We start from the raw sequence: 227,977 nt of genomic DNA, 5'->3' as shown, positions 1-227,977 counted from the left end.
GGAATGGTCGCCACCGCCACCCCGAGCCGCTCGGCCTGGGCGTACACCCAGGCCAGCGCCACCTGGGCCGGGGTGGTACCCAGCCGGTCGGCCACCTCGCGCACGGTCTGCGCGATCTTCTCGTTGGCCTCGCCCGCCTCGCCGGCGAAGCGGGGGTTGGTGCGCCGGAAGTCCTTCTCGCCCAGTGTGGAGCGGTCCAGGGTGCCGGTCAGGAACCCTCGCCCCAGCGGCGAGTACGGGACCAGCCCGACCCCCAGCTCGGCCATCACCGGGGTGACCGCCTCAACGTCGCGGCTCCACAACGAGTACTCGCTCTGCACCGCGGTGATCGGGTGCACCGCGTGCGCCCGGCGCAGCAGCTCGCCATCGACCTCGGACAGACCCAGATGGCGGACCTTGCCCGCCTCGACCAGCTCGGCCATCGCCCCGACGGTCTCCTCGATCTCCACGTCCTGGGGCGGACGGTGGGCGTAGTACAGGTCGATCACCTCGACGCCCAGCCGCAGCAGCGAAGCGTCGCAGGAGCGCAGCACGTAGTCCCGGGCACCGCGGATGTGGCGTGCCCGGTCGCCGGCACTGCGGTCAATGCCGAACTTGGTGGCCAGCTGCACCTGGTCCCGGCGGCCGTGGATGGCCCGGCCCACCAGCACCTCGTTGTGCCCGGTGCCGTAGGAGTCGGAGGTGTCCAGGAACGTGATGCCCAGCTCCAGGGCCCGGTCGATGGTGGCCAGGCCGCCGTCCCAGTCGGCGGCGCCATAGCTCTCGCTCATCCCCATGCACCCCAGGCCCATCGCGCTGACGATGAGACCGGTCGAGCCGAGCGTGGTTCGGGTGATCATGCGCGGGACACTCCTCCTGCCCGGCGGACCGGGCGGTACCGTGAGTTGACGAACGCCTCAGAAACTAGGGCTTGGAGCGCACTCGAAGTCAAGTGGGAGGACCGGCCCCCGCCGGCGGGTCAGGCGCGGCGGGAGTGGGTGAGGGTGAAGCGGTCCACCGCAGTAGGTCGCCACAGGGCCCGGCCATCGCGTATCTCCCGGCCGTCTTCACCAGCGGGTGCAGCGGCCCAGCGGCCGGACCTTCGTGCGGGACATGGCGTCCTCTTCTTCTACCGGTCACGGGTATCTGCACGGGACCTCCGCTACGACAACGAACGGCCCGACAGGTCGGGTGCATCGCCCATCTCTCCCCGCCTTCGCCGTCCTCGACGGCGTCCGGGTCCCGCAGCGGGGGCAGCCCCTGGCCGGCGGCGCTGGCCTTGACGGTGAACAGGTAGCGGCCCAGGAAGTTGATGTGCCGGGCCCCGAGCTGCGAGAGGCGGGCAACGTCCCCGTCCTTGGTGTCGTGGCCCTCGGCACATGCTCGACACCAGCCCAGCCGGTCAACGTGGTGCTGGGCATACGCCCCGTGGGCGCAAGCGCTGAAGGCGCTAACCGTAATTACCGAGAGCAAGACCCACTCGGTATTTCGTCGCTGGGACAGGCCGTTCAGGGCTTGGGGCCAGCAGAGTTGCCGGGTCTGGCCTGCTGTAGAAGCTTGATGCCAAGTTCGTCGGTACGGTCGGCTCGTCGGGTGAGGCGATGAACCAGTACCCATCTGCCGTCCGGCACAGCGCCGGTGAAGACAGAAGCGTCACCGGTGGCGCCGTTGTGCCAGAGCACGCTACCGGCCTTCTGCCAGGACATAGCGGGCTCCCCCAGTTTCCGATCCACGAGGAGCGCGGCCACCAGGTCCGCAGCGGCACGCGGGGTGGCCCAGAGCCCGCCGGCGGGAAGGATCGGGCCGGACATGGTCCAGGGACGCCGTGCACGGCCGAACAGTCCGCGGCTGTGGAGTTGTCGATCTGCCGGCGGATTGCTCGTTACCTCGGTGATGTCCAGAGGGGCGAGGACGTAGTGATCCAAGAGGCCCTGGTAGGACATGCCTGAGGCGGCAGTCAGCGCGGCTCCAAGGACGGAGTATCCGAGGTTGGAGTACTCCACCGTGCGGCCCGGGGCAGCAGTGGCGAGGGTATCCAGTCTCCGGAGCACGCCGTGCAAGGCGTCATCGTCGAAGGCGGAGTACGGGTCACGCCGTCTCATGTGCGGGGGAATCCGGGGCAGTCCGGAAGTGTGCTGGGCGAGATGCTTCAAGGTGATACCGGTACCCGGCGGAACGGGCAAGAACTGCTCCAGCGGGGAGTCCGACTCCAGCACGCCCTTCGCTGCGAACTGGGCCAGAGCGGTTCCGGTAAGGATCTTGCTCAGTGAGCCAATCTGGACGTATGCGTCGACCGCATGTCCATGCAGGGCCTGCGGTGCTTCGCTGCTACTGAGGATGCAGGTGGGGACGGGACTCATGGCAGGCTTTCAGTGATAGGGACGAGGGACCGGGCAAGCTGCTTCCGGCGGGCATCCGGCGCCGGTTGACGGCCACCCTCCGGTAGACCTGGCGAGCAAGCAAGCTGATGGCGTTCATGGACCGTCTTCCACGGCCCGAACCGATCAGGCATCACGCCACTCCCCCCCAGTCCGTACCGGCGCAAGATCCCGTAGATCACCTGTCGGTGATCCCGCCATCTGTCCTCGACGGCGCCGATAGCCGGAGCGTCACGTCAGCGGAACTCGCAGTTCGTCGCGGAACAGCCGCACCACGTGCTCCCACGACGCGTCCGCCGCCGTCTTGTCGTACGTCTCGTACCCCGGGAAGAAGAAAGCGTGCTCGGCGTCAGGGTGGACGGTTACCTCGTGGCGTACGCCCGCTGCTGTGAGCGCGCGGCGGACCGCGTCGACTTGGGCCGCGTCGATGACGTGGTCACGTTCGGCGAAGAAGAGGGTGAGGCGGGTGCCGTGCGTCGCGATCGCGCCCGTTTCGTCGAGGAGCGGGGCCGGGCGGCTGAGTGCCGTGCCGGTCGTGGGAAGCCAGCCCGGGTAGTAGATCGCGGCCGCCGCGAGGGGCAGCCGGGTCGCCGCGAAGTAGGCGAAGTGGCCGCCGAGGCTGAAGCCCAGCATGCCGGTGCGGTCCGCGGCGCCCGCATAGGTGCGGGCGTGGGCGGCCGCCGCCCGCAGGTCTGCCTCGACCTCGTCACGGGTCATCCGGGCCACCAGCTCGAAGGCGTGGGTGCGGTTCGCGTCGGAGTGGGGAAAGCCCTCCGCCGAGTCCGGATCGGTGCGGTGGTAGAGGTTCGGGACAATCGCTACGAAACCGAGGGCAGCGACGCGGCGGGCCACGGCACGCGCGTCCTCGTTCACACCCCACAGTTCCGTGCCGACGAGGACGACCGGGTGATCGCCCGTGGTAGCGGGACGGGCCAGATAGGCGGACATGCGGGTGGGTGCGCCGGGCACCTCGATGACCGGCTGTTCGTCGACGACGTCGAACTCATCTTCGTAAGTCACGGCCGGACTGTGTCACGATCCGCGCCCGGATGCAGGGGTTTTGATCAGTTCACGCGCCGCCCGCGCCTTCATGCCCCGGGAGTGCGTGCGTGGCCATGCCTGCTGGCGGAGGGGGCAGATCACCCGGGTGCATCTGAGGGGAACGATGCCGCGGCGGCCGCCCGCGGCGGGGAGGATGCAGTAGTCAGTGAAGCCGCCCCCACAGGTGGGCAGTTGGGTGCTGTTCTTCCGCGCTCGATGAGGCACGACTTGTAGCGCCTCCCGTGGGACAGGCGCCGTGCGACCGGCCCACCCTGACCTCGCGTCACCGCCACATTGTGGCCAGTTACCTCAACGGTGGCGCACCGCTGGCGGCTCGGGTCGGTACGGCGGAAGCGGTGAGTGTAGAAAAGGTGAGGGCAGCGCAGGCCACGGGTGCAGCGGTGGCGGCCGCAGACCCGACTCCCACCGAGGCTCTAGCTGTATTCACCCGTGAGGTTGGGGACGCGGCTGGCGGGTGGTTGGCCCTTAAGCGCGGTGTGTCCGCGGTGGTGATTGTAGGAGTGCAGCCAGCGGGGGAATGCGTCACGTCGTTCCTGCTCTGAGCGGTAGGGCTTTGCGTAGGCCCACTCGTCGAGCAGGGTGCGGTTGAGTCGTTCGACCTTGCCGTTGGTCTGCGGTCGGTAGGGCCGGGTGCGCTTGTGGGTGATCCCGGCCTTTGCCAGGGTCTCGCGCCAGAGGTAGGACTTGTAGCACGCCCCGTTGTCGGTCAGGACCCGTTCGACGGTGATCCCGCAGTGGGTGAAGAAGGTCTGGGCCCGCTGCCAGAACGCGGTGGCGGTCTCTTTCTTCTCGTCCGTGTGGATCTCGCTGTAAGCCAGACGGGAGTGGTCGTCGACGGCGGTATGGATATAGCTGTAACCGGCCCCGGAGCGGGTCTTGCGGCCTGCCTGGCGGCCCAGGGCCTTGTGACCGCCCCCGTCGGGAATGTTGCCAAGCTTCTTGATGTCCACGTGCACGAGTTCGCCGGGCCGGTCGCGTTCGTAGCGGCGTATGACACGGCCGGTGACCCGATCGAGATGGCTGAGCCGGGCCAAGCCAAAGCGAACCAGCACCCGGTGCACGGTGGATGGCACCAGGCCCAGCAGGTGTGCGATGCGGGCCGGTCCCCACCGCCTCGCGAGGCGGACTTTGATGATCCGGCGTTCGGTCCGGGTCGGCGTGCGTCGAGGGCTGTGGTGGGGGCGGCTGGAACGGTCGCTCATCCCCGCTTCGCCGAGCCGGCGATAGCGCCCGGCCCACCGCTGGGCTGTGGTCGGTGATACCTGGAACCGCTCCGCTGCCCGGCGCAGAGGCCATCCGTCATCAACCACACAGCGGGCCAGCCGCAGGCGTCCGGTCTCGGTCAGAGGTGCATTACGGTGAGGCATGAGGGCCTTTCGGGCTGGTGTAGACGTCGCAATCCACACCGAACCCGGAAGGCCCTCACTCGTTCAAGATCCCCAGACGGTGATCACTGTCACCGCACCCAACCTCCGTGGACAGAACATCTAGCGCGGCTCCGCTGCGAGTCCCCGCTCGCCCTCGCTGCGATGGGCCGGACGATGACTTCGTGGCTGGTCAGCGGGCGGCCGCGCCAGTTTGCGTAAGAAGAGCCGGTGCTCGATCTTGTTCCACTTCGATGTACCCGGCGGCAGGTGGCAGACGGCGATCGTGAGTCCTGTTTCGGAAGCGAGCCGGGCGAGTCCAAGCTTCCAGGCCCGGGGTGCGGTAGCCGTTCGGGCCGCCCGCGTCGGCGGTCATGAGCCGTCGTGTCGCCTGCGGGTAGGCAGCTCGGCCCTGACCGGACCACCAGCGGCGGATCGATTCCACTGCGAACGCGGCGGTGTCGTGATCGGTGCCCACGTTGACCCAGATAGCGCCTGCGGCCTGGCCAACTTCGGCGCGGTGATCTCCCCAACACCCTCATCAACAGCCGCCCCGCCCTCCGCCAAGCCCTCAGCTGAAGGAGGCCAAAGCTCCCCTGTCTTCACGCTCTCGCCCCCCGCCTGGGCTTCCACTTGAAGCCCAGGATCAGGAACTGGCCTTCTACCGGCCCTCCGAGCAGAGCGAGTACGTGCACATCGACGCACTGATCGGCGACCGGGCAAGAACGTCATCGACTCCGACCGCAGTGAGCCCCAGTCCCGCCCTCACGCGCGTGGCCGTCTCCGTGCGCAAGGGCAGCGCCATCTCCACCTCCACGCTTCTCAAGCGTCTGCGCTCGGTGTCGAAGGAGAACGCCCCCTATGCCGCCTTCCGCGAGGTCGGCGCGCCGCGTGATCCGCACCATGCAGCTGTTGCGCCAGAGCCTGTTGCGAAAGTGGATCATCTGTCAGACCTGTCTGGGATTCTCCGAGCATGGAGATGACAGTGCAGCTGACGATCGACTGCTCCGATCCGCAGAGAATGGTGACTTTCTGGGCCGAGGCCCTGGGCTACGTACCTGAGCCTCCGCCGGGCGGGCACGCCACATGGCGTGCCTACTGGGCGGCGATGGGGGTGCCCGAGGCAGAGTTGCCGGCCGGAGCCGGAGATATTCCGGAGTCGATCATCGATCCCGCGGCACGTGGACCGAGGGTGTGGTTCCAGCAGGTTCCGGAGCCCAAGGTCACCAAGAACCGGTGGCACTTCGACCTGAAGGCCGGTGGGGGCCGTGACGTCCCACTGGACGTCCGCACACAGCGGGTCAAGGCTACGGTTGAACGGCTGGTCAAAGCTGGTGCCACCGTGTTGCGGATCAAGGATGAGCCGGACATGGGGCTCTACGCCGCCGCCATGCAGGACCCCGAGGGCAACGAATTCGACATCGTCTGAGGGCCGTTGCGCCGGCGCTGGTCACAGCCACTCGTTCACGGCTGCGACCAGCACAGTCGCCTCGTGGCGGACGGAGAGCTTGTCGTACCTCGCGGCCACTGCCCTGTGCCTTTTAAGTCGGTTGATCCCGCACTCGACCGCATGACGCTCGCGGTAATCCACCGCATCGAAATGCGGAGGCCGACCGCCACGGGAACCGAGCTTCTGGCGGTTGCGCGCCTGGTCGGCCTTGTCCGGGATGGTGCAGCGGAGCCCCGGCGGCGCAGGTATGTCCGGTTCTTCCGGGAGGCGTACGCCTTGTCAGCCCGCACGCGATCAGGGCGAACGCGTGGCCGTCCTGGCCCGCCCGTACTCGACAGGCACGTCCCGCCACGGAACACCGGTCCGGACCCGGAACCGTATGCCGTCGATCAGCTGCAGGCGGGGCCAGATGGGCGGCCGTCCCACCCTCACTCCCTTGGGCAACAACGGCTCCAACACCGCCCACTGTGCATCCGTGAGATCTCCCCGCGCCATGAACCACGATCATTCATCACTCAAGATCCACTTTCGATACACGCCCTGGCTCATGCACCGCTGCGCCGCCGGGTGACCCCGGCGGCCAACAAGGTCGAACCGTTCAACCGGTTCTCCCAGTGGTCGGCTCCGGCACGGCGGCCTGAGCGGAACACGGGGGCTCCGACCTCACGGCTGCGTCTACTTCGGCAAGGTGAGGATCTCGGCTCCGTCGTCGGTGATGGCGATCGTGTGCTCACTGTGTGCTGTCCGGCAGCCTGTCGCGCTTCGGAGCGTCCACCCGTCGGCATCAGTGACGAGTTCAGCGGTGTCCGCCATGACCCAGGGCTCCAGTGCCAGCAGCAGCCCAGGGCGCAGTTTGTATCCACGGCCAGGCCGTCCGGTGTTCGAAACGTGCGGGTCCTGGTGCATCGTTGATCCGATGCCATGGCCTCCGAACTCGGTGTTGATCGGGTACCCCGCTTCGCTGAGGACCGTGCCGATGGCATGGGAGATGTCTCCGATGCGAGCCCCGGGCCCGACAGCCGCGATCCCTGCGGCCAGCGCGCGCTCGGTTGCACTGATCATCGCGACGCTCTCTGAGGGTTTTGCGTCGCCCACGATGAAGCTGATGGCAGCGTCTGCAGCGATCCCGCGTTTGGAGACGGCGAGGTCGAGTGTCAGCAGATCTCCGTCGGCAAGCGTGTAGTCGTATGGCCGTCCGTGAAGCACGGCGTCATTGACGGCCGTGCAGATGTAGTGGCCGAACGGGCCGCGTCCGAACGATGGCGCGTAGTCGACGTAGCAGGACTTCGCTCCCGCCTTGACGATCATGGCCTCGGTCCACCGGTTGATGTCCAGAAGATTCGTGCCGATCGCGCTACGGCCCTTCAGTGTCTGCAGGATGTCAGCGACCAGGGCACCTGTGTCTTTCGCTCGGGCCAGCAGGGTGGGGTTCAGGATCTCGATCACGCGGCGTCCTTCTATGCAGCCAATAACTATACCGGTCAAACTATACCGGTACGAGAATCGGAGCCATGGTCAGGTTGCCGCTCACTCCTGCAGAGATCGAACGCGGACAGCGACTCGGCGCCCTCCCGCGTCGGGCCAGGGCAGAGCGCTCGATGGTTGAAGTCCCGCTCGCCGCCTGCGTCTCACCGGAGACCCTCCGGAAGATCGAGTCGGTTCGCGTGGCCACCCCGCCTTCTCGACCATCGCGGCGATCGCCGATGTCCTTGGCCCCTCCCTCAATGCGGTGTAGACCGAGGCCAGCCCGAACGTGGCGTTGGGCCGACCACCTCTATTCCCAACGCACCTGAGCAGATGTTCTCGTAAGAGGACTTCCCGAAACCGAGTGGAGCCGGAGGGCCCGAACGAGGCCCCGCTGCACGTCGCCTCACGTAGGTTCGAGCAGATCAGGGCTTCAGGATCATCCCGTTGCCCCAACCAGCGCCTATTGCATCTGATGCGAACTGGCTGCATCGTGCGGCGCGTTGCTCGGACGGCTCCCGGAAGCTACTGATCAGCCGGTAGACGCCGTGTCAGGGCCTGCTGGGACGTTACCTCGGCGACCGAGGAGGTCGGGCCCCTTCCGAAGCCGGTGCTCGGGTCGCCGGTCATCCGCAGGGTGTAGTTGTTGACGGTGCGTGAGCGCGGTGATGGTGTCTCTGTTGAGCAGCCCGAAGGATTCTGTTCGAGTACTGTGCGGATGAAGTGCGGGTGATTGCCGAGCGCGGCGGCAACGGCGTCCCAGGCATAGGCCACGCGCTCAGCTTCGGGGTCCGGCTCCACGATGGCGAGGGCCAGTTCGTAGCCGATGCCGTCGGCTCGCAGAACCAGACCCTCTCGTCGCCGGGCTCGACAGGGGAAACGAAGGCGATGTGCGAGCTGCCGCGCAGCACGTCGGGCGACGCGGACGGCGCCCCGGTCGGCGTCAGGCAGTTGGCTCTTGTCGCGGTCGATGGGCGGATGCGACTGATCCCAACGATGCTTGTCATCGGATTCGTCATTAAGGCCCCGTCGGGACGACCGCTTGCTGCCAAAGGAGCGCTCAACTTGGCGGCTCGGCACTTGGGCCGGCGAATTTGAGCGTCGTGGTTGGAGGGCGTAAGGGGACCCCGGTTCGTTGAGTCGCAGCGGGTGGCCTGACACCAGTGGCGTCTCCTCGGCCCCAGCCGGACCGTGTCCAGCGCCGCTGTCCACGACGGCGTGCCCGGCGACAGCACCGCGATGAAGGAGCGCGGCCAGCACGATCCGCTTCTCGGAGCCGGGTGGCGGCAGGCGTTTCAGCAGGTCACGAGGGCGACCCGCGTCGGAGCGAGCCTTCCCGGGTGGGTGCAGCGCACCCACGCCCCGGTGTCCGTCCCCGATTATCGTGCCGGGTATGGAAAGCGTGAATGAACTCGGTGACTACCTGCGCGCCCTCCGTGCGGCGGTCACGCCGGCGGACGTCGGCCTGCCCGACTACGGGGCAAGGCGGGTGCCGGGGCTGCGGCGCGATGAGGTGGCGCTGCTGGCCGGCGTGAGCACGGACTACTACATCCGGCTGGAGCAGGGCCGTGAGCGGCATCCGTCCGAGCAGGTGCTGCGGGCGATCGCCGGGGCGGTGAGGCTGGACGCCGCGGCGGCCGACCACCTCTTCCGGCTGGGCCTGTCCGTTTTCGGGACGGCGGCTGCGGTGAGGACCGTCGCTCCGGAGTTGCTGCGGCTGATGGACGGTATGCGCGAGGTGCCGGCCTTCGTGGTCGGGGCGGCGCAGGACGTGCTGGCGGCGAACGCGATGGCGCGGGAGCTGTACGGCGGTTTCGCCTGCTACGACAACCTGCTGCACATGATCTTCCTCGACCCCTATGCGCGGGAGTTCTACGCCGACTGGGACCACGCGGCGCGGATCGCGGTGGGTAACCTGCGGGCGGCCGCCTCGCAGTTCCCGCAGGATGAGCGGATCGAGCAGGCCGTTGGCGGGCTGAGCGTGCGCAGCCCCGCGTTCGCGGGCCTGTGGGCGCGCTACGAGGTGCGACCCCGTACGCACGAGGACAAGCACTTCCGGCACCCGCGTGTGGGGGAACTGCGTCTGCACTTCGAGGCGCTCGCCGTCACCAGCGCCCCCGGACAGCATCTGTCCGTCTACAGCGCGGATCCCGGCAGCGCCAGCGCCGACGCCTTGGTCCTGCTTGGCCGGCTGTCCGAGCAGGAAGCGGCCTTGGCGAACCAGGCCAATCCTGCAGAAAAAGGGAAATTCCGCTCATGATTGCGTCGCTGTCCGACATGGCCGGCACCTTCGAGATAGCGGGTAAAAAAGTCGCCCGTCTCGGTTTCGGCGCCATGCGCCTGACCGGACTCGGGGTGTGGGGTGAACCCGAGGACCGCCAGGAGTGCGTCCGTGTCGTGCGCCGTGCCGTCGAGCTCGGGGTGCAGCTGATCGACACCGCGGACTCCTACGGCCCGTCCGTGAGTGAGGAGATCATCCGGGAGGCGATCCACCCCTGCCCCGACGACGTGCTGATCGCGACCAAGGCCGGGCTGACCCGCAACGGCCCGACGTGCTCCGGACCAACGCGGGGCTGGTGCGCCTCGGCCCGGCGGCGTGGCCCCCGGTCGGACGCCCGGAGTACCTGCGTCAGCAGGCACTGATGAGCCTTCGCCGGCTCGGCGTGGACCACATCGACCTCTTCCAGTTGCACCGCGTCGATCCGAAGGTCCCGCTGGAGGACCAGGTCGGCGAGCTGAAGAGGCTCCAGGACGAGGGCAAGATCCTCGCGATCGGCCTGTCCCAGGTCACCGTCGACCAGGTCGAGCGTGCCCGCACGGTCGCCGCGATCGCCACCGTCCAGAACCGCTACAACCTCACCGACCGCCGCTCCGCCGACGTCCTGGAGTACTGCCACCGCCACGGCATCGGCTTCATTCCCTGGGCTCCGGTGGCCGCGGGTGAGTTGGCCCGCTCCGGGGGCCCGGTCGACCGGATCGCCGCCGCGCATGGCACCAGCCCGTCTCAGGTGGCGCCGGCCTGGCTGCTGGCCCGCTCCGAAGTCGTCCTGCCCATCCCCGGCACCTCCAAGGTCACGCACCTGGAAGACAACCTGAGCGCGGCCACGCTGGTGCTGAGCGACGCGGAGAGCGACGAGCTGACCGCCGCAGCGTGACATCCGCCCCAGGAAGACAGGTCTTCCGCTCCTCGGCACCACGAGCCCGGGCGGTCTTTCCCCTCCCCCTCCCCCTGTTCCCAGTGTTCCCACCGAAGAAAGATGCTTGCCATGCTGCTGCCCTTTGATGAGGCGGGCCGAGGCCGCCCCGTAGTCCTGCTTCACGCCCGCCCCACCGATCGCACCATGTGGGGCGCCCACCTCCCCCTGCTGGCCGATGCGGGCGTGCGGCCCATCGCCCTGGACCTGCCCGGCCACGGCGACGCGACCGTGCCCGAAGCCCGTGAAGTGGCCCCCTGGACGGATGTGCTCGACACGCTCGACCACCTCGGGGCCGACCGCTTCGTCCTGGCCGGGAACTCCCTCGGCGCCCTGGTAGCGCTCCAGGCCGCCGTCACGGCACCCGAGCGGGTCGAGGGCCTGGTGCTCGTCGGGTACCGGCCCCACGACCAGCCGGCCTCTCCACGTCTGCAAGTCGCCTGGGACGCCGAAAGGACTGCGCTCGCCGCCGGCGACCTGGACGCAGCAGTGACAGCCGGCGTCGAGGCATGGACCTCGGCCGACGCAAGCGACGATGTACGCGCTCACGCTGCCCGTATGCTCCGCGGCCGGCTTGCTGAGCAGCTCGCCCACGGCGAGCCGCCGCTGGCGGTGGACCCGCTCGGCGAAGGAACGGCAACGCTACGCACACTGACCGCTCCCGCCTTGGTCGGCGTCGGTGAACACGACATGCCCGACTTCTTCGAGGGTGGCGAGGGTCTGGCCCGCGCCCTCGACGCAGGCCCAGCCGTGGTCATCCCGGCCGCAGGGCACCTCGCACCGCTGGAACAGCCCTCGGTGTTCTGCACCCTGCTCCTGGACTTCATCCGCCGGCTCCCGGAGCAGTGACGCTGAACTCCGCACCCTATGAACCGAGTCCGGACTCCTCCGCTGGAGGAGCAGGCCGCCCGCCGGGACAGGATCCTCTCGGCCGTCCAGGCCAGCCGTTCCGCCGACATTTCAGGTGGTGTTTCGATCCGGCTCGGGCACGGCCGACCGGACTCGGTCCTGTCCAGTCCCCCTTTTATGGCTCGCACGTGGTTGGAGTCGACCACGGCCCGGGGCCAGTCGAGACGAGCTGCCGCGTTCGGCTCGGCGCCAGCAGCACCACGGGCAACTGCTCCCAGACGTCGGCCACGTTCCAGTCCCGCAACCGCCGCCGGCACGTCATGCCCGAACCGAAGCCCAACTCCTGCGGCAGGAACTCCCACTGGGCGCCCGTGTGCGGCACGAACAAGATGCCGCACAGCACCTTCCGGTCAGGCAGCGGGCTCCGCCCCGGGTGCCGGGAACTCCGCTCCCTGCACGGCAGAAGCGGCTCGATCCGCTCCCACAAGTCGTCCGAGACGGTCCACGGCGAAGCCCCCGTGCCCGGCCACCGCCGAACTCCTTACGCGGACACGGCCACCAAGGCCGAACACCCCTTGTGTTAGCCGTTGTGAGTCCCACCCGCATCGGACGACATCACCAAAGCGGCACTCACCCTCGTATGGGGATGAGTCGCTGAAAAAACGTCATTCAGCGTCTTCGCCGACGCTGTCCGCGTGCAGCAGTCAGTAGCAACCACTGCAGCCATTGTCGTCGCCGATTCAGCAGACACCACCTGGGCATGGCAACGTAGTCATCGAAGCCGACGTCCGACCACACTTGAGGAGGTGGTCGTCCCGGTCGGCGAACCAGCTGATCTCCGCGCCCTGCACAGGTCGGCATCCCCGATGCACCCCCAGCCGGCCTTCCTCGACCGAGTCCTGCGCCTGTCCGGTCTTTCACCCGTCCGAGTGGGACCGGCCCCGGTCAATTCTCCCGCCAGACGGTCCCACGTGCCTCGTACTCCAGCATGGTCTCCGCGCCCGTCGCCACATCCGGCCCGAGTTCGCGGTTGACCAGCCACAAGCCCAGGTCGAGACCCGAGGTAATACCCCCGGCCGTCACAAGATCCCCGTCGTCGACCACCCGGGCGTCTTTGACAAGACCGCCCTGTTCCCCCAGATAGTCTTTCGCACCGTGATGTGTGGTGCATGGGCGTCCCTTTGTCAGGCCGGCCGCAGACAGAATCACCGCTCCCGTACACAGCGAACTGATCGTCAGCCCTTCACGAGGAGCGGCGGCGAGGGCACGAGGGAGAGTGCCGCCGTCGATCTCGGCCCATACGCCCGCACCTTCACGGTGGGCGTAACCGCCGCCGGGCACGATGACCACGTCCGCCGCTTCCGGCGACCATCGATACTTCACCTCTATGCCCGTGCCGTATCCGCAACGGATCAGCCGAGGCCGCCCCGTCGTGACATATCGGACCTCGACACCGTTCGGGCTGTGCATGGCCGCTGCGGAGAAGACCTCGTACGGGCCGATGCAGTCCATCTCCTCAACACCGTCGAACATCACGATGTGGACACGCAGCGCACCTGTGCGCTGCGTCGAGGCCGCCGCTGAGCCAGCGCCCAGGGAGGTGGTGGCCAATGCCCCTGCCGACACGACGCCCGCGGCTGCTGACGTCTGACGGATAAACTCCCTACGGTGCATGGATGTGCCCTCCTGTGCCCGTGTGCCGGGCGTTGGTGTGACGGGCCCGGTTGGTGGGCCGACTCCTCTGTAGTGGTCGTTCCGGACGGTGGCGGAGTTCCCGTACGAGGGCGTGTTTCCGCAGAGTGACCGCACTTACAGGGGCTAACACAGTGGGGTGCTCGGTGCCTTGGTGGCCGAGTCCGCATCAGGAGTTCGGCAGCGGCTGGGCATGGGGACTTCTTCGCCGTGGATCGTCTCGGATGACCTTTTGGAGCGGATCGAGCCGCTTCTGCTGTGCAGGGGGCGTAGGTCCCGGCACCCGGGGGGCGCCCGAATCGTCCCACTTCGCTCGTTAATGCCCTCTGCTTATGGCCATCCGAACCTTCCGTGGTCAAACTCCTTTCCTTTCGGCACCAGTTGGGGTGACCTCTTGACCTCGTACTGCGTCCCGCCCGGCAATGCGTCCGAGCGGGGCTGGACCTTCTCGGTCCGGGCCGGGGCCGGAAGCAGTGGAGGGGTGAGCACCCACCCGTACATCCCGCGCAGCCCTCCCGCCTGCCGGCCCGCTGGCCCCGTTACGAGGCCGGGTGGTAGACGACGGTGGTGGAGGGACAGTCCTCAGCGGGTACGAGGAGGGCGTGTCGCCCGGCGGTGTCGGCGGCGAGGTCCCAACGCAGTGTCGTTTCGGCCCAGATCGCGGTGTAGGTGCAGCGGTAGGAGTGGGCGGTGGGCAGCCACTCGGCCAGATCTGTATCGCTCTTGCTCCGGGTGGAGACTGCGGAGGTATCACGCGCCTTCTGTACGGGTGGAGCAAGACATTCAGGTCCGGGTGACGCTGAGGTCCGTGCCGGCGGCGGCCTCGAAGCTGTCATCGATGGCGATGACCTTTCGTCCGGTCGCGTCCAGGAGGGAAGCGGCGATCGCCGCGCGCATCCCGCCGGCGCAGTGCACCCACACCGTGCCGTCCGGCACCTCGCCGGCCCGGCCGTGCAACTCGTGGAGCGGAATGTGCACGGAGCCCTCGATGAAGCCGTTCGCACGTTCGGAATCCCGGCGCACATCCAGTACCGCCACGTCCTCACCGCGCCCGCGTGCAGCGGCGAGGTCGGCGAAGCGGGCGCGGGGGAAGGAGGCGAGCTGTTCCCCCTCACGGACCCAGGTGATTGGATCTCCGGTGGCGGCGGCCGGGCGGTCGATGCCGACCCGGGTCAGCTCCCGCTGCGCGTCGGCGATCTGCGCTGGGGTGTCGCCGAGCAGGGTGACTGGTTTGCCCCACGGGATCAGCCAGGCCAGATAGGTGGCCAGCTTGCCGGTGCCCTCGAAGTTGAACGATCCGGCCACATGGCCGTCGGCGAAGGCGACCCGGCTCCGCAGGTCCACCACCCACTCACCCGCCGCCAAGCGCTCGGCGATCTGTGCGGCGTCGGCGGGCTCGGGCGGGGTCAGGTCGACGGGAGCGGGACCGGCGGCGTTGGCCGGACCCATGTGCGTGTAGTAGGCGGGCACGTCCTCCAGCCCGGCCAGGACCCGCTTCACGAAGTCGTCGACATCCAGGGTGAATGCGTCGTTGCCGGCGCGTTCCTGGCCGATCGTGCTCGCATCGCCCTCGGCCTGGGAGGAGGAGCAGAAGCTGCCGAAACCGTGCGTGGGGAGCACCGGCACCTCGTCGTCGAGTGTCGCCGCCAACCGGTGGACGGAAGCGTGCTGGGCACGGGCCAGTTGCTCGGTCAGCCGCGGGTCCACCAGGTCCGGACGGCCCACGGAGCCGATCAGCAGCGAGCCGCCGGTGAAGGCCGCCACCGCGCATCCCTCCTCCTCCAGTGCGTACGAGGTGTGGTGCGGGGTGTGGCCCGGGGTGGCTATCGCACGCAGCACCAGGTGTTCATCCACCTCGAACGTGCCGCCATCCGCGACGGGAGTGCGTGGGAAGGAGACGTTGGCGTCGGCCGGGACCAGGTAGCGGGCCCCGGTGAGGCGTGCCAGTTCCAGACCGCCGGTGACGTAGTCGTTGTGAACGTGCGTCTCCGCCACGTAGGCGATGCGCACCCCTCTCCGGGCGGCGGCGGCGATCACCTGGTCGACGTCCCGCGGCGGATCGACCACGACCGCAGCTCTCCGACCGCCGGCCAGGTAACTGCGGTTCCCCAGCCCCTCGAACTCCAGGGTGTCGATAAAAAACAACATGATTCCTTTCTTGGACGGCACACCCGGTCAATTCTCGTTACGGGAAATCGCCGCCATTTGGCACGGACGAGCTCCGCCTGAAATGGTGGTAGGGAATTCCTTGAGGGGTGCGAGGTGGATGGCGTGCCCGGTCGGCCTCATGCCGACGGACGCATGCGACGGTTATCCGCCGCTTCTGCTTTCGTCAGTCCTCACGTACCGCAGCTTTGGCACGGTCGCCGTTGTTCACCGAGTCCCCACGGCCGGGAAGGGAGACCGGAAGCCCTGCCGCTTCCCACGCCTCAAGGCCGCCTGTCACGCTGTAGACGAAGGACCGGCCCACGCGGATCGCCTGCGCGCCGCCCTGCATGCTGCGTTGGCCCGTGCGGCAAACGAAGGCCAGCGGGCCGTCAGGCACATCTGACAGCGAGGCCGGCAATGTGCTGAGCGCGGCATGGACGGCGCCCGCCGGGTGACCCGCTGCCCATTCATCGTCTTCGCGAACATCGACCAGCGTGAGCTCCCCGTCCACGACGCGGCGCCGCGCCTCGACCGGAGACAGGCCAGCGGGGGTGTGACCGTCGCCGCAGCCCGGGCTCTGCGCGGGCAGGACCGTCCGGATCGCCTCGTAGTTCGAGGCATGGGCGACGGCTATCTGCTGTCCCATCATCGGGCAGACGTTCATCGCCTCTTCCCAGTGAGCGGTGGACTCCCATTCCGCCACGTTGACGAGAGAAAATTTACTCCCCGGAACGATCGTGCGGAACATGTACGTCCGAATGAAACCGGGTTGAGCTGCCATCACGTCCGCAGCGTCCTGCCAGGCGTCGAGATAGGAGCTTTCCTTATCCTCATCGATCTCGATCGGAATGATCACAACATGGCGATTTTCCATCTGCAGCCTCTTCTATCCTGTAAGGAAATTACGATGTCTGACGTGCCGTTCGAGCCGGAGAGCTTCCCGACGAACGAGAGAACACGGCCGAGTCCGAGAGGCACCGGCTTGCCCTGTACGCCAGCGCTTTCTGGATGCAGTCTTCGCGCACTTGCCTGTGAGCGGCAAATGATATTGCTGAACGGGCAAGTCGATCGCTGCGGTTCGACACGCCGTCGGTGCATCGGGTGGCCACCACTGTCACAACCGAGGCTGGCACCTCCGCGGCGAACGCAGACGTGTCCGTGATCAACACTGGCGGACGTGGAACTGTTCGCCGCCGGCGGAGAACAGGGCCAGGACTTCGGCTGCCCCCTCGCCTCAGCAACACAAGCTGCCGGGGGACACGGGAATCCCCGGCAGTCAGCGGCTACATCGGGCTCGCGTCCAGGACCTCGCGCAGCGCTCGGCCACTCAGGATCCGGGCCGGGTTCTGACCAGGGGCGATCGGGAGCTGCTCGCCCAGGAGCCGTTGGAAGCGGGGGGAATGCACAAGCTCGAAGACGTACCTATCGTCAGCCGCGGGATCGGTCCAGCTCTTCTTGATCTCGTAGGCACCGACGCACCCGACTCCACCATCGCCGGCTTCCTGCACGACGTCTTCGAGCCGACCGCCCGCGCCATCGTCGGCCTGGAGAAGGCGCTGGAAGCCGTCGGCCTGCTGGAGGAAGCTGGCCAGGTTCCAACGAGCGTGTCTCGGCTCACCCGAGCCGTCGACACAGCATGCTCCACTCGCCAACTTCCGACCCCGCGGGCTGTGTTCGGGGCCGTTTCTACAGCTCGAACTCCAGGTCCAGCACGTCGTTGATCTGGACTTCATCCAGGGAGCCAGCGCGGCGGCCGCCGTCCTGGAAGTACACCTCCCGGAGCGCGTCGGCGGCGAGCTCGCGCAGCCGGTCATCACCTTCGCCCTGCTCCTGAGCCTCGAAGAGGCGGGCCGCGTGCTGCGGCGGGAGGGCCACGGTGAGGTGCCGGACGCGGTCCTCGTCCGAGGAATGCTCCGGCGCCCCGGCGTAGCCGAGGCGGGCATGGACTTCGATGACGATGCCCCCGGTCGTCGCCGCCTTCTCCCTCGCCTTGGCCCGGATCTGCGGCTGCCACCGCTGCTTGACCTCTTTCTCCAGCCGGGCGGCGAGGTCCGGGCGGGGTTTTTTGATCTGGTCCTTCACGTACCGCTCGACGGTGCGCTGGGAGATCCGCAGCATCTGTGCGACCGCCTTGGTGCCCTTGAGCTGCTTGACCAGGTACCGCATCTGCGCGCCGGCTGCCTTCGGTGCGGGGCGGGTGAACGCCTTCTGCACCGCTTGGTTGAGGCCGTCCCCGAACTCCTTGGCCATCGCCTACCTACTCCCCGTTGTCCTTGTCGGTGACGGTGCCGTCCTTGATGTAGCGGGCGAGGTTGAGTTCGGGAGCCGTGTACTGCTCCCGGACGCCCTCGCCCCACAGCGTGGTCTGCGTGCCCTCGTGCTTCACCAGGCCGGGATTCACTCCGAGCTTGAAGCCGCCCGGCAGGGGCTTGCCCTCCCGGTAGGGCAGGAAGTCCAGCGGGCTCTCGCCGTCGACCGCGTAGACGACACAGTCGGAGTTGACCGCGACGGGGTACTGACCGGTGAACGCCGCGTGCTTGACGATCTTGCGGTGCAGATTGACCCGCGTACGGGAGATGACCGCCGCCCGGATGTCCGGCCGCCACGTCGGACGGGACAGAGCCCGCCACCGCTCACCAGGCCGCCAGCCCTCGCCCCGGGGCCGCTCACGCAGCTTCCCCAGGCCGCCCTTCACCGTCGCCTTCACCGCGGACACCACGATCGCCAGCTCCGGGTCGCGGCCGCGGTAGCCGTCCATCGCCGCCAGGAACTCGGCCGGCGACAGGTCCGCGGTCACGCCAAGGTCGGCCATCGTAGCGAGGTAGGCGTCGCGCAGCCGCGTGTACCAGCCGTCCAGGTAGCGCCCGTTCTCGTACCGGACGTACGCCTCCACCGGGCGCACCTCGTAGCCCAGCTCCTGGGCGTACGCCACAGTCGGCGTCGCGTACCAGGCCGGCCCCTCGGGGCGCTCGCCCTTCGGCGTGAACGGGCTGGGCAGCAGACTGCCGTCCAGCTCCACCCACTCCTTGCCGAGCTTCACCCTCGACAGGTCGACGTGCGAGAGATCCACCAGCCACGCGCCGGGCAGCTTCGGGTCGAAGGCCGGTGCCTTGACGTGCGTTGGGGCTCCGAGGCCGACGATGAGCCCGTTGGCGCCGGCGGCGAAGGCCATGTTGACGTCGAGCCCGACGAGCTTGCGGTGCATGCATTCGGCGTCGGTGAGCGGGCGCGCCCAGTCGTACGCCTCCTCGAAGAGTTTCTCTGCCGGGCCGCGGACGTGGAAGCGCGGCAAATCAGCCAGGAGCGGGTGCCCGTCCGGGGCTTCGCACGGCGCGCAGTCCACCGGCTCCTTCCCCAGCGAGCCGGGATTGTGATCGGAGTGCCGCTTGCCGTCCACGTCCGGTTCGGAGGCGCGGGTCGGCGGGTGGAGGGCAGTCATCAGCTCCAGGCCGGTGACGGCAGTCGAGCCGCGCGGCGTCATCACCCTCGACGCGTACGTCCCCAGCAGCCGGGCGAGCTCCGCCGGCGGCAGCTGGCCGGCGGTGCCCCAGTGCCGGGTGTCCAGCGCGTTCCACGACGGGATACACAGCTGGACGCAGGCCCTCTCCGAGCCGGTAGCGGGGCGGTAGATCCGCGCCCATGGCCCGAACCCGCGCTTCGTCAGCTTCCACTCCGCGCGGGCCAGCTGCTTGATGACCTTGTGGCCCTCCGGAATCCGCCCGGCGATCCGCTCCTCCTCCGTGAGGGCGACGGGGAGGCCGTAGCGCTCCAGCGCAGCTTCGGTGAGCACCAGCAGCGGGTCGGCGTCCTTGCCCGGCCCGACCAGCTTCGGCGCGCCCAACTTCGCCTCGCGCAGGGTCCAGTCGACCAGGGCCGGCATGGACTTGGCGGGCACGTCCAGGACCAGGCCGCCGACGCAGTACGCCAGCACCTGCCCGTCAGCGTCGATGTCGACGACCGCGAGCGGCCCGTTTGCGAAACGCGGGTCGACACCGGCTGGGACGGCGGCGGGCTTGGCCGTGGCCTTCTTCGCAGCCGGACGCCGCGACGCCGACGGCCCCCTGGTGACGGCAGTCGTACGGGAGGCGGGAGCACGGACGGGACGCTGCTGGACGTCCGGCGCGTCGGCCAGAGCCGAAGTCTCCGGCACCGAACCCGACTCCGGGGACAGATCGGCGGACCCGGCTTCGCGAGGCGCGGGCGCGGAGGGGCCGGTGAACGTCTCGGGCACCACGGTGTCCTGTCCGGGTGCGGCGGTGGCCGCCGGCGCGGGGTAGAGCTCCGCGAGCTGCCTGAGCAGCCGCGCGTACGCCTCACGCTCCGGACCCCGCGGCTCCGTCTTGTTTTTGCTGGACTCCCAGACGCTGACGGTCGCGCGGCGCACCTTCAGAGCACCCGACACCTGCTCCAGCGTCAGACCGTGCGCCACACGCAACCGCTTGCGCTCCTCCGGCGGCGGGAGCGCAGACGCGGACGCGACCAACGCATCGACAGCATCGAACAACTCAGACATGGAACACCTCCTGAGCCTCAATCTACCCTACGAACCGCGCAACCACCGCACATTCTCCGCTCATTTCGCGTACATAGGCATCGGATAGAATCGAATCCATGTGCGATCTGTCGCCCGATCTTCTCCGTCCCCGCACACTGCGGACGTGGCACGCCATCTCTTGATCGTCGCGGGGAATCCCGGCCTTCTGGCCGGGCGGGAATGCGATCCCTGGACCGGGGGGCGGAGCACCGGAACTCGCTGCGCCCCCGCTCTGACGGTCAGGCAGGATGCTTCTGGTTCTCGATGTAGTCCTTGACGATGTTCAGCGGTGCGCCGCCGCAGGACCCGCGAAGTACGACGGGGACCAGAACACCGGCCCGGTGCCGATCCGGTTGGTCCGGCCGGTGCACTCCGCCCGCAGGTGGCGGGAACTGACGCCCTTCAAGCTGTTGACCAGCTTGGACAGGGCGACCTTCGGCGGGTAGTGCACGAGCAGATGCACGTGATCGCCTTCGCCGTTGAACCTGTGCAGTTCGGCTTCGAAGGACTCGCACACGTCCCGCATGACCGCCTCGCAACGCGTCAGAGCCCAGCGCCTCGGCGAGCGACCAGCAGAGTTACGCGAGTCCAGCTCCATCAGCATTGCCTCGGTCATCTCCCGCAGCAGGACCCGTTGTTCACGGCTCTCGGAACAGTCCGCGATGCTTCGCTCACCCCCCGAGTGCCGCCGTCCATGCCTGCTCGGCTATTGCGGCCTCAGCGGCCACCTGCTCTTGATAAGTCGTCACAAACGTTCATGATCACGGTAACCGCACTCATGCCCGCAGGCACCCCACCGTCCCGCTGACCAGCCACGACTCACAACGCAGCCACAGATCTACAGCTGCCGTGTCAGTGCGACCACGTCGGCGTCGGTGAACTCTTCCGCAGCCCCCACCAACCCGTACATGGCGTTGGAGACGACGACCTCGATGCGAGCCAGGTCGGTGAACGCTGCCGACACGATGTCGCGAAGCTGGCCGATGTCCTTTTGCGTGACGGCCCGGACCCACACCGCGCCGCCGTACTCGCGGTTCACGGCCGCCACGTCCCCGGATTGGTCGGTGATGGCCGCGACTCGGTCACCGCGAGCCAGTAGTTGCCTGATCAGGTCAGGCCCGAACGCCTGCGACGGGCCGGTGGGGAGCCAGGATGCCATGTCACCCTAGGATTCGTGGATCTCGTTGTTTTCCCGGCTCAGGCGAAGGCCGCGGCGTGCTCGGCGATGAAGGTGTGCAGGCTGCGCGGGGCGGTGCCGGTGAGGGTCGCCACGTCGCCGGTCAGCCAGGCTGCGTCACCGTCGGCGATCAGCCCGAACGCTTGAGCGTTGGAGATCGCGACGAGTTCTGGGACGCTCGCCTTGATCATCACCGCCCGGTGTTCGTCCGGACGGATCTGGCGGTACTCGATCTCGTGTCCCAGTGTCGCGGAGAGTTCTTTGGCGATGTCGATGTAGGTGATCAGAGCAGAGCCGGTGAGCCAGTAGGTGCGGCCCGCGTGCTCGCCCGGCGCGGTGGCGATGGCCGTCGCGGCGGCGGCGACGTCCCGGGCGTCGATCATCCCGACCTGTCCGTCGCCCGCCGACATCACAAAGCCCCGCGTCTGGCGGATCATCGGGGCCAGCGCGAGCAGATTCTGCAGGTACGCGTTCGAGCGCAGCAGCGTGTGCGCCACGCCGGTGGCCGCGAGGTGCGCCTCGATCCGCGCCTGTCCACGCCGCCGGTCGACCGGGGAATCGGCTGACGCCTTGCTGGTGATCTTGACAATGTGCGATACGCCCTGCCGGACCGCGCTGTCGATGACCGCGATCTCCTGAGCCGGCACGGCCGGGCTGACCAGCACGACGGTGTCGACGCCGTGCAGGGCCGCGTCCAGTGTGTCCGGGCGGTCGAAGTCGCCGGTGACGATCTCGATCTCGTCGGCGAGGTCGGTGCGGTTCGTCACACGGTCCGGGTCGCGGACCAATGCCCGGGCGGGCTGGTGCCTTGCGGACAGCAGCTGCACGGCTTCTGACCCGACCGTGCCGGTCGCGCCGGTAACCAGAATCATGTTGGCTCCCTCAAGTTTGGTCGATTGTGGAAGGACAGTGACGAACGGTCAGAGCGTGGCGACGCGGCCCGCGTCAACGGCGAGGACGGCTCCGGTGATCGGCCGGGCGTCCTCACCCGCGAGGTAGGCGATGACGCGGGCGACCTCGTCGGGTTCGTTCGCCCGGCCCAGCGGGCTGGCGGCCGCGAGGGTGTCGAGCAAGTCACCCATGCTCTGGGTGATCTCGGTCCGGCTGGGTCCGAGCGCGACGGCGTTGACGCGCACGCCGGCCGGGCCGAATTCGGCCGCCCAGGAGCGGGTCAACGCCTCCAGGGCCGCCTTGCTCGCCCCGTAGGCGGCCATACCCGCGGCCCCACGGGCGGCGACCATGGTGGAGACGTTCACAATCGCCCCGCGACCACGTGCGGCCATCGGCGGGGCCATTGCCGCGGTGAGGAAGAACGGGGCCCGGACGTTCACCGCGTTCATCGCGTCGAAGGCCGCGTCGGTGGTCTCGGCGGTCGGGCCCAACTCCCAGTAGCCGGCGTTGTTGACCAGCACGTCCACCTCGCCGGCCTCGGCAGCCAGGCGTCGCACTTCCTCGGGTGCGGCGAGATCGGCGCGAATGAAGCGCCCGCCGGTCTCGGCGGCGACCTCCTTGCCCCGGTCCTCATCGCGGCCGGTGATGATCACCGTGGCACCGCGCCGGCTGAACAGTTGCGCGGTCGCCCGGCCGATGCCCGAGGTTCCACCCGTGATCAGCACCGTTGTCAACTCAGTACTCACTCGCCACCCCTTAGATTGGATCGACCTATCCAATCTAAGGGGGGTAGGATTGGATAGGCAAGTCCAGTCTTGAGGGGGTTCAATGCCGACACGCGCAGCGCCGCAGGAGGAGCCCAGCACACGGAAAGGGCGTGCGACGCGCGAGCGGATCGTCGCGGCCGCGGCCGACCTCATGTACCGCCGCGGCGTGGCGGGCACCAGCACCCCCGCTGTCCGCGATGCCGCCGGCGTCAGCTCGTCGCAGATCTATCACTACTTCGCCGACAAGGACGACCTCACCCGCGCGGTCATCGCATTCCAGTCCGAGGCGATCCTGTCCCACCAAGCACCGCTGCTGGCCAGGCTCGACAGCATCGAGGCGCTGCAGTCATGGCGCGAGGTGGTGGTCGACGCCGCCCGCCGGCAGAACGGGGCCGGGGGCTGCCCGCTGGGCACCCTGTCCAGCGAGCTGTCCGACGACCATCCGTGGGCGCGCGACGCTCTGGCCGCCAGCTTCACCGTGTGGTCCGAAGCGATTCGCGCCGGCCTGGCCGCCATGGTCGACAACGGCTCCCTGCGGCCGGAGACCGACGCGACCACGCTGTCCCTCGCCTTGTTGGCGGCAGTGCAGGGCGGGCTTGTCCTCGCGCAAGCACAGCACACCACCGAGGCCCTCGAAGCGGCCCTGGACGCCGTGATCACCCACATTCACGACCACGCCATACCGCCGGCCTGAACGTGCAGTTCGGCTCTGCCCGATTCGCGCAGAAACGCCACCCTCCGCAGGCTGGGGCATGTCGGGTCCGGTCGCCGGTCGACGTGCTGTTGATCCGAAAGAGTGTGGGTTCTGGGTCCTTGGTGGTGTCTGCGCCACCTGGTGGGGCACGCGTGGCATCTGGCGCCTTCAGCGCGGGAGGCTCTGGTCATGCCGTCAGCCGGGCAAGACGGTCGGTGCACACCAGGTGCTCGTCGTGGAACCGCTCCGTCGCAGGGCACGGACGAAACGCGGACGAGCACCAGCTTCTCCCCGAACGCCCTCGGTGAGTCAGCGGCCAGGGCAGCACGATGAACCGGGATCGTGGAGTGGTCCTCCCGAAGCCTTGGGTAAGGACCACTCCGCGACCACCAAAATGAGGAACGGCTCTGAAGCGGCGCAAGCGTGGACGCGGCACCCCCTTCGGCGGAAGCGCCGCGGGGTGTCGGTCACCGCTCGACCGCTTGGTTACGACACGGACGCGGCGTGCTCCGGGCGGCGGCCGGCCACGAGTACCGGGCCGCCGGGCGCCGTGGGGATCTGGCGCAGGTCCTGGAACCCCAGGTCGCTCAGCGCCTGTTTCATCCGGTGTGAGGTCAGCGCGCTGCCGCCGTTGCGCGCCGCAGTCCAGTCGGCGACGGCTGCGAGCAGCGGCTCGGGCGGTGCCGGGTTGGTGCCGGCCACCAGCCATCCTCCGTCCGTGAGGGCAGCCGTCACGTGAGGGAGGCAGGCGTTCAGCGCGTCGTCGGACAGGAAAGGTGCGGGCAGCCAGATCAGGTCGTAGAGATCCCGTTCGCGCAGATCGACAGCGTCCTGATGCCGCACCTCGACTCGGTCGGCGGATTCGGGTCCAGCCTTGTCCAATTCCTGGCCGGCCAGCCGGATCGCTCGCTCCAGGCTGTCGATCCCGGTCACATGGACGTGGGGCAGGTCCTGGGCCAGCGCGAGGGCGAGCGCGCCGGTCCCGGTGCCGATGTCCAGAATGCGGCTGCCCGCGGTGGCGAGTCGGCCGGCGAGTCCCGGCAGGGAGGGCACGAGACGCGTGGCGAGCGCGTGCCCGGTGCCCGCGGAGGCGCGTCCCTGATCGAGCAGTACGTTGTCGCTCTGCCCGTCCCACCCCGTCACGGCCTCGCCGCCGGCGGCGGCGACCGCCTGCCGCATCGAACTGAGCCGGGCGGACGCCATGTTGGAGGAGGCGGGACCGAGCTGCAACACGGGGGCGGCTATCACCTTCTCCCCGTCCCGTCGCACGACGCCGGCCGCTTCCAGCACCGCGGTACGCGCCGGGTCCGCCGCCAGGGCCTCCTCCAGTGAGCTCGTCCCGGTCTCCCGCAAGGTCGCGACCACTGCGGCCAGCGCCCACACCTCACCTTCCAGTAGGGCCACCGGATCGCTCTGCTCGATGTTGTCGCTCATGCCTCACTCCTTGTTTGAAAGACCTCGTTGGCAGCCACGCGCCCTACCGTCAGAATAACTGACGAATAAGTCAAGCAAGCTGACTACATCACGGTGGAGTCGAAGCTTGTCGGCGCCCGCCGCCCCGGCGGCTCGGGGCGAACAGGGGGCCGGGGGCGGGACGGCTCGGCGTGGCCGGGTCTACCGCGCGTAGGGGTCGGTGATCTCGCGGAGTTGATCCAGGATCTGGTGCAGCAACGTGAAGTTGCGCGTGCCCAGGTAGGTCTTCCACTCCGAGAGGATCTCGTCGAGTGTCGCTGAGGCCACCTCGATCGCCCGCCGGCCGCGTTCCTCGATCACGATCAACCGGGCGCGGCCGTCCGTAGGGTCGGGGACCCGGCGGACATAGCCCAGGCGTTCCAGTTGATCGACCAGCACGCCGGCACTCTGCTTGCTCATTTGCGCCTGGTCAGCGAGGTCCGTGAGGCGCGAACCATCCGGGGCGACGCGTTGGAACACCCGGCACTGGGCGAGAGTCCAGTCGTCGAACCCGGCATCCTGCAGGGCCCGGAACATCCGGTCCTCGGTGTACCGGTACGGGATGAACAGCGCCACCCCTAGATCAACCCGCTGCTCGTCGTCCATACCGCTCTCGGCTCCGTCGCCCACCTGATCCCGCGAGGTTCACACCCTACGTCAATGCCGCCGGGCCGGATCGCCGTCGGCCCCGGCCGTGATGGCGCGCGTGCGGCTCCGATCGCGCCGGGTTCCGCACAGTGCCGTCCGTCCCTCGGCGACCTCATGCCGGCCGCTGTTGCCGTCGGCGCTGCCGTATGAGTACAGTAGTAAATGTTCCTGACTAGTTGAGTGACTGCTCGACGAAGGGACGGGCGGTGCGACCCAAGGACTGTGCACAACCGTCAGTTCACATCCGGAGAACCCGGAGAACACAGAGAGGGCGCAGGTAGCGCGATGACATCGACATCGAGCCTGGCAGGCAAGCGGGTCCTGGTCACCGGAGGCAGCAGCGGAATCGGCGCCGCGATCGTGCGGAAGCTCGCTGCCCAGGGGGCCACGGTCGCGGTCAACTACCGATCCGATCAGGAGGCGGCCGAGGCGCTCGTCGGCGAACTCCGCGACAGCGGGTGTGCCGCGTCGGCCTTCCCGGCCGATATCGGCGAGAGGACGCAGACCCACGAGCTCGTCGGCGCGGTGGTGTCCGAGTTCGGCGGCCTGGACCTGCTGGTCAGCAATGCCGGGATCGAGCACTTCGGAGCGCTGGAAACCATCACCCAGGCCGACTTCGACCGCCTCTTCCAGACCAATGTGGCCGGGCAGCTGTTCGTCACCCAGGCGGCAGTGGCCGCGATGACCGACGGCGGCCGGATCGTGCTCAGCTCCTCGGTCAGTGCGCGCCTGGCGGTCCGTCAGCACGCCCTGTACGCGGCAAGTAAGGCCGCCATTCCGGCCATGGTGCGCAATCTCGCTCCCGAGCTGGCCGAGCGGAACATCGCCATCAACGCGGTCGCCCCCGGCGCCACCGCCACTCGCATGGCCGGCTATGCCCCCCACTACGTCCATCCCGCACTCGCCGATGTGCCGTTTCCCGCGCTCATCCGCTCTATGAGCGCACTGGGCCGGTTGGCCCAGCCTGACGAAATCGCCGCCGTGGTCGCGTTTCTGCTCTCCCCGGACGCGTCCTTCATCACCGGCACCACCATCGAAGCCGACGGCGGCTGGAACTGACACACCGGCTCGTCGCACTCGGCCGTGACGCCAGGGTGATTCGCCCACGCCGTAATGCACTCACACCGAACACTTGTCGAAGGGAAAAACCATGTCCACTGTCATCACCGGAGCCTCAGGTCATCTCGGCCGGCTCATCGTTGATCAACTACTCGCCGCCGGAACGCCGCCGGAGCAGATCGTGGCCACAGGGCGGGACACCGGCAAGCTCGCCGACCTCGCACGGAACGGGGTCACCGTGCGGCGCGCGGACTTCGCCGACCCGGGCAGCCTCGACGACGCTTTCGCGGGTGCCGACACGATGCTGCTGGTTTCCACGACGACGGTGGGTGAGCGGTTCGACAACGCCCGCAACGCCATCGACGCGGCGCGCCGGGCGGGTGTCTCCCGCATCGTGTACACCAGCATCCTCAACGCCTCGACCGCGCAGATGATGCTCGCAGGCGCGCATCGCCGCACCGAGGAGTATCTGCGTGCGAGCGGGTCGCCGTTCGTCATCCTGCGTAACGGGTGGTACCTGGAGAACTACACCGACCAGCTCCCGATGATCAGCCAGTACCACGCACTGCTGGGCAGTGCTCACGACGGGCGTGTCAGTGCGGCCGGCCGACGTGACCTGGCGGCGGCCGCGGCCGCGGTGCTGACGCAGGACGGGCACCTCGGAGCGACCTATGAACTCGGCGGAGAGCCGTTCACGCTGGTCGAACTCGCCGCCACGTTCAGCGAGGTCCTGGGCACCCCCATCGACTACCGGGACATGCCGGTCGCCGACTACACCGCGACTTTGACGGGTGCCGGGCTGCCTCCGGAGATGGCCGCCGCGGTGGCTGATGCCGATGCCGGGCTGGCCCGCGGAGAGTTGTTCACCGACAGTGACGACCTGGTCAAGCTCATCGGCCGGCCGGCTATCACGGCGCGTGAGGCCGTCCGGAACGCCGCGGCCGCCGAGGAGTCACGGTGAGTGCTTCCGCCCCCGGCGTCGACACCCACGAGATGGTGCTGATCCATCGCGTCCTCCGGCGCGAGTTCGGGCAGCTTCCGCGGTTGTTTCGCGCCGCGGCCGGTGACCGTGCGCGGTCCAAGGTCATCGGTGCGCACGCCCGGGAGATGCTGACCTTCCTCCACACGCACCACACCGGCGAGGACGAGCTGCTCTTTCCGCTGCTGCGTGAGCGAGCCACCCTCGATCCGGAGCTGATGGACCGGATGGACGCCCAGCACGCGCAGGTCGACGACGCCGTCACGGCCATCGACGCGGAGTTGCCGGCGTGGACGGCGAGCGCGGACGCTGCCGTGGGCGAGCGGATGGCCGCTCGCATCGACGCCATGATGCCGACACTGATCGAGCACCTGGCCGAGGAGGAGCGGGAAATACTGCCGATCGTCGCCGTCACACTGACGCAGAGCGAATGGGACGCACTCGGCAAGCACGGCATGAGCGCGATCTCCCTCACGCGGCGGCTGGTCATCCTCGGCCACATCACCGAGGAAGCCGATGGCACGGAACGGCGAAGGTTCATGAAGGTCCTGCCGGCTCCGGCCCGTGTGGCCTACAAGCTGATCGGCCACCGCCAGTTCACCCGCGAGACCAGCAAGATCCGCGGCTGACCCGCCCCACCACCCGGCACCACACCACACCACCGAGCCCCCGCACTGACCGTGGTGCCGATCGCCCGCAACACCACCAGCGCACCAGCAAACCAACGCATCGACCCTACGGAACACCCTCAAGACCAAAACACAAACGCTCACCGGCCCACCCAACCCTCAACGGCATCTCAACAAGGAGAGGCAATGACAGAGCAGGACCTTGCGGGGCGCACGGCCCTCGTGACCGGTTCGACCAGCGGGATCGGCGAGGCCACGGCCAAGCAACTCGCCAAGCACGGGGCACACGTGATCGTGGTCGGCCGTCGCCAGGAACTCGGAGACGGCGTCGTCGCCGCGATCCGCGCGGCCGACGGCAAGGCCGATTACGTTCGCGCTGAAATCAGCGACGCGGCATCGGCCCGCGAGTTGGCCAAACGGGCACTGGAGACCTCCGGGGGCCAGATCGACATCCTGATCAATAACGCTGGGACGGCGGTGTTCGGCCCGACGGCGGAGACGCTGGAGGAGAACTGGGAGATGATGTTCAACACGAACCTCAAGGGACACTTCTTCCTCGTCGCAGAGCTCGCGCCGAAGATGGCCGCTCGCGGCAAGGGCGTGATCGTCAACACCTCGACGATGGTTGGCCAGTTCGCCGTTCCGGGCATGGCGGTCTACGGCGCGACCAAGGCCGCACTGAACCTGCTCACCAAGTCCTGGGCCGCGGAGTTCGGCCCGGCCGGTGTCCGTGTCAACGCGGTCAGCCCCGGAACCACCAGCACCCGGAAAGTCGTCGACGCCATGGGCGACGGCCTCGACGAGCTCGGAAAGCAGGCCCCGTTGGGCTACGTCGCCGACGCCAGCGAGATCGCCGACGCCATCGTGTACCTGACCACGGACAAGTCCAGCTACATCACCGGCACGATCCTCAACGTCGACGGCGGCCGCACCGCCATCTGACCACGGCACCTCCGCACAGCGGGCGCCGTCACGGGCCAGCCGGGTATCGCGAATCCCTCCCCCGCGTGCCCTGGACTGGTACACCCCCCCCCAGGGCCCCCGGGGGGGGATCCCGTCGCTCCTAGTTTGACCGGTTGATCACCGAAGCCCTGGCATGAGACGAGCACGGCTCTTGGGGATGATTGAGTTCTCTACGCTCCCAGATCAGCAAGGCTGCCGTGCTCGTCTCATGTCCGTATCCCTGGGCACGTCTCCCTGCTCGTCCACCGATGCGGTCCGGAAGGTGTCGGCGGACGGACTGCTCCTGGCGCTGGCCAAGGTGCCCGACCCGCGTGATCCGCGGGGCGTTCGATACCGGCTGGCCACGCTGCTTGCGATCGGGGTGTGCGCAATGACGGCGGCTGGGCACAACTCTCTGGGTGCGATCGCGGAATGGGCCCGTCGGTGTGATCAGGAGGCGCTGGCCCGTCTGGGCTGCCCCTTCGACCCGTTCGCCAGCCGGTACCGGGCTCCGGGCGAGTGGAGCTCGCGCGGGACGCCTTCGCCAAAGTGGATCCTGGCGCGCCGAGCGCCGCGGGTTTCGCCCGGCTCACCGCGCTGGCGTCGCCCGCCGCCGGACCGCTGAGCTGGTTCACCGCGGTTCATCGTCGTCGGGCGGCGAGACCGACGTCCACTGTGTGCTTTAGTGAGGAGGCGTCAATCTGGTTGATCTTGTTCTGTGCCCCAGCGAGACTGGCGCGGAGCCCCTCAAACTCGCCGAGCCATCCTTCACGTTCAGCTTCGGTGATCCGGACGATGAGGTTGTCGCGGATTTCCACCACGCGGTCTCGCTGTCCCGGGTCGGGACGGAGCAGGGAGCAGCGGACGCAGGCGTGTTCGTGAATACAGGCGGTGCCGTACGCCCGGGCGCAGGTGCCGACGGAGAGTTTGCGGCGTTCGAAGTGGCCCAGGAAGTCTTCCCATTCGGCGTCGGTGGGGGCGCGGTACTCCTCGGCCGGGCGCAGTGCTCGGCGGCGGAGATGAAGGCGCGGTGGGCCTCGATGGTCTCGTTGGGGTAGACGGCGTGGTAGCCCATGGTGATGTTGGCATGTCCGGCGATGGCCTGGGCGATGTGGGGTGGCAGGCCGGATCGGATGGCGTCGATGATGAACATCCTGCTTGCATCCGCAGAAGCCGTGTGCGGTGAAGTTCGTGTGACGATTGAGCTGGCCGTCTGCGGACGCGGCATTCGAGACGCCGGCCACCGGCTGTGTTGTATTGCACCGACATTACTGTGAGGCAGATCGCTCGCAGGGCGAGGTGGTCCCTCCCTGTCGGTGTACGAGCTGATGTACACAGTCAGGTACAAGCTGACGTGCAGAGGACATCGCTGCGATCACTAGTTCTGAAGTGGTGTCCCGTACGCGGCATCAAGCACCAGAGTGACCAGCCGGTCGGGCTGTTGCGCGTCGTGGCCACGAGCTGTGGACAGCGCAATCCCGACGACAAGTTGGACCAGGCCGTCGGCGGTCAGGTCGGCGCGCGCCGTTCCCCGCCGCTGGGCCTGGGCAAGAAGATCAGCCGCCGCGCCCAGGATCAGCCGATGACAGTCGAGCCCCAGCGCGACCGGTCGTCCTCGTCCAGCTCTGGCGCGTCCGGGTCGCGCAGCGGTCCCTAGGGAGCCCGCCACCCGGAGCATGTCGTCCCAGTGGGCAGTCGACCGTCGAGTACGAGACGGCCCCATAGCGGGCCGCCCCGAGCCACAACGACCTACTCGCATCGCTCCCTTCCCTGCGCACCGCGTACCACGCGCTCAACTCGTCGTCCAATGGCCCTGATACGGGCCAGCCCCCGCCCCCGCAGCGGCGGCTCATGCCCGGCGCGAGGCTGCTGAAGACAGCGCCTATCCCAGGATGGGGTCGCGGTTGAGAGTGATGGAGTTGACGGGTGTCAGGTCGTAGGTTTGCGCGTTCTGCGCCGGGAGTTGAGGGTGACATCCGACGCCGTTGTAGCCCGAGCACAGGCTGACGCTGGCGCCGTTGTACTGATTGTTGACGATGTAGTGGTGGCCGTACTTGCCGCTCAAGTTGTGGGCACCGTAGCTGTAATACACGTCCGTCGGGTGGGGGCTGCCCCATGGATTGACGTCCTGGCCATAGATGCACACAGCCCCGTACGGGCATCCCACCCAGGGACCGCCGGCGGGCGCGGCCGACGCTGTCCCGCTGCTTGCCAGTCCGATCCCAGCAAGCAACGCACCAGCAGCAAGTGCCGTCGTGATTCTGCGCAGCATGAAGAAGTCCCCGTTCGTTTGTGGCCCTTGTTCGGCGGGCCGGTCGACCTCAAGACTGGCCCGCACAGGCACCACACAGCAAGGCTGACACGGGCACATCCACATCTGGAACTACCCACTCCCACACGCCGAGTTCCCAGGGTCGGCGGGCCGGCCTCTGCTCCTATGTCTTCGGGCTGGCAGAAAGGTGGTTGACGGTGGCCCTGGACCCGCATCGCTGGCTGTTGGTGAGACGATTTCGCGGCCTTCGAATCAGGGCTCGGAATCTGGCGTCGCTCTGCCTGCTCAGGAGCGGTTCGGTCCCCGACTGATCTGACGTTCCTGGTGCCCAGTCACCGGGATGCAGGCGTCATCCGGCGCTTCCCGGGGATCGGTGTCCGAGCCGGTTCAGGTCGGCGGAGCGACTGCCCGCGGGTTGCAGGTCAGCCCACGCGTCGAGCTTGGCGCCGGCCGTTCCGTCGCTGAGTACCCGCGCAGCAGGCGGTCGATGTTCTCGCGGCTGCGCATGTCGGTGGGGGTCTGGACGACGAGGCGGACGCCGGGGTGGTCGGTCAGTTCCATGCCGGTGGCACGCAGGCTCACTTCGCCGATCCCCGTGACGTCATAGCGCTTGTCGCACAGGTGCGGTGGAGCGACGTCGTGCGTGGCCCAGAGCCGGGAGAACAGCGGGCTGGCGGTGCACAGACGGGTGACGAAGTCCTGCCATCGCGGGTCGCCCGCGTTCTGGCTGTAGCGATAGCGGAACCCTGCCACGGCCTCGGGCGCCTGCTCGTCGCGGTTGACGATGTGGTGCTGCCCCTCCGGTGCCGCGAAGAGGTGCCAGAGGGTGTTGCGCTTGCCGGGCGGAGCACTGACCAGAGCGGGGTGCAGGGCCGCGTATGCGCGGTTCCAGCGCAGCACGTCGGTGCGGGCGTCGACCAACATGGCGGGCAACGGGTCCAGGGCTCCCAGGACGGTGTCGAGGTGGCCGGGGAGCTCGGTCGGCGGATCGCTGATGACCGGGGGCTGGGGGACCTCGGCCAGACGGTAGAGGTGGTCACGCTCGGCGGCACCCAGAAACAGCGTGCGGGCCACCGCGTCGAGCACCTGGGAGCTGACGTTGATCGGCCGCCCCTGCTCCAGCCACGTGTACCAGGTGATGCCGACACCGGCCAGCTGGGCGACCTCCTCGCGGCGCAGTCCGGGGGTGCGCCGCCGGACTCCCGGGAGGATGCCGACATCCTCGGGTGAGACCCGCGCGCGTCGTGAGCGCAGGAACTCCCGCAGTTCGGTCCGGTTCGTGGTCGTCGGCACCTGTCCACTGTGCCAGAGCCGGGAGGCGTCGGCCTGGTGCTGCCAGTACCAGTATCAGCAGGCTTCTGGAACCAGTGTCCGCACAAGGCGCAGGCTCGAACCGCCTGTGTTCCTCAGGACGTTCCCGGGACGTCTTGCACGAGGTTCCCCAAGGACGGCTACCCAGATGAACGGACGACGAGTTCCATGAGCAACGCATTTCACAACAAGGTCGCGGTCGTGACGGGCGGGAGTGCCGGTATCGGCCACGTCACCGCGCGGAAGATCACCGAAGGGGGCGGCACCGTCTACATCACGGGACGGGACCAGGACGCCCTGACGGCGGCGGCCGCGGACATACCGGGTGATGTCATCGGGGTGCGGGCCGACTCGCGCTCGGCCGACGACCTCGACCGGCTCTTCGCGCAGGTGGAGCGGCGCAGCGGCCGGCTGGACGTACTGGTCGTCAACGCGGCGGCGATCGCGACCGCACCGCTGGGAACCATCACCTTGGACGTCATCAGGACGGTCTTCGACGTCAACATCACCGGCACGATCATGACCGTCCAGAAGGCGCTGCCGCTGCTGGCGGACGGCGGTGTCATCGTCCTCACCGGCTCGATGGCCGCGCACAAGGCGTCGCGCGGGCGGAGTCTCTACGCGGCCTCCAAGGCCGGGGTCCGCGCCCTCGCCCGTACCTGGGCCCTTGAGCTGACCCCACGCGGGATCCGGGTGAACGTGGTGAGCCCGGGCCCGACGGACACGCCCGGTATCGCACAACTGGCCGCCACCGCCGAGGAACGCGAGGCGCTCATCGCCACGATGGCCACCGGGACCCCGATGACCCGGGCCGGTACCGCGGAAGAGGTCGCCGCCGTCATCGCCTTCGTCGCCTCGGACGCGGCCTCCCACGTCAACGGCGCCGACTACCAGGTCGACGGCGGTTACGGCCAGGTCTGACACCCTCACGGGGCCGTCACGGACTACCTGGACACGGCCGGATGTCCTCGATCACGGCCTCGGGGAAATCGGTACAGAAGTTGGCGATGAGAACGATCACGCTCCGGGCGGTGTGAGTGTGCTGACACGGTTCTCGTACTCGCGGCGGGCCTTGCGCTGGGCCGGGATCGTCGGGACGCCCTGGGCGCCGTCGAGCGGCCGGCAGTGGTTGAGGATCTGGCGGTGGCTCGCCTGGGTGGTGCTGACGCGCAGGGTGTAACCCTGGCCCCGCCGTACGGTCATCCCCTGGTCAAGCGGGGCCCGCTTCGGAGTACGACGCGGTGTCGGTGATGGCGGTCTCCGGCTTCGGGCCGCCGTCGCGGGCGTGGATGGCGTCCAGGATGAACAGCGAGCCGCGCAGCGTGCCCGGCACGACCACCCCGCCCAGCCCCATCACTCGGTCGTTTACCACGTTCAGCCAGGTGGCGCCCTTGTGCCGCAGCCCGAAATACCGGGGGTTCGACCCCGCGTACAGGGTCTGCACGGGCACGGTGAAGCGGATCCCGTCGGCGGAGGCCGGGGAAAGTCGGCCTCAGGCGGACCAGCGTCGTGAGTGCGGTCGTGGACAGGCCGAAGAACCTATGAATGCGTGGGCCGTCTTCGGCGGGCCACGGCCTCTCCGGTCACGTGCCGCAGCTCCACGCGTCGACCGTCGCGGCGACCCAAGCCTTGACGCGTTGCGTGAACTCCGACGAGGGGAACGTCCCATCGACGGCGACGTCTTGGATCGTGACGGAGAAAGAGGATCGCGGCGCGTCCCGGTGCAGCAAGGCCGCGTCCCGGACCACTCGTGAAGGCTCGCCCTTCGCACGATGGGAGTTGCTACGACGAGCATGACCGACGAGCTGGTTCACTTCGTCGAGGCCGCCTTCGAGGTACGCACGCAGGAGCGCCCAAGCCATCGCGCCGTCGTCGGCAGGAAGCCGACTGGGATGTTGGAGCAGGAAGCAGGAGACTGAGACACCGTGCAGCGGCCCCCACGGTGCCTGACGTGAATGGTCCAGAGCGAGCAAGGCGTGGAACAGCTCGTCGCAGGATCGCGGAGCTATCGGTGCACCGCACTCCAGGCAAGGTTCCATGCCTTCTCCTCGATCCTCGAAGTACAGCGTAGCCAGTACTTCAGCCGAGTGGTGATCCTGCTGGAGGAACCCGGTAACCAGACATCTGGGGCCACCGGTGATCATCGTCAGGTGTGTGGACTGATGATGAAGCGATGGCCGCAGGTCACAGCGTAGTGCCTGCCCGATGGCAGGCGATGTTCCACGGCCCGCATCGGCCGGATCGCGGGCCGTTTCACCCGGCTGGAACCTCGCCTGCGTGTACGGCAGTTGGCGCTGGGACTGCTCGCGGACCTCCACAGCGGTGCACAGCCATCCACGAGAAGTGATCATGCGTCACAGATGGCGGTACTCCGCCCGCGCAACGGACATCGTCACCCGTACGACGGCGCGCCCAGAAGGCCGCTGGCTCAAGCCACCGTCGGATGGCGAGGAGCGGTCAGCACCGGTAACGGCGGCCCGGGCCGCACAGGTTCATCTTTTGCCCACTGGGCAGCGAGAGCAGCGGTCACGCTGCTCCCCCTCCCCGCAACCCTGTGTGCCGCGTCGCGAACCAGGTGGCCCGACTCGCCGGTGGCGGCCAGGGAAGACTGGCCGGCATCCAGGCCGGATCGACCGAACTGCCCACAGCTGTCCTTACGGTGTGCCCTCTCGCTCCGGCGATGCCAATCACTGGAGACCCCGTACGTTTGTGTGGATAATGTGAGCACAGCGCGACACAAACGTGAGGGAAGACATGGGGAAGGCAGAAGAGCGCAGCAACCTGTACCACCAGTTCCTCGGCCTGGCGGACCAGATCCATCGGCTTCTGAGTACGGGGCGAGCCCCGGAGCAGAGCGAGACCGCACACTGGGAGTACCTCAGCGAGCAGCCGGAGATGAGGACAGTCCTCCACCGACGCGACTACGTCCTTGTTCCCGGCGCAATCCCTTCCACGGACACTCTCCGCGAGTGGAACGCCCATGCCGCCGCCGTACTACGGGCTGCAGCCCCGATCGACCACTGAGATACGGCAGAGGCCTCCTCTCCAGTGCCCCGGAGCGTAGGCACGTCGGGTCCGAGGCCGCTCGGTGTCAGTGGCTGCTGCGATCCTGTCTGAATGCCCGGCGGCGCCCATCACCGAAGCCGATGCCGCCGCCGGGCAACTGCGGACGGGCGGGGAGCGGAGGCACACCTCTGTTGCCGCGTGCTCGCGTCGTACCTCTGTCGGCCCCGCCCGCCTCATACACCGTGGCGGTCGAGCGCCACCTCACCGGGGCTTGGGCAACGGGGCGCTGGATCAGGGTCAGGCCCTCATGGTCGGTCGGATGCCATGCGTGATCGTGCGTGCGGAAGGTGAAGCCCTGTTCATTGTTCGAGGTGTGGGCGAGCAGGGCGCGGCCTTGGCCGGCGTAATGGCGGACTTCGTGCCACAAGACGTCGCGGATGCGGGCTGAGGGGTTACCGATGAAGACACCCGCCGAGATTTCGAGCAGCCAGCGGGTGCGGAATCTCCGAAGCCCAGGTGGGCAGTTGGTGAGGACGGTGACGGTGACCAGATGGGCGTTTCTTCGGTTCCGTAGTTGACGCGAGCTGCCACCTGGTGGCCTTGGTCGCTCTGAAGCGGGACGCGGTCGAGCTCGTCTCCTGCGTTCGGTCTGTCGGGCAGCAGTAGCTGTTTGATTTCGGCTACATAGCGGTCCAGGAGTCCGGTCGCGTGAATGCGGTCGCGCAGTCCGCGGCGAGTGCGCGGGCCGACGTCCTGCTCGTCTTCGGCTGCGATGTCGAACGCGAGGGGGATACCGATCTCGGTCTTGTAGAGGTCGGCAATGAGGCGATGGGGCCGGAGGTCACAGCACTTTCGGTCGGGGACCGCGTCGTTCCCTTCAACGTCTCGTGCGGCACGTGCTGGATGTGCGGGCAAGGCCTGCACTCGCAGTGCGAGACCACACAGGTCAAGGGCCGGGAGCGGGGAGCAGCCGCCGATGCGGATGGCCTTTTCAACCCGAGCCAACCAGTCGGTAATCTCTCGAACTCCATCGGAATCCGCAAGAGAACATGTAGCGGGCCCGCGGCCCGGCGTACTGATAGCCGACGACGAACGGGCCGACGGCCACGCTGTAACCACCGCTTTCCGGGCTGCCCCAGGCGACCAGCCATCCACCAAACCGTTGACAGCTCATCGAACGCGTCCAGCCCCTTCTCGCGTTGTGGATGAGCTGAGGTCATCGGATGGCGGGTGGTCCCGCCTCCCCGAGGTGCTCGTGCGCCAGACGGACAGCCATGGCGCCCTCACCGACTGCGGAGGCCACCCGCTTGACCGAGCCGCTGCGGACGTCACCGACGGCGAAGACTCCCGGCAGACTGGCCTCCAACGCGAGCGGGGCTCGGGCTAGGGGCTTCCAGAGGTCCGCTGCTACCTGGGCCACGTCCTGCCCAGTCGGAATGAAGCCGCGCCGGTCCAGGGTGACGGCGTCTGCGAGCCAGGAGGTGGCGGGACGCGCGCCGATGAAGACGAACAGGGCGCGGGCTGCAACCACTTGCTGCTCGCGGGTGCGGTTGTTCTCGACCACGAGGGATTCGACCCGGTCCTCGCCGGTCACCTCCCGGACTTCGGTGTGCAGCCGGACATGGATCCGGGGGTGCCGCTCGATCCGGTCGATCAGATAGCGGGACATGCTGTGTTCCAGGTCTTCGCCACGGACCAGAAGATGGACGGCGGGCGACTCGCGCGCCAGGAACAGGGCTGCCTGGCCGGCGGAGTTGCCGCCGCCGACGATCGCCACCGTGTCAAGGCGGCAGGTCCGCGCCTCCCAGACGGTGGCGGCGTAGTGGACCCCGAGTCCTTCGAACCGTTCGACGCCGGGGGCGGTCAGCCGCCGGTAGCGGGCGCCGGTGGCCACCACGACGTTGGTGGCGGTGACCGTGGCGCCGTCGGCGAGCCGTACCACGCTGTTCCCGTCCCGCTGTTCAAGGCCGACGGCCTCGGCGGGGACGTCAATCCGGGCGCCGAACCGGTTGGCCTGTACGACGGCACGTTCAGCGAGCTCCATGCCGGAGATCCCGGCGGGGAAACCGAGGTAGTTCTCGATCCGGGAGGAGGTGCCGGCCTGGCCGCCGGTCGCCGCGGCGTCCAGCACGACGGTGGAGAGTCCCTCGGAGGCGCCGTACACCGCGGCGGCCAGGCCCCCGGGTCCCGCGCCGACCACCACCAGGTCACAGACGGCCTTCGCGGCGGTCTCGGTGCGCAGCCCGATGACCCGGGCGAGTTCGACGTTGGAGGGATTGCGCAGCACCCGGTAGTCGTTCCAGACAACGATCGGGGTCTCCTCCGGAGCGATCCCAAGACGCATCAGCAGCACCTCGGCCTCGGTGTCCTTCTCCAGATCGGCCCAGCGGTGCGGGAGGCGGTTGCGGGCAGCGAACTCCAGTAGCCGCCGGGTGTCCGGGGAAAAGGCGGAGCCGATGATGCGGAAGCCTGTGCCCGCGCCGGCCAGCATCGTACGGCGCAGCAGGTAGGCCCGCAGGATCATGTCGCCGAGTGCGGGTTCGCGGCTGAGCAGCTCGCGCAGAGCACCCGAACCCACCGCCAGCACCTCGCCTGGTGTTCTCACCACCGCGCTGAGGAATGCGGTCTGGCCCTCCAGTACGCCGAGTTCGCCGAGGAAGCTGTGCGGACCGTGCAACTGGACGACCTGCTCTTGGTCGCCGTGGCCTTCGACCACGGCTACGTTGCCGCTGAGGACGACGAAGAACTTCTCGCTGGGTTCGCCCGCCCGGAAGAGCTGCTCTCCCTCGCCGACCGGCTGTACCTGTCCGCAGGATCTCAGGATCGCGATCTGGTCGTCCGTCAGCGTCGGATAGGCGCCGTAGACGTCAGCTGTCGGCGCGCGCATCGGCACGATTCGCTCCCTTCGGGATCAGAGGTGGAAGCGGAAAGCAGGGGTGGCAAACAGCGTCGGTGACAGTTGCAGAAGCAACAGCGCTGGAAGGAGCGCCGGGCGAGTTCGCCGGGCTCAGACCATCGCTTCGTGCACGAAGCACCACCGCCAGTCCTCGCCGGGCTCGAACGAACGGACGATCGGGTGCCCGTCGGTCGCCGCGTGGGCGCGGGCGTGCCGCATCGGCGAGGAGTCGCAGCAGCCGACGTGGCCGCAGGTCAGACACAGGCGCAGATGCACCCATGGAGACCCCGTGCGCAGGCACTCCTCGCAACCCTGCGGCGTTCTGGGCTCAACGGGCCGGACCATGGACAGGTGCGGGTCGGGAAAGCTGGTCATCATGGCCTCCGGGAGGTGGGATCGGCTGGTTCGTGGGGCGCCGGCAGCGACTCGTCCACCCACTGGCGCAGCGCGTTCGCGGGCGCGGCGCCGGTCTGGCGGGCGACGGGCCTGCCGTGGTCGAGGATCAGCAGAGTCGGTATGGTTTGGACCTCGAACCGCCTTGCCAGGGCCGGCGAGTTGTCGATGTCGACCTTGACCAGTTTGATTCGCCCCGCCAGGTCCTTGGCGACCTGTTCGAGGGCTGGGCTCACCATGCGGCAGGGGCCGCACCAGGCGGCCCAGAGGTCGACCAGCACGGGCAGGCTCGCCTGCTCGGCGACCTCCCCGAAGTCGGCGTCGCCCGCTTCGGCGATCCACGGCAGCGGGGCCCGGCAGTTTCCGCAGCGCGGGCTGCCCTCCGCCGCGGCGGGTACGCGGTTGGTCCGGCCGCAGTTGGCGCAGGCGACCGTCCGCACCGAGGTCTCGGCGCCGTCGGTACGGCCATCACGGCCTTCTGGACAGGTATTCATCACGGCTCCTGCGGCTCGTCCTGGAGAGTGACGGCCAGTTCGCTGCCTACGACGTCGACGAGGACGGTCACGCCCTCGCGTGCCTCGCCGCTGAGCAACGCGCGGCCGATCCTGGTCTCGACCTCGTGCGAGATGAAGCGGCGCAGCGGCCTGGCTCCGTAGACCGGGTCGTAGCCCTCGGCGGCGATCAGGTGGCGGGCGGGCTCGGTGAGGACGAGCGTGATCCGTTGCTCGGCGAGGCGGTCGCGCAGCTCGTCGAGGAGCAGATCGACGATGCGCTCGATCTGCGCGATGCCGAGCGGGTGGAAGAGGACGATGTCGTCGACGCGGTTGAGGAACTCGGGGCGGAAATGGCCGTTGAGCTCGGACATCACCAGCGCCCGCGCCTCGGGCTTGATCTCGCCGGCCTGGGTGGCGTCCTGGAGCAGGTGCTGCGACCCGAGGTTGGAGGTCATGATGATCACGGTGTTGCGGAAGTCGACGGTACGTCCCTGCGCGTCGGTGATCCTGCCGTCGTCCAACACTTGGAGCAGCGTGTTGAAGACGTCGGCGTGCGCCTTCTCGATCTCGTCGAACAGGACGACGGAGTACGGCTTGCGGCGCACCGCCTCCGTGAGCTGGCCGCCCTCCTCGTAGCCGACGTACCCGGGGGGCGCGCCGACCAGGCGGCTGACGGTGTGGCGTTCCTGGTACTCGCTCATGTCAAGGCGGATGATGTTGCTCTCGCTGTCGAACAGCGCTGCGGCCAGCGTCTTGGCCAGCTCGGTCTTCCCGACGCCGGTCGGGCCGAGGAAGATGAACGAGCCGATCGGCCGGCGCGGGTCGCGTACCCCGGAGCGGGCCCGGATCACCGCGTCGGCGACGAGCTGGACGGCCTCGTCCTGCCCGACCACGCGCTCGCGCAGAATCTCGTCCAGCTTGAGCAGCTTCTGCCGCTCGCCCTCTTGGAGCCGGGTGACGGGGATGCCGGTCCACGCGGAGACGATCTCGGCGATCTCGTCGGCGGTGACCACCTCGCGCAGCAGCCGGCTCTCGCCCTGCTTGCTGGCGAGTTGCTCCTCCTCGGCGGCCAGGCGGCGCTCCAACTCGCTGACGGTTCCGTAGCGCAGCTGAGCGGCCCGGCTGAGGTCGTAGGCGCGTTCGGCCTGCTCGGCCTCCTGCCGGGCGCGTTCCAGCTCCTGGCGCAGTTCCTGAACCCTGCGGATGGCCTGGCGCTCAGCCTCCCACTGAGCATGCTTGGCATCCACCTCACCGCGCAGGTTGGCCAGTTCACGCCGCAGATCCTCCAGGCGGGCGCGGCTGGCCGGGTCGGTCTCCTGGTCCAGCGCGGCCTCCTCGATCTCCAGGCGGGTTGCCCGGCGGGTGAGTTGGTCGAGTTCGGCGGGCATGGAATCGATCTCGGTCCGCAGTCGCGCGCAGGCCTCGTCTACCAGGTCGATGGCCTTGTCCGGGAGGAAGCGGTCGCTGATGTAGCGGTGGCTGAGGGTGGCGGCGGCGACCAGGGCGTTGTCCTGGATCTTGACGCCGTGGAAGATCTCCAGCCGCTCACGGATGCCGCGCAGGATGGAAATGGCGTCCTCGACGGTCGGCTCGTCCACCTGGACAGTCTGGAAGCGGCGCTCCAGGGCGGCGTCGGACTCGATGTGCTTGCGGTACTCGTCCAGCGTGGTAGCGCCGATCATGTGCAGCTCGCCGCGGGCCAGCATCGGCTTGAGCATGTTGCCCGCGTCCATCGCTCCCTCGGCGGCGCCGGCCCCGACGACAGTGTGCAGCTCGTCCACGAACAGCAGGATCCGGCCCTCGGCGCCCTTGACCTCGGCCAGTACGGCCTTCAGCCGCTCCTCGAACTCGCCGCGGTATTTGGCTCCGGCCACCAGAGAGCTCATGTCGAGCGAGAACACCGTCTTGTCCCTCAGCCCTTCGGGCACGTCGCCGCGCACGATCCGCTGGGCCAGTCCCTCGACGATGGCGGTCTTGCCGACGCCCGGTTCGCCGATCAGGACTGGGTTGTTCTTGCTCTTGCGGCTGAGGATCTGGATCACCCGGCGGATTTCGGCGTCCCGGCCGATCACCGGGTCGAGGCGACCGGTGCGGGCCTCGACGACGAGGTCGCGGCCGTACTTCTCCAGGGCCTCGTAGGCGTCCTCAGGATTGGCGGAGGTGACCCGCTGGTTGCCGCGCACCGTGGTGAGGGCGGCGAGGAAGGAGTCCTTGGTGACGCCCTGTTCGCCGAGGCGGCGGCCGGCCGCAGTGGTCGAACCCTCGTCCACCAGGGCCAGCACCAGGTGCTCGGTGGAGACGTACTCGTCCTTGAGCCGCTTGGCCTCCTGCTCGGCAGTGTCGAGCAGCCGGGCCAATCGCTGGGTCACCATCACCTGGCCGGGGGCGGCGCCCGGGCCGGTCGTGCGGGGGCGTTTGGCGAGATCGGCTTCGACCGCGGCCCGCAGGGCGGCCGGGTCGGCGCCGGCGTCTGCCAGCAGACGGGCGGTCAGGCCATCCTGCTGATCGAGCAGAGCCAGCAGCAGGTGCTCTCCGTCGACCTCGGTCTGGCCCATCCGTACTGCGACGCTCTGCGCTTCCTGCAGCGCTTCCTGGGACTTCTGGGTGAGGCGGTTCATGTCCATGTTGTGGGCTCCTTGGCGGCTCGTTCGCTGTGCCTCAGTGCGGCTTCCAGGCGTTCGATGCGGTCGAGCAGGTCCAGGACGACGCCGATGGCCGCGTAGTTGAGGCACAGTCCGGTCCGCAGCCGCTGCACCCGGGCGATGGCCGACGGCGCGCTGGTCCGGAACCACAGCCGGCCCCTGGCGTCGCGCTCGGCGTCCACCAGCCCGAGGGCGACGAAGCGGCTGACGAGTTCGGGCGGCAGTCCGCTCAGGCTGGCCACTCCGTCCATGGGGAGCTGATAGGGGCTGGGGCTGGTCCGGTAGACCCGCACCAGGGGATAGGCAGCCCTGGTGCCGGGCTGTCCTGCACCTTGGGCGGGAGAACGGTGTTCGGCTCTCATGTCTGCTCCCTCGGGTCGAAGGAGGAGATGGCGGCGAGTTCCTCGAACAACTCACGCTCGCGCGGGCTGGGCGAGGGCGGCACCATCACCTGGATTTCGGCGTAGAGGTGACCGGGTGAACCTTTGGGGTGGGGCATCCCCTCGCCGCGCAGCCGCAGCCGGCGGCCGGTGGAGGTACCGGGCGGCACATGTACCTTGACCGTCCCACCCGGCCCGGAGACCGGCACCATCGCCCCCAGCGCGGCCTCCCACGCGGTGACCGGCAGATCGACGTGGATGTCGCGCCCAACGAGCCGGTAGCGGGGATGGGGGGCGATGCGGACCACCAGATAGAGGTCCCCGGCGGAACCGGGGCCGCGGCCCCGGCCGCCCTCCCCTGCGAGCCGAATGCGCTGACCGTCCACGACGCCGGCCGGGATGGTGACGTCGTAGCCGCGCTCCCCGCCCGGCCCCCCGAGGGTGATCTTCCGCCGGCCGCCGCTGTACGCCTCCTCCACACTGAGCGTGAGTTCGGCCTCTTGGTCCGCGCCGGGGATCGGGCTCCCCCGCCCGGCGCCGCCCGCCCGGCCGCCGAACATGCCTCCGAAGAGATCCTCGAAGTCCACGCCGGAGGCATCGAAGCCGGTCTCCGTCCAGGTCCGGGCACCTGCCCGGTCGGCGCCTCGGGTGCCTCCGAAGGGACTGCCGCGGTACGCGCCGGCTCCGCCGCCGAAGCCCTGGCCGGCCGCGACACGCTCGTCGTAGTCCTCCGGAATCTGCCGGAAGTCGGGGCCGAAGCGGTCGTAGCGCGACCGGGTGTCGGGGTCGGAGAGCACGCTGTACGCCTCATTGATCTGCTTGAAGCGCTCCTCTGCGGCCGGATCACGGTTGACGTCCGGGTGGTAGCGGCGGGCCAGGGTACGGAACGCCTGCTGGATCTCGGCGGCGTCGGCGGTGCGGGGAACGCCCAGCACCTCGTAGTAGTCCTCTGCCATGGCGGCCTCACTCCTGCTTGCGGCTGACCGCTACCGCGGCGGGCCGCAGTTGGTGACCGGGTTCGCCGTAGCCGGGCCGCAGCACCTGGACGACGGTGCCCGCAGGCGCGTCTGGTTCAGCCACCACCGACACGACCTCGTGCTGCTCGGGGTGGAAGGGGACGCCGGTCTCCTCGTAGCGGGGGTAGCCGAGGTTTCGCAGCACCTCGACGGCCTGGTCGCGTACCGCCCGCACTCCGCCGACGATCGCGCCTGGGTCGTCGGCGCCCGCGTGGGCGAGGGCCAGCTCCAGGTTGTCGACGACCGGGAGGAACGCCGCGGCCACCTTGGCCCGCTCCGCCTCCCGCTCCCGTGGAAGCTCACGGGCGTAGCGCTTGCGGAGATTGTCGAGGTCTGCGAGGGCTCGTCGCCACCGGTCCTCCAGCTCTTCCACCTCGGGGCTACGGGGTGTAGGTGCCGCCTCCTGCTCCGCGGCTTCGGGGGCCCGCGGGGTCGTCTGTGGTGCGGGTGTCCGCTCGGGCGACGTCTGCTCGGACTCGGGCGGCGAGCGGTCCTCGGCGGGACGCGTCTGTTCCTGATCCGACATGTCGCCGCCTCAGCTCTTGTCGAAATCGGCGTCGATGACGTCGTCGTCGCCCCTCGGGGAGCCGCCCTCGGGACCCTGGCCGGGCGCTGCGCCCGTCTGGGCTTCACCCCCGGCTCCGCCCGGTCCAGCGGCGTGGGCGGCCAGCGCCGCATGGATCTGCTGGAGTTCGGAGGTCAGGCTCCGGGACCGTTCCGCCGGCGCCTCCTCCTTGACGGCGGTACGCGCTTCGTCGATGAGCAGTCGCGCCCGGGCGCGCTCGTGCTCCGGTGCGGCGTCGGCAAGGTCATCCAGTCGGCGCTCCACCTGGTACGCGGCGGCGTCGAGTTCGTTGCGGGCGTCGATGGCCTCGCGCAGGGCCAGGTCGCTGGTGCGGTGGCTCTCGGCCTCGTTGATCATCCGCTCGACCTCGGACGGGTCGAGGTTGGAGCCCTCACTGATGGTGATCGACTGCTCGGCGCCGGTGTCCTTGTCCTTGGCACTGACCTTGAGGATGCCGTTGGCGTCAATGTCGAAGGTGACCTCGATCTGGGTCTCCCCGCGCCGGGCCGGCCGCAGGTTCTCCAGCCGGAAGCGCCCCAGCACCCTGTTGTCGGCCGCCAGTTCGCGTTCGCCCTGGAGCACCACGATGTCCACGGCCGGCTGGTTGTCCTCAGCGGTCGAGAAGGTCTCAGACCGGCGAGCGGGGATGGTGGTGTTCCGATCGATGACCTTGGTCATCACGCCGCCGGCCGTCTCGACGCCCAGCGACAGCGGGGTGACATCCAGCAGCAGGACGTCCTTGACCTCGCCCTTGAGCACGCCGGCCTGGATGGCGGCGCCCAGCGCCACCACTTCGTCCGGGTTGACGCTCATGTTCGGGTCCTTGCCTCCGGTCATCCGGCGGACCAGGTTCTGCACGGCCGGGATGCGGGTCGAGCCGCCGACGAGGATGACCTCGTCGATGTCGTTGTCGGTGACCTTGGCGTCGCTCATCGCCGTCCTGACAGGTTCGAGGCAGCGCTCCACCAGGTCCGAGGTGATCTGCTCGAAGGTGGAGCGCCGGACCGTCTCGGTGAGATGCTTCGGCCCGGAGGCGTCCGCCGTGATGAACGGCAGGCTCACCTGGGTCTGGCTGACCGAACTCAGCTCGGTCTTCGCCTTCTCGGCCGCCTCGAACAACCGCTGCAGAGCCTGCGGGTCCTTACGCAGGTCGATGCCCTCGGCCTTCTGGAAGCCGTCCGCCAGGTGGTCCACCAGCCGGCGGTCGAAGTCGTCGCCCCCCAGATGGGAGTCGCCTGCAGTGGCGCGGACCTCCACCACGCCGTCACCGACGTCCAGCAGGCTGACGTCGAACGTGCCGCCGCCGAGGTCGAAGACCATGACCGTCTCGTGGCCCTTCTTGTCCAGCCCGTAGGCCAGCGCCGCGGCTGTCGGTTCGTTGATGATCCGCAGGACTTCGAGGTCGGCGATCTTCCCGGCGTCCTTGGTGGCCTGGCGCTGGGCGTCGTTGAAGTACGCCGGTACGGTGATGACCGCCTCGGTCACCTTCTCGCCGAGCGACTTCCCGGCGTCATCAGCCAGCTTGCGCAGCACCTGCGCGCTGATCTCCTCCGGCGCGTACTGTTTTCCGCTCACCTCGAAGCGGGCCACCCCGCCGGGCCCCTCGACCACGTCGAAGGAGACCGCCTTGGCCTCGTCGGAGATCTCGTCGTAGCGACGTCCGATGAACCGCTTCGCGGAGGTGATGGTGCCTTTGGGGTTGAGGATCGACTGCCGGCGCGCGAGCTGTCCCACCAGCCGCTGGCCGTCATCGGAGAAGGCGACCACCGACGGGGTCGTCCTGTCCCCCTCCGCATTCGGGACGACAGAGGGCTCACCGCTCTCCCAGACCGCGATGACCGAGTTGGTGGTACCGAGATCGATGCCTACTGCCTTCGCCATAAGAATCTCCTCCGTCGCGACGCGGGATCGACAGGCGCGCTGCCAGACGTACGGAGCCGGGGCATACCGCACCTGTCAACCAGCCTCACGCGGTACGCGGCGCGCTTCCTCGCCCCGGCAGGACCAATCCGCGCCGATGTTCCGGCCCTCGAAGACAGGGACGCGACACGGTTCGCAGGTGAGACCCCGTGCCGAGCGGCGTAACGTGAAACGCGGGAAGCCGCTGTCGAGCCGCGAATGGACCTGCGATGGACGCTGTTCCCTTTCCGACCGCCGGGCCCCTCCACCCCACCCCGCAGCCGGTGGCCGCGCGACAAGCACTGCTACGACTGATAACGGTCATGCTCAACGGTGAGGACGAGCGCGAGGTGCTGTGGGGGGCCATGGCGGCGATCGCCGCCACCGGCCCTTTCACCGCTGAAGCGGCCTACACCGTGCACGACGGTCTGGCGCGGCGCTGCCCCCCGCGCCAGACCGCTGCCCCCGCCGTCGCCCGGCAGGGGAAAACCGCGGCGCGGGAACCGGCGGTGGACCTCACCCGCGAAGCCCCAGCTGGAGCACCCGTCACCGACGTGGTGGCCGCCGAGCGGCTCGACCGGCGGATCGACGCTCTGAACGGCCGCAGCCGGCACCTGCACGAGCCGGATGCGCCGTGGGCACGAGCCATCGCTCTGCGATACCGGGATCACTGCCTCGGCTATCTCGTCGTCCGATCCCCGACCACACCCTCGGCCGAGGAGACCGCCCTGACCGACCTGCTCGCACAGCAGACCGGGATCGCCCTCGCGCGCCTCACCGGGCACCGGGCAGATCCGGCCCGCGTCGAGTCGGAGAGCACGCCGGGGACCGGAGACCTGCCAGAGACCGGGAACCTACCGGGGACCGAGGGCGGCCCACCCACCCCTGGACTCGGCACCACCGTCTCCGCCCTGGCCTCGCGGCTCGCCACCCAGGACGCGCTCTCCCGCGCCGCCGTCTCCGGAAGAGGCGCGCAGGCAATCCTGCAGGCCCTGCACGACCACACGGGATTCGCGGCCCTCACCGAGGACCGCTTCGGCAACACGCGGGCCCGTGCTGGTCCCCGCCAGGATGAACCCCGGACAAGACCAAACAGTGGACCACGCCCGCAGTCGGACACCCGGCGCCGGGACGCCCTGATACACGGAGCCCGACGCCTGCCCGGCACCGTCCGGGACCGGGACCGGCTGATCGTCCCCATCGAGATGGCCGGCGATCTGCTCGGCGTGGTCGCGCTGGTCGACCCGGACCGACGGGCGACGGAAACGGACACCTCGGCGCTCGAACAGGCCGCGCTGGTGCTGGCTCCCCAGCTCGCGCACGAGTGCAGGCTGGCCGAGCTGGAACCCCAACTGAGACGCGACCTGGTCAACCGGCTGATCTCAGGTGAGGCGACCAACGACGTCTTCACCCAGGCGGCAGCCCTGGGCCACGACCTGCACCGACCGCACAAGGTTGCCGTACTGGAATGGCCCGGCACGACCGGGACGGCCACACTCGGGGAGGCGGTGGTGCGAGCGGCCGGAAGGCTGCGCCGGGACGTGCTCGTCGGCTCTCGTGGCGAAACCACGGTCGTCCTGATGGCCGACGAGGACCGGCGTGATCCGGGAAACGAGCTGCACCGGGCCCTCTCGGACGAACTCGGCACCGGGGCCGGCACGATCGGGGTCGGCGGCCACTGCGACGCCTTCACCGATCTGCCCCACTCCTACGACGAGGCGGTACGCGCCCTCACCGTCCGCCGCCGATCCCAGGACCCGTACGGCAGCACCGGCTTCGAGGAACTGGGCCTGTGCCGCATGATGGGCACAGGCGACGGCGAACGGGAAGCCGACCGCTTCGTCGGCGAATGGCTGGGCCCACTGCTGGACTACGACGCCCGCCACCACACCGAACTGGTGACGACGCTCGCGCGCTATCTGGAGACCGGCGGCAGCTACGACACAACCTCGGAGAGGCTCCTCATCCACCGCAGCACCGTCCGTTACCGCCTCCAGCGCATCCGAGAGATCACCGGGCATGATCTCAGTGACGTCGAGACCCGCCTCAACCTGCACGTCGCCACCCGCATCCGCAACGTGCTCGACTCACCGCGATGAGTCGCGGGCGAGCAGGGGCTCTCCTTGGAGCCCGGCACCCGCGTGCCGGTGGTCCTCGTCGCCGACGGCAAGAGGCAACAGATTGCCGCGGAGAACCCGCACTTCGACCGCGCATGGCAGGACACGCTCCAGGGCCAGACCGGCAGTCTACTGAAGGACACTGACGGCGCGGGCGATCACGAGGAGTGAGGTCAGCAGAGCGGCGATGCTCTGAACACTCATCATGACCTTGCCGCGAGCCGACAGCGGCATGGTGTCGGTCGGACTGAACGCGGTCGAGTTCGTGACGGATACGTACAGGTAATCGACCAACGTGGGCATCCAGTCCGAGACGACGCTGGATCCGTCCGCGACTTCCTGGACCGCGCCGTCGTTCTCGTCCTGGGAGAAGCGGAAGTCGGCCAGCGGCAGCTCGCCGCGCGGTGTCTGGGTACGGGCAACGGGGCCGCCCCGGTCCAGTTCCCAGTAGGCCAGACCGAAGACGATGATGTTGGTGGCCCAGACCTGCAATGCGGCCACCAGCAGCGAACGCCCGTCCTTCACCCCCGCGTACACCAGTTCATGGATGAGCAGACCCAAGGCGAACAGATTGCTCGCGGCGATCACCAGGACGAGCGTCAGCGACAGAACGCGGAAGACCGGCGTCTGGCGGGTCAGACGCTTGGGATTGACCGCTACCAGCGGCACGAGCAACAACACTTCCAGCGCCGGCAGCAGATAGCGAGGCGCGATCAATAGGCGCTGCGGCAAGACCAAATACAGCACGATCGCGCTGAGCGTCGCGATGACACCGGGCAACCGCGCCTCGCCCCGGCGCCCGTGCCGAGGATGCCCGGTCCGGGCCTGGACGAGCCTGCCCGTCATTTCCTGCGCGCTCCCCTTCGTCGACCCAGTGGCCATCTACTGACGACCAGTCACAGAGATCTAACCACCCGCAGCACGACGGCCGGTGGACCACGATCCGTTTCCTCCACCGGGCCGTGCCGGCCCACCTCACAGCCGCGGCCGCCCCGTCCACCGACGCAGGGGGCGTCGATCGCGTCAGGGGGGCGGCAGCGCGCCGACGCGGCCCGGCAGGAGGTTCCGGCTACGCTCACACCCGTGACGTGGCTGCGGGCCTTCAAAGAGGTCGTGCGATCCGGACTCACGATCGAGGAGACACGGCTGGAGCCCCTGCTCGCACTGCGCACGGCGGCTGGGCTGGCGATCGCCATCGGGCTGGCACTCTGGCTGGTCTCCCCCGCCTTCGCGGCGTCCGCCGCCCTCGGCGCCTACTCCGCGGGCGGCGCCACCTTCCAGCGCACCTGGCGTCCACGCAAGGTGATCGCGCTCGGCACGGGTGTGGGCCTGGCGCTCAGCACCTTCGTGGGCTACCTGGCAGCGGGACGGCTCGTGACGTTCCTCCCGCTGCTGGCCGCATGGGCCTTCGCCGCCGGGATGGCGTGGGCCGTCGGGTCGACCGCCGGGATCGTCGCAGCGACGACCGTCGGCAGCATGCTCGTGACCATCACCCTGCCCACGAGCGCCGGGAGAGCCCTGGAGCACGCCGGGGTCATCGCACTCGGTGGCGTGGTGCAGGCCGTGCTGATCCTGCTGTTCCCGATCCGCCGTTGGGGGGCGCATCGTGACGCACTCGCCGACGCCCTGGCCTCCGTAGCGGACTACGCCCGCCGACTGCGTCACGACCCGACCGCCCGGTTCGACCCGGAGCCGTTGATGACGGCCCGGGACGCGGCCGCCGTGACGCCATCACAGGCCCGCACCCGTCCCCCCGTCCTCCACGGCCCCCGGGGACTGGCCGAGCGCATCCTCCCTGTCCTCGCCACCCTCGCCGACCCGGACGTCGGCGCCCCGGCACACGGACCCGGGCGGGACCGCGCCCGGGAGTTGCTCGACGCGACCGCCGACGTCCTGGATGCAGCCGCCCGCTCGATCCGCCTCGGCACTCCCGCCGAGGTGCAGGCGAACAGCACGGACGTCCTTCACCTCGACGAAGGGCAAAAAGTGCTGGAGGGGCCCGCACGGGAGGCAGCCGAGCATCTCGTGGAACTCATCGGGGAGGCATTGGAGATCGCCGGGAGTGGCGAAGCGCGCGAGCAGACGGCCACGACACCCGGCACCGCGGACGCCACCTTCCTGGTGCGCCCGACAAAGTTCCGTCTGCTCTCGGTCGCCGTCCGGTCAGTTCGCCGTGAACTCCGCTGGGAGTCTCCCGTGTTCCGGCACGCCGTTCGCCTGGCTGCTGTGGCCACGCTCGGCTATCTGATCGCCGCCCGGCTGCCCCTCGGCCACACCTACTGGGCCCCCATCGCCTCGGTCATGGTGATGCGGCCGGACTTCCACCGGACGTACACGCGTGCGGTGGCCCGTCTCGCCGGCGCTCTGGCGGGAGTGGCTCTCGCCACCGGAATGGTGCGGGTAGTGGGCCCGGACGCCCACGTGTTCGGCGTACTGATGGTGGTCTCAGCCGGCCTGTCGTACACGCTGATCCGTACCGGTTACGCCTACTCCCAGTGCTTCACCGCCGCGTACGCCGTCTTCCTGCTCGGTATGGGCGGCCAGGCATGGGAGCAGACGGTCCCTGAGCGGGTGGTGCTCACCCTGCTCGGTGGCGCCCTGGCCATGCTGGCGTATGTCGTGTTCCCCGCGTGGGAGACGCACCGCTTGCCGGGCAGGCTTGCCGACTGGATCGCCGCAAACGGCAGATACTCAGCCGCGGTGTTCCGCAACCACACCGAACCGACCCCGGAGCACCGCGCCGACATACGCAGGGCGCTGCTGGCCAGCAGGCAGGCAGGCGCCGCCTGGCAGGAGGCCTACGACCGGGCGAAGCAAGAACCGATCCGCCCCAGGGGTCTGACGTCGCGCGAGGCCGAGGAGGCGCAGGAAGCACTCAAGAGGTTCGGCCGGACGGCGACACTCATGGAGAACCATGTCCCGCCGGCCGACAGCCGTTCCGTCTCCGAGTCGGAGCGGTTCGCCGAGGCCCTGGAGGCAGACACCGCACAGGCGGCGGCCGACGTGCGCGAGCACAGGAATCCGGACTGGAGGCGCGTGGACGAGGCCCTCCAAGCGTGGAACGGCGCCGCCGCGGACCGGAGCCCTGTGGCACGTCGCGAGGCGAAGGTGCAGAAACGAGCACTGGAGGACCTCGCGACTGCCGTGAGCCGCACGCCCCTGGAGCAGGACGTCAGCTCCGCTCGGGAGGACCAGCGGGTGCGGGCGGCCATGGCTGCGGAAGGTGACAGTTCAGGGCCTGCGCATCGAGGCGGGTGACAGGCTTCTGCGCCGTGTCCTGCACATGCTCGCGCGGGCCGCCAGTGAAAAGAGCCCGGCCGGCGTCCACCAGTGGAAGCCGAAGGACGGCGCCGGCGAGGACAACGACAATGCCATCACGTTCGTTCAGGAGCCGACGAGTGCCTTGTGGACCTCACCGAGGAAGTCGTCGAGGTCCTTGGGGGTCCGGGAGGTGACCAGGGTGTAGCCGCCTTCGGAGTCGCTCACCACTGGTTCGTCCACCCACGTCTTGGCTCCCGCGTTGCGGATGTCCGTACGCAGAGAGGGATAGGAGGTGAGTGTCTTGTCCTTGAGGACGTCCGCTTCCACCAGGGCCCAGGGCCCGTGGCAGATGGCCGCGATGGGCCGGCCGGAGACCGCGAATGCCTTGACTATGTCGATGGCCTTGTCGTTCAGGCGGAGGTTGTCGGCGTTGAGGGTGCCGCCGGGGAGCAGCAGCAACTGGTGCGCGAGGGGGTCGACCGTCTCGAAGGTGGCGGAGGGCCGTACGGTCTCGCCGGTGTCCTTGTCCCCCACCAGGGTCTGGATGAGGTCCGGTGTGGCAGCGGCCACGGTCACGTCCGCGCCGTCCTCGCTCAGCCGCTTGAGCGGAACAAGCAGTTCGTCCTGCTCGACGCCGTAATTGGTGACGAGGACAAGAACACGGTGACCGTTGAGGGGTTCGTCAGCCATGATGCGCCTTTCTGTGACAGTTACCGACAGGATCGGGGCCTGGGGCGCCCCGACCTCAAAGTGGGCAGAGGAGAACTTCGGGAGATCGTGTCGGGCGGTCTCTCAGGGCAGTGGTGTCCCTCCGGTGGCGTTGACGAATTCCGCGGTGATGTAGCTCGCCTGTGGTGAGGCGAGGAAGACGTAAGCGGGGGCCAGTTCCGCTCGCTGGGCTGGACGTCCCAGCGGCGACTGCTTTCCGAAGGTGGCGGTGTCCGGAAGCGTGGCGGGGATGAGTGGGGTCCATACCGGCCCGGGAGCTACCGCGTTGACCCGGATCCCGTCAGCGGCCACCATCTGGGCGATTCCCTGGGTGAACGTGACGATGGCGCCTTTCGTCATCGCGTAGTCGAGAAGGTGCGGGCTGGGCTTGTACCCCTGCACAGACGCGGAGTTGATGATCGACCCGCCCTTGGGCATGTGCGCAATGCCATTTTCGACAGCCAGAACATGCCGTAGAGATTGGTGCGCATCACACGGTCGAACTGCTCCGTGGAGATCGCTTGGGTCCCATCCGGCTGAGGCATCTGATAAGCGGCGTTGTTCACCAGGATGTCGATGCGGCCGAACTCGGTGACAGCGCAGTCGATGAGTAGTCCGCACTGCTGTTCTTCCCGGATTTCGCAGGCCACCGGGACGGCCTTTCGCCCCGCGTCGGTGATGAGGCGCGACGTTTCCTTTGCGTCCTCCTCCTCGTCGGGGAGGAGGGCCAACAGGATGTCTGCGCCCTCCCGTGCGAACGCCAGGGCGACGGCCCGGGCCGATGCCCGAGTCGGCGCCGGTCACCAGAGCTTTCCGGCCTTCCAGCAGGCCGTGGCCCCGGTAGGAGTCCTCTCCATGGTCAGGCGGTGGGTCCATCGGCCCTGTCCACCCGAGGTGATCTTCATCCTGTTGCTCGAATTCCGGCTGCGGATGCTTGGTGACGGGATCCTGTGGGACTTCACTGTCGCCTGTCACGGAAACCCTCCAAAGACGGGGTGAGAAGAGTGAAGGGGAGCCTGCACGCACAGCTGACTCGGCGGTGTTTCGCCTTCGTCTGATCTTTGCGGGAAGAGGTAGTCAGTCCACCAGCGCTTCAGGGGGTGAGGACGGTTTTGATCATGCCGTCCTCTTTGGCTTGGAAGGTCTTGTAGGCCTGGGGGCCGTCTTCGAGGGGCAGAGTGTGGGTGGCGAAGTCGTCGACGCCGAGAACGTCTTCGTCGTCCAGGAGCGGCAGGATCTCGTCGACCCACCGCTTGACGTTCGCCTGGCCCATACGGAGCTGGATCTGCTTGTCGAACATGGTGAGCATCGGGACCGGGTCGACAGCGCCCCCGTAGACGCCGATGAGTGAGACGGTGCCGCCCCGGCGGACAGCGTCGACGGCCGTGTTGAACGCCGTCATGCTGTCCACTCCGGCACGGCCCATTACCTTTTCGCCGAGGCCGTCGGGCAGCAGGCCGACGAACTGCTGCGCGGCCTTGGTAACGGGAGCGCCGTGGGCTTCCATGCCGACGGCATCGATGACGGAATCGGTGCCGCGGCCTCCAGTGAGCCTGCGGATCTTCTCTCCGATGTCCTTGCCGTACTCGTTCAGGTCGAGTGTGTGCACGCCCCTGGAACGTGCCCGGGCCAGACGCTCAGGTACGAGGTCGACGCCGATGACCAGGCCCGCCCCTTGGTGCAGAGCGATACGGGTGGCCATATCGCCGATGGGTCCGAGTCCGAGCACGGTGACGCTGCCACCCCGGGGGATGTCTGCGTATGCGACGGACTGCCAGGCGGTGGGCAACACGTCGGACAGATACACGAACCGCTGGTCAGGGGGGCCGTGCGGCACTTTGACGGGGAGGGTGTTACCGAACGGCACCCGCAGGAGTTCCGCCTGGCCGCCAGGCACCTGGCCGTAAAGCTTGGAGAAGCCGAAGAGTGAAGCGCCCATCCCCCGGCCCTTGACCTGTGTGGTCTCGCACTGCGAGTGCAGGCCTTGCCCGCACATCCAGCACGTGCCGCACGAGACGTTGAAGGGAACGACGACGCGGTCCCCGACCGAAAGTGCTGTGACCTCCGGCCCGATCGCCTCCACGATGCCCATCGGCTCGTGGCCGAGGATGTCCCCGGGGTCGAGATAGGGGCCGAGCACCTCGTAAAGGTGCAGGTCCGACCCGCAAATACCCGTGGAGGTAACTCGCACGATCACGTCGGTCGGATCAGTGATCTGCGGATCAGGAACGGTATCCACCCGGACGTCGCGCTTGCCGTGCCAGGTCAAAGCCCTCATCATCGCTCCTTACTAATCGCTTCCCAACACTGAGTCCGCTGAAGCCGAGAGATATCGGCCTCATCCAGCTTCGTTCCCACCATGCGGCAGGCTGCGCGTCTTCGCAGGCTGCGCCATTCGGCCGTCCTCTTCTGCCGCAGTGCCGACCCCAGCCTCTGATTGCACCTGTCCCCACCCATCGGTCAGCTTGGCAGCGGTCCTCCGAGGTCCGTGACCGCGAACAGGGCCCCGGCCGGGTCACGGATGAAGGCATGGTGGTCCGTCCTGCCGGGCACCGGACTCAGGGAAGTCACCGTGCCGCCTGCCGAGCGTGCCGCCGCGGTCGTGATGGCGGGGTCGGGGACGCGGATATGCATGGTCCAGCGGGGCCGGATCTGCGGGCCGGAGGCATTCGACAGCTCCGTCCCTCACGGTGGCCACTGTTCGCGTGCCGTCGTGGACGAGGACGTGGTCGTCCTCCTAGGTCACGTCGCAGGCACCAGGTTCGCCGCTCGCCCAGCCCAGGATCTCGCCTGTAGAAGATGGCTGCGGTCGAAGGCGTCCGGCGTACGCAGCTCCAGGAGGGCGGGAGCTTCCCACGGGCCCGCCGTCCGCAAGAGCCACCGAGAACTCTTCGCCGAGACTTCCAGCGCGTGCCTTCGATGCTCTCGGCAGCAGTTCGCGGTCGAGGGCTTGGCAGACGTCGCGAGCCCGGGTCGATCACAGCCCACTGCTCGTCCGATAAGTCGCTTGGACACGGCGCGCGTTCACTCACCCGCCGCCCCAACAGACCACCGTCTGCGGACCGGTGGATTCCGCCCGTACTCACACCATCTGTGACGGCAAATCCAGCCGCACGAACCGCCCTCTGAAAGGTCAGTGGACGCCGATCAGGCGCGCATCGACGTCGAGATCGCTGCGATGGCCCTGGAGCAGGATCCGGACCCCGGAGGCCATGTGGCGCAAGGGCGCCGCGCGTACGGGGGCTGGGCTGGGCTGGGCTGGGCAAGGGCAGATCGACCGGCTCGTGGCCGTCCGAGTGACGTGGCAGCAGTTTGTGCGCAGAGAACTTGCCACTCAGGCTCATCGCCCTCATCAACGAGTCGGTGTTGCGGCGTCGCGCAGAAGCCGAGCTGCGGAAACTTACGCGTCCTCGCGAGGTAATCCTGCAGGCTCGTGCCGCACCCAACCACCATGGCCTATCTGCGGCATTTCCCTTCCCGAAACCCGCATAACGCTGGAGACGGCCTTTGCGCTGGCCACTGATGCAGGATTCCGCCGTTGACGGGTTTCTGGCCGCTGATTAAGGTCCGTGCCATGTCATCCCGAGCCCATGCAGGCATGATCGATGAGCTGGACCGCCGCGTCATCGCCGCGCTCCAGCTCAACGGCCGCGCCTCGTGGAATTCCGTTTCCCGCTGGGTGGGAGCCAGCGAGACCACCGCACAGCGGCGCTACCAGGTGCTGCGCGAGCGCAAGCTTGTTCATGTGGTCGGTGCGCTGGAGCTGGACCGTACCGAGAGTGGCTCGTCCATGCTGGTACGGGTGCATGCCAAGCCGGGTAAGGGGCTGGAACTCGCCGAACTGCTGGCCGCGTGCCCGGAGACGCGGTTCCTGGCGGTCGTCACCGGAACCGCCGATCTGATCGTCGATTTCGTTGCCGAGGACAACGAGCAGCTCATGCGGCTGCTCTTCACTGACCTGCCGGGCGCGCACCTGATCACCAGCACCGAATGTGTCGCCGTGATCCGCAACTTCACCTCGGCGGCCATGTGGGACACCGGCCTGCTGCCCCCTGAGGCCACTGCCGACCTGCGGTCGGCCACTTTCGCCCCGCCGTTCGACCGTGAGGACTGGGACCAGGCGCCACAGGCGCTGTCCCCTCTTGAGCGGGCCGTTGCCGGCGCTCTCGCCGAGGACGGCCGGACGCCGGTCAGTGCACTGGCGCGCAGGCTGGAGCGCAGTGAGTCCAGTGTTTCGCGGGCGCTGGAGAGGCTTGTGGAGCGTGGAGCCCTGCACTTCCGGACGTTGGTCGACCCTGCTCTTCTGGGGTATCAGGCGGAATTCATGGTGTGGCTGTCCGTCGAGCCGGACCGGCTCGACGCGGCGGGTCGCCAGCTCGCACGCCACCCGGGCACGAAGTTCCTGGCCGCGTCCACCGGTCGTTTCAACTTGGTCGGCCACATGGTGCTGCCCCGCCGTTCCGACCTGTTCCGCTACACCAGTGAGGTCATCGGCGCCCTGCCGGGCCTGAACGCCTCCGATGTCACCGTGCACCTGGCCACCGTCAAGGGTGCCTGGACCCGGCTGGATCAGTCCGGCTGAGTCCGTCGGCGGGACGAGCCAGCGCCCGGCTCCCGTACACGCGGCCTCGTCTGCGCAAAAGCCGCACATCTGCATACCTGCCGCCCGCCCATGAGCTGGGTGCGAGCGGCGAACTTCCCCCAGTCCCCGAGCTACTGGAGAGCACCATGCCCGCAACAGAGCCGGACACCGCGAGGCAGAGCTGGCGGTGGCCCGAAAGCGAGTGGCGCCGGCACGTCGAGGCCGTCCGTGCCGGGCGGCGGCTGCTGCCGGAGCGCTGGCCGGACGGCGCCCGGGTCGCGGTCGCCCTGTCCTTCGACTCCGACCACGAGACCATTCCGCTGCGGGACGGTCAGACCAGCCCGGGACTGCTCGCCCAGGGCGAGTACGGGGCGCGGGTCGGTGCACCGCGAATCCTGGAGTTGCTCTCCCGCTTCGGTGTCCCGGCGACGTTCTTCATGCCGGCCGTCTCGGCGCTGCTTCACCCCCACGAGGCCCGGGCCTACACGCGCGACGGTCATGAGATCGCGGTACACGGATGGATACACGAGCGCAACACCCTGCTCGGCGCCGAGGACGAGAAGGAGCTCGTGGGGCGGGCCCTGGACACCCTGACGGAGATCACGGGGCAACGCCCGGCTGGTATTCGCACTCCGTCCTGGGACTTCTCGGACTCGACCCTGCAAACCATTCTCGACCTCGGCTTCGCCTACGACTCGTCGCTGATGGCGGACGACGAGCCGTACGAGATCCTGGCCGCCGGACGGCCCACCGGGCTGGTCGAGATACCGGTCGACTGGATCCGCGACGACGCCCCGTATTTCACCATGGACCGCTACGGCGCGGTCCGCCCGCACAGCCGTCCCCGCGACGTGCTGGAGATCTGGACCGATGAGTTCAACGCCGCGTACCGGTCGGGTGGCGTCTTCCAGCTCACCCTTCATCCGCATGTCATCGGCCACCGCTCACGGCTGATCGTCCTGCGCGAGCTGCTGGACCACATCGCCGCGCACCCCGGCGTCTGGTTCGCGACCCACGCGGAGCTGGCCGAGGCCGTCCGCACCGCGACTCCTTCCTTCGAGTTCCCGGAGCACACGCCATGAGTACCGAGTCCCCCGCGGTCCCGGCCGTGAGCGCCACGCACAAGCTGTCCGGCAAGCAGCGCAAGGCGATCGTCGCCGGCACGATCGGTAACACCGTGGAGTGGGTCGACTGGGCCCTCTACTCCATCTTCGCCAAGATCATCGCCGATGAGTTCTTTCCCTCCGGCAATGGTGCGGTCGCTCTCCTGTCCACCCTGGCTGTCTTCGCCGTCGGCTTCGTCATGCGGCCCGTGGGCGCGGCCGTGCTCGGCGTGTACGCCGACCGGCACGGCCGCAAGAAGGGCATGACCCTGACGGTCGCGCTCATGGCGGGTGCCGCCTTCGTCATCGCCCTGGCCCCCAACTACGACTCGATCGGGGTGCTTTCCCCTCTGGTACTGCTGGTGGCCCGGCTGGTCCAGGGATTCTCCGCCGGCGGCGAGTTCGGCTCCTCCTCGGCGTTCCTGGTGGAGTCCGCCGCCGTCGGCCGCCGCGCGTTCGCCGGATCGTGGCAGCAGGTGTCGGTCGCCGGCGGAGCGCTGATCGCCTCACTTCTGGGGACGATCACCACCTCCGTCCTCAGCGACGCCGCCCTGCACGCGTGGGGCTGGCGCATCGCCTTCGTCGCCGGCGGACTGCTCGGACTGGTCGGTCTGTGGCTGCGGGTCTCGGTGGAGGACTCCGAGTCCTTCACCCGGGCCCGGGGAGCGGGACGTACACGCTCCAACCCGCTCAAGGTGATGTTCGTCGAACACCCCGGTGCCGCGCTGCGCGTCGCGGGCATCACCATCGCCGGCACCCTGACGTACTACATCTGGGTCAACTACCTTCCCACGTACGCCAACCTCACCACGGGTATCCCGCTGAGCCGCGCGCTGCTGTCCCAGACGCTCTGCCTGGTCGTCTTCATCGTCCTGCTGCCGTTCGCCGGCCTGCTCTCCGACCGCCTCGGCCGTAAGCCGACCATGGCGGTCTTCGCGGGCGGGTTCACGGTGCTGGCCTGGCCGTTGCTGCATCTGCTGGGCGACAGCTTCCTCAGCCTGTTCCTGGTGCAGCTGGCCGGCATGCTGCTGATCCTCGGCTACTCCGCGAACTGCGCGGTGATCATGGCCGAGCAGTTCCCCGCGGAGATCCGGGCCACCGGCATCGCCCTGCCCTACGCGCTGGCCGTCACCCTCTTCGGCGGCACCGCGCCCTACCTCACCACCTGGATGCACGAGAGCGGTCACAGCGACCTTCTATGGCTGTACGTCTCCGGGGCGTCGCTCATCTCGTTCCTCGTCTACGTGACGATGCCCGAGACCAAGAACAAGGAGTTCCGCTGATGCACGTCCTGATCACCGGCGCGGCCGGAGGGATCGGCCGGGCGATCGCCGAGGAGTTCGCCGCAGCCGGCGCCGTCCTCACCCTCGCCGACCGCCACCCGAAGGCCCTGGAGCGCATCGCCGCACACGTCGGTGGCAAAGGCCCCACCGGCCCAGCAGGCACGCTCGCCGTCGACCTGACCGGCCCCCGGGCCCCGGAGGACCTCGTCCAGCGGGCCTGGGCGGCGCGGGGGCCGGTCGACGTCCTGGTCAACGCGGCCGGGGTCTATCCCTCCCTCGACATGGCCGAAGTCTCGGCCGCGGAGTGGGACCGGCTCTTCGCCGTCAATCTGCGCGCCCCGGTCCTGGCCACCGCCGCGTTCGCCCGGCTGGCCCGCGAGCACGGCCGGGGCGGCGCGGTGGTCAACATCTCCTCGGGCTCGGCGCTGCGGGCCCGTCCCGGCGGCGGCCCCTACGCCAGCTCCAAGGCCGCGCTGGAGATGGCCACCCGGGCCGCCGCCCTCGAACTGGGCGCGCACGGTATCCGCGTCAACGCCGTCAGCCCCGGATTCGTCCCGGTCGACAGCTCCTGCAACCCGGTCTCCGAGGAGTACGCCGCCGCGATTGGCGCCAACCCGCTCGGCCGGGCGGGCACCCCTCAGGACATCGCCCGCGCGGTCCACTGGATCGCCGGCCCGGACGCCTCCTGGATCACCGGCGAAACCCTGCGCGTCGACGGAGGATCCTCCACCGGCGCCCTCCACCTGCCCCGGATCTGGCCACCGCAGGGCACGGACGCCTCCGATGGCAGCCCGCACTCCCCCACCACCGCACCACCGGCCCAGGCCACGAAAGGAAACCCCGCATGAGCAGCGGCAGTTACACGGTCGTCGGAGCCGGAGCCATCGGCGGCACCCTGGCCTTCGCCCTGGCCCGCGCGGGCCATCGCGTCCAGCTCATCGATACCGACCTCGCGCACGTGGCGGCGATCCGCGACCGGGGGCTCACCGTCGCCCGGGGTGAGGACCGCGAGAACGTACAGGTGGAAGCGGCGACACCCGACGCGTTCGACGGCACCGTCCACCACGTACTGCTCGCCGTCAAAGCACAGGCCACCGGTGCCGCTCTCGACTGGATCGCCCCCCGGCTGGCCCCGGACGGCTGGGTCGTCTCGTTCCAGAACGGCTTCAACGAGGAGCTGATAGCGGACCGGATCGGACCGCGACGCACCGTCGCCGCCTTTGTCAACATCTTCGCCGACGTCATCGAACCCGGGGTGATCCTCGACGGCGGCGCCGGAGCCCTGGTGGTCGGTGAGCGTCACAGCGCCCCCGTCTCCGACCGGGTCCGTGCGCTCGTCACCGACCTGCAGTGCTGGGGGCCGGCGGTGGCCAGCGACAACGTCGAGGGATACCTGTGGGCCAAGGCGGGGTTCGGCGCAATGCTGGCCGCCACGGCCCTGGCCGACGCACCCATGGCCGAACTGATCCACCGCCACCCACCCACCATGCACGCGGTGGCCGCCGAGGTCTTCGACGTGGCTCGGGCCCAGGGGGTGAAGCTGGAGGCGTTCGACGCCTTCGAGCCCGACGCGTTCCGGCGGGGTGCCGAACCCTCCGTGCGCCGTGCCGCCACCAGGCGTCTCACCGCCTGGCTCGCCACGCAAGCCAAGGACCGCAGCGGCATCTGGCGTGACCTGGCAGTACGCCGTCGTCCGGTCGAGGTGACCACGCACTACGCAGAGGTCTTCACGCAAGCCGAGCGCCACGCCGTGGGCACACCGGTGCTGCGAGCCGTCATCGACGGACTGCGCGAACTGGAACACGACCCGGACCTGATGGCGGAGACCCGGCTCGACGCACTCGACCGCCTGGCAGGCACACCGCCGACCCAGCTGCCCGAGGGATCTGCCGGATCTGCCGGGGCAGAGGGCTCGCACGGTGGCTGCGCCCGCCCCGACCCGCAGACAGCGGCCGCCGTCGCGACGTGGCTGGACTCGCACCGGGAGGACATGGTCGACGACCTGGCCGCCTACACCTCCCAAGGCAGTGCCAGTGACGACCGGCAGGCGCTCGACGCCTGTCTGACGTGGGTGCGCGGCTGGCTCGACGACACCCTGGGCGCCCCGGAGACCGAAGAGATACTGGAACGCGAGCGGACGGGCGACATCCTGATCCGCCGCTACCCGGGCACCGGGAGCCGGCCGGTTCTCCTGCTGGGCCACTACGACACGGTCTGGCCCACCGGCACCCTGGACGACTGGCCGTTCAGGCGCGAGGGCGACCGGATCACCGGCCCCGGCGTCTTCGACATGAAGGCAGGACTCGTCCAAGCCGTATGGGGCCTGCGAGCGCTGGACGCGCTCGGTCTGCCCCGCCCAACCTGCACGCTCATGCTCAACGGCGACGAAGAGACCGGCAGCCTCACCTCCAGCGAGGCCATCGTCGCGGAGGCCCGGCGCAGCCGCGCCGCCCTCGTCTTCGAAGCCGCGGCCGACGGCGCCGTCAAGACGGCACGAAAGGGAGTCGGCCTGTTCACCCTCACCGTCACCGGCCAGGAGGCGCACGCCGGCCTCGACCCGGAAGCCGGAGCCAGCGCGGTCGAAGAAATGGCCCATCAGATTCTTCAACTGACCTGCCTGCGCGACCCGGAGGCCGGCACCTCACTCAACGTCGGCGTCATCGAGGGCGGCACCCGCAGCAACGTAACGGCCGGAAAGGCCACCGCCCGCCTGGACATCCGGGTAGCCACCAGCGCTGAACAGGACCGGATCGGCGTGGCTCTGGCCGCACTGCGGCCGGTGAATGCACGCACGTCCATCGAGGTGACCGGTGGATGGAACCGACCCGTCTTCGAACGCACTGAAGGAGTCGCGGAGCTGGCGACGGTGGCACGCACCTGTGCGGCGTCGCTCGGCTGGGACCTGCGCGAGGCCGCGGTCGGCGGTGCCAGCGACGGGAACTTCGTCGTGGCGGCCGGTATCCCCGTGCTGGACGGCATCGGCGCGGTCGGCTCCGGAGCACATGCCCGGTCCGAGAACACCTCGATCACCGGCATGGTGGAGCGCGCAGCACTCACAGCACTGGTACTCACCGCCCTGCCCGAGGGCTGAACAGGCGTGTGACCGGGCCGGACCGGTCCCCGGCAGCCGTGCCCGCGTGCGCCTGTCGGTCGCACGAGACGCAGTGGAACTTCTCCTGGGTGGACCGGTTCTCCGTTGCGACGTGCCCGCATTCGGGGCAGGTCCGGGAGGTGTTGCGGGGGTCCACGGCGATCACTTCCCGTCCGGCGCTTTCAGCCTTGGCGTGCAGGATCGTCAGGAACACCGCCCACCCGGCATCGTTGATCGAGTGGTTGAGTCCGGCCTTCGCGGCGCCCCGTTGGGCAGGAAGCTGCCTGGCTGGGCGGGGTCGGGCTTCGGGGCCGGGGCCGGGGCCTTGACCATGTTGCGGATCTTGAGGTCTTCGTGCGCGAACGCCCGATGTGATTACCGCACTCGTCGCCGAGGTTGGCCCGTTGTGGCATGAACGACACCAGGCCGTCCTGACCGCGCGGCCCAGGCGGCGAGCCGTGGGCGCCGGGGCAAAGTACAAACTGGTTCTCGTCGACCGCCTGTTGGCGACCCTCGTCCACCTCCACCACGGCGCAACCCCCGATGTTCAGGCCTGCTGGTTCGGCGTCGACCGCTCCACCATCACGCGCGCAAACAGCGAAGTACGCCCCCTGCTGGCCCAGCGGGGCTGCACCGTCACCCCTGATATCCGACTTGGCTCGCTCGCCGAGGTCATCGAACCTCTCGGAGCGAACGGCCCGACTGGGATCATTGACGGCACCGAGATCCGGGGCCGACGCCCCGCCACCGGGCGCAAGGACCGGGAGAAGTTCATCTCCGGCAAGAACAAGCAGAACGCCGTCAAATACATGGTCGTCACAGACGCCGAGGGGCGACTGCCGTTCTGCAGCCCGGCCGAGCCCGCCAGTTGCGCGGACATCACGCATGCCCGGAAGTTGGGCTTGGTCAAGCTACTGGCAGAGGGGCCTGCCGTGGAGATCCTGGCCGATGCCGGCTACCAGGGATTCGGCGCCCAGACGGGCGGGCGCGTGGTGACACCGCCGCACCGAAAATTCAAGAAGAACCCGCCCGAGTGGTACGAGGAAATGCACGAACGCCAGCGCAAGGCCCGCTCCTCACGCCGCATTCGCGTCCAGCACGGCATCGGGCGGCACCTCAAGAACTGGCGGGCCCTCGCCCACCACCACGGCCGCCGCGAGCACATGAGTGACATCATCCAAGCCGTCGCCGGACTGCTCTCCCACCAGCAGACCGCCACCATCGCCAGCAGTGTGCGAATGTGAACACGAGGGCCAAACCTCGGCACTCGACGCGCCACCGCCAAACCATGCACGAACTCGTTAGCGGGCCGCATCGGCTCCCGCCTGCCCCGTCCCCCGTCACCCCCGCCACCCCGAACGGGTGGCGTACCCGCGAGAAAATGCCGTCTTCGTACCTGCACGCAGGAATGAGGTTCTTGCGCGCGGGCATGAGGTGCTTGCGAGTCAGATTGCCGGGCACGGTCGTGCCAGTCACAACGACGATGAGCGCATGCGTCGAAGGAGGAACTGTCTATGACACAGGGCGAACCGACCACCAAGAATCCAGACAAAGGCTATGTAGCGCTTCTTGGCTGGAGCCTCAATGCGGTGGAAGCCCTCGATCGGTTCGACCGGCGATACGTCGTCGTGGCTCCCGAATGGGCCGAAGAGTACTGCGCCGAACACGACATCCCCTATTTGCAGTGGAATTTCGAACGGCTCAACGACCGCTCCATGAAGATTGCCGAGACTCTTCAGAACGAAGGTGTCGACGTCGCGATCCCGCTGTACGAGGAAACAGTTGAATGGGCAGGGGCAATCAACTCCGTTCTGCTGGGCAACCCGCGTTTGTACGGTCAGGCCATGCTGCTGCGGGACAAGGCGCTGATGAAACGCCGCGCGCAACTCGGCGGCATCCGGGTCGGCATATTCGAGGAAGCCCACGACCGGGACGACGTGACCCGCTTCCTCAAGCGCGTCAATCAGACCCTACTCAAGCTGGACGGTGACCCGAACGACCCGATCCATCTCAAGGCATTCGACAAGGCAGGATGCCTGGGGCACCGTGTCATCCGCACCCCTGACGAGGTCGACACGATTCCGGAAGAGGAATTCCCGGTTCTCATGGAATCCCACCTCGACGGCTGGGAGTTCGCGGTCGAAGCCTGGATACACAACGGGAAGATCAAGTTCCTGAATATCTCCGAATACGTCACGCTGGGGTATTCGGTATTCGTGCCCGCAACTCCACAACTGGAACAGTACCGACCACAGATCACGGCGCAGATCGAGAAGCTCATCAAGACGTTTGACATCGAGTTCGGATTCGTGCACCCAGAGTATTTTGTCACCAGTGACGGCGAGATGTACTTCGGCGAGGTCGCCTACCGGCCGCCGGGCTTCAAGGTGTTCGAGCTGCTGGAGCGGGCATACGGGTTCAACGCATACCACGGGCTGGTGCTGGCCTTCGACCCGAAGACGACCGAGGAGGAGGTCGACGCTTTCTTCCCACGCGAGGTCGTCGACGCGTCGGGGGTCGCCGGCTGCTTCGGTGTCTATCCGCGCCGCCGCGTCGTCAGCGACCTGGTGATCCCGGAAGAGACCGAGGACGACGACTACTACGAGTCGCACGACCTCTCGACGCCGCTCGAGGAGACTGTCACCAAGAGGACCGCGTTCGGCACCCACTGGGGCCTGCTGTACTTCTTCGGTGATGACCCCTACCGGATGCGCGACCTGTTGAAGAAGCAGGAAGAGCTCGACTTCTACGTCTGACGACCCCGTGGACGCAGGAGACCAACCCAAGGGAAACCCTTTGAAACCGACCGACGATGTCAGCTGTGAGGCCACGACACTGGACAAGCGCGTGTCCTCACTCGACGACGCCATCCAGGCCATGGCCGAAACCCGCGACTTCGGCAAACACACGAAGCTGCGGCGAGTCCTGGAAGCACTGCGGCGGGTGCTCATGCAGCCGGACGGCATCGCGGCGGTCCAAGCCAGAGCGCAGGCCCTTGAGGAAGCCGGGCTTTTCCAGGAGACCGACTGGGCGTCACCGGAGATCCTTATCCCGTCGCTGGCCGGCCCGGGCCTGCACAGCGCAGACGCGGACACCGTCGTCATAGAGGCGACCAGCGAGCTGCGGATGCTCGCCGTCGCCCGCGGCGACTTCGCGCACCCGACGTTGCCTGCCGAAGACGCCCGCCAGTTCCTGTCCCAGGTACTGGCAACCAACCTGGAGCTGCTGTTCACTCCGCCCACCGAGGCGGAGCGAACCCAGCAGGGCCGGACCGCACAGCTCATCCGGGACCTGTTCCGCCACCTCGCCGACGAGATCGGTTACGACAGCGTCCTGGACAACCTGGTCGACGAGATCTGGCGGATCCTGCGCCAGCGTCCGATCCAGGTCGAGGCAGTACAGTCCCTGATCACCCGGATCGCGATCTACCGCAACGACCCGGACATCGCACTTGGCGTGTCCTCGGGGCAGGGCATCGACCGGCTCATCACGAGCCTTTTCGGGACCACCGAAGCGTGCCGGGAGGACCCGGGCATCGCCGTATTCCGGTCCCGGCTCGAGGCGATGGACGCCGGCGGCCTGCAGTACGAGGCGACAGGGTTCGCGCGGGCGATGCACGACACGGGCCTGGTGTCGCCCTACCACGCGGAACTGCTCCGGTTCCTCCTGCGCGAGGGCGACTACCTCCTCGGGGAGGCGCTCGGCCTGTCCGACACCGGCCGGAACTGCCTGCTGCGCTACAGCCAACTCGTGCACCGGCTGATCGAAATGGCCATACACCCGCAAACCGCGCAAAGCCTCTACGGGCTGGCACTGCTGCTCGACCGCGGCATCCTCTACGAGCCGCCGGTGGTGCCCGCGCTGTGGCGCCAGTTGGCGCTCGATCTCGCCCCGGTCGCGCAGGAGCGGTTGACGACCGTTTTCGGCGAGGCGCCGGGGCCGCAGGCGCGGCTGGTCGCGGGAGTGCTCTCGATGCTGGGCCAGCCGCTCGGCGTCGGCCAGGGCGACAACCCCACCTGCCAGTCAGCCCGCGCGCTGTCGATGTGGGCCTACAACGACCCGGACTACCTGCTGCAAGTAGTGGCCTGGGCGGCCCGCGACGACGAGATCCTCATGCACTTCGAGGGCCAGCCAATCTCATCGAAGGACAGCGCGACCGGAGTCGCGACCACGCTGCCGATGGACCTAGACCCCGTGTCACTGCTCGTGGTGCCCCACTTGGACCGGATCTACGCCGAGATGGGGCGGCGCTGCGCCGCACGGCCAGGAGACCCGCACCGCTGGGTCAACCCGGAGTTTCACGGCTGGTGGACGGCCCGTGGGTTCCACATCAACGTCGACGTCGCGACCGGAAACCTGATCGACCTGGACGAGTTCCTGCGGCAGTTCCACGCCAGCTACCACCCCTCCTACAACGGCGAGCAGCCGCTGATCCATCCACAGCCGGCCGGCATCGCCGTCACCGACAGCGCGGGCCGCTACGTCGGCTGGCACGCGATCACGATCCTGCGGGCCGCGCCGGACCCACAGGACATCATGCGGGTGTATTTCTTCAACCCGAACAACGACAGCGGCCAGGACTGGGGCGACGGCGTCATCGTCTCCACCGCGGGCAACGGCGAGCGGTTCGGCGAGGCCTCACTACCGTTCGACCAGTTCGCCTCGCGGCTCTATATCTTCCACGCCGACCCGCTCGAACACGGCGAACCAGAGCGGGTGCCCGCGGTGGACGTCGCGCGGATCATCAACTACATCGAGCGCAGTTGGGGCACCGACCGGCTACCCGCAGGGTCACTGCAAGCCGTCGCGAGGCCCACGAGCCTGTGAGCCCAGCACCCCAGATGCAGACCCTTAGCCTCGCGCTTTCGTGAAGCAGCTGTCCGGTAGGTGATCGGCAAGCAGAAATTGCCTCTGACCAGCGAGAATGAGGATTGCTGAAGTCCTTGTTCCCGCCCCTGTCGGAGGCACTTTCCAGGTGAAGCAGCCTATTGGGTCCTATCCCCATGTCCGGGTCCGGGATAACGGCCGGGTCGTGGTCTCGCGGGCCGGTTCGGTCCTGCTGATCGAAACGGTCCGCAAGACCGGCCTTGACCAGGCCGTATCCGCAGCACTTGCCCCCTGGCGGAAACCGCGGGCCGTCCATGATCCAGGCAAGATACTCGTGGATCTTGCGTTGACGGTCGCGCTCGGCAGGGACTGCCTCGCCGACATCGCGATGCTGCGGGCCGAGCCGGTCGTGTTCGGACCGGTCGCCTCCGAGCCGGCGGTCTCCCGCCTGGTCGGCACCCTCGCCGACGCGGGCGAAAGGGCACTGACCGCGCTCCGCAACGCGCGATCAAAAGTGCGCCAACGCTCCTGGACATTGGCCGGCGATCGGGCACCGGACAGCGGTGGGGAGGTGACCGTGGACCTGGACGGAGTCCTGGTGGTCTCTCACTCGGACAAGCAGGACGCCGCCCCAACCTGGAAGAAGACCTACGGCCACCACCCGCTCATGGGGTTCGTCGACCACGGACCGGGCGGAAGCGGCGAACCCGTCGCCGCACTCCTGCCCCCGGGAACGCGGGCTCGAACACCGCCGCCGACCAGTTGCGCCCGCCGCTTGGAGCCTCCCTCCACGTTCCGGACACACCAAGCGTCAAGTGTTCGGCCGCTCCGGTTTCCCTTGAGCGAGGCCCCCGCCACTACGAGACGGCCCTGTTCTCCCGAACCGGCCGCGCTCTGGTGCCCCTGGCCGCGAAGTGGAAACCAGTAGGGTGCGTGGGGTGAACACTTCCTCCGTGCTACCGCGTTCGTTCCGGCTGCTCGTGACGGGCGGAGGCACTGGCGGACACACCTACCCGGCCCTGACAGCGATCCGTACGCTGCAAGGCCGCCTCGCAGACGCGGGCAGCACGCTGGATGTCCTGTGGATCGGCACGGCGGACGGTCTCGAAGCGCGTGTCGCCCCGGCAGAGGGCATCGAGTTCAAGACGGTGTCCACGGGGAAGATCCGCCGCTCTTCGAATCCGCTCAAGATGCTGTCCGCCGCGAACGTGCGGGACATGGCGCGGGTGCCGCTCGGCGTGGCTCAGGCCCGGTCGATCGTGTCAGCCTTCCATCCGGACGTGGTCCTGGCGACGGGCGGATACGTCGCAGTCCCGGCTGGGCTGGCCGCACGGCTGTGCCGGCGCCCGCTGGTCCTGCACGAGCAGACGGTCCGGCTCGGCCTGGCCAACCGGAAGCTCGCGAGTTCCGCGACGCGAATCGCGGTCTCCTCGGAGTCGTCGCTGCCGCTGCTGCCGGACTCGGTGCGCGGCGCCGCGGTGGTGACGGGTAACCCGATCCGGCCCGAGGTGCTGGCGGGGCACGCGGACAAGGCCCTCCAGGCACTGGAGTTGCAGGAGTTCGACCGGCGGCTGCCGACGGTGTATGTCACCGGTGGCGCGCAGGGCTCCCAGCAGATCAACGAGCTGGTGAAGGCGGTGCTGCCGTGGCTGCTGGGGCACGCGAACGTGATCCATCAGTGCGGGCCCGCCAACGTGGAGGAGCTGCGGCGGGACGCGGCTGTCCTGTCTCCGGAGCTGGCGGGCCGGTACCACCTCACTGGGTTCGTGGGCCCGGAACTCCCCGATGTCCTGGCTCTGGCCGACGTCGTGATCTCACGGAGCGGGGCGGGCACACTCGCCGAACTCACCGCGTTGGGAAAGCCGGCCGTGTTCATCCCGCTGGCGTCCTCGGCCGGGAACGAGCAGGCGCACAACGCCCGCCACCTTGAGGAGGCGCGGGCGGCAGTGGCCCTGCTCGGTGAGCCGACCGGTGCGAACCTGCGGGACGCGGTGGGCCCGCTCCTCACCGACCCGGCACGGCGTGAGGCAATGGCGGAGCGGGCGCGGGCGCACGGGAGGCCGGATGCGGCGGACAGGCTCGTGGACGTGATCCTGTCCGCCGCATCCGGCTGACCGGGGCGGGGTGTTACGCCAGGCGGCCGCAGGCGCAGCGCCGTGCCTGTCTCGATCAGCGCGGCGCACACCGTCAGGATGTTCACCGCTCAGCCCTCGCTGTCTCGACGGCCTGGCCGAGGGCGGACACCACGTGGTGGATGTCGTCTTCGGTCAGGTGCTGGTGGAAGGGCAGGCTCAGGAGTTCCTGCCCAGCCTTCTCAGTGACGGGCAGTGGCCGCCGCCAGGGCGCGAACGCGGGCTGCAGTTGGTTGGGCGGGTAGTGGACCCCGACGCCGACCTCCCGGGATCGCATCTCCGTAAACATCTGGTCGCGTTGAGGGACGCGGACCTGGCACAGGTGCGGTACAGCCGGCTGTGGGCCGACGTCCACGAGCGTCACGCCCTCCAGCGGGCCCAGGGCGTCCGGTAGGTGCACCACAGGCCTCGCCGGGTCTCCACGGTCGTGTCGAAGTGGTCGAGCTGGGCCAGGCCGATGGCTGCGTTGATCCCGGAGAGCTGGTAGCGCAGCCAACTGCCACCAACTCCGCGTCCCGCTGGCTCTTCCCGGGTCGCCGGTCGGGGCAGCCGGCCCGCCCCGACCACCTGTCCGCGCTCTTGAACCAAGCCGGGGTCCCGACTGCGGCCGCCCGCGGCGCCGCCATGCGGCAGCAACTCCTCGAATTTCCCGCACCCGTCGTCGCGGACGCTCTCGGCTACCACGACAAGACCACCAGCCGCCTCCGCAATGAGATCGGCGGGACATGGAGCCGATACACCCCAGGAGATCATGCAAAGTCACCAACAGGCTGGATTCCACGGGGAACCAGCGAAGTTGGGAGCCCTCCAGTTCCGAGAGCCTGAGAGCGCGTGAGTGCCCCACTTCGGGGCCTTGGGACGACTACCCCTGGCAGAAGAATTCCCGCACGTCGGCAGCAACAGTCGTCAGCTCTTCGCCGGCCTCAATCATGGTCGTCACAGTGCACTCCCAGCCGTTGGAGAAGACGTCCGCTCGCAGGGTCCAGCTCAGACACACGTGACCGCCTGAACCGAACGTCGCTGTCACGACCAGCTCGTTGTTGACCCAAGACCGCTCGCCCTCCCAACCGGGGAAGCCGCGCGCAAGACCGTCGAGAAACTCGGTCAGGTATCCCGCACCGTCCCAGGCAGACACCGTCACGGACTCGACCCGTGCGTGCAGGCCGTCATCGACGGCCTCCACGGCGAATACCACCTCGAACTCATCAGTCCGCGACCAGTCGGACAACCGGATAGAGGGGGCTTGTGACCCCGCTCCCCGAACGACGAGCTCGACCTGCCCAGGAACCACCTCGATCAGACTCACCCACTGAGGATAAGGACGCCAACACGGCGGCGTGGCCCCTGACTCACAAAGGCCCAAGCTGTGCCTGAGGGTATGAGTTCCGCCGACGCACCCGAGTCCTGGGTTCGCCCAGAACAAGCGGCCCCGACCCGGCGAAGGCACGAAACGGCATCATCTGTTTCAGAGCAGGGGCCACAACGGCGAGGAACGCCTAGCGTCAGCAGCCGCCGTGCTCCTGATCCGCGTCAACGCTATATGGCGCCACACCCATGGAGTAGGACATGAACCAGGGCGAAGCGAGCGATGCGGGGAAGTACGAGGAGTTCATCCTGGATATCGGGCTGAGCTGGATGGCGTCGAAGTCCGAGTACCCGGTGTGGCTTTCCGAGGAGGACTTCAACCGGTTTGTCCCCAAGAGTGGGCCGGTGGACGTGCAACTCGGCATCGTGGACGAATCCATTACCGAGTTCGAACGCACTGCTGGCATGCAGATCGGCGAGGACGTACGGAGGCTGCTGGACTCGTCATTGCCGGATGAGGTGATCCGCACTGTGTGGCTCGGCGTCACGAAGTCGTACTTCGATCCCGCGAAGCATGGGATGACCGGGCGGGGCTGGATGCGCCGGATCGAATTGGTGTGGACGACCAGTGCGCGCCGGCTGGACGCGGCGTTCGTCCCGCCGCCACCGCATCCGGTGACTGATGCCGGTCTGCGGAGCGCTGTTCTGGACCAGATCCGTCCTGTCGCGGATGAGCTGGAGCAGGCGGCCGCGAAGCACTCTGTGCCGGGTGTGGTGCCTGCGCTGCAACAGGTCGTCGGCGAAGCCTGTGCGGACCTCGGATACCGGTTGTTCCTGAGGGTTATGAAGGCGTACTCCGTGGAGGTCAGCGAAGAACGCTGCGAGATGTTCCTCGCTCTTGGTGAACGTTTCGGGTACCCGGAATTCCTCGTCGCCGACAATCTCAACGTCAGAGTCGACTGAGCTCGACAACAGGCCCTGCTGAAGCTGATTTGTGCACAATCCGGCTTCGGCGGGGCCTGTTCAGCTCGAACTCTTCCACCCCTGACGACTCGTCCAGCACCTGCACCGGCAGCCAGTCCAGATCCGCACCATTCCTCGTCCCGCTCCCCCTCGTCGACAGAACAGGACGCTGCGAGCCCCACTCCCCCATTGCGACCCCTGTGGACAACCGCCGCGCTCCGGGATCAGCCGGCGCTTCCGGGTGATCGGTGTCCGAGGCGGCGCAGGTCGGCGGAGCAGCCGCCCGCGGGGTGCAGATCCGCCCAGGCGCCGAGTTGGGCGCCGGCGGTTCCGTCGCTGAGCACCCGTGAGGTGGGCCCGGTGGTGGTCTGAATGGCTGTGGTGGTGTGGCCGAGGAGGTCGAAGGCTGCTTGCAGGCCCGTGGTCGCGGCGGGTGGCGTCTACGGCGTCCAGGTCCCAGACCATGTCGCCGACCTGGTGCGGCGGGGCCGCGTGCTTCGACCGTGCCGCGAGTCGGGAGCAGCCCGGAGTGGAAGATCGTGTGGGCACAGGTCTCGCGGGAGGCCGTGCGCACCGGGCTGAAGCCGCGCAGCGACGTGGAGCTGCTGCCCGTCCTGCTGGATCTGCTGGCAGCGAAGACATCGGTGGCCGGCCGGCCCACCCAGATGAGCCGTCAGCAGAGAACCGATCGTGCGCGCGAGTTGGCGCGGGCACTAGCGGGCACGATAGGCCGTCCCCGGACTGGCTGGTGGGCCTGCCACGGCAGGATGCGGCAGCGGCCCGACAGCAGATGGCCGCAGTTGCGAACCGGAGCGGCGCCGACGGCGGGAAGCGCCACGACATCTGAGACCGCCCCGTGGCGGGCCGCCATATCCCGCCGCACCCCGTCCGGACTGCGTACCCGCAGATCCGGGCGGGGTGCGGGGGTGGCAGCGGGAGCTCTGCTCAACCCCACTGCGCCCAGGCGTCATCACCACTTCGAGAACGCGACACACCCCCGTTCACGTCAGGCGCCTTCACTCACCGACCGTGCCCATCTCCGCCATGAAGTCCACCGGATTGCTGTCGAAGCCGCGGAGCATCTCGCGCAGCCCCCAGCCCGCGGAGCCGTCCCGGGTGAACTCCGCGACCGTCGCGGCAGTGGACCCCGCAAGCTGCCCGAAGTCGTCCGCGAGGAGTTCCCGGTACCGCTCGACGACGACCACACCGGGGTTCGCGATCTCGCCAAAGGTGAGAGGCCCGGCGTTCTGGTGAATCGCCACCCCCACCACCACCCGGCCGTAGTCGGACGGTATCCGGTCGAACTCCAGGACCATCACTTCATCGAAGCCGAGGCCCTGGCCGGACTCGCTGTGCCGGCCCATGGTGATCGTGCCGTCCGGGGAACGGCTCTCGGTGTGAACGACGTACACCGGCCGCCCCCACGGGTCGTCGGCGGAGTAGACCGCGCCGATGATGTCCAGATCGTGCGATGCCTCCCCCAACGGGCTCGGATCCCACCGGAGCCTTACCTCGACCTTGCCCAGTTCGCCGTTCACGCCGTCTTCCCCCTTGTCGCGTCGCCGCGGGAGAACCCCCGCGTGATCAAGTATGGCCGCTGACACTGCTCTTGATGCAAGGCCGGCGCAGGATGGCCGAGGCTCCGGGCCCCAGCGGTGCTCCCGGGGCTACCGGAGCGGGCGTTCCGTGGGACTTCTGTACGTGAAGAGCCCGGCCGCCCTTCAGGGCGAGGAAGGGCGGCCGGGCGGTCTGTGGGCGGTCCCCCGCCACACCGCGGCGGACATCGGGGCCCTCTCGCTCCCGCAGACCGCACCGGCCTCACCCGGATCGCCCGCAGCGGTTCCGGAGCGAATACGAATACTGCACACGGCGCCACGCGATGCGGTGGCCCTGGCGACTCCCGGCCTGGACTACGTTCAGCAGGCGAAGTCCACTGCCGACCCGACCTATTACCCCAAGGCCGAAGGCGTCCTCAAACGCTCACTGGCGAGCCAGAAGAAGGACAACTTCACCGCCATGGACGGGATGGCCGCACTCGAATCCGGCCGCCACCGGTTCACGGATGCCCTGGGCTGGGCCAAGCAAGCCGTCACCGTCAACCCGTACAGCTCCCCGCTGTACGGGATGCTCGCCGACGCCTACACCCAGCTCGGCCGCTACTGGGAAGCCGCCGACGCGACCCAGCGGATGGTCGACCTCAAGCCCGCAGCGCCCTCCCTCTACCGTGCGTCGTACGTCGCCGAACTTCGGGGCGACGTCGCGACCGCCAGGATCGACACGCGACGGGCCCTGAACGACTCCGCGGGGCCCGGAGGACCAGGCCTTCGCCGACTACTACCTCGGCGAACTCGCCTTCAACAACGCAGACCCCGCCACCGAGCTGAAGGAAGCCGCCGAGGCGGGTCTGCGGGTCGCGCCCTCCTACACCTCCCTGTCCAGGCGAAAGCAGGGGCCGAGGCCGCGCTCGGCAGGACCGGTGCGGCCATCGCCGACCTCAACCGGAACCGTGCAGCGCGTCCTTCAACCCGAGTACATCCTCCAACTCGGTCAGCTCTACCAGTCCCTGGGACGCACCAAGCAGGCCGACTTCGCCGGCTGCTGATGCGTCCCGGTCCAGTCGCGCTTGACGAATTTCGTCCAGTCCGTCGCGCTGGGGCCGGTGAGGGCGGTGCACGAGGAGCGCAAGGAATGGGCTGGCCTCGTTTTGCACCGGCAAGGCAAGATCGGCCGTGTGATACGCCATCCCCAAGACGATGCCGAGTTGCTGGCCCTGGTGCGCCACTATGTCACGCCCGAGCGGCGCTACCTGAAGCTCGGCGGCAGCTTGCTGCGCATGCAAAGTCCTGAGTACGACCGATTCATGCGAGATCTCCGTGAGGACGCGGGACTCATCACCTCAGATGAGATCGCCAAGCTTCTTGAGGGCGGCTGGCGCGAACGAAGAACTGCGGCTTGGCTCGTAGCTGTCTCCCGCCGGACCGAGTTCCGTGAGCGCCTCGGGGAACTCCTGCTGGCCAGCGAGGTCTGCTGTGCTGGGCTGGCCTATTGCGTGGCCTTGGCCAGTTCCGGAACGTCGGGCGACGCCGATCTGCTCGCCACCTACCTTGATCGCTACCTCCGTCGCCCTGACCTCGGATACGACCAAACCGTAGTCATGGGCGCTCTCCAGTTCATCGACCTGAACCTTGGAGGTGGTCAAGCCGACCACTTCCGGGAACCGGGTGGCCTGTGGCAGCAGTGGCTCCAGGATGCGCCTCACATGCAGGGCGACTCGGACCCCACCCCCTTCTACTTGAGTCTTATTCGCCGGCTTTGCGCGTTCGTCGACGAATGCGCCGAGGCGCTATGACCGCCCCATTTCGTGGTGGCTCTCTCGACCATGGCCGCCGCCCGGGTAGCCACCGACCTCCCCAGGCCCTGGAAGAAGCCGACCGAGCCGAACAAACTGACACCCACCCCCGTCCGCAGAGGGTTCAGGAACCTACACGCGAAGACCGGCGCACCGAAACCGACCCGCTCCGGACCAGGCAGGCCGCCCAGCTCGAAGAACCGCCTCCCGGCCCTCCGCCACAACGTGGGCAGAGTCCTCGCCACCGACGAGGCGTTCAACCGCCCTGCCCGCCATAAAGTCGGCACGAAACCGCGTCGAACTGCTCAGGCGTCCGATCGGTCGCCCCACACTGCTCGGGCAAAATCTGCCGCATAAGGGCTGATCACTCCCTCATCGTCGCCAGCCGCCGCATACTCCAGCAACTCCGCGAGCGGACCGCGCAGTTCAATGTCAGCCCGGGGGCCCTGCCGCAACGACTCGACATCGCGGTGGAGGAGCTCAGCCAATACCTATTCGGACTCGATGCGATGCGTCATGCCCCCGGAGTTCCAGTCTCCCAGACTGAGCGCGAGCCTTAAATGACTTCCCAATCAGGAAATCAAGCGGCCGCCGTGAATGGTGGTGCGGCTTGATAGCACGCTCCGTCGCGGGTCATGGCCCACAGAACATTGGCTCTGCGGCGGGCGAGCGAGAGCACGGCCTGCTTGTGTCATTTCCCTTCGGCGCGCTTGCGTTCGTAGTACGTCCGCGATGCGGGCACGAGATCGCAGGCTGGCCATGGACGAGAGGCAGAAGGCCCGCAGGAGGCCGCGGTGATAGCGGCTTGGTCGTCACAACCGGCGACAGGCCGGCGAATGCCGCCAGCCGGTCGGGAGTGCCGATGGCTTCCATATCTCCGCCGGTGGCAGCGAAGAAGGTGGCTCCGAGCATGGCGCCCCATACCAGGCAGACTACGGATCACCGGCCCTTGCACCACTGCAAGGCCGTCCATCGATGTGTCCGACGGCCCCCCTGGACGCGCAATCGCCGGTACCGGTGCCTCTGCCTCGTCCTGCGCTCGTACGCGCCGCGACGAGGCAGCTGCAGAGGCAGAGTCAGAAGGGTGACAGAAGGGTTCCTCGACGAGTGCGGTGATCAGCGGGCCACCGGGGCGGACGCGCGTGCCGGGCCGACTGCCCGCCCGGCACGCGCTACCGGCTCAGGAACAGCTGCAGTTGCAGCAGTTCGGCGGCGGAGCGCAGCAGAAGGACGCACTCGCTTCCGTCATGCCGTGACCCGCCGTCAGCGACTGGCTGTGCTCGTCCCCGGCCAGCGAGCCCAGGTCGAGGTCCAGTGCGAGGTCGGCGACCGCGGCAGCGAGCGACGGTGAACCGTTGCTGTTCTCGTTCATCAAAGCCCTCCTTTCGAACTAATGGAGCATCAACAGACATGTTTGGGCGCCCAGTTCGGACACTAGCGTGACAGTTGGGAACTGTGAAGGGGATGGACTAGACCATTCGGCTCCGCTAGTGTCGGCCGCCCAGAGGCCGCGAGCACAGCTTCGTCCGGCGCTTTCACGCCTGTTCACGCCTGCGGAACCGCGTTCCCGCTGAGGAATCCCGATGGAGGTGGTCATGAAGCCGAGGCTGCTTCCCGACACCCGTCTGCTGCCCTCCGACCGGGGCGTGGTGATCAGTGGCCCCCAGCGCACGGCGGCCTTCGCACTGCCGGGAATCCACCCGTGGCTGGAGCGGCTGCGGCCGTTCCTGGACGGTCGCAGCAGCCTGGACCAGCTCACCTCCGACCTCCCGCCACAGGCCGCGCAGCATGTCCGCTCACTGGTGGAACTGCTGGCCCGGGAAGGGTTCGTACGCGATGCCACGGCGGATCTGCCACACGGGCTGAGCGCGCAGGTCCGTGCGCGCCACGCCGCACTGATCGACTTCATCGCGGCGCGCGCGGACTCGCCCGAGCACCGCTTCGAGCGGTATCGCGATTGCGCTCCCCTGGTGGTCGGCACCGGACGGATGGCAAGTGCGCTGGTCCTGGCCCTGCTCGCGTCGGGTGTGGCACATGTGCGCCTGCGGCTGCGCACAGTGGAGGAGGGTTTTGGGGACCCGGCAGATGTGGCACGGCTGCGCGAATGTGTCGCGTTGCTCCAGCAGGAGGGCGGGTGCTTCCGCTACCAGCAGCTGAGCGGAAACCTGTCCGGCCTGCCCGCGGACGCCGGCGTGGTGCTTCTCGGCTCTGACGTGTACGAGAGGGAGCCGGCGGACGAGGCCCGCGCGCTCGCGATACGTGCCGGGGTTCCGTACGGACAGGCGGTGGGGCGGGGCGCGCACATCGTGATCAGCACAGTGGGTGACCCCGGCGCCGCGCCAGAGCCACCGGCCTCCTGCGTACCGCCCGGCAGTGGGCGCGATGACCCCGCGGCGGGCGCCGCGCGTGCGGGGGATCCGGCTCGCGTGCGTGAGCCGAGTCCGTACCTCGGTGGCCCGGTCGCGGCCCTCGCCGCCAACCAGCTCTGCCTGCACCTGCTGCACCGGACGGCCGGTCTGGACAACTCCGGCGGGGGCACAGCACCGTCACCGGTGACCGATGCCGAGGTGCTGGACCTGACCACCGGCCGCTTTCTCGGCGCGGAGCCGGGATGACCGACGGGACACCTCGCAGCCTCGCAGGCGAGAACCCGTTTCCCCTGGCGCTCTGGGCGGAGGCGGTCTACTCCCGCAGGGCCATCCCGGCCACCCTCGCCACGGGATCCCCTGCGCCGGGAACGGGCAGCGCGGAGCCCGGCCTCCTCCCCCACGGGCCGCGCCTTCCACTGGCGCCGCCACCGCTCCATCTGGCGCCCGCCCCCGGCTCCCCGGCCACCCTCGCCGACCCGGCCGTCCTCTCCGCGCTGCTGCACTACTCCTACGGTCTGCTCCAGCACGACCTGACCCCGGGCGGCTGGCCGCTTCACCGCGCGGTGGCCTCCGCACGGTGCCGCTACCCGAGCGAACTCACCCTGGTCTCCCCCACCGCGGCATTCCGGTTCGACCCTCTCCACCATCAACTGATCATGCAGACCGCATCAGTGACCAGCCGTCAGGCCGCTGACCCCGGGGACTCCCGGTTCGCCGTGATCACCAGCCGGTTCGCCCGGACGGCACGGCTCTACGGCGACTACGCCCCGCGGCTGTGCGCCCAGGAGGCAGGAATGCTGCTGGGCGCGGTGCACCTGGTCGCCGCCGCACTCGGCCTGCGTACCCGGCCAGGACAGGACCAGGAGACACTGCACGGCCTCTGCGCGAACCTGCTGCCCGCCGGGGCGGAACACCCGATGGGCTATCTGGAGATCCTGCAGCCCGTGAAGCATCCGGGCGACCGGTCCTGGCCCCCGCCCGACCTGGCCTCCGTGCTCCGTGCCCGCCACTCCGGCGCCGCGCTGTTCGACCCGGAACCGGTGCTCTCACCGAAAGCACTGCTCACCGATCTCGGCGCCGCCCTCGCCGCGGCGCCGTTCACCGACTTCTCCTGCCACCTGCTGGTACAGCGTGTGACCGGCTTCTCCCCGGGCCACTACGTCCACAGCGACGGCCATCTGCGGCAGGTCAGCGACGGCGACCCGCAAACGTCGCTCGAACAGATCGGACAGACGGAGGGCCGGGTGTCGATGAACTTCCGCTCGACTGCCTGTACCGCCTACATCGCCGTCCGTCGCGGCGCCGCCGTCGCGCGCTACGGCGCCGACGCCTTCCGCAGACTGCACCTGACCGCGGGCGCGGCGGCGCATCTGCTCTGCGTGGCCGCTGCCCGTCAGGGCCTGGGCGCGCGGGTCCACAACGGCTACGACGCCGCCGGTGCGGAACGCCTGCTCGGGCTGGCCCCGGGTGAGGAGACAGTGCTCTTCCAGGTGGCCATCGGCACGGCGCGGCCGGGCGCCGCCTTCCGCGTCCCGGTGGTGTTCTGATGAGCCGGAACACACCGCCCCCGGCCGCGCCCCCCGCCGTCAGCGCCCCCGTGGGCGTACGGATCGCCGGGCTGCCCACCACCGCGCTCGACGCCTCCCGCATCCCTCGCAGCACCGAACTCGCCCTGCACGTCACGTCCTTGGACCAGCGGCTGGCCGACGACGCGGCGCAGCTCTGCGACGCGTTGTACGCCCTGATCGGCACAGCGCCCGCGCGCCCTTTCAAGGCCAGGCTGGTGGGCCTGCGCCGAGCCGTGCACCGGGGCGCCCGCATCAGCCCCCTGCTGGACGCGGCGGCCCCGCCGGAGGTGCTCGGCGGGGCGCTCACCGGGCGTCTCCACGCCCATGCCGCTCTGCGCCGTACCCGGGCCGGGCTCTTCGCGGAACTGGGGAACGTCCTGCCTGCGGAGACCCGGTCGGCGGCAGCGGCCCTTGACGCGCTCTTCCAGGACCCGGCGTTCGCCACCGGTCTCGACTACGCCAGTGCGGATCTGTACGAGGACCTGCTGCGCCGGGAGGCGCGCGACGCGGCCGGACGGCGGCCGCTGGACGGGGCAGCCGTCCGGCTCGCCAAGTACGCGGGGCGCGCGATGGCCAAGCCCAGCCCGTTGACGACCTTCGCCTCCAGCGGCTTCGGCCGGTGGGCGGCGGACGCCGGCTCCGGCGTACGCCTGGAGAGTTCCGTCCGGGCCTCTGTGGCAGAGGCGAGTCTGCTGCCGCTGGCGGGTATCGCCGCCGCTCTCGCCCACGTACCCGAGCTGGACGCGGCCGTCCGACTGCGCGTCAACCCGTCGGCCACACCGGTGGCCTCGCCCGGGGGAGAGCGGTGGCTGTTCACCGTGCCGGGCCCGTCCGGCGAGGTGCGTGCCCTGCCCGCGACCCCGGCGCTGGCCGCGATCCTGGCGGCGGTCTGCGAGGCAGGCAGCCCCGAGCGGCTGCGTGCCCTGCTCCGCGCCCCCGGACCGGGGAGCACCACAACCGCCGACGCCGACGCTGTCGTCGCCCGGCTCGTCCGGACCGGCCTGCTGGAGATCCGCCTAGGCCCGCCCGACCAGGAGCTCGACGCCGCCACGCTCTGCGACTGGCTCGGGAGGCACCTGCCGGAGCCCCACGACGGCCACCGCCTCGCCCCGCTGCTCGCCGACCTGCGTGCCATCCGCGACCGGATCGACGCCGCCAGGACCGCCGGGCCCGGCTTGCACCGGGGCATCGCCGCCGCCCTGCAGCAGCACACCACGGCCGCCGCCCGACAGCTCGGACTGCTCGGCCGGAGCGAGCAGTTGGACCGCGGCCCGCTGTACTTCCACCACACGGTCGCCGTCGGCACGGCCGCCGTACTGGACCCGGCTGCCTGGCGGCCGGCTCTCGCCGACCTCGCTCACGTCCCCGCACTGCTCGCCCCCTTCGACACCCTCGCACCGCCGCGCGAGGCACTGCGGGAGCACGCCGTGACCGCCTACGGCCCAGGATTCAAGCAGCCGTTCACCCGTTTCCTCCAGGACTTCGGCGCCTGGTGGTCCACAGCCGCGCCGCACGCTCCCACCGAGCGCGACGCCCGGCGGCAGGACGCACTGCGCCGCCTGATCGCCGACACCCCGCCCGCGTCCGACGGCACCGTCCGTCTCGGCCCCCAGGCCGTCCGTGACCTCTGCGGCACCTGGCCCGACCCGGACACCTCCGGCGACCGCCATGCCTGCTACGTCCAGACGCTGCCCAACCCTGCCACCGGGCTCGGACTGGTACTCAACACGGTGACCTGCGGCCACGGCACCGGCCTGACCCGGATCGCCCGGCTGCTCGACACACCGGCCCCTTTCGGGGCAGCCCACGCGGGGCCTCCCGGTGACGGCCCCGCGGACACCCCCCTCTACGCCGAGTTCGACGCCGCCTTCAGCAGCGCTCTCAACCAGCGGGCACCTGCCACCCGTTACGCGATCGACCTGGACGGCGCCACCTCGCACCGGCCGCCCGAGCAACTGATCCGCCCCGCCGACCTGGACGTCGTGCACGACCGGCACACCCGTCGCCTCCACCTGGCCCACCGCACCACCGGCCGTGTCGTACGGCCGCTCCATCTGGGCCTGCTCGCCACACCGCTGCTGCCGCTGCCCGCCCGGCTGCTGGTGGAAGCATTCGGCCAGACCTCCTACGCCTTCTGGTCGGACTGGCCGCAGCTGTGGCGGCTGCTCCCGCCGGGGCGGACCGGCCCGCCCCGGCGCGGCCCGGAGGCGGCGCCCGGACCGGGCTGGACGAAGATGCCCCGTCTCGCCCTCGGGGCCGTGGTGCTGCGCCGTGCGACCTGGTTCATCGACCCCGGCCGGGCACCCGCCCGCGCCGCCGGAGAGACGGACGCCGCCCACCTGGTCCGCGTGCACACCTGGCGCGCGGCGCTCGGCCTGCCGCAGCGCTGCTTCCTGCGCGTCCTCACCCCGCGCCCCACTGACGGCTTCACCGGCCCCGCGCTGCACGACAAGGACCGCAAGCCGGTGTACGTCGATTTCGCCCACGCCCATCTGCTGCGGGTCTTCGAGCGGGCGGCGGCCACCGGCCGGCCACTGCTGCTCACAGAGGCACTGCCCGACCTCCACGACGCACCGGCCCACCGGGACGGCCACCGCTACGCGGCCGAGTTCCTGATCGAGCTGCCCACCGCCCCGCTCCCTGCGGCGGACCGGCGGGAGCAGTCATGCTGACCCGTCCGCCCGGCGGCGTGCCGGGCCCGGAGCCGCAGGACCGCTGGGTCAGCGCCCATGTGTTCACCGGGCACCCGCTCGACCTGGTGGTGAGCACGCTGATCCCGGCGGCCGTCGCGGAACTGCGGCAACGCGGGCTGGCCGACCGCTTCTTCTTCCTCCGCCACTGGCACGGCGGCCCGCACCTGCGTCTGCGGGTCCGTCTCACCGCACCGGCGGCCGGGCCCTCCGTACGCGCCGTGCTGGACGCACACGCCATAGCACTGTTCCGTACGCTGCCGCCCTCTCAGCCCATGCCCGCACACCAATACCGGGCACTGGCAGAGCAGTTGGCCGCCCTGGAACCGGACAGCGAGCCCGGGACCCTGGCCCCCAACGACAGTCTCGCCTTCCACCCCTACCGGCCCGAGCACGGCAAGTACGGCCATGGCGCCGCACTGCGGGCCGCGGAGGACGCGTTCGCCACCTGCAGCGAACTGGCCGTCGCCGCCGTACTGGCCGGCTGGAGCCCGGCACAGCGGACGGCGCACTGTTTCGCCCTGCTGGCCGGCACCCTGGACGCGGGTGCTGCGCCGGGACAGCCGGTGCCGGAGGTGTTGGCCCAGTACAGGAACGGGCGTGCCGCCCTGCTCACCGTCGCCCGCGCAGCCCGCGCGGCCCCACTGGCGGAAGCGGCACACCCGGCCCGCGCGGCAGCACAGTCGGCAGTGGCGGACCCGGCCCGCACGGCCCCACTGGCGGAAGTGGCGGACCCGGCCGGGGCCGACCCGGTGAGCCGGTGGCTCGCGACCTGCCGCGGTGCCCAGCGACAGGCCGCCGCCCCTGCCCTGCTGGCCGGTCATCTGACCCACCTGGCCTGCAACCGTCTCGACGTACGGATCGGCCAGGAGGCCACCCTGCGGGCCCTGGCCCTGCTGGCCGTAGCGGAACTGACGGACGCGGAACTGACGGACACCGACCGGCCGCGTCCGGAAAGCGACCAGCCGCGCCGGCACACCTCCCGGCGGCACCAGGGCAGCCAGGACGACGCCCCGCACGACGGCGCCGCCCCACCGTAAGGCCGTGGCCCCCCGCACCGAGAAGCACGGACAGCAGAGAACCGCAGAGGAGGACTCCCGTGACAGCCATCCCGCAGCCGGAAGAGCCACAGTGGCGCGCGGCCCACATCGCCTACTTCGGCGACGACACCGACCAGCTGATCCTGCACGCCGTACGGCCGGTGATCGAGCGCTGCGCCGGTCACGTCGAATCGGCCTATGTGCTGCGGCACTGGCGCCGCGGCCCCCATCTGCGCCTGGTGGTCCGGGCCACCCCCGCCGTCTTCGCCGGGCTGGTGGAGCCCGCCGTCTGCGAACTGGTCGGCGGACATCTGCGGGCGCGGCCGTCCACCGCGGCCCCCCTCGAAGAGGCCGACCTGCTGCCCCTGCACCGCCGTCTCGCCGCAGCCGAACGCGAACCCGGCCCGCTGACCCCCTTCTACCGGGACAACTCGATCACCTGGGAGGAGCACGACCGCCGGATCGACGTGCTGGGCTGTCCGGTCGGCGCCGACGAACTGGCCCTCTTCTACCAGCAAACCAACAGCCTGCTGTTCGAGCACCTGGAATCCGTCGCCGCGGGACTGCCGCGCGAGACACTGGCCCTGCGCCTGATGCTCGCCACCGCGCACACACTCTGCCGGCACCCGCAGGACCCATCGATCCGTCGCGGGTTCGTCTCCTTCCGTTCGCACGCAGAGGGCTACCTGAGCACAGTCGGCCCCCAGGTGCGGGACGCCTTCGAGCAGCGGTACACGGCCAACAGCACGGTACTCACCGCGCAGGTGCGCGCCGTGGTCACGGCCCTCGATTCCGGCGCGGCAGAGCCCGGGGCGCCGGACACCGGGACATCGGACAGCGGGGCGCCGGACACCGGGGCCGCGGCAGAGCCGGGCCCGGCGTCGGAACTGCACCGCTGGGTAGCCACCATCGATCCGCTGGGCACCCGCTGGACCGCTCTGTACGAGGCCGGTGAGATCCCGGAGACGGAGATCCCGGCCGACGAGGAGAACGGCATCGGCGAACTGCTCACGTCCAGCCCGCTGCACCGGGCGATCAGCGGCAGCGCCACGTACAAGCAGATGATGTACCGGGATCCGCGCTTCCTGCGCTACCGCCTGATGCTCAACTACACCTACCTCCATCTCTCCCGCCTCGGGCTGCCCGGCCTGACCCGCTATCTGCTCTGCCACCTCGCGGCCAACGCGGTGGAGGAGGTCTACGGGGTCAGCGCGCTCGAACTGGTCCTGGCCACCGCCGCGAGCACTCCCGCCACGCCGGAGAACGCGACCGCACCGGCACGGACACACCGATGAGGACCGCCCCGCCCGGTGCCTGCCCTGCGCACGCGGAGAACGCAGGAGCGGCAGCGCGCCGCTACCACGCACGGCACGGCCGTGTGCTGCCCACCATCGACCCGGCAGCGGGCAGCACCGCGCCCAAGCACCATCCGGGCGTGCCCGTCCTCCCCCTGCCGTTCCCGCCCACATTCCCTTCGCCCTGCGCCGACCACGGTAGGGCCGCCTTCCCGGAGTGTCTGGGCGCACTCCTCGCCCTGCTCAACGGCATCACCCGGGTCGACTGGACCGCCGCAGGCGTGGGTGCAGGCCGGCCAGTGCCGTCCGGCGGCGGCACCTACCCGGCCGAGGTGTACACGGCCACCGCCTCCGGCCTCTGCCACTACCTGCCGGCGGCTCACGCACTCGAACTCCTCTCCCCCGCCGACCTGCGCGACGACCTCGCCCGCGCGCTGGACCGCCCGCCGCTCGAACAACCGGAATCAGTCCTGTTGATCACCAGCCGGCTGGACGCGAACCTGGCCCGCTACGGGCTCTTCGGCCACCGTCTGCAGGCACTCGACACCGGCGTACTGACCGGGCAGGCGCTCACCCTGCTGGAGTCGGCCGGTGCCGCACCGACGGCCCACGCGCGCTTCGCGGAGGAGGAACTGGGCCGCCTGCTCGGCCTCGACTCCGCAGCGGAGCGCGTCCATGCGGTCGTCACCGCCCGGACTCCGGGCGCGATCACGCCCGGCGCGCCGCTGCTGCGCCGCCGAACCGCCCGCTCCGGCTTCGAGCCGCTCCCCGTCCCGTCGGCCGCCCTGCGCGCGGTCCTGTCGGAGGCCGCCCGCCCGGTCCCCCTGGACCATGCCGCCCCGGCCGACTGCGACCTCTACGTCGTCGCCCAGCGCGTCACCGGACTGGAGGCGGGCTGCTACCGGTACGACCCGCGCACAGGCCGGCTCGTACCGGTCACCGGGGACCTCACGCCACGGGACCTGTTCCCGCCCGGAGGCCCCGGAGAACTGGCGGGCTTCGAAGCCGCCTGCGCCGTACTCGTGACCGGCGACTACGAGGCCGGCTACCCCGGACACGGCGACCACTGGTACCGGATGCTCAACCTGCGGGCGGGCGTCATCGGCCAGCGGATCGGCCTGGCCGCCGCGCGCACCGGGCTCGGCGCCGGACTCCGCTGCGACGTCGACATCGCGGCCGCCGACACCGTACTGTCCACCCGCCCCGACCGCACCACGCTGCTCGCCGTGCTGCTGGGCCCAGAACGCGGCAGCGGGACACCGGCCTGTCATCTGCTCGGCAGGGAAGGCCCGTTGTGAACCAACCGGACCTCCCGACCGTACCGCCCCCTGCCCGGCCGAGGACACAGTGATCACCTCCGACTCCACGCCTCTCCTGCGCCCCGACGTCTTCCTGACCCCGAGCGGCAACGGCACCGTCTATGTGCGCTCCAGCCGCGGCACCGGCCTGATCGCCGCACCCGGTATCGCCGACTGGCTGGACCGGCTCACTCCGTTCCTGGACGGCACCCGCACCGTGGCCCAGCTGCTCGACGGCCTCGACGCAGACCGTCGCACCCTGGTGCTGCGGATCCTCCAGCTCATCGACCGCCACGGCCTGTTGGCAGACCGGGCCACCCCCGGCCCGGACCGGCCCGCCGCCCCCTACCCGCAGCTGCGGGCGCTGGTCCTCTGTGCCCCGGCCACAGTGGACGCACTGACGGACGCACTACGCCTGACCGGGCTCTGCGCCATCACACCGGTGACCGACCACGCAGCAGCCCGGACCGCAGTGGCAGCCGGCGGCCACGACGCAATGCTGCTGCTCGCAGCCGGCGACGATCCGCAGTCCATCGCCCTGCTCGACGAGGAATGCCGCACCCACGGCCTGTGGTTCGCCGCGGCTGTCCGTGACACGCAGTCCTGGTGGCTGGGCCCCGGCCCGGAACGCACCGCAGGCGGCTGGCTCGGCGGCTGGCTGCGCGTACACGGCACACAGACCGCCCCGCGTATGCCCCAATACCCCAACGAAGCAGCCGACTTCGCCGCCACCCTGTTGGCACACCGCTTCCAGCAGGCCTTTCACGGCCCCTCCGCCGGCACGGGCAACGAACCGGAACCGCTCGTCCGGCTGGACACCGCGACCCTGACCACCACCCGCCACCCCTACCGCCCACACCCGGCCACACTGCCCGCGACGCCGGAATCCGCGGCCCGGTTCCTCGCCGGGATCGCCGCCCTGCGCGACAAACAGACCGTCAGCCCCGGCGAATTCTCCCAGCGCGCCGCAGGCTGCATCGACCCGCGCAGCGGGCTGCTCGCACACCTGGAAGAAGGGGCCCTGCCACAGTTCCCCCGACACGCCTCCAGGGCCCTGGTCCGTGACCCGCACACCGGCCGGGCAGCACACCCAGTCCACGCCACAGGCCCCGACTTCACCACCGCGCGCCTTCGCACCGCGCAACGCGCACTCGCGCTCTACGCACTGCTCGCCCTCGACCCTCGGCGGTTCGTCCCGGCCCCCAACGGGCCCTCCCTGTGGGCCTGGTCTCCGGAACACGGCACGGCCCACCTGGTCCCGGCAACCTCCGTCACCGCGCAGGGCCCGCACGCACCCCGCGGTCTCGGCTCCGGTGCCACCTTCGACGAAGCGGTGACAGCGGCGCTCCGCGACCTGCGCGGCCCCGCGCACGGCACACTGATCGTGCCGCTCGATCACGACCCGGCCGCCACCGGGATCCTGCCCTACCTCGTGAGAGCGGTGCGCTGCGATGACTGACACCCCCCAGCCGGCCGCCACCCGGGTGCACCACGACGGCGGATTGCTCGGCCAGGCCCTCGCCCGCCGCACCGCCACCGCACCCCCACCACGGACCGGGACCCGGCTCCTGGCAACCGACACACCCGACGCAGCATCAGAAACCGCGCGCGAGCTCGCTACCGGCGGGCACTCGTTCCTGCTCGTCGTCGCAGAACTGGATCGCGTGGTCATCGGCCCGCTGGTCCGCCCCGGCACGCCCGGCTGCCACCGCTGTCTCGCCACACGCCGCGCCGGAGCACGTACCGACGCGGCAGAAGAAGCAGCCCTGCACACCGCCTACGGCAGCCGCCTCACCGGCACAGTCTCCCCGCTGCTCACCCCGATCGCCGCCGACCTCGCCGCGCACCTCGCGCTGAACCGGCTCAGCGCAGCGGCAGCCACCGAACAAGCCGTCACCATGGTCCGCCTCACCGACCTGGAAATCACCCGGCACCTCTTTCTGCCCGACCCCCACTGCCACAACTGCGGCAGCCTGCCCGACGACTCCCCCGCCCGCGCGACAGTCCCACGCGTCCCCCGCCCCAAACCGGACCCCGAGATCCTGCGGCTCCGGGACCTGCGCACCGAGCAGGCCGATCTGGAAGCCCGCTACGCCGACGACGAAACCGGCGTGCTCAAGGGACTACGAACCCGCGGACTGCACACCCTGCCCTTCGCCGAAGCCAAAGTCGGCCCACCCGAGTCGGTCGACGGCGGCTACGGCCGCGCACTCGACTTCCGCACCGCCAAAGTCACCGCAATCGCCGAAGCACTGGAACGGCTCGGCGGAGGCCGCCCAGGAGGACGGCGCACCGTCGTGCACGGCAGCCACCGCGAACTCACCACCCGCCACCCCGGCTGTGTACTGGACCCGGCAACCACCGGCAGCCACGAACCCCACCGCTACCAGGAACCCGGCTTCCCCTTCCAGCCCTACCACCCCGACCTCGTCCTGCCATGGGTCTGGGGCTACTCCCTCACCCGCGAACAGCCGGTCCTGGTCCCCGAGAGCCTCGCGTACTACCGGCTCGGCCGCCACCACCCGCAGACCGCACGACCGTTCGTCTCCGAAATCTCCAACGGCTGCGCACTCGGCGGCTGCATCGAAGAGGCCGCCCTCTACGGCCTCCTGGAACTCGCCGAACGCGACGCGTTCCTGCTCACCTGGTACGCCAGGATGCCCGCACCCGCACTCGACCTGCACACCGCGTCCGACCAGCGAATCGGCCTGCTCACCGACCGGATCCAGGAACGCACCGGCTACCGCGTCGAAGTCTTCGACGTGACCGGCCCCGAAAGCATCCCCTGCTTCTGGGCCGCCGCCATCGACACACAACCACCCCCCACCCCCGGCACGGAACCCCCAACACCCCGCCCCAGTGTGCTGTGCGCCGGCGGCTCCGGACTCGACCCCGAACGAGGCATCTTCGGCGCACTGCACGAACTCGTCACCGCCATCGAGGCCTACCAGCTGATCTACCCACAACGCGCCAAGGACGCCGCCCGGATGCGCGAAGACCCCCACCACGTCCGCCTGATGGACGACCACGCACTGCTGTACTGCGACCCCGTCGCCGCCCACCGCCTCGACTTCCTCCTCAACCCCGACAACCGACCACCACAAGAGCGCCTGAACCTGCGCGAACTCGCGAAGCGTTACGCCTGGCCGCGCCACACCGACCTGCGTGCGGACCTCGATGAGTTGGTGGGCCGTTACGCCACGACCGGTCTCGAAACGATCGTCATCGACCAGACCACCCCAGCCCACACCGCATCCACTCTCTCCTGCGTCAAAGTCCTCGTCCCCGGCCTCCTCCCCATGACCTTCGGACACCACCTACGCCGCATCACCGGACTCGACCGGGCACTGACCGTCTCGCACCACCTCGGCCACACCACCCGACCGCTCCGCCCAGAAGAACTGAACCCCCACCCCCACCCATTCCCCTGACCCAGAAACCCAGAAGCCCAGGACACCACCCACCCCGAAACCGGCGACCAGACAGGCCCACGTCCCACTCAGGACCAATCCGTCAAATGGAACCGGACCAGTACCCCCCACCCACGAGATACGGAACTCGAAGAGCTGACTCCGAATGCCGGACCGGACATGGCACTCCGTGACGACCTGCGGGCGCAGCAGAACCGAAGACGCGGTTAGGCATGGAATCACGGGAAACCATCCCCACCCGCACAGGAAACAGAGCACACGGCCGTCGCGCGGCACCTCGGCCTTGAGACCATCCCCGCGGGCGCGGGGAGCAGACTGCGCGACCTACGGTTACGCCAGCATCAGCACTACCTCCCGACTAACCGCCGCGCACTCGACTTGCGGCCGAGACGGCCGGGCGTCGGCGGTCCTCGCGGGAGCAGATCCGCGCCAAGCGGGCTCCGCCGCCCCGCGCCACGATGGTTACCGCACCGGCACCTTCATGATCTCGAACGCGGTCTCCTCAGCTCTGGACGATGCCTCACTCGCGGCAGTCGCGCGCCGCCGACGAGTACGGTCTCCCCTGCGAAGAGTCTGCCCCGGCGGATATCCCGGGCTACCGGCCGCTGGACAACGACCGTGCCCTGCGCGCCTGGTACCTGCCCGAGAAGGGCTTCCCCGATGCACAGGCCTGGCTCGCAACCCTGGACACTGCCCCAGCCACGCAACCCAACACCACGCGGACGCCAGCCGGAACCCCCGCCGCACCCCGAGGCGGGGGGCTGTCTCCTGAACACCCCCAAAGGCGCCACCGCTGCGCGCGCGGTGGTGGCCTCGGGTGCCTGGACCACCCCGATCCTCAAAGCCCTCAACCCGGAACTACCCGCCGTCCCGGCTCTCGCCACGGCCGACACCGCGCCGAGCGTGACCGACCCCGGGGCCCTGCATCAGCTCCTCGACACCGCCCTGATGGACCGCGCTCACACCGGCATGCCTGACGGCTACGTTCCACCCCCGAGCCTTGCCCCCTCGCCTACGACAGCACCGGCCCGGCCCTCACCGGACTGGCCGCCTCCCACCTCGCGCACCCATGACCCGGCTTGCGGAGGAGCCGTGGATCCCGCCGCGGTCAGGCGCAGGCCGGGCACAAACCACGGTAGGTGATCTCCACCGAGCCGACGGCGAACCCGAACCGCTCGGCCTCGGGCAGGTCACTGAGGGCATTGCCGGCCGGGTGGACGTCGCGGACCGTGCCGCAGCCGGAGCACACCAGGTGCTGATGGGGGCGGCGCGCGTTCGGGTCGTAGCGCTTGGCCCGGCCCACGGTGGAGACCTCCAGCACCTCGCCGAGCCCGACGAGTTCCCCCAGCGTGTTGTAGACGGTCGCGCGGGAGATCTCGGGAAGTCGCGCGGCGGCCCGCAGATGCACCTCGTCCGCCGTCAGGTGCACGTGGTCGCCGTCGAGGACCTCCGCGACGACACGGCGCTGCGAGGTCATCCGCCAGCCACGGCCCCGTAGACGTTGAAGGAGGTCGCTCATCTCGTTTCCTCTGCTCCGCTTCGCGGGGGACGGCCCCCGCGAAGGATCCGACGACGCAGCACCCCGGTCGTTATGGTTTTAGCGCACTTCTTGACTTGGACGAAGTCCATCGTAGGATCGATCCCGGCGACATCCAAGAGACAGGATGACTCCGGTACGGCAGCAGAGACACGTGACGGGACACCGCGGGTCGACCGCGCAGTGCCACCCGCCGGCCCAGCACCGTCCTCGTCGCACCGCCCGGGATCGTCCGGTCCGGTGGTCGTGAGGCGCCCGGGTGGCCCGCGGTGAGGCCCTGGAACACAACGTGCCCCTTCTGCACGGCCCGAATCCTCCTCCCCCGTTCAGCGCCCCACGACCCGCCGGGTCCGGAAGGACTGCCCATGACCGAGAACCACGAGTCGCATGTCTTCGATCCGGTCACCCCGGATTCGCCCGAGACGGCCATCCCCGAGGTGCCCGAGGCGCAAGCGAGCGGCTGCCCCGTGGCCCACGGCCGCGCGGCGCACCCCACTCAGGGCGGCGGGAACCGCCAGTGGTGGCCGGACCGCCTCAACCTGAAGATCCTGGCCAAGAACCCCGCGGTGGCGAACCCGCTCGGTGCGGACTTCGACTACGCGGCCGCATTCCAAGGGCTCGACCTGCCCACGGTGAAGCGGGACATCGCCGAGGTGCTCACCACGTCACAGGACTGGTGGCCGGCCGACTTCGGCAACTACGGGCCCCTGATGATCCGGATGGCCTGGCACAGCGCAGGCACGTATCGCATCAGTGACGGACGGGGTGGCGCGGGCGCCGGTCAGCAACGCTTTGCCCCGCTGAACAGCTGGCCGGACAACGGCAACCTGGACAAGGCCCGCCGTCTGCTGTGGCCGGTCAAGAAGAAGTACGGTCAGGCGCTGTCCTGGGCCGACCTGCTGATCCTCACCGGCAACGTCGCGCTGGAGACCATGGGTCTCAAGACCTTCGGCTTCGCCGGTGGCCGCGAGGACGTCTGGGAGTCGGAGGAGGACGTCTACTGGGGCCCGGAGACCACCTGGCTCGACGACGAGCGCTACACCGGCGACCGTGAGCTGGAGAATCCGCTCGGCGCGGTCCAGATGGGCCTGATCTACGTCAATCCCGAGGGCCCCAACGGCAACCCGGACCCGATCGCCGCAGCCCGCGACATCCGCGAGACCTTCCGCCGGATGGCGATGAACGACGAGGAGACCGTCGCCCTCATCGCCGGTGGCCACACCTTCGGCAAGACGCACGGCGCGGGCCCGGCCGAGAGCGTCGGCGCGGACCCCGAGGGTGCCCCGCTGGAGGAGCAGGGCCTGGGCTGGCGCAACTCGTACGGGACGGGCAAGGGCGGGGACGCCATCACCAGCGGTCTGGAGGTGACCTGGACCAGCACCCCGACCAAGTGGGGCAACGAGTTCTTCCACAACCTCTTCGCCTACGAGTACGAGCTGACCAAGTCCCCGGCCGGTGCGCACCAGTGGGTCGCCAAGGACGCGGAAGCGACCATCCCGTACGCGCACGACGCGTCCAAGAAGCACAAGCCACAGATGCTCACCACCGATCTGGCGCTGCGCTTCGACCCGGCCTACGAGCAGATCTCGCGCCGCTTCCATGAGAACCCGGACGTGTTCGCGGACGCCTTCGCGCGCGCCTGGTACAAGCTGACGCACCGCGACATGGGTCCGATCCAGCGCTACCTGGGCGCCGAGGTTCCCTCCGAGGTACTGCTGTGGCAGGACCCGCTGCCCGCGCGCACCGGTGAGCCGCTGGACGCCGCGGAGATCACCGCGCTCAAGGAGCAGGTACTCGCAACGGACCTGACGGTGGCACAGCTGGTCTCGGCCGCCTGGGCCTCGGCCGCTTCATTCCGCGGCAGCGACAAGCGCGGCGGCGCCAACGGCGCCCGGATCCGTCTGGAGCCGCAGCGCGGCTGGGAGGCGAACGACCCGGACGAGCTGGCCCAGGTCCTGCGCGCTCTGGAAGGTGTCCAGGCATCCTTCAACGCCAAGGGCGGCAAGCAGGTCTCACTGGCCGACCTGATCGTCCTCGCGGGCAACGCGGCCGTCGAGCGGGCGGCCAAGGACGCCGGCGTCGAGGTACAGGTGCCGTTCACCGCGGGCCGGGTCGACGCCACGCAGGACCAGACGGACGTCGAGTCCTTCGCTGCCCTGGAACCCGTGTACGACGGCTTTCGCAACTACGCTGGCAAGGGCAGCCGTCTGCCCGCCGAGTATTTGCTCCTCGACCGGGCCAACCTGCTGACGCTGAGCGCCCCGGAGACCACCGTCCTGGTCGGTGGTCTGCGCGTGCTGGGCGCCAATACCGGCGGCTCGAAACACGGCGTCCTCACCGACCGCCCGGGCACGCTGACCAACGACTTCTTCGTGAACCTGCTCGACCTGGGCATCACTTGGAAATCGACGTCTTCGGCGCAGGACGAGTTCGAGGCCCGCGACGCGGCCGGCCAGGTCAAGTGGACCGGCACCCGCGCCGACCTGGTCTTCGGCTCCAACTCCGAACTCCGCGCCCTCGCGGAGGTCTACGCCGGCGACGACGCGCAGCAGAAGTTCGTGACGGACTTCGTCGCCGCCTGGGCCAAGGTCATGGACCTCGACCGCTTCGACCTGATCTGACCCCGGCGCACTCCAGTTGTGGGGTCGGTGCGCACACGCACCGACCCCACAGCACATCACAACAGCCCACCCTGCTCTCCCAAGGCAGCGGCCGAGCAGGCTCGCACGGCAGTCGGCCACCCGCGAGGGGAGAGCGACTCGTGGTCGAGGGCTACTTGCCGGCGGTCCGCCCGTAGAGATCGCCCTCGTAGTAGTCGCTGGGGTCCGGGTTGTCATCCAGCTGCTTGTTGCGGACGAAGAACGCGCCCAGCTTCTTCAGCCACTGGTTCACCTCGCCGCTCCTGGTCTTCGCGGCCAGGTCAGCGGTGGAGAGGGTCTCCACATGAGAGGCGTCGGACTTGGCCTGGGCTTCGGTGACCTGGAGCATCTTGGCGGCGAGTGCGATGGACTCCTCCGGGTGTTGCTTGCGCCAGTCGTTGGCTTGCTGCAGCACCTTGATCACCTTGCTGTTCTTCGCCCCGGGCACTTTGTTGCCGGCGACGAACGCGGTGGGGAAGGCGTCCCCGGTGTCCTTGGTACTGGCTATCTCCTCAAGGCCCGGAACCTTCTTCTTGATGGTGTCGATGGCGGGGTAGAAGAAGCCGGCGCCGTCGATCTTTCCCGAGGAGAAGGCGGAGACGATGGTGGACGGGTCCATGTTGACCTTGTCGATGTCCTTCACCGTCATCCCGGCCTTCGCCAGGGCGATGTTGAGGATCATGTCGCCGGAGGTGCCCTCGGGTACGCCGACCCGCTTGCCCTTGAGGTCCTTCATGGACGTCATGCCGGGCTGGCCGATGACCCGGTCGGCGTACGTGAGGGTGTCGATGGCGATGACCTTGGCCTTGCCGGAGGCCGGCAGCCACATCGCGCCGGGCCCGATGTATCCGTAGTCGAGGTCACCGGCGCTCAGCGCCTGGACCTGCACCGGACCGTTGTTGAACGACTTCACGTGTGCGGTCAGGCCCGCTTTCTTCCACAGCCCCTGCTTGTCGGCGATCGCCAGCAGGCTGGCCCCGTTGTAGTCGCCGATGTAGCCGAACCGAACCGTGCTGTTGTTCTCGGAAGCGCTGTCGGAGCAGGCGCTGAGGGACAGCGAGAGCATGAACGCGAGGGGCAGCGCCATGACGGCGCGCCTGATCGACTTTCTGGGCATGCGGAAGTTTCCTCTCGGGGTGGTGCGCCGGTCGATTCTGCGAAGTTCCTGGTACGGAGGTTCAGGGCGCGGGCCCTGGGATGACGAGTCAGGCCGCCCGGGGCGGGGCTTCCTGGTGGTACACGGCGGTCCACACCCTGTTGCGGATATGCAGGAACTCCGGCGAGAGCCGGATTTCCTCGGTACGGGGATAGGGCAGATCCACGTCGATGACGCGATGGATGCGGCCGGGCCTTGCGGCCATGACGACGACCCGGCTGGCGAGGTAGACGGCCTCGTCCACGTCGTGGGTGATGAACAGCACGGTGCGCTTCTCCTGGCTCCAGGTCTGCAGCAGCTGGTCCTGCAGCTGCACCCGGGTCAGGGCATCGAGCGCCCCGAACGGCTCGTCCATCAGCAGCACTTGGGGATCGACCGCGTACGCACGGGCGATGGCACAGCGCTGTTTCATGCCTCCGGAGAGCGTCTTGGGCAGGGCCTCGGCGAACTCGTTCAGACCGACGAGGCTGATGGCCTGCTCGGTGCGCCGGTGCCGCTCGGCGGCGGGCACCGAGGCGATCTTGAGCCCGAACTCCACGTTCTGCCGCACGGTCAGCCAGGGGAAGAGGGCGTACTGCTGGAAGATCACCCCCCGCTCGGGGCCCGGCCCTGACACCGGGGTCCCGTCGACCAGGACACTGCCCGAGTCGGGCTCCTGCAGCCCTGCGGCCATGCTCATCAGGGTGGACTTGCCACAGCCGGACGGCCCCACGACTGTGACGAACTCCTGGTCCGCGATGTCCAGGCTCACCCCGCCGAGCGCGGTGAAGGACGCGCCCTTCAACGGGAAGGTCTTTACCACGTCACGGAAGGTGATCTTACTGTTCATCGTCGCTCCTGCCAGCCGGTGAGACGTCGCTCGGCCAGCAGCAGCAGCCGGTCCATGACGAGCCCGAGTACGCCGATCGTGATCAGGGACACGAAGACCGCGTCCATGTCGAACCAGGTGGACGCCTTCTGCATCCGGTATCCCAACCCCTCTTGCGCGCCGATGAGTTCGGCGGCGACCACGGTGGCCCAGGACGCGCCGAGGCCGATCCGCATGCCGACCAGGATGAACGGAGTGGAGGCCGGGACGACCACCTTGGCGAAGATGGTGCGGTCCGAGGCGCCGAGCACCCGGGCCGCGTTGATGAGTGTCCTGTCGACGTCGATGACGCCCTGGAAGGAGGAGAGGACGCAGGACATGAACGAGGCCAGGAAGATCACGGCGATCTTCGGCACCTCGCCGATTCCCAGCAGTACGACCGCCAGCGGAATGAGCGCGAGCGGCGGAATGGTGCGGAAGAACTGGATGTACGGCTCGATCAGGGCGCGCGCGATGGGGTACCAGCCCATGAGGAAGCCGACCGGGATGGCCACCGCCACGCCGAGGGCGTAGCCGAGGAAGACCCGGCGCAGGCTGGCGAACGTATCGGATGCGAGGGTGCCGTCGGAGATCATGGCGCCGGCCTTCTCCGCCACCCCCGTCGGCGCGGGCAGGTTCTCGACCAGCCCCAGGGCGGCCACGACGGCCCAGACCGCAATGCCTGCGGCCACCGCGACGACGTTGAGGAGCAGGGGCCGGTGCCGGGTACGGCGCGGTTGCGGCTGCCGCCCTTCGGCGGCGGACTTCTCGACAGGAGCGATCACAGCCATGGGTTCCTCGCTGGTGGCTTCACGCGTTCTCCTCGGGGACGGGCTGCGGGTAGTGGGAAAGCAGGGGGGATTCATGAAGAACGAGGGCGATGCCGCCCAGCGCGCTGCCCGCGTCGCCGAGCGTCGCGCGCCGTACGTCCACGTATGGGCGGGCCATCGGCATCAGGTGCTGCCGCAGGGCTCGTTCGACCGGCGCGAGCAGCGCGCGGCCTGCTTCCGCCAGCTCGCCGCCGATGACGATGACGCCCGGGCCAACGGCCTGGCAGACCGCGGCCAGCACCCCGCCGACGTCGTCGCCGACGCGCTCCAGCGCCTTCAGGGCGGACGGTTCGCCGGCAGCGGCGGCGTCGAGGAGCCCGGCGATGCCTTTGGCCCGGCCGCCGGCTTCGCGGTAGCGGTGCAGAACCGCGTCGAGCGAGGCACGGGTCTCCAGACACCCCGTCCCGCCGCAGTCGCACGGTCTGCCGGCCGGGTCCACGGTGATGTGCCCGAACTCGCCGGACAGGCCGTTACGGCCGCGGTGCAGCGCGCCGCCCACGACCAGTCCGCCGCCGACGCCGTGTGACAACCGCAGGTAGAGCACGTCGCTGCTGTCCGCCGCCGCACCCCACACCGCCTCGGCGAGCGCCGCGAGGCGGGTGTTGTTGTCCAGGAGCACCGGCACACCGAACTGCTTGCGCAGCAGGTCCGGCAGGCCGTCGATGCCCTGCGCACGGGCGTTTCCGCTGCCGGGGTCGGTGATCGGTCCGACCACGCCGACGCCGATCGCGCTGAGTGCGTCGAGCTGGACGGTCGCCGACGCGGCGAGGAGACGTACGGCGATATCGACCCGTTCGGGCCAGGACAGGTCTGCGGCATGCGCCTCGCTCGCCGAACCGACCACCTCATGGGCGAAGTTGACGGCCGCGACGTGCACGGAGCGGCGCGCGAAGTCGATGCCGACCGCCTCCCCCGCCGCCGGGTTGAGGCTGAGTTTCTCGACCGGCCGCCCGCGCTTGCGAACCTCGACGTGTGGTGTGCCGGTGACCACGGAGCCATTGCCCACCAGCCCGGCGAGGATGTCGTGAAGCGTGGTGCGGGACAGCCCGCTGCGATCGCCCAACTCTGCGCGGCTCAAAGGGCCGTGCCTGCGGAGCAGCCCAAGAACCGCTTGCTCATGGCTGCGGCGCAGGCGCGTCAGCGGACCGTCGTGTTCGTGCATGCAGGACAGCATGTGAGTGCCGAGTATTTTCGTCAATAAGCCGAAACAAATTGTTCACATGAAGGCTATGTGTCAACAGCTGCCGCAACGGGCCCACCCTGACCTGCCGACATGTACGGTGCAGACGCGCCCGGCACCCCGCCGGGCGGCTTTTCGGCAACGCGAAACAGTGGATGCTTTCCTCGGCAGGGTCCCCCGTACGATTTGCGTCCACCCTCTTGACTTAAATCATCGCCGGGCCGGAACATGCGTCGCACGGCACCGTCGAGCACGCACCGGATGCCGAATCAGCCATCCCGAAGCGGCATCTGTCGAGGCGTCAAGGCGGCGTGCCCGAAATTCCGGCGTCTCCGATGCGTCCGCCCGTCCCGGCCGACGCGCGAGCCGGACCGACCCGAAAGGCCCTCCGTGCGCCGCAACATGCTCTTCCTGATGACCGACCAACACCGGGTGGACACCCTGGGCGCGTACGGCAATCCGCACACGCGCACCCCGAACCTCGACCGGCTCGCGGACGAGGGAACACGGTTCGACAGCTTCTACACTCCTACCGCGATCTGCACCCCGGCGCGCGCCAGTCTGCTCACCGGGGCGGCTCCGTTCCGGCACAAGCTGCTGGCCAACTACGAGCGTAACGTCGGCTATCTTGAGGATCTCTCCGACGGCCAGTTCACCTTCTCCGAGCAGCTTCGTGCCGAGGGCTACAACCTCGGCCTGCTCGGCAAGTGGCACGGCGGCGTGCAGCGCACCGCCGCCGACTACGGCTTCGAGGGCCCCGACCTGGCCGGCTGGCACAACCCCGTGGACCACCCCGACTACCTCGCGTACCTGACGGAGAACGGCCTGCCCCCGTACCGCATTACGGATCCGGTGCGGGGCACCACGCCCAACGGCAGCCCGGGAAACCTCCTTGCCGCCCGCCTCCACCAGCCGGTCGAAGCCACCTTCGAGTACTACCTCGCCACGCGCACCATCGAGATGCTCCATCGCTTCGCCGCGCAGGAGGACCACGGTGACGGGGCGCCGTTCTTCCTGGCCACCCACTTCTTCGGCCCGCATCTGCCGTACATCCTCCCGGACGCTTACTACGACATGTACGACCCCGGGCTGGTCGAACTGCCCGCCTCCGTGGGCGAGACCTTCGCGGCGAAACCGGCCGTCCAGCAGAACTACAGCAAGCTGTGGGCCTTCGACACCATGGCGCTGGAGGAGTCAAGGAAGCTGGTCGCCGTCTACTGGGGCTACGTGACGCTCGTCGACGAGCAGATCGGGCGCATCCTCGACGCCATGCGCGAACTCGGGCTCGACGACCGGACGGCGGTCTTCTTCACCGCCGACCACGGCGAGTTCACCGGCGCCCACCGGCTGCACGACAAGGGGCCGGCCATGTACGAGGACATCTACCGCATCCCCGGGCTGCTGAAGGTCCCAGGCGCCCCGCAGGGCCAGGTGCGCGAGGAGTTCGTCTCCCTCACCGACTGCACCGCCACCATTCTCGACCTGGCGGGCAGCGCGACGGAGCCGGCCGTGGACAGCCGCAGTCTGCTGCCCCTCGTACGCGGTGAGCACCCGCAGTGGGACGAGCACCATCTCGCCGAGTTCCATGGTCACCACTTCCCCTACCCGCAGCGGATGTTGCGCACCAGAAGCCACAAGCTGGTGATCAACCCCGAGTCCTGCAACGAGCTGTACGACCTCGATGCCGACCCCGATGAGCTGCACAACCGCCACGACCACCCGGAACTACTCGGCGTACGCACGGCACTGACCCGGCAGCTGTACGACCTGCTCCGCGAGCGTGGCGACAATTTCTACCACTGGATGACGCCGATGTACGACGTGGAGACGGACTACGACACCACGCTTTCCGCCTTCGAATCCGACGGGCCCGAAGCGCACTCCGGGGCCGGACAGTCATGAACCACATGCCGACAGCACGCCGCAAGCCTTGACGACAAAGGGGACAGCCCAGATGAAGAGATCCGAGAACGGAATACACATCGGCCGACGGTCCGTACTGACCGGCATAGCCGGATCCATGGGAGTGGCCGCGCTGCCCACGGCCACTGCCGAGGCGCTGCCCGCGCAGACACAGTCGCACCCGACGTCTCACTACCCGCAGAACTGGCCCGAACCGGAGCCGTACGGACTCGCGGACGCCCGCCAGGACTTGTGGCCGCAGGAGGACAACTCCTTTACTCTTCCCCTGGAACTCCGGCCCAGAGACAAGGAGTTGGGCCGTGTCTGGATGCGCGACGCCTACGTCAACTGCTTCGTCGTCGACGGCCGCGCGCTCTACGTCGCCACCGGCACCACCCGCGTACCCGGCCTCGCCGTGGCCGGTCCCTGGAACGACGGCATCTTCGTGTGGACGGCACGGTCCCTGCACGGCCCTTGGCAACTGGCCGACACCACCGGCATCCGGCCCGGCGCCGAGCGCGGAAAGGTGTGGTCACCCGAGTTCGTCGGGGAGAACCGCCCCGGCCGCACGGTCGTCGCCCCGTGGCAGGAGTACTGGTACGACGACCAGTTCGGCAAGCGGGGTGAGGCGTGGGCGCCCGAACTGCACTACTTCCGCGGCAAGTGGTACCTCGTCGCGTGCATGGGCGACCACTCCCAGAAGGTCGGCTCATTCCTGCTGGTGAGCGACGGCGGAGTCGCGGGCCCGTACCGCCTCGCCGAAGGCAACCTCGAAAAGCCCTTCGGTGATTCGTTCATCGGCGGGCCCCCGTTCATCAAGCCCGGCGCGTACTACCACATCGACGGCAGCCTCTTCTCGGAAGGAGCCGACGCATGGCTGGTGCTGCACAACAACCTCTACGCCAAGTTCCGTGACGACATGGAGGACATCGTCCCGACGACGAACCTCCCGGCCTTCCAGCAGAAGCCGTACACACCGGAGCCGTACCTGGAGGGTGCCTACGTCTTCAAGCACGGCCGCAAGTACTACCTGGTCCAGGCCGCGTGGGACCGTACCTCGATCGATGCCTACGGCAGCCCCCGCTACACCTACGACGAGGCGGGCACCGGCCGGACGCAGTACCAGTACGACGCGATCGTCGCCGTCGCCGACCGTTTCGAAGGACCGTACTCCGAGCGCTGGACCGCGGGCGTGGGCGCCGGGCACAACAACTTCTTCACGGACCGCGACGGAGACCTGTGGGCGACCTTCTTCCGCAATCCGGCCGCCGGTTACTGGGCCGACCCGTCCCGCACAGGCGATGCCGCGGTGGCCGGCGTCGTACGCCTGGAGTGGACCGGCCCGAAGGGCAACCGTCTGTACGTACGTCGCCGGAGCCAGGCAGCGCTTGAGAAGTAGTCACCGAGCACGCCGGCTACACGGTTGGGGTGGCCCCTGCCGCCAGGGGCAAGGTGTCCCGGCACGGGAGTGTGCACCTATGGCTGCAGTGACCGCCGAGCAGGAGCACGTCGGCGCAGTTGCCGCCCGGGTGGCTGGTGGCTCGTCTCGATTGCTTGGCTGGGTAGTTGATCCGTCGAAGCCGAAGCGGCAGGCTGTCTCCGGGTCGTGATCATGGAGGTGGTTGTGGGGCATCGTCCGGAGGTGTTCGTCCGGCCAGTTGGTCTGGAGGAGGGCCGGCGGCTCCAGCGGATCAGTAGGACGGCGAAGGATCCGGTGAGGCTGCGGCGGGCGATCGTGGTGATGATGTCCGCTCAGGGCAAGTCGGTGCCGGACATCACCTCGTTGACGCAGGTCAGAGCCGACTACGTGCGTGATGTGATCCATGCGTTCAACGAGCGGGGGTTCGACGCGCCGGACCCAAAATGGAGCGGGGGACGCCCCAGGACGATCAGTAGCCGGGTGCGCGAGCACATCTGCCTGATCGCGCGGACGTCCCCCGCCGACTGGGGACTGGCCGGCCTGTCCACGTGGAGCCTGGCCAAACTGGCCGAGCATCTGGTCAAGCAGCAGGTCGTCCCCGCGGTCAGCCGCGAGACGCTGCGGCGGATACTGCGCGAGGGCAAGGTCACCTGGAAGACGACGACCACCTGGAAGTCCTCGAACGACCCGGACTTCATCGCCAAGATGCACCGGATCCTGGCTCTCTACGACACCCCGCCGGCCGACGGGCGGGTGGTCTGTGTGGACAGTTCGGGCCGCTGAACCTGATGCCCCGCAAGGGCAAGGCATGGGGACCGGTCCGCTCACCGCGCCGGCTGCGGGCGACCTACAACCGGTACAACGGGGTGATGCACATGCTCGCGGCCCTCGACCTGGCCACCGGCAAGATCTACTACCACATCCGCGAAAGGAAGCGCTGGCGCGAGTTCCTCGGCCTGCTCAAGGCCCTGCGGGCACGGTGGCCCGGAGAGAAGCTGTATGTCGTGCTGGACAACTTCTCCCCGCACAAGCACCCCAACGTCCGGGCCTGGGCAGCCGCCCACGACAGCGAACTGGTCTTCCTGCCGACCTACGGGTCCTGGCTGAACTGGATCGAGTCCGAATTCGCGGCCCTGCGCTACTTCGCCCTCAACGGCACCGACCACCGCAGCCACAGCGAGCAGAACGCCGCCATCGACGCCTACGTCCGCCACGGACACCCCTGCTCGGGTAGCAGGTCCACACCGAACCGGTCACGCAAGGCCGTCATGTCCCGGCGGTCCTCCTCATCGAGCTCGTACCCCGTGTGACATGCCGCCTGGCCCTGCGCGGTCAGGCACCGCACCGGCTCGCCCTGAAGGGTTCCGTTCCCGCTGAACCAGGCGGCCTCGTATACCCACACCTCGCCGTTCTCCATCGTGTAGTTGCCGTTGCCCTCCCCGTCGAGACATCCTTGTGCGGGCGGGTCTGCTCGCCGAGGAGAGCATCGACTCCCCAGCCGCCGTCCCCGAGCCACACCTCCACACCCTGCGTCTGAAGAGCCCTGATCACAGTCAACGCGTTCGTAGCATCCATCATCATCACGCCAGTATCGCCATAGCCCCGACGGATGCCGTGAGAATTACCTGGTCAACGCTCTGAGCCAAGCCACTAGCGGCCAAACCATCGGCGCAGGCGGCGCCTCCCCGGGCGGCGGGACCGCCGCGTCCGGGCCGCGCTCGGGCCCGCTGCGGTACAGCCGGTCCACCGTGGGTCGTCGGTGACGACCGGTGTCTGGCGGTCGGCCTGAGCGCGGATCTCGATGTGGGACTCGTGGGAGGTGATGCGCGTGGACTCCTCGTAGGAGACCAGCGCGCCGCGTAGAGCGGACCCGGCCAGTCCGCGGCGGAGCACCAGGCGCTTCAGCCAAGTGAAGAACCCCATCACCGGGATCAGACAGCCGGCCACCACCAGGCAGGGGAGGACTTCACTCATGCGTCGCCGCCTTACCGTCCGTGCCCATGGCCTTGACCCCGCCGCCCTTCATGTCATCTCGGATCAGCACCGTGCCGGCGTCCAGGTCGACGTCGAAGGGCGGCTCTTCGGCAGGCCGTACGTTCTTGCGTGTCCGCTCGTCCCGCATCGCCCGCTCAAGTGCACGGTCCACCACCCAGCAGAGCACCGTCAGCGCGCCGATGGCTCCCGCCGCGATGGCCACTGTCTCGATCATTACCGGGCCGACTCCTGCCTTATCCGAAGCGCCGAGCGACCTCACTATAGTAACGTAGCGTTTCTGGAACCTACTGTTACTGAATGATGGTGGGTCAGGTGGGCAGGTTGACGCGGGCCGAGCAGCAGCAGGTCACGCACGAGCGGCTGCTGGAGGCGGGCCGCTCGGTGCTCCAGCGCCGGGGGTTCCTGGCGGCGACGGTCGACGAGATCGCCGAGGAGGCCGGCTACACGCGAGGCGCCGTGTACAAGCACTTCGGAGGCAAGGAGGGCTTGTGGCAGGCCGTCGTCGGTGCCCACACCGAGGCGCATCTGCAGCTGCTCGGCGAAACCCTGGACCGGGTGTCCAGTCGGCAGGAGCTGATCGCCGCACTGATCCCGAGCGCCTTCACCGACGACCAGGATGCGACGAGGTGGAGCACCGCCGCCATGGAGTTCATGGCGGCGGTGACGCGTCACCCCGATGCCGCGGCCGTCTCGGTAGCTGCTCAGCGCCGCCATGAGGAGCAGATCGTCGCCTTGCTGGAGGGCGCTTGCCGGCGCCTGCACATCCAGCCGGCCATGCCCCTGGAGCAGGTTGTCGTGGTGCTGGGCGCGCTGGGCGGCAGCCTTGGTCTGCGGGCGGCGGTCGACCCCGCCACAGATGTGGCTGCCCTCGCCGCGGGCGTCATGACGGTCATGTTCCCCGAGCCGAAGGAGTGAACTCCTCCTCCGGCATCACGCCTCATGGCAACCATGAGTGCATCCCGCCATAGCAAACAGTCAATGGGTTCGGTGTCGGCAAAACCGCTCACCGAGCGGCCTCGGTGCTCTGCAACTGACGTGAGATCGCGCGGTCCGTGGCCCGCACGGCCGGCACGTACGCCGCCGAATCGAACTTCGGGGTCGGCGCGACCACGGACAGCGCCGCGACAACATCCTCCCTGCCGCGAACAGGGGCGGCAGCCGTCGTACGAGGGCTTCTCGGGTCAGCGCGTCGCGCCACGGCGTAGTCGCCGCGCCTGACCTCGGCGAGGCTGCGACGCAAGTCCTCGGCGGTGTGGATGGCGTCTCCGCCGTCACCCGGTGTGAAGTCGCGCACCGCACGCTCCTGGACTTCGACCGGCGCGTTCGCCAGCAGCACGAGGCCGACTCCGGTCGTCGTCAGTGCCATGCGTTCGCCCACTCGGAATCGCACCGGTACGGCGTCGTGCGCGGAGAGCCGTTCGACCAGCAGGGCTTCGTCGTTGTCGCGTACGGCGAGCAGGACGTGCTGGCCGGTGATAGTTCCGCAGGCGTACTCGCGCAGAGCGAGAGCGGCGTCGCCGATCTCGGTCATGCGTCGGTGGAGTCGCATCTGGATCCTGCGTCGGGGAATCCGGGCCTGCAGCACGACCTGCGGAACGGTTTCGGTCAGGCCACACCACAGCGGTTCGAGGTCTCGAAGGTATCGCCACTGCCGGCACGCCTCGATGGCGACCGATACCGGCGTTCGGCATCACATCAGCAGCGGCCTTCGGCAACCAGCTCGATCAGCGGGTGCCGCGCGTCTTTGGGAACCTCGGCCAGTGCCGCATCAGGCCACGTTCGCCCTGTCTATGTCTGGCGGTGTCAGCTCGTGCCGAGTGGCTCGGTCTCGTCGGTTTCGAGCTGGTGGTCCGCCCAGACGTAGCTTTCGGGAAGCAGATCGGTGATGGAGACCGTCCGGAGCCGCTCGCCTGCCCCAACGATGACTTGCAGGGCCGGGAAGTAGTCGAGGAGGACCTGGCGGCACCGTCCGCACGGGGGAACGATCCCTCGATCGCGGTCGCCCACGGAGACGATCGTGTCCAACTCGTAGGCGCCCTGGGCGGCCGCCGTGCCGAGGAGAACCAGCTCGGCGCAGGGGCCGCCGGTGAAGTGGTAGACGTTCACTGCGGTGACGATCCGGCCGTCCTGGGCACGGGCTGCGGCCGCCATGGTGTGGTTATTGCCCCGGCAGCGAGTACGTGCGACGTGGGCCGCGGCCTGGATGAGTTCGTGGTCGACGTGATGGGTCTGCATGGTCATCTTCTCTGCCTTCGTGAGGTGTCAGGCAGATGTTGACCCGCGTGACGATGGCGGGCAAGCGAATATCGGCTTGGTGCTTGTTCCGCCAGATGATGCAGCGGCGGATCATGCTGCCCTGTTCTTTGTGGTCGGCGTGGTCGGTGCCGTCCAGAGTGAAGTAGCGCAGGGCGGCGGTGAACCGGGCCTCGATGCGGTTCAGCCAGGAGGGAGTTGGCAGGGGTGTGGGCGATCTCGACGTTGTTCGCTGCCGCCCAAGTGCCGACCGCTGGCAGCCGGGGTGATCCCCGCAGCCGGCATCGTGTTCCTCCCTGACGCGGCATCGGTCGTCAGTCGAGGCCTTCGAGGATGCGGAAGTCGCGCTCGACGCCGTCAGCAAGTACGGCCAGTGCCTCCTGGTAGGCCGCACTCGTGCGTGCGGCGACCGCCTGTTCGAAACTGTCGAACTCGATCAGGATGGTGCGCTCGGCGATTCCGGCGTCGTGTGCGACGCCCCGGCTGTCGCGGGAGAGCAGCCGCCCGCGCCCGCGGCCCTGACAGCTGGACCGGCCAGCCTGTCGTAGGCAGCAAGCCTCTCAGGGTCTGCGATGGTGCGGTAGACGCTGACCCAGTAGCCCTTGGCCACGGTACCTCCTGTGTTCGGGATTGATGATCAGAAGCATGCTCAGCTCCATGGCAGGCGCGCTGTGGGTCAGCGAGCCGACGGAGAAGGCGTCGAAGTCGGACGGCTTCGATCAACCGGCCGGGGCTGCGATCGGATTGGTCTCGGGTGAGCGTCGGCGGGCGAGGACGAGCCCGAGCCGGTCGAGTCAATGACTGGCCTCGCCGGAAGGGCCGCGGCCCGGACCAGAACGAAGAGGAGCCGACAAGTAGGTACGAGTCGCTACCAGTACGACGTGATCGGCCATCAATCCTGAGCCCCTGCCACAGATGCCGCCAAAACTGGCCGGGCTCTCACCGGAGCAGTTGGACCTGCTGCGGACCGGCACCCTCGCCTTGAGCGCGCAGGCCTCATCGCGTGACCGTGCGCACGATCGCTGCCTGGCCGCTGACTCGGATCCGGTGTCCCGTGCGGTCGCGGTGGGCGGTCGCTGTGATGGTGGACGGGCTGCCGAGGTGATCACCCATGTCGACAGCGAGGTGGTGTGTGCCGAACCGGGCAGCATGCGCTGCCAGGCAGGCCGTGCTGTTGGCGTTGGCGATGTCCTCGGGGACGCCGATCGACGGGGCGAACATCCGGGCTGCTGTTCGGCCGTGTCGGTCCGGGGGCGAGTAGGCGTAGCAGACCAGCAGACCGTAGCGGTCACAGGCTGCGCGCAAAAGGGTTAATTCCGGAGTGAGTTCGGTAAGTGCGGCGCTAGATCGGATGGGCAGCAGAAGCCTCGGCCGCCCGTTCGACGCCACGCAGGCGTCGCCGGGTCCGAGACCCTCGAACGGACGGTGGCCCACGTCCCAAATCGGTTGTGTCCTCCGTCATATGAACGCGACCGGAAAAGCGACTCTCCGACCCTTGATCACGATCTCGCGCGCGGTGCTTCCAGCCCGCTTGCAATGCGACAGATCGGCCGGGGGGACACGGCCAATGCCGCGACTCGTGCCAGTGAACCACGCCTCTCCGAACCATGCCTTGCTGTCGAACGCGGCTCCGCGGAACTGGGCGCCTCGGAATTGCGTCCGCTCAAACCTCGCGTCCTCATAACGCTGTTGCCACGAAGTGGGCGGTGCCCAGGAACGTTGCCTGTTCAAAACTCGCACAACCGTTGAAATGCACGCCGTCGAAATCGGCATCGCCGAGGAACCGTGCCCCGTCGAAACGGGCGGTGCCGAGGAACAGAGCGAGGAGATTCTCGATGATGGACCCGCCACCGCGGCCCGGCGCCGAGCGGCCCGTACGAGCGCACCGGATCACGCTGCGGACGCGGCGGTTCCACCGGCTTCTTCGGCGGCGGCGGGATTTTCGGCGGGTACGAGGGCTGGTCGGGCTCTCACCGGTGTGCAGCGGTGTACTCGTCGCAGCGCCTCCCCGAGGCACTGTGGACCCGCCGGAACAGCCCGTGAACCCATCATAGGGATCGGCATGTCCGAAGAACTGGTAAGAGCCAGGCACCCCACGTCACCCGGAAGGAACCCCACCCATGACCGTTCTCGCCTCCCCCATCCCCCGCTTCCACCTCGCCGTCCCGGTCGACGACCTGGCCGCCGCCCGCCGCTTCTACGGTGAGACGCTCGGCCTGGAGCAGGGCCGCAGCGCCGACACCTGGGTGGACTGGAATCTGCACGGCCACCAGTTCGTCACCCACCTCGCCCCGGCCCGCACCGAACAGATACACAACCCGGTCGACGGCCACGACGTCCCCGTACCGCACTTCGGGCTGATCCTGACCATCGACGCCTTCCACCGGCTCGCCGGCCGGCTGCGCCTCGCGGACACGGAGTTCGTCATCGAGCCCTACGTACGCTTCGCAGGCGAACCCGGCGAGCAGTGGACGATGTTCCTGCTCGACCCGGCCGGCAACGCCCTGGAGTTCAAGGCGTTCGCCGACGACTCCCAGGTATTCGCCGCCTGACATCTCCCGTGCGAGGTGAAGGGCTTCTGGAGGGGCTGCCCGCCTGACCCATCGGGCAGCCCCTGTCCCATAGGTGGTCGCTCATGAAACGCCCGCTCGCCCGGCGGCCCACCTGCGGCGATCATGAAGAACCATCAGTTCGTCGAGGTCGCGCGCACTCTGGGGGTCGAGCTGTTGCCAGCCCATGCGATGCGTCCGACCGACAAGGCGGCCTGCGCATGTGCCTTCGCCGGGGATCCAGTCGTTGCTGCTGGAACTCCTGCCCGATTTCTGCGGTGTTGATGTCGCGGACGGGGACCTGGACCCGCAGGGAGACGCTGTCTGGACGCTTACGGAGAGGGAGCACCTTCTGGCGACCTGGGTTGTCGCGGTGTGGCAGAACCGAAAAGTTGATCAGCATTCGCCTGCCTGGGACCCCGGTGGGCGGCACCGATCCGGTGCTGGAGTCCTACCGAGGTCGGCTCTCCAGCCGCCGCGGGCGGCACGCGGGCAAATGGGCGGTCAACCGCGATCCGCGGGACTGCCATGAGGTCTACTTCGAGGACCCCGAGCGCCCGGGACTCCGGCATGTGCTGAGCTGGAACGGGCTGCCACCGGGAGAAGACGTCCCAGCTTTCTCCGAATACACGCGTACACGAAGCGCTCCGCGCGGCGGCCCGCTCCGGCCTCAAGCCGCATGACGACGGCAAACTGCCGTCTGTATGGCTGGAGTTGATGGCCGCGCGCACGCAGGTCAGGGCCTGGCCAACCCAGATGACCGCCAAGCAAAGAGTGAGCGGGCCCGCGAACTGGCACGGGCTCGCGCCGCTGTCTCTGACCGGCCGCCATTCCCGTTGACGCTCTGCCTCCGCTGGCCGTGACGGTCCCGGGCGGTCTCCCACTAGTGTTCTGAGTCAGGAATTCTGTTCAGATAGCTGGCGAGGCGTTCGAGGATTTCGTCTGCGGTCTTCGTCCAGATGTAGGGCTTTGGGTCGGTGTTCCAGGTGGCGATCCAGTTGCGGATGTCCTTCTCAAGGGCGTGGACGGATTTGTGGACGCCTCGCCGTATCTGCTTGTTGGTGAGTTCGGCGAACCATCGCTCGACGAGGTTGAGCCAGGACGAGCCGGTTGGTGTGAAGTGCAGGTGGAACCGGGGGTGGGCCAGCAGCCACTTCTTGATGGCGGGTGTCTTGTGGGTGGCGTAGTTGTCACAGACGAGGTGGACTTCCAGGTCGCCAGGCACCTCTTTGTCGAGCTTGACTAGGAACTTCTTGAATTCCTCGGCCCGGTGCCTGCGGTGCAGGGAGCTGATCACCTTGCCGGTGGCCACCTCGAGTGCGGCGAACAGCGTGGTGATGCCGGCGCGGACGTAGTCATGGGTCGCCCGCTCGGGAACACCGGGCATCATCGGCAGCACCGGCTGCGACCGATCCAGGGCCTGGATCTGCGACTTCTCATCCACGCAGAACACCAACGCCCGTTCGGGCGGGTCCAAGTAGAGACCGACGACGTCGTGGACCTTGTCGACGAAGTACGGATCGGTTGACAGTTTGAAGGTCTCCGAGCGATGTGGCTGCAGGCCGAACGCCCGCCAGATCCGGGACACCGACGACTGAGACAGACCCATCTCTTTCGCCATCGACCGCGTCGACCAGTGTGTCGCGTTCTTCGGGGTGGATTCCAGCGTCCTGGTGACGACCGCGGCGACCTGGTCGTCCGTCACCGTCCTGGGGCCACCCGGACGTGGCATGTCACCCAGACCTGCGATTCGATATTGCACGAATCGGGCCCGCCAGCGGCCCACCGCCTGTGGTGTGGAACCGAGTTGAGTAGCCACGTCCTTGTTGGAGGTGCCTTCGGCGCAGGCCAGGATGATCCGGCACCGCAATGCCCACGCCTGCGGCGTGGAACGACGCCGCACCCACTCCTCAAGTGCGGCCCGTTCCTCATCCGACAGAGTCAACTCGGCCTTCGGCCGCCCCATCCGCGCCATATAACAAGCCTACACATATACGCGGAATTCCTGACTCGGAACACTAGGGCTTGTTGCGAAAGTGGATCCTGGTCGCCGAGTCCACCTCGTGCCGGTTCACAGGGCGATCACGATTTTGCCGTGAACGTGCCTCTCGGCCTGCGTCGTCACGGCTTCACGGATCTGCTCGACCGGGAAGGTCGCCGCAATCGGAACCGTGATCTCGCCGGCATGGATCGCGTCGGCGATCCGTTCCAGGGCACCCGGACCCGCGTCGAGGGCGCCCGCCTTGCGGACACCGGGCGGCGGGGCGGGGCCGTCGGCTACGACGGAGATCCGCTCGGGTGCCACGCCGAGCTTGAGGGCGGTCTCGGCCGCCTCCCTTCCGAACAGGTCGGTTGCGGCGGTGATCCCCTCGGGCGCCAAGGCCCGCACCCGGTCCGCCAGGCCAGGGCCGTACGCCACGGGTTCCGCGCCGAGCCCGCGCAGGAATCCGAAAGTGCTCTCGGAGGCGGTGCCGAGCACCCGGGCACCCGCAAGCTTCGCCAGCTGCACGGCGAAGATGCCCACGCCACCCGCCGCTCCACCGATCAGGACAGTGTCCCCGGCGCGGAGTTCGATCGCGGCAAGCGCGGCGGCGGCCGTCAGGCCGGACACCGGAAGCGTGGCCGCCACCTCGTCGCCGATGCCATCCGGGGTGGGCCACAGGTCTGCGGCGGGGGTCTTGACCAGCACGAAATCGGCGACGGACCGGCCAATCGCCGCCCCGTACACCCGGTTGCCGACTGCGAATCCGGTGGCTTCGGCGCCCACTTCGTCCACCACTCCGGCGAAGTCGCTGCCGAACCCGGCCGGCAAGGTGATGCCGAACCGCGCCGCCATGTCGGGCCGTGTGGTGATCTGCCAATCCATCGGATTCAGCCCGGCGGCAGTGACCCGGACGCGGACCTCGTCCGGTGCGGCGTGCGGCTCGGGTATCTCCTGCAGTTCGAGTACTTCGGGACCGCCGAATCGCCGGTAGCGGACAGCTTTACTCATCGGTGACCTCTCCTGGCCAGTGATGGGACTTGGTCTTATCGACCGTACACCATTGATGGGACCAAGTCCCGTACACTGTTTCCATGACCCGCTGGCAACCCGACGCACCAGGACGACTCGCCGCCGCTGCCCTCGACCTCTTCGAGCAACAGGGCTACGAGAACACGACCGTGATCGAGATCGCGGAGCACGCCGGGCTCACCAAGAGCACGTTCTTCCGCCACTTCCCGGACAAGCGCGAGGTGCTCTTCGGCGGGGGCACGGTGACCGGTCTCCTCGTCGAAGGGATCGCCTCGGCGCCGCCGGAGTCCGGACCGCTCGACTCGGTGGCGGAGGCCCTCGATGCGCTCGGCCGAACGTTCTTCACCGCCGACCGCCGCGAGTTCAGCGGCCGGCGCCAGGCCGTTCTGAACGCCAATACGGAACTGCGCGAACGTGAAGCCCTGAAGAGGATCGAGCTCACCGCCTCGATGATCGAGGCCCTCAACCGCCGCGGAGTCCCGAGCCTGACCGCGCGTGTGGCCGCGCAACTGGGCACGCTCGCCTGGGAGATCGCCTACGACCAGTGGATCAGCACCGACAACAGTGAGGGCTTCGGCCCGCTGGCACGGCAGGCGCTCGCCGACGTACGCGCGGCCGGAGTCGTGCACTAGGGTCTGTCGCGAAAGCGCTGGTCACAGCCGCTCGTTGATGGCTGCGACCAGCACTGTTGCCTCGTAACGCGCGGCCAGCTTGTCGTATCCCGCGGCTACCGCGCGGTGGCGTTTCAGTCGGTCGATCCCGCACTCCACCGCGTGGCGTTCCTTGTAGTCCTCCCTGCCGAAGGCCGGTGGTCGGCCGCCTAGGAAGCCGAGCTTCTTGCGGTTGCGGACCTGATCGGCCTTCTCCGGGAGGGTGCATTCGATCCTGCGTCTGCGCAGGTAGGAGCGGTTCGCACGGGAGCCGTAGGCTTTGTCGGCTCGAACCCTGTCGGGCGTGGTCCGTGGCCGCCCCGGTCCTGTGCGGGGGACCCGGATGCGCTTCAGGACGGGCTGGAACTGCGGGCTGTCGTGCCGGTGGCCGGCTGTGATCAGCAGCGACAGCGGCTTCTGCCCCTGCTCGGTCGCGAGGTGGATCTTCGTGGTCAGACCACCTCGGGAGCATCCGAATCCATGGTCGTCCGGCTCGGTATCGATCCCTCCGGGAGGTTCGCGCTGGAGATCCCCTTTTTACGCGCGCCAGCGGCGTGCATGTGGGCCCGGCAGACGGTCGAGTTGACGCTCACATCCCAGGTGATAAGGCGTGAAGTGGTGTCCCGTGATGGAAAGAGAACGCGCCGGATCCGACGCGAACGGCCGCCGTCGGCAGAGGGAGACAGCCTTTCTTCTTCCGGAAGAGAAGCCCGCCGACCTACAGCAAGTCAAGGAGACACGCACCGTTTCCGTACGCCTCGCTGAACCGGACCAGCTCCCGCCCGGGTGAATAAACACTCCCTGAGAACCCCGGCCAATCCAAAGCGCGCGTGGCCACGAATGTACTACCAGCAGACCCATCGAGAGGCAGCACCGAAACTGGCCTCATAAACCCAATAGAAAGCCGCACCGCGACACCTCAACGCGCCCTTCCCCATGCCCTGTTCAGGTCGGTATCCCAAGTGCCGCCATCATCTGACACCAAGGGCCTTCCTACGCATGCCCATAGCTTGGGTTTCGAGCGGTTGTTCCAAGGCGGCTGCCTGCGGGCATCTCAAGCTCGCTATTCTCGGCAGCGTGTGCCCACAGGCTGCGGGGATGAACGATCATGCGCTGTCGTCGTCCGGTGCCGGGCGACGACCACTCGCCTCCGAACTGCGGGTGAGTGCTCGCGCTGTCGTAGTGGATCACGCGAGTCGGATCCTTCTGATCCGGCACTGCGACAGCGGCCAGGAATTCCACGTGCTAACTGGAGTACGGGCGGGTTCCCTGAGGGGCTGCTCGGCGCGTCGTTCCATTTCAGCTGGCAGGAGGCTCGATGGGCTCCTACATCGGCCTCTCAGGATGTTGGGCCGTTCTCCTGAATTTCAGGACTCTCTGCTGTAATTTGAACGTCCGTGGCAGATCCCGGGACTCGCGTGCTCTCCCTCGTACCACCTCCCAGCGAACCGTCGCCCGCAGAGGCGGAGTTGCTGGGAGGCGGGCCGGGGCTGAGCGATGTGCTGTTGCTGCAGCACCGGTACGCAGGCGGGGCGGACGAGGAAGACGAGCAGCTGTTCTTCATGGACGCGCTGGTCGAGTACCAGTGGGCGCGAGATGTGGCGGGCCTGGCGTCCTCCACCCTGGACGGCTGACGAAGCCAGTGATCGAGGTGTGCGACCACTACGGTGTCGTACCGTGGCGGCTGACGCCCCGCCACGTCGACGGATACTTCGCCGGAGTCGGCAAACGCCAGGCACCGACGGTGCGATCGAAGCTGAACAGGATCGACCACTTCTTCGCATTCCTGGAGCAACGCTACGCGCACGAGATCTTCCAGCGGTTCGGGGCGGCGGTCGAGTCGCCGATCGATCCATTCAACCGACACGCACACCGCGGCGACTTCGGCCTGCGGGTGCCACCGTCGGCCCGGGCGGTCAACGAGTTCTTCGCTGGCTGGCGGCGGCAGCTGGCGCACGCCCGCAAGGAGGCGGTGGCGTGCAGGGACTACGTGATGGCGAAGTTGATCTACATCTCCGGAGTACGCGCCTCGGAGCTGTGCCAGATGCGCATGAAGGACCTGCACTGGGAGGCCGGCGACTTCGGGCGGTTCGTCGTCCAGGGCAAGGGCGCCCGAGGGTCGGGGCCGCGGCAGCGAGAGGCGTTTCTGTTCGCCGAGGGACGTGAGTTGCTGTGGTGGTACGTGGAGGAAGTCCGCGGGTTGTTCTCAGACGACCCGGAGCACCCTGAGTCGCCGGTCTGGCCCTCAGAGCGCCTGGCGCGAGACCTTGGCGGCATGCCGAACCCTGTCGGCCCCGCGGTGACAACGTCGACGTTACGGAAGGCTCTAGCGAGAGCCTCGGAGGCCCACCTGGCAGGTCCGGTCGAGCGGATCTTTCCTCATCTGCTTCGGCATGCCTGTGCCACACACCGTTACGAGGCGGGGATGTCGCTGTGGGAGGTGCAGAAGTTGCTCGGCCATGACTGGACGACGACCACGGTTCGGTACATTTTGTCCGCTCAGAGTGACCCAGAGATGGCCAGCCGACGTTCGTCGGCTCGGGCCGCACAACGATTGCGCGTGGACACGGGGGGTCTGTCGTGAAATGGAACCTACGGTGGGCGGCGGCCAACCGAGGCATCTGGAGGCCCAGTGACCTGATGCCCGTGTTCAAGGAAGTCGGCTTCACTCCGTCGATGTCGAAGGTCTCCGCGCTCTGGTCGGGCACACCGGTAACGGTGCGGTTGGACGACCTGGACCTGATCTGCGCTGCTCTTCAGTGCACGGTCGCGGACCTACTCGTCGCCGAACCTGCAGCCGGGAAGACGCCGGTGGCCCAGGACGAGGGGCTCGCTACGGCTTCGGGTGAGTCGCCCAGGCCAGTGCCGCGCCGGTCCACCGGGGCGGGGCGGCCCAGGTCACTCCCACCGAACTGAGGTGGCCCCAAGACGAAAGCGCCTGCCCTCGCTGGGGCAGTGCGCCGGCTGCCTCGGCTGGGGGCTGCGGGTCCAGTCACCGTTCTGCTCCCCCTGCCACCAGTGGCGCTCCAAACGAAACCACCCGGAGGGCCAGTGCAGACGGTGTAAGCGGCTGTGGCGCATCAACGATGAAGGCTTCTGCCGGGCGTGTGTCGTAGCCGTCACCGAGTACGACGCGGCCTGGTACTTCGAACCCGCACAGGCCGCGGAACAGCCGACATGGACGCAGCTCGCGTTCTGTCTGCCCGCTTCCGTCCGTCGGCCTGCCTTGCCCACCGGTACCTACCGCCTGCAGACTGATGGCCGCTACCACGCACCTGGCTGGGCACGCGCGCAGCGCCCCGCCCACGTCGTGGACGACAAGCAGATCTGTCCGCCAGCAGTGCGTGGACAGGTTGCCCTGTTCCCTGCGCCGTACCGGCTGCTGGAGCTCCACGCCGTCGCGATTCGCAGCCGATTCCAAGACGATCTGATCCGACTCAAACCGCTGGTCGGTCAAGTGCACGGCCGAGCACTGCCTCGGGCGTGCCTGGCGCGTCAGTGCCATGAACATGCTGGCCCTTGCGCTGGCGGCGCGCGACGCGGCCGGCCAGGACCTGGTCGACGCCGCGATCCTTGACGCCCTGCCTCACCGGCCCGTCGGAGTCACCCGGGTCCTGAACAAGGCTGGCTGGCTCGCCCCTGACCTGGACCGCGAGGTGGCCCTGCTGCCGCACGCCCAGCGGGCCCGCCCCCAACCTCAGCCACGAAGTTGCGACCACTGCCTCTCGTGGGGCCGAAACCAAGTGTGCGACGCCTGTAGAAGCTGGCGTCGTGTCTACGCTGACCAGCGAGGATGTTGCGGTCAGTGTGGCGCCGGGCCGCTTCCCCTGCGGAACGGTCGATGCCGCGACTGCACTCGACAGCGCCTTCACCTGGGTCCTGACACCGACGCCTCAACCTGGCGACAACTACGGTTTGCCGGACCGTCCTTGGCGAACGGCAGCGCGACCCGTCGCGAGCTCCTCGCGGATCGCCCGGAGCTCAACCCGCCAGCCGTACTTGAGGGTCAGGCGACGATCTTTGAGATCGAGCGGGACTGGCGCCCGCTGTCCGGAGCCCTGCTGCCGGCCCCGCTACCGCCGGTGAAGGCCCTGCTGGCGGACTTCGCCCGATACACCTCCGAGAACCGCTGGAACCAGAAAGTCCACGAGCCGATGGCTCGGGTTCTACGAGTGGCCGCCACCTGGCTGGGCGCCGACACTGTCTTCCGCAAGGATGAGCTTCGGGCAATGCACCGCGTGTTCGGCGGCAAGGGGCGCATTCGCGGGCTTCTCGCCTTCCTGGACCAACGCGAACAGCTCGTCACCTCGCCGCCGCGGCGCAACCGCCACGAGGCTTTCGTCCACCGCACCATTGCCGCCTTCCCTCCACGAATCAGCGACGAACTCGGCACGTGGGTTGGGGTCTTGCGTGGCGCCAGCAGGCCCCACCACCGCGTCACCGACTACGCCACTATGCGCCGCTACCTCATCTACCTGGCCGCGCCACTCGCTGACTGGACCACCCGCTACACCACCTTGCGTCAGGTGACGGAGGCTGACGTCACAACCGCGGTCACCGCGGTCAAAGGGCCCCGCGCCCACGAGCGCGCTGTGGCGATCCGGTCGCTCTTTCGAGCCCTGAAACACACCAAGCTCGTCTTCGCCGACCCCACCCGCGGCGTTCGCCTAACCCGTCAGGAATTGTTGCCCACAGCTCTGGCCCCCGACCGGCTGGCCGGGCTCTTGGAAACCAGCTCCAACCCGGCTACCCGTCTGGTTCTCGCCCTGGTCGCCCTCCACGCAACAAGCGGCACCGACCTGCGCAACCTCGTCCTCTCCGACGTGCTGCTCACCCGACGGCAACTTCTGATCCGCCGCCCCCACGGCCGTCACGTCGTCCACCTCGACAACACCACAGCTGACCTACTGCACGCCTGGCTCCGCTACCGCCATCAGTGTTGGCCACGCACCGTCAACGCGCACCTCCTGGTCACTCAACAGACCGCCAGCGCGACCGATCCTGTCTCCGCGGACTACGTCTACAGGCGCTTCGATCGCGCCGGTCTGACTCTGCGCGCAGTTCGCGCCGACAGAATCCTGGACGAGGCCCGCGAGACCGAAGATCCCGTCCACCTCGTCCGTATCTTCGGAATCTCCATCACCACTGCCATGAAGTACATCCACGCTGCCCACCCCCACCGCGCCGGCCCTGTTCCTCACTGAGGCAGACGGCCGCCCCCGGAAAGCACGTCCACCCCCAAATAGCGTCATTCCAGGACCCTGACATGCCTTCACGATGGCGGCAGCTCAGTGTTTAGTCTCTCGGTAGGCACTCGCTCGATGCGGATCCAGCCCCTCCAGCCCCGCTCCTCCAGGATCGCCCGGAGTCGCTCGGCGACCGGTGAGGAGTTGGCCGTGGTCGAGTCCAGCAGGTCGACGAACTGGTCGTCGATGCCGTCGTCGGCACCCACCTCGCCGGCCTCCTCAGCGCGAATCATCAAGCGCTCCATGATGTCGGCGACCTCGACGATCTGCGGATCGTCGGTCGGCCAGTCGAGTGCCCCGCTGAGAAGGCTGTAGAGCTTCACCATGTCGGGGTCGTCCAGCTCCACGTGCTTCTCGGCGATCACGGCGTCGATCGAGTGCGGCAACTGGGCGGCGATCATGATCCAGGCGTCCCGCTCCATCTCGATGTACCGCTCCTCAACTCCGAGACCGCGCAGCCGGTCGAGGTAGTCCACGACGCTCTGCGGAAGCGCCAGGTGCTCTCCGGCGGCAAGCCTGGCGAGTCGGCTGCGAGTGTCCTGCAGCCGCCGGATCTCGGCGCGCAGTGTCTTGTCGATCTCCTGGACGCCGCCGGCGAAGTCCTCCGGGCCGGCGGCGAGGAGTTCCTGTACCCGGGCCAGCGGCACGCCGGCGTCTGCGAGGGTGCGGATCCGGATCAGTCGCACGACCGCGGCAGCGTCGTAGGTCCGGTATCCGGACCGGTCGCGCTCGGGCTCCGGCAGCAACCCGATCCGGTGGTAGTGGCGTACGGCCCGCACCGTCACCCCGGCGTACGCCGCAAGCTGGCTGATGGTGAGCATGGGTCTCAGCCTGCCTCAGGCGATCTTCCGGCGATAGGCGGTCATCGCGAAGATGTACGCCACGACGAGGATGCCGATGCACCATGCGAGGGCGGTCCAGATGTCGTCGCCGACCGGCTTCTGGGCGAACAGGTTGCGGATCGTGTTGACGATCGACGTAACCGGCTGATGTTCGGCGAACCAGCGCACCGGGCCGGGCATCGTCTTTGTGGGCACGAACGCCGAGCTGACGAAGGGCAGAAAGATGAGGGGGTAGGCGAACGCGCCGGCTCCCTCGACCGATGACGCGGAGAGCCCGGGGATCACGGCGAGCCAGGTCAGCGCCAGGATGAACAGGAGCAGGATGCCAGTGACCGCGAGCCATGCTGACACTCCTGCCCCTGAGCGGAAGCCCATGAGCACAGCGACGCCCACGACGAGCACGAGGGCGATCAGGTTGGCGACCAGGGAGGTGACGACGTGGGCCCACAGCACACCCGACCGCGCGATCGGCATGGACTGGAATCGTTCGAAGATCCCGCTCTTCACATCGGTGAACAGCCGGTACGCGGTGTAGGAGATGCCTGAGGCGATGGTCATGAGCAGGATGCCGGGCAGCATGTAGTTCACGTACGGAACCGACCGGGTATCGATGGCGCCGCCGAACACGTAGACGAACATCAGCATCATGGCGACCGGCGTGATGGCGGTCGTGATGATGGTGTCCATGCTGCGTGTGACATGGCGCAGGGTCCGCCCCGTGAGCGCGGCAGTGTCGCTGAAGAAGTACGTGGTCATCCTTGTCCCCCAGTTGTCGTGCCAGTGACGTCGCTCTTGTCGGTGCCCCCGATGACTGCGAGGAAGATCTCCTCGAGAGTCGGCTGCTTCTTGACGTACTCGACCTTGGCTGGTGGGAAGAGTTGCTTGAGCTCGGTGAGGGTGCCGTTCACGATGATCCGACCCTGGTGGAGGATCGCGATTCGGTCGGCCAGCTGCTCGGCCTCGTCCAGGTACTGCGTGGTGAGCAGCACCGTAGTTCCGTGGCCGGCGAGCTCCTTGACCGCCTCCCACACCTCGATGCGCGCCTCGGGGTCGAGTCCGGCCGTCGGCTCGTCCAGGAAAATCACCGGCGAATTCCCGATGAGGCTCATCGCGATGTCCAGCCGGCGGCGCATCCCACCCGAATACGTGGACACTCTCCGCGCGCCCGCCTCGCTCAGCAAGAAACGCCTCAGCAGGTCATCCGCAGTCGCGCCAGGGTCCTTGATGTGGCGCAGCCTGGCGACCAGGGCGAGGTTCTCCCGACCGCTGAGGATCTCGTCGACGGCCGCGAACTGCCCGGTGAGACTGATGGACTCCCGCACGTTCGCCGCTTGCGTGGCGACGTCGAAGCCATGGACGCTCGCCGCCCCCGCGTCGGCTTTCAGGAGCGTGGCGAGGATCCTCACGGTCGTGGTCTTGCCCGCCCCGTTGGAACCGAGCAGGGCGAAGATGGTGCCCGGCACCACGTCGAAGTCCACACCGCGCAGCACTTCGAGCTTCCCGTACGACTTCTTGAGACCTTGCATGCGAATCGCCGGACCGGCGATCGATTGTGCTGTCATGGTCATCTGCCTCCTTCGCGGAGTTGTTCCAGGCGACTGCGCGGAAGCTCCTCCCGGGAGGATGGAGGGTTGACCTAGCGTCAAGGTCAAGCCCGTTCCGACCACGGCACTCAGATCGCCGACCGGCCAGACACACTGCAGCGATTACGGGCCGCTCGCCCCGAGCTTGTTCGGCCGCAAACCCGCCATACTCATAGCTGTCGGTGAACCACTCACGCGTCGGTTCCTGCGACTCACCGGCCAGAAATCGACGAACCCGCCTGCTTCGCCCGGCGGACGTGTCGAGCCTGGTGAGACGGCTGCCGAAGCAGCAGTCCGTGAGGTACTGGAGGAGTCTGGATTGCGGGTCAGTGTCGGTGAACTGCTCTGGGTCCGCGAGTAACTACCGGAGCAGAACTCCGGCAATCCGTATCACCGCACTCAACTGCACCAGCTTCAGCTGTACTTCAAAGCCCAACTGGAGTCCGAAGCCGCGTTGCCGGCGACAGCGCCAGACCGCACACAATCGGCCGTTGTCCGGCATCCCCTGGCCACGCTCAGCGAGCTGGCCCTGTTTCCGCTCGGGCTACAGACACCGCTGACCGCCCTTGGCGCTGGCCAGGCGGCGGACGCTCCCGTGTACCTCGGCGACCTGCTCTGATCTTGATATGCCGCCAGCCCGTGCGCCGCGCCGACAGACCCGAGCACGGCGCGGATCTGGGCGAGCGGGACAGTGTCTACTTGCCCACCTGATGGGCGATCACGGCACGACCTCACACAGGGTTCGCCGCTGAGCTGCAGCCAAAGGGTGAACCAGAGCGAGCCGCTTGGACCGCCTCTGCTGAGCACACCCGACCGGATCGGCTACGACGCGTCGACGATCTGGTGCCGGAGATGCACGTAGGTCCAGGCAGCGAGACTGGTCGGGTGGTGGTCCGGACGGTTCGGCCCTGTTCGGGCACGAAGTTCTCGCGCAGGCCGGTCGACATTCCGAGCACCGCCTCGACCAACCCCTCGGTCATCCCGGCCTTGTGAAGCTGTACGCGCGTGGCGTCGTCGGTGATCCGCTCGACCCTGGTCCGCCGACCGGTGGCGGCGGTGAGGATGCCGGCGACCTGTCGCCGTGTACCGGGACCTGTGCCAGGTTCCCGGGCAGGACGCGCCCGGAGAGTGGGCGGCCACCGACCCACAACCACCGAAGCGCTCTCGTTGGGTCTGTCCACCAGTGGCGGGCCCCGCGCCCAGCCGGCGTGCTGAGCGGCTCGGCGCGTCGGCGAGCCTCCACCGCCTCCTGGACCTGGCGTCTCTGACGTGTGCGGTGGCCGCGGCGAGGTCGTCGACCGTGCGGTCCCGGTCCCCCCTCGGCCGGGGAAGGTTGACCACTACACGAGGGGGTTCCGCCCGCATGATCGGCGGATTCCGGAACCGAGTTGTGAACCCGGATCCGGACGACCTGTTTGTCGAACGGAATGTCCGTCAGGTCGAAGGTTTCGCAAGGGTGTCGGGTGCAGGGAACTTTGGGCGCCAGGACGCGGTAGCCGCTGCAGGGCGGTACGGCCCCGACCGGCCCGTGCCACACGGCCACGGCGAAGGGATCGCGGTCGACGGCGAGACGGAGCCGGTGATCGTGAAGTGGGCGGGTGGATCTCACACCAAATCTAGACGAGACAACCTCACCCAGGAACAGCGGGCCGCGGAAGCTGGGCGTCGACTGGGCGCGACCGGCACGGCCGACGTCACACACGCGTGAACCTCGTTCGCGAGCTGCGGTGTTCGTTGCGAATCTGCGTACGGCAGGGCGCGGCCCACCAGCACACCTCGCGGCGCTGCCCGGGCACTGTAAAGCGCGCGTGGAGGCGTTTTGGAGGGCGTGGGGAGGTCAGTGCCGCGAGGCGCGCCGGGACGGGCTCGCAGCACGATGAAGCGGCGGCCCCCGGAATTCCGGGGGCCGCCGCTTCATCGTGCTGTGCTGATCCTCACGTGGTGCGCGTCCGCCTCAGGCGGCCTGCCTCTTCAGCGTCCTCGATGTGACGGCAGCCCCCGCGAGCAGCGCCGCCATCAGGGTGCCGATGATCGCGACGATGACGACACCCGAGTTCAGGTGCAGGCCCACGTCCGACGAGGTGGCCTCGGAGAGACCGGCCGCCATGCCGGCCAGCGGGGGCAGCGTCACCAGTACACCGAGGGCGGCGCCGATGACGATGACCAGGGCGGTCTCGCCGGCAGAGGTGAACAGGAGCTGGCGGACGGTGCCGCCGGCCGACTTCATCACCTCGAAGTCGCGGCGCCGGCCGTGGGCGGCCATGGCCATGGAGTTGGCGACGGCGATCACGCTGTAGCCGACGGCGATGACGATCACCATCATGGCGAGCGACTCGGTGAGCTTGGCGTCGGTGTTGTAGTCAGCCAGGGCGTACGCGGCGGCGTCGTGCAGCGCGACTCCGGGGGCCGCGGCCGAGGCCTTGGCATTGCCCGGGACGAAGATGTCGTCGGTGAGCGCGGCCGGGTCGTGGGCGCGGACCAGGTCTCGGGCGACCACGAAGTCGCCGCGGGCCGGGTCGTCGGGCAGTACCTGGGAGACGCGGAGGGTGACGGTGGCGCCGTCCGTGAAGCGGACCGGGACCTTCTGGCCCTGCTTCAGCCCCAGGTCGCCGGCCGTCTTCTTGCCGAGGACGGCCTCGCCCTGCTTGTTCCACTTCGCGTCTCGGCTGCCCAGGACGTCCAGGACGGTGGACGCCCCGGGCTGCTCGCTGTTCTTGCCGTTCTTCGTTTCCACGAAGGCCCGGGTCGGCAGCGCCGCCTTCCCCACGGGGTTGTCGGCGACGACCTCGTCGGTGTTGCCGGGCGTGCCGTCCGGCGTGACGATCGTCTGGCCCGCGACCTTCAGCGCCTCACCGGCCGGGTAGGCGACCCGCATGGTCGACACCATGCCGCTGAGCAGTACCGCGAAGCCGACAGCGGCGATCACCGGGGCCACCAGCGAGGCGGCGCGGCGCGGGTTGGCGACCAGCTCGGCGCGGATGAGGACCGGGGCGGCCTTGCCGCCGCGCTGGAACGGTGCGGTCAGGAAGCGGCCGGCCGGGCCGATGAATGCCGGGGTGAGCAGGGCCGCCGCGACGATCAGCGTCATGGTGGCGAAGATCGCCATGTTGACGCGGTTGTCGGCGGTCGACGTGGCGGTGCCGATCGCGAGCAGGGCGCCCAGGCCCAGGACGGAGAGACCGGCGATCCAACGACCGCGCCCCATGCCCTGGTTGGCCGAGCGGCTGTCGAGCAGCGCTTCGATGGGGGCGACCTTGGCGGCCTTCCGGCCCGCGCTCCAGGCGCCGATCACGCTGACGCCGATGCCGACCAGGGAGCCCGTGAGCAGCGGCCAGGCAGCGACGGTGATCTCCATGCCGGGCGGCGTCACGTCCAGGCCCTTGAGGATGGACAGCAGCAGCGGGGTGGCGGCCACGCCCGCCAGGCAGCCGGCGATCGAACCGGCGAGCCCGACCACGGCGGCCTCGCCGAGGATCATGTGGCGGATCTGCTGGGGCGAGGCGCCGATGGTGCGCAGCAGGCCGATCTCGCGGCGGCGCATCCCGGTGGACAGGACCAGCATGGAGGCGACCACGAAGACCGTGGTGAACAGGCCGAGGAGGGCCATGGCACTGATGAGCTGGACGCCCAGGAAGCGCTTGTGCTCGATGTATTCGGGTTGCAGTTCGGACCGGCCGTCGCCGGAGACGACGCTGCCGTGGTCGCCGATAGCCTTCTTCGCACCGGAGACGATCGCGCCGGTGTCGGCGCCCTTGTCGGGGATCAGGGCGATGGTGGCCACGCCCGGCTGGTGGCGGGCCGCGAACTGCTCGCTGAAGTAGTAGCCGGGGCCGTCCACCGTGCCGACGACCCGGAACTGCTCCCGGCCCTTGGTGATGTTGACGGTCAGCTCGCTGCCCACGGCGGCGCCGAGGTCACGGTCGACCACGACCTCGTTCGCGGTGACGGGAGCGCGGCCGGAGACCAGCCGGTACGGCGCCATGCGCGCGCTGGCGAAGCCGTGCCCGGACTCGTCGGCGCCCTCGTCGGTGACGGGCGTGCCGTTCTTGATCGCCTGGGCGTAGAAGGAGCGGTCGACCACGGCATCGGCGACGCCGGGGATCTTCGTCAGGCCGGAGACGAGCGGCTCGGCCTCGGTCCTGCTCCACGGCATCCGGTCCTCGGGGCTGCCGTCGGTGTCGACGGCCTGCTTCGGCAGGACGAGGGCGGCGGTGCCCTCGTAGCGGGGCTGGACCTTGGCGCGGGCGGAGTCGTAGATGACCAGGGTGGTGGTGATCAGGGCCACGCCGACCAGGACGGCGACGAAGGCGCCGAGGAAACTGGACCAGCGTTCACGGACGTTCGCGAGAATCAGCATGTCGGTCAGGCCTCCAGCCGGGCCATGTGGGTGGCGATCGCCGCGGCCTTGTCGGCGCCGACTTGGTGGTCGAGGTGGATACGGTCGGCGATCCGGCCGTCCTTGAGGAAGACGACGACGTCGGCGTGGGCGGCGGCGACCGGGTCGTGGGTGACCATCAGGGTGGTCTGACCCTCGCGGTCGACCAGCATCCGCATCATCCGCAGCACCTCGCGGGAGGTGACGGTGTCCAGGGCGCCGGTCGGCTCGTCCGCGAAGAGGACGTCGGGCCGGGTGACGAGGGCACGGGCGAGGGCTACGCGCTGCTGCTGGCCGCCGGACATCTCGCTGGGCCAGTGCCCGGCTCGGTCGGCGAGCCCCACGGAGGCGAGCGCCGTGGAGACCTGCTCGCGGCTGACCTTGCAGCCGGCGAACCGGGACGGCAGCTCCACGTTCTGTGCCGCCGTCAGGGACTCCACCAGGTTGAAGGCCTGGAATACGAAGCCGACGTGCTTGCGTCGCAGTTCCGTGCGCTGCGTCTCGTTCTGGCGGCCGATGTCCACGCCGGCCAGGATGATCTGCCCGTCGGACGGCTGCTCAAGACCGGCCGCGCACTGCAGCAGGGTCGACTTGCCGGAACCGGAGGGGCCCATGATCGCGGTGAAGGTGCCGCGGCGGAAGGAGAACGAGACGCCGTCCAGAGCGGTGACCTGCCGTCCGCCGGTGCCGTGGACCTTGCGCACATCGTGGAGTTCGACCGCGTCCTGCGTGGGGGTGGGGTGGCTCGTCGTCGTCATGCCTTGATTCCACTGCGCCGGGGGCGACCGGGGCACTGACCTGCTCTCTACTCCTGAGGTAGAGGCAGCTCTACCTTCCGGGCTTCCCGGAGATCCGGAAGGGACCGCATGGGTACGTTGGCCGTATGCAACCCACAACGGCCTGGCAGGCCATGGCTCAGCGGCCGCTGAGCTTTCTGACCTCCAGCTGGCCCTGGCGGTCCCTCGCGTATCTGAGCGGCGGTGTCCTGGTCGGGGCGGTGGCGGTCCTCGTCTTCACCCTCGGCCTGGCCGCGGGCCTGATCTTCCTGGTCGCACTGATCGGTGTCGCGCCCCTGGTCGGCCTGGTCTTCGCCTCCACCGTGGTCGCCACGGTGGAGCGCCGTCGGCTGCGCCTCGTCGACCTCGACCACGTCAGCGACCCGCACCGTGTCCCGGAGGCCCCGGGGCTGCGCGGCTGGGTCTCCACCCGGCTCAAGGAGCAGGCGACGTGGCGGGAGTTGATGTTCACGCTGCTGTCGGCCGTCGCCCTGTGGTGGCTCGACCTGATGGTGCTCGGTTTCTCGTTCGGGCTGCCGGCCACGACCATCGCCTCGACGGACGGTGACACCTGGCCGTGGACGGTGTTCGGGGTACTGGTGCTGCTCTCCACGCCGTACACGGTGACCTCGTGGGCGGGGGCCCGTGCCGCCATGGCCCGTTCCTTCCTCGCCCCGCGGGACCGGGAGCTCGGCGAGGAGCTGCGTGAGGTGCGCGCCTCCCAGTCGCGGCTTCTGGACTCCTTCGACGCCGAGCGGATCCGTATCGAGCGGGACCTCCACGACGGAGCCCAGCAGCACCTGGTGTCGCTGGGTATGACGCTGGGTCTGATGCGCCTGGACACCGGGCCGGGCTCGTCCCAGGACGAGCTGCTCACCCAGGCCGAGCGTCAGCTGTCGACCGTACACAAGGAGTTGCGGGCTCTGATCCGGGGTCTGAACCCACCGGTGCTCGCCGATCACGGGCTCGTCGCGGCGATCGAGGACTACGCGGGCCGGTTCCCGATCCCCGTGACGGTGGATCTGAAACTGCCCGAGCGGCTGCCCAGGAAGCTTGAGACGACGATGTACTACCTGATAAACGAGGCCATGACGAACATCGCCAAACACAGCGGTGCCAAGACCGCCGCGGTGCACGGTCGCTACCATTGCGATCTGTTGATCCTCGACATCAAGGACGACGGCCGGGGCGGGCTGGATCCCGCGGGCAGCGGCGTGACAGGGCTCGCGGACCGGGTCACCGCTCTCGACGGCCGGATGCGGGTGTCGAGTCCGTCCGGTGGTCCCACCCTGTTGCACGTGGAGGTTCCGTGTCGCTTCGCCTGATCGTGGCCGAGGACGCCGTTCTGTTGCGCGAAGGCCTGGTCGGGCTGCTCGAACGGGTCGGACACGACGTGGTGGCGGCGGTCGGCGATGCCGACGCTCTGCTTGCCGCGGTCCGCGCCGACCGCCCGGATCTGATCGTCACCGACGTACGGATGCCGCCGTCGCTCGGCGACGACGGGCTGCGGGCGTCGGTCGAACTGCGCGGGGAGTTCCCCAAGCTGCCTGTGCTCGTGCTCAGCCAGTACGTGGAACGCTCGTACGCCCTGCGCCTGCTGGACTCGGGCGGCGGTGCGGGGGTGGGCTATCTGCTCAAGGAGCGGGTGGGCGCGGTGGCGGACTTCACGGCCGCGATCGAGCGGGTCGCCGCCGGCGGAACGGTGGTGGACCCCGAGGTCATCCACCAGCTGGTCCAGCTGCGCCATGACCCGCTGGAGCGGCTCAGCGCCCGGGAGCGCGAGGTTCTCTCGCTGATCGCGGAGGGGCGCACCAACGCGATCCTGGCCAAGCAGCTGTTCATCAGCGAGGCGGCCGTGAACAAGCACATCGGCAACATCTTCACCAAGCTGGACCTTCCGGTGGCCACTCAGGGGCACCGCCGGGTCCTCGCGGTGCTGGCGTACCTGCGGGCCTGACACCGCGGCGCGGGCCTGGTCCGGGCCGGCGAGCGCAAACCCCGCCCGCCTCCGGTGAGAGGCGAGCGGGGTTTCGCGTACGGGGACGGCCAGCTGGGTCTCCTGTGCCGGGGTCCGCCGTATCGAGCGGCCGCTCAGCCTCACAGGGCGAGCAGGATGCGGCGGGCGTCACTCCTTGGAGGCGATGGCGACACTGTTCTTCTCCGACAAGCGCGTCACCGGGTCGCCGGCGCCCCCTGGGCACGGTGTTCTGCGTGACCGCGGTGACATCGGCCGAGCCGTAGGCGAAGGTGGTGATCCCGGCGCCGGGGTCCAGAGCCACACCGGGACTCTGATCGTGGAGGCCGGGCGGGACCAGAAGTCGGCCTGAAGGCGGGGGGCGAGAGTGCGAACAGCCTGTTCGTTCACCAAGCCTGCCTACGGCATGTCGTCCAGGTGCTGTCAGATGCTTTTCTCTTCCCCGGTTCGGTGCGAGTCCGGCTCCAGCGCACCTCCGCCCAGGGCCCGTGACGCACGTCACGGGAACCCGTGAGACCGGTCGGACAGTACTCCACGTGACTCACTCAACCCATGCCCGTCTCCGCGAAGGTGACCCGGCCGCGCTCGCCGAGGCGTTCCGGGAGCACGCGGACGCCGTGTACCGCCATGCCCTGTGGTCCACGGGAAACTGGGCCACGGCCCAGGACGTCGTCTCCCTCACCTATCTGGAGGCGTGGCGCTCTCGCGAGCGGCTACGCCCGGAGGAGACCGGCAGTCTGCGCCCGTGGCTGCTGGGCATCGCCACCAATGTCCTGCGTAACACGGCCCGTTCGGCCCGGCGGCATCAGAGAGCCCTGGCCCGGATGCCGCGCGCGGACATCGTCGCGGACTTCGCCGAGGAGGTGACGGGGCGGCTGGCGGACGCCGAACGGCTGGCGGCGGCCAAGGCAGCGCTGGAGGGGCTGCGGCGCACCGAGCGCGAGGTGTTCACCCTGTGTGTCTGGGGCGGGCTGGACTACGCGTCCGCCGCCGAGGCCCTGGGCATACCCGTCGGCACCGTGCGCTCCCGGCTGTCCCGCGCCCGCGCCAAGCTGCGCGACTCCACCGGGCGCCCGGCCGACCGACGCGACGGCACACAGGGCGCACCCGGTCGGGAACTTCCCCAAGGCAGCGGACAGATACAGCGCGTAAACAGTATTCCGGCTCGAACCACCCAGGAGAACCTCACATGAACGCCCTGTTCCGGAACCGTTCTGGCGCAACCACCCCGTCCTGGCGTCCGGCGGACCCAACCCACGAGGAAGAGAGCCAGGAGTGGCGGGAAGCCCGGGAGCGCACCGAGCTCGCCGCGCTGCGTGCGATGGTCCCGCCGCCCGCCGCCCCCCGGCTTTCGCCCGCCCGTCACGCGGAACTTGAAGCACACCTGATGAACGAGATCAACGACACGGCCGTCACGTCCGGCGCCGCAAAGTCCCGCTCCACCACCGGCCGCCCCTCGGTCTTCGGCAGGCTGACGCCCGGCCGGTCGATGTCCCTCGGGGCGGCGGCCGCCGTCGTCGCAGCGACCGTGGCGGGGTTCGCCGTCACCGGCAGCAGCGGTCAGACGGCCGTCGCCGCGCCCGCCCCGCTCACGGTGGAGAACTCCCGGGCCACCGTGGCGCTCGCCACCGTCGCGGAGCGGGCCGCCGCCCTCGCCGGCTCCCCCGGCACCGCGCACCGCGGGACCCACCGCCAGGAGTGGGCACTGGGGATGTGGGACGACGGCAAGCACAAGCCGGAGCAGATGCCGGTGACCGAGTCCCGCGACCGCTGGAACGCCGACGGCACCGGTGAGGCGCAAGACATCAAGGACGGCCGGATCGTCCACCGCACGCACCTGCCGGCAGGGTCATGGGAGAAGTTCGCCGACTTCCGGAGCACGCCCCCGACCACCGTCGGCGGCCTCGCCGACTACCTGGCGAAGGAGAACCCCGACACCCGCGCCAGCGCGTACTGGACGATGGACTCCGTGGAGGCGCTGCTGCGTGAGTGGACGCCCGGCCCCGCCCAGACGGCCGCGATCGACGGCCTGCTCGCCGAGCGGTCCGGCCTGCGTGCCCTCGGCCCGGTCAAGGACCGTGCGGGGCGCCAGGGCCAGGCGTACGGCGTGGACTTCAAGGGGACGGTGCGGTGGACGATCATCCTCGACGAGCACACCGGACGCATCCTGGGCACGGAGCTCTCCAGCATCAAGACCGACCCGAAGATGCAGCTCAAGCCCGGTGACGTCGAGCAGTACGACACCTACCTCGACTGACACCACCGGGACGCCTGGTCACAGCCAGGGCCACGCCCCCGGGTCCCGCACGTCACACCGCGGAGCCCGGGGGGGGCTTTCGCCGCCGGTCTCCGCACGGCCGGTCCGCCCGCTCCTCCGCACGCTTGCCCGCCCGTGGGCGGCCCCGCACCACGCCGTGGCGTGGACCGTTGCCGTGGATCGTACCGACGACCGATACGGCCCTCCGATCTGGCCTCCGTACGGGGTACGCCGATGCGTCTTCACACGCACGGCTCGTCCGCTCCTACCTGGGTAGTTTGGTGACCATTTCCCTGGCCGCGTCCTTGGCCCACTTGCACACCGGGTCCTTGGACGTGGCTGAGTGCCCACGGGCCTCGGCTTCGGCCGTGGAGTGCTGCCCGAGGGGCACGATCACGTCGCAGAGGCCCGGACCGGTGGACCGCGTTTGCTTGGCCTGCCGGCCGTCAATGGTGACAGCGGTCTTCGGAGCACCGGCGCCGCCGACGATGACGTCTTTCCATGCCTTGGTGTCCCAGTAGTTGATGGTCACCGCGGGGCCGCCGGCCCCCTGGAACATGTAGTTGCATCCGCGCTCGCCGGTCTCCGGAATCGCGGGCACCGGCGAGTCCAGCTGGAACTTGCCCAGCTTGCCGCTCAACGCCTTGCACGGGTCCAGGCCCTTGGTGCCGGCCGCTGTCTTCGTCCTTCGTCCGGACGAACAACCGTGATCGGTCGTTCCGGTCGGCGAGCCAGGCCCGGGGGTCGCATTCCGAGGGCTTCGCGTTCGAGGGCTTGGACAAAGCGGTGGACGCCTCGCTTGAGTTTCGGCTGGATCAGCGGCCTCAACCCCTCCAGCACAGCGAGCCGGATATCTCCCAGGTCCGGGTGGGCCAGCAGATGCCACACCGAAGCAGACCGGTTGCGGACTGCGCGTCGAACAGCTTGGAACCGGCGTCCACCGGGCCTATGGGGCCATTGGATGCGGGGGGGGTACAGATCCTGCCCATGCAGAGCGGTCCTCCGCGGCGGCTTGGACGGGGCGTCAACTTGAGTTGAGTTGGGCTCCCAACGGGTGACCGACCGTCACGTAGAGCGCTATTCCGGGCGTATGGCTGCAAAGCTTCGGTCGTTACGTCGCATTCGGAGCTCTCCGTCTGCGAGATGCCCCCGGAAACCCAACCGGACCGCGTCCGCATCCGCGTCCGCGTACCGAAGGAGAACTGATGTCCCTGCCTCGCGTCTTGCCCCGGACCCGATCGCGTGTTGTGGCCGTGTTGAGCGCCGCCGCAGTCGCGAGCGGGCTGGCGGTCGCCGTACCGGCGGGGCCGGCCTCCGCCGCGGGGGCGTTCGTGGTCAGCCAGGCGCAGTTCGATCAGCTGTTTCCTGGCAGGAACAGCTTCTACACCTACCGGGGCCTGGTCACCGCTCTTCGCACCTACCCGGGGTTCACCACCACCGGGAGCGATGCGGTGCGCAAGCGCGAGGCGGCGGCCTTCTTGGCCAACGTCAGCCACGAAACCGGCGGTCTGAGGTACGTCGTCGAGCAGAACAAGGCCAACTACCCCCACTACTGCGACCGGAGTCAGCCCTACGGCTGCCCCGCCGGCCAGAGCGCCTACTACGGGCGCGGCCCGCTCCAGCTGAGCTGGAACTTCAACTACAAGGCGGCCGGGGACGCCCTCCACATCGACCTGCTGCACAACCCGTACCAGGTGGAGCGGGACGCGGCCGTGTCCTGGGAGACCGGCCTGTGGTTCTGGAACAGCCAGAAGGGCGCCGGAACGACGACCCCGCACGACGCGGTGGTCAACGGACGGGGCTTCGGTGAGACGATCCGCAGCATCAACGGCGACCTGGAGTGCAACGGCAAAAACCCCGCCGAACGCAACGACCGGATCAACCTCTACAAGAAGTTCGTCGCCGTTCTCGGCACCGATCCGGGCGGCAACCTCTCCTGCTGACGTGAACAGGGTGGACGTCTTCACGGATGAGCTGCTGGAACGGATCACCGCGCGGCGTGCGGAACTGGACGAACGTGAGGAACTGCTCGCCAAGGAGTTGGCGGAGGTGCGGCCCGAGCGGGACTCGCCGTCGCGGAGCGGGTTCTTGAGCGGGTGAGCGAACAGCTTGCCGACGAACGCGCCTCGGCCGCGCCGGCGCCCGGGCAGGTGGGCGGACGAGCGGTGATGCTGGTCCCGCACCGAACGCCGGACATGGAGGAGACCATGCTCCCGCCGGACTACCAGCGCATCCTTGCCACCGTGCGGCAGGCCGCCGGACCGGGCATGGCCCGGCAGGTCGGCGACGCCCTGGGAATCGATGCCAGCGAGCGGTCCAAGCTGGAGCCTCTGCGTGGGAAGCTGGTCGATCTGCTGCGGCGTCACCTGAAAGTAATCCGGTCCAGGTGGCGGATCCTGCCGCCCGGGAAGATCGCGGTGATCGTCCTGGCTAAGCTGCGCCACGACCAGCGCCTGGCCGACATGGCCGGCGGCAACAACGTGTCCGAGTCGACCGTCCGCCGCTGTCGCGACGAGCTGATTGCCCTGCTCGCCGCGCAGGCGCCGCGCCTGGACCGCGCCCTGAAGAAGGTCGCCCGGCAGGGCGGGGAGGTGGTCCTGATCTACGGCACCCTCTTCGCCACCCAACGCCGCACCAGGAATGCCGACCGGCGCAACTACTCCGGCAAACACCACCGGCACGGCCTGCACTTCCTCGCCCTGACCGACGGGCGGGGCCGCCTGATCTGGATATCCGCCCGCCCGGCCCGGCCGCACCCACGACAACACCGCCGCCCGCCACGACCACCTCCAGGCCCACCTGCGCGCCGCCGGCCTCGGGGCCCTGGCGGACCTGGGCTTCCGCGGCCTGGACAACGGCGTACTCGACCCCTTGATCGTCACCGGCTTCCACGCCACCCGCACCCACAAGCTCGCCCCGGCCAGAAGACCGCCAACCGCGTCCTCGCCAACGGACGCGCACCGGTCGAGCACGGCTTCGCCCACCTCAAGAATTGGCGGATCCTCACCAAACTCCGCACCGAACCGGCCCGCGCCACCTGCCTCCTGCGCGCCCTGCTCGTCCTGACGAACCTCGAAGTCAACCGCTGAGGGATCCGCTCAGCAGGCAGTCGCCCACGGCAAATTGGAGCGTCCCGGTACCGGGCGTACTGGCCCATTGCCAGTGACCCATTGAGCCGACCCCGTCCGGTCCCCTGGACGGTGTGCGTCAGGGCTGAATGGTTTCCAGGTCTTCGAGGAGGCTGGAGTGGGTCGGCTGCCACCCGAGGGCATCGCGGGTGTGGGCGCTGGACGCCGGCTGGTCCATGGCGAAGATCGGGCCGAACGGGCCGAAGTTCTCCTGCGGAACCTCCTCGACCGGCAGGCCCAGTCGCCGGCCGATGACTGTGGCGATGTCCCGCACCGCGTCGCCCTCGTCGCCGACGGCGTGCCAGGCCGTCCCGGCCGGTGCGGACTCAAGGGCCAGCCGGAACAGGACGGCTGCGTCGAGCGCGTGCACGGCCGGCCAGCGCTGGGTGCCGTCGCCCGGGTAGCCGGCCACCCCGGTGCGGCGCGCTTGATCGGTCAACAGGCCGGCGAATCCGCCCTGGCCCTCGTTGTGGACCGTGCGCGGCATGCGGACAGCCGTGCTGCGCACACCGCGCGAGGCGAGGTCCAGCAGTGCATTGACCGAACGGCCCCGACCACCCACCGGTCCGTCGGTCGGCAGCGGATCGGCCTCGGTGGAGGCGCGTCCCGGCACCCAGGGAGTCCCGGAGACCGTGACGATCGGGCGGTCGCTTCCGATGAGTTCCTGCCCCAGCGTGGCGAGAGCGGCGCTCTCCTCGGCGATGGCCTGCGCGAGAGCGTCCGGACTGCTGTAGTCGCGTCCGAACGCCAGACTGATCACGCCGTCGCACTGCGCTGCGCCGGACCGCAGGACGTCGAGGTCCGCCAGGTCTCCTCGCAGCACCTTGGCACCAGCACTTTCAAGGGCTTGCGCGGAGCCGTCCGAGCGAGCCAGTGCGAGAACGGTGTGGCCGTTGCCGAGGAGTTCGGCGACGACGGCGGAGCCGATGGTGCCGGTACCGCCGGTGACGAAGACATGCATGAGCTCTCCCTGAAAGTGATGGGACTGTTGTCCCATCACTGACCCTACACGGTGACGGGACAGGTGTCCCATCACCTATCCTGGTCGCATGGCTAGATGGCAACCGGGGGCGACCCAGCGACTCGTCGTTGCGGCCGTCGACCTGTTCACCGAGCAGGGGTACGACGCCACCACGGTGACGCAGATCGCCGAGCGCGCCGGAGTCACCAAGAGCACCTTCTTCCGGCACTTCTCCGACAAGCCCGCATCGAGCGCCATGGGACCAGCGAACCGCGAACTCGGCCCCCGCCTCAAAGCAGCCGTGGCAGCCAGCACCGAACTACAAGAGCGCGACGCCCTCAAGAGCGTCGGTCTCGCGGCCGCCATGACAGCCGCGCTCATCGCCCGTGGCGTCCCCGACCCGACCGTGCACCTCGCGGGCGAGCTGTGAGTCCTCGCGTTCAAGCGGGGATACGCCCAGTGGTCTGAAAGTGATCGTGATGACACAGAAGGGCTCGCGCCACATGCACTGGCAGCCCTGGAAGACCTGCGTGCGGCAACGGCATCACTGGGCTGATCCATGCCGCTCGGCTGTCGGCGCCATGGGCGCTGCGGCGCCCGTCGACTGCCTCCGAGACGCCCAGCTCTTCCTGACAGACCTCCAAGCCAATCACTGACAGATGACCTACTGCGCAGACAGTCACCCAGGACCAGCGTGAGCACCCCGAGAGCCGGTCACGCCAGCCCTTTGACCTGTGATTTCAAGTTGGCGGAGGCTCACTGGATGCGCCTCAACACCAAATCGAGACGGACCGGCTGGACCCCGGACAGCTCGCCGCACCAGCAGAACTGGGCGTAGCACCGCCACGGGCTGGTCGTTGAGCTGGCCGGTCAGCGAAGTGTACGAAGGCCCCCGGTCTCGGAGGCCTTTCTCTTATTCCGGCTCAACGGGTGAGGTGGGCGCGCTGCGTCAGAAGCTGGAGCGTTCGTACGGATCTGGTAGCGGCGGTGAAGTCTGGCCGGTTGTCGGCCGCAGCCAGATCGGCTGGCCGTTTGTTTCGATGCCGGCGGCGTCCGGGCGGCAGTTTGGTCATCGCTCGGCGCGGAGCTCCACGAGCTGGAGGCCGGCCGTCCGGGCAAACGGGCCGGCCCGCACCGCTCACCTCTCCGGTACGGAAGAGCCACTGGCCAGCACACGGTGTCATCTCTAGGCTGAGCACATGGCCCATGCGAAGACCTCGTACGTCTGCCTCTCATGCCGGGTCTCGTACAAGCAGCCCTACGACCGTACGAGGCAGCGGACCTGTCCACGCTGTGCGGCACCGATGATTCATGCAGGATCGGCGTTCGCCCCGCCCCGGCGGCGGGACCTCGCAGCATGGCGGACTCTCACCGTGCTGCTGAACGCTGGCGTGGGCTTCCACAAGAGCTGTTGTGGCGGACCTGGCTACCGGCCCCGGACTCTCCGGGAGATACGCGAGCGGATGACACATGCCCGGCGCAGTGGCGAACCAGTCGCCGAGGCGCTCGGACGACGCAACGTGCCCTGACCGTGGCCCCGAACGTTCAGCCGGCAGATGAAGCGCTCATTCACATCCGGGGCCCGCAGGTTGTTCGGGGGCGGCCTCTACAGCTCGAACTCAAGGTCCAGCACGTCGTTGATCTGTACTTCATCCAGGGAGCCTGCGCGGCGGCCGCCGTCTGGAAGTACACCTCCTTGAGTGCTTCGGCGGTGAGTTCGCGCAGCCGGTCATCGCCTTCGCCCCGCTGCTGGGCGTCGAAGAGGCGAGCCGCGTGCTGGGGCGGGAGGGCGACGGTGAGATGCCGGATACGGTCCAGTCACCTTTCTTTCGGTGATCCGGATACTGCCGCGCGAAAGCCGCCCAACCCCGCTCAGCGACATGACCACCCACCAGAAGCGATCGCCAAGACCCCACACATCCACCGCCCCGGCCGACAAACCCGGAAACCACCAGGGGACACAGCCTGACCACTGGCTGTCCCTCAGAGGAGCCTCAGCAGTACAGCTGTGGTCCCCAGGGTCGGCACCACGACCGGCACAGAGCCGTCGGGATCAGGCTCCAGTCGCGCACCCGTGGCTCCCAGATAGTCGGCGGCTACTGCCTCCGCCACCGGGAATCCCGGCGTGATCCGGCAGGTGACCGGCTCCTGCGCGTACGACTGGAGTCTGGCCAGCACTCGCCCCTGAGCGGGCACGGTGAGACCCACGATCCTGATCCGTGGATCGCTGACGGCCAGCAGTCCGTACGAGGTCCTCGGCTCCTCGATCGCCTCGCCCTTCGCGCGCACCGCCAGCAGGGGGCGGCTGCCGGCGGACGCCGTTCGCATGCCCAGTTCGGGGCCCGCGCAGTCGGTGGAGGATGCCACGCCCACGCTGTACCGGAAGACATGGTCGAAGGCCTGCTCCGAAGGGAAGTTGGTGTCCCAGATGTTGTTGTGCACCCAGGAGAAGAGAGTGCCGGGCTCCTCCTGAGCGAGTGACTGCGGGTAGGGAACGTAGGGAATCGCGATTCCGCCGATCTGCACCAGCGGGGCGTCCTGGGTGGCCACGGCGGCGACCGTCGGCCCCTCCTGGAAGCTGACCCAGCGCCGCACCGCGCGCATGTGCCGCGCCGATCCCGGCACTGTCGGAAGGCCGGTGCCCGTCATGCCCCCGGTGGCCTCCATCCGGACGACAGGGGCTTCCATGGCGAAGGGGAATGCGAAGAACGCGCTTTCCTTGGTCAGGGTCGCGCTCTTGGCGATCCGGTTCTCCAGATCGATGCGGGCCTCACCGCGCGGAAGATGGACCCGGACACGCAGGCGCTCGGTGCCGGCCGGTGCGCACTCGTAGACGAGTGTCTGACCGGTCGCGTCGGAGAAGCGGTCCACCAGCGCAGCAGGCGGGGCCGTGGTGCGCGACGCGAGCAGATGCATGGAGTCCGTGGCCGTGGTCTTGCTCGACTGGTGGTTGAAGCCGCCGGCCGTGGCGTACTCGTCGTACACATAGCCGTTCAGGCCGACCGTCGCGTCCTGGCGGACCAGTTCCCGGCCCGTCCGTTTGTCGGTGACTGATCCGATCCAGGCCGAGCGCAGATCAACGCGCACCCGCAGGAACTCGTTCTCCAGGACGGTGGAGTCTCCGGCGTCCGCTGCGGCCGGAGGAGCCGTATCGGCGGGTACGACGTCCACCCGCACCGCACCGTGCGCGGGCACGTCCCCGAGCCGGAAGAGAAGGAAGCGGCCTGCGGCCCGGTGCAGTTCGTTGGTCTGGGCCTCCTCGGTGTGCTCCAGCGGTGAGCCGTCTCGCGTGTCGAGCAGGCGGACGCAGTCCTCCAGCGGGACTGTGCTCTCCGGAAGGAACAGCCGGACCGCCTCGGAGCGCTGCCAGCTGCAGGTGTTGGTGACGTAGTAGCCGGCGAGAGTGCCCTCGCGGGGCGAGAGCCGGGTGCCGAGCGCGGCGCCTGCGCCGTCGAGGAGAGTCCTCGCGTCGTCGTGGGCCCGCAGTGCCTGGGCGTACTTCCAGTGCCACTGCCGCTCGCCGGAGGCATGGCCGTGATCGCCGTGCGTCCACGGGTCGCCGCCTCCCCAGGTGTGCTCGTTGAACAACGAAGCGGCCCGGTAGACCGCGGGCGCGGACGCGGTGATCTCCGCGCCGCCGTGGGCGCCGAGGATCTCCGCGTACCCGGCCACCGTTTGGGCGTCGGCCAGTGCCGCCTGACCGTCGCGGGTGGCAGCCAGCGGGACGGCGCCCGCCCCGACGCCGTCCACCCACCAGTCGCTCCAATCGCCCTCGAAGGTCTCCAAGCGGTCGCCGAGGCGCGCCTCGGCGTCGAGGAAGAAGTCCTCGTTGCGTGAGGTGCGCAGGACGGGGAAGGCCCACTCTTCGTTCCACCGGCGCACGGTGTCGGCGATGATGCGGCGCGGCGGACCGTTGTCCGCGAACTTGCCCAGCACGCGCAGATGCAGGATGTCCCAGGGATAGGGGTCGCCCTTGAACTCCTCGTCCAGTACGGGGAACCCGGGGATGCCGCGCCCTTCGTGCGGGTACTGGTGGGTGGCCAGCGCCGAGAGGTAGTTCGGCAGGAGGTCGTCGACGCGGGCGAAGGACTCGTCGAAGCCGAGGATCGAGCCCTCCATGTACGCGAGCCCGTGCGGGGTGTCGGTGCGCCACACCAGCACGCTGCGCCCGCTGGGTGCCTTCCAGCGGAACAGCCGGGGCAGTTGCCCGCCGCCGACGTGGTGCGGCACGGCGCGTCCGGCCCAGTTGTGGGCGACCGAGAGATAGCGGATGCCACTGTCGGCGAGGACGTCGGGCAGCCCCACTACCTGCCCGGGGACATCCGTCTGCATCGCCGTGGTGATGTCGATGCCGTGCTGGTCACGCAGCTCCCGTACCGGGCGGAGCAGTTCGTGGAGTTCATCGGTGGAGCATGTCTCGGTGTGCAGGTTGAACGGCATCGCGGCGAGCTCTATGCGGCCCTCGCGGACCCGCTCCAGGAACTCCGCGACCTGTTCCGCCGGACGGTTGGCCGACCAGTTCTCGTAGCTGAAGAACCCTTCGACGGCCCAGCGGAACCTGGACTCCTGGGGCCAGTCGTCCGTTGTACGGCACAGCTCCAGGAGCGAGTCGAGGTATTTGCGTCCCTCGGCGAGGACCGTGCCCTGCGGGTCGGTGTAGCCGATGTCGAGATGGGCGTGCTGGACCAGATGCAGGGTCCAGTGACGCTGCGGAGTGAGTTGTACTTCGACGCTCTCGCCCTCGGCCAGCTCGGGCAGTTCGATGAGGATCCGGACCGGGGACTCCACCTCGGGGACCAGCAGTCGGGTGGTGCCGTCGGGCCCGGGGACCAGGTCGCAGCGCAGGGTGCTTCCGGACACGGTGGTGACGCGGGCGACGGTGACGGGGCGGTCGGTCCGTACCCGTACGGACTGGAGCAGACCGCCGTCACCGTCGTGGCGCAGCAGCGGCTCGCAGGAAAGCCTGACGGGGTGTCCGCCGAGGACTCCGGTGGAGCTGACACCGCGATCGCGCAGGATGTCGCGGGCTATGTCGGAGTCCCACCAGGAGGGGCGGGACAGGTCTGGGCGGGGCATGGAGAGGGTTCTCCGCTCTGGCGTGGTGCCGGTCTGGTGCGTACAGCGGTCGGTGGTGACGTGCGGGTGTGCGGACGGCAGGAGGTGAAGAGGTCAGGAGCGATGGGTGGCGAGGCCGGCGAAGATCTGGACCATCGCGGACTGTTCGAGGGTTTCGGCGGGCGCGGTGGCGTCGTAGTCGCCGCCGCCCGAGGGCTGGAACCGGAAGAGCCCGGTCGAGGGGTCCCGGTTCTCCTTCCAGGTCTGCTCCGCGTAGGCGCTCTCCACCTGGCGGTAGGCCGGGTCGGGCCGTACGGCGTTCAGGATCCGCAGGTTGTCGAAGTAGATGGCGTTGAAGATCGCGGGCTGGTCATGCAGCCGGTCCCCCTGCTTCCAGTACGCGAGCGAGGCGTCGGCGTCCTCGACAGCTCGCTTGAGGTAGGAGCGGTCGCCGGTGGCCCGGTAGAGCGTGGTGGCAGTGCCGACCATGGCTCCGGAGTTGTACGTCCAGAGCGTGGTGTTGACGGTCCCGTCGTCGCCACGGCTGTTGTGGTAGAGCCCCGGAGCCTGGCGCAGACAGGACCAGTTCCACTCGTACCACTTCTTCGCGCTCGCCAGATAGCGGTCACCGGATGTCGCCTGGTAGAGCCGCGCGGCCAGTTCGGCGGCGAGCCCGGTGACGTTGGCGGCGCGCATGGTGTTGCTGGTGGAGTCGACCCAGTCCATGCCTCCGGGACAGGCCTTGGCCGGGTCGTCGTCCCAGCCACGGCTGACGATGTCGAAGCTCTGCTCCGCCCGGCCGAGGTATGTGGCGTCCCCGGTGGCGCGGTACTGGTCCAGGAGGGATAGTCCGACCACCGAGTTGTCGTCGTAGAAGACGTCCCCGCCCTGGCCGAGGGGTGCGGGGAGGTAGGAGTCGTAACCGGGGCGTCCGTCGCGGGGGTCGAAGTAGAGCTCAAGAGTGCGGAAGCGTTCGGTTGCGTCCGCCGTGTAGGACGTTCCGGACTTGGGGAGACCCGCCATGTCCACGGTGGCCGCCGTGGCTTCGCGCAGGGGCCACAGGTAGGAGTGGGCGTTGTCGGTGCTCTGCCGCGGGGTCTCCTCCTGGTAGAGCCCGTGATGGTCCGCTCCCTGGTAGAGGTTCTTCTGGAGTGCGTCGTACGCGTCTTCGGCGCGGCCGGTCCACGGGTTCGCGGCCGGCCCCGCGTTGGCGAAGGCCGGCGCGGTGCACAGTGCGGCGGAGAGCAGTGGGACGACGGCGAGGGTGAGAGCGGCGCGGGCAGAGATCTTCACCGGAGTGTGCCTTTCGGGGGATCGGCTCATGGCGTGGTGACTCGCGAGAAGGAGTACTGGTGGTGGCACGTCCTCGCGTCGGCGTCAGCTGAGCTTGAGGCTGCTGACGAAGAAGCGCTGGGCGGAGAAGAACAGAACGACGGTGGGCAGCGAGACGAGGAGGGCGCCACCGAGGACGACCGGAGGGCCGACGTTGGAGTAGTTGCCCTGGAGTTCGGCGAGCGCGGCCATCACGGGTCGGATGTTGCGGCTGGTGGAGAGGGTGATGCCGAAGAGAAGGTCGTTCCAGACGGCCACGAACTGGAATACGAAGGCGGCGACCATCGCCGACTTCGACAGCGGTACGTGGATCTGCCAGAAGATCCGCCACCAGGACGCGCCGTCCAGCCGTGCCGCCTCGATCACCTCACCGGGAAGGGTCCGGGCGAAGTTGCGCATGATGAAGTACGCGAACGGGATCGCCACCGCGACGTACACCAGGAACAGCCCGAGCTGGGCGTCGTAGAGACCGGTGTTCGCATAGGCCAGGAAGAGGGGCCGCAGGAAGACCTGGAGCGGCAGCAGCGTGCCCGAGTAGATCAGCCAGAACCACAGGGTCTTGCGTTTCACCGGCATGATGACCGTCGCGAAGGCTGCGGTGGTGGCCACGAGGATCGCAGCGGCCGCGCTGGTCACCGCGTACAGCAGGCTGTTGCCCATGGCGGGTCCCAGCCGGGCCCGGGTCCACGCCTGGGACATGTTGTCGAAGAGCCCGAAGCCCCCGTGCGGCCACCAGTGCGGGCTGCCGCCGTACTGGGCGGCCGGCACGAGCGCGTTGACCACGAGCAGCCAGGTCGGCACGGCCCAGAGCAGGGAGACGACCACCAGGGTCGTGTTGCGCAGGACGGTGCCCGCGGAGATACGGCGGATGGGCATGGTCAGGCGCCTTTCGGGGTCAGTTGGCGCCGCAGATAGAGCCAGGAGGCCAGCAGCACGATGACGGTGAGGACGACCGCGACGGCCGCGCCGGCGCCGGGACGCAGCGCGAGGAACGTCTCCTGGTACATCGAGACCGCGAGCGTCTCGGAGTTGCGGCCGGGACCGCCCTGGGTGAGGACCCAGATCAGGTCGAACGACTTCAGACCGTTGACGAGGCTGCTGCCGACGACGATCACGGAGACCGTCCTCAGCTGGGGCAGGATGACGTACCAGAATTTGCTCCAGCCGGTGGCGCCGTCCAGGGACGCCGCCTCCAGGGTCTCCGGCGGGATGGTCTGCAGGCCGACCAGAAAGAGGATCACGGCCACACCGGTCGACTGCCAGGTGTTGGCCACGATCATCACCAGGGTGTTGCCCGGCCATTCGAGCAGCCAGCCCTGGGCGAAGGAGCCCAGACCGAGCGCCTTGAGCGCCTGGTTGGCGGCGCCGTCGCTGGTGAGGATGAAGTTCCACACGACCGCGACGGCGGAGCCGGAGATCGCGTAGGGAAGGACCACCAGCAGCCGCGCCACCCGCGACCACCGGGCGCCGTCGGTCATGATCGCGATCCCCAGGCCGAGGGCCAGTGGAAGGGCGACCGTGCCGACCACCCACATCAGGGTGTTCTCGATCGACTTGGCGAGCACCGGGTCGGTGAAGAACAGCCCGTAGTTGGTGAACCAGGTGAAGCCCGAGACGCGGCCGTCACTGAAGAACCCCCGGTAGAGGGTCGCCGCGAACGGGGCCAGGAGCAGTGCGGAGACGAGCAGCACGGCGGGTGCCAGGAACCCTGCCCCCACGAGCGTGTCCCTGAGTCTGCGGTGAGGCCTGCGAGTCGGCGCGGCGGGTGGCGGGCCGGGGGCGGGAGGGCCCGGCGCCGGGGGCCGCCGGTCGAGTGCCGATGTCATGACTCGTCCTTGTTCCAGGCGGCCCACTCCTTGGACGCCCGGCTCGCCATGCTGCGCAGCAAGGCCTCCGGGGACATGGCCTGCGTCATGAAGGCTCCCAGGTCGTCGGTGTTTCCCTGAATGAGGTTGGGCGGCCCGGACTGTCCGTACCGGGGAAGCTCGGTCCAGTGCTCGCGCCGGGCCTGTTCTTTGAGGCGGGCGAGTACCGGGTTGCTGATGACCGCCTTCGGGTTGGCCGAGCCGTCCTGGAGGAAGTCGGTCCATACTCGCTGGACCGACGGGTCCAGCCAGTGCGCGGCGTTGGCCATGGCGGCGTCGTGCGACACGGCCTTCTCCGGTACGGCGAGGACGCCGGCCTCGGTGATGACGGACCTCTTGGTGGAGGCGTCCACGGGAGGCAGGACGAAGGCGTCGAAGCCTTCGCCGGGCTTCATTCCGGCGGCGGCCAGACCCTGGGACTGCCACGAGCCGTGCAGGAACATGCCGACCTTGCCGGTCTTGAGCGCGGCCGGGCCGTTGTTCTGGTCGAAGTCGGCCGGCGTCATCCAGCCCTTCTTCATGAAGTCCTGCCAGATCTGCAGGGCCTTCTTCGCCTGCGGATCGGTGTAGTTGGCCCGGCCCGCGATCAGATCGGCGTAGAACTGCGGGTCGACCTTGCTCAGGAGTTCCTCGAACCACTCGTACGCGGGCCAGTTGCCGTTCTGCGTGGCGACGAACGGCGTGATGCCCGACTTCTTGAGGACTTCGGCGTTGTGCAGCAACTCCTCCCAGGTGTCCGGGGCCCGGAGTCCGTGCTTGTCGAAGACCGCGGTGTTGTAGAACAGCACGTAGTACGACTCGTACAGCGGGATCCCGTACACGGCACCGCGGTAGGACATCGCGTCACGGAGGGTCTTCGTCACCCAGCCTTTCCGCTCGTACGCGTCCCACATCTGTGTCAGGTCGCTGAGGCTGCCCGTGCGGGCGAGCTGCTTCAGGTTGTAGCCCGACTGCCACTTGATCAGGTCCGTCGCCTTGGTCGTCTGCAGAGAGATCTGGGTGACCTGCGTGTAGGCGGTGGGGTTCGGGTTGGACAGGGGGCGAAGTGCGTAGCCGGTGAGCTTCTTCAGCTCGCGGCCTGCTGTGACGTATCCCTGGTCCCAGGTGGCGTTGTCGTTGGCCAGGGACGTGGTGCCCGGCATGGAGGCCGTGCTGTCGCCCCGTGCGCAGCCGCTTGCCAGTACGGCCGCGGCGCCGGCTCCGACACCGGCCAGCACGGTTCGGCGTCGGAGCAGGTGAGCCGGCTGTGTCGCCTCGCCGGTTGATCTCATGGGTTCCTTCCCTTCCCTCCGGGCCCCGGCAGGGAGTCCCTGGTTCCGGGGTGCGGTGTGGGAGATCGCTCCGGAGCGCACCACTCGTGTCCGTGCTCCGGGTTGCCTGGATGTTAACGACACCATGAGACCGAAACAAGGGGAGCTCTTGAAATTCACATCGAAGTGCTTCCTGTCAGCGGAAAGCCAGCAAGACTCGAACGCTCATCTTGTCCACCTCGAATGTTATCGATACCATTCAGCCGGTTGCCGGACTACGTCTTTCAGGAGCACCTGTGCACCAGCCCCGCCCTTATGAACGCGACCCGCGATACTCCCCCAACGGTGGCACCGTCGTCACCGGCTGGGCTGCAGCGGTCGCGAACGTGCCCACCGCCCCCACCGTGCTCGCACTCGACGGGCCCGCCGCCCTGGACTGGTCGGCGGCCGCCGACGGCCTCGCCGCTGCCCTGCGGTCCCGGGGCGCCGAGGTCGCCGTGCTCGACATTCGCCGGCTCTGGTCCGCGACGGCCGTCGAGCGGCTCTGCGTGCCCGGCCCGGACGCCGACCCGTTCTTCCTGCCGCTCGCCGGGTTCTCCATGGGCGACCTCTTCGAGACGCCCCCCGCCCAGGAGCGTCCGCTCGACGGCGTGCTGCTCGTCTTCGGGCCTGGCGCGGCCCTCTGCGGACCCGACCTGCTGTGGTGGGCCGATCTGCCCAAACGGTATGCCGAACAGGCCATCACCCGGGGAGAGCTGCCCCTCGGCGCCAATCTTGGGCGCCCGGACGTGCCCGGGGAGCTGCGAAGCCTCTTCTACACCGACTGGCCGGTCTGCGACCGTCACCGCGACGCCCTCGCCCACCGGATCGACCGCTGGATCGACCTGCAGAACGAGCAGGACCCCGCGTCGCTGGACGGCGCCGCGGTACGGGCCACCTTCGCCGAGCTCGCCACCGGGCCTGTGCGCACCAGGCCCTACTTCAACTCCACGCCGTGGGGCGGCCAGTGGGGCGTGCGCGAACTCGGTTTCGTACCGCAGAACGGCAATACCGCTCTCGGCTACGAACTCATCGCCCCCGAAGCCGGCGTCCTGGTCGGGCAGGACGAGGCCGCTCAGGTCGAGCTCCCCTTCCAGCTCCTCTGCGAGCTCCACCCCCGGGAATTCCTCGGCCCCGAGGTCCACCGCCGCTTCGGCACGTCCTTCCCCATCCGCTTCGACTACCTCGACACCGTGGGCGGCGGCAATCTCTCTCTGCATCTCCACCCGCAGGAGCAGTACATGCGGGAGACGTTCGGCTGGCCCTACACCCAGCACGAGACGTACTACGTGACCGCCGGCGAACCCGGTGCGCAGGTCTACCTCGGGCTGCGGGACAGTACCGATGTGGAGGTCATGCGCAAGGAGGTCGAAGCGGCGGCCACGGACGGTGTTCCGCTGCGCGTGGAGAACCATGTGCAGAAGCACCCGGCGGAACCCGGTCAGCTCTTCATGATCCCGGCCGGGACCCCGCACGCGTCAGGCGAGGGCAATCTCGTCCTTGAGATCAGCGCCACCCCGTACCTCTACTCTCTGCGCTTCTACGACTGGTTGCGCAAGGGGATCTCCGGCGCTCCCAGGCCCCTCTCCCACGAGCACGCGTTCACCAATCTCGACACCGCGCGGCGTGGGGACGACGTGGCCAAGGACCTGGTGCAGCAGCCGCGCACCCTCCGGGAGGGGCGAGGCTGGCGCGAGGAGGTCATTGGCGCGCTGCCGGAGATGTTCTATGCCGTGCACCGTTTCGTGATCGAGGGACCGGCGGCGGCCGAGGACGACACCGCGGGACGCTTCCACATCCTCAACGTGTCGGCCGGTGACGGCGTCGTGGTGGAGACCGCGGACGGCCGCCGCCACGACCTGGCGTTCGCGGAGACCCTCACGGTGCCCGCCGCCGTCGGCGCCTACCGGCTCCAGGCGGTGGGCGATCGCCCGGTGCACGTCGTGAAGTCGCTGGTGACGCAGGTATGAGCCACATTCCGGTCCTGGAGATCGGGGGTACGCATGTGACGGCGGCCGTCATCGACACCGACGCCGGGCTGCCCGTCCCTCGCACGGTCGTACGGCATCCGGTCGCCGCCGATGCCGCGGCCGGGGAACTGCTTGACGCGATCGCCGGCGCCGCGGACCGTGCCGATGTGCGCGAAGGGGCCCACTGGGGTGTGGCCATACCTGGCCCCTTCGACTACGCCGCCGGAGTCGGCCGCTTCCGGGGCATCGGCAAGTTCGAGTCACTGCACGGTGTGGACGTGCGCGCCGAACTCCTGAGACGGCTCCCGGGGCGCCCGCGCTGCATCAGTTTCATCAACGATGCCGACGCCTTCGCTGTGGGCGAGTACCGGGCCGGCGCGGCGGCCGGCCACGAAAGGGCCGTGTGCATCACGCTCGGCACCGGGGTCGGCTCCTCGTTCCTGGAGGGCGGACAGCCGGTCGGCGGGGGCCCCGACGTCCCGCCGGAGGGGAGGGCACACCGGCTCACCGTCGGCGGGCTCCCCCTGGAGGAGGTCGTCTCCCGCAGGGCGATCCGCAGGTACTACACGGACCTCGCAGGAGGGGCGCACGAGGGCCGTGCACCGGACGTGCACGACATCGCCGTACTGGCTCGCGACAGCGATCCGTACGCGCAGCGGACGATCCGTCACTGCTTCGGCGCCCTGGGCCGGGCCCTGGCGCCGTGGTGCGAGCGGTTCGGAGCAAGTCTGGTGGTCGTCGGCGGGTCGATGACCGGCTCCTGGGACCTCGTCGGACCTGCCATCCGAGCAGGTCTCCAGGCGGCCACACCCGGGACGGCGCCACCGCTCGCCACCGCCCTGCGTCCCGCTGACGCCCCGCTGATCGGCGCCGCCCACTGGGCCCCGCACGGGTCAAGCGGTGCCACGTACGCAGGGACCTAGAATGACGGCGTCCTTGATCCCCCGGCCGTACGACGACTCCGCAGGAGGCAAGCCCATGGCGCAGCACCGAGCGAGCGACGCCGGTGCGCCGACGATGCGCGATGTCGCCGCCCGCGCGGGAGTGAGCGCCATGACCGTCTCCCGGGTACTCAAGGACGACGCCCGGGTCAGCGGCACCACCCGGGAACGTGTCCTGGCCGCAGTCGAGGCACTGGGCTACCGGCGCAACGAGACGGCACGCAGCCTTCGTCTGGGTGGCAGCGGGATGATCGGACTGGTCGTCACCAACCTCGCCAACCCGTTCTACTCCCGCCTGGCGCTCGGTGTGCAGGAGGTGGCGTCCGAGCACGGGCTGCGAGTTCTTCTCAGCAACACAGCCGAACAGGCCGACCGCGAAAGGGGACTCGTGGAGGACCTGGCGTCCCGTCAGGTCGACGGCGTGATCGTCGTACCCGCGGGCAGCAGTCACCGCCACCTGGCACCCGCAGCCCTGCGGGGCATGCCCATCGTCCTGGCCTCCCGCCCCCCGGCCGGTATGGATGCCGACTGTGTCCTGGTCGACGACTTCGGAGGAGCCGAACAGGCCACCGGGCAACTCATCACCGACGGCCACCGCCGGATCGGATTCCTCGGCAACCCGCCCGCGCTCTACACCGGCGCCGAGCGGTTCCGTGGATACTGGGCCGCCCACGAAGCGGCCGGGATAGAACCGGACGAGAACCATGTGCGGCGCGGACTGACCGACATGGCCACCGCCGAAAGCGCCGCACGTTCCCTCCTGCAGGCACCTGACGCCCCGACCGCACTCTTCTGCACCAACAACCGTCTCACCCAGGGGGCCATCCGCGCGGTGCGCGCCCTCGGTACCTCGGTGGCCCTGGCCGGCTTTGACGACTTCGACCTGGCGGACGTCCTCGGGCTGCCCCTGACGATCGTGTCGTACGACGCCGATGAGATCGGCCGCCGGGCCGGCCAGATGCTCATCGACCGGATCAACCACTCGTCCGCGGAGCCGATCCCCGCGCGCAGAACTGTCGTCCCCACCCACGTCATCCGCTACGGGACGCACTGACCCGAGCCTCGTGCCGCTCTCTTCCGCGGCACCGGCTTGCCCTCTTCCGCCCCCGGCATTCCTCACGGAGCATCCATGCACCACGACCGCACCGTCACCGAACGCCGACTCGACCGTGTGCTCAACCAGCGGTTGCGGCCCGCCGTTCACGACCGCAGTGCCCCCCTCGACGTGGCGATATGGAACGTCACCGGCGAACCCGTACCCGTGTCCGAAGGGCTCCATGCTCAGTACGAGCCGGTCCGCACCGGCGCGCTGTGGGGCCCTGCCTGGTCCACCAGCTGGTTCCGGATCAGCGGCACCGTCCCCGCCGAATGGGCGGGGCAGCGTGTCGAGGCCGTCCTCGACCTCGGCTTCGGCACAACCCAGCCCGGCTTCTCCGCGGAGGGTCTCGTCCACCGCGCGGACGGCACCCCGGTGAAGGCGCTGAACCCCCGTAACACCTGGCTCGCGATCGCCGAACGGGCCGTCGGCGGAGAGGAGTTCACGTACTTCATCGAGGCCGCGGCCAATCCGGTGATCTTCGACTCCGGCGGCGAAGGCGACCCCTTCGTCCCCACCAGGTCCGGAGGGCTCGCCCCCTGGCTGCGCGGCGGCGAGGCGCCCGGCGAGCCGCTGTACCGGCTGAACCGGATGGACCTCGCCGTCTTCGACGCCCCCGTCTGGGAACTCGTACAGGACCTGGACGTCCTCTCGGGCCTGATGCACCAGCTGGCCGAGGACTCCACGAGGCGCTGGCAATTGGTGCACGCGGTGGACCGGGCCCTGGACGCCGTCGATCTCCAGGACATCAGTGGTACGGCCGCCGCGGCGCGTGAGGTCCTCGCCCCCGCGCTCGCTTCGCCCGCGCATGCCGGGGCCCACCGCATCTCCGCGGTCGGCCACGCGCACATCGACACCGCCTGGCTGTGGCCCGTACGGGAAACCGTGCGCAAGGCCGCACGCACCGTTTCCAATGTCACCGCGCTGATGGACGACCATCCGGGTTTCCGTTTCGTGATGTCACAGGCACAGCAACTCGCCTGGCTGAAGGAGCAGCGGCCCGAGGTATTCGCCCGCGTGCGGGAGAAGGTGAAGAGCGGCCAGTTCCTGCCGACCGGCAGCCTGTGGATCGAACCCGACACCAATCTCTCCGGCGGGGAGTCCCTGGTCCGGCAGTTCGTCCACGGGAAGCGTTTCTACCTCGATGAGTTCGGGGTCGAGACCGAGGACATGTGGCTGCCGGACACCTTCGGCTACAACGCGGCCCTGCCCCAGCTGATGAAGCTCGCCGGCATCAAGTGGTTCCTCACCCAGAAGATCTCCTGGAACACCACCAACGCCTTCCCGCACCACACCTTCTGGTGGGAGGGCATCGACGGCACCCGGATCTTCAGCCACTTCCCGCCCGTCGACTCCTACAACGGCGACCTCTCCGGCGCCGACATCGCTCACACCGAACGGAACTTCCGCGACAAGGGAGCCGCCAACCGGTCTCTCGTGCCCTTCGGTTACGGGGACGGTGGCGGCGGCCCCACCCGCGAGATGCTGGCCCGGGCGCAGCGTCTGGAGAATCTGGAGGGCTCGGCCCGCCTGGAGATGGAGGGCCCGTCCGAGTTCTTCGCCAAGGCCGAGGCGGAGTACGCCGACGCGCCCGTCTGGGTCGGCGAGCTCTACCTGGAGCTGCACCGCGGCACGCTCACCAGCCAGCTCGCCACCAAGCAGGGCAACCGGCGAAGTGAACACCTGCTGCGCGAAGCCGAGTTGTGGTCGGCGACGGCAGCACAGCGCACCGGAGAGCCCTACCCGTACGAACTGCTGGACCGGGTGTGGAAGACGGTGCTGCTCCATCAGTTCCACGACATCCTGCCCGGCTCATCCATCGCCTGGGTGCACCGCGAGGCCGAGGAGACGTACGCAGAGGTCGCCAGGGAACTCGGCGTGGTCATCGACACGGCTCAGCGCGCCCTCGCGGACGGTCAGGACGAAGGTGCGGGCGAGATCGTCTTCAACGCCGCGCCACATGCCCGTGACGGCGTCCCTGCACTCGGCGGGGCACCGCGCCGGCGTCCTGCCAGCCCCGTCGCCCCACAGGCCGGGACGGACGGTGGTCTCGTCCTGGACAACGGGCTCGTACGGATCGCCGTCGACGCCCGCGGTCTGGTCACCTCCGCCCGCGATCTGACGGCCGGACGTGAGGCGCTCGCTCCGGGTGCGGTCGGCAATCTGCTCCAGCTCCACCAGGACTTCCCCAACCAGTGGGACGCGTGGGACATCGACGAGTTCTACCGCAACACCGTCCGCGATCTGACCGAGGCGGACGAGGTCGCCGCGACAGCCGACGGAATCCGGGTCGTACGGAGCGTCAATGCCTCCCGGATCACCCAGGTGTTCACCCTCATCGAGGGCAGCCGCCGTCTCGACGTCGACACCGTCATCGACTGGCGCGAGTGCGAGAAGATCCTGAAGGTGGCCTTCCCGCTCGACATCCGGGCGGCGGAGTCCAGCGCCGAGATCCCCTTCGGCCATGTACGGCGGCCCACGCACACCAACACCAGCTGGGACAGCGCACGGTTCGAGATCTGCGCCCACCGCTATCTGCACCTCGCGGAACCTGGTTGGGGCGCGGCCTTGGTCAACGATTCCAGTTACGGCCACGACGTCACGCGGGACGTGCGCCCCGACGGCGGAACCACCACCACGGCGCGGATCTCCCTGCTGCGCGCCCCGCTCTTCCCCGACCCGGACTCCGACCGGGGCGAGCACCGCCTGCGGTACGCACTCGTACTCGGCGCGGATCTTCAGGACGCGGTCCGTGAGGGCTACCACTTCAATCTGCCCGAGCGTGCCGTGCCCGGCCGGTCGGCCGTCGACCCGCTCCTGCGGGTCGACGGTGGGAATGTCGTCATCGAGGCGGTCAAGCTCGCCGACGACCGCTCGGGGGATGTGGTCGTCCGTCTCTACGAGTCGGCGGGCGGGCGGGCGCGAACCACGCTCTCGGCAGGCTTCCCCCTCGCCGCGGCGCGGATCACGGACCTGCTGGAGCGTCCTCTCGATGACGAACCCACCCTGGCCTGTGCGGACACCGAGGTGGCCCTGTCACTGCGGCCCTTCCAGATCCTGACGATCCGTCTGACCCCGGCGGACTGACCGCTGGAGAAGAAGAGGGAGGTGGGTACGGCCCCCCGAGCCCTGTTCGCGGGCGGCTGCACGGCGAGACTCAGGCGGGCCATGCACGGGAGCCGCGCCCCGCGACGCGGCTCCCGTGCCGGCGCTCTCAGTCCTGGATGTAGTACCAGTTCTCCGGGCTGATCATCCCGAATGGATTGACCGGCTCGAAGCCGCCGAGCTTCTTCGACACCTCGAAGAGACGGATCGGGAAGTTGGGCGTGAAGATCACCGGGGTCTGTTCGGCGATGTAGTCCTGGGGGCACTTCATCCGGTCGGACATCACCCAGGACTCCGCCCGCTGGACCCAGCGGTTCTCGGCGGACGGCGGGCAGACCTGGGAGACGAACTGGACGATGGACCTCACGCGGACCGGCTCTTGGTCTCGCCGTTCCGCTTGGCGTGGTGAGGCGTCAGTTGCCGGGTGACCGAGGGGTTTTGCCGCTTGGGGCACGGCGGAGTATCGAAGGAGCACTGGGCGACACCGCCGGACACGCAGTCGGGCGCGCTCACGGGCGGCGGCTACCGCCGGCGCGAGGCGCAGCTGGGTGTAGCTGGGTGTAGCTGCTGATCCCCATGGTCCGGCAGAAGTGCATGACCGTCGTCACCGAGGTGTCGGCCCGCTCGCCGAGCACGCCGATGGACAGCTCCGAGGCCTGCGCGGGATCAGCCGGGGACAGCCTCGGCCACGCGCCGTTCCGAAGGCGCCAGGGGCAGCAGCGTCGCGCGGATGCGGGCCAGGGTGTCGGCCGATGAGGTGTCCTCTCCCGATCGGGCCGATGTGCACTGTGGTTCCTGGCGGGCCATGGACCGTTCCTCCTGAGCGGCGGGATGGCCGGTCAGCCACCCCTCGATGGTGCGTCAAAGATTTACGTACCGAAATTCCTTCAGTTATTCATTGACACACGGAGCCCTGTCTTCCGACACTCGCTGCACCGGGATCCGCTGGGCGGCGCTCGCCTGCCGGCGCCGGACCTCGACGCCCCCGCGAACCCCCATCCATCCGCGCACTGCGTAACGACAGCCTCCCCACCGACCCCAGCCTGCCGGTGACATAGCCGGCCCCCACCTAGGAGTGAGTGTGCGCCAACTCGACCTCGTGGTGATCGTCATCTACCTGGTGGCGATCTCCGTGATCGGACTGCGCCTGGCAGGTCGGCAGAGAACGGCGAAGGACTACTTCGTCGGCGACAGCCATATGCCGTGGTGGACCGTTTCGTTCTCCGTGGTGGCCACCGAGACCAGCGTGCTCACCGTCATCAGCGTGCCCGGCGGCGCGTACAGCGGACAGGGCTTCGGCAACGTCGAACTGGCCCTCGGCTACGTGATCGGCCGGGTTGTCGTGGCCACGGTGCTGATCCCCCTGTACAAACGGGGCGGCTTCGTCAGCGCCTACCAGTACCTGGGAAGCCGCTTCGGACTGAAACTGCAGGGCCTCGCCTCGGTGACCTTCGTCTTCACCCGGCTCCTCGCCGAGGGCGTCCGGCTCTTCGCCTCCGCGATCCCGATCAAACTGCTGCTCGACGAACTCGGTATGCACACGGGCTTCCGCACCATCATCATCGTGCTCACGGTGATCACCGTCGTCTACACCTACCTCGGCGGCATCAAGGCGGTCATCTGGACCGACACCATCCAGATGGGCCTGTACCTGGGCGGCGCCATCCTCGCCATCGCCGTGCTGTCCGCACACGTCGGGGGCGACGGCTTCTCACGCGCCCTGCACACGGGCCACTTCAAGCTCATTGACACCAACTTCGACCTGGCACACATCCTCACGAGCCCGTTCGCCCTGCCGACCGCGATCATCGGCGGCGCCATCTTCGCGATGGCCAGCCACGGCTCCGACCAACTGATCGTTCAACGCATCCTGGCTACCCGCTCGCTGCGCGACGGCCAGAAAGCCATGATCGCCTCCGGTGTCTTCGTCACCGTCCAGTTCGCCGCCTTCTCTCTCGTCGGCGCTCTGCTGTGGTCCTACAACAAGGGCAAGAGCTTCCAGGAGCTCGGCCTGAGCAGCTCCGACAACCTCTACCCGAGCTTCATCCTGCACGGACTGCCCGTGGTGATCTCCGGTCTGCTCGTGGCCGGCATCATCGGCGCAGCCATGGGCTCGCTGTCCGCGGCGCTGAACTCCATGTCGAACTCAACAGTCGCCGACATCATCCACAGCTTCTTCCGCAGCACTCCCTCCGAGGAGTTCCTGCTCAAGCTCGCCCGGGTGATGACACTGGTATGGGCGGCGCTGATGGCGGTCTTCGCCTGCGCCTTCAGCACCAGCACGGGCAACGTCTACCTCACCGGCCTGACGATCGCCGGCTACACCTACGGCGCGCTGCTCGGTGCGTTCCTGCTCGGCCGGATTGTCCGGCGGGCTAACGAGACCGACTCCGTCGTGGCATTCCTGGTGACGATCGGCGTGATGACGTACCTCGTGCGCGGTGTGAAGATCGACGTCACCGTGGCCGGAGCCACCGTCCCGACAGCACTCGCCGCCCAATGGCTGGTGCCGGCGGGCGTGGTGGTCACGCTGGCCGTCGGCGCTGTCATGAGCCTGTTCCACCGCTCCCCCGAGACCGGCGCGGACGCTCCAGAGCCCCGTACCGACCGCGTCGAGGCCCCCGCGGCCAGGGAATGACGGAGCACCTACCTGCCCTACGCGTCCAACAGCCCCTTGGAACAACCATGCCCCAACTGCAGCTCATCCCGCCCGAGTGGCGGACCGCAGACCAGGAGAAGCCATGCGTGTGATCGGCTTGATGTCAGGCACCTCGTACGACGCCATCGAGGCTGCCGCCGCCGACCTCCGTCTGGACGGCGATACCCTGCTCCTACGTCCGCTGGGCCACTTCTCCGTCCCCTACCCGGACGACCTGCGGGACCTGATCGCCGCCACCCTGCCGCCGGCTGCGACGACCACGCAGACCATCTGCGCCCTGGACACCGGCATCGGCCGAGCCTTCGCCGACGCGGCCGGGCGTGCTCTGGGAGAGCTGTGCGACGGCGCCGCGGACCTCGTGGTCTCGCACGGCCAGACCATGCACCACTGGGTCGAGGACGGCGCCGTCCGCGGCACACTCCAACTCGGCCAGCCCGCCTGGATCGCCGAGGCCACTGGGCTCCCGGTCGTCTCCGACCTCCGCAGCAGGGACGTGGCCGCGGGTGGTCAAGGAGCCCCTCTGGTGGGCATGACCGACACACTGCTGCTGCGCGCCCTGCCCGGCACACCCGCAGCGCTGAACCTCGGCGGCATCGCCAACGTCACCGTCCTCGTACCCGGCGCCGAGCCGCTGGCCTTCGACACCGGGCCCGCCAACGCACTGCTGGACGCAGCCGTGCGACTCTTCACCGACGGCGCCGCCGCCTTTGACGAAGACGGACGCAGGGCCGCCGCCGGCCGGACCAGCCCCGAACTGCTCCGCGTGCTCCTGGACGACCCCTACTACCGCAGGCCCGCCCCGAAGAGCACCGGCAAGGAACACTTCCACCTCCCCTACCTGCAGCGGGCCCTGGACGCGGTGCCCACACCCGCCGACGACGTGCTGGCCACCCTGACGAAGCTCACCGCCGTCACGGTGGCCGAGCCCTGCCGCGCCTACAAGGTCACCGGCCTCGTCGTCTCCGGCGGCGGTACCCGCAACCCGGTACTGATGCGCATGATCGCCGAGGAACTGTCCGGCGTTCCGGTACGGCTCAGCGACGACCTGGGCCTTCCGTCCGACGCCAAGGAGGCCCTGGCCTTCGCCGTACTTGGCTTCCTCACAGCCAACGGTCTGCCCGGCACCCTCCCCTCGGGCACCGGCGCCAGCCGGGCGACGCTGCTGGGCAGCATCACCCCCGGCCGACAGCCGCTGCGACTGCCCGAACCAGCCGCACAAGCGCCTCACCTGCTGCGCATCACCCACACCACCCACTGACCGCCGCTCGACTTCATCGGGTTCGGGGTCATCTCATCCTGGAACCACAGGACACGACCCGGCCACGGCCTCGTTCGGCCTTGGGCGGTCTCCAACTACTCCTGGGAGGAGCCGAGTAGCTTGTCGACCGCAGCGCCGGATCCGAAGACGTAGCGCCCGCCGCGGTTCCCATGCCCCGACCCCATCATTCACACGACATGCGAATCGGCCCCGAACGACTCGGCACCCACGGACGGGTGACACCAGATCATCCAGAAATGGACATAACGGCCCCCTGAGCAGTCACGAAACCCGAAATCAAGAACCCCCAAGCAGAGCCGAAGCTCGCCCTACCCCACCCACGGATGGGCTGCCTGAGGAAGAGAACCGCACGCGTTTGCGGGCTGGCGATAGATTGCCCGCCATGACTGAACTCAAATCCGTCACCTGGCCGCCTGCCCCGATCAAGACCGAGCGGCTCGTGCTCCGCGAGTCCGAGGCCCGGGACCGTGCGTCGTTCATCGAACTGCTGGCATCGCCAGAGGTGCACACCTACCTCGGCGGCCCCCGGCGGTATGACGAGCTGGAGCGCGAACTGCCCGAAATACCCGAGCGGTGGCCCGGGAGTTTCGTCGTGGAACTCGACGGGGCGATGATCGGGCAGATCCTGCTCAGGAGAGCACCGGGGCACCATCGCCCGGCTGCGGCGGGAAAGGCCGATCTGGGCTACATGTTCCTACCGCGGGCGTGGGGATTCGGGTACGCCGCCGAGGCGTGCGCGGCGGCGCTCGACTGGCTCGACGGCGTCCTTCCCGGCGAGCCGGTGGTGCTCGCCACCCAGACCGCCAACGTCGGCTCGATGCGCCTCGCGGCAAAGCTGGGATTCACCGAGGTGGAGCGGTTCCATGCCTGGGACGCCGAGCAGTGGTTCGGCCTGCGGCCCCCGGTCACGCCGCCCGCTTGAGCTCCGAAGATATGGTGTGCCGACCGCCGGTCTTCGCCTTCTTCGACGGCGTCCGGGTCCCGGAAGGGGCTCAGACCCTGTTCGGGGCCGCTGGCTTTGATGTTGAACAGGTAGCGGCCCGGCACTCCAACTCCTGCCAGGGCAAGCGTTCGTCCGGCAACAGCGAAGGGCCGACTTGGTGCAGAGAAGATCAGCGAGGTACGTGCCGTTCATCCCGGCCGACTCCAGCTCGGCGAAGCCCTTGGAACCGATGTGCTCCACGAGCCGGCGCCGGCCAACGGCGATCGGAAAACAGATGCATGCATCGCGAACTACGGCGGGGATCTGGACCGTGGTCACCGCGGCCAGTCAGGTTCGTGCGTCAGTAGGCCGCGACCAGGAGGGCCCGGTCGGCTCCGACGCCGTGATCACTCCGGCCACGGCGAGATCGTCTCATCTTGATCATGGTGCGGGGCCGCCGGCCTCTGACGGGACACATCTCGGTCGCCCGGACGGATCCGGCATGAGAGCCTCACGCCCGTGGCTACTGAAACCGAGGTGGGAGAGCTGCTGCACCAGCGCGGCTGGAGGACGCCGTTCACGGTCGCTGAAAGGGTGAACGCATGGGCCGCCCTGGTGAGCGCCATCGAGCACGGCTACGGCGACGACATCTACGAGTACACCAACGACCTCTACTGCCGAAACTGGCTGCACGAGGCGTGGCTCCTGCTGGACGAACACGTCGTCCAGCTCTGGACCCCGCGGATCAAAGCCTTGGACGCGCGGTACAAGGCCTCGACCATCGACGACGACGGCCAGGCACTCGAACACTTCCACAGGCTGCCCGGCCCCGACCTGTGGTGGTGGCGGCGCCACCCCCGCATCCTCACCGGAGACCTCGGGCGTTCGCTTCGCTCGGCCGGTGCCATCGGCGCCGACCCGGACACGGCACGACCCTCAGCCTCGTGGGATTACGGGACAGCGCTTAGGCCCCGTTGAGCTGCCGGCGCACCCAATGGCTGGCCAGGGGAAGCGCAGTGTCGGCGGCCGTCGCGGCCGGGGCGCCGTACCGTCACCGGCATTGCGGTCCCTGGGTGACAGAGGCCGGAGTGCGGCCCCGCCTCGTTCTGCTGGGACCGCACCAGATCTCCGTGCATCACACCTCCCTGTACCGATCGGCCGCGACACGAGTGTCTTCATCGCGGTTTGAGGAGCAGGGGGTGTTCCGGGCGGCCTCGGTAAGGGTGTGTTCAGCTGTCCTGTACCAGGACCGGTTTGGTCGACCACCAGCCGCCCGTGTCTGCCTCACGATGTCCTGTGGCGGTGAGTTGGAGGCCGTTCGTTTCCGGTGCCCACATCAGAGCCGTGATGCCGCCGATGAGCGAGACCGCCGCCATGAAGATCATGGACCAGCTCAGGCCGAGGTGATCCAGGGACACCGGGAGCAGGAATGTGCCGATCGCCGCGCCGATGCGGCTGGCGGCGGAGGCCAGGCCGACTCCGGAGGTGCGGATCGAGGTGGGGAAGACCTCGTCGGGGTAGATGCCGGGGAGGATGCTCATGATCCCGTACGAGAACAGGTAGCCGAAGAAGCACACGGTGGCCAGCCACACCGGGAGCACATGGCCCAGGCTCACCAGGAACAGGGCGAGTGCGCAGCCGAACATCGGCCAGACAAGGATCGTGCGGCGGCCGACGCGGTCGACGAGCCACCAGCCGGTGGCCGCGCCTGTCAGGGCGACGATGGTCCCGATCAGCGCGCCGGCCAGGGCGTTGCCGCCCAGGCCGATGGCGCGCAGGACGGTCGGCTGGAAGAACGTAAGTGCGAAGTAGGGCAGCACGATGCAGATCCAGAAGGTGCATACGAACACGGTGCGGCGCAGGTATGCGGCTGAGAACAACTCGCGGTAGCGCGTCTGTTCGATCTCTTCGGAGTTGAAGTCCTCGCTGTCCAGGGTGGTTCCGAGGTCGCGCTCGATGACGGCCACGGCCTCGTCCCTTCGGCCTTTGGAGATCAGCCAGCGTGGTGATTCGGGCAGGCCGTGGCGGATCAGGAGGCAGAACACTGCGGGGACGGCGCTGGCGGCCAGGGTGATGTGCCAGGCTCCCGGCCATGTGGTGTTGATGATGTAGCCGAGGAGGTAGGCGACCACGTAGCCGACGTTCCAGAGGATTTCGAGGATCCCCAGGTAGTGGCCGCGTTTCTCACTGGGTGCGAATTCGGCGAGGAGCGGAGAACCGATCGAGTAGTCAGCCCCTACGGCGAGACCCATGACGAGTCCGAGCGCGAAAACCATCCAGGGGGAAGTGACGAACAGCATCAGCAGAGCAGACGCCAGGAAGACCGAGAGGTCGATTGTGAACATCGGGCGCCGGCCCAGCCGGTCGGTGACATAGCCGAGCAGCAGACCGCCGAAGAACGTGCCGATCAGTGTCGAGGAGGAGATCAGTGAGTTCCATGTCGAGGTGACGCCGATGTCGCGAGCCATCGCGCTGCCTGCGAGGGCGGACGCCACTGAGGCGAAGACGAAGCCGTCGACGAACATTCCGCCGCCTGTGGCAACGGTCAGGCGCCGTAGGAAGCGGCGGGTGTGATGACTGGGTCCGGCGGTTGTCGGCGGTATCGCGGCGGCTGTGCTCATGGGCGGGGCCTTTCGTGCTCTTCGGTTGTTCCGGTGGTCACGGGCGGATCGGTCGGCTGCGGCAGTCGTTGCACCACAGGTGACCGGGTGTCACGACACGATGGCGGCACGCGGTGTGCTTGCCGGGGCCCGCGGCTTTGCGGGCTTGCCCTGGTACGGCTGTGAGTCCACCGCGCGAACACGTCGGTATGCATCACGGTGCAGCTCGCTCCAAGCTGGTCCACCGCCCGTCGTGCAACCGGGTCGTTCCCGACCGTGCGGGCGAATGCGTGGACGTGCACCTGCCCACTGCCCTGCTCTTTCATGCCGCCTGTGCGTCCGGTCTCGCTGTGCCCGTGTGACCGCTGTGCCCGCTGGGACCGCTCCGGAGCGGCCGACGGCGACATCCTCGCCAAGTGCAACAACCTCGGCCCGACCGGTCCCCTCTCAGGTTTCCCGCTCACCTACGGGCCGACCAATCCGGACAGTGGGGACAAGCGGCGGCAGTTGGACGGTGGATCCATCTGCTGGAATGCCTCGACGGGTGCACTCCCCGTATGGAGGTCATCGGCAACAACGGACAAGGCCACGATCCTGGTCCACTTCCTGCAACACCAGTTCAACTGGGACCAGCCACGCCCTGAACCTGTGAAGCCCGTGCCTGCCACATGTGCGGGCAGGTTCGTCCGCACCGCCCGCACGCCATGGCACTCCCGGTGCCACTTCGAAATCCGTTCAACCTGGTCGAACACAGTCGGGTGCGCCTGCGTTCGACCAGTACCACTGAAGAACCTTCTTCGAAGGTATGAGTAGCATCCACACCACACCCGTTCAGACACAACGAAGAAGAGGTATTCATGACGAAGGCAAACGCAGCGACCGGTGTGAAGGCCGAGTACGCGCAGAAAGTCGCCGATGACCTCGCGGCCAATCAAAGTGAGCAGGACCGGGTTCGTGACGAACTGGCCCGGCTGCAGGACGAGTTGGTGCAGCTGGAGGAAAGCGGGCGGGTCCTCGTAGAGATGCAGGGCGTTCTCGGTATCTCCTCCAAGCCGACCGGCAAGTCCGTCAGGAAGACGGCCAAGGTACCCGCGGCTCGCATCCCCAAGAGTGAAGCGGCAGCCAAGAAGACCCCGAAGACGGGGCGCTCGTCGAAGAGCGCGGCAGAGCCGTCGCCCCGCGGGAAGACCCGCACCACAAAGGCTGCTACCGCGCAGCGTGCGGGCGGGCCGTCCTGGATCGAGCTGATCGGCGCCTACCTCGCCGGCCAGAGCGAGCCGAAGTCGTCCACGGAAATCGCCGCCGGTGTGGCCGAGGCCCACCCCCAGCGCGGTGTGCAGGTGACCGTCGTGCGCAACACACTGGAGCAGGGCGTCGCACGTGGCGTCATCGAGCGCTCCAAGCAGGGGCGCTCCGTCTACTACCAGACCGCACCCGCCGGCATTGAGGCCACGGACGACAGCAAGGCAACCGCGGTCTGACCAGCTATGTCGCAATGCCGGTGAAGCTCGAAGGCATCGGGGCGCTGGAAGTTCTGTCCGGACTCCCCGGAGCCGAACAGAACGGCCATCGCCCGGGTCACGTTGTTGCTGACACCACAGGCTCACGCCCACGGGCTGGGCGAAGGTGAGGCCGTCGTGGACGCCGGGTTGATGGGCAGAGACGTGGCGCTGGACCTTCGCGAGCTGGACGGCCGCCCCCGCGCCTGGCGCGCAGGGTCGGCCTGTCCGGTCCGTTCAGTAGCGGTAGTGGTCCGGCTTGTACGGGCCCTCGACCTCGACACCGATGTAGGCGGCCTGCTCCGGGCGGAGCGTCGTGAGCTTCACGCCGAGGGCGTCGAGGTGGAGACGGGCGACCTTCTCGTCCAGGTGCTTGGGCAGCACATACACGTCGGTCGGATACTCGGCAGGCTTGGTGAACAGCTCGATCTGGGCCAGCGTCTGGTCCGCAAACGAGTTCGACATCACGAACGAGGGGTGACCCGTCGCGTTGCCCAGGTTCAGCAGTCGGCCCTCCGACAGGACGATCAGCACCTTGCCGTCGGCGAACGTCCAGGTGTGGACCTGCGGCTTGACCTCGTCCCGCACGACCCCGGGGATCCTGGCCAGGCCGGCCATGTCGATCTCGTTGTCGAAGTGGCCGATGTTCCCCACGATCGCCTGGTGCTTCATCCTGGCCATGTCGGCGGCCATGATGATGTCCTTGTTGCCCGTCGTGGTCACGAAGATGTCCGCGATCGACACGACGTCGTCCAGGGTCGAGACCTGGAAGCCGTCCATCGCCGCCTGCAAAGCACAGATCGGGTCGATCTCGGTGATGATCACCCGGGCACCCTGACCGCGCAGCGACTCCGCGCAGCCCTTGCCCACGTCGCCGTAACCGCAGACCACCGCGACCTTCCCACCGATCAGGACATCGGTGGCACGGTTGATGCCGTCGATCAGCGAGTGTCGGCACCCGTACTTGTTGTCGAACTTCGACTTGGTGACGGCATCATTGACGTTGATCGCCGGGAACAGCAGCGTGCCGTCACGGTGCATCTCGTACAACCGGTGCACACCGGTCGTGGTCTCCTCCGTCACACCCCGGATCTCCGATGCGATCTTCGTCCAGTCGAGCGTACTGCGCTCCAACAGGGCATGTACGACGGCGAGTTCCGCGTTGGCCGCCTCGGGGAGTTCACCTGTTTTCTGGTACTCGACGCCCTTGTGGACCAGGAGGGTGGCATCCCCGCCGTCGTCGAGGATCATGTTCGGGCCGCCGGTAGGGGCATCCGGCCAGGTCAGTGCCTGCTCCGTGCACCACCAGTACTCCTCCAGGCTCTCGCCCTTCCACGCGAACACCGGGATCCCCGCGGCAGCAATCGCCGCCGCCGCGTGATCCTGGGTGGAGAAGATATTGCAGGAGACCCACCGCACCTGCGCGCCCAGAGCCACCAGCGTCTCGATCAGCACAGCCGTCTGCACCGTCATATGCAGGGACCCGGTGATCCGCGCACCCGCCAGCGGCCGGGCCTGCGCATACTCCGCACGGATCGACATCAGACCCGGCATCTCATGCTCGGCCAGCGTGATCTCCTTACGGCCGAACGCGGCCAGCGACAGATCAGCAACCCTGAAATCGGTGAACTCAGCGGACATGAAGGCTCCTTGAGGACTGGACATTGCGGTGAATGTCGACGGCCGCCGTCGAACGGTTGAGCGTGATGTAGTGCAAACCCGGCGCACCCTCGACAAGCAACCGGTCCGCCATGGCCGTGGCATGGTCGACCCCGATCCGGTACGCATCGCCGGGCCGCCCGCGAGCGGCTTCGAGGCGGTGCGCCAGATCTTCGGGGAACGCGGCGCCGGAGAGTTCCACGAAGCGGCGGATCTGGCGTACGTCGGTGGCCGGCATGATCTCCGGGATGACCGGTGTCGAGCAGCCGGCCGCGGCGACACGATCACGGAACCTCAGATAGGTCTCCACGTCGAAGAACATCTGGGTGATGGCATAGTCCGCCCCGGCCCGGCACTTGGCCACGAAGTGACCGATGTCGCTGTCCCAGTCGGGCGAACGCGGATGCCGCTCCGGGAACGCCGCGACGCCAATGGTGAAATCCCCCAGGGACCGCACCAGTTCGACCAGTTGATACGCGTGCGTGAAGCCGTCCGGGTGCGGCACCCACCAACCTGTCGGGTCGCCGGGCGGATCGCCGCGCAGCACAAGTACGTCGCGCACTCCGGCGTCCGCGTACCTGCCGATGATGCGCCGCAGTTCGGCCACCGAGTGCCCGACCGCGGTCAGGTGCGCGACCGGGCGCAGCGTCGTGTCGGCCGCGATCCGCTTGGTCACGGCGACGGTACGGTCCCGGGAGGAGCCGCCGGCCCCGTATGTGACGGAGACGAAGTCCGGGCCGAGCGCCTCGACACGCCGGATCGCCTCCCAGAGAGTCGTCTCGCCGGCAGCTGTCTTCGGCGGGAAGAACTCGAACGAGAACGTCGGTGCTGTCGTCCGCCTCACTGTTCGCCCCTGGCTGCCCGGCCCTCGTTGACGTAGGAGGCTTCGGGGTGGTGGTGGACGACGACGATGGCCGGTGCCTGGCGCAGGGCGTCTGTCCGTCGGCGCCGGGCCGCCCTCATGACACGCGCGCCAGCTGCGCCTCAAGGGCACGGGCCGCGTCGCTGCCGTACGTCTGGTCGATGCGGGTGACCAGATCCGACGGGGACAGCTTGTACTCCTGGGTACCGACCGATTCCAGCACGGTGGTGGCCAGGGCGCAGCCGAGTCGGGCCGCCTGTTCCTGCGGCCAGTTCCATGCGGTGCCGGCGAGGAAGCCGGACCGGAAGGCGTCTCCCGCCCCTGTGGGGTCGGCGATCTCGTCGGTGAGTACGGCTGGTATCCGCAGAGTGGGCGTATCCGAGCCGGCCAGTGACACCCCGGCCTCGCCCCGTGTGGTGATCCAGGTACCGACCCGGCCCAGGAGGTGTTCCTCGGTCCATCCGGTGCGTTCGAGCAGCAGGGCGGCCTCGTACTCATTGGTGAACAGCCACCGCGCCCCGTCGACGAGTTGTCGGGCCTGATTACGGTCGAGACGGGCGAGCTGCTGGGAGGGGTCGGCGGCAACGGGGATGGTCAGACGGTGGGCGGTGGCGGTGTGGCGCAGCATGGCGGCGGGGTCGTCGGCGCCGACCAGGACGAGTGCGGGCGCCCCGGTGCGTTCCGCGATCGCGGCCAGATCGATCCGGGAGGCCTCGGCCATGGCACCGGCGTAGAAGGTGGCGATCTGGTTCTGGTCCTCATCAGTGGTGCACACGAAGCGGGCGGTGTGCAGGTGGTCGCTCACCTGGACTGCGGTGGTGTCGACGCCGTTCGCCCGTAGCCAGGCATCGTATTCAGCGAAGTCGATGCCCGCGGCGCCGACCAGGATGGGGTCGAGACCGAACAAGCCGAGACCGAAGGCGATATTGGCGGCGACGCCACCTCTGCGTACCTCCAGCCGATCGGCGAGGAACGACAGGGATACCCGCTCCAGTTGCTCTTTGATCAGCTGCTCGGCGAAGCGTCCGGGGAACACCATCAGATGGTCGGTAGCTATCGATCCGGTCACGGCGATACGCACGGAAAAGCACTCCTTGGACCTGATGAGGGCGGGGTTGGGCGGGCGGAACGGCTCGGGTGGCGGCGCCACACAGGGAAGCGGTGCGCGGTGCGGTGCGCGGCCAGGGGAAAGGCCGCGCACCGTCGGGGAGTGCCCGGGCTCGCCCTGGGAGCTCTACCGCCCGGGGGCTTGCCCGCGCACTCCTCCCGCCCGGGCAAGCCCTGGCACTCCTGCCGCCGGGGCTCGCTCCGGGCGCTCTGCTGTCAGCCCGCTGCCGCTGCCTTGCGCAGAGCGTCGGCGCGGTCGGTGCGCTCCCAGGTGAAGTCCGCCAGTTCGCGTCCGAAATGGCCGTAGGCGGCGGTCTCGGCGTAGATCGGGCGCAGCAGGTCCAGGTCACGGATGATCGCGGCCGGACGCAGGTCGAAGACCTCACTGACGGCATTCTCGATCTTCCCGACAGCAACCGTGTTGGTGCCGAAGGTCTCGACGAACAGGCCGACCGGTTCGGCCTTGCCGATGGCGTACGCGACCTGCACCTCGCAGCGCTCCGCCAGACCGGCCGCGACGACGTTCTTGGCCACCCAGCGCATCGCGTACGCCGCCGAACGGTCCACCTTCGACGGGTCCTTGCCGGAGAACGCGCCGCCGCCGTGCCGGGCCATCCCCCCGTACGTATCGATGATGATCTTGCGACCGGTCAGACCCGCGTCACCCATCGGGCCACCGATCTCGAAACGGCCGGTCGGGTTCACCAGGAGGCGGTAGTCCTCGGTGTCCAACTTGATTCCGTCGTCGGCGAGTTGTGCCAGGACGTGTTCGACGACGTGCACCCGGATGTCGGGGGTGAGCAGGCTGTCCAGGTCGATGTCACTCGCGTGCTGCGAGGAAACGACGACGGTGTCCAGGCGGACCGGCCGGCTGCCCAGGTACTCGATGGTGACCTGGGTCTTTCCGTCGGGGCGCAGGTACGGGACGGTCCCGTCCTTCCGGACTTCGGTCAGACGGCGTGAGAGGCGGTGCGCCACCTCGATCGGCAGCGGCATCAGGGTGGGGGTCTCGGTGGCCGCGTAGCCGAACATCAGGCCCTGGTCGCCCGCTCCCTGCTGGTTCAGCTCGTCGGTCTCCCCGCCGCCGGCGGCGCCCTTGAGCCTGGACTCGTACGCTGTGTCGACGCCCTGGGCGATGTCCGGGGACTGCGCGCCGATCGATACCGACACGCCGCAGGAGGCGCCGTCGAAGCCCTTGGCCGAGGAGTCGTAGCCGATGTCGAGGATCTTCTCCCTCACCAGGGTGGGGATGTCGACGTAGGCGGAGGTCGTCGCCTCGCCCGCGATGTGGACCTGACCGGTGGTGATCAGGGTTTCGATCGCGACGCGCGATGCGGGGTCGTGACGCAGGAGTGCGTCGAGGATGGTGTCACTGATCTGGTCGGCGATCTTGTCGGGATGTCCCTCGGTCACTGATTCCGAGGTGAACAGGCTGCGGGACATGACACTCCAGGACAGTGGTGGGCGGACACGGGCTGGTGGGTGCGGAGTTGGTACGGGGTTGCGCGGGTGCGGAGTTGCGGGGTGCGCCCTTCGTATATACGTCTCGTGGTGTTCTGGTCGCGGCGTCATCCGAGTACAGCGGCACGCGTGTCACCGGTCGGCGTGCGGGCCCCTGGTGGGCGGGGCTGGACTTTCGTTGTCCCGGTGCCACCAGGGGTTCGCGCGTTCCTGACGCCGGGCCGGTCCGGGGCGGCCGCGCGGGCGGTGTTGTGTCGCGTACCGCATGCGTCGCGCGTTGCCGGAAGGGCCTCGGCAGCAGGCCGCCCCGAGCAGAATCAGCGGTTCGTGCCCTTTACTGCCACTGCACTACTACTGCGCTGTTACTGCGTCGCTACTGCGCCGGTCCTGTCTTACGGAAGACCCAGTAGTCGGCTCCCTCTTCCGCGATGTAGTTGGCGTCCTTCAGCTTGAATTCCAGGGAAGCCTGCTCGGTGATCTCCTTCGAGCGGGAGAAGTCCTCAAAGCCTGTTTCAGTGGCATAGCTGCCGCGGGTGGACACCAGGATCAGCCCATGGGGCCGGGCGTATTCGATGAGCGTGAGCAACGCCGTCGGGCGCACATGGCCGAGGGTGAACACGCCGCTGCTGACGACGATGTCGTACTGGTCCAGACGCTCATCGCGTACCGGTGTCGAGAGGTCCACGCCGCCGTAGACCTTCCGGTAGGCGTTGGTCTTGATGGCCTCGGCAGCCATGTTCTCCGACAGGTCGACGCCGTCGATCACGTACTTTCCCAGAGTGCTCAGGACACTGCCAACGAGGCCGGTGCCGCAGCCGGCGTCGAGAATGGTTGTTCCCGGCGTCCCGTAGGCGGAGGCGAGCAGGTGAACGAAGTTGGCCGCGACCCGCGGCGCCACCCACTTCTGATCCGCCAGGTCCACGTCGTACCGCGTCGCCCAGTCCTCGTAGTAGCTCTTCAGGCCAGAGGAATTGTCGAAGAACACGTGAGACTGCTTGATGTTCGCGAAGGAATTACTCATGGAATTGACTCCCTGTCAGGATAAGCCAACGATCATGACCGTTCTTTTCTTGTCCCGCTAAGTCACTGCGGGCACATCTGATGCGTCCGATCTTTCGGTCCCGGTGCCCCCGCTGTCCCCGCTGTCCCCTGTGCCGCTCGACCGTGAATTCTTCACGTCGAACACCATGTAGACGGCGATGCCGGTGAGGACGAACAGGGCCCCGCCGACCTCCGTCCAGGTAGGCATCCGCTGTTCCATCGGCAGACTCAGGATCGCGCCGAAAATCGTCTCCGTGGCGAGCAGCGGTCCGACCAGTGGTACCGGGATGCCCTGTGCCGCCTTCACCCAGATGTATGTCCCCCACCAGGATCCGATGACGCCCAGGAACACGCACCACGCGATGATCTTGAAGAGCGGATACGGATCGAATGTCGCATCCGGTGTGGAGGCAATGGCGAAGGGCAGCAGCACCATGGAGGCACCACCTGCTCCCATCGCCACCAGAGCGGCCCAGATCGTGGGGTCCGGCTTCGTCTCCCAGGTCCGCTGCGACTGGGCATTACGAACCACGAAGTAGGACCATGTCAGCATGGCCATGATGGCCAGGCCTATCCCGAAGAGCGAGTCGCTCGCGCCACCTGAATGCTTCCCCTGAAGGAGATCCGAGACACTGAGGAGGGTGAGACCGACGAGAATCAGGATGACCGGTGCGACGAGCTCACGCCACGACATGCGCTTTTCTGCGAAGTTACCGGCCACCGCGATCGTGATCGGTGACGATCCCACGACGACTGCGGTGATGAATCCACCGCTCGTTGTGGCGGAGTACGAGACACAGATGTAGAAGACGAAGTACCCCACGAAGCCGATGTAGAGGCCGAAGAGGGTCCGCCGGACGGGCATCTGCCTGAGCTGGCTCCAGTTTCTGCACAGGACGTAGAGGCCGCACAGGCCGAACAAGGAGTACCGGCCGGTGACCAGGAGCAGTTCACTCGCGGGCTTGACGGCGGCCGGAGCGACAAAGGCGAAGGCCCAGAGCAGGGCGGCCGTGAGCGCGGCGGCAACGTTTTTTCGTGTACTTCCCATTACAGGGTCGGTTCTGGTGAGTGAATCCGACGGGTATCAAAGCCGTTCTGCATAAGCCAATCCGGGTTGTAGATCTTCGAGATGTACTTGTTTCCGCTGTCCGGCAGGACGGTGACGATCGTTGCCGGTTTCGTGAGCGAACGGGCAACTTGCACCGCGCCCCACACATTCGCCCCCGAGGTGCCGCCGCAGATGAGACCCTCGCGCGTTGCCAGGTGCCGGCACGTGGCGAAGGCATCGGCGTCGGTGAACTGAATCACGTCATCGACGACGGAAAAGTCCATGCATTTCGCCAGGTGGTCCTCGCCGGCGCCCTCGACGAAATACGGCGCGATCTGCGAAGGGTCAACAACGCCCTCATGGAAGTAGCGGTGATAGATGGAACCGGCCGGATCGAGGAGGACAGACCGCACGGACGGGTTCTTCTGCTTAAGGAACCGCGAAGTTCCGGAGATGGTGCCGCCTGTACTCCCTGATGCGACGAATGCCGTCACCGACCGTCCGAGTGCCTCCCAGATCTCGGGGCCCGTCGAACGGAAATGCGCCTCCGCGTTGAGCGGGTTGTCATACTGATTGAGCATGAACGAGCCCGGCGTCTCGGCGTGGATGCGCCTCGCGCACGTCACATAGTGCTTTGCCGAGTCCGGCGGGGCGGAGGTGGGGCAGACAATCACCTCGGCCCCCATTGCGCGCAGCGCGTCCTGCTTTTCCTGGCTGACCTTGTCCGGCATGGTCAGGATCGCACGGTAGCCGCGTGTTGCCGCCAGCATCGCGATCGCTGCACCGGTATTTCCGGAGGTGTTCTCCACGATTGTTGCGCCCGGCCCGAGGAGACCGCGACGCTCGGCATCATCGATGATGTACCGGACGATTCGGTCTTTGATGCTGCCCCCCGGATTTACGAATTCGACTTTGGCGAATATCCGAACATCGGCCGGAACGTCAAAGGTGTTCAGTTCGACGAGGGGTGTCTTGCCAATGAACGACTGGATATTCATGCCGGCTCCTTAGTACTGCGGGAGGAATGTAGCCAGGCGTGCGGACGACACGAAAGGGTACGAACAGGAAAGCGCGCGGACGGCAAGGGGGTTCGGACACGGTGGGGAAACGGTGGGGAGAGGACAGCATGTGGCCGGGAGCCGGCAGAGACCGGTGAGAATCCGGCAGCGCGGTGCATCGGGCCGTACACAGTCAGGACATTCAGTTGCTTCATCGCTGACCGCGTGTCAGGACCACACCGGGCGGTTGCCGAATTCCTGCTTCACCGTGTCTCCACCAACAGGCCGCTCCGAAGAAGCGGTGAAACCGTGTCAGAGAGCAGAGTCAGGAATCTTGACGGAGTCAAGAATCGCGACCGTGTGACCGACCTTTTGGCCCTTCTCGACCAGTGCCAGCGCATCCACCGCCGATATCTCGTACGGCGACAACTCCTTCTCCATCTGGAGAGCCTGCGCACCGGCTGCCGCGGGGGACATACCCGCGAAGGCATCGCGCAGAACACTCACCGGGTAGAAGTGGAACGGCCCCATCCCCTCCTTCTCCCACTGGGCATAGCCGCCGACCACCTCGTGCGGCTCGGACTGGATCTTCCACGTGTAGGTCAGGATGCTGCCGTTGTAACCGGCGGCGCCGGCCAGAGACAGGATCTCGGACAACGGGATCCGCGCACCGATCGACGACAGCACCCGGCCACCGACCCGAAGGACCGGATGTGCCTGCTGCAGGGCCAGATAGTGCAGCGTCACAAGGTTCTTCTCCGCGAAGCCGGCAATCTCCTCAACGCGCTCCGCGATGAACGTCGAACTGGTCTGGCCATCAGCCAGATCACCGCTCCCCGCCATCGGGATATTGGGGAGGTTCTCGTAGATCACATCGACCTGCGACACCTTGCCGGCCAGCGGGGAGAGAATGTCCCCGGCGCCCCCGATCAGTTCGACATCCTGATCCAGGAGGTTGCTCTGAATGTTTTCCCGGGCGTGAGCGAGAACATCTTCGTGAAGGTCGGTGAAGCCAACGCTACGCGCCTGCAAAATCTCCACGGCCGCCAGGGCATCCAGCCCCGCACCCGTCCCGATCGTGCAGAACCGCGGAGCCAGGACACCCATCCGTGCAAGCGTCTTGAACGCCGGCACAGCAACACTGGCGACCCAGTCGGCGCGTGGCTCATCCGCCTTCGGTAGGTATGAATGGTCCGACAGCCTGAGCCCGATGGATGACTTGATCCGCTCCGGCTCCCCGACCTGGAAAAACTCGCTCGGCGACACAACCAGTTCGGCATAGTCGATGTGTGTACCCATCTCGGCCTCCTTCGACGTGGCGACAGCGCTGCTTCTACGAGAACTTCCGGCCCGCCCGGGCCAGCGGACAGCCGAAGGGCACACGAGGCGTCCTGCAACCGAAGGAACCAGCAGCAACTGGATCGCGCCCTTCACGAGGAACGGCGCCCCTGCGGCGGAAGTGACTTCACTATCGTCAACTCCCGCAAAGCTGTACAGGGTTGCCCTGTTGCCTCTCCCGAGGCAACAGCAACAGGACCATCCAGGGCCCTGAAACCCGGAGCTGCCGCACAAGCCCCTTGACCCGGATGTGTCCACCGGTGACAGACCACGCCGAACGGCCGGCGGGCGAAGGGCCGTCAGGACACCTCGCGCAGGGCTGCAATGGCGGTGCGGCGGGAAGGGCAGCGCGGCGAGGACAGCGGCGCGGCCTGCCCAACTGCTTGCCTCCCCCGCATGCACTGCACTTCGGACACCCTGCGAGCCAACGTGTGGCAGGGCTCGGCCGCGCGCTCCTTCACCAGTCAGCGCCAGGCCCCGGCTGCAGGCTCCCTCGCCCCCCTCGGAGGAAACCGCCCCCCCCGTCACTTACCAGGCACGTCGGAAGGCTGCAACTGGAAGGGCCTTTCCAGCCACCCGGGAAGTGGGCCGTTGACACCGGGAAAATCAACTCCGTAGCATGTAACTATACCGGTTGGTATAGCTCACCGTTCCGCTCACGCGAAGGAGATGCACGCGTGTCGCTCCATCAGTCCGGCCAGGCGACTCCAGGGGCCCTGAACCTCCCCGGACCGCGCGCTGTTGATCCACCGCAACGGCAGCAGGAAGGCAGCCGGTGCACGAGAACAGACCCGTCGCCCCGCGCAGGAGGAGAGGGCCTGTGAAACCCGTATGCATCAGCGAGGATGCCGAGCTGCAGCGTGAACACCTCTCGGCCGCCTGCCAGTCCCTGTACCGGCGCGGGTGGATGCCCGGAACGTTCGGCAGCGTCTCGGTCAGGTCGGGTGAAGCGGTCATGATCACCGCAGGCGACCTGAGCAAGAGGGTGATGACCGATCAGGACACGGTGATGGTCGACCCGTTCAAAGGGCTGCCGCTGCTCGGAGAGAGCGAATGGCCGCCCGCCGAAACCCCGGTACACCTCGCGCTCTACCGGCGGCTGCCCGGCTGCGGAGCAGTGATCCACGCACACGCACCGTGGTCCACAGCACTTGCCACCCGGACCGCCGGCGCCGACCGCACCGGCCAAGTGGTCTTCGAGGAAATGGAAATGGCGAAGAGCCTCGACGTACCGGACCCCCGCCTGGTCGTACTGCCCATCGTCGCGAACCACCTGGACGCGTCCCTCATCGCCGACGACGTGACGGCCCTCCTCGATGATCCGGCCGCCGACACCCCGCCTGCTCTGCTCATCGACCGCGACGGCATGTTCTCCTTCGGCCGCGACATCGACGAAGCGCGCAACAGGCTGGAGTGCGTCGAGGAACTCAGCCACCTGCTCCTGCTGACGGGCGCCGACGAGCCCGGCACGGCCAAGGTGAGTGCCCGGTGACGCTGCTGCAGATCATGCCGGAGGACGCACCGCAGACGATCACCGTGCACAGCGACGACCTGGACGTCATCCGCAAAGAACTGCTCAGAATCGGTGTGCGCTTCGCGCGATGGCACGCCGCCCGCCGGCTCCCCGCCGACGCGGACGACTCCACCATCATGAATGCCTACCGGAGCCACATCGATCACGTCAGCGCCGAGAGCAACCACCGGGTCGTCGACATCGCACGCATGACCCCCACCTCGCCCGGTCCCGGCCAGCCCCGGCACAAGGAGCACTTCCACGACGAGGACCTCGTGCGCTTCGTCGTAGCTGGAGCCGGCTGCTTCTACCTCCACGTCGCCGGTCAGGTACACGCGATGCTCTGCACAGCAGGAGATCTGCTGTCCATACCCAGCCGGACGAAGCACTGGTTCGACGCAGGGACACGACCGAACTACACCGCGGTCCGCTTCTTCCAGGATGACAACGGCTGCGCCGCCCGGTTCCTGCCGGACAGCATCGCCGCCCGGTTCCCGGCCTTCGACGAACTGACAGTCGCACCATGAGCGACACAGCCGCCCTCCCAGCCGTCCGATGTCCCAGCCCCGAGCGGCCCAAGCGGCACGAGCAACGTGACAGGCCCGCGCCGCCACATGGACAACGCAGAACCGCATAGCGGAACGCAGAGGACGCAGAGGAACGTGGGCACGATGTTCCGTCCCGGCATCTGCGCGCCACAGATGTTACCGGCGGACAACTCCCGGCCCCTGGGGCGGGGCCCGGGCTCTGACAACGTCGTCATCCGGATACCCACCAGCACATCCGACGCCGAGTGCGCCGGTGGACACCTGGATACACATAGGCAGCCCCGCCCGAGCCAGTTCGCAACCACGACCTGGACCACCGAGCCTGCAGCCCCCGCCGCCTGCACCGAGCGGGTCGGGAGCCCAATCAGCATCTGAAGTACGCACGGCATCCCACCAACTCCGCTCCGGAGCTGGCCGCTCTAGACGATCTGTACGATTCTGGGGGCTTGAAGTGGTACGGGAACCAGCGCAGGGATCAACAACAACCCGGCCTTCCCACACGGATGCCGGCTACCCGCCGCGTACCGGCGGTCCGGCAACATTCGGGCAACTGCTCCGGGCCCACCGCACACAGCGAGGACTCTCCCTCACACAACTCGCCGCCCTCGTACACTTCAACCGGGGCCACGTCAGCAAGATCGAAACCGACAAACGACCTCCCTCGGTCAGCTTCGCAGAGGCCTGCGACAGGGAACTCGACGTCGGAAACACCTTCACCACCATCGCCTCAGCCCTCGAAGCCGCCTCCCGCCATCAGCAAGGATGGATCCAGCCCGCCCAACTTCCCCCGGCCAAAAAGAACTTCGTGGGACGGCGTGACCACCTGACCCGCCTCAAAAGGCTACTCCCCGGCGACCAGCACTCCCTTGCCTTACCCGTCGCACTCATCAGCGGACCACCGGGCGTCGGCAAAACCGCACTCGCCGTACAAGCGGCACACCGGGCCGTCAACGACGGCCACTTCACCGACGGGCAACTCTTCGTCAACCTCCAGGGCCCCGAGCCAGGAACCGCAGCAGCCCCCCACGACGTCCTCGAAGACCTGCTCCGCGCCGTGGGCGTACCGACCGACCGCATCCCCACAGACCTGGACCAAAGGGCCGCCACCTTCCGCTCCTTCCTCCACGGCCGCGAAATACTGCTCGTCCTGGACAACGCCGCCAACGCCCAGCAGATCTATCCCCTGCTGCCCGGCTCACCAGGATGCGCCGTCATAGTCACCAGCCGCTCACGCCTGCCGGGACTCATGTCCCGCGTCGACGCCACCACCCTCCCACTGGCAGAACTGTGCCAGCCCGAGGCCGCCATGCTGATCCGCGCGATCATAGGCGACACACGCGCCGACGCCGGCCCCAGCGCAGTAACCGTCCTGGCAGAACGCTGCGGACACCTCCCCCTCGCACTGGTCCTCGCCGCCGAACACATCGTCAGCCACCAACACCACAGCGCCGACACGCTCGCCACCGAACTCAAACCCGAACACGCCCGCCTCAACCTCGCCGAAGGCGACATCGCACTCCGCAACGCCTTCGACACCAGCTACAAAGCACTCGACGAACAGAGCGCCCGTATGTTCCGCCTCCTAGGCATACTCCCCGGCCACCTCATCGACGCCACCACCACCGCCACCCCCGCAGGCATCACCCACAATGAAGCCGCGCGACTCCTGCACAGCCTCGCCAGCGCACACCTCATCCGAAGCCAGGACGAACACCACTACCACATGCACATCCTCCTACGAGCCTACGCAGCCGACCTCGCACGGAAACTCGACACCCAACCCCAACCCACGAAGGCAATACACCCCACAGTCAAACCAGCAGCCACACCCACCCAACCCTCCCTCGTCGCCTAAGGGCTGTCCCGGCGATCACTGTCTAAGGTTCGTCTGATGGGGATGCGCCTGGCCTTGACTTGTATCGTCGCTGTTGGGCGATCATGGCTCGTGACTCGCGAATTATCGACGCCCCCAGCAGTTCCCTTCGGTCTACTCTTGGGCTCCCCTCAGCCCGTTCTGCCCGCCGCTCAAGGTTTGTTGCTGCGACCTTGGGAACCGGCTGACGCTCCAGTGTTCCTCTCCGCCTACCAGGACGATGAGATCTGCCGCTGGCACACGCGCCGCCCTCAGACGGAGACGCGCGTCCTGGAGTGGTTCGATGCCTACCACCGGGACTGGGGAAGCGAGAAGGGCGGTCACTGGGCTGTCGCCCGCGAGGACGGTGAGACCCTCGGCCGGATCGCGCTGCGTGGCTTCGACTTCAACGACGGTGTCGCCGATGTCAGTTACTGGGTTCTTCCAACTGCCCGCGGCCGCGGTGTTGCGACGTCGGCGATGGCAGCACTCTCAACCTGGGCGCTGGATGAGATCGGCTTCCACCGCCTGTACCTGGAGCATTCGACGCGCAACCACGCCTCCTGCAGGGTTGCCACCAAGTCCGGATACCTACTCGAAGGAACGCAGCGCAGTGCGGCCATTCATGACGACGGCCGGCACGACATGCATCTGCACGCCCGAATCCGAGGGGATTGAGCCTGTCGGTCAACCGATCATGAACGTAGCCAAATGACGAGCACGGCGACGGTGATCGTGCCGAGGAAGACCTGGCAGCGCTTGTCGTATCGCGTCGCGACGGCCCGGGAGTTCTTGAGTCTGTTGATGGCCCGCTCAACGGTGTTGCGCTTCTTGTACCGCTCCTCGTCGAAACCTGGCGGCCGTCCGCCTTGCGATCCCTTGCGCAGGCGGGCGGCACGGCTGTCGCTCTTCTCCGGGATGGTGTGCCGGATTTCCCGTCGCCGCAGGTACTCGCGGCAGGGGCCATTGCTGTAGGCCTTGTCGGCCGCGACGCTGTCCGGCTTCTTACGGGGCCTGCCCAGCCCGAGGCGAGGGACCCGGATCTTCTCCAGTACCGGCACAAACTGAGTACAGTCCGCCCGCTCGCCTGCGGTGACGAGCAGGGACAGCGGGCGGCAGCGGCCATCGGCGCTCAGGGGAATCTTGCTGGTGAAGCCGCCGCGAGAGCGGCCCAGGCCCTGACCTCGTTCACCACCCCCACCAGCTGGCCGACCAGGCTCTGCCATGGAGTCTCGTCCCGGTGTTCTGTCACCTTGCCCCCCTTTGGCACGGGCGGTGGGGTGGTGCGGGCGCCTGCCGCGTGTTGGTGGGCGCGCACGACGGTGGAATCCACCGCAATATTCCAGTCGATCTGGCCTGCCGCGTCGGCTGCGGCCTGAGCCCACTGCAGGAGGCGCCCCCTGGTGCCGCCCGCCGACCACAGCCGATGGCGCTCATAGACCGTCTCCCAAGGACCGAACCACTCCGGCAGATCTCGCCACCACACCCCGCTCCGCACCCGGTGCAGGATCCCGTCGATCACCTGCCGGTGATCACGCCACCGCCCGCATCGCCCATTGCTCACCGGCAGGAATGGCCGTATCCGCTCCCACTCCGCGTCCGACGGATCGCCACGTTCTCCCCGCCCCATGCCCAAACCACGAGCAGATCAGCTGACGGTCACATGATCGGCCGGACAGCTCCTGAGGGCTGTCCCGTAAATGATCTTTGGCTCAACTCGGGCGTGCTCGGCCGCCGTGTGTCCCGCTCGCTATCCGGCGAGGGCGAGGTTGTGCAGGCGGGCGATGCCGCGCATGGCGTGGTGGACTCCGTCGCCTTTGAGGCGGCAGTCGCGGAGGATCTTCCAGGTCTTCATGCGGGCGAAGGTGTGCTCGACGCGGGTCCGGACCTGCTTGTGGGACTTGTTGTGTGCTTGCTGGTGGTTCGTGAAGTAGCGGTAGTTCTTCGACTGCTCGGCGACAGTGTGGTCGCGAGTGGGGACCAGGGTGTCGTCCACGATGAGCACGGCGTCCTTGGCGAACCGCTTGCGGGGCTGAAGCCCGAGCATGGGACCGAGATGGTCGGTCACACGGTCCGCCGCGGACTTCGGCACCCCGAACAGCAGCGCGAGCTGGCGCATCGTCAAGTTAGTGCGCCAGTAAGCCGCGACCAGCAGCTCCCGCTCCTCCAAGGAAAGGCCCCACGGCCGACCCTTGCGGACCGTGTTCGCACCCTCGCGCCGCAGCACGGTCACCAGCTTTCCGAAGGCGCGCGGGCTCATCCCGGTGAACGGGGCTGTCCTGGACGGCTCCCACGCCGTGATCACACCAGCCACGCCGGGATCATCGCACCGTAGCGTGCCCCGCCAGCAAGCCTCCCCATCTCACCGGAACTCGTGGACCAACTGGATCTCGCCGACGATGTGGGCGTTGAAGCCGTCCAACTCCTCGGCTGGAACCCAGAGCTCAAGGATCGTCTGCCCGCCGGCCTGCTGGATGGGATACCGGCTCAAGAACTCCGACTCGACCTCGAAACGAGTGACGAAGCCTGCGCCGTCGTGCTTCACGTTCCAGTCCCGGGCGATCCTGATCGCGTAGTCCTCGTTCAGGACCGGGTAGAAGATCGGCTGCTCGGGCAGCCGGGGCGGCCAGGCACGCCAGTTCAGCTCCCGAACCAGATCCAGCTCCTTGGGGCCGGTGGGGCGCCACAGGGTCGTCGTTGCTTGCCGGCTGGTCATGTGCATCGCTCTCTGAACGTAGACCGCTGGTATGGCGGGTCGCGAGACCGGACGATACCGGCAGCGCGAACTCAGTAGCTACACAGTTTCCGCAGGGTGGGCAGCTCCGTGACCAGCAGTTACGGGACAGTCCTCAGACCCCACGACAGACAAACAAACGAGTCATCCAGCTCGGGACACGGACCACCGGTCCGACAGCACAACAGCCGCCCGACAGCCCCCATCGGACGGCAGAACCACGTCCGGGCAGCGGAGCGGCTTTCGGACGGCAACGGCAGGACCGACGCGCTGAGCTGAACCCGCCGTAGCCCAGAACAAACAAGAAGAGCAAACTGAACACAAGATCATTTCAGTGAAGGGACTGAGCCCTCCCCCGCCAAGTGGCCGTGTCTCCGGTGACCGGATACCCCGGCACAGCCGAGCCGTCACGGGTCACTCGGCAAGTGCCCTCTCGATCAGAACAGCTGCCACCTGCTCAGCACGGTCAACAGCGTTATCCACCGACCGCATCGAATCAGCGATACAAGCCCCCTCATGAAGGATCAACACCTGCGCCGCCAGCGCAGCAGGATCCTGGGCACGGGCCTGCGTCGCGAGATCCTCCAAGTACGCAAAGAGCCACGCCTTCTGATCACGGGCGACCTCCCGGCCCGGATGATCCTCAGGCAACTCCACAGAAGCATTGATAAAGGCACACCCCCGCGAGTTCCGCTCACGCATCCAGTCACGCAAGGCACTGAACGTCGCGAGGATCTTCTCACCGGGGGGAGCATCATGAACGTTCGCGTGCTTCACCAACGTAGAACGCCACAGACCATCGCGAGCACGCAGATACGCGACGATCAGATCCTCCTTCGAGCCGAAGCAGTCATACAGGGTCTTCTTGGTGACACCCGCCTCGTCCGCGATCGCCTCCACGCCCACAGCGCGGATCCCCTGCTCATAGAACAGCCGCGACGCGGTCTCAAGGACCCTCACACCAGCCGGCGTCAGGTGCCTCATACCCCGCCGCTTACCTCTCCGGCCCACGGTCTCACTGTTAATAGTCACCACCGAACGGTACACCCAACGGTATACTTACGACAGTTGTCGCACCGCCCCGGAATCCCGGCACAAATAACCGGGACCACGGACGGAACCCGCCCCGCCCGGTGCCCAAAGCGACGGAACCACACCACTCTCCCCTGCCCCCGGCACCGGGTCAGCTACCCCATGCGCCATCCATGCGCAAACCAATGGAAATTGGACACCCACCCTTCGGCGGCGGAACCATTCCCGCCGACACCCAGGGTGGCGACACGCCGCCGACGGTGTAATGCCGTTCCCCGACCGCCGGACCCGACCAGGCTGTACACGGTCACCGCTCTACCGGAATATCGCCGGGCACGACCACCTGGGCACAACTCACCAACACCGTGCCGCAGTAAAACACTTCAGGCCACAGCACACCCGATTTCCACAATCCAGAACACCACAATGGGGAGGCCCCATGGACCGGGCGAACAACATCGAAGCCATCGTCTTCGACGTCCTCGGCACCATGGTCGACGAACCGGGCAGCCTGCGAACAGCCATCCGCAACGCACTACCCGCAGCCGACGACACGACCATCGACCAACTCCTCACCGTATGGCAGCACCACGTCGCCAACGAACAGCAACGTATCCACGAAGGGACCCGCCCCTACGCCAACTCCGACATCATCGACCGCGAAGCAGCCCACCACGTAGCCGCCCGCTCGGGCCTCACCGACCCCGACACCATCGAACAACTCGCGACAGCAAGCCAGCGCATGAAACCCTGGAACGACTCCCCCACCGCGCTCGCCAGCCTCGCCGCGCACTTCCCGGTACTCGCCCTCACCCACGCCAGCCGTGCATGCCTGCTGCGCCTCAACGCGCACGCCGGTCTCCGCTGGCACCAAGCCCTCTCAGCCGAAGACGCCCAGGCCTACAAACCCGCGCCCCAGGTGTACCAACTCGCGCTCAACGCCGCGCAATGCCCACCCCAACACGTCCTCATGGTTGCCGCACACGCCTGGGACCTGCGCGGAGCCCAGAGCCACGGAATACTGACCGCCTACATCCACCGACCCACCGGAAACCCCCCGAGCAAAACCGACACCTTTAACTGGCACACGAACAACCTCACCGAACTCACCCACGCCCTGGCCACACCATAGAAGCACCAGCACTCACCAGTCGTGAACGGAACCGTCTCGCAAGCGGTTGACCGGCAGGTACTTGCGCTCGTACGGGAACTTGGCAGCTGCCGTCTCGTCGAACTCGACGCCGATGCCGGGCTCGTCGCCGGGGTGCATCAGGCCGTCCTCGAACGTCCAGGAGGTGTGGAACACCTTCTCGTAGCCCGGCAGATGGGCCATGTACTCCTGCATGCCGAAGTTCGGGACGGACAGGTCGACGTGGAGTGCTGCGGCGAGCGAGGCCGGGGAGAGGTCACCCGCGCCGTGTGAGCCGGAGCGCACCCCGTACAGCTCCGCCAGAGAGAAGATCCTACGGAGGTGGGTGATGCCGCCCGCGTGGGAGACGGAGGTGCGGACGTAGTCGATCAGCCGGTTGGTGATCAGGTGCTGGCAGTCCCAGATGGAGTTGAAGATCTCGCCGACCGCGAGCGGCGTCGTGGTGTGCTGGCGGATCAGACGGAACGCCTCCTGGTCCTCGGCCGGAGTCGGGTCCTCGATCCAGAACAGGCGGTACGGCTCCAGGGACTTGCCGAGCCGGCCCGCCTCGATCGGGGTGAGCCGGTGGTGCACGTCGTGCAGGAGCTGGAAGCCGTAGCCGAACTCCTCGCGGACAGCGGCCATGTACGTCGGCACGAAGTCCACGTAGGCGCCCGTGTCCCAGACTTCCTCGGTGGGAAGAGCGCCATCGGCAGGCTCATATGTCGCACCGTCTCCCTTACGCATGCCGTAGACCCGCTCCAGCCCCGGCACCGCCGCCTGCGCGCGCACCGCGCGGAAGCCCTTGTCGAGGAAGCGCCTTACGTCGTCGAGGAGTTCGGAGATCGTGTTGCCGCTGGCGTGGCCGTAGACGGTGACGCCGTCACGGGCCGCGCCACCGAGCAGCTGGTACACGGGCAGGCCAGCGACCTTGCCCTTGATGTCCCACAGGGCGACGTCGACGGCGGCGATGGCGGTCATGGTGACCGGGCCGCGCCGCCAGTAGGCCCCCTTGTACAGGTACTGCCACAGGTGCTCGATGCGCGCCGGGTCCTTGCCGATGAGGGTCGGGCAGACGTGGTCGCGCAGGTAGGAGGCGACTGACAGCTCACGGCCGTTGAGGGTGGCGTCGCCGATGCCGGTGACGCCGTCGGAAGTGGTGATCTTCAGGGTGACGTAGTTGCGGCCGGGGCAGGTGACAAAGACCTCGGCTGAGGTGATCGTGGCCATGGGGTGCCGTTCTTTTCGTTGGACGGGAAGGTCGCTTCGTAGGGCGGGGTGAAAGTGCGGGTGATGCCGGCCGCCGCACGGGGCGGCGGTCGGCACCGGCTTCAGGTGCGGGCCCAGCGCAGGGCGGCTTCGGCTCCATGTGTGTGCAGTGTCCGCGCAGCCTCCGTCACGGCGCTCGCGAACGCACCGTCCCGAGCTGCCTGTTGGGGCAGCAGTCCGCCCTCGGCGAGGATCAGTCTCGCCGCCTCGCCGGGTTCAGGAGCGCGCCGGGTCAGTTCGGCCAGGCGCACCCGTGCTGCGTCGTGGACCGTGCCGAGCACCTGCTCGTCGTAGGCGTCGGCGCCGCCGGTGACGATGCGCACGTACGCGGCAACGCCGAGGGCGAGCACGCGCGGCACACGCCCGGCGGCCAGCGACTCCTCGATGACACCCGCCCAGCGCACCGGGATCTTCAGTGAGCCGTCGGAGGCGACCTGGGCGGTGCGGTGGCCGAGGGCCGGGTTGGCGAAGCGTTCGAGGAGTTCGGCGACATACGCCTTGCCCGGCATGCCCTGCGGTTCGGTGACGGTCGGCAGGATCTCGTCCCCCATGGCCGCCTCGACTGCGGTGCCGATCAGGTCGTCGGTGACGGCCTGATCGATGGAGCGATGGCCTCGCAACAGGCCCAGGTAGGCGAGGAGCGAGTGCGCGCCGTTGAGCAGGCGCAGCTTCATCAGTTCGTACGGGGCCACGTCATCGGTGAAGACGGCGCCCGTGGCCTCCCAGGCGGGCCGGCCTGCACGGAAGTCGTCCTGCATCACCCACAGTCTGTACGGCTCGGCCGGCACCGGCACGGTGTCACGGACGCCGAACGCGCGGGCGACCAGGGTGCGGTGCTCGTCGGTGGTGGCGGGCGCGATCCGGTCGACCATGGTGCTCGGTGTGGACACGGACGTGTCGACGTACGCCTGGAGGTCTTCGCGTTCGGCGGCGGGCAGTGCGGCGATGAACTCGCTGATCAGGCAGCGGAGTTGGCTACCGTTGTCCATGAGGTTGTCGCAGCACAGGACCGTGACGGGTGCGGCGCCCGTGCGTAGCCGCTGCTGCAACCCGCGCACGGTGAGGCCGAGCGCGGTCCGGGGGGTGGTGCCTGTCAGGTCGGCGCGGACCAGCGGGTCGTCGAGGTCGAGGTGTCCGTCGGGGCCGAAGGTGTAGCCCTTCTCGGTCACCGTGAGGGAGACGATGCGGGTCCTGGTGCTGCCGATCGCGGCGACGACATCGGCGCCCTGCCCGTCGGCGGCGAGGCCGGGGTGGTGCACACCGGGGACTTCGGCCGCGACGCCGCCGTCGCGGCGCAACGTCAACACCGTGTACAGGCCGCTCTGTTCGGCCATGCCGGTGAGTACCGGGCGGGTCCCGCGGCCGGGGCTCGTGGATACTCCGGTGATGCCCCAGGGCCCATCGGCGTGGCGCAGCGCGTCGGCGGTGTAGACGGCCTGGTGGGCGCGGTGGAAGTTGCCGAGACCCAGGTGGACGATGCCGGGCTCGGGCAGGCTCGGCGGCAGTGTGAGACCGGGGACGGGCAGGCACGTTCGGGAGAGGCGGGGCAGGGTGCGGATGTCCATGGTCAGACCTCGCCACCCGGCTCGATCAGGACTTTGAGCTGTGTGCGGTCGGTGAGTGCGGTATCGAGGGCCTCAGCGGCCCGCTCCAACGGGAAGACGGCGGTGACCAGTTCGGCCAGCTGGATCCGGCCGGACGCGGCGAGCCGGACAGCGGCCGGGAAGTCCCCGGACGCGTACCGGAAGGAGGTGACCAAGGACAGCTCCTGGCGCTGCATCCAGGCCAGCGGGAGGTCGGTGAGTGGCCGGTTCGGGTTGCCGACGACGACCGCGGTGCCGCCCGGGCGCAGGGCACGGATCCCTGACACCAGGGCGGGTCCGACGCCGGAGCAGTCCAGGACGAGGTCGTAGCCGTCCGGGTCGGCGAGGGCGTGCGCCCGCTCCGGGTCAGGCGTGAGGTCGGCGGCGTCCACGGTCGCCATGCCGTGCCGGGCGGCGAACTCCCGCCGGGCAGCGGCCACATCGGACACCGTAACGGATCCGGCCCCCGACGCGGCGGCGACCTGCGCGACCAGCACGCCGATCGGCCCGGCTCCTGTGACCAGGACCCGCGCGCCCGGTTGGAGCCCACTGCGCCGGACGGCGTGCACGGCCACGGCGAGCGGCTCGACGAGCGCACCGAGCCGTATGTCCATGGTCGCGGGCAGCGGGTGCACGAAGTCTCCCGGAACGCATACGTACTCGGCGAGCGCGCCGTCGGTGGGCGGGGAGCCGAAGCAGGTGCCCAGGGGGCAGAGGTTGTAGCGTCCTGCGCGGCACAGGGCGCAGCGTCCGCAGGGGCGCGCGGGCTCGACCGCGACGGCCATGCCGTGCGGCAGATCGACCGCGCCCGCGCCTCGCCCGACGACGACACCGGCAGGTTCGTGACCGAGCACGGTGGGTTGCCGCAGCACGTTCGGACCGTTCTCGCCATGGGCGTAGTAGTGCAGGTCCGAGCCGCACAGCCCGACCGCGCGGACGGCGACGAGGACCTCACCCGCCGCGGGCTCGGGCAGCGGCCGGTCTTCGATGCGCAGGTCCTTGGGTCCGTGCAGCACGGCGGCGCGGTGCGTGGTCCTGTCCACGGGGCGAGCCTTTCTGTCGTACGGGTGGGGGCGGGCCGGAACTCCGGAACTAACGGGCCTGCAGCGGTTCGACGCTCTTGATCACGAACGCGTAGGTGAGGGCGCCGACGATCGAGAGGGCACCGGAGACGAGCAGCGGCACGAGGTAGGAGCCGCCGGACGACGCCAGCAGGTAGCCGGTGACGATCGGGCCGAGAGCGCCCGCCACGTTCGAGGCGAAGTTCTGGATGCCGGCGAGGGAAGCGACGTGCCCGGCGGTGGGTGCGACGTCGGCGGGCAGCGAGGCGACGGACGCGGTGGCGAAGGTCAGCGACGCATAGCTGAGCGAGAGCAGCGCGAGGGCGCCGGCCGCGGTCGGCACGACGACCGCGAGGGCGATCACGGATGAGCAGAGCGTGCCGGAGACCAGGCAGGTCTTGCGGACCTTGGTGGTGGACCAGCCCTTGCGCAGGAGCCGGTCGGCGGTGAAGCCGCCGAGCAGCGAACCGGCGATGGCTACCAGCCCCGGGACCGTCCCGAAGAAGCCGAGCTTGAGGAGATCGAAACCGCGCTCGTCGACGAGGTAGCTGGGGAACCAGGTGATGAAGAAGTAGACGACGTAGTTGAGGCAGAAGAAGCCGAGCATCATGCCCCAGACCGTCCGGTACCGGAACAGGTCGCGCCAGCGCACCTGTGCGGCGGCCGCGCTCTCGGCGGGGGTCTCCTCGACGCGGGCGCCGCCCGCCTCGATGTAGGCGCGCTCCTCACCGGTGAGCTTCGGGTGGTCGGCGGGCTCGTGGTACAGCCGCCACCAGCCGATGATCCACAGGAAGCCGAGCAGACCGCAGGAGATGAAGGCGACGCGCCAGTGGAAGGCGGAGACGAGCAGGGTGACGAGCGGCAGCGCGATGGCGGTGCCGACCCGGGCACCGTTGTCCCAGACACTGTTGGCAAGGGTCCGCTCGTGCCGCGGGAACCAGCGCGAGACCGCTTTGGCGGGGGCCGGGTAGCCGGCGGCCTCGCCCGCGCCGAGCAACAGGCGCGCCCCGACCAGTGTGCCGACGCCACGCACCAGGCCCATACCGACGGTAGCGACCGACCACCAGATGGCGCCGATGGCAAAGACCCTCTTGACGCCGAACCTGTCGAGCAGCGCACCGGCGGGCAGTTGGCACAGCGCGTAGGTGAGGAAGAAGGCGCTGAGGATGAAGCCCTGGGTCTCCGGTCCTATGTGCAGGTCCTTCGACATGGTGGGCAGCGCGACGCTGAGCGTGGAGCGGTCGAGGTAGTTGACCGCGAGACCGCCGAAGCACAGCAGGGCGATGCTCCAACGGACGTTCTTGCCACGGCCTCGGGGCCGGGTGGGGTGGGCCGTGCCTGGGGAGGCCTGTGTGGCCTCGGTTTCGGTGACGGGGTGCGTCGTCATCGGGGACCTCCGGTCGCCATTGGCCGGTCGGAGGCGTCGTGGACATCGGGCACGGCGGCTCCTTCGTGCGGGGACGGGATGTACGGGTGGGGTGGGCTGCGACTCGCGAGACCGAAGGGGGTACGGGGACTCCCGACGACATTTTCTACCCTCTCGGTGACTTACATACAAGCCTTGTATGTAAGAATTTCCGCAGATGAAAGTGAGAAGGTGACGTCATGGCAGCCCCGCAGCGATCCACAAGATCCACCCCGCGCCGCACTCCCGCCGCACCGGCCGCGCCGGCGAAGGAGTCGGTCCGCGTCCGCGTGCACGCACTCCTGCGGTCCCGGATCACTTCCCTGGAGCTGCTGCCGGGCACCCCGCTCTCCGAGAACGAGCTCGCGACCGAGCTCGACGTCAGCCGCACCCCGGTGCGCGAGGCCCTGATCCTGCTCGGCGAGGAATCGCTGGTCGACGTCTTCCCGAAGCTCGGTACGTTCGTCTCCCGCATCAGCGTCGACGCCGTACTGGAGGCCCAGTTCATGCGCGAGGCGCTCGAACTGGCCGCGCTGCGCGAGGCGGTGGAGCGCGCCGACGCCGAGGACATCGCGGCTCTGCGTGCCATCCTCGACGCCCAGCGCGCAGCGCTCACGACCGCGGACCCGGACGCGTTCTTCGAACAGGACGAGGCGTTCCACCGCCGTCTGATGGAAGCCAGCGGATACCGCACGCTGTGGCGCACGGTCACCACCGCCAAGGCCCACCTCGACCGGGCCAGGCGCCTCAGCCTCCCCCTCCCCCACCGCATCGAGAACCTCATCGCCGAACACACAGCGGTGGTTGACGCACTGGAGCAGCGCGACGCCGGGAGCGCCGAGAAGGCGTTGCGCGGACATCTCCAGGGGGTCTTCGAGGACACCGGGACGATCCAGGCGAACCGCCCGGAACTCTTCGCCGAGCCGCACGGCGGAACGGCACCCGCCCGCCCCCGTGTCCATCCCGGACTGCGGACCTGACGACAGACCCCCGGCCGGGGGGGGACACAGCGGGACTGACGTCCGCCGGGCACCCAGACCCGTCGGTCCGCCGTCAGGTCGGGGGAGACCGCCCTCAAGGTGGCGTAGAGCTTCTCGCCAGGCCGGTGGGAGCACAGGGTCCCGGTCCGGCGGCGGAACTCTCACCACCGGTTGCCTGACGTCGTCCCGTTGCGCGTGCTGACCGGCTCCCCGGCCGGCCCACCTGGTGTTCGCGCTGGTGGGCGGGCTGTCAGAGTTTTACGGCGTGCAGGATCCGCATTCCCCTGGGGTCTGCTGCTTCGCGACGGACGTCAAGTCCCACCGCCCGGCACTGTTCGACCAGCCAGGAGGACAGGATCCGTACGCGATGTTCCGCCATCGCAGGCCGTCGGTCAACTGCCGCTGGGGTCCGCGTCAACAAGCAGGGCGACCAGCCGCTTTGCCTGGTCCTGGGGGTCCAGCGTGCCGGACCAGCTGGTCATCAGGAGGTGGTGGACGGTACCGACGAGGGCAAGCGCGACCGAGGTGGTGTCAGTGCTGTCCGCGATGCGGCCGAGCCGCTGTTCGGCCTCCAGGTAGGCGTTGATCGCATCCTGGATCGCTGTGAATCCCGGTGCGCCGCCCGCCAGCGCCTGGCGAACCCGGAGGAACGTGGCGGGACGGGTCATGGTGACCCCGATGACCGCGGGATCCAGGGAGGTCAGAAGTGCGAGCGCGGCCGCGGTGAGGTTGTCGGTCACGGTGGCATGCCCTGCTCGCCCCGGGAGTTCCCCGGCTTCTTGTGCAGTGCGCGCGAACCGGCTCAGGCACAGTTCGGCGACGAACTCGTCGAGTCCGTCGAAGTGAGCGTGCAACAGCCCCTTGGCGCAGCCCGCCTCGCCAGTGATCGCCCGGCTGGTCAGGGCCGCCGGGCCCTCGCGGGCCAGAACCCGCTCCGCAGCGTCGAAGAGCCGCTCACGAAGGTCGGGGATCGCCACTCCACGCGGTGACATAGGGCCTCTCCTGGTACGGGATGACGTCATGCGGCGCACCGGCGCACAAGGGGATTGCCAGTATGGGCGCACGCCCATACCGTTTGGGCGCATGCCCATTCTAGTCTCTGCAAGCGCAGCATCCAGCAGGAGGTCCCGAATGCAGAACATCGCCAACACCGGTCAGGCGAAGACGTGGAACGGTTACGAGGGCACTCACTGGGCCCAGAACCAGGATCGCTGGGACGCCGTGAACGGAGGTTTCAACGAACCCCTGCTCACCGCCGCCGCGATCGAAGAGGGCGACCGCGTCCTGGACATCGGCTGCGGAGCCGGAAGTACGACCAGGCTGGCCGCACGCCGAGCTCGGAGCGGCCGGGCCCTGGGCCTGGACCTGTCGGCGCCGATGCTGGCGCGAGCACGGGAGGCCGCACAACACGAAGGCCTCGGCAATGTGACCTTCGAGGAAGGGGACGCCCAGGTCCACGCCCTCGCACCAGGCGCATTCGACGTCGCGATCAGCCGCTTCGGGGTGATGTTCTTCGCTGATCCCGTCGCCGCCTTCGCCAACATCGGACGCGCTCTGCGCCCCGGTGGCCGCTTGGCGTTCGTCTGCGCCACAGCGGCCGACGGCAATGAATGGCTCCAGGCCATCGCGGCACTGCGCGACCTGCTGCCCGTGGGGGAGTTCGGTGCGCAGGGAAGCCCGGGAATGTTCTCCCTGGCGGACCCGGACCGTACCTGCGAAGTGATGGCCGCCGCCGGTTTCGAGCACATCGGCGCAGCGCACACGGAGGCGTTCGGGACATGGGGGCAGAACGCCGACGACGCGGCCGCCTTCCTGCTCGGTTCCGGCCCCGGACATCATCTGGTCAGCCAGGTCGCGCCCGAGGTCCAGGAGCGCGCCCGTCAGACGCTCACGGACACTCTGCGCCGCCACGAGGAGGCCGGTGCGCTGCGACTGCGCAGCACCGCCTGGCTGGTCACCGCCGACCGGCCGAAGTGACGAGTCACCCTGCGAACGCTGTTGGGCCGACGGGGCAGAACGCCGGATGCCACATGGCAGTACGGGACCTGCGCGGCCTTCAGGCCCACGCGTTGCCTCGCCCGGTCTCCGGCCACGCGGGGTGGCTTCCGTGGGGCCCTGCTCCTGCCCCCTACCCCACGGTCCAGCTGATGCCGCCGATACCGGTGCTGTAGAAGGCGCAGTGCCCGGACGACTCGCCCACCTGACCCGGCTGCACGGTCACGGAGTTCCCCGTCACGTCGGGGGCCATGCCGCAGATGATGTTGGCGTGGAAGGTGACGGGGCCGGGTGCCTGCGCGCGGACCACGTGGCGACCCGGCCTGTAGCGGTCCGGGGGCGGCACCTACGCTTCACGGGGAAAGGGCTGTCGTGAACAGTGGCAGGAACAGCGCTGCACCGCACCGGCCGCAGAAGAAGGACCCATGCCCACGCTTGCCGCACTCGTCCGCACGCTCGGAACGGATCTCGCCCCGGTCCGCCCGGCGGTCCCGCCGCCGCGCGAGGTCACCGCAGTGCATGTCAGCGAACTCGCCGACCCGACACCCTATCTCTCGGGGGGCGAACTCCTCCTGACGACCGGGATGTCCTTGTCCGGCCGCACCGCCCAGGCACGCGCCTACACAACCCGGCTCGCGAGCCGGGGCGTTGCCGCTCTCGCCATCGGCCTCGGGCCCTCCCACCAGCGCGTACCCGAGGCGCTGGCCGAGGCCTGCGTGGCAGTCGGCCTGCCTTTGCTGGTCGTGCCGGGACCCACCCCGTTCCTGGTCGTTGCCCGCACCTACTGGTCCCTGGTCGCGGCCGCCGGTCAGGAGCAGCTGGCCTCAGCGCTGGTCTCGCACCGTGAGCTCGTGCGGGCGGCGGCCGGGCCCAACCCGGTGCCGACCGTCGTCCGCACGCTGGCCGGCGCAGTAGCAGGCTGGGCTGCCCAACTGAGCGCGCAGGGAGAGGTCGTGGAGGTCTGGCCACGGGGGCGCCGGGCCAGCGCCCGCAAGACCAGCGCAGAGGTGGCCCGGCTCCGTGTCGCCGGTCCGCACTCCTCGGCCACGTTTCCGCTCGGGACCGATGACGTACTGCTCCAGCCCCTGACGAGCCGGGGCCGGCTCACCGGCTTCGTCGCCGTCGGCTGTCCAAGGCCCATGAACGGCCCCGACAGGCAGCTGACACTGACCGCCTGCGCCCTGCTCGCCCTGCAGAGCGAGCAGCACCGACGCCTCGTGGCGGGCACCCGGGCGACCCGCGCTTGCGTGGGCCGGCTCCTGATGGCGGGATTCGTCGACGCGGCCCGGGCCCTGGCAGCGGAACTGGCTCTGCCGGCGATCGTTCCACGTATGCGGCCTCTCGTGCTGGCCGTCGACGCCGGCCCGGGCGGCGAGGAGGTCCTCGACTCCCTGGAGATGTCTGTGGCCAGGGAGAGGCGGCACTTCCCGGCCGTTGTGGAAGCGGACCGCATCTTGATCCTTATCGATCCGTGCGACGCCCCAGCCGTCGTGGCCGCCGCACGGCCGCTGCTGGCCGGCCGCGTGCGAGCGGTGCTGGGCACCGAGACTGACGTGGCCGAGCTGCACCGGCAACTGCCGGCCCTCAACCGCACGCTGGCGGGCATTCCCGCCGGAACGCTCCGCGACCTGGCCGGCCAAGGCGTCGCGGCGGCCCCCGCCCTGGAGCCCCTGCTCGCTTACCGCCACGCCGACCTTGTGGGGACAGTGGCCGCCTATCTGCGCCACCGCGGCCAGTGGGAGCGCGCGGCAGCCGACCTCGGAGTGCACCGCAATACGCTGCGCCACCGCATCGGCAGGGCCGCCACGCTGCTGGACGCCGACCTGGACGATCCCGATGTCGCCAGCCGGCTCTGGCTCACCCTGCGAGAAGACGGACTGGCCTGACCCGGACCGGGTGTGTTTGCCGTGTGCCCCGTGCCGAGCCCGTGCTTTTCGAAGAGCGCGCGGCTTCGGAAAGGGCCGGCCAAGATCCCGGCCGGGAGTGTCGAGCGGGCGCGGGCTCTCGCTGATCGCCGCACGCGTCCCGCATGTGGGCGTTCTGACCGCAGTCCAGGAATTCTTGTGCGGATCGTCCCATGATTTGCCGGCCCACCGGTGCCTAGGTTGGCAGCCACCACATGGCCTCTGGCTTTCGGAAGGACCTCCCGTGACGACCGATGTCACCTCCCGGCCGCGCCCCGCGGCCGGACTGCCAAGTGCTCCAAGTGCTCCAAGTGCCCCGCCCGTGCAGGGATTCGAACCGCGGCGCGGTCCGCTCTCCCCGCGCTCCTCGACGGGCGCGGTACGGAGGGTGTCATGACCGGCCCCCTGGAAGGTGTCCTGGTGGCGGACTTCAGCCGCGTGCTCGCCGGACCGCTGTGCACGATGACCCTGGCCGATCTGGGCGCCACCGTGGTCAAGGTGGAACGGCCCGGTTCCGGCGACGACACCCGTTCCTGGGGCCCGCCGTGGTCGGCGACGTCCAGCACCTACTTCGAGAGCGTCAACCGCTCCAAGCTCAGCGCCGCGCTCGACCTCTCGGACCCCGGCGACCTTGCCCTGGCACAGGAGCTGGCCCGGCGCGCCGACGTACTGGTGGAGAACTTCCGTCCGGGAGCACTCGACCGCCTCGGTCTGGGCTACGAGCACGTCGCCGCGGCCAACCCAGGCGTCGTGTACTGCTCGGTGACCGGGTTCGGCAGCGGCGAGGGCTCCGACCTCCTCGGCTACGACTTCGTCGTGCAGGCTGTGGGCGGGCTGATGAGCATCACCGGGGACGCCGGCGGAGAGCCCACCAAGGCGGGTGTCGCCCTGGTGGACGTGCTCACCGGCAAGGACGCCGCCGTCGGCGTACTCGCCGCGCTGACGGAGCGCGCCCGGACGGGTCGCGGTTGCCGGGTGGAGGTCAATCTCCTCTCCAGCCTGCTGGGGTCACTGGTCAACCAGGCGCAGAGCTGTCTGGAGACCGGCCGCTCTCCGGAGCGGATGGGAAACCGCCACCCTTCGATCGCCCCGTACGAAACGCTGCGCTGCCGGGACGGGCTGCTCGCGGTGGCGTGCGGCAACGACGGGCAGTTCACCCGTCTCGCGGCGGCTCTGGGCCGGCCGGAGCTGGCGGACGACGCCCGCTTCGCCACCAACGCGGCCCGGGTCGGCCACCGGGCCGAGCTGGTCACGGCACTGGAGAGGCTGCTCGCTGCCGACGAATCCGCCGTCTGGCAGCAACGCCTCACCGAGGCGGGAGTCCCCGCGGGGAAGGTCGGCACCGTGGCCGACGGCTTCGCACTCGCCGAGCGCCTGGGCCTCTCCCCCACGGTCACCCCGGCCGGCGGCACACCCGTACCGCGGCACGCCGCCACCTACTCCACCGGCCTGGTCCGGCCGCCGACACCACCCCCGGCACTCGGCGCCGACGATTCCCTGGTCCGGGCCTGGCTGTCCGAACCCGGCAGCCCGCCCGTCCGCCGTCCCACGAACGAAAACGAGGTGACCTCATGACTCGATCGAACTCCCCGCGCACCAAGGCCGACCCGCTCGACCTGGCCGATATCGACGACCTGCTCAGTCCGGACGAGAAGGCCGTGCGCGCCGCCGTCCGGCAGGTCTGTGAGTCGTCGATCGACCCGTATGTCGCGGAGTGGTTCGAGGCGGGCGAGCTGCCCGCGATACGCGAACTCGCCAAGGAACTGGGCACCCTCGGTCTGCTCGGCATGCACCTCGACGGCTACGGCTGCGCGGGCATGAGCGCGGTCGACTACGGTCTCGCCTGCCTGGAGCTGGAGGCGAGCGACTCCGGAATCCGCTCACTGGTCAGCGTGCAGGGATCGCTGGCGATGTACGCGATCCGGCGGTTCGGCAGCGAGGAGCACAAGCAGCGGTGGCTGCCGCAGATGGCGTCCGGTGAGGCGATCGGCTGCTTCGGCCTCACCGAACCCGACCACGGCTCCGACCCCGGCAACATGCGCACGCGTGCCCGCCGCGACGGCGCCGACTGGGTGCTGGACGGCAGCAAGATGTGGATCACCAACGGCTCGGTCGCGGATGTCGCCGTGGTGTGGGCGCAGACCGGGGAAGGCGTACGCGGATTTGTCGTGCCGACCGGCACGCCCGGCTTCTCCGCCCACACCATCAAGCACAAGATGTCGCTCCGCGCCTCGGTGACCAGTGAGCTGTCGCTGGACGAGGTCCGGTTGCCGGCGGCTGCCGCCTTCCCGGAGGTACGTGGTCTGCGCGGACCGCTGTCCTGCCTCAACGAGGCCCGCTACGGCATCATCTGGGGTGCCATGGGGGCAGCCCGCAGCGCCTTCCGGACGGCGTTGACCTATGCCGGGGAGCGTTCGCAGTTCGGACGGCCGATCGGCGGCTTCCAGCTGACCCAGGCCAAGTTGGCCGACATGGCCGTGGAGCTCACCAACGGCACCCTGCTGGCCCTGCACCTGGGCCGCCGCAAGGACGCGGTGGGGCTGCGTCCGGAGCAGGTGAGCCTGGGCAAGCTCAACAACGTGAACAAGGCCCTGGAGATCTGCCGTACGGCGCGGACCGTTCTCGGCGCCAACGGGATCTCCTTGGAGTTCCCGGTGATCCGGCACATGAACAACCTGGAGTCCGTGCTGACTTACGAAGGCACTCCGGAGATGCACACCCTGGTCATCGGTCAGGCCCTGACCGGTCAGGCCGCCTTCCGCTGACGGCGCCACGGGACGCGCTCGCGGCGTAGCAGCGGGGCGGCGAAGTCGTCGGGCGGAAGGCCGACCACCCCGTCGCCCGGCCGTGGGCGCGAGGCATTCAGCAGACGTCAGGCGGACCGGGACGGTTCGGAAGCCTCCTGCTTCCCCGTACGGGCATCCTCGGTTCCGCCGGAAGCCGGGGGCCGCCCGGGCACCGACGGCGTCTCGATGCGCCAGGCGATGCGCTCTCGGTCCTGAACCAGACAGCGGTAGACGAAGAGCACGACGGAGAGCAGCAGGATGCCGACACCCACCAGGGTGTCCGTGGCGCCGCCGTAGCCGGCGAGGGACGGGTGGGTGACCCCGATCGCGAGGATCAGCAGGTTGAAGGCGAGCAGCAGCCAGGCGACCGGGACCCAGATCCGTCCACGGCGGATGGGGCGGGGCCAGTGGGGGCGGTCCCGGCGCAGCAGCAGGAAGGCCGCGACAGCCAGCGTGATCGCCACCAGGTAGCCGAAGTTGCTGGCCACCAGGATGGCCAGGGGCTCCCCGAGCAGCAGTACGACCAGGCTGTTGATGACCGCGTCCAGGGTGAGAGCCCTGCCGGGCACGCCCCAGCGGTTGAGGTGATCGAGTTGGCGGAGCGTCATTTTCTCGCGGGCCAGGCCGTACAGGGCGCGGCCGCCGTCCGCGGTGGTGGAGACCATCCCGAAGAACATCGAGACGATCAGTACCAGCACCCCGAGCGTGGAGAAGCCGCCGAGCGCCCGTTCCAGAGCGACAGCGAAGGAGCCGACCGGGTCGGCGCGGAAGGCGTCCTCGCCGATGGAGCCGATCATGGACAGTGGCACGACGAAGAAGATTCCCAGGGCGACCAGTGAGGTCCAGCGCAGCGCCTTCGCGGTGTCGCGGACGGTGTCCTGGTACTCCGGTGCGAACGAGGCGCAGATCTCGGTGCCGTAGGTGGACCACGCGGTGACGTAGAACCAGACCGCGAGCGTCATCCAGTTGCCGCCGTGGTACCAGGTCAGGCGCTGGACGTGCCAGGTGCCCGGGTGGAGCAGCGGCGCCGCGGCGACCACCACGAGCGCGGCGATGACGATCGCGGCAATGACCTTGCTCGTACCGGCGGCCAGTCTCGCGCCGAAGAAGTTGCACGCCCACCCGCAGGCGATGGCGGCCACGGCGACGAGTTCGGAAATCCCCAGGGGGTGGCCGAGGACATGGGTCGCGCCGGCGTGCGGGAACCACTGGGTCCGCACCAGGGCGCCGATCGCCGCCGCGTTCACCGCGATGCTGAACGACCAGCCGATCCAGTAGCCGAACGAGGCGACCGCTCCGAGCGGAGCGAAGTACCGTTTCCATCCCTCGATGGCGTAGCGGCTGACGCCACCCGACATTCCCGGGAACATCGCGGCGGTCTCCGCGAACAGCATGTTCTGCAGCAGGCCGACGACCGCGCCGCCGACCCAGAGCGCGATGGCGGTCCAGCCGCCGACCGCACCGATTCCGTAACCGACCGTCAGCAGAAGGCCGTTGGGGACGACCAGTGCGATGGCGAAGCCGTCGCGCCAGGTGAGCGTCTTGCGCAGCTCTGTGGCGTCGTTCTGATCCTGGTGCACGCCGATCACCCGTTCCTAGGGAGCACATCATTGTGTCGCCCGTCACAATAATGCTTTATTATTGGCTGGCAAGAGCCCGGAGGGACTTCCGATCAGCGGGGAGCGGCATGGACGCACAACGGGAACGCATTCTGCAGGCGGCGGCGGAGGTACTGGCCGAACGCGGCTTCGACGCGGGCCGGTTGCGGGACGTCGCCACCACGGCCGGACTGTCCATCGGCTCCCTTCAGCACTATTTCGAGACGCGCGACGCCCTGTTCCTCGAAGCCTTCGCCTGGTCCATCGACGATCTGATCGAGCGCTGGAGGAGGGTCGCCGTCGAGGCCGGCAGCGCGTGGCGCCGCTTCGAGCTGCTGGTCCAGGCACTCACCTCCGACCCGGACCTCACCCGTCGCTGTGCGACCTGGACCGAGTTCTGCGCCAGCGCCTCCCGACGGGAGGAACTCCGGGACGGGGTGCGCCGGGTGCACGCCGAGTGGCAGACGCTGATGTCCGAGATCGTCCACACGGGCCTGCGCAGCGAGGAGTTCACCCCGGTGCTGCCGGTGGACCTCGCGATCGGGTCACTGGTGGTGATGGTCGACGGCTGCGAATTGGCCGTCGCGTCCGGGGGCGGGCTCACCGCAGAACGCTACGCCGAGCTGCTGCTCGGCACCGCGCGCGCCGTACTCGGCGTACGCGCCTAGGTCTCAGGGAGGACGTCCATGGCAGTGCAGTTCCCTCATCTGTTCAGCCCGCTGCGCATCGGCCCGGTGACGGTGCGCAATCGAATCCTGTCCTCGGGGCACGACACCGTACTGGTCCGGGACGGCGCGGTCACCGAGGACCTGATCGCCTACCACGAGGCCCGCGCCGCAGGCGGTACGGGTCTGATCGTGCTCCAGGTCTCCGGGGTGCACGAGTCGGCCCGCTACACCACCCACGTACTGATGGCCACGGAGGATGACTGCGTCCCGGCCTATGCCCGTCTCGCCCGGGCTGTGCAGCAGCACGGGGCGAAGGTCTTCGGGCAGCTGTTCCACCCCGGCCGGGAGATCCTGGAGTCCAAGGACGGCAGCGCACCGGTCGCCTGGGCGCCGTCCGCCACCCCGAGCGAGCGCTTCCATGTCATGCCGCGTGCCATGACCGGGGCCGAGATCGAGGAGGTACTGGACGGGTACGGTCAGGCGGCCCGCCGGCTGCGCGAGGCCGGGCTGGACGGTGTCGAGGTCGTCGCCAGCCACGGGTACCTGCCGGCGCAGTTCCTCAACCCCGAGGTCAACGTACGCAGCGACGGCTGGGGTGGCGACGACCAGGGCCGGCTGCGGTTCCTGCGCGAGTCGCTGCGCAGGGTACGGGAACAGGCCGGGCCCGGTTTCGTGGTCGGTCTGCGCATCTCCGGCGACGAGTTGAGCCACGACGGCCTCGGCGCCGAACTGGTCCTCGCGGCCGTCGCCGAACTCGACGCCGAAGGTCTGCTCGACTACGTGTCGGTCTGCGCGGGCAGCTCGGCCAGCCTGTCCGGTGCGCAGCACATCGCCCCGCCCATGTTCCACGAGGCCGGCTACACGGCGCCGCTCGCGGCCAGGGTACGTGCCGTGGTCGGAGTTCCCGTCATGGTGGCCGGGCGGATCAACCAGCCCCAGGAGGCCGAGCAGATCATCGCGGGCGGGCAGGCCGACGCCTGTGCGATGACCAGGGCGCTGATCTGCGACCCGGAGCTGCCGGTCAAGGCAGCCGAGGACCGCACCGAGGAGATCCGCGCCTGCATCGGTTGCAACCAGGCCTGTATCGGGCATTTCCAGCTCGGGTACCCGATCTCGTGCATTCAGCACCCGGAGACCGGGCGCGAACGCCGCTTCGGAGTGCTGCCGACCATCACCCGACGGAAGAAGGTGCTGGTCGTGGGCGGCGGACCGGCCGGTCTCAAAGCGGCGGCGGTGGCCGCGGCGCGCGGCCACGAGGTGGAGCTGCACGAAGCGGGCCGGCGCGTCGGTGGCCAGGTGCTGCTCGCCGAACAGCTGCCAGGGCGGGCCGAGTTCGGTGGGGCGATCACCAACCTGGAGGGCGAGGCACGGCGTTCGGGAGTCCGTATCCTGGTGGGGTCGCGGGTGGATGCCGGGGCCGTGGCCTCCGTGGCTCCGGACGCGGTGGTACTCGCGACGGGCGCACGCCCGCGCACGGCGAAGCTGGAGCTGATCGACGACCCGGTGGTACTGGACGCGTGGGAGGTGATCCGGGGCGGTGAGGTGCCGCGCGGGCGGATCGTGGTCGCGGACTGGCGCGGCGACTGGATCGGCATCGGGGTCGCACTCCGGCTCGCCGGCCAGGGCCGGAAGGTGACGCTCTGCGTGACGGGCTTCGCGGCGGGCGAGCACCTGCAGCAGTACGTCCGCTCCGCCATGCTGGGGGAGGCGGCGCGGGCGCGCATCGACATCGTGCCCAACGTGCGGCTGTACGGCGCGGATTCCGACACCGTCTACCTCCAGCACACTCTGACGGAGGAGCCTGTGCTGCTCGACGGTGTCGCGGCCGTGGTGCTCGCCCAGGGCCATGTGCCGGTCAACGAGGTCGATCCCGTGGCCGTCGGGATCGCGCCCGGACAGGTCTTCACCATCGGCGACTGTGTCACTCCGCGCACCGTCGAGGAAGCGGTGCTGGAGGGCCTCACCGTGGCAGCCGAGTTGTGACCCGGACTGTCACAGGCGGCAAGTAGCCTCAGGATCATTCGTGCCCGAGGGGCACAGCGACCGCGAGGCCGGCACTTCGCCCTGCGGGGTCCAGCCCGCGACGCGGGTACGTGCGTGGCCGAAGTGGGTGAGCCTGCGCGGCGGGCCGCCGTCGAGCGGGGCGGCGTACACCTCCGGTACGCCGTCGCGGGACGAGGTCCAGGCGAGCAGGGCGGCGTCCGGCGAGATGCAGAGGTGGCCGACCCGGGCCCGGCGGTCGTCGGTCGGGCGCCGGGCTCGGCCACCGGCTGCCGGGACGCTCCATACCTCGCTGTCGGCGGTGAAGACCAAAGGGTGAAGCCCATCCCGCCCGGCGTTGGGACGATCGGACGCACTGCGCGGGACGCCAAGGGAGCACTCACCGGCGATCGGGCTGAACGGGCGGAACAGGCGGAACGGGGTGAACCGGCGGGGCGGGCTCGGCAGGTTGGGCGGGCCTGCCGGGCAGAGGTTCGTCAACGTCGATCCCGCCCGAGTGTTGCGCCGTCATGGACAGTGCAGGCAGGGCCGGTTCGGGCAGGGTTCGCAGGAGCAGCCAACTCACCACCGGCAGCACGACGAGCGGAGCCAGCGCCGTACGAAGGGATGTCGCGTCGGCGACAGCACCGATGAGCGGACTGGCGAGACCACCGATGCTCACGGTCAGGCCAAGAGTGATCCCGCTGGCCGTGCCGACCCGGGAGGGCAAGTAGTCCTGACCGAGGGTGACCTGGAGCGAGAACGGTACGTAGAGGCCGGCGGAGGCCAGCGCCACGAACAGGTAGAGCACCGGACCCGGGACGGTCACGATCCCGGCCACGGCGACCGCCGTCGCGAGATACGACCAGCGCGCCACGGTCACCCGGTCCCACCGGGTGGCCAGCTTGCCGCCCAGCACGGAACCCACCGCACCGCCCAGGTAGAGCACGAACAGTGCGGCGGTGCCCGCCGGCGTACTGCCTCCCATGCGCTGCCTGGCATAGAGCGAGATGAAGGTGCTCAGTCCGATGAAGACGATGGAACGGCAGACCACCACGAGTGAGAGCTTGACGAACGAAGTACGGTCATCACGCCCCGCCTTCGCCGCCGCACCGGCACGCCCCGCCCCGTTCCTCTCCAGCGCCCGCAATGCCGGCAGACAGAGCACACTGCCGACCACGGCCGGAATCACGAGCAGCGGCGAGAGCCGCAGGCCACCGGTCACCACGACGGCCGACACCATGAGCGGCGCCGCCGCAAACCCGAGATTGCCGCCGAGAGAGAACCACGCCATACCGCTGTGGCTGCCGCCGCCGGCCAGCCGCGCGACCCGAGCCGACTCGGGGTGGTAGGCCGCCACTCCGAGCCCGGACAGCGCGACGAACACCAACGTCAGCTTGTACGAGCCACTCACACCGCTGAGTGCGATCCCCACGCCGCCGAGCAAGGTGCTCACCGGCAGCAGCCACGGCATCGCCCACTTGTCGGTCAGCAGACCGAACACGGGCTGAGCCACCGATGACAGCAGTGACGCGGCGAGGACAATCCCGGACACGGCGGCATAGCTGTAGGCACGTTCGGCAACGAAGAACGGCACGAGCGCGGCCACCGCACCCTGGTACACATCCACGCAGGCGTGACCGACAGACAGCAGAGGGATCAACTTATTCCTGGACACACATCCATGCTCGGCATCCCGGGGCTGTCGCACTTCCAATATTCTGCCAACCAGTGCCGGAAAACCGCCACGCCTCGGAGACGGCGTTCTGGAGGCGGCCGGTACATCCCTCACATTCCTCCTGACGCGAGGGGAGCTCGGGGTCGCGCGCTTACCCGAAAGGTAATTGCCGGGCGCTCACGACGCCGCCGAGAATGGCGTTGTCCGCACCACAGCGATACGGACCCCGTAGATACAGCTACAGAAGCCCGGAAAGACCTGGCGGAACACCGTAGTTGAGCAGTGGAGAGGAATCGCACGTGCCCACAACAACCACGCCCATGACCACCCGCACCCTGGTGGAGGAGCTGCTGCGCCGGATCGGTGAGGGCGACCCCGAGCGGATCGCCGAGCTGTACGCCGAGAAGGGCGACTGGAAACTGGACTGGCCGGAGGCCGAGCACGGGCGCTCGGCCACACCGTGGATCCGCCACCGGTCCACCCGGGCCGATGCCGCCGCGCACTACCGCGAGTTGGCGGAGCACCATGTTCCCGGGCTCGCGGCCACCGAGATCGAGCGCATCCTCATCGACAGCAGCGACGCGGTCGTGCTCGGCGAGATCCGCCAGACCGCCCTGCCCACCGGACGCGCCTACCGGGCCCGGTTCGCGCTGCACCTCACGGTCGAGGGCGGCCTCGTCACCCGGCACCACGTCTACGAGGACAGTCTCGCCGTCACCCAGGCGTTCGAGACCTCGTGATGCGCGACCGCCGGAATCCCCTTGGTGACACGCCAGTCCCGTGCCAGGATCTGGCGCATGTCAGTTCGATACCCGCGCCCCCTTCGCCCCGGTGACCGTGTCGGCATCACTTCCCCTTCGAGCGGAGTGGCGGAGGATCTGCGTGAACGGCTGGATGTGGCGATTCGCACGGTTGAGTCCCGTGGATACCAGGTGGTCGTCGGGCGCTGCATGGATGGATCCGGCCATGTCAGCGCCCCGGCGGCCGACCGCGCGCACGAGCTGACGTCGATGCTGGCGGATCCCGGTATCCGGGCCGTGGTGCCGCCGTGGGGCGGTGAGACCGCGATCGACCTGATGCCCCTGCTCGACTGGGACCGGTTGCGTACGGCCGAGCCGACCTGGCTCGTCGGCTATTCCGACCTGTCGACTGTCCTCACACCGCTGACCCTCCTCACCGGGACGGCGACCATCCACGGGAACAACCTGATGGACACCCCCTACGAGGTGCCCGCAGGGCTGCTGTCATGGCTCGACGTCGCCGCCGCACCGCGAGGACACCAGTTCACGCAGACCCCGCCGAACCGCCACCGCACCACGGGATGGGACGACTTCCGCACCGAGCCGAAGGCGTGCACGTACCTGCTCGACACCCCCGGCAGGTGGACCAGGCTGGACGGCCACGGCGATGTGGATATTGAAGGGCGTCTGATCGGGGGCTGCATCGAAACCCTGTGCAACCTCGCGGGGACGCCGTACCTCGATGTCCCGACCTTCGCCCGGGCCGAGTCCCCGGAGGGGCTGCTCGTGTACGTCGAGGCGACGGGCGACGACGCGTTCACCATCTGCAGGAACCTGCACGGAATGCGGCTGGCCGGCTTCTTCGATGACGCGAACGCCGTGCTCGTCGGCCGTACCGCCGCGCCGGACTCCGCGTCGCTCACCCAACACCAAGCGGTGCTGGACGCACTCGGGCCGCTGGACGTGCCGATCATCGCCGATGTCGAATGCGGTCACGTCCCGCCGTATATGCCGATCGTCAATGGCGCACGCGGCAGGGTCGTGCACACGTCGGACCGCAGCGAACTCACTCAGACACTGGACTGATGTTCGCACATCCACCACTACGTCATCGGCGGGCGCCCGCCCAGGGGTACGGCCTTCGGAACCGGCAGTGTCCGTCCCACCCGGGCGAGCGGTGACAGGACCATCAGCACCGGCGACACCATCATGCCGGCGGCTGTCACCAGGAGACTCGTGCGCAGCCCCCACTGCTGGACGAGACAGCCACCGAGCAGAGAGCCCAGCGGGGTCAGGCCCATGCCGGCGAACGTGATCGTCGCTGTGACGCGACCCTGCATCCCCTCCGGAGTAACGGCCTGCCGGAGAGACATGGCCGTGACGTTCACCAGCTGGCCGAAGGTGCCGAACACGAAGTTGACCGACAGGAGCGCGGCCATCGTCCCCCCTGAGGGACCGTGCAGCAGGGGCACACACAGCATCGCCCCGTCCCCGAGCACCGCAGCGCCCACAAGCACGGCGCCATGACCGAACCGGCCCGGCAGCCGGGCGGCGAGCAGCGACCCCAGGAGCGCGCCCGGACCCGTCGCGGCGAGCGCCAGGCCGACGGCGGCCCCCGAAAGGTGCAGTTCCCTCGGCAGGAAGAGCAGATAGACGGTCATCATGGCGGCGAAGGAGAACTGGAAGGCGGCCGAGGCGAGGCCCACGATCCGCAGCCAGGTATCGCCGACGACGAAGCGCAGACCCTGATGGATCCGCAGCCATACCCGAGGGGGTTCCGGATTCTCCGCCTTCACCGGGACCGATGCGACCGACGAGGCCGACGGGACCGCTTCGCGGCGCCGGATCCGCCCGATCGACAGGACCGACAGCACGAAGAACCCAGCGCTGCACGCGGCCCCGACGGGCGCCGACAGAAGCGACACCATCGCACCCCCGAGTGCGGGGCCGCCCATCTGAGCCGCTGACCGGCAGCCCTCCAGCGCGCTGTTGCCCCGTACCAGTTGATCGCGTCGTACCAGCCGTACGAGAGACGCCTGGTACGCCACATCGAAGTACACGGACAGGGTTCCGGAAACGAAGGCGACCACGAGCAGTGCCGGCAGGCCGAGTCCGCCCAGGAGGCCGGCCAGCGCGGCGCCGCCCAGCGCCAGTGCCCGGCCCGCGTCCGTCAGCACCATCACCGTGCGGGCCTGCCGTCTGTCGACCCAAGCGCCGGCGAAGAGCGAGAACAGCAGGATCGGCGCCTGCCCCACCGCGCGGAGGACGCCCAGCTGGCCGGCGTCCGTGTCGAGCGTCAGTACGGCGATCAGCGGCAGGACCACCAGGCTTGTCTGCTCGCCGATTTGGGAGGATGCCTGGCCGAGCCAGAGCCTTCGGAAGTCCCGGTCCCTCCACAGGCGGGACGGAACCGGCCGGCCGGCATCGGGTACATCGGATACAGCTGAGGAATCGGACGACACAGTGTGCCCCTTGGGGGTACCGAGAACGAGGCCCGCCACCCGGCGCACGGCAGGTGCACCGGCGGTTCAGGGAGGGGAAGGCTCGCTGTGCCGCGGATCTGAGGCAGCACGCGATGACAGGCCGCTCAACGGCCTACGGCGTCAACGCGCGCTCGGACGACCGGGCATGGGCTGGCTCCTCGTCGGTCTCGGTACCCGCACATTAGCCCGCGGCGGCCCGGCACGAAAGGCAGTGGGGAGTTGGTCGTCGACGAACCGGCGAGCGGAACATCGCAGCCGGATACGCGCGCATCCGGCACGGGGATACGGATGTGACCTGTCCCGCGATCCACGCGGTTCGGGAACCCCGGCGCGCCCTCGGCCATCTCCCTCACCGGACCGGGGCCCGGGGCGGGCAGCAATGCCCCTGCGGCTCCTCGTTATCCGGAGACGAGAATCTGATGAGCCTTACGGGGACACCCTTCTTCCTGACGTCGATCGTGCTGGTGGCGGCGGCACTCGCGTTTCCGCTGCTGTTCTGGGGGCGGATCCGCGGTCCCGGCGCGGTGCGGCACACCGCACGACTGGCCATGCTGGTCGTCGTCCAGGCCACCGGGGTGCTCCTGGTGTTCGTGATCGTCAACAACTCCAACGGCCTCTACGACAACTGGGCCGACCTCCTCGGCACCGGCAACCACGTGCATGCCGCCGCCGATCTCGGCCCGGACGGAACCGGCGGCAAGTCAGTCAGGAGCGAGCCACGGATCAAGCAGAAGTTCCACCCGGCCGGCGACCCCCGGATGGGCCCCGGAGTGCAGGTGACCCAGCTCAAGGGCCGGATCTCCGGTGTTGAGGGCGAGGTCTACGTCTGGCTGCCGCCGCAGTACGGTCAACCGGCCTACCGGCACCGGAGCTTCCCGGTGGTCGAAGTGCTCCCCGGCTACCCCGGTTCCGCACGGGCCTGGTTCGGGAGCCTGCACGTCAACACGCAGCTCGCACCGATGATGCAGCGCGGTGACGTGGCCCCGTACATCATCGTCGCGCCCCGGACGACGCTGCTGGGCAACGTCGACACCGGCTGCGCCAACATCCCCGGCAAGGTCAACGCCGACACCTGGCTCAGTGTTGACGTACACAAGATGGTGACGGACAACTTCCGGGCCGAGCGCCGGCCGGCCGGCTGGGCCGTCGCGGGCTACTCGGCCGGCGCGCACTGCGCGGTCGAACTGGCTGTCCGGCACCCGGACCGCTACCGTGCCGCGATCGGTCTGTCCGGCTACAACGACCCGGTCGGCGAACCTGCCTCGCTCACCGCTCGGACACTTCAGCTGCGTAACCGGAACAACCCGTGGAAAATCCTCCGGCACGACCGGGTTCCGCCCAGGGTGGCGCTGTTCGTCTCCGGTGCGTCCGGTGACGGCTACCAGGGTGCGGTGGCCCTCAGGCAGGCGGCCAGACGCCCGACGACCGTCCAGGCCGTGAGACTGCCCGCCGATGCGGGCGGGCACGCCACCGCGGTCTGGAGGCAACAGGTTCCGGACGTTTTCCGCTGGCTGACGCACCAAGTGCCGATGCGCTGACGGGAAGCACCGACGAGCGCCCCCGGCCGGTCCAAGCCGGCCCAGGCCGGCCCAGGTCAGCCCCATTCTGCTCAGGTCGGCCGGGGCCGGCCGGTCCGACCGCGCATTCCCGGAAGACGGGAGCGTCCCGCCCAGTGCGGCGGGACGCTCCCCCGGGACCCGAGCCGCGCGGCTACAGAGTGCGCTCCAGGCGGTCGGCCAGCAGCTTGACGAAGCGCGACGGATCGCTCAGCTCGCCGCCCTCGGCCAGCAGCGCCATGCCGTGCAGAAGCTCCGCGGCCTCTTCGAGGCTGCTGCGGGCACTGTCGTCCGTCCCTTCCGCGTACGCCTTGTTCAATCCGGTCACCAGCGGGTGCCCCGGGTTGAGTTCGAGGATGCGCTTGACGTGCGGAACCTCCTGGCCCATGGCGCGGTACATGTTCTCCAGAGCCGGCGTCACATCATGCGTGTCCGAGACGATGCAGGCCGGCGAGACGGTGAGTCGCGAGGAGAGGCGCACCTCCTTGACGTTCTCGCTCAGCCGGTCCGTCATCCAGGTCAGCAGGGCCTCGAACTCCTGCTGCTGCTTCTCGCGTTCGGTCCCGGCCTCCTTCTTCTCCTCCTCGGTGCCGAGGTCGACTTCGCCCTTGGCAACGGACCTCAGCTGCTTCCCGTCGAACTCGGGAACCGCCTCGACCCACACCTCGTCGACGGGGTCGGTGAGCAGGAGTACCTCGATGCCCTTGGCCCGGAACGCCTCCATGTGCGGGGAGCTCTCGATGGCCTGGCGGGACTCGCCCGTCAGGTAGAAGATGTGCTCCTGGCCGTCCTTCATGCGTTCCACGTACTGCCGCAGGGTGGTCGGCTCGTCCTCGCTGTGGGTGGTGGCGAAGGAGGAGACACCGAGGATGGCGTCGCGGTTCTCGAAGTCGCTCAGCAGTCCTTCCTTGAGGACGCGGCCGAACTCCCGCCAGAACGTGGCGTAGCGCTCCGGCTCGCCGGACATCATGTCCTTGACCGTCGACAGGACCTTCTTCGCCAGGCGGCGGTGCATCAGCTGGATCTGCCGGTCCTGCTGGAGGATCTCGCGCGACACGTTGAGCGACAGGTCCTGCGCGTCGACGACACCCTTGACGAAGCGCAGATACGGCGGCATCAGTGCTTCGCAGTCGTCCATGATGAAGACGCGCTTCACGTACAGCTGGATTCCGCGCTGGTAGCCCTGCGTGAACAGGTCCTGCGGTGCGTGGGCGGGGATGAACAGCAGCGCCTGGTACTCGAAAGTGCCCTCCGCCTGCAGCCTGATCGTTTCGAGGGGGCTGTTCCAGTCGTGGCTGATGTGCTTGTACAGCTCGTGGTACTCGTCGTCCGTGACCTCGTCGCGCGACCGCGCCCAGAGGGCCTTCATCGAGTTCAGGGTCTCGGGCTCGGCGGGGGTGGCCTCGCCATCGGCCCCCTCAGCCCCTGTCTCCGTCTCCCCTTCCGTGCCGCTCGCGTCGGCGGCCGCGGAATCGGAGACGAGCCTGACGGGCCAGGTGATGAAGTCCGAGTAGCGCTTGACGATCTCCCGGATCTTCCACGGGGAGGCGTAGTCGTACAGCTGGTCCTCGGAGTCCTCCGGCTTGAGTCGGAGTGTGACCGCGGTGCCCTGGGGGGCGTCTTCGACGGTTTCGATGGTGTACGTACCCGCGCCGGTCGACACCCAGCGGGTGCCGTGGCTCTCGCCCGCACGGCGGGTCAGCAGGGTGACCTCGTCGGCCACCATGAAACTGGAGTAGAACCCGACTCCGAACTGACCGATCAGTCCGTCGGCAGCGGCGGCGCCCTCCGCTTCCTTCTCCTTGAGCTCCTGCAGGAACTTGGCCGTGCCCGAGTTGGCGATCGTGCCGATGAGCTGGACCACTTCGTCGTGCGACATACCGATGCCGTTGTCGCGCACGGTGAGCGTACGGGCCTTCTCGTCCGGCTCTATGGCGATGTGGAGATCGGACACGTCCGCACCGAGAGAGTCGTCGCGGAGGGCTTCGATACGAAGTTTGTCGAGCGCGTCGGAGGCGTTGGAGACCAGTTCGCGCAGGAACACGTCTTTGTTCGAGTAGATCGAGTGGATCATCATCTGGAGAAGCTGACGCGCTTCCACCTGAAACTCGAACGTCTCAGTCGGCATAATCCATGCTTCCTTCTCAGGTCATCAAGTGACGGGGACTGACCTGGGAACTCTAGAACAGCCGACGGCGGTTCAGGTCCCGATCGCCGTCCGGAGCACAGCCGCTCGCAGTGCGGGCAAGGGCCTTCGAACGGCACCGACCTCACTCGGCACAGACCCACAGGTACGCCTTGCGCCATACCTTGCGACGTGATTCACTCCATAGGTACGAAGATAGTCGTACCAATCCACTGCACACGGTCAACTTCAGGAGCAGCGTCATGAATCCGGAACGCAAAGTCGCCCTGGTCGTCGGGGCGAACGGAGTTGTCGGCCGCGACACCATCCAGCACCTCCGCGATCTCAACGACTGGGAGATCATCGGGGTTTCCCGGCGCGGAGGCACGGACACGGGCCGAGTGCGCTACATCGCCGTGGATCTGCTGGACGCCGATGACGCCCGCCAGAAGCTCGGCGGGCTGACCGAAGTGACGCACATCTTCTACGCGGCGTTCCAGGACCGGCCGACCTGGGCGGAGCTCGTACCCCCGAACCTCGCCATGCTGGTGAATTCCGTTGACGCCATCGAGCCGGTGGCGTCCGGTCTGCGGCACATCAGCCTGATGCAGGGCTACAAGGTCTACGGCGCGCACCTCGGCCCGTTCAAGACCCCGGCACGGGAGAGCGACGCGGGACACATGCCGCCGGAGTTCAACGTGGACCAGCAGTCCTTCCTGGAACACCGGAGCCAGGGCAAGCCCTGGACGTGGTCGGCGATCCGCCCTTCGATGGTGGGCGGCGCCGCTCTCGGCAACCCGATGAATCTGGCCCTGGTCATCGCCGTGTACGCGTCCATCTCGAAGGAGCTCGGCCTGCCCCTGCGCTTCCCGGGCAAGCCCGGCGCCTACACCAGCCTCTTCGAGATGACGGACGCCGGCCTGCTCGCGAAGGCGACAGTCTGGGCGGCGACCGACGCGAACGGAGAGGGACAGGCCTTCAACATCGCCAACGGCGATCTGTTCCGGTGGGAGGAGATGTGGCCCAGGATCGCCGCGTACTTCGAGATGGATGTCGCCCCGCCTCTGCAGATGTCTCTCACCACCGTCATGGCGGACAAGGAGGCCCTGTGGAACGAGATGTCGGCCCGGTACGGTCTCGCGCACTCATACGAGGAAGTCTCCTGCTGGAACTTCGGCGACTTCGTGTTCGGACTCGACTACGACATGTTCGCCGACACATCGAAGTCACGGCGGGCAGGCTTCCACGAGTACGTCGAGACCGAGCAGATGTTCATCAGCATCTTCGAGGAATTCCGCAAGCGGAAGATTGTCCCGTAACTCCCCGGGAATCACTCACCATCGACCGCCATCACCCAGTGTTGCGGGACCCTGGGCTGTCGACCAGAATGCGGGCATGACGGGTGAACTGAGGCCAGCTGACGACTCTTCCGGGAACGGCACGACGCCCGCACTGCGGGCGTCCGACCGCGAGCGGGACCAGGTCGTCGAAATTCTGCAGGTGGCCGCGGGCGACGGCCGGCTCACCGCGGCCGAGCTGGACGAGCGCCTGGACGCCGCACTCTCCGCCCGCACCCTGGACCAACTGGCCGAGCTGACCGCCGATCTGCCGTCGGAAGGAATGCCCCCACAAGCCAGGGAACTGGTCCGCATCGACCAGCGTTTCGGCGATGTCACCCGCACCGGCCGCTGGCTGGTTCCGCGCCGCATGGAGATCCGGCTGATGTTCGGCGATGCGAAGCTGGACTTCACCGACGCGGTGATCACCCACAGCACCCTGCACATCGAAGTCGATCTGCGCATCGGGGGAAACCTGACCCTGGTGACCCGGCCGGGCATCGTGGTCGACATTGACGACCTGGAGCGCAGCAGCGGCGACGTCAAGATCCGGCCGGCATCAGGCCCGGACGCTCCCGTCACGCTTCGTGTGCAGCTGTCCGGGCGGTCCCGCGGTGGCGACATCACCGCCCGGCCCCCATACCGCAAGCCCTCGGAGTGGCTGCGCCGCCGCACGCCGAAGAGTATCGGCCGCTGAGCTCGGGGGCTCGGACACGACCCGGGCGACGGGATGCGTTCCGGGTCGGGCAGAGCGCCGGGGTGCTATGCCTGCGGACGGGCGGTCCCGGCGTCCTGGGCGAGCAACGCCAGCAGGCCGGGGAACCGCTGATCGACCTCCAGCCGCCTGAGTCGCACCCCGCGGCGGTTGCCGTAGTCCATATCCGTGACCAGCCCAGACTCGCGCAGCACCCGGAAGTGATGGGTACAAGTCGACTTCGAGACCGGCAGGTTGAAGGATGCGCAGGTGCGCTCCGCATCCCCCGGCTCGACGATCAGCTCCGTCACGACGCGGCGGCGCAGCGGATCGGAAAGGGCCGTCAGGACCTTGCCGAGGTCCATTTCCTCAGGGGTCGGATGCCCCAGCTCGTCCGCCATGATCCCTCACCCTCGGATACGGATTGCTTCGTACCGCGTAGCCCGACCTGCCGCTGCAGGTATCACCGCCACCATACCTAAACGGTGGGGATTCCATCCCGGGCGTGGGAACGGCCCTGGCGCTCGGCTCCTCGGGCCCGAGGAGCCGAGCGCGCGGATCGGCGGCTCAGCAGCTCACTGAATCCAGCGGATCAGAGATCAGGCCAGGATCAGGGCCAGGGATCAGGAGAAGACAACCGACCGCAGCTTCAGCCGCTCCGAGGCGTGCCCTCCGTGGGGCCGGAGGGAGAAGTGGTCGCCCCGGCAGCCGGCTCCGGTGAAGACGGTCGCCGTGGCATCGGTGAAGTTGCGCGGACTGTGGGCGGAGGGCGTGAGCCACTCGTCCGCCACCTGAGGGAGCGTGATGCACTCCCGGCTCGGCGGATCGGTCAGGTGCCCGAGGTGCGGGGCGCCGCTCGGGTCATGGAATACGTAGGTGAAGTCGCCCTCCGCAGCCTGGGCGGAGCCGGAGAAGGTGAGCGTGAGGGCCGCCGCGCCGAGTGCGGCGGTGAAGATGCGGCGGAAGGTGCGGCGCGGACGGGGCTGAGCGTTCATATGGACTTCGGGTTCCCTTCATGACGGTGTGTGCGTGCGATCCCGATCTGCCCAGACACACACAGCGTGATGCCTCCGTCACTCCAAGAAGTGATCATGGAAGGGAGTGACACGGGAGTGACCTGGGAGCGCGCGGCCCCCTGAACACATCGACAGGTGCGGACACTTGGGTATTGACGCGTCGCCGCCTGGGTAGGGCAAGCTCCAGCAGCCGCCGACCCCGCGCGTTTCCCCAGGGCGCCATCCGGCGGCTTCCGTACCGGAGACAACCGGAGACAGCGGCGACCGATCCGCTCCGCACAGGATCCTGCCCCCTCCCCCAGCCCCATGGCCTTCGCTTCGCGGACCATGTCCGGATTCGAGATGGAGAACTCCACCGTGGTCAACCCCGAGCCCGCCGCCGAGCCCGCCGCCCCCGAGCCCATCACCTCCGGGCCCATCGCCTCCGGGCCCATCGTGCTCGACCCCACCGGAGCCGCATCCCACGCCGAACACCGGGAGCTACGCGCGCAGGGCGCCGCCGCCCGCGTCGACATCCTCGGCGTCACGGCGTGGGCCGTCACCGACCCCGCACTGCTGAAGAAGTTACTGACCAGCCCTGACGTCTCCAAGGACGCGCGGCAGCACTGGCCCGCGTTTCCCGAAGTCGTGCAGACATGGCCACTCGCCCTGTGGATCGCCGTCGAGAACATGTTCACCGCCTACGGCAGCGAGCACCGCAGACTGCGGCGGCTGGTCGCCCCCGCCTTCAGCGCCCGGCGGATCACCGCACTGAAGCACCGCATCGAGGCCCTCACATCCGGGCTGATCGACGCCTTGGAAGAACGGGAAGAAGCGGAGGCCGGGGAACCGGTCGACCTCCGCACGCGTCTCGCACACCCGCTGCCCATCCGTGTCATCAGCCATCTGATGGGGCTGCCCAGCGACCGGAGCGAAGAGTTCCGGGCAGTTGTCAACGGTGTCTTCGACACAACCCTCTCGGTGGAGCAGGCCACCGCCAACACAGGCCTGCTCTACGAGGTTCTGGACGATCTCGTCGCCGCGAAGCGGACCCGGCCGGGCGACGACATGACGTCTCTGCTCATTGCCGCACGGGACGACGAGGGCGACGGGTCGGCGCTCACCGAACGGGAACTCCGCGACACACTGCTGCTGATGATCAGCGCCGGCTACGAGACGACCGTCAACCTGATCGACCAGGCGATCACCGCCCTGCTGACCGATCCCGCCCAACTCGCCCACGTCCGCTGCGGGAAGGCCTCCTGGCCCGACGTCGTCGAAGAGACGCTGCGCGTGGAACCCGCGGTCAAGCATCTGCCGCTGCGTTACGCCGTACGCGACATCACCCTGCCCGACGGCCGCACGATCGGCCGGGGCGAAGCGATCCTCGCCTCGTACGCGGCAGCCAACCGCCATCCCGCATGGCACGGCGAGGACGCCGACACCTTCGATGTCACCCGCATCGCACCGGAGCATCTCGCCTTCGGCCACGGCGTCCACTTCTACCTCGGCGCACCACTGGCCCGCCTTGAGGTCGCGACCGCGCTCCAGCAGTTGTTCGAGCGGTTCCCCGATGTCGAACTCGCCGTACCGGCAGGGGATTTGAAGCCAGTCGCCTCACTGATCAGCAACGGCCACCAGGCGCTCCCGGTACGCCTCCGCCCGGTCGCTTCTTCAAGCTGAGACGCGGTGATGGACGCGCACGGCCTTCGTTCGAGGTGGCGAGCTTCCCGCTGCCGCGAGCCGGAGAACACCCGCCCGGAGAGGCGGCACCCTGTTCATTGAATTGTTAACGCAGCTGCGTTAGATTCCATCTTATGGATAGTCAGAGCGCGTCGACCCGGCTTCATCTGATTGCGACCGCCGAGCGCCTCTTCGCGGAGCACGGCATCAACGCGGTCTCGATGCGGAAGATCGCCGCGGATGCGGGCCAGCGCAACGACAATGCGGTCCAGTACCACTTCGGCTCCAAACAGGGCCTGGTCGACGCGGTCTTCGAGCACCGGCAGGTCCCGATCGACGTGCGCAGGACCGCGCTCATCGACGGCTTCGACCGGGAGGGGCGGGGCAGCGATCCGTACGCGATCGCTGAGGCGTTCGTCCTGCCGCTGGCCGAGTTGCTGGAGGCCGCGCCGGGCGGCAGCTGGTACCTGCGGTTCTGCGTGCAGGCCACCTACACCCTCCATCCCGATGTCGCCACCCTCACGCTGAGCGACCTGGAGGCGCGGCCGGGGACGAACGGTCTGATGCGGCTGCACGAGCGTGCCCGCAAGGTGCTGGCCGGCGAGGGCCTGCCCGCACCGCTCGACCTGCAGCGATGGTGGCACTTCACCGGCTTCCTCACTCACTCGCTCGCCGACCGCGAGGCCCGGCTGCATTCCGACGGGCTGCGCGAGCTCGGCCCCGCGAAGCTGTTCATCTCCGGTCTGATCGACACCGGAGCAGCCGTCCTCACCGCGCCGTGCCGGCCGTCGACCCTGGCGCTCGCCGAGGGCGGGGCCGGCACCGCGGTACGCGGCAGCTGAACCGGCGTTCCCGCACACATCCCGCCCCGACCCGGCCCTGAAGTCCCCAGGAGGCCCAGTCATGAGCACATCCCTCACCGATACCGCACGCCGTGGTGACCGCCCGGTATTCGACAACGGCGTATCCGCCGTGCCTGTACGCGAGTTGACCCCCACCGGGAAGTTCACCCCCGGCCTGCCCTACGAGTTGTTCGGCCTCGCTCCGTGCAGCCCGGCCATCGGCGCCGAGATCTCCGGCGTGGACCTGGCCCGGCCGCTCACCCATGAGCTGCACCAGGAGCTGCACCGCGCGCTGCTGGAGTGGAAGGTGCTGTTCTTCCGCGACCAGCGCCTGACGCCGATTCAGCACCGTGATCTGGCCCGCTGGTGGGGTACCCCGGAGGTCCATCCGTTCCTGCCCAAGGCCGATCTGCCCGAGGTGGTCCGGCTCTCCCGGGGCGCCGACTCTCCGGCCGTGGAGAACGTCTGGCATTCCGACGCCTCCTTCGAGACCACGCCGCCGATGGGCTCCATCCTGCGCGCCGTGCACGTGCCCGACGTGGGCGGCGACACACTGTGGGCCGACATGGCCGCCGCCTATGACGGGCTGCCCGAAGATGTGAGGACGAGGCTGGAAGGCCTGTGCGCAGTCCATGACTTCACCCGAAGTTTCGGCCGTCGGCTCGGCCCCGACGACCTCGCGCGCATGCAGCAGAAGTACCCGGCGGTGGCGCACCCCGTGGTCCGCACGCTTCCGGAGAGCGGCCGCAGGCTCATCTACGTCAACCGGATCTTCACCCAGCACATCGAGGGCCTGTCCGGGCAGGAGGGCCGCGAACTCCTGGAGTTCCTGTACGACCAGGCCCGCCACCCCGAGTACCAGTGCCGCCTGCGCTGGCGTGCCGACACCGTCGCCTTCTGGGACAACCGTGCCACCCAGCACTACGCCAGCGGCGACTACTACCCCCATACCCGCGTCATGGAGCGCGTGACCATCCTCGGGGACCGCCCCCAGTGACCGTGCCGGAGGCAGACGTGTCGACGGAACGGAGCCCGGCCCCGACCCGGCACCGCCTGGTCCACGCCGCTTTCTGGGGCGCCGGCCTGTACTTCGGCTGGCGCTGGGCCTCGGAGAGCGGTCCGGCATGGCAGCACGCCCTGCAGTTGCTGGCCATCATGCTGGCCGCCATGAGCGCCGTGCAGTTGGTGCGCCGGTGGCGCGTGCGGCACCGGCGAGGAGACGGCGTTCTGGGCAGGCTCCCGGTGCGCGATCTGTTCCTCGCCAAGCTGCTGCTGATCGCCTCGGCACTCGCCCTCGATTACCTGCTCCAGTGCTGGATCCCTCCGCAGAGCGCCCAGATCATCGCCGGAGCCGGGCTGTGCGTGGCCTTCGCCACCATCGGGCCCGCCCTGCACAGGCGCCACAGCGACTCTCGCGCGCCCTGAGCACACACGGGGCCCGGCAGAGAACACCGTAGCGGCGGCCGCTCGTTCCACAGAAATTAACGCATGCTCGTTAACAATTCGGCCCTGAGGCCTTAGCCTCGCCTCTCACCATGACGCTCAGAGAGGATGACCGATGGCCTCGCCGGCTCTCCACAACATCCCGCAGGTGCTCGGACCGGCGCGGCTCGGTCCGCTGTCCCTGCGCAACCGGATCATCAAGGCGGCGACGTTCGAGGGCGCCACGCCCGACGCACTGGTCACGGAGCGGCTCATCGAGTATCACCGCGCTCCCGCGGCCGGCGGTGTGGGCATGACCACCGTGGCGTACCTGGCGGTCGCTCCGGAGGGCCGCACCGAGCGCAGGCAGATCTGGCTGCGCCCCGAGGCGGTCCCGGGGCTGCGCCGCCTGACCGAGGCGGTGCACGCGGAGGGCGCCGCGGTCTCGGCCCAGATCGGCCATGCCGGGCCCGTCGCCGATGGGTCCTCCAACCGGAGTCCCGCGCTCGCCCCCACCCGCCGGTTCAACCCGCTCAGCATGAGATGGGCCCGGGCCGCGACCCCGGCGGACATCACCCGGATCATCCGGGCCCACGGAGAGGCGGCGAAGTTCGCCGCCGACTCGGGCTTCGACGCCGTGGAGATCCACCTCGGGCACAACTACTTCGCCAGTGCGTTCCTCAGTCCTCGGCTCAACCGGCGCACGGACCGGTACGGCGGCAGCCTCGCCAACCGCGCCGAGGTGGCGCGCGGCATCGCCGGAGCGGTGCGCGAGGCGGTCGGCGACCGTTTGGCGGTGACCGCCAAGCTCAACATGGACGACGGCGTACCCGGAGGCAGTTGGCTCGACGAAAGCCTCCAGGTCGCCAGGTGGCTGCAGGATGACGGCTCGGTGGACGCGCTGGAGCTGACCGCGGGCAGCTCGCTGCTCAACCCCATGTACCTCTTCCGCGGCGCGGCCCCGGTCCCCCAGTTCGCCGCCGCCTTTCCGCAGCCGCAGCGGCTCGGCGTCGGGCTGCTCGGCAAGCGGTTCCTCATCGACTACGCCTACCGGGAGGCCTATCTGCTGGATTCGGCGCGGCAGTTCCGCGCCGCCCTGGAGCTGCCGCTGATACTGCTCGGCGGGATCGCCGACCTCGCGACCGCCGAGCAGGCCATGGCCGAGGGCTTCGACTTCGTGGCGATGGGGCGGGCGCTGCTGCGGGAGCCGGACCTGGTCAACCGGTATGCCGCCGGGGCGAGCACCACGTCGCTGTGTGTGCACTGCAACCGCTGTATGCCGACCATCTACAGCGGCACGCGCTGCGTGCTCGTCGAGCCGGAGTCGCCCGACCGGGCCTGAGCGTGTGAACGCGGACTTGCCGGCCGAGGGGCGAGAAGACAGCGGCAGGGGTACTCAGTGGCTCGCTGCCGCCCGGACCTTGCTGTTCAGATCGCGGTGGATGACGCGGGAGGCACCCTCGATGGTGTCGATGCCGTACTCCATCGTCTTGTTTCCGCTGGAGAGAACGGTCATGCCGTAGTCGTGGCCGTGCCCGGTGAAGAAGCCGACGCTGTGCACCCGCCATCCGCCGGTCGCACGGGACAGCCAGCCGTTCTTGACGTGCGTCGTGGCGGTGGCCGGTGAGCCCGCGGGCACACCCCACTTCTGGTCGGCCTCGACCTTGGCCATCAGGCCCAGGGCGTAGCCGCGTGAGGTCTGGTTCAGCACGGAGTTCTTGGTCGTGAGGAGCTTCATGAGCGTGAGCTCGTCGGATGCGGTGATCTGGGTGAGGCCCCACGTTCCATCGGCGCCCGGGACGGTGTGCCGCATCTTCGCGAGATCGAGGAAGTGCTTGACGCGGGTCACTCCGAGCTGATTCCAGAGAGCGGACGTGGCGTCGTTGTCGGACTTCGTGATCATGGCCGTGGTCAGTTTCACCTCGCGCGCGGTCAGCTTGCGGTGCGACTCCTCGGCCTCGCGCAGCAGCGTTCCCAGCACCGTGACCTTCACCACACTCGCCGAGTCAAAATGCGCAGTGGCCTTGAACTCGCAGCTGGTCTTGGTCGTGCGGTCATAGACGGCCAGCGCCGACGCGTCCTTGCGTCCCTTGAGCGCGCCGGCGATGTCGTGCGACAGCTCCGGTGCCAGGCCGGGCTTCTTCGAGGTGCAGACGACCTTCGAGCCACCCACGGTGGCGCTCGCCGAGTCGGTCGTTTCCGTCGGCGCGCCGTCGGTGGCCGCCGAGGCCGCGGTCGCCCCGGCGAGCGGGGTGAGCAGCGCTCCGGCTGCCACGGAAGCGGCGAGTCCGCGGCGCGCGCAGGCCGGTATGCGTGAGCGGTGCATGAAGGTACGTCCTGTTCCCGCGGTGGGTCGAAGTCCGTCTCGTCCGACCTCGCACGACCGGGCCGGAAGGCCGGTCTACCGCTGCTTCGGTGGAGTTCCGCCCGGCGGGCCGACCTGCGGCGGACAGCCCGGACCGGGGTGTGGCGTGCAGAGAAAGTCGCCGGACGGGGGCCGGCCCACCGTGCGGGCCGGCTCGGATTCCCGTTCCTGGAGTCAGAACCACCGTAGAGGCACCCTCGGCGCGCACCTCGGACACACTGGGCGAATTGTCCGAATTTGAGTAGCTATGTCGGCGTGTGACATTCGCCAACCCGCGGGCACGGAATAGCACCGCCCGCGACAAGTCGAGCCGGGCCGCCCGTCGAGCCCGTAGCGACCGCGATCGGCGGCCGGGGCCGACATCCGCCGACACCGGCCCCTACCTCCGAGGCTCCGCACCCGAGACCCCACCCCCGAGGCCTGCCCGGCAGATGTCGGCAGCTCCCCCGCACGGGCCCCAAGGCCCCGGTCGGCGCGTGCAGTTGAAGCACGGAACCCAGGCCCCACCCCCATCCACCCGCGCCTGCCTGTGACTTCGGAGTACAGCCTTGACAGCCCTCTTGGTCTAGTCCAATCTCATGTCTGCACGCCGTCAAGTTGTCGCCCGGCCGACCCCTTGCATCTCCGGCCGACTGCACCTTGATGACGCCCCCCACTGTCATCGAAAGGACCGGCCATGCGTCGACGTCCCCCCACCTCGTCCCGTCGAACGACCTCCGCCTCCCGGACCGCGGCCGTTGTCGCGGCGGCCGGGCTGGCCGTAGCCGGAGCCGCCCTGACCGCCGGCCCCGCTTCGGCGACACCGGTGAGCCCCAGGGCAGCCGGCAGCTTCGCGCCGTACACCGACATGTCCAATTCCCAGGAAGGGCTGCTGGACACCGCGATCACCCAGCACGGGGTCAAGACGTTCACCGCCGGATTCGTCATCGGCTCAGGCTGCAACCAGATCTGGGGGGACACGCTGCCGGTCGGCAACGACTCGTATACCGACCCGCTGATCAGCAAGGCCAAGTCCGAAGGCGCATCGGTCATCGTGTCCTCGGGCGGCGCCGCGGGGCTGCCGCTCGCCTGGAGCTGTACGGACCAGAGCGCCATCAACGCCGGGTACCAGAAGATCATCGACTCGTACGGGCCCAGCTCGCTCGACTTCGACATCGAGGGCGGCGCCATCGCGGACACCGCCGCTGCGGCACGCAACATGAGCGCGATGAAGACGCTCAAGGCGGCGAACCCCGGACTGACGTTCTCGGTCACACTGCCCGTCCTGCCCAACGGCCTCACAGCCGACGGCGTCAACATCCTCAAGGCCGCCAAGGACGCGGGCGTCAAGATCGACGTCGTGAACATCATGACGATGGATTACTACCAGGGCTCGCAGGACATGGGGCAGGCCGCGATCAGCGCGGGGAAGGCCACCCTCGCCCAGATGCAGTCGGTCGACTCCAGCTACACGTACGCCAATCTCGGGATCACGCCCATGATCGGCGTGAACGACGACGGCTCGGTCTTCTCGACGGCCGACGCCTCGACGGTGAAGAGCTGGGCAGCCGGCAACGGCGTGGGACGGCTGTCGTACTGGTCGGTCAACCGGGACCAGTCCTGCGGTTCGGTCACCACGGCCGCGTCGCCCACCTGCAGCGGTGTGTCACAGGGGCAGCTGGCCTTCGCGGACATCCTGGGCGGCTGACACCACTGCGGGCTGAACCGGCCTCTCCTGCACAACAGAGTTCGAGCAGCCGGGTCCCCCCGGACCGGTGGGACCCGGCTGCCGCACCGTCCACGGCGCTGCACCCCTGTTTGGTGCTGACGGCCCGGCCTGGTGAGGATGGGGGCATGAACCAGATCCAGACGCTCTCTGCCTCCGATGTCGTCGCCGCGGCGGACCGAATCCGCCCCCATGTCCGCCGTACGCCGGTGCTGGACCTGGAGATCGACGGACGCCGCGTCATCCTGAAGCTGGAATACCTGCAGCGCAGCGGTTCGTTCAAACTGCGCGGGGCCGTCAACGCCATGCTGGACTCGGCATCGGACGACCACGTCGTCGCCGCTTCCGGTGGCAATCACGGCCTCGCGGTCGCCACCGCAGCCGCACTCCTCGGCCTCCCGGCGACCGTGTATCTCCCCGAGACGGCCCCCGAGGCGAAGGCCCGGCGCATCGAGGAGGCCGGCGCGCGGCTCGTACGGCACGGCGCCACCTTCGCCGAGGCCGCATCGGCAGCACAGAAGGTCGCCACACAGCCCGGCTACCGCTTCCTCCACCCGTACGACGATCCGGCGGTCGTCGCGGGGCAGGGAACGCTGGCGGCCGAAGTGGTGGCCGACGTCCCCGGGACGGACGCTTTCGCCGTCGCGGCGGGCGGCGGTGGGCTCACCGCCGGTACGGCGCTCGCCGCGGGCGGCCGTCAGGTGGCGGCGGTCGAACCGGAGGGCTGCCGCTCCCTGCACGACGCGCTCGCGGCGGGGAAGCCGGTGAACTCCCCGGTGGACTCGGTCGCTTCGTCCGCGCTGGGTGCTTCGCAGATCGGTGCGGTGGCGTTCGGCATCGTGGCTCAGTACGGCGTGGAGTCGGTACTCGTCAGCGACGCGGAGATCCTGCGTGCCCGTGCCCGCCTGTGGGAGGAGTGCCGTATCGCCGTGGAGCCCGCGGCTGCGGCGCCCTTCGCCGCGTGGCTGGCGGGCCGAGTGCCCGGAGAGCTGCCGTGCGTGGTGCTGTGCGGCGCGAACGCCGACTGGACGGCCGGCTGAGCGCGGTCACGCGCCCGATACCGGTACCCGTGCGAGTTCCCGTACCGCGTGGTCCTGGCGAAAAGGATCTCCCTAGGCTGACGCCATGCCCACCACACCCGCATTCGACATCGTCGCCACCGATCTGGACGGCACCCTGCTGCGCCGCGGTGACACCGTGAGCCCCCGTTCCCGTGCCGCCCTGGCCCTGGCCGCAGCCGCCGGGGCCAGGCATCTGATCGTCACCGGGCGTTCCCTCCCCGGCGTACTGGAGCTGCTCGGGGCTCTGGATTACCGCGGTCCTGTCGTCTGCGGGCAGGGGACGCAGCTGTACGACGCCGGGTCGGCCCGGATGCTGAGCTCCGTGACACTGGACCGCGAACTGGCCGAAACGGCGCTCGGCAAGATCGAGGCGGAGACGGGGCCGGTCTTCGCCGCGGTGGATCAGGACGGGGCCGACGGCCGGACGCTGGCCGAGCCGGGGTATCTGATGCCTCACCCAGCACTGCCCGTCCTGCGGGTCGGGCCGCGGCCGGAACTCTGGGCCAGGCCGGTCATCAAGGTCCTCATACGTCACCCGGAGCTCTCGGACGACGCGCTGGCGGCCGTGGCCCGTTCCGTCGTGGGCGACCTGGCCACCGTCACGATGGCGGGGCCCGGAACAGTGGAACTCGCGCCGTACGGTGTGGACAAGGGCACCGGAATCGCCCTGGCCGCCGAGGTGTTGGGCCATGAACCGGCGCGGCTGGTCGCGTTCGGCGACATGCCCAATGACCTGCCGATGTTCCGTCGCGCCGGACACGGGGTGGCCATGGCCAACGCCCATCCGGAACTCATCGCCGCCGCCGACGAGGTGACCCTGTCGAACGAGGACGACGGCATAGCGGTCGTCCTGGAGCGCCTGTTCGCCTGAACCGGCGCTCCAGGACCGCAGCGGTGTCTCAGATCTTCGTCAGGAACGTGTCCGCGATGGCCTGGTACCCGGTGTCATTGGCATGGATGTCGCCGCGCGCCATATTGGTCCACTGCAGGATGCGCGCCACGTTCAGCGGGACCTGCTTTCCGTCCAGCGGCGCGAGCGGGAGGAAGGAGTTGGTGCGGAACGCCGATGCCACGTCGGCCGTCGGCACTCCGTGAGCGGCGTCGATGAGCCCGATCGTGGCGTTGAGCGTGTCGGCGAGCGGTACGGAGAGAGTGGCCGCGGTCTTCCCCTGAGTGCCCGTCAACCATGCGGCAAGAAAGGGATCGTAGAGGTTCATGCCGATGATCCGGGTCTGCGGGCCGGCCGCTGCCTTGAGCCGGTCCAGGATGGTGTTGAGCCCTGAACCCACTTTCCCGACACCCGACACGGCGCACTTGATGTCGACGTTTCCGTCGGTAAGGCAGCCGTCGACGTCGTTGGCGCCGATGTCCAGTGTCACGACCGCCCGGTCGTCGTGGTGGAGCCGGAGGAAGTGCTCGGCCTCCGCCAACTGGGAGCCGGTGTACGGGTGCGGGTACGGGCAGGGCCCGTCGATCATGGAACCGGTGGTCTCGCCAGGACACCCGAGCCCGACGAAGTCGAAGGGCCGCCCGGCGTCGGCCGCGCGCGCCGACAGCGTGCGGGCTATGTCCTGGGCGTAACCACGGCCGGTGACATGGCCGCCGCCGGGCAGCGTCTGGTATCCGGCGGCCAGCGAGTCACCGAGCGCCAGGTAGTAGCGCGGAGCCGAGGCTCCCGTGGCGGAGGCCGGAGCGGAGAAGCCGAGCAGTGCGACGGCGGCGAGCAGCCCCGCCGTCAGAGCGAGCCTGGCGGGTCTGAGCAGGGAAACACGCATGGAGCCTCCAACAGTGAGGGCGGAGAACTCCGTTGAGGCTACTGTCTGGTAGGGCGGCTGAGTAGGCCCGGAACAGGACTCGCGACAGCGGCCGCCCTATCCGACGCTCGCCCCGGTCGGCTCCCGTACGGCAGTCCCGCCCCACTCTGCGCGTGCCGAGGCCAGTGCGGTGCGGTAGGCGGCGTAGCCGTCCTCGTAGACCTCGCGGATTCCCTCCCTCGGCTCCACGGTGTGGAACAACTGCGCTTGCGTACCGGCCGGTTCGCCGAGGAAGCGACGTGCCACCCGTACCGCGCCGAGCGCCCCCACCTCGTTCTCCACCGGGACCCGGATCTCCCGTCCGAGGATGTCGGCGAAGAGCTGTGTCCACGGGCCGGACCGGGTGCCGCCTCCGCAGGCGGCGAGCGTGCCGGAGAGGCCGGCGGCCTCCAGGCAGTGGCGCGCGGCGTAACCGATGGCCTCACACATCGCGCGGACCACGTCGGCCCGGGTGTGCGCGAGGGTGAGTCCGTCCAGTCGGCCGCGGGCCTGCGGGTCGACGAAGGGTGCGCGCTCCCCCGCGTCGGAGAGGAAGGGCAGCGCCGTGACACCGCCGGCGCCCGGCCGGCTGTCGGCGAGCAGGGCCCCGAGGTCGGCGGTGGCTGTGCCGGTGAGGGTGAGGATCCATTCGAGGGCGGCGGTACCGACCATGGCGGGCATGGAGCGCAGCCAGCGGCCGGGGTCGGGGGTGCAGAGCGACATGCCGGCCGGTTCGGCGCAACTGTCCGTACGGGCACGGTCGGTGAGGACCTGGCAGGCGAGAGTGGTGCCGACGATCAGCAGGCCGTCGCCCACCTCCCGTACGCCACTGCCGATGGCGCAGGCGGGCAGGTCGTACGGACCCGAGGTGAGCGGCAGCCCCTCGGGCAGGTCCAGGAGCGCGGCTCCCCGGGCGTCGAGGCTCAGGACGGTGCCGGGGGCCGCGGGGGCGGCCAGCAGATGGGCCTGGCTCTCGATTCCGCAGGCGGCGAGCGCCTCGTGCGCGTACGTGCGGTTGACCGGGTCGAGGAACGGCAGTGTCGCGTCGGACGCGTCCACGCTGATCCGGCCGGTGAGGCGCTGGGCGACGGCGTCCACGCAGTAGCCGGCGACGGCCGCGTCACGGAGGCTCTGCGGTTCGTGTTCCTGCAGGTGGGCGAGGAGCGGGGCATGGCAGCCGGGGAACATTCCGGAGCCGGTCCGCGCGTACACCTGCTGCACGGTGCCATCCGCCAGCCACTGCGCGACGCGGTCGGCGGCGCGCCCGTCCATCCAGGAGATGGCCGGGCGGACCGCACGGCCCTGGTCGTCGCGCAGCCACAGGCCGTCGCCCTGGCCGGTGAGGGCGACGGCGGAGGGTGGCGCGGGCAGTGCGGCGGCGGTCTCCCTGACGACCTCGGCGACCGTACGGACGACGTCGTCGAGATCCTGCTCGACGCGGCCGCCGGGCAGTCGTTCCAGATGGCTGCGGCGGGTCGCGGTGGCCAGTGGCTGTCCCTCGCTGTCGAAGGCGACGGCCTTGGTGACGGAGGTACCGATGTCCACGCCGATGATCGCGCTCATGGCCGCGCGGCCTCCTGGACCTCGGGGTTGGCGGGATGGGCGAGCTTCTCGCCGCGTACGAAGCGGCCCGCCTCGGCGGCTGTGATCGCGGCGGCACGGTGCGCGGTCTGCCGGGTCGCCCCGGCCAGGTGCGGGGCGGTGACAACGTTCGGCGCCCTGTGCAACTCCCAGTCGGCAGGCGGCGGTTCGATGTCGTAGACGTCGAGGCCGAGGGCTCCGATACGGCCGCTCCTCAGCAGTCCGGGCAGCGGGGCGTAATCGAGGAGTCCGCCGCGGGCGGAGTTGACGAGCACCGCGCCCTCGGGGAGCAGCTTGAGCTTCTCGGCGTCGATGAGGTGGCGGGTCTCGGGGGTGAGCCGGGCGTGCAGGCTCACCACACTGCTGCGCGTCAGGAGTTGGTCGAGGGAGACCGGCTCGACGCCGTCGGCGCGGGCCGCTACGGGGTCGGTGTACGGGTCGGCGACCAGGACATGGGCACCGAAGGCGCGCAGGACCCGGGCGACGATGCGGCCGATCGCCCCGTATCCGACGAGGCCGACGGTCGCGCCGTCGAGTTCGGTGCCCGCTTCGTCGTACGCGTAGAAGTCACCGCGCCACGTCCCGCGTTTCAGCTCGGCGTCGGCCGTGGTGATCCGGCGCATGGCGGTCAGCATCAGGCCGACGGCGAACTCCGCTGCCGCCGGGGCGTTGCGGCCCGGTGCGAAGGAGACGGCGACGCCGTGCCGGGTGGCGGCGGCGAGGTCGACGTTGACCGGGCCGCCCCGGGAGACGGCCACCATCCGGAGCTCCGGGCAGGCGGCGAAGACCCGCTCCGTGAACGGAGCCATCTGGGTGACGCAGAGGGCGGCGCCGTCGAGCGCCGCGATCATCTGCTCCTCGGTGCCGCTGGCCTCGTGTACATCGCCGACCGGGCCGAAGGGCTCGTGCGGCCAGGGCAGGGTGAGTTCACCGATCTCCACCGCGCCACCGGGCTCCTCCGCGGTGCCGAGCTCTTCACGCAGGGCGGTACGGAGCAGACCGGGGAGGACGAAGTGGTCACCGGCGGCGAGGATGCGCATGGGCTGGGCCCTTCTTCGGGTCACGGGTGCACGGTGCGTCAGCGGTGCCGCACCTGCCCGGCCGCCGCATCACTATCATGGGCGTTGATAGATTTAACATCATCGTTTTGAAGAATCAATGGGCCGACACGGACCCGGGCGGCATCGTCTCCCGGGCCGGTGGCGGCCCGCTGCGAAGGAGCGCGATCCGATGGAGGCCCGGCTGCTGCTCGTCCGGCACGGCGAGACGCAATGGCATACGGAGAACCGGTACGCGGGGGTCTCCGACGTACCGCTGACCGCGAAGGGCCTGGAGCAGGCACAGGAGCTCGCGGACTGGGCCCGGCTGCGCGGCGTCGACGCGGTGGCCAGCTCACCGGTCAGCCGGGCACTGCTCACCGCCGGCCCGGCCGCGCGGGCGCTCGGCGCCGAGCCCGAGGTCGTCGATGCGCTGCGTGAGGTGGACTTCGGCTGGGGCGAGGGCCGCACCATCGCGGAGATGACCGCCGAGGACCCCGAGGCGGTGCGGCGGTTCCACGAGGACGCGGAGTCCGGCGCCTTTCCCGGTTCCGAGGCGCCGTCGGCCGCGGCGGCCCGCGCATCGGATGCGCTGCGCGGCCTGGCCCGTCGCCATCGGGGAGCCACGGTCCTGGTGGTCGCGCACAACACGCTGCTCCGGATGGCGCTGTGCTCGATGCTGGGCATTGCAGTGGGCCGCTACCGGCTGGTGTTCCCCCGGCTCGACAACGCGGCGGTGACGGAGATCGAGGTGAGCGGTGACCGCACCGCCCTGCGCTCGCTGAACGTCCCCACCCGGCCGGCCCCTGCGGGCGGTGCGCGAAACTTGGCCGTATGACGACAACCGGCGCCCAGGCCCGCAGGCAGATCATCACGGAGCACGTCCTGGCGAACGGGACCGCGAGCGGCTCCGAGCTCGCGGAGCTCACCGGCGTGAGTCTGATGACCGTGCACCGGGACCTGGACGAACTGGCCAGGCGCGGGGTGCTGCGCCGTTTCAGGGGCGGGGTGTCCGCGCTGCCGTCGACCGTTTTCGAGTCCAATCTCGACTACCGGCTCGGGGTGAACACCGCCGAGAAGGACGCCATCGCGAAGACCGCGGCCGAGCTGGTCGAACCGGGGATGTCGGTGATGCTGGACGACTCCACCACCGCGCTCGCACTGGCCGCGCTGCTGGTGGAGCTGGCTCCGCTGACGGTGGTGACCAACGCCCGGCGGGTCATCGACCTGTTCGCGGGCCGGGACGGGATACGCCTGATCTCACTGGGCGGGGAATACTCGCACCCGCATGACTCCTTCCTGGGCGTCGCGTGCCTGGAGGCCGTCGAAGCGCTCTCGGTGGACATGGTGCTGGTCTCCACCTCGGCGATGGACGCCCGGATGACGTACCACCAGGAGCAGGACGTGGTGCTGGTCAAGCGGGCGATGCTGGCTTCGGGCACCCGGAAGGTCCTGCTGATGGACCGTACGAAGCTGGCCAGGACCGCGCTCCACCGGCTGGGCCCGGTGGAGGACTTCGACCACCTGGTGGTGGACGACCGGGTGGACGCCGCGCTGTTGGCCGCGCTGCAGGAGCGGACGGATGTCAGAGTCGCAGCCACGGGCTGATAACACGGCTTCTTAAAGTATTGCGTGTTAATTTCACAGAGGTCATGATGCGTTCTCGTCGGGGCTGTACGCCCGTGGGCCGATGACACACTGTGGAGGCACGAGCTATGCGCAGCACCGCCGCGAGCACCGCCGCACCTGCGGGAACGGTCTGGGACCGCGCCGGTATCCCCCGGCCGCTCCTGTTCGGCTTCATCGGGGTGCTGATCTTCATGATCGGCGACGGGGTCGAGTCCGGGTTCATCGCTCCGTTCATCAAGGCCAACGGCGCCGGCAGCGAAGTCCGTGCGAGCTATGTGATCACGGCGTACGGCGTGACCGTCATGCTCGCCTCCTGGCTTTCGGGCGCGCTGTCCGAGCTGTGGGGACCGCGGCGGGTGATGCAGATCGGGCTGACCGTCTGGATCGTCTTCGATGTCCTGTTCCTCTCGCTGGGCGCCGCGCAGGGCAACTACCCGCTGATGCTGGTCTTCTACGGACTGCGTGGCTTCGGCTATCCGCTCTTCGCGTTCTCGTTCCTGGTGTGGGTGACAGCGACCGCGCCGGTGGCCAGGCTGGGTGCGGCCGTCGGCTGGTTCTACTTCGCCTTCACGGGCGGGCTGCCGACGCTCGGCTCGCTCACCGCGTCCGTCACCAACCCGCTGTTCGGGAAGTTCGGCACGCTGTGGATCGCACTCGGCGTGATCGCCGTGGGTGGGGCCTTCTGCCTCTTCGGGGTACGCGAACGCACCGGGTTCTCGCGGCTGGCGCCGCCCGGCGTCCGGCCGGTCCAGTCGCTGACGCGCAGCCTCTCCATCGCGTGGACCCATCCGAAGGTCACCGTCGGCTGCGTCGTCCGCATCATCAACACGGCGCCGCAGTTCGGTCTCTGGGTGATCCTGCCCGCGTTCTTCACCGACGAGATGGGCTTCACGGACGGCGACTGGCTGCGACTGCTGTCGATCATGTTCGCCACCAACATCTTCTTCAATCTGCTCTTCGGAGTGGTCAGTGACCGCATCGGCTGGCGCACCACCATCGGCTGGTTCGGTGCGGTGGGCTGTGCGCTGAGCGTCCTCGCGCTGTACTTCGTGCCGAAGCTGCTGACCGGGAACTACTGGGTCGCGGTCGGTGTCGGCATGGTCTACGGCGCCACGCTCGCCGGGTTCGTGCCCATCTCCGCGCTGATGCCGTCGCTGGCACCCGGGAACAAGGGCGGCGCGATGGCCCTGCTCAACCTGGGCGCGGGCGGCGCCGCCTTCGTGGGGCCCGCGATCGTGTCGCTCTTCCTCGGCCCGCTGGGCCGCGATGGAGTGGTGCTGATCTTCGCCGGTCTGTATGTCGTCGCTGCTCTCCTGACGCTCTTCCTCAAACTGCCGAAGGCGTCCGAGGAGGCCATCCAGCAGGGCAAGTCCCTGCACGATGCCGCCGGCGACGAACCGCTCACCGCCCCGGCCACCTGACCCGCGTAACCGCACACGCCTGTCTGCCTGCGTACGAAAGGACCCTTCCCGCAGATGAGTTCCGCCACCGGCGCCCGGCCCGCGCCCGTCCCGGTCGTCGTGGGCGTCGACGTGGCCACCGCCGCGGTCCGGGTGGTGTGCGCCGACGCCCATGGCCGGGTACTCGCCGAGGCCCGCGTCCCGATCGCCCCGCCGGAGCGCCACGAGGGCGGCCGCAGCGAACAGGACGCCCGGTCCTGGTGGCCCGCGACTTCGGCCGCTCTGCGGAAGGCGACCGCGGCGCTGCCCGGCGGCGGCCGTGAGGTGACCGCCGTCGCCGTGTCCGCCACCTCGGGGACCCTGGTGCCGGCCGGTCCTGACGGGGAGCCGGCCGGACCGGCCCTGATGTACGACGACCGGAGCGCCGCAGATGTCAACGCCCGCGCCCAGGAGCTGGGCGCACCACGCTGGCGGGCGCTGGGGCTGACGGTCGGGCCGACTGCCGCGCTGGGGAAGCTGGTGGGGTGCGCGGCCCGCGCCCTCCCCGGCCAGTTGGTGCTGCATACCCCGGACCTCATCGGCCTCAAGCTCACCGGGCATCCGGTGGCCACCGACTGGAGCCATGCGCTGAAGTCCGGCTACGACCCGCGCGCCGGCGAGTGGGCCACCGAGGTCTTCGACGCGTTCGATGTGCCCTCCCGGCTGCTGCCCGCCGTCCAGGCCCCCGGCACACGGAGCGGGACGGTTTCGGCGCGGGCCGCCGCCGATACCGGGCTGCCCGTCGGCTGCGAGGTCCGGCTCGGGATGACTGACGGCTGCGCGGGCCAGATCGCCACCGGCGCGGTGGACCCCGGCCGGTTCGTCGGCGTGCTGGGGACGACGTACGTACTCAAGGGCGTGACCCGCGAGCTGGTCACCGACCCGGCGGGCGCCCTGTACAGCCATCGCCACCCGGACGGCTGGTGGCTGCCGGGCGGCGCTTCGAACACGGGTGGCGAAGCCGTCGCCCGGGTGGAAGCGGCCCGGCTGCCGGGTCTGGACGCGGCGGCGCAGGCGCGCGGCCCGGCCGGCTGTCTCGCCTACCCGCTGCGCCGCGAGGGCGAGCGGTTCCCGTTCGTCTCCGGCGCGGCGCGCGGCTTTCTCGTCGGTACACCGCGGGACGAGGCGGATGAGCACCGGGCGGCGCTGGAGGGAGTGGCCTTCCTGGAGCGGCTGGCTGTGGAACGGGTGCAGGCACTGGGGATCGAGGTGCGGGGTCCGCTGTACGCGGCGGGCGGCGGCAGTCGCAGCGCCGTGTGGAACAGCATCCGGGCGACGGTGCTCAACAGGCCGCTGAGCGTGGCGGAACGGGCCGAGACAGCGTTCGGCGCAGCCCTGCTGGCCGCATCGGGCACGCTCCATCCGGACCTTTCCGCGGCTGTGACGGCGATGGCGGGCGCGGGTCGGACGGTCGATCCGGTGGAGCGGGAGCGGGCCGCGCTGGATGCTTCGTACGAACGGTTCGTCACCGAACTGCGGTCACGGGGCTGGCTGGGCACGGGATGAGTGCGGCTCCGGTGCCGGCACGCGGGCCGGGCCGCTGTACTGCCCTGCCGGCGTCCCGACTTGCCCGGCGTCCCGGCACCGTACTACCGGAAGCGGCGGACGAAGCGGCGCTGCCAGAGGGTTTCCACAGCGTGCGGGTTGTAGTGCTCACGGACGTAACCGACGGCATCGGCCGCCGGCACTCCGTCCAGTACGGCGAGACACGCGAGAGCCGTACCGGTGCGGCCGCGGCCGCCGTGGCAGGCGACCTCGACGCGCTCGTGCGCCGCTCGTTCCCATGCCTCGCGCAGGGCGCCCGCCGCGGCGGCGCGGTCGGCCGGCAGCCGGAAGTCGGGCCAGCGGATCCAGCGCGACTCCCAGTCGACGGCGGCAGGTTCACGGCCCAGCAGGTACAGCGCGAAGGTGGGTGTGAGGCCGGCGGGGAGCGGCCTGCTCAGTCCCCGCCCCCGGACCAGGCGGCCCGACGGCAGTCGCAGTACGCCCGCCGCTGACGGGTCCCAGGTCTCGACCGGTTCCGGCACCGCACCTCCATGGATCGGATCGGGCCGCCCCGCAGCGGCACCGCGTACGGTCCATCGTCCCACCGCCCGGCCTGTTCGCAGTCCTGATGCCCGTCTTGTTCCCAGCCGCAGGTCGGGGTGAAATGCTCCCCACTGAGCTCCTCCTCGGTTCGGGTCCCTGGGTCGGGCTGAATTTTTGACTGATGCGTCAGTCAGCTCTTCCGCGCCAGGCCTTGTCACGGAGGAGGCCGCAGGGAAGCGATCCTGGAGGCCACCTGGCAGTTGATCGCCGAGCGCGGGTTCCACGCCGTGCGGGTCTCGGACATCGCTCGCGTCTGCGGCACGAGCACCGGCACCGTGCACTACTACTTCCCGGGCAAGAGCGATGTGCTCACCGAGGCGCTCAAGTACTGCGTGGAGCAGGCGTTCAACCGGCAGAGCGTCGAGCTGCGCCGTATCACCGGCGCCCATGAGCGGCTGCTCAAGCTGATCGACATGCAGCTCCCACGGGTGGGCTTCATCCGCGACGAGTGGTCGATCTGGCGCCAGTACTGGGCGGAATCAGTGGTCAGACCCGAATTCCGGGCCGCACACAACGAGTTCTACGCCCGCTGGCAGGCGACCGTGATCCGGATCGTGCGGCGCGGGCAGTCACAGGGCGTGTTCCGGGCGGAGGTGGATCCGGAGAACGTCGCGCTGCGGCTCACCGCGCTGACCGACGGGGCGGCGATCCAGGTACTCACCGGGGCGCCCCGGATGACGACGACCGTGATGCGGGAGCTGCTGGTCGACTTCGTCCAGCGGGAACTGGTGGCGTAACGGAGTCGGGCAGTCCGGGGCCACCGGGGGCGTGCAGAACGGGCACCGCCGGTCGGTTCTGAGTCCTGTGCGGGTCAGATCTCGGCGCGGATCTTGCGGGCCACCGCGGTCCCGCGCAGCCGGCGCACGGCAGAGGCGAGCTGCGGATGGCGTTCGCCCACCTGCACGGTGCGGCGGTCCAGCTCCTCGGTGAGCCGCTCGGCACGCTTCTCCACGTCGAGTTCGTCCAGGATGCGGTCGACCTCGGCCAGCAGTGCTCCGTGCAGCTGCCACTGGCGCGGGTGCTGCTGCACGTTCTCCAGGAGGAGATGGGCGACCCGGTCGCGGGTGACCCCGGCGTCCTCAAGTGCGGCCGTCAGCCGGGCCTCGGCGTCCTGGGCGCTCTGCGCGACCGGCGTGGTGATCAGTACGGCGAAGCTCTCGACAGCGTCGGCGAGGTCCCTCATCAGCGCCTGCAGGGCCGAGGCCACGTCGTCCGGGAAGAGCGGCTCGTCGGTGCGCTCCTTCGCCAGGTCGGTCATCGTCCGGGTCAGCACTCGCAGCACGACGGCGCAGATCTCCAGGGTGTCCAGACCGGTGCGCAGCACGACGCGCGACAGCAGCCCCTGGCGTACCCGGGGGTTGAGCAGCAGGCTCTCCTCGGCCTGCCGGAGCGACGCGTCCACCTCGACGATGTCGTGGTCGAGCCTGCGCGCCTCGTGCAGTCGCGCGGCGGCCTGTTCGACCGGGGTGTGGCCCTCCGCCTCCGCACCGATGGCGCGGAGCATCCTGCCCATCGACTCCGCCATCTCCTCGATGGAGCTGCCGGCGGACTGGACCCAGACCGGCGGTGCCAGCAGCAGGTTGAAGAGCAGTCCCACACCCGCACCGATCAGCGTCTCCAGAATCCGGTCCCAGGCGGTGGCGGCCACCTGGGAGACACCGAGCACCAGCATGGAGCTGATGGCGACCTCGGGTACGAACTCGTACACGCGCACCAACCGCCCCACGATCAGCCCGGTGAAGATCGTCACGCCGAGACTCCACCAGGTCAGTCCGACGAGCGTGCTGAAGCCGCTGGCGAGGAGCACTCCGACGACTACGGCGTTCACCCGCCTGACCCCCGTGGTGATGGTCGAGTAGAGCGTGACCTGGACCACGAGCAGGGCGGTCAGCGGTGCGGTGAGTGGTGCGTGCTGCGGCAGGGCCACCAGCGCGACCACGTACGCGATGACCGCGGCCGCCGTGGACCGGAGCGTCTGTGCCCCGATGGGCTCCACCGTCCGTTGGACGAGCTTGACCACGGGTGCGGACACATCAGGCATTCCATGTTCCTTCCTGCGCGGGTGGTGCCTCCGTGCACCCCGGCGGCGGCGCGCCCGTCCACACACGACAGCGGCCAGTGTGACGGCGCCCGGTACCGACGCGCCGACAGGCGCACCGGGGTGTCGCGGCGGCCGGGCGGGGAGGGAGCGGGAATCATCGGCGGGACGCCGCGTACGGAGCGCGGGCGGGCGGGTGACTCGCTGGGCGCCCCGGACGGAGGTGCCCGATGCCACGGGACTACCGTGGTACGGCCCCCACGGCGGTCTTCGCGGGCGGGTGCGAGAGGTAAGGATGTCTGGAATGAACCTGCCGGATCTGACCTTTTCCCGGTTCCCGGCCATGTGGCAGCTCGACGGTCCGGCTCTGCTGCTGGTCCTGGTTCTGGGCGGGCTGTACGGCTGGGGGGTGGTGCGGCTGCGGCGGCGCGGCGAGCAGTGGTCGACGGGCCGTACGGTCGTCTTCGCCCTGCTGGGTCTCGGCACGATCGTGGTGGCCACGATGTCGGCACTCGCGGTCTACGACGAGGTGCTGTTCTGGCCGGCCGCCGTGCAGAACATCCTGCTCGACCTGATCGCCCCGCTCGGCCTGGCGCTGGGCGACCCCCTGTCGCTGGCCTGCCGTGCTCTGCCGGAGCGCGCGTCGGCGCGGGTGCGCCGTGCGGTGACCGGCAAGTTCGCCCGTCTGCTGGCTTTCCCCCTGGTCAGTTCGCTGCTGGTCCTGGTGTCGGAGCTCTGTGTGTACTTCACGCCGTACTTCGAGACGGCGCTGCGCCATGGGGCGCTGCACCAGCTCATGTATCTGCAACTGCTGCTGGTCGGATGTCTCTTCGTGCTGCCGGTCCTCACCGAGGAGGCGCTGCTGCCCAGCTGGTGCAGCCATCCGGTACGGGCCGCGATGGTCTTCTTCGACGGGCTCATCGACGCGGTCCCCGGCATCGTGGTGATGACCAGCGGCACTCTGATCGCGGGCACCTGGTACAGCCGGCACTCCCCTTCCTGGGCCCCCGGCGTGCAGCGGGACCAGCAGATCGGCGGCGGTGCGATGGTCACGCTCGCCGAACTGGTCGGGGTGCCCTTCCTGCTGGTGATCTTTGCGCAGTGGGTCCGCTCCGAGCGGGCCAGGACGGTGGCACTCGACCGCCGTCTGGACGCCGAACTGATCCCCGCCGCACCCCGCGCCACCCCGGTTCCGTCCGACACCTCGGCCGCGTCCCCCATGGCGTCGGCGTCCGGGATCGCCGCGCAGGAGGACCCGGCCGAGCCTGAGCGGGTCCGTCCCTGGTGGGAGTCCGACGGCGGAATCGTCGGTGACCGGATGCGCCAGGGCCGCCCGTAGCCATCCCGGCCCGTAGCCACCCCGCCGGGGCCGGCCTCTCGGCGGCAGGCATGACCAGCGGTTTCCAGGACAGGTATAATGCGGGCGACGGCCCTCAGCAGCACCTCGTACCGGGGTGTGCCATGCGGCTGCGGACCACCGCGGCCGGATCACCAGGTCAAGAGGGGTATGGGGCAACGGGATGAGTTCTGATCAGGACCGCGGGACAGGGCGGGGCAGCGGTGACCCGCAGTCGCCCACCGACGAGCAGCGGGCGGGCTGGCATTCCGTACGGCAGCGTGCCGAGGGCCTCAACCATCACCAGGCGAAGGCGGCCCTCGAAGCGGCCCGGCAGACAGTTGAGGCGAACTCGCGGCGCGACGGCCCCCGGCGGGAGCACTCCCGTGCGGAGGCGGAGGTCGAGGAGTGGGAGCGGATCACGGAAGCGCTCGCCGACCACGCCGGGCGCTACGACCCCGATGCCGATCCCTTCGTCCAGGGGGAGCTGGCCGGCCAGGCCGACCGGGAGCCGGGCCTGCCGTCCGGGAACAACGCCGCCTGACGGCAAGGACGCGCCGGGGAACGCGGGACCGTGTCAGGCGACGGTCACGGGGACCCCGGCCTCGGAGATCCGTGCACACTCGCGTTCCGGTGCCTCCCGGTCGGTGACCAGATGGTCGACGGCGGACAGCGGGCAGATCTTCGCGAAGGTGGTCCGTCCGATCTTCGAGTGGTCCGCGACGACGACCGTCCGGCTGCTGTTCGCGGCGAACGCCCGGTCCGTCGCCGCTTCGAGCTGGTCGTACGTCGTGCAGCCCTGCGCCGCGCTGATGCCGTCCACGCCCAGGAACGTCATGTCCATGTGGTAGTCGGCGAGCGTCTTCTCGGCGATGGGACCCACGAGTTCATAGCTCTCGGTCCGCGCGTTGCCGCCGATGACGACCAGCGTGACGTGCTGGTGCAGGACGAGTTCGGCCGCGATGTTCACCGCGTTGGTGACGATGGTGACGGGGCCCCGCTCGGCGAGGAGGCGGGCGATCTCGGTGGCGGTGGTGCCCCCGGTCAGCCCGACGACGGCCCCTTGCGGCACCAGCGCGGCCGCCGCCGTGGCGATCGCCTGCTTCTCGGGCCTGCTGCGCTCCGCGCGGTACTGCACCGGCACTTCCAGGCCGATGCTGCCGACAGCGGCCCCGCCATGTGTGCGGCGCAGCAGGTTCAGCGCGCTCAGGTGCTGGAGGTCGCGCCGGACCGTTGCCCCCGAGACACCGAGCAGGCCGGTCAACTCCCCGACATCGACGCTGCCCTTCACGGACACATGCTCAAGTATCCGCGCATGGCGCTCAGTTCTCAGCATGGAGTGAGCATAACCCTGCACAAGATGAGCACATCTCTGAGCGAATGACGCAACTCCGCCCCGCTCCGGACCGGTCGGCGCCCTCTAGGAGCCGGTCGG

Annotated in this window: 201 protein-coding genes and 19 pseudogenes (1 of these 220 only partly in view); 105 read left to right on the top strand and 115 right to left on the bottom strand. The window is 68.9% G+C overall.

The features are described 5' to 3' along the window. The 5 genes and pseudogenes from OHB13_RS36965 to OHB13_RS36945 form a co-directional block, all read right to left on the bottom strand. Positions 1–839 carry the 5' portion of an aldo/keto reductase gene (locus OHB13_RS36965; RefSeq protein ID WP_328380126.1) on the bottom strand. 154 nt of this gene lie to the left of the window's left edge, so 839 of the gene's 993 nt are visible here — the first part of the coding sequence; its start codon is at positions 837–839; its stop codon lies beyond the left edge, outside the window. Between the two features lie 648 nt (positions 840–1,487). Beyond that, entirely contained in the window at positions 1,488–2,339 is an 852-nt protein-coding gene (locus tag OHB13_RS36960) for a serine hydrolase domain-containing protein (RefSeq protein ID WP_328380125.1), read from the bottom strand. A gap of 249 nt (positions 2,340–2,588) precedes the next feature. Beyond that, entirely contained in the window at positions 2,589–3,377 is a 789-nt protein-coding gene (locus OHB13_RS36955) for a dienelactone hydrolase family protein (protein WP_328380124.1), read from the bottom strand. A gap of 455 nt (positions 3,378–3,832) precedes the next feature. After that, the gene (locus tag OHB13_RS36950) at positions 3,833–4,786 is read right to left on the bottom strand and encodes an IS481 family transposase (protein ID WP_328380123.1); all 954 of its coding nucleotides are present in this window, start codon (positions 4,784–4,786) and stop codon (positions 3,833–3,835) included. Between the two features lie 155 nt (positions 4,787–4,941). After that, positions 4,942–5,285, bottom strand: a pseudogene (locus OHB13_RS36945) (ISAzo13-like element transposase-related protein); the annotation flags it as partial. Between the two features lie 187 nt (positions 5,286–5,472). Between OHB13_RS36945 and OHB13_RS36940 the strand changes: the two are divergent. Then, positions 5,473–5,766, top strand: coding sequence for a hypothetical protein (locus OHB13_RS36940; RefSeq protein ID WP_443062986.1), 294 nt, complete (start codon positions 5,473–5,475; stop codon positions 5,764–5,766). After that, positions 5,757–6,212 (top strand): VOC family protein, encoded by a 456-nt coding sequence (locus OHB13_RS36935; protein WP_328380122.1) that lies wholly within the window; start codon positions 5,757–5,759, stop codon positions 6,210–6,212. The genes OHB13_RS36940 and OHB13_RS36935 overlap by 10 nt, the downstream gene beginning before the upstream one ends. 315 nt (positions 6,213–6,527) lie before the next feature. Here the strand turns inward: OHB13_RS36935 and OHB13_RS36925 are convergent, their stop codons facing one another. Then, entirely contained in the window at positions 6,528–6,728 is a 201-nt protein-coding gene (locus OHB13_RS36925; RefSeq protein WP_328380121.1) for a transposase, read from the bottom strand. A 180-nt stretch (positions 6,729–6,908) separates the two neighbouring features. Further along, a complete protein-coding gene (map, locus tag OHB13_RS36920; protein ID WP_328380120.1) occupies positions 6,909–7,679 on the bottom strand; it encodes a type I methionyl aminopeptidase in 771 nt (256 codons plus the stop codon). A gap of 65 nt (positions 7,680–7,744) precedes the next feature. On the opposite strand from map, the pseudogene OHB13_RS36915 reads away from it, so the two are divergent. The 5 genes and pseudogenes from OHB13_RS36915 to OHB13_RS36895 all read left to right on the top strand — a co-directional run bounded on the left by OHB13_RS36915 (position 7,745) and on the right by OHB13_RS36895 (position 11,740). Then, positions 7,745–7,968: pseudogene (locus OHB13_RS36915) on the top strand (transcriptional regulator). Between the two features lie 458 nt (positions 7,969–8,426). After that, on the top strand, positions 8,427–8,795 hold the full coding sequence (locus OHB13_RS36910) for a hypothetical protein (protein ID WP_328380119.1): 369 nt from the start codon (positions 8,427–8,429) through the stop codon (positions 8,793–8,795). A gap of 295 nt (positions 8,796–9,090) precedes the next feature. Continuing rightward, positions 9,091–9,957 (top strand): helix-turn-helix transcriptional regulator, encoded by an 867-nt coding sequence (locus OHB13_RS36905; RefSeq protein WP_328380118.1) that lies wholly within the window; start codon positions 9,091–9,093, stop codon positions 9,955–9,957. After that, positions 9,954–10,852, top strand: a pseudogene (locus OHB13_RS36900) (aldo/keto reductase). The gene OHB13_RS36905 and the pseudogene OHB13_RS36900 overlap by 4 nt, the downstream one beginning before the upstream one ends. Positions 10,853–10,963: 111 nt before the next feature. Next, complete coding sequence (locus OHB13_RS36895) at positions 10,964–11,740, top strand: alpha/beta fold hydrolase (protein ID WP_328380117.1); 777 nt, start codon at positions 10,964–10,966, stop codon at positions 11,738–11,740. Between the two features lie 82 nt (positions 11,741–11,822). Here OHB13_RS36895 and OHB13_RS36890 read toward each other — a convergent pair. The 11 genes and pseudogenes from OHB13_RS36890 to OHB13_RS36835 form a co-directional block, all read right to left on the bottom strand. Then, a pseudogene (locus OHB13_RS36890) lies at positions 11,823–12,346 on the bottom strand (transposase); the annotation flags it as partial. 339 nt (positions 12,347–12,685) lie between these two features. Then, the gene (locus OHB13_RS36885; RefSeq protein WP_328380116.1) at positions 12,686–13,414 is read right to left on the bottom strand and encodes a DJ-1/PfpI family protein; all 729 of its coding nucleotides are present in this window, start codon (positions 13,412–13,414) and stop codon (positions 12,686–12,688) included. 801 nt (positions 13,415–14,215) lie between these two features. Continuing rightward, positions 14,216–15,577, bottom strand: a complete 1,362-nt coding sequence (locus OHB13_RS36875; RefSeq protein ID WP_328380486.1) for an MBL fold metallo-hydrolase — start codon at positions 15,575–15,577, stop codon at positions 14,216–14,218. Between the two features lie 187 nt (positions 15,578–15,764). Next, on the bottom strand, positions 15,765–16,454 hold the full coding sequence (locus tag OHB13_RS36870; protein ID WP_328380115.1) for a rhodanese-like domain-containing protein: 690 nt from the start codon (positions 16,452–16,454) through the stop codon (positions 15,765–15,767). A gap of 409 nt (positions 16,455–16,863) precedes the next feature. Beyond that, positions 16,864–17,232: a hypothetical protein gene (locus tag OHB13_RS36865; RefSeq protein ID WP_328380114.1), complete on the bottom strand. Its 369-nt coding sequence runs from the start codon at positions 17,230–17,232 to the stop codon at positions 16,864–16,866. 34 nt (positions 17,233–17,266) lie between these two features. Then, positions 17,267–17,830 carry a telomere-protecting terminal protein Tpg gene (gene tpg, locus OHB13_RS36860; protein ID WP_328380113.1) on the bottom strand — a complete coding sequence of 188 codons (564 nt, stop codon included), beginning with the start codon at positions 17,828–17,830 and terminating at the stop codon, positions 17,267–17,269. A 7-nt stretch (positions 17,831–17,837) separates the two neighbouring features. Next, positions 17,838–20,093, bottom strand: coding sequence for a telomere-associated protein Tap (gene tap, locus OHB13_RS36855; RefSeq protein ID WP_328380112.1), 2,256 nt, complete (start codon positions 20,091–20,093; stop codon positions 17,838–17,840). A 260-nt stretch (positions 20,094–20,353) separates the two neighbouring features. Beyond that, positions 20,354–20,661 (bottom strand): annotated as a pseudogene (gene tnpA, locus OHB13_RS36850) (IS200/IS605 family transposase); the annotation flags it as partial. 291 nt (positions 20,662–20,952) lie between these two features. Then, positions 20,953–21,273 carry an SDR family NAD(P)-dependent oxidoreductase gene (locus OHB13_RS36845; protein ID WP_328380111.1) on the bottom strand — a complete coding sequence of 107 codons (321 nt, stop codon included), beginning with the start codon at positions 21,271–21,273 and terminating at the stop codon, positions 20,953–20,955. Positions 21,274–21,311: 38 nt separating this feature from the next. Beyond that, positions 21,312–22,163 (bottom strand): NmrA family NAD(P)-binding protein, encoded by an 852-nt coding sequence (locus tag OHB13_RS36840; protein WP_328380110.1) that lies wholly within the window; start codon positions 22,161–22,163, stop codon positions 21,312–21,314. Positions 22,164–22,211: 48 nt separating this feature from the next. After that, positions 22,212–22,928 carry an SDR family NAD(P)-dependent oxidoreductase gene (locus OHB13_RS36835; RefSeq protein WP_328380109.1) on the bottom strand — a complete coding sequence of 239 codons (717 nt, stop codon included), beginning with the start codon at positions 22,926–22,928 and terminating at the stop codon, positions 22,212–22,214. 82 nt (positions 22,929–23,010) lie between these two features. Between OHB13_RS36835 and OHB13_RS36830 the strand changes: the two genes are divergently transcribed. After that, the gene (locus OHB13_RS36830; protein ID WP_328380108.1) at positions 23,011–23,643 is read left to right on the top strand and encodes a TetR/AcrR family transcriptional regulator; all 633 of its coding nucleotides are present in this window, start codon (positions 23,011–23,013) and stop codon (positions 23,641–23,643) included. A gap of 486 nt (positions 23,644–24,129) precedes the next feature. Here the strand turns inward: OHB13_RS36830 and OHB13_RS36825 are convergent, their stop codons facing one another. Together OHB13_RS36825 and OHB13_RS36820 are read right to left on the bottom strand one after the other, a co-directional pair. Beyond that, positions 24,130–25,077, bottom strand: a complete 948-nt coding sequence (locus OHB13_RS36825; protein WP_328380107.1) for a class I SAM-dependent methyltransferase — start codon at positions 25,075–25,077, stop codon at positions 24,130–24,132. Between the two features lie 180 nt (positions 25,078–25,257). Further along, positions 25,258–25,701 (bottom strand): MarR family winged helix-turn-helix transcriptional regulator, encoded by a 444-nt coding sequence (locus OHB13_RS36820; protein ID WP_328380106.1) that lies wholly within the window; start codon positions 25,699–25,701, stop codon positions 25,258–25,260. A gap of 327 nt (positions 25,702–26,028) precedes the next feature. On the opposite strand from OHB13_RS36820, the gene OHB13_RS36815 reads away from it, so the two are divergent. The 5 genes from OHB13_RS36815 (at position 26,029) to OHB13_RS36795 (ending at position 29,977) form a co-directional block, all read left to right on the top strand. Next, positions 26,029–26,802: an SDR family NAD(P)-dependent oxidoreductase gene (locus OHB13_RS36815; protein WP_266862337.1), complete on the top strand. Its 774-nt coding sequence runs from the start codon at positions 26,029–26,031 to the stop codon at positions 26,800–26,802. A 91-nt stretch (positions 26,803–26,893) separates the two neighbouring features. Next, a complete protein-coding gene (locus OHB13_RS36810) occupies positions 26,894–27,763 on the top strand; it encodes an SDR family oxidoreductase (RefSeq protein ID WP_328380105.1) in 870 nt (289 codons plus the stop codon). Continuing rightward, the gene (locus tag OHB13_RS36805) at positions 27,760–28,410 is read left to right on the top strand and encodes a hemerythrin domain-containing protein (protein WP_328380104.1); all 651 of its coding nucleotides are present in this window, start codon (positions 27,760–27,762) and stop codon (positions 28,408–28,410) included. Before OHB13_RS36810 ends, OHB13_RS36805 begins: the two co-directional genes overlap by 4 nt. A gap of 186 nt (positions 28,411–28,596) precedes the next feature. Then, positions 28,597–29,352 carry an SDR family NAD(P)-dependent oxidoreductase gene (locus tag OHB13_RS36800; protein WP_328380103.1) on the top strand — a complete coding sequence of 252 codons (756 nt, stop codon included), beginning with the start codon at positions 28,597–28,599 and terminating at the stop codon, positions 29,350–29,352. A gap of 154 nt (positions 29,353–29,506) precedes the next feature. Further along, the gene (locus OHB13_RS36795) at positions 29,507–29,977 is read left to right on the top strand and encodes a transposase family protein (protein WP_328380102.1); all 471 of its coding nucleotides are present in this window, start codon (positions 29,507–29,509) and stop codon (positions 29,975–29,977) included. 16 nt (positions 29,978–29,993) lie between these two features. Here OHB13_RS36795 and OHB13_RS36790 read toward each other — a convergent pair whose 3' ends face one another. After that, a complete protein-coding gene (locus OHB13_RS36790; RefSeq protein WP_328380101.1) occupies positions 29,994–30,173 on the bottom strand; it encodes a hypothetical protein in 180 nt (59 codons plus the stop codon). A 252-nt stretch (positions 30,174–30,425) separates the two neighbouring features. Between OHB13_RS36790 and OHB13_RS36785 the strand changes: the two genes are divergently transcribed. Beyond that, positions 30,426–30,629 carry a hypothetical protein gene (locus tag OHB13_RS36785; RefSeq protein ID WP_328380100.1) on the top strand — a complete coding sequence of 68 codons (204 nt, stop codon included), beginning with the start codon at positions 30,426–30,428 and terminating at the stop codon, positions 30,627–30,629. A 101-nt stretch (positions 30,630–30,730) separates the two neighbouring features. Here the strand turns inward: OHB13_RS36785 and OHB13_RS36780 are convergent, their stop codons facing one another. From OHB13_RS36780 to OHB13_RS36770, 3 genes are all read right to left on the bottom strand, one after another. Continuing rightward, the gene (locus tag OHB13_RS36780) at positions 30,731–31,030 is read right to left on the bottom strand and encodes an SbtR family transcriptional regulator (RefSeq protein ID WP_405755576.1); all 300 of its coding nucleotides are present in this window, start codon (positions 31,028–31,030) and stop codon (positions 30,731–30,733) included. A 204-nt stretch (positions 31,031–31,234) separates the two neighbouring features. After that, on the bottom strand, positions 31,235–31,624 hold the full coding sequence (locus tag OHB13_RS36775; RefSeq protein ID WP_328380099.1) for a hypothetical protein: 390 nt from the start codon (positions 31,622–31,624) through the stop codon (positions 31,235–31,237). Positions 31,625–32,011: 387 nt separating this feature from the next. After that, entirely contained in the window at positions 32,012–32,917 is a 906-nt protein-coding gene (locus tag OHB13_RS36770; RefSeq protein WP_328380098.1) for a helix-turn-helix transcriptional regulator, read from the bottom strand. A 186-nt stretch (positions 32,918–33,103) separates the two neighbouring features. On the opposite strand from OHB13_RS36770, the gene OHB13_RS36765 reads away from it, so the two are divergent. Beyond that, complete coding sequence (locus OHB13_RS36765) at positions 33,104–33,856, top strand: SDR family NAD(P)-dependent oxidoreductase (protein ID WP_328380097.1); 753 nt, start codon at positions 33,104–33,106, stop codon at positions 33,854–33,856. 96 nt (positions 33,857–33,952) lie between these two features. Here the strand turns inward: OHB13_RS36765 and OHB13_RS36760 are convergent, their stop codons facing one another. The 3 genes from OHB13_RS36760 to OHB13_RS36750 form a co-directional block, all read right to left on the bottom strand. Beyond that, entirely contained in the window at positions 33,953–34,138 is a 186-nt protein-coding gene (locus tag OHB13_RS36760; protein WP_328380096.1) for a hypothetical protein, read from the bottom strand. 7 nt (positions 34,139–34,145) lie between these two features. Further along, the gene (locus tag OHB13_RS36755; RefSeq protein ID WP_328380095.1) at positions 34,146–34,385 is read right to left on the bottom strand and encodes a Tn3 family transposase; all 240 of its coding nucleotides are present in this window, start codon (positions 34,383–34,385) and stop codon (positions 34,146–34,148) included. Between the two features lie 133 nt (positions 34,386–34,518). Beyond that, positions 34,519–35,286 carry a DUF5946 family protein gene (locus tag OHB13_RS36750; RefSeq protein ID WP_328380094.1) on the bottom strand — a complete coding sequence of 256 codons (768 nt, stop codon included), beginning with the start codon at positions 35,284–35,286 and terminating at the stop codon, positions 34,519–34,521. 403 nt (positions 35,287–35,689) lie between these two features. Here OHB13_RS36750 and OHB13_RS36745 point away from each other — a divergent pair, with 403 nt between their 5' ends. Next, complete coding sequence (locus OHB13_RS36745; RefSeq protein ID WP_328380093.1) at positions 35,690–35,959, top strand: hypothetical protein; 270 nt, start codon at positions 35,690–35,692, stop codon at positions 35,957–35,959. 247 nt (positions 35,960–36,206) lie between these two features. Here OHB13_RS36745 and cas2e read toward each other — a convergent pair. Continuing rightward, a pseudogene (gene cas2e / locus OHB13_RS36740) lies at positions 36,207–36,491 on the bottom strand (type I-E CRISPR-associated endoribonuclease Cas2e); the annotation flags it as partial. Positions 36,492–36,499: 8 nt separating this feature from the next. Continuing rightward, positions 36,500–36,763 (bottom strand): annotated as a pseudogene (locus OHB13_RS36735) (type I-E CRISPR-associated endonuclease Cas1e); the annotation flags it as partial. On the opposite strand from OHB13_RS36735, the pseudogene OHB13_RS36730 reads away from it, so the two are divergent. Beyond that, positions 36,764–36,913: pseudogene (locus OHB13_RS36730) on the top strand (alcohol dehydrogenase catalytic domain-containing protein); the annotation flags it as partial. It lies immediately after the preceding pseudogene. Between the two features lie 244 nt (positions 36,914–37,157). Here the strand turns inward: OHB13_RS36730 and OHB13_RS36725 are convergent. The 8 genes from OHB13_RS36725 to dnaK form a co-directional block, all read right to left on the bottom strand. Beyond that, the gene (locus OHB13_RS36725) at positions 37,158–38,828 is read right to left on the bottom strand and encodes an FAD-dependent oxidoreductase (RefSeq protein ID WP_328380485.1); all 1,671 of its coding nucleotides are present in this window, start codon (positions 38,826–38,828) and stop codon (positions 37,158–37,160) included. A gap of 120 nt (positions 38,829–38,948) precedes the next feature. Next, a complete protein-coding gene (locus tag OHB13_RS36720; RefSeq protein WP_328380092.1) occupies positions 38,949–39,212 on the bottom strand; it encodes a UBP-type zinc finger domain-containing protein in 264 nt (87 codons plus the stop codon). Next, positions 39,212–39,724, bottom strand: coding sequence for a thioredoxin (gene trxA, locus OHB13_RS36715; RefSeq protein ID WP_328380091.1), 513 nt, complete (start codon positions 39,722–39,724; stop codon positions 39,212–39,214). The genes OHB13_RS36720 and trxA overlap by 1 nt, the downstream gene beginning before the upstream one ends. Next, positions 39,724–42,348, bottom strand: coding sequence for an ATP-dependent chaperone ClpB (clpB, locus tag OHB13_RS36710; RefSeq protein WP_328380090.1), 2,625 nt, complete (start codon positions 42,346–42,348; stop codon positions 39,724–39,726). The genes trxA and clpB overlap by 1 nt, the downstream gene beginning before the upstream one ends. Continuing rightward, positions 42,339–42,728, bottom strand: a complete 390-nt coding sequence (locus tag OHB13_RS36705; RefSeq protein WP_328380089.1) for a chaperone modulator CbpM — start codon at positions 42,726–42,728, stop codon at positions 42,339–42,341. The genes clpB and OHB13_RS36705 overlap by 10 nt, the downstream gene beginning before the upstream one ends. Next, positions 42,725–43,702: a J domain-containing protein gene (locus OHB13_RS36700; protein ID WP_328380088.1), complete on the bottom strand. Its 978-nt coding sequence runs from the start codon at positions 43,700–43,702 to the stop codon at positions 42,725–42,727. The genes OHB13_RS36705 and OHB13_RS36700 overlap by 4 nt, the downstream gene beginning before the upstream one ends. A 7-nt stretch (positions 43,703–43,709) precedes the next feature. Next, positions 43,710–44,288 (bottom strand): nucleotide exchange factor GrpE, encoded by a 579-nt coding sequence (locus OHB13_RS36695; protein ID WP_328380087.1) that lies wholly within the window; start codon positions 44,286–44,288, stop codon positions 43,710–43,712. Between the two features lie 9 nt (positions 44,289–44,297). Beyond that, on the bottom strand, positions 44,298–46,208 hold the full coding sequence (gene dnaK / locus OHB13_RS36690) for a molecular chaperone DnaK (RefSeq protein ID WP_328380086.1): 1,911 nt from the start codon (positions 46,206–46,208) through the stop codon (positions 44,298–44,300). A gap of 248 nt (positions 46,209–46,456) precedes the next feature. Here dnaK and OHB13_RS36685 point away from each other — a divergent pair, with 248 nt between their 5' ends. Both OHB13_RS36685 and OHB13_RS36680 read left to right on the top strand, forming a co-directional pair. Beyond that, complete coding sequence (locus OHB13_RS36685) at positions 46,457–48,325, top strand: helix-turn-helix domain-containing protein (protein WP_328380085.1); 1,869 nt, start codon at positions 46,457–46,459, stop codon at positions 48,323–48,325. A 24-nt stretch (positions 48,326–48,349) separates the two neighbouring features. Further along, positions 48,350–48,514 (top strand): hypothetical protein, encoded by a 165-nt coding sequence (locus OHB13_RS36680; protein ID WP_328380084.1) that lies wholly within the window; start codon positions 48,350–48,352, stop codon positions 48,512–48,514. Here OHB13_RS36680 and OHB13_RS36675 read toward each other — a convergent pair. Beyond that, positions 48,473–49,189, bottom strand: coding sequence for a hypothetical protein (locus OHB13_RS36675; protein WP_328380083.1), 717 nt, complete (start codon positions 49,187–49,189; stop codon positions 48,473–48,475). The two genes, OHB13_RS36680 and OHB13_RS36675, sit on opposite strands and share 42 nt — an antisense overlap. A 237-nt stretch (positions 49,190–49,426) precedes the next feature. Between OHB13_RS36675 and OHB13_RS36670 the strand changes: the two genes are divergently transcribed. Continuing rightward, entirely contained in the window at positions 49,427–51,601 is a 2,175-nt protein-coding gene (locus tag OHB13_RS36670; RefSeq protein ID WP_328380082.1) for an FUSC family protein, read from the top strand. A 126-nt stretch (positions 51,602–51,727) separates the two neighbouring features. On the opposite strand, the gene OHB13_RS36665 is transcribed toward OHB13_RS36670, so the two are convergent. The 3 genes and pseudogenes from OHB13_RS36665 to OHB13_RS36655 all read right to left on the bottom strand — a co-directional run bounded on the left by OHB13_RS36665 (position 51,728) and on the right by OHB13_RS36655 (position 54,590). Continuing rightward, a complete protein-coding gene (locus OHB13_RS36665; RefSeq protein ID WP_328380081.1) occupies positions 51,728–52,294 on the bottom strand; it encodes a type 1 glutamine amidotransferase domain-containing protein in 567 nt (188 codons plus the stop codon). Positions 52,295–52,396: 102 nt separating this feature from the next. After that, positions 52,397–53,188, bottom strand: a pseudogene (locus tag OHB13_RS36660) (SDR family oxidoreductase). 217 nt (positions 53,189–53,405) lie between these two features. Beyond that, entirely contained in the window at positions 53,406–54,590 is a 1,185-nt protein-coding gene (locus tag OHB13_RS36655) for a zinc-dependent alcohol dehydrogenase (RefSeq protein ID WP_266862316.1), read from the bottom strand. Positions 54,591–55,910: 1,320 nt separating this feature from the next. Between OHB13_RS36655 and OHB13_RS36650 the strand changes: the two genes are divergently transcribed. From OHB13_RS36650 to OHB13_RS36630, 5 genes are all read left to right on the top strand, one after another. Further along, positions 55,911–56,894, top strand: coding sequence for an Lrp/AsnC family transcriptional regulator (locus OHB13_RS36650; protein WP_328380484.1), 984 nt, complete (start codon positions 55,911–55,913; stop codon positions 56,892–56,894). 146 nt (positions 56,895–57,040) lie between these two features. Next, the gene (locus OHB13_RS36645) at positions 57,041–57,976 is read left to right on the top strand and encodes a polysaccharide deacetylase family protein (protein ID WP_328380080.1); all 936 of its coding nucleotides are present in this window, start codon (positions 57,041–57,043) and stop codon (positions 57,974–57,976) included. After that, the gene (locus OHB13_RS36640) at positions 57,973–59,280 is read left to right on the top strand and encodes an MFS transporter (protein ID WP_328380079.1); all 1,308 of its coding nucleotides are present in this window, start codon (positions 57,973–57,975) and stop codon (positions 59,278–59,280) included. The genes OHB13_RS36645 and OHB13_RS36640 overlap by 4 nt, the downstream gene beginning before the upstream one ends. Beyond that, the gene (locus OHB13_RS36635; protein WP_328380483.1) at positions 59,277–60,128 is read left to right on the top strand and encodes an SDR family NAD(P)-dependent oxidoreductase; all 852 of its coding nucleotides are present in this window, start codon (positions 59,277–59,279) and stop codon (positions 60,126–60,128) included. Before OHB13_RS36640 ends, OHB13_RS36635 begins: the two co-directional genes overlap by 4 nt. Continuing rightward, positions 60,125–62,371 carry a 2-dehydropantoate 2-reductase gene (locus OHB13_RS36630; RefSeq protein WP_328380078.1) on the top strand — a complete coding sequence of 749 codons (2,247 nt, stop codon included), beginning with the start codon at positions 60,125–60,127 and terminating at the stop codon, positions 62,369–62,371. Before OHB13_RS36635 ends, OHB13_RS36630 begins: the two co-directional genes overlap by 4 nt. Here OHB13_RS36630 and OHB13_RS36625 read toward each other — a convergent pair. Continuing rightward, positions 62,349–62,743 (bottom strand): annotated as a pseudogene (locus OHB13_RS36625) (zinc ribbon domain-containing protein); the annotation flags it as partial. The gene OHB13_RS36630 and the pseudogene OHB13_RS36625 sit on opposite strands and share 23 nt — an antisense overlap. On the opposite strand from OHB13_RS36625, the gene OHB13_RS36620 reads away from it, so the two are divergent. The 5 genes and pseudogenes from OHB13_RS36620 (at position 62,743) to OHB13_RS36600 (ending at position 69,312) form a co-directional block, all read left to right on the top strand. Further along, positions 62,743–63,615, top strand: a complete 873-nt coding sequence (locus OHB13_RS36620) for a transposase family protein (RefSeq protein ID WP_328380077.1) — start codon at positions 62,743–62,745, stop codon at positions 63,613–63,615. The pseudogene OHB13_RS36625 and the gene OHB13_RS36620 overlap by 1 nt on opposite strands. A gap of 270 nt (positions 63,616–63,885) precedes the next feature. Further along, positions 63,886–65,127, top strand: a complete 1,242-nt coding sequence (locus OHB13_RS36615; protein ID WP_266862304.1) for an ATP-grasp domain-containing protein — start codon at positions 63,886–63,888, stop codon at positions 65,125–65,127. Between the two features lie 40 nt (positions 65,128–65,167). Continuing rightward, complete coding sequence (locus OHB13_RS36610) at positions 65,168–67,198, top strand: hypothetical protein (RefSeq protein ID WP_328380076.1); 2,031 nt, start codon at positions 65,168–65,170, stop codon at positions 67,196–67,198. A gap of 148 nt (positions 67,199–67,346) precedes the next feature. Then, a pseudogene (locus tag OHB13_RS36605) lies at positions 67,347–67,963 on the top strand (transposase); the annotation flags it as partial. A 173-nt stretch (positions 67,964–68,136) separates the two neighbouring features. Continuing rightward, positions 68,137–69,312 (top strand): UDP-N-acetylglucosamine--N-acetylmuramyl-(pentapeptide) pyrophosphoryl-undecaprenol N-acetylglucosamine transferase, encoded by a 1,176-nt coding sequence (locus OHB13_RS36600; protein WP_328380075.1) that lies wholly within the window; start codon positions 68,137–68,139, stop codon positions 69,310–69,312. A gap of 82 nt (positions 69,313–69,394) precedes the next feature. On the opposite strand, the gene OHB13_RS36595 is transcribed toward OHB13_RS36600, so the two are convergent. From OHB13_RS36595 to OHB13_RS36585, 3 genes are all read right to left on the bottom strand, one after another. Then, positions 69,395–69,685, bottom strand: a complete 291-nt coding sequence (locus OHB13_RS36595; protein WP_328380482.1) for a DegT/DnrJ/EryC1/StrS family aminotransferase — start codon at positions 69,683–69,685, stop codon at positions 69,395–69,397. Positions 69,686–69,690: 5 nt separating this feature from the next. After that, on the bottom strand, positions 69,691–70,014 hold the full coding sequence (locus OHB13_RS36590) for a DegT/DnrJ/EryC1/StrS family aminotransferase (RefSeq protein WP_328380074.1): 324 nt from the start codon (positions 70,012–70,014) through the stop codon (positions 69,691–69,693). A gap of 178 nt (positions 70,015–70,192) precedes the next feature. Beyond that, positions 70,193–70,636 carry a DUF6228 family protein gene (locus OHB13_RS36585; RefSeq protein WP_328380073.1) on the bottom strand — a complete coding sequence of 148 codons (444 nt, stop codon included), beginning with the start codon at positions 70,634–70,636 and terminating at the stop codon, positions 70,193–70,195. Between the two features lie 260 nt (positions 70,637–70,896). Between OHB13_RS36585 and OHB13_RS36580 the strand changes: the two genes are divergently transcribed. Continuing rightward, positions 70,897–71,598, top strand: coding sequence for a hypothetical protein (locus OHB13_RS36580; RefSeq protein ID WP_328380072.1), 702 nt, complete (start codon positions 70,897–70,899; stop codon positions 71,596–71,598). Between the two features lie 1,016 nt (positions 71,599–72,614). Here the strand turns inward: OHB13_RS36580 and OHB13_RS36575 are convergent. Further along, the gene (locus OHB13_RS36575) at positions 72,615–73,136 is read right to left on the bottom strand and encodes a TerD family protein (RefSeq protein WP_328380071.1); all 522 of its coding nucleotides are present in this window, start codon (positions 73,134–73,136) and stop codon (positions 72,615–72,617) included. A gap of 1,193 nt (positions 73,137–74,329) precedes the next feature. On the opposite strand from OHB13_RS36575, the gene OHB13_RS36570 reads away from it, so the two are divergent. Then, positions 74,330–74,947: a DUF6000 family protein gene (locus OHB13_RS36570; protein ID WP_328380481.1), complete on the top strand. Its 618-nt coding sequence runs from the start codon at positions 74,330–74,332 to the stop codon at positions 74,945–74,947. Between the two features lie 580 nt (positions 74,948–75,527). Here OHB13_RS36570 and OHB13_RS36560 read toward each other — a convergent pair. Continuing rightward, positions 75,528–75,890, bottom strand: a pseudogene (locus tag OHB13_RS36560) (transposase); the annotation flags it as partial. Between the two features lie 237 nt (positions 75,891–76,127). After that, entirely contained in the window at positions 76,128–76,319 is a 192-nt protein-coding gene (locus OHB13_RS36555; protein WP_266862289.1) for a thiomuracin/GE37468 family thiazolyl RiPP peptide, read from the bottom strand. Between the two features lie 223 nt (positions 76,320–76,542). On the opposite strand from OHB13_RS36555, the gene OHB13_RS36550 reads away from it, so the two are divergent. The 8 genes from OHB13_RS36550 to OHB13_RS36515 are packed head-to-tail and all read left to right on the top strand — an operon-like array spanning position 76,543 to position 88,638. After that, positions 76,543–77,562, top strand: a complete 1,020-nt coding sequence (locus OHB13_RS36550; RefSeq protein WP_328380070.1) for a hypothetical protein — start codon at positions 76,543–76,545, stop codon at positions 77,560–77,562. Then, the gene (locus OHB13_RS36545) at positions 77,559–78,863 is read left to right on the top strand and encodes a nitroreductase family protein (RefSeq protein ID WP_328380069.1); all 1,305 of its coding nucleotides are present in this window, start codon (positions 77,559–77,561) and stop codon (positions 78,861–78,863) included. Before OHB13_RS36550 ends, OHB13_RS36545 begins: the two co-directional genes overlap by 4 nt. Continuing rightward, the gene (locus OHB13_RS36540; RefSeq protein ID WP_328380068.1) at positions 78,863–81,556 is read left to right on the top strand and encodes a lantibiotic dehydratase; all 2,694 of its coding nucleotides are present in this window, start codon (positions 78,863–78,865) and stop codon (positions 81,554–81,556) included. Before OHB13_RS36545 ends, OHB13_RS36540 begins: the two co-directional genes overlap by 1 nt. Further along, positions 81,550–82,614 carry a lantibiotic dehydratase C-terminal domain-containing protein gene (locus OHB13_RS36535; protein WP_328380067.1) on the top strand — a complete coding sequence of 355 codons (1,065 nt, stop codon included), beginning with the start codon at positions 81,550–81,552 and terminating at the stop codon, positions 82,612–82,614. Before OHB13_RS36540 ends, OHB13_RS36535 begins: the two co-directional genes overlap by 7 nt. 59 nt (positions 82,615–82,673) lie before the next feature. Further along, complete coding sequence (locus OHB13_RS36530) at positions 82,674–83,909, top strand: lantibiotic dehydratase C-terminal domain-containing protein (RefSeq protein ID WP_328380066.1); 1,236 nt, start codon at positions 82,674–82,676, stop codon at positions 83,907–83,909. Beyond that, positions 83,906–85,207, top strand: coding sequence for a nitroreductase family protein (locus OHB13_RS36525; protein WP_328380065.1), 1,302 nt, complete (start codon positions 83,906–83,908; stop codon positions 85,205–85,207). Before OHB13_RS36530 ends, OHB13_RS36525 begins: the two co-directional genes overlap by 4 nt. 49 nt (positions 85,208–85,256) lie before the next feature. Next, positions 85,257–86,666: a hypothetical protein gene (locus OHB13_RS36520; RefSeq protein WP_328380064.1), complete on the top strand. Its 1,410-nt coding sequence runs from the start codon at positions 85,257–85,259 to the stop codon at positions 86,664–86,666. Then, positions 86,659–88,638 carry a TOMM precursor leader peptide-binding protein gene (locus tag OHB13_RS36515; RefSeq protein WP_328380063.1) on the top strand — a complete coding sequence of 660 codons (1,980 nt, stop codon included), beginning with the start codon at positions 86,659–86,661 and terminating at the stop codon, positions 88,636–88,638. The genes OHB13_RS36520 and OHB13_RS36515 overlap by 8 nt, the downstream gene beginning before the upstream one ends. A 1,108-nt stretch (positions 88,639–89,746) precedes the next feature. On the opposite strand, the gene OHB13_RS36510 is transcribed toward OHB13_RS36515, so the two are convergent. Then, the gene (locus tag OHB13_RS36510) at positions 89,747–90,157 is read right to left on the bottom strand and encodes a Fur family transcriptional regulator (RefSeq protein WP_328380062.1); all 411 of its coding nucleotides are present in this window, start codon (positions 90,155–90,157) and stop codon (positions 89,747–89,749) included. 383 nt (positions 90,158–90,540) lie between these two features. On the opposite strand from OHB13_RS36510, the gene katG reads away from it, so the two are divergent. Then, positions 90,541–92,796, top strand: coding sequence for a catalase/peroxidase HPI (gene katG / locus OHB13_RS36505; protein WP_328380061.1), 2,256 nt, complete (start codon positions 90,541–90,543; stop codon positions 92,794–92,796). 151 nt (positions 92,797–92,947) lie between these two features. Here katG and OHB13_RS36500 read toward each other — a convergent pair whose 3' ends face one another. The 4 genes from OHB13_RS36500 to OHB13_RS36485 all read right to left on the bottom strand — a co-directional run bounded on the left by OHB13_RS36500 (position 92,948) and on the right by OHB13_RS36485 (position 96,821). Continuing rightward, complete coding sequence (locus tag OHB13_RS36500) at positions 92,948–93,931, bottom strand: aliphatic sulfonate ABC transporter substrate-binding protein (protein WP_328380060.1); 984 nt, start codon at positions 93,929–93,931, stop codon at positions 92,948–92,950. Between the two features lie 88 nt (positions 93,932–94,019). Continuing rightward, on the bottom strand, positions 94,020–94,799 hold the full coding sequence (locus tag OHB13_RS36495) for an ABC transporter ATP-binding protein (protein ID WP_266862265.1): 780 nt from the start codon (positions 94,797–94,799) through the stop codon (positions 94,020–94,022). After that, positions 94,796–95,608: an ABC transporter permease gene (locus OHB13_RS36490; protein ID WP_328380059.1), complete on the bottom strand. Its 813-nt coding sequence runs from the start codon at positions 95,606–95,608 to the stop codon at positions 94,796–94,798. Before OHB13_RS36490 ends, OHB13_RS36495 begins: the two co-directional genes overlap by 4 nt. Before the next feature lie 19 nt (positions 95,609–95,627). Beyond that, a complete protein-coding gene (locus OHB13_RS36485) occupies positions 95,628–96,821 on the bottom strand; it encodes an ROK family transcriptional regulator (RefSeq protein WP_328380058.1) in 1,194 nt (397 codons plus the stop codon). 408 nt (positions 96,822–97,229) lie between these two features. On the opposite strand from OHB13_RS36485, the gene OHB13_RS36480 reads away from it, so the two are divergent. The 4 genes from OHB13_RS36480 (at position 97,230) to OHB13_RS36465 (ending at position 101,459) form a co-directional block, all read left to right on the top strand. Beyond that, positions 97,230–98,729 carry a sulfatase-like hydrolase/transferase gene (locus OHB13_RS36480; protein WP_328380480.1) on the top strand — a complete coding sequence of 500 codons (1,500 nt, stop codon included), beginning with the start codon at positions 97,230–97,232 and terminating at the stop codon, positions 98,727–98,729. 52 nt (positions 98,730–98,781) lie between these two features. Next, a complete protein-coding gene (locus OHB13_RS36475) occupies positions 98,782–100,128 on the top strand; it encodes a family 43 glycosylhydrolase (RefSeq protein ID WP_328380057.1) in 1,347 nt (448 codons plus the stop codon). Positions 100,129–100,353: 225 nt separating this feature from the next. Beyond that, positions 100,354–100,932: a helix-turn-helix domain-containing protein gene (locus tag OHB13_RS36470; RefSeq protein ID WP_328380056.1), complete on the top strand. Its 579-nt coding sequence runs from the start codon at positions 100,354–100,356 to the stop codon at positions 100,930–100,932. Positions 100,933–100,937: 5 nt separating this feature from the next. Next, entirely contained in the window at positions 100,938–101,459 is a 522-nt protein-coding gene (locus OHB13_RS36465; RefSeq protein ID WP_328380055.1) for a transposase, read from the top strand. Positions 101,460–101,467: 8 nt separating this feature from the next. Here the strand turns inward: OHB13_RS36465 and OHB13_RS38850 are convergent. From OHB13_RS38850 to OHB13_RS36455, 4 genes and pseudogenes are all read right to left on the bottom strand, one after another. Then, a pseudogene (locus tag OHB13_RS38850) lies at positions 101,468–101,566 on the bottom strand (hypothetical protein); the annotation flags it as partial. A gap of 41 nt (positions 101,567–101,607) precedes the next feature. Next, positions 101,608–101,724 (bottom strand): annotated as a pseudogene (locus OHB13_RS38845) (nucleotidyltransferase domain-containing protein); the annotation flags it as partial. Positions 101,725–101,799: 75 nt separating this feature from the next. After that, positions 101,800–102,123 carry a hypothetical protein gene (locus OHB13_RS36460; protein ID WP_328380054.1) on the bottom strand — a complete coding sequence of 108 codons (324 nt, stop codon included), beginning with the start codon at positions 102,121–102,123 and terminating at the stop codon, positions 101,800–101,802. After that, a complete protein-coding gene (locus OHB13_RS36455; RefSeq protein WP_328380053.1) occupies positions 102,116–102,358 on the bottom strand; it encodes a hypothetical protein in 243 nt (80 codons plus the stop codon). The genes OHB13_RS36460 and OHB13_RS36455 overlap by 8 nt, the downstream gene beginning before the upstream one ends. Positions 102,359–102,456: 98 nt before the next feature. On the opposite strand from OHB13_RS36455, the gene OHB13_RS36450 reads away from it, so the two are divergent. Further along, positions 102,457–103,059, top strand: a complete 603-nt coding sequence (locus tag OHB13_RS36450) for a TetR/AcrR family transcriptional regulator (protein WP_328380052.1) — start codon at positions 102,457–102,459, stop codon at positions 103,057–103,059. Positions 103,060–103,147: 88 nt separating this feature from the next. Here OHB13_RS36450 and OHB13_RS36445 read toward each other — a convergent pair whose 3' ends face one another. The 6 genes and pseudogenes from OHB13_RS36445 to OHB13_RS38840 form a co-directional block, all read right to left on the bottom strand. Further along, positions 103,148–103,810 (bottom strand): IclR family transcriptional regulator domain-containing protein, encoded by a 663-nt coding sequence (locus OHB13_RS36445; RefSeq protein ID WP_328380479.1) that lies wholly within the window; start codon positions 103,808–103,810, stop codon positions 103,148–103,150. 137 nt (positions 103,811–103,947) lie between these two features. Then, entirely contained in the window at positions 103,948–104,385 is a 438-nt protein-coding gene (locus tag OHB13_RS36440) for a cytidine deaminase family protein (RefSeq protein WP_328380051.1), read from the bottom strand. Positions 104,386–104,413: 28 nt separating this feature from the next. Beyond that, a pseudogene (locus tag OHB13_RS36435) lies at positions 104,414–104,660 on the bottom strand (IS630 family transposase); the annotation flags it as partial. 51 nt (positions 104,661–104,711) lie between these two features. After that, positions 104,712–105,007: pseudogene (locus OHB13_RS36430) on the bottom strand (DUF1330 domain-containing protein). A 386-nt stretch (positions 105,008–105,393) separates the two neighbouring features. Next, positions 105,394–105,786, bottom strand: a complete 393-nt coding sequence (locus OHB13_RS36425) for a PhzF family phenazine biosynthesis protein (RefSeq protein ID WP_328380478.1) — start codon at positions 105,784–105,786, stop codon at positions 105,394–105,396. A gap of 289 nt (positions 105,787–106,075) precedes the next feature. Beyond that, complete coding sequence (locus tag OHB13_RS38840) at positions 106,076–106,291, bottom strand: pentapeptide repeat-containing protein (protein WP_405755496.1); 216 nt, start codon at positions 106,289–106,291, stop codon at positions 106,076–106,078. Positions 106,292–106,517: 226 nt separating this feature from the next. Here OHB13_RS38840 and OHB13_RS36420 point away from each other — a divergent pair, with 226 nt between their 5' ends. Beyond that, complete coding sequence (locus tag OHB13_RS36420; RefSeq protein ID WP_328380050.1) at positions 106,518–106,949, top strand: VOC family protein; 432 nt, start codon at positions 106,518–106,520, stop codon at positions 106,947–106,949. Positions 106,950–107,829: 880 nt separating this feature from the next. Here OHB13_RS36420 and OHB13_RS36415 read toward each other — a convergent pair. Beyond that, positions 107,830–108,912, bottom strand: a complete 1,083-nt coding sequence (locus OHB13_RS36415) for an IS630 family transposase (protein WP_328380477.1) — start codon at positions 108,910–108,912, stop codon at positions 107,830–107,832. 105 nt (positions 108,913–109,017) lie between these two features. After that, positions 109,018–109,938 carry an NADP-dependent oxidoreductase gene (locus OHB13_RS36410; protein ID WP_328380049.1) on the bottom strand — a complete coding sequence of 307 codons (921 nt, stop codon included), beginning with the start codon at positions 109,936–109,938 and terminating at the stop codon, positions 109,018–109,020. An 83-nt stretch (positions 109,939–110,021) separates the two neighbouring features. On the opposite strand from OHB13_RS36410, the gene OHB13_RS36405 reads away from it, so the two are divergent. Next, a complete protein-coding gene (locus OHB13_RS36405) occupies positions 110,022–110,591 on the top strand; it encodes a TetR/AcrR family transcriptional regulator (RefSeq protein ID WP_328380048.1) in 570 nt (189 codons plus the stop codon). Positions 110,592–110,612: 21 nt separating this feature from the next. On the opposite strand, the gene OHB13_RS36400 is transcribed toward OHB13_RS36405, so the two are convergent. After that, positions 110,613–111,053 carry a transposase gene (locus OHB13_RS36400; RefSeq protein WP_328380476.1) on the bottom strand — a complete coding sequence of 147 codons (441 nt, stop codon included), beginning with the start codon at positions 111,051–111,053 and terminating at the stop codon, positions 110,613–110,615. A 953-nt stretch (positions 111,054–112,006) separates the two neighbouring features. On the opposite strand from OHB13_RS36400, the gene OHB13_RS36395 reads away from it, so the two are divergent. From OHB13_RS36395 to OHB13_RS36380, 4 genes are all read left to right on the top strand, one after another. Further along, entirely contained in the window at positions 112,007–112,243 is a 237-nt protein-coding gene (locus OHB13_RS36395) for a hypothetical protein (protein ID WP_328380047.1), read from the top strand. Between the two features lie 8 nt (positions 112,244–112,251). After that, on the top strand, positions 112,252–113,193 hold the full coding sequence (locus OHB13_RS36390) for a tyrosine-type recombinase/integrase (RefSeq protein WP_328380046.1): 942 nt from the start codon (positions 112,252–112,254) through the stop codon (positions 113,191–113,193). Continuing rightward, positions 113,190–113,525: a helix-turn-helix domain-containing protein gene (locus OHB13_RS36385; protein WP_328380045.1), complete on the top strand. Its 336-nt coding sequence runs from the start codon at positions 113,190–113,192 to the stop codon at positions 113,523–113,525. The genes OHB13_RS36390 and OHB13_RS36385 overlap by 4 nt, the downstream gene beginning before the upstream one ends. Before the next feature lie 1,013 nt (positions 113,526–114,538). After that, a complete protein-coding gene (locus OHB13_RS36380; RefSeq protein ID WP_328380044.1) occupies positions 114,539–115,813 on the top strand; it encodes a hypothetical protein in 1,275 nt (424 codons plus the stop codon). A gap of 68 nt (positions 115,814–115,881) precedes the next feature. Here OHB13_RS36380 and OHB13_RS36375 read toward each other — a convergent pair whose 3' ends face one another. Genes OHB13_RS36375 through OHB13_RS36365 form a run of 3 tightly spaced genes read right to left on the bottom strand, consistent with a single transcriptional unit; the run spans position 115,882 to position 118,259 of the window. Beyond that, complete coding sequence (locus tag OHB13_RS36375) at positions 115,882–116,676, bottom strand: MerR family transcriptional regulator (protein WP_328380043.1); 795 nt, start codon at positions 116,674–116,676, stop codon at positions 115,882–115,884. Between the two features lie 15 nt (positions 116,677–116,691). After that, positions 116,692–117,453 (bottom strand): ABC transporter permease, encoded by a 762-nt coding sequence (locus tag OHB13_RS36370; protein ID WP_328380042.1) that lies wholly within the window; start codon positions 117,451–117,453, stop codon positions 116,692–116,694. Further along, positions 117,450–118,259 carry an ABC transporter ATP-binding protein gene (locus OHB13_RS36365; RefSeq protein ID WP_328380041.1) on the bottom strand — a complete coding sequence of 270 codons (810 nt, stop codon included), beginning with the start codon at positions 118,257–118,259 and terminating at the stop codon, positions 117,450–117,452. The genes OHB13_RS36370 and OHB13_RS36365 overlap by 4 nt, the downstream gene beginning before the upstream one ends. Before the next feature lie 166 nt (positions 118,260–118,425). On the opposite strand from OHB13_RS36365, the gene OHB13_RS36360 reads away from it, so the two are divergent. Continuing rightward, entirely contained in the window at positions 118,426–118,641 is a 216-nt protein-coding gene (locus tag OHB13_RS36360; protein ID WP_328380040.1) for an NUDIX domain-containing protein, read from the top strand. A 1,593-nt stretch (positions 118,642–120,234) separates the two neighbouring features. Here OHB13_RS36360 and OHB13_RS36355 read toward each other — a convergent pair. Together OHB13_RS36355 and OHB13_RS36350 are read right to left on the bottom strand one after the other, a co-directional pair. Continuing rightward, complete coding sequence (locus OHB13_RS36355) at positions 120,235–122,637, bottom strand: ABC transporter permease (protein ID WP_328380039.1); 2,403 nt, start codon at positions 122,635–122,637, stop codon at positions 120,235–120,237. A 5-nt stretch (positions 122,638–122,642) separates the two neighbouring features. Continuing rightward, positions 122,643–123,413: an ABC transporter ATP-binding protein gene (locus tag OHB13_RS36350; RefSeq protein ID WP_328380038.1), complete on the bottom strand. Its 771-nt coding sequence runs from the start codon at positions 123,411–123,413 to the stop codon at positions 122,643–122,645. Between the two features lie 125 nt (positions 123,414–123,538). Between OHB13_RS36350 and OHB13_RS36345 the strand changes: the two genes are divergently transcribed. The 5 genes from OHB13_RS36345 to OHB13_RS36325 all read left to right on the top strand — a co-directional run bounded on the left by OHB13_RS36345 (position 123,539) and on the right by OHB13_RS36325 (position 127,663). Further along, positions 123,539–124,756, top strand: coding sequence for a sensor histidine kinase (locus OHB13_RS36345; RefSeq protein WP_328380037.1), 1,218 nt, complete (start codon positions 123,539–123,541; stop codon positions 124,754–124,756). Then, complete coding sequence (locus OHB13_RS36340) at positions 124,741–125,388, top strand: response regulator transcription factor (protein ID WP_328380036.1); 648 nt, start codon at positions 124,741–124,743, stop codon at positions 125,386–125,388. Before OHB13_RS36345 ends, OHB13_RS36340 begins: the two co-directional genes overlap by 16 nt. A gap of 184 nt (positions 125,389–125,572) precedes the next feature. Next, positions 125,573–125,758, top strand: coding sequence for a hypothetical protein (locus tag OHB13_RS36335; RefSeq protein ID WP_328380035.1), 186 nt, complete (start codon positions 125,573–125,575; stop codon positions 125,756–125,758). Positions 125,759–125,942: 184 nt separating this feature from the next. After that, entirely contained in the window at positions 125,943–126,599 is a 657-nt protein-coding gene (locus OHB13_RS36330; RefSeq protein WP_328380034.1) for an RNA polymerase sigma factor, read from the top strand. Next, entirely contained in the window at positions 126,596–127,663 is a 1,068-nt protein-coding gene (locus OHB13_RS36325; RefSeq protein ID WP_328380033.1) for a CU044_5270 family protein, read from the top strand. Before OHB13_RS36330 ends, OHB13_RS36325 begins: the two co-directional genes overlap by 4 nt. A gap of 265 nt (positions 127,664–127,928) precedes the next feature. On the opposite strand, the gene OHB13_RS36320 is transcribed toward OHB13_RS36325, so the two are convergent. Continuing rightward, positions 127,929–128,303, bottom strand: a complete 375-nt coding sequence (locus OHB13_RS36320; protein ID WP_328380032.1) for a hypothetical protein — start codon at positions 128,301–128,303, stop codon at positions 127,929–127,931. A gap of 565 nt (positions 128,304–128,868) precedes the next feature. On the opposite strand from OHB13_RS36320, the gene OHB13_RS36315 reads away from it, so the two are divergent. From OHB13_RS36315 to OHB13_RS36305, 3 genes are read left to right on the top strand one after another with little or no spacing between them, the layout of a single operon-like run. Then, the gene (locus OHB13_RS36315) at positions 128,869–129,606 is read left to right on the top strand and encodes a chitinase (RefSeq protein WP_328380031.1); all 738 of its coding nucleotides are present in this window, start codon (positions 128,869–128,871) and stop codon (positions 129,604–129,606) included. Position 129,607: 1 nt separating this feature from the next. Then, a complete protein-coding gene (locus tag OHB13_RS36310; protein ID WP_328380030.1) occupies positions 129,608–129,763 on the top strand; it encodes a hypothetical protein in 156 nt (51 codons plus the stop codon). After that, positions 129,760–130,752 (top strand): transposase family protein, encoded by a 993-nt coding sequence (locus OHB13_RS36305; protein WP_328380029.1) that lies wholly within the window; start codon positions 129,760–129,762, stop codon positions 130,750–130,752. The genes OHB13_RS36310 and OHB13_RS36305 overlap by 4 nt, the downstream gene beginning before the upstream one ends. A gap of 118 nt (positions 130,753–130,870) precedes the next feature. Here OHB13_RS36305 and OHB13_RS36300 read toward each other — a convergent pair whose 3' ends face one another. Beyond that, the gene (locus OHB13_RS36300; RefSeq protein WP_328380028.1) at positions 130,871–131,752 is read right to left on the bottom strand and encodes an SDR family oxidoreductase; all 882 of its coding nucleotides are present in this window, start codon (positions 131,750–131,752) and stop codon (positions 130,871–130,873) included. Between the two features lie 88 nt (positions 131,753–131,840). Between OHB13_RS36300 and OHB13_RS36295 the strand changes: the two are divergent. Continuing rightward, positions 131,841–132,308 (top strand): annotated as a pseudogene (locus OHB13_RS36295) (helix-turn-helix domain-containing protein). Positions 132,309–132,951: 643 nt separating this feature from the next. Beyond that, a complete protein-coding gene (locus tag OHB13_RS36290) occupies positions 132,952–133,281 on the top strand; it encodes a deoxyxylulose-5-phosphate synthase (RefSeq protein ID WP_328380027.1) in 330 nt (109 codons plus the stop codon). Positions 133,282–133,358: 77 nt separating this feature from the next. Here OHB13_RS36290 and OHB13_RS36285 read toward each other — a convergent pair. The 6 genes and pseudogenes from OHB13_RS36285 to OHB13_RS36260 form a co-directional block, all read right to left on the bottom strand. Beyond that, positions 133,359–133,567 (bottom strand): annotated as a pseudogene (locus tag OHB13_RS36285) (telomere-protecting terminal protein Tpg); the annotation flags it as partial. A gap of 168 nt (positions 133,568–133,735) precedes the next feature. Further along, positions 133,736–136,828 carry an alpha-mannosidase gene (locus tag OHB13_RS36280; protein WP_328380026.1) on the bottom strand — a complete coding sequence of 1,031 codons (3,093 nt, stop codon included), beginning with the start codon at positions 136,826–136,828 and terminating at the stop codon, positions 133,736–133,738. A gap of 93 nt (positions 136,829–136,921) precedes the next feature. Then, positions 136,922–138,100 (bottom strand): glycoside hydrolase family 76 protein, encoded by a 1,179-nt coding sequence (locus tag OHB13_RS36275; protein ID WP_328380025.1) that lies wholly within the window; start codon positions 138,098–138,100, stop codon positions 136,922–136,924. 84 nt (positions 138,101–138,184) lie between these two features. Next, a complete protein-coding gene (locus OHB13_RS36270; protein ID WP_266862225.1) occupies positions 138,185–139,015 on the bottom strand; it encodes a carbohydrate ABC transporter permease in 831 nt (276 codons plus the stop codon). A gap of 2 nt (positions 139,016–139,017) precedes the next feature. Then, positions 139,018–139,965 (bottom strand): carbohydrate ABC transporter permease, encoded by a 948-nt coding sequence (locus OHB13_RS36265; RefSeq protein WP_401606534.1) that lies wholly within the window; start codon positions 139,963–139,965, stop codon positions 139,018–139,020. Further along, on the bottom strand, positions 139,962–141,275 hold the full coding sequence (locus tag OHB13_RS36260) for an ABC transporter substrate-binding protein (protein WP_328380024.1): 1,314 nt from the start codon (positions 141,273–141,275) through the stop codon (positions 139,962–139,964). Before OHB13_RS36260 ends, OHB13_RS36265 begins: the two co-directional genes overlap by 4 nt. 275 nt (positions 141,276–141,550) lie before the next feature. Here OHB13_RS36260 and OHB13_RS36255 point away from each other — a divergent pair, with 275 nt between their 5' ends. The 4 genes from OHB13_RS36255 (at position 141,551) to OHB13_RS36240 (ending at position 148,387) form a co-directional block, all read left to right on the top strand. After that, positions 141,551–143,263, top strand: coding sequence for a class I mannose-6-phosphate isomerase (locus OHB13_RS36255; protein WP_328380023.1), 1,713 nt, complete (start codon positions 141,551–141,553; stop codon positions 143,261–143,263). After that, entirely contained in the window at positions 143,260–144,186 is a 927-nt protein-coding gene (locus OHB13_RS36250; RefSeq protein ID WP_328380022.1) for an ROK family protein, read from the top strand. Before OHB13_RS36255 ends, OHB13_RS36250 begins: the two co-directional genes overlap by 4 nt. A gap of 55 nt (positions 144,187–144,241) precedes the next feature. Next, entirely contained in the window at positions 144,242–145,258 is a 1,017-nt protein-coding gene (locus OHB13_RS36245; protein ID WP_266862216.1) for a LacI family DNA-binding transcriptional regulator, read from the top strand. A gap of 75 nt (positions 145,259–145,333) precedes the next feature. Continuing rightward, entirely contained in the window at positions 145,334–148,387 is a 3,054-nt protein-coding gene (locus OHB13_RS36240) for an alpha-mannosidase (RefSeq protein WP_328380021.1), read from the top strand. Positions 148,388–148,514: 127 nt separating this feature from the next. On the opposite strand, the gene OHB13_RS36235 is transcribed toward OHB13_RS36240, so the two are convergent. Both OHB13_RS36235 and OHB13_RS36230 read right to left on the bottom strand, forming a co-directional pair. Next, positions 148,515–148,772 (bottom strand): hypothetical protein, encoded by a 258-nt coding sequence (locus OHB13_RS36235; RefSeq protein WP_328380020.1) that lies wholly within the window; start codon positions 148,770–148,772, stop codon positions 148,515–148,517. 299 nt (positions 148,773–149,071) lie between these two features. After that, a complete protein-coding gene (locus OHB13_RS36230; protein WP_328380019.1) occupies positions 149,072–149,212 on the bottom strand; it encodes a hypothetical protein in 141 nt (46 codons plus the stop codon). 274 nt (positions 149,213–149,486) lie between these two features. On the opposite strand from OHB13_RS36230, the gene OHB13_RS36225 reads away from it, so the two are divergent. The 4 genes from OHB13_RS36225 (at position 149,487) to OHB13_RS36210 (ending at position 154,243) form a co-directional block, all read left to right on the top strand. Next, positions 149,487–151,043, top strand: coding sequence for a sodium:solute symporter (locus OHB13_RS36225; protein ID WP_328380018.1), 1,557 nt, complete (start codon positions 149,487–149,489; stop codon positions 151,041–151,043). A 103-nt stretch (positions 151,044–151,146) separates the two neighbouring features. Then, positions 151,147–152,322, top strand: a complete 1,176-nt coding sequence (locus tag OHB13_RS36220) for an anhydro-N-acetylmuramic acid kinase (RefSeq protein ID WP_328380017.1) — start codon at positions 151,147–151,149, stop codon at positions 152,320–152,322. A gap of 403 nt (positions 152,323–152,725) precedes the next feature. Next, entirely contained in the window at positions 152,726–153,265 is a 540-nt protein-coding gene (locus OHB13_RS36215; protein WP_328380016.1) for a GNAT family N-acetyltransferase, read from the top strand. A gap of 519 nt (positions 153,266–153,784) precedes the next feature. Beyond that, the gene (locus OHB13_RS36210) at positions 153,785–154,243 is read left to right on the top strand and encodes a hypothetical protein (RefSeq protein ID WP_266862206.1); all 459 of its coding nucleotides are present in this window, start codon (positions 153,785–153,787) and stop codon (positions 154,241–154,243) included. Positions 154,244–154,494: 251 nt separating this feature from the next. Here the strand turns inward: OHB13_RS36210 and OHB13_RS36205 are convergent, their stop codons facing one another. Beyond that, complete coding sequence (locus OHB13_RS36205; RefSeq protein ID WP_328380015.1) at positions 154,495–155,886, bottom strand: MFS transporter; 1,392 nt, start codon at positions 155,884–155,886, stop codon at positions 154,495–154,497. Between the two features lie 836 nt (positions 155,887–156,722). Here OHB13_RS36205 and OHB13_RS36200 point away from each other — a divergent pair. Further along, positions 156,723–157,346, top strand: coding sequence for a hypothetical protein (locus tag OHB13_RS36200; protein ID WP_328380014.1), 624 nt, complete (start codon positions 156,723–156,725; stop codon positions 157,344–157,346). Positions 157,347–157,601: 255 nt separating this feature from the next. Here OHB13_RS36200 and ahcY read toward each other — a convergent pair whose 3' ends face one another. From ahcY to OHB13_RS36155, 9 genes are all read right to left on the bottom strand, one after another. Next, positions 157,602–159,005, bottom strand: coding sequence for an adenosylhomocysteinase (gene ahcY / locus OHB13_RS36195; protein WP_328380013.1), 1,404 nt, complete (start codon positions 159,003–159,005; stop codon positions 157,602–157,604). Continuing rightward, entirely contained in the window at positions 158,995–159,867 is an 873-nt protein-coding gene (metF, locus tag OHB13_RS36190; protein WP_328380012.1) for a methylenetetrahydrofolate reductase [NAD(P)H], read from the bottom strand. Before metF ends, ahcY begins: the two co-directional genes overlap by 11 nt. Further along, complete coding sequence (locus OHB13_RS36185) at positions 159,864–159,986, bottom strand: hypothetical protein (RefSeq protein ID WP_328380011.1); 123 nt, start codon at positions 159,984–159,986, stop codon at positions 159,864–159,866. Before OHB13_RS36185 ends, metF begins: the two co-directional genes overlap by 4 nt. Continuing rightward, positions 159,983–160,966, bottom strand: a complete 984-nt coding sequence (locus OHB13_RS36180; protein ID WP_328380010.1) for a carbohydrate kinase family protein — start codon at positions 160,964–160,966, stop codon at positions 159,983–159,985. Before OHB13_RS36180 ends, OHB13_RS36185 begins: the two co-directional genes overlap by 4 nt. A 242-nt stretch (positions 160,967–161,208) precedes the next feature. Next, positions 161,209–162,435 carry a methionine adenosyltransferase gene (gene metK / locus OHB13_RS36175; protein ID WP_328380009.1) on the bottom strand — a complete coding sequence of 409 codons (1,227 nt, stop codon included), beginning with the start codon at positions 162,433–162,435 and terminating at the stop codon, positions 161,209–161,211. A gap of 391 nt (positions 162,436–162,826) precedes the next feature. Beyond that, complete coding sequence (locus OHB13_RS36170) at positions 162,827–163,474, bottom strand: class I SAM-dependent DNA methyltransferase (RefSeq protein WP_328380008.1); 648 nt, start codon at positions 163,472–163,474, stop codon at positions 162,827–162,829. A gap of 57 nt (positions 163,475–163,531) precedes the next feature. Then, positions 163,532–164,542, bottom strand: coding sequence for a DMT family transporter (locus OHB13_RS36165; RefSeq protein WP_266861409.1), 1,011 nt, complete (start codon positions 164,540–164,542; stop codon positions 163,532–163,534). Beyond that, the gene (locus OHB13_RS36160; protein ID WP_328380007.1) at positions 164,542–165,540 is read right to left on the bottom strand and encodes a PLP-dependent cysteine synthase family protein; all 999 of its coding nucleotides are present in this window, start codon (positions 165,538–165,540) and stop codon (positions 164,542–164,544) included. Before OHB13_RS36160 ends, OHB13_RS36165 begins: the two co-directional genes overlap by 1 nt. A 312-nt stretch (positions 165,541–165,852) precedes the next feature. Then, positions 165,853–166,839 (bottom strand): class I SAM-dependent methyltransferase, encoded by a 987-nt coding sequence (locus OHB13_RS36155; RefSeq protein ID WP_266861413.1) that lies wholly within the window; start codon positions 166,837–166,839, stop codon positions 165,853–165,855. An 859-nt stretch (positions 166,840–167,698) separates the two neighbouring features. Here OHB13_RS36155 and OHB13_RS36150 point away from each other — a divergent pair. The 5 genes and pseudogenes from OHB13_RS36150 to OHB13_RS36135 all read left to right on the top strand — a co-directional run bounded on the left by OHB13_RS36150 (position 167,699) and on the right by OHB13_RS36135 (position 171,469). After that, positions 167,699–168,370, top strand: coding sequence for a class II aldolase/adducin family protein (locus OHB13_RS36150; protein ID WP_266861415.1), 672 nt, complete (start codon positions 167,699–167,701; stop codon positions 168,368–168,370). Then, the gene (locus OHB13_RS36145; protein ID WP_266861417.1) at positions 168,367–168,918 is read left to right on the top strand and encodes a cupin; all 552 of its coding nucleotides are present in this window, start codon (positions 168,367–168,369) and stop codon (positions 168,916–168,918) included. The genes OHB13_RS36150 and OHB13_RS36145 overlap by 4 nt, the downstream gene beginning before the upstream one ends. Positions 168,919–169,192: 274 nt before the next feature. Continuing rightward, positions 169,193–169,630 (top strand): annotated as a pseudogene (locus OHB13_RS38835) (helix-turn-helix domain-containing protein); the annotation flags it as partial. Between the two features lie 114 nt (positions 169,631–169,744). Next, the gene (locus tag OHB13_RS36140) at positions 169,745–170,794 is read left to right on the top strand and encodes an NB-ARC domain-containing protein (protein ID WP_328380006.1); all 1,050 of its coding nucleotides are present in this window, start codon (positions 169,745–169,747) and stop codon (positions 170,792–170,794) included. A gap of 90 nt (positions 170,795–170,884) precedes the next feature. Next, positions 170,885–171,469 carry a GNAT family N-acetyltransferase gene (locus OHB13_RS36135; protein ID WP_328380475.1) on the top strand — a complete coding sequence of 195 codons (585 nt, stop codon included), beginning with the start codon at positions 170,885–170,887 and terminating at the stop codon, positions 171,467–171,469. 17 nt (positions 171,470–171,486) lie between these two features. Here OHB13_RS36135 and OHB13_RS36130 read toward each other — a convergent pair. From OHB13_RS36130 to OHB13_RS36115, 4 genes are all read right to left on the bottom strand, one after another. Then, a protein-coding gene (locus tag OHB13_RS36130; RefSeq protein ID WP_443062985.1) for an IS5 family transposase occupies positions 171,487–172,421 on the bottom strand; the annotation gives its coding sequence in 2 pieces (ribosomal slippage) (positions 171,487–172,074 and positions 172,077–172,421; 933 coding nt in all). A gap of 120 nt (positions 172,422–172,541) precedes the next feature. Beyond that, a complete protein-coding gene (locus OHB13_RS36125) occupies positions 172,542–173,105 on the bottom strand; it encodes a transposase family protein (protein ID WP_328380004.1) in 564 nt (187 codons plus the stop codon). A gap of 48 nt (positions 173,106–173,153) precedes the next feature. Next, complete coding sequence (locus tag OHB13_RS36120; protein ID WP_328380003.1) at positions 173,154–173,513, bottom strand: hypothetical protein; 360 nt, start codon at positions 173,511–173,513, stop codon at positions 173,154–173,156. 426 nt (positions 173,514–173,939) lie between these two features. Further along, positions 173,940–174,509 (bottom strand): TetR/AcrR family transcriptional regulator, encoded by a 570-nt coding sequence (locus OHB13_RS36115; RefSeq protein WP_328380002.1) that lies wholly within the window; start codon positions 174,507–174,509, stop codon positions 173,940–173,942. 487 nt (positions 174,510–174,996) lie between these two features. Between OHB13_RS36115 and OHB13_RS36110 the strand changes: the two genes are divergently transcribed. Next, the gene (locus tag OHB13_RS36110) at positions 174,997–175,689 is read left to right on the top strand and encodes a haloacid dehalogenase type II (protein ID WP_328380001.1); all 693 of its coding nucleotides are present in this window, start codon (positions 174,997–174,999) and stop codon (positions 175,687–175,689) included. A 12-nt stretch (positions 175,690–175,701) separates the two neighbouring features. Here OHB13_RS36110 and manD read toward each other — a convergent pair whose 3' ends face one another. The 4 genes from manD to OHB13_RS36090 form a co-directional block, all read right to left on the bottom strand. Continuing rightward, positions 175,702–176,916: a D-mannonate dehydratase ManD gene (gene manD, locus OHB13_RS36105; RefSeq protein ID WP_328380000.1), complete on the bottom strand. Its 1,215-nt coding sequence runs from the start codon at positions 176,914–176,916 to the stop codon at positions 175,702–175,704. 101 nt (positions 176,917–177,017) lie between these two features. Continuing rightward, on the bottom strand, positions 177,018–178,520 hold the full coding sequence (locus OHB13_RS36100) for a mannitol dehydrogenase family protein (RefSeq protein ID WP_328379999.1): 1,503 nt from the start codon (positions 178,518–178,520) through the stop codon (positions 177,018–177,020). A gap of 2 nt (positions 178,521–178,522) precedes the next feature. Next, entirely contained in the window at positions 178,523–179,581 is a 1,059-nt protein-coding gene (locus OHB13_RS36095) for an NAD(P)-dependent alcohol dehydrogenase (RefSeq protein ID WP_328379998.1), read from the bottom strand. 49 nt (positions 179,582–179,630) lie between these two features. Beyond that, positions 179,631–180,986 carry an MFS transporter gene (locus tag OHB13_RS36090; RefSeq protein ID WP_328379997.1) on the bottom strand — a complete coding sequence of 452 codons (1,356 nt, stop codon included), beginning with the start codon at positions 180,984–180,986 and terminating at the stop codon, positions 179,631–179,633. Positions 180,987–181,204: 218 nt separating this feature from the next. On the opposite strand from OHB13_RS36090, the gene OHB13_RS36085 reads away from it, so the two are divergent. Continuing rightward, positions 181,205–181,984 carry a GntR family transcriptional regulator gene (locus OHB13_RS36085; protein ID WP_328379996.1) on the top strand — a complete coding sequence of 260 codons (780 nt, stop codon included), beginning with the start codon at positions 181,205–181,207 and terminating at the stop codon, positions 181,982–181,984. Between the two features lie 392 nt (positions 181,985–182,376). Here OHB13_RS36085 and OHB13_RS36080 read toward each other — a convergent pair whose 3' ends face one another. Next, positions 182,377–182,976 (bottom strand): TetR/AcrR family transcriptional regulator, encoded by a 600-nt coding sequence (locus OHB13_RS36080; RefSeq protein WP_328379995.1) that lies wholly within the window; start codon positions 182,974–182,976, stop codon positions 182,377–182,379. A 139-nt stretch (positions 182,977–183,115) separates the two neighbouring features. Here OHB13_RS36080 and OHB13_RS36075 point away from each other — a divergent pair, with 139 nt between their 5' ends. Continuing rightward, positions 183,116–183,961 (top strand): class I SAM-dependent methyltransferase, encoded by an 846-nt coding sequence (locus OHB13_RS36075; RefSeq protein ID WP_328379994.1) that lies wholly within the window; start codon positions 183,116–183,118, stop codon positions 183,959–183,961. Between the two features lie 151 nt (positions 183,962–184,112). On the opposite strand, the gene OHB13_RS36070 is transcribed toward OHB13_RS36075, so the two are convergent. Beyond that, the gene (locus tag OHB13_RS36070) at positions 184,113–184,289 is read right to left on the bottom strand and encodes a hypothetical protein (protein WP_328379993.1); all 177 of its coding nucleotides are present in this window, start codon (positions 184,287–184,289) and stop codon (positions 184,113–184,115) included. Positions 184,290–184,404: 115 nt separating this feature from the next. Between OHB13_RS36070 and OHB13_RS36065 the strand changes: the two genes are divergently transcribed. From OHB13_RS36065 to OHB13_RS36055, 3 genes are all read left to right on the top strand, one after another. Continuing rightward, entirely contained in the window at positions 184,405–185,865 is a 1,461-nt protein-coding gene (locus OHB13_RS36065) for a PucR family transcriptional regulator (protein ID WP_328379992.1), read from the top strand. Positions 185,866–186,276: 411 nt separating this feature from the next. Beyond that, the gene (locus OHB13_RS36060) at positions 186,277–187,458 is read left to right on the top strand and encodes a CaiB/BaiF CoA transferase family protein (RefSeq protein ID WP_328379991.1); all 1,182 of its coding nucleotides are present in this window, start codon (positions 186,277–186,279) and stop codon (positions 187,456–187,458) included. Next, positions 187,455–188,648, top strand: a complete 1,194-nt coding sequence (locus OHB13_RS36055) for an acyl-CoA dehydrogenase family protein (RefSeq protein WP_328379990.1) — start codon at positions 187,455–187,457, stop codon at positions 188,646–188,648. Before OHB13_RS36060 ends, OHB13_RS36055 begins: the two co-directional genes overlap by 4 nt. Positions 188,649–188,755: 107 nt before the next feature. Here OHB13_RS36055 and OHB13_RS36050 read toward each other — a convergent pair whose 3' ends face one another. Then, positions 188,756–190,249 (bottom strand): APC family permease, encoded by a 1,494-nt coding sequence (locus tag OHB13_RS36050; RefSeq protein ID WP_328379989.1) that lies wholly within the window; start codon positions 190,247–190,249, stop codon positions 188,756–188,758. 107 nt (positions 190,250–190,356) lie between these two features. Between OHB13_RS36050 and OHB13_RS36045 the strand changes: the two genes are divergently transcribed. Both OHB13_RS36045 and OHB13_RS36040 read left to right on the top strand, forming a co-directional pair. Beyond that, positions 190,357–190,935, top strand: coding sequence for a TetR/AcrR family transcriptional regulator (locus tag OHB13_RS36045; protein WP_266861446.1), 579 nt, complete (start codon positions 190,357–190,359; stop codon positions 190,933–190,935). Positions 190,936–190,953: 18 nt separating this feature from the next. Next, the gene (locus tag OHB13_RS36040; protein WP_328379988.1) at positions 190,954–192,918 is read left to right on the top strand and encodes an oxidoreductase; all 1,965 of its coding nucleotides are present in this window, start codon (positions 190,954–190,956) and stop codon (positions 192,916–192,918) included. A gap of 9 nt (positions 192,919–192,927) precedes the next feature. Here OHB13_RS36040 and OHB13_RS36035 read toward each other — a convergent pair whose 3' ends face one another. Beyond that, positions 192,928–193,248 carry a hypothetical protein gene (locus OHB13_RS36035; RefSeq protein ID WP_328379987.1) on the bottom strand — a complete coding sequence of 107 codons (321 nt, stop codon included), beginning with the start codon at positions 193,246–193,248 and terminating at the stop codon, positions 192,928–192,930. Positions 193,249–193,315: 67 nt separating this feature from the next. Continuing rightward, complete coding sequence (locus tag OHB13_RS36030) at positions 193,316–194,593, bottom strand: MFS transporter (protein WP_266862151.1); 1,278 nt, start codon at positions 194,591–194,593, stop codon at positions 193,316–193,318. Between the two features lie 320 nt (positions 194,594–194,913). Between OHB13_RS36030 and OHB13_RS36025 the strand changes: the two genes are divergently transcribed. After that, entirely contained in the window at positions 194,914–195,333 is a 420-nt protein-coding gene (locus OHB13_RS36025; protein ID WP_328379986.1) for a nuclear transport factor 2 family protein, read from the top strand. A 57-nt stretch (positions 195,334–195,390) separates the two neighbouring features. After that, the gene (locus OHB13_RS36020; protein ID WP_328379985.1) at positions 195,391–196,419 is read left to right on the top strand and encodes a S66 family peptidase; all 1,029 of its coding nucleotides are present in this window, start codon (positions 195,391–195,393) and stop codon (positions 196,417–196,419) included. 17 nt (positions 196,420–196,436) lie between these two features. Here OHB13_RS36020 and OHB13_RS36015 read toward each other — a convergent pair whose 3' ends face one another. Beyond that, positions 196,437–197,732, bottom strand: a complete 1,296-nt coding sequence (locus OHB13_RS36015; RefSeq protein WP_328380474.1) for an MFS transporter — start codon at positions 197,730–197,732, stop codon at positions 196,437–196,439. Between the two features lie 503 nt (positions 197,733–198,235). Here OHB13_RS36015 and OHB13_RS36010 point away from each other — a divergent pair. After that, positions 198,236–199,354 carry an alpha/beta hydrolase gene (locus tag OHB13_RS36010; RefSeq protein ID WP_328379984.1) on the top strand — a complete coding sequence of 373 codons (1,119 nt, stop codon included), beginning with the start codon at positions 198,236–198,238 and terminating at the stop codon, positions 199,352–199,354. Between the two features lie 172 nt (positions 199,355–199,526). Here OHB13_RS36010 and htpG read toward each other — a convergent pair whose 3' ends face one another. Continuing rightward, positions 199,527–201,500, bottom strand: a complete 1,974-nt coding sequence (gene htpG / locus OHB13_RS36005; protein WP_328379983.1) for a molecular chaperone HtpG — start codon at positions 201,498–201,500, stop codon at positions 199,527–199,529. Between the two features lie 260 nt (positions 201,501–201,760). On the opposite strand from htpG, the gene OHB13_RS36000 reads away from it, so the two are divergent. Both OHB13_RS36000 and OHB13_RS35995 read left to right on the top strand, forming a co-directional pair. Further along, positions 201,761–202,816: an SDR family oxidoreductase gene (locus OHB13_RS36000; protein ID WP_328379982.1), complete on the top strand. Its 1,056-nt coding sequence runs from the start codon at positions 201,761–201,763 to the stop codon at positions 202,814–202,816. 76 nt (positions 202,817–202,892) lie between these two features. Continuing rightward, the gene (locus OHB13_RS35995; protein WP_328379981.1) at positions 202,893–203,531 is read left to right on the top strand and encodes a DUF1707 SHOCT-like domain-containing protein; all 639 of its coding nucleotides are present in this window, start codon (positions 202,893–202,895) and stop codon (positions 203,529–203,531) included. 65 nt (positions 203,532–203,596) lie between these two features. Here OHB13_RS35995 and OHB13_RS35990 read toward each other — a convergent pair whose 3' ends face one another. Beyond that, positions 203,597–203,929 carry an ArsR/SmtB family transcription factor gene (locus OHB13_RS35990; RefSeq protein ID WP_328379980.1) on the bottom strand — a complete coding sequence of 111 codons (333 nt, stop codon included), beginning with the start codon at positions 203,927–203,929 and terminating at the stop codon, positions 203,597–203,599. Between the two features lie 222 nt (positions 203,930–204,151). Continuing rightward, positions 204,152–204,523: a hypothetical protein gene (locus OHB13_RS35985; RefSeq protein ID WP_328379979.1), complete on the bottom strand. Its 372-nt coding sequence runs from the start codon at positions 204,521–204,523 to the stop codon at positions 204,152–204,154. A gap of 348 nt (positions 204,524–204,871) precedes the next feature. Here OHB13_RS35985 and OHB13_RS35980 point away from each other — a divergent pair, with 348 nt between their 5' ends. The 5 genes from OHB13_RS35980 (at position 204,872) to OHB13_RS35960 (ending at position 209,812) form a co-directional block, all read left to right on the top strand. Then, positions 204,872–206,206 carry a cytochrome P450 family protein gene (locus OHB13_RS35980; RefSeq protein ID WP_443062984.1) on the top strand — a complete coding sequence of 445 codons (1,335 nt, stop codon included), beginning with the start codon at positions 204,872–204,874 and terminating at the stop codon, positions 206,204–206,206. Positions 206,207–206,340: 134 nt separating this feature from the next. Next, positions 206,341–207,048 (top strand): TetR/AcrR family transcriptional regulator, encoded by a 708-nt coding sequence (locus OHB13_RS35975; protein WP_328379978.1) that lies wholly within the window; start codon positions 206,341–206,343, stop codon positions 207,046–207,048. A gap of 61 nt (positions 207,049–207,109) precedes the next feature. Next, on the top strand, positions 207,110–208,045 hold the full coding sequence (locus OHB13_RS35970; RefSeq protein WP_328379977.1) for a TauD/TfdA dioxygenase family protein: 936 nt from the start codon (positions 207,110–207,112) through the stop codon (positions 208,043–208,045). A gap of 17 nt (positions 208,046–208,062) precedes the next feature. Further along, positions 208,063–208,473 (top strand): hypothetical protein, encoded by a 411-nt coding sequence (locus tag OHB13_RS35965; RefSeq protein WP_328379976.1) that lies wholly within the window; start codon positions 208,063–208,065, stop codon positions 208,471–208,473. A gap of 133 nt (positions 208,474–208,606) precedes the next feature. Continuing rightward, positions 208,607–209,812: an NADH:flavin oxidoreductase gene (locus OHB13_RS35960; protein ID WP_328379975.1), complete on the top strand. Its 1,206-nt coding sequence runs from the start codon at positions 208,607–208,609 to the stop codon at positions 209,810–209,812. 54 nt (positions 209,813–209,866) lie between these two features. Here OHB13_RS35960 and OHB13_RS35955 read toward each other — a convergent pair whose 3' ends face one another. Beyond that, positions 209,867–210,796, bottom strand: a complete 930-nt coding sequence (locus tag OHB13_RS35955) for a serine hydrolase (RefSeq protein WP_328379974.1) — start codon at positions 210,794–210,796, stop codon at positions 209,867–209,869. A gap of 715 nt (positions 210,797–211,511) precedes the next feature. Here OHB13_RS35955 and OHB13_RS35950 point away from each other — a divergent pair. The 3 genes from OHB13_RS35950 to OHB13_RS35940 all read left to right on the top strand — a co-directional run bounded on the left by OHB13_RS35950 (position 211,512) and on the right by OHB13_RS35940 (position 214,472). Then, positions 211,512–212,522: a chitinase gene (locus OHB13_RS35950; RefSeq protein WP_266861480.1), complete on the top strand. Its 1,011-nt coding sequence runs from the start codon at positions 211,512–211,514 to the stop codon at positions 212,520–212,522. Between the two features lie 146 nt (positions 212,523–212,668). Further along, positions 212,669–213,580, top strand: a complete 912-nt coding sequence (locus tag OHB13_RS35945; RefSeq protein WP_328379973.1) for a serine/threonine dehydratase — start codon at positions 212,669–212,671, stop codon at positions 213,578–213,580. Positions 213,581–213,665: 85 nt separating this feature from the next. Beyond that, positions 213,666–214,472: an HAD family hydrolase gene (locus OHB13_RS35940; RefSeq protein ID WP_328379972.1), complete on the top strand. Its 807-nt coding sequence runs from the start codon at positions 213,666–213,668 to the stop codon at positions 214,470–214,472. A 28-nt stretch (positions 214,473–214,500) separates the two neighbouring features. On the opposite strand, the gene OHB13_RS35935 is transcribed toward OHB13_RS35940, so the two are convergent. From OHB13_RS35935 to OHB13_RS35925, 3 genes are all read right to left on the bottom strand, one after another. Then, positions 214,501–215,376: an SGNH/GDSL hydrolase family protein gene (locus OHB13_RS35935; RefSeq protein WP_328379971.1), complete on the bottom strand. Its 876-nt coding sequence runs from the start codon at positions 215,374–215,376 to the stop codon at positions 214,501–214,503. Positions 215,377–215,472: 96 nt separating this feature from the next. Continuing rightward, positions 215,473–216,957 carry an FGGY-family carbohydrate kinase gene (locus OHB13_RS35930; RefSeq protein WP_328379970.1) on the bottom strand — a complete coding sequence of 495 codons (1,485 nt, stop codon included), beginning with the start codon at positions 216,955–216,957 and terminating at the stop codon, positions 215,473–215,475. Continuing rightward, on the bottom strand, positions 216,954–218,015 hold the full coding sequence (locus OHB13_RS35925) for a 2-hydroxyacid dehydrogenase (protein ID WP_328380472.1): 1,062 nt from the start codon (positions 218,013–218,015) through the stop codon (positions 216,954–216,956). Before OHB13_RS35925 ends, OHB13_RS35930 begins: the two co-directional genes overlap by 4 nt. A 190-nt stretch (positions 218,016–218,205) precedes the next feature. On the opposite strand from OHB13_RS35925, the gene OHB13_RS35920 reads away from it, so the two are divergent. The 4 genes from OHB13_RS35920 to OHB13_RS35905 all read left to right on the top strand — a co-directional run bounded on the left by OHB13_RS35920 (position 218,206) and on the right by OHB13_RS35905 (position 222,586). Beyond that, on the top strand, positions 218,206–218,850 hold the full coding sequence (locus tag OHB13_RS35920; protein ID WP_266861489.1) for a histidine phosphatase family protein: 645 nt from the start codon (positions 218,206–218,208) through the stop codon (positions 218,848–218,850). Next, on the top strand, positions 218,847–219,620 hold the full coding sequence (locus OHB13_RS35915) for a DeoR/GlpR family DNA-binding transcription regulator (protein WP_266861491.1): 774 nt from the start codon (positions 218,847–218,849) through the stop codon (positions 219,618–219,620). Before OHB13_RS35920 ends, OHB13_RS35915 begins: the two co-directional genes overlap by 4 nt. A 107-nt stretch (positions 219,621–219,727) precedes the next feature. Next, the gene (locus OHB13_RS35910; protein ID WP_266861493.1) at positions 219,728–221,062 is read left to right on the top strand and encodes an MFS transporter; all 1,335 of its coding nucleotides are present in this window, start codon (positions 219,728–219,730) and stop codon (positions 221,060–221,062) included. Between the two features lie 54 nt (positions 221,063–221,116). After that, positions 221,117–222,586, top strand: a complete 1,470-nt coding sequence (locus OHB13_RS35905; RefSeq protein WP_266861494.1) for an FGGY-family carbohydrate kinase — start codon at positions 221,117–221,119, stop codon at positions 222,584–222,586. Between the two features lie 83 nt (positions 222,587–222,669). On the opposite strand, the gene OHB13_RS35900 is transcribed toward OHB13_RS35905, so the two are convergent. Further along, positions 222,670–223,107 carry a protein-tyrosine phosphatase family protein gene (locus tag OHB13_RS35900; protein ID WP_328379969.1) on the bottom strand — a complete coding sequence of 146 codons (438 nt, stop codon included), beginning with the start codon at positions 223,105–223,107 and terminating at the stop codon, positions 222,670–222,672. Between the two features lie 240 nt (positions 223,108–223,347). Here OHB13_RS35900 and OHB13_RS35895 point away from each other — a divergent pair, with 240 nt between their 5' ends. Next, positions 223,348–223,905 (top strand): TetR/AcrR family transcriptional regulator, encoded by a 558-nt coding sequence (locus tag OHB13_RS35895; RefSeq protein ID WP_328380471.1) that lies wholly within the window; start codon positions 223,348–223,350, stop codon positions 223,903–223,905. Positions 223,906–223,979: 74 nt separating this feature from the next. Here the strand turns inward: OHB13_RS35895 and OHB13_RS35890 are convergent, their stop codons facing one another. Further along, a complete protein-coding gene (locus tag OHB13_RS35890) occupies positions 223,980–225,209 on the bottom strand; it encodes an aromatic acid exporter family protein (RefSeq protein ID WP_266861499.1) in 1,230 nt (409 codons plus the stop codon). A gap of 301 nt (positions 225,210–225,510) precedes the next feature. Here OHB13_RS35890 and OHB13_RS35885 point away from each other — a divergent pair, with 301 nt between their 5' ends. Then, positions 225,511–226,545: a cytochrome c oxidase assembly protein gene (locus OHB13_RS35885; protein WP_328379968.1), complete on the top strand. Its 1,035-nt coding sequence runs from the start codon at positions 225,511–225,513 to the stop codon at positions 226,543–226,545. 181 nt (positions 226,546–226,726) lie between these two features. Beyond that, positions 226,727–227,086 (top strand): hypothetical protein, encoded by a 360-nt coding sequence (locus tag OHB13_RS35880; RefSeq protein WP_328379967.1) that lies wholly within the window; start codon positions 226,727–226,729, stop codon positions 227,084–227,086. A 33-nt stretch (positions 227,087–227,119) separates the two neighbouring features. Here OHB13_RS35880 and OHB13_RS35875 read toward each other — a convergent pair whose 3' ends face one another. Then, a complete protein-coding gene (locus tag OHB13_RS35875) occupies positions 227,120–227,878 on the bottom strand; it encodes a DeoR/GlpR family DNA-binding transcription regulator (RefSeq protein ID WP_266861504.1) in 759 nt (252 codons plus the stop codon). Positions 227,879–227,977: the final 99 nt, after the last annotated feature.

The organism is Streptomyces sp. NBC_00440, assembly GCF_036014215.1.
GTDB lineage: Bacteria > Actinomycetota > Actinomycetes > Streptomycetales > Streptomycetaceae > Streptomyces.
Note: the sequence above shows the minus strand (reverse complement) of the source record. Positions and strands in the feature narration are given on the sequence as shown.

What these genes read in the sequence shown, in the direction of transcription:
- OHB13_RS36475 (WP_328380057.1), top strand. Translation starts at nt 98,782, where the DNA reads ATGAAGAGATCCGAGAACGGAATACACATCGGCCGACGGTCCGTACTG.
- OHB13_RS36500 (WP_328380060.1), bottom strand. Translation starts at nt 93,931, where the DNA reads ATGCCCAGAAAGTCGATCAGGCGCGCCGTCATGGCGCTGCCCCTCGCG.
- OHB13_RS35980 (WP_443062984.1), top strand. Translation starts at nt 204,872, where the DNA reads ATGTCCGGATTCGAGATGGAGAACTCCACCGTGGTCAACCCCGAGCCC.
- OHB13_RS36725 (WP_328380485.1), bottom strand. Translation starts at nt 38,828, where the DNA reads ATGCGCGCGCCGACAGCTGACGTCTACGGCGCCTATCCGACGCTGACG.
- OHB13_RS36655 (WP_266862316.1), bottom strand. Translation starts at nt 54,590, where the DNA reads ATGAGGGCTTTGACCTGGCACGGCAAGCGCGACGTCCGGGTGGATACC.
- OHB13_RS36895 (WP_328380117.1), top strand. Translation starts at nt 10,964, where the DNA reads ATGCTGCTGCCCTTTGATGAGGCGGGCCGAGGCCGCCCCGTAGTCCTG.
- OHB13_RS36090 (WP_328379997.1), bottom strand. Translation starts at nt 180,986, where the DNA reads ATGACGACGCACCCCGTCACCGAAACCGAGGCCACACAGGCCTCCCCA.
- OHB13_RS36525 (WP_328380065.1), top strand. Translation starts at nt 83,906, where the DNA reads ATGAGGACCGCCCCGCCCGGTGCCTGCCCTGCGCACGCGGAGAACGCA.
- OHB13_RS36950 (WP_328380123.1), bottom strand. Translation starts at nt 4,786, where the DNA reads ATGCCTCACCGTAATGCACCTCTGACCGAGACCGGACGCCTGCGGCTG.
- OHB13_RS36885 (WP_328380116.1), bottom strand. Translation starts at nt 13,414, where the DNA reads ATGCACCGTAGGGAGTTTATCCGTCAGACGTCAGCAGCCGCGGGCGTC.
- OHB13_RS36440 (WP_328380051.1), bottom strand. Translation starts at nt 104,385, where the DNA reads ATGACCATGCAGACCCATCACGTCGACCACGAACTCATCCAGGCCGCG.
- OHB13_RS36335 (WP_328380035.1), top strand. Translation starts at nt 125,573, where the DNA reads ATGGCGACACTGTTCTTCTCCGACAAGCGCGTCACCGGGTCGCCGGCG.
- OHB13_RS36230 (WP_328380019.1), bottom strand. Translation starts at nt 149,212, where the DNA reads ATGGCCCGCCAGGAACCACAGTGCACATCGGCCCGATCGGGAGAGGAC.
- OHB13_RS36300 (WP_328380028.1), bottom strand. Translation starts at nt 131,752, where the DNA reads ATGCATGTCTTCGTCACCGGCGGTACCGGCACCATCGGCTCCGCCGTC.
- OHB13_RS36820 (WP_328380106.1), bottom strand. Translation starts at nt 25,701, where the DNA reads ATGGACGACGAGCAGCGGGTTGATCTAGGGGTGGCGCTGTTCATCCCG.
- OHB13_RS36155 (WP_266861413.1), bottom strand. Translation starts at nt 166,839, where the DNA reads ATGGGTACACACATCGACTATGCCGAACTGGTTGTGTCGCCGAGCGAG.
- OHB13_RS36490 (WP_328380059.1), bottom strand. Translation starts at nt 95,608, where the DNA reads ATGGCTGTGATCGCTCCTGTCGAGAAGTCCGCCGCCGAAGGGCGGCAG.
- OHB13_RS35935 (WP_328379971.1), bottom strand. Translation starts at nt 215,376, where the DNA reads ATGCGTGTTTCCCTGCTCAGACCCGCCAGGCTCGCTCTGACGGCGGGG.
- OHB13_RS36630 (WP_328380078.1), top strand. Translation starts at nt 60,125, where the DNA reads ATGAGCAGCGGCAGTTACACGGTCGTCGGAGCCGGAGCCATCGGCGGC.
- OHB13_RS36060 (WP_328379991.1), top strand. Translation starts at nt 186,277, where the DNA reads ATGACCGGCCCCCTGGAAGGTGTCCTGGTGGCGGACTTCAGCCGCGTG.
- OHB13_RS35950 (WP_266861480.1), top strand. Translation starts at nt 211,512, where the DNA reads ATGCGTCGACGTCCCCCCACCTCGTCCCGTCGAACGACCTCCGCCTCC.
- OHB13_RS36245 (WP_266862216.1), top strand. Translation starts at nt 144,242, where the DNA reads ATGGCGCAGCACCGAGCGAGCGACGCCGGTGCGCCGACGATGCGCGAT.
- OHB13_RS36410 (WP_328380049.1), bottom strand. Translation starts at nt 109,938, where the DNA reads ATGAGTAAAGCTGTCCGCTACCGGCGATTCGGCGGTCCCGAAGTACTC.
- dnaK (WP_328380086.1), bottom strand. Translation starts at nt 46,208, where the DNA reads ATGGCGAAGGCAGTAGGCATCGATCTCGGTACCACCAACTCGGTCATC.
- OHB13_RS36200 (WP_328380014.1), top strand. Translation starts at nt 156,723, where the DNA reads ATGACGAAGGCAAACGCAGCGACCGGTGTGAAGGCCGAGTACGCGCAG.
- OHB13_RS36250 (WP_328380022.1), top strand. Translation starts at nt 143,260, where the DNA reads ATGAGCCACATTCCGGTCCTGGAGATCGGGGGTACGCATGTGACGGCG.
- OHB13_RS36720 (WP_328380092.1), bottom strand. Translation starts at nt 39,212, where the DNA reads ATGACCAGCTTTCCCGACCCGCACCTGTCCATGGTCCGGCCCGTTGAG.
- OHB13_RS36685 (WP_328380085.1), top strand. Translation starts at nt 46,457, where the DNA reads ATGGACGCTGTTCCCTTTCCGACCGCCGGGCCCCTCCACCCCACCCCG.
- OHB13_RS36905 (WP_328380118.1), top strand. Translation starts at nt 9,091, where the DNA reads ATGGAAAGCGTGAATGAACTCGGTGACTACCTGCGCGCCCTCCGTGCG.
- OHB13_RS36040 (WP_328379988.1), top strand. Translation starts at nt 190,954, where the DNA reads ATGGCAGTGCAGTTCCCTCATCTGTTCAGCCCGCTGCGCATCGGCCCG.
- OHB13_RS36485 (WP_328380058.1), bottom strand. Translation starts at nt 96,821, where the DNA reads ATGCTGTCCTGCATGCACGAACACGACGGTCCGCTGACGCGCCTGCGC.
- OHB13_RS36280 (WP_328380026.1), bottom strand. Translation starts at nt 136,828, where the DNA reads ATGCCCCGCCCAGACCTGTCCCGCCCCTCCTGGTGGGACTCCGACATA.
- OHB13_RS36510 (WP_328380062.1), bottom strand. Translation starts at nt 90,157, where the DNA reads ATGAGCGACCTCCTTCAACGTCTACGGGGCCGTGGCTGGCGGATGACC.
- OHB13_RS35975 (WP_328379978.1), top strand. Translation starts at nt 206,341, where the DNA reads ATGGATAGTCAGAGCGCGTCGACCCGGCTTCATCTGATTGCGACCGCC.
- OHB13_RS36345 (WP_328380037.1), top strand. Translation starts at nt 123,539, where the DNA reads ATGCAACCCACAACGGCCTGGCAGGCCATGGCTCAGCGGCCGCTGAGC.
- OHB13_RS36795 (WP_328380102.1), top strand. Translation starts at nt 29,507, where the DNA reads ATGAGACGAGCACGGCTCTTGGGGATGATTGAGTTCTCTACGCTCCCA.
- OHB13_RS36495 (WP_266862265.1), bottom strand. Translation starts at nt 94,799, where the DNA reads ATGAACAGTAAGATCACCTTCCGTGACGTGGTAAAGACCTTCCCGTTG.
- OHB13_RS36640 (WP_328380079.1), top strand. Translation starts at nt 57,973, where the DNA reads ATGAGTACCGAGTCCCCCGCGGTCCCGGCCGTGAGCGCCACGCACAAG.
- OHB13_RS36420 (WP_328380050.1), top strand. Translation starts at nt 106,518, where the DNA reads ATGACCGTTCTCGCCTCCCCCATCCCCCGCTTCCACCTCGCCGTCCCG.
- OHB13_RS35930 (WP_328379970.1), bottom strand. Translation starts at nt 216,957, where the DNA reads ATGAGCGCGATCATCGGCGTGGACATCGGTACCTCCGTCACCAAGGCC.
- OHB13_RS36100 (WP_328379999.1), bottom strand. Translation starts at nt 178,520, where the DNA reads ATGGACATCCGCACCCTGCCCCGCCTCTCCCGAACGTGCCTGCCCGTC.
- OHB13_RS35925 (WP_328380472.1), bottom strand. Translation starts at nt 218,015, where the DNA reads ATGCGCATCCTCGCCGCCGGTGACCACTTCGTCCTCCCCGGTCTGCTC.
- OHB13_RS36260 (WP_328380024.1), bottom strand. Translation starts at nt 141,275, where the DNA reads ATGAGATCAACCGGCGAGGCGACACAGCCGGCTCACCTGCTCCGACGC.
- OHB13_RS36085 (WP_328379996.1), top strand. Translation starts at nt 181,205, where the DNA reads ATGGCAGCCCCGCAGCGATCCACAAGATCCACCCCGCGCCGCACTCCC.
- OHB13_RS36415 (WP_328380477.1), bottom strand. Translation starts at nt 108,912, where the DNA reads ATGGGGCGGCCGAAGGCCGAGTTGACTCTGTCGGATGAGGAACGGGCC.
- OHB13_RS35955 (WP_328379974.1), bottom strand. Translation starts at nt 210,796, where the DNA reads ATGCACCGCTCACGCATACCGGCCTGCGCGCGCCGCGGACTCGCCGCT.
- OHB13_RS36215 (WP_328380016.1), top strand. Translation starts at nt 152,726, where the DNA reads ATGACTGAACTCAAATCCGTCACCTGGCCGCCTGCCCCGATCAAGACC.
- OHB13_RS36170 (WP_328380008.1), bottom strand. Translation starts at nt 163,474, where the DNA reads ATGAGTAATTCCTTCGCGAACATCAAGCAGTCTCACGTGTTCTTCGAC.
- OHB13_RS36615 (WP_266862304.1), top strand. Translation starts at nt 63,886, where the DNA reads ATGACACAGGGCGAACCGACCACCAAGAATCCAGACAAAGGCTATGTA.
- OHB13_RS36480 (WP_328380480.1), top strand. Translation starts at nt 97,230, where the DNA reads ATGCTCTTCCTGATGACCGACCAACACCGGGTGGACACCCTGGGCGCG.
- OHB13_RS36675 (WP_328380083.1), bottom strand. Translation starts at nt 49,189, where the DNA reads ATGACGGGCAGGCTCGTCCAGGCCCGGACCGGGCATCCTCGGCACGGG.
- OHB13_RS36535 (WP_328380067.1), top strand. Translation starts at nt 81,550, where the DNA reads ATGCTGACCCGTCCGCCCGGCGGCGTGCCGGGCCCGGAGCCGCAGGAC.
- OHB13_RS35990 (WP_328379980.1), bottom strand. Translation starts at nt 203,929, where the DNA reads ATGGCGGACGAGCTGGGGCATCCGACCCCTGAGGAAATGGACCTCGGC.
- OHB13_RS36455 (WP_328380053.1), bottom strand. Translation starts at nt 102,358, where the DNA reads ATGATCGAGACAGTGGCCATCGCGGCGGGAGCCATCGGCGCGCTGACG.
- OHB13_RS36800 (WP_328380103.1), top strand. Translation starts at nt 28,597, where the DNA reads ATGACAGAGCAGGACCTTGCGGGGCGCACGGCCCTCGTGACCGGTTCG.
- OHB13_RS36025 (WP_328379986.1), top strand. Translation starts at nt 194,914, where the DNA reads ATGACCACCCGCACCCTGGTGGAGGAGCTGCTGCGCCGGATCGGTGAG.
- OHB13_RS36545 (WP_328380069.1), top strand. Translation starts at nt 77,559, where the DNA reads ATGACCGACGGGACACCTCGCAGCCTCGCAGGCGAGAACCCGTTTCCC.
- OHB13_RS36550 (WP_328380070.1), top strand. Translation starts at nt 76,543, where the DNA reads ATGAAGCCGAGGCTGCTTCCCGACACCCGTCTGCTGCCCTCCGACCGG.
- OHB13_RS36960 (WP_328380125.1), bottom strand. Translation starts at nt 2,339, where the DNA reads ATGAGTCCCGTCCCCACCTGCATCCTCAGTAGCAGCGAAGCACCGCAG.
- OHB13_RS35970 (WP_328379977.1), top strand. Translation starts at nt 207,110, where the DNA reads ATGAGCACATCCCTCACCGATACCGCACGCCGTGGTGACCGCCCGGTA.
- OHB13_RS36205 (WP_328380015.1), bottom strand. Translation starts at nt 155,886, where the DNA reads ATGAGCACAGCCGCCGCGATACCGCCGACAACCGCCGGACCCAGTCAT.
- OHB13_RS36925 (WP_328380121.1), bottom strand. Translation starts at nt 6,728, where the DNA reads ATGGCGCGGGGAGATCTCACGGATGCACAGTGGGCGGTGTTGGAGCCG.
- OHB13_RS36365 (WP_328380041.1), bottom strand. Translation starts at nt 118,259, where the DNA reads ATGACAGCACAATCGATCGCCGGTCCGGCGATTCGCATGCAAGGTCTC.
- OHB13_RS36010 (WP_328379984.1), top strand. Translation starts at nt 198,236, where the DNA reads ATGAGCCTTACGGGGACACCCTTCTTCCTGACGTCGATCGTGCTGGTG.
- OHB13_RS36325 (WP_328380033.1), top strand. Translation starts at nt 126,596, where the DNA reads ATGAACGCCCTGTTCCGGAACCGTTCTGGCGCAACCACCCCGTCCTGG.
- OHB13_RS36315 (WP_328380031.1), top strand. Translation starts at nt 128,869, where the DNA reads ATGTCCCTGCCTCGCGTCTTGCCCCGGACCCGATCGCGTGTTGTGGCC.
- OHB13_RS36075 (WP_328379994.1), top strand. Translation starts at nt 183,116, where the DNA reads ATGCAGAACATCGCCAACACCGGTCAGGCGAAGACGTGGAACGGTTAC.
- OHB13_RS36645 (WP_328380080.1), top strand. Translation starts at nt 57,041, where the DNA reads ATGCCCGCAACAGAGCCGGACACCGCGAGGCAGAGCTGGCGGTGGCCC.
- manD (WP_328380000.1), bottom strand. Translation starts at nt 176,916, where the DNA reads ATGGCCACGATCACCTCAGCCGAGGTCTTTGTCACCTGCCCCGGCCGC.
- OHB13_RS36120 (WP_328380003.1), bottom strand. Translation starts at nt 173,513, where the DNA reads ATGCACATGACCAGCCGGCAAGCAACGACGACCCTGTGGCGCCCCACC.
- OHB13_RS36350 (WP_328380038.1), bottom strand. Translation starts at nt 123,413, where the DNA reads ATGACGACGACGAGCCACCCCACCCCCACGCAGGACGCGGTCGAACTC.
- OHB13_RS35945 (WP_328379973.1), top strand. Translation starts at nt 212,669, where the DNA reads ATGAACCAGATCCAGACGCTCTCTGCCTCCGATGTCGTCGCCGCGGCG.
- OHB13_RS36935 (WP_328380122.1), top strand. Translation starts at nt 5,757, where the DNA reads ATGGAGATGACAGTGCAGCTGACGATCGACTGCTCCGATCCGCAGAGA.
- OHB13_RS36555 (WP_266862289.1), bottom strand. Translation starts at nt 76,319, where the DNA reads ATGAACGAGAACAGCAACGGTTCACCGTCGCTCGCTGCCGCGGTCGCC.
- OHB13_RS36765 (WP_328380097.1), top strand. Translation starts at nt 33,104, where the DNA reads ATGAGCAACGCATTTCACAACAAGGTCGCGGTCGTGACGGGCGGGAGT.
- OHB13_RS36745 (WP_328380093.1), top strand. Translation starts at nt 35,690, where the DNA reads ATGGGGAAGGCAGAAGAGCGCAGCAACCTGTACCACCAGTTCCTCGGC.
- OHB13_RS36355 (WP_328380039.1), bottom strand. Translation starts at nt 122,637, where the DNA reads ATGCTGATTCTCGCGAACGTCCGTGAACGCTGGTCCAGTTTCCTCGGC.
- OHB13_RS36785 (WP_328380100.1), top strand. Translation starts at nt 30,426, where the DNA reads ATGGTGATGTTGGCATGTCCGGCGATGGCCTGGGCGATGTGGGGTGGC.
- OHB13_RS36515 (WP_328380063.1), top strand. Translation starts at nt 86,659, where the DNA reads ATGACTGACACCCCCCAGCCGGCCGCCACCCGGGTGCACCACGACGGC.
- ahcY (WP_328380013.1), bottom strand. Translation starts at nt 159,005, where the DNA reads ATGTCCGCTGAGTTCACCGATTTCAGGGTTGCTGATCTGTCGCTGGCC.
- OHB13_RS36220 (WP_328380017.1), top strand. Translation starts at nt 151,147, where the DNA reads ATGCGTGTGATCGGCTTGATGTCAGGCACCTCGTACGACGCCATCGAG.
- OHB13_RS36465 (WP_328380055.1), top strand. Translation starts at nt 100,938, where the DNA reads ATGCCCCGCAAGGGCAAGGCATGGGGACCGGTCCGCTCACCGCGCCGG.
- OHB13_RS35905 (WP_266861494.1), top strand. Translation starts at nt 221,117, where the DNA reads ATGAGTTCCGCCACCGGCGCCCGGCCCGCGCCCGTCCCGGTCGTCGTG.
- OHB13_RS36650 (WP_328380484.1), top strand. Translation starts at nt 55,911, where the DNA reads ATGATCGATGAGCTGGACCGCCGCGTCATCGCCGCGCTCCAGCTCAAC.
- OHB13_RS35920 (WP_266861489.1), top strand. Translation starts at nt 218,206, where the DNA reads ATGGAGGCCCGGCTGCTGCTCGTCCGGCACGGCGAGACGCAATGGCAT.
- OHB13_RS36870 (WP_328380115.1), bottom strand. Translation starts at nt 16,454, where the DNA reads ATGGAAAATCGCCATGTTGTGATCATTCCGATCGAGATCGATGAGGAT.
- OHB13_RS36270 (WP_266862225.1), bottom strand. Translation starts at nt 139,015, where the DNA reads ATGCCCATCCGCCGTATCTCCGCGGGCACCGTCCTGCGCAACACGACC.
- OHB13_RS36185 (WP_328380011.1), bottom strand. Translation starts at nt 159,986, where the DNA reads ATGAGGGCGGCCCGGCGCCGACGGACAGACGCCCTGCGCCAGGCACCG.
- OHB13_RS36695 (WP_328380087.1), bottom strand. Translation starts at nt 44,288, where the DNA reads ATGTCGGATCAGGAACAGACGCGTCCCGCCGAGGACCGCTCGCCGCCC.
- OHB13_RS36165 (WP_266861409.1), bottom strand. Translation starts at nt 164,542, where the DNA reads ATGGGAAGTACACGAAAAAACGTTGCCGCCGCGCTCACGGCCGCCCTG.
- OHB13_RS36265 (WP_401606534.1), bottom strand. Translation starts at nt 139,965, where the DNA reads ATGACATCGGCACTCGACCGGCGGCCCCCGGCGCCGGGCCCTCCCGCC.
- OHB13_RS36750 (WP_328380094.1), bottom strand. Translation starts at nt 35,286, where the DNA reads ATGATCACTTCTCGTGGATGGCTGTGCACCGCTGTGGAGGTCCGCGAG.
- OHB13_RS36370 (WP_328380042.1), bottom strand. Translation starts at nt 117,453, where the DNA reads ATGACCACGTACTTCTTCAGCGACACTGCCGCGCTCACGGGGCGGACC.
- OHB13_RS36845 (WP_328380111.1), bottom strand. Translation starts at nt 21,273, where the DNA reads ATGGCATCCTGGCTCCCCACCGGCCCGTCGCAGGCGTTCGGGCCTGAC.
- OHB13_RS36775 (WP_328380099.1), bottom strand. Translation starts at nt 31,624, where the DNA reads ATGCTGCGCAGAATCACGACGGCACTTGCTGCTGGTGCGTTGCTTGCT.
- OHB13_RS36705 (WP_328380089.1), bottom strand. Translation starts at nt 42,728, where the DNA reads ATGAGAGCCGAACACCGTTCTCCCGCCCAAGGTGCAGGACAGCCCGGC.
- OHB13_RS36540 (WP_328380068.1), top strand. Translation starts at nt 78,863, where the DNA reads ATGAGCCGGAACACACCGCCCCCGGCCGCGCCCCCCGCCGTCAGCGCC.
- OHB13_RS35910 (WP_266861493.1), top strand. Translation starts at nt 219,728, where the DNA reads ATGCGCAGCACCGCCGCGAGCACCGCCGCACCTGCGGGAACGGTCTGG.
- OHB13_RS35985 (WP_328379979.1), bottom strand. Translation starts at nt 204,523, where the DNA reads ATGAACGCTCAGCCCCGTCCGCGCCGCACCTTCCGCCGCATCTTCACC.
- OHB13_RS36810 (WP_328380105.1), top strand. Translation starts at nt 26,894, where the DNA reads ATGTCCACTGTCATCACCGGAGCCTCAGGTCATCTCGGCCGGCTCATC.
- OHB13_RS36825 (WP_328380107.1), bottom strand. Translation starts at nt 25,077, where the DNA reads ATGAGCGACAACATCGAGCAGAGCGATCCGGTGGCCCTACTGGAAGGT.
- OHB13_RS36700 (WP_328380088.1), bottom strand. Translation starts at nt 43,702, where the DNA reads ATGGCAGAGGACTACTACGAGGTGCTGGGCGTTCCCCGCACCGCCGAC.
- metK (WP_328380009.1), bottom strand. Translation starts at nt 162,435, where the DNA reads ATGTCCCGCAGCCTGTTCACCTCGGAATCAGTGACCGAGGGACATCCC.
- OHB13_RS36780 (WP_405755576.1), bottom strand. Translation starts at nt 31,030, where the DNA reads ATGCTCCGGGTGGCGGGCTCCCTAGGGACCGCTGCGCGACCCGGACGC.
- OHB13_RS35960 (WP_328379975.1), top strand. Translation starts at nt 208,607, where the DNA reads ATGGCCTCGCCGGCTCTCCACAACATCCCGCAGGTGCTCGGACCGGCG.
- OHB13_RS36055 (WP_328379990.1), top strand. Translation starts at nt 187,455, where the DNA reads ATGACTCGATCGAACTCCCCGCGCACCAAGGCCGACCCGCTCGACCTG.
- OHB13_RS35885 (WP_328379968.1), top strand. Translation starts at nt 225,511, where the DNA reads ATGAACCTGCCGGATCTGACCTTTTCCCGGTTCCCGGCCATGTGGCAG.
- trxA (WP_328380091.1), bottom strand. Translation starts at nt 39,724, where the DNA reads ATGAATACCTGTCCAGAAGGCCGTGATGGCCGTACCGACGGCGCCGAG.
- OHB13_RS36065 (WP_328379992.1), top strand. Translation starts at nt 184,405, where the DNA reads ATGCCCACGCTTGCCGCACTCGTCCGCACGCTCGGAACGGATCTCGCC.
- katG (WP_328380061.1), top strand. Translation starts at nt 90,541, where the DNA reads ATGACCGAGAACCACGAGTCGCATGTCTTCGATCCGGTCACCCCGGAT.
- tap (WP_328380112.1), bottom strand. Translation starts at nt 20,093, where the DNA reads ATGTCTGAGTTGTTCGATGCTGTCGATGCGTTGGTCGCGTCCGCGTCT.
- OHB13_RS36830 (WP_328380108.1), top strand. Translation starts at nt 23,011, where the DNA reads ATGCCGACACGCGCAGCGCCGCAGGAGGAGCCCAGCACACGGAAAGGG.
- OHB13_RS36460 (WP_328380054.1), bottom strand. Translation starts at nt 102,123, where the DNA reads ATGAGTGAAGTCCTCCCCTGCCTGGTGGTGGCCGGCTGTCTGATCCCG.
- OHB13_RS35880 (WP_328379967.1), top strand. Translation starts at nt 226,727, where the DNA reads ATGAGTTCTGATCAGGACCGCGGGACAGGGCGGGGCAGCGGTGACCCG.
- OHB13_RS36580 (WP_328380072.1), top strand. Translation starts at nt 70,897, where the DNA reads ATGAACCAGGGCGAAGCGAGCGATGCGGGGAAGTACGAGGAGTTCATC.
- OHB13_RS36375 (WP_328380043.1), bottom strand. Translation starts at nt 116,676, where the DNA reads ATGCTCACCATCAGCCAGCTTGCGGCGTACGCCGGGGTGACGGTGCGG.
- OHB13_RS36290 (WP_328380027.1), top strand. Translation starts at nt 132,952, where the DNA reads ATGGCCCATGCGAAGACCTCGTACGTCTGCCTCTCATGCCGGGTCTCG.
- OHB13_RS36815 (WP_266862337.1), top strand. Translation starts at nt 26,029, where the DNA reads ATGACATCGACATCGAGCCTGGCAGGCAAGCGGGTCCTGGTCACCGGA.
- OHB13_RS36115 (WP_328380002.1), bottom strand. Translation starts at nt 174,509, where the DNA reads ATGAGGCACCTGACGCCGGCTGGTGTGAGGGTCCTTGAGACCGCGTCG.
- OHB13_RS35890 (WP_266861499.1), bottom strand. Translation starts at nt 225,209, where the DNA reads ATGCCTGATGTGTCCGCACCCGTGGTCAAGCTCGTCCAACGGACGGTG.
- OHB13_RS36665 (WP_328380081.1), bottom strand. Translation starts at nt 52,294, where the DNA reads ATGGCTGACGAACCCCTCAACGGTCACCGTGTTCTTGTCCTCGTCACC.
- OHB13_RS36840 (WP_328380110.1), bottom strand. Translation starts at nt 22,163, where the DNA reads ATGATTCTGGTTACCGGCGCGACCGGCACGGTCGGGTCAGAAGCCGTG.
- OHB13_RS36405 (WP_328380048.1), top strand. Translation starts at nt 110,022, where the DNA reads ATGACCCGCTGGCAACCCGACGCACCAGGACGACTCGCCGCCGCTGCC.
- clpB (WP_328380090.1), bottom strand. Translation starts at nt 42,348, where the DNA reads ATGGACATGAACCGCCTCACCCAGAAGTCCCAGGAAGCGCTGCAGGAA.
- OHB13_RS36110 (WP_328380001.1), top strand. Translation starts at nt 174,997, where the DNA reads ATGGACCGGGCGAACAACATCGAAGCCATCGTCTTCGACGTCCTCGGC.
- OHB13_RS36080 (WP_328379995.1), bottom strand. Translation starts at nt 182,976, where the DNA reads ATGTCACCGCGTGGAGTGGCGATCCCCGACCTTCGTGAGCGGCTCTTC.
- OHB13_RS36000 (WP_328379982.1), top strand. Translation starts at nt 201,761, where the DNA reads ATGAATCCGGAACGCAAAGTCGCCCTGGTCGTCGGGGCGAACGGAGTT.
- OHB13_RS35875 (WP_266861504.1), bottom strand. Translation starts at nt 227,878, where the DNA reads ATGCTGAGAACTGAGCGCCATGCGCGGATACTTGAGCATGTGTCCGTG.
- OHB13_RS35995 (WP_328379981.1), top strand. Translation starts at nt 202,893, where the DNA reads ATGACGGGTGAACTGAGGCCAGCTGACGACTCTTCCGGGAACGGCACG.
- tpg (WP_328380113.1), bottom strand. Translation starts at nt 17,830, where the DNA reads ATGGCCAAGGAGTTCGGGGACGGCCTCAACCAAGCGGTGCAGAAGGCG.
- OHB13_RS36240 (WP_328380021.1), top strand. Translation starts at nt 145,334, where the DNA reads ATGCACCACGACCGCACCGTCACCGAACGCCGACTCGACCGTGTGCTC.
- OHB13_RS35915 (WP_266861491.1), top strand. Translation starts at nt 218,847, where the DNA reads ATGACGACAACCGGCGCCCAGGCCCGCAGGCAGATCATCACGGAGCAC.
- OHB13_RS36045 (WP_266861446.1), top strand. Translation starts at nt 190,357, where the DNA reads ATGGACGCACAACGGGAACGCATTCTGCAGGCGGCGGCGGAGGTACTG.
- OHB13_RS35940 (WP_328379972.1), top strand. Translation starts at nt 213,666, where the DNA reads ATGCCCACCACACCCGCATTCGACATCGTCGCCACCGATCTGGACGGC.
- OHB13_RS36760 (WP_328380096.1), bottom strand. Translation starts at nt 34,138, where the DNA reads ATGACCGTACGGCGGGGCCAGGGTTACACCCTGCGCGTCAGCACCACC.
- htpG (WP_328379983.1), bottom strand. Translation starts at nt 201,500, where the DNA reads ATGCCGACTGAGACGTTCGAGTTTCAGGTGGAAGCGCGTCAGCTTCTC.
- OHB13_RS36160 (WP_328380007.1), bottom strand. Translation starts at nt 165,540, where the DNA reads ATGAATATCCAGTCGTTCATTGGCAAGACACCCCTCGTCGAACTGAAC.
- OHB13_RS36020 (WP_328379985.1), top strand. Translation starts at nt 195,391, where the DNA reads ATGTCAGTTCGATACCCGCGCCCCCTTCGCCCCGGTGACCGTGTCGGC.